197 protein-coding genes, 2 tRNA genes, 1 pseudogene and 1 riboswitch (2 of these 201 cut by a window edge) are annotated in these 229,218 nt (G+C 68.0%); of the genes and pseudogenes, 107 read left to right on the top strand and 93 right to left on the bottom strand.

Annotated elements, in window-relative coordinates:
* Nucleotides 1–900: the 5' portion of an aldehyde dehydrogenase family protein gene (locus JL100_RS06650; protein ID WP_202679951.1), read on the bottom strand. The gene continues 531 nt to the left of window position 1, outside the view; only the first 900 of its 1,431 coding nucleotides appear in the window; it begins with the start codon at nt 898–900; its stop codon lies beyond the left edge, outside the window.
* Nucleotides 901–1,057: 157 nt separating this feature from the next.
* Nucleotides 1,058–3,442 carry an esterase-like activity of phytase family protein gene (locus JL100_RS06655; protein ID WP_202679952.1) on the bottom strand — a complete coding sequence of 795 codons (2,385 nt, stop codon included), beginning with the start codon at nt 3,440–3,442 and terminating at the stop codon, nt 1,058–1,060.
* A 166-nt stretch (nt 3,443–3,608) separates the two neighbouring features.
* Between JL100_RS06655 and JL100_RS06660 the strand changes: the two genes are divergently transcribed.
* Both JL100_RS06660 and JL100_RS36480 read left to right on the top strand, forming a co-directional pair.
* Nucleotides 3,609–3,770 (top strand): hypothetical protein, encoded by a 162-nt coding sequence (locus JL100_RS06660; RefSeq protein WP_202679953.1) that lies wholly within the window; start codon nt 3,609–3,611, stop codon nt 3,768–3,770.
* A 416-nt stretch (nt 3,771–4,186) separates the two neighbouring features.
* The gene (locus JL100_RS36480) at nt 4,187–6,940 is read left to right on the top strand and encodes a calcium-binding protein (protein ID WP_202679954.1); all 2,754 of its coding nucleotides are present in this window, start codon (nt 4,187–4,189) and stop codon (nt 6,938–6,940) included.
* 88 nt (nt 6,941–7,028) lie between these two features.
* Here the strand turns inward: JL100_RS36480 and JL100_RS06675 are convergent, their stop codons facing one another.
* The 7 genes from JL100_RS06675 to JL100_RS06705 all read right to left on the bottom strand — a co-directional run bounded on the left by JL100_RS06675 (nt 7,029) and on the right by JL100_RS06705 (nt 15,784).
* A complete protein-coding gene (locus tag JL100_RS06675; RefSeq protein ID WP_202679955.1) occupies nt 7,029–9,272 on the bottom strand; it encodes a GumC family protein in 2,244 nt (747 codons plus the stop codon).
* A 275-nt stretch (nt 9,273–9,547) separates the two neighbouring features.
* Nucleotides 9,548–10,795: an O-antigen ligase family protein gene (locus JL100_RS06680; protein ID WP_202679956.1), complete on the bottom strand. Its 1,248-nt coding sequence runs from the start codon at nt 10,793–10,795 to the stop codon at nt 9,548–9,550.
* Complete coding sequence (locus JL100_RS06685; protein ID WP_202679957.1) at nt 10,792–11,802, bottom strand: glycosyltransferase family 2 protein; 1,011 nt, start codon at nt 11,800–11,802, stop codon at nt 10,792–10,794. The genes JL100_RS06680 and JL100_RS06685 overlap by 4 nt, the downstream gene beginning before the upstream one ends.
* 16 nt (nt 11,803–11,818) lie before the next feature.
* Nucleotides 11,819–13,135, bottom strand: coding sequence for an MATE family efflux transporter (locus tag JL100_RS06690; protein ID WP_202679958.1), 1,317 nt, complete (start codon nt 13,133–13,135; stop codon nt 11,819–11,821).
* Between the two features lie 9 nt (nt 13,136–13,144).
* Nucleotides 13,145–14,053 (bottom strand): UDP-N-acetylmuramate dehydrogenase, encoded by a 909-nt coding sequence (gene murB, locus JL100_RS06695; RefSeq protein ID WP_202679959.1) that lies wholly within the window; start codon nt 14,051–14,053, stop codon nt 13,145–13,147.
* Nucleotides 14,029–15,441 carry a UDP-N-acetylglucosamine 1-carboxyvinyltransferase gene (locus tag JL100_RS06700; protein WP_202679960.1) on the bottom strand — a complete coding sequence of 471 codons (1,413 nt, stop codon included), beginning with the start codon at nt 15,439–15,441 and terminating at the stop codon, nt 14,029–14,031. Before JL100_RS06700 ends, murB begins: the two co-directional genes overlap by 25 nt.
* Before the next feature lie 40 nt (nt 15,442–15,481).
* Complete coding sequence (locus JL100_RS06705; protein WP_202679961.1) at nt 15,482–15,784, bottom strand: hypothetical protein; 303 nt, start codon at nt 15,782–15,784, stop codon at nt 15,482–15,484.
* 657 nt (nt 15,785–16,441) lie between these two features.
* Here JL100_RS06705 and JL100_RS06710 point away from each other — a divergent pair.
* The gene (locus JL100_RS06710) at nt 16,442–18,076 is read left to right on the top strand and encodes a calcium-binding protein (RefSeq protein ID WP_202679962.1); all 1,635 of its coding nucleotides are present in this window, start codon (nt 16,442–16,444) and stop codon (nt 18,074–18,076) included.
* Between the two features lie 10 nt (nt 18,077–18,086).
* Here the strand turns inward: JL100_RS06710 and JL100_RS06715 are convergent, their stop codons facing one another.
* The 3 genes from JL100_RS06715 to JL100_RS06725 form a co-directional block, all read right to left on the bottom strand.
* Nucleotides 18,087–18,899 carry a beta-1,6-N-acetylglucosaminyltransferase gene (locus tag JL100_RS06715; RefSeq protein WP_202679963.1) on the bottom strand — a complete coding sequence of 271 codons (813 nt, stop codon included), beginning with the start codon at nt 18,897–18,899 and terminating at the stop codon, nt 18,087–18,089.
* 124 nt (nt 18,900–19,023) lie between these two features.
* The gene (locus JL100_RS06720; protein ID WP_202679964.1) at nt 19,024–19,863 is read right to left on the bottom strand and encodes a beta-1,6-N-acetylglucosaminyltransferase; all 840 of its coding nucleotides are present in this window, start codon (nt 19,861–19,863) and stop codon (nt 19,024–19,026) included.
* A 602-nt stretch (nt 19,864–20,465) separates the two neighbouring features.
* Nucleotides 20,466–24,218, bottom strand: a complete 3,753-nt coding sequence (locus JL100_RS06725) for a vitamin B12-dependent ribonucleotide reductase (protein WP_202679965.1) — start codon at nt 24,216–24,218, stop codon at nt 20,466–20,468.
* 451 nt (nt 24,219–24,669) lie between these two features.
* On the opposite strand from JL100_RS06725, the gene JL100_RS06730 reads away from it, so the two are divergent.
* The 4 genes from JL100_RS06730 (at nt 24,670) to JL100_RS06745 (ending at nt 26,926) form a co-directional block, all read left to right on the top strand.
* Complete coding sequence (locus JL100_RS06730; protein WP_202679966.1) at nt 24,670–25,056, top strand: NADH:ubiquinone oxidoreductase subunit NDUFA12; 387 nt, start codon at nt 24,670–24,672, stop codon at nt 25,054–25,056.
* 92 nt (nt 25,057–25,148) lie between these two features.
* A complete protein-coding gene (gene mlaD / locus JL100_RS06735) occupies nt 25,149–25,676 on the top strand; it encodes an outer membrane lipid asymmetry maintenance protein MlaD (RefSeq protein ID WP_202679967.1) in 528 nt (175 codons plus the stop codon).
* A gap of 41 nt (nt 25,677–25,717) precedes the next feature.
* Nucleotides 25,718–26,488, top strand: coding sequence for a class I SAM-dependent methyltransferase (locus tag JL100_RS06740; RefSeq protein WP_202679968.1), 771 nt, complete (start codon nt 25,718–25,720; stop codon nt 26,486–26,488).
* Between the two features lie 30 nt (nt 26,489–26,518).
* Nucleotides 26,519–26,926, top strand: coding sequence for a DUF2155 domain-containing protein (locus tag JL100_RS06745; protein ID WP_202679969.1), 408 nt, complete (start codon nt 26,519–26,521; stop codon nt 26,924–26,926).
* Here JL100_RS06745 and aat read toward each other — a convergent pair.
* Complete coding sequence (gene aat / locus JL100_RS06750; protein WP_202679970.1) at nt 26,896–27,546, bottom strand: leucyl/phenylalanyl-tRNA--protein transferase; 651 nt, start codon at nt 27,544–27,546, stop codon at nt 26,896–26,898. The genes JL100_RS06745 and aat overlap by 31 nt on opposite strands.
* A gap of 1,360 nt (nt 27,547–28,906) precedes the next feature.
* On the opposite strand from aat, the pseudogene JL100_RS36785 reads away from it, so the two are divergent.
* From JL100_RS36785 to JL100_RS06765, 3 genes and pseudogenes are all read left to right on the top strand, one after another.
* Nucleotides 28,907–29,917: pseudogene (locus JL100_RS36785) on the top strand (methyl-accepting chemotaxis protein); the annotation flags it as partial.
* Nucleotides 29,918–30,087: 170 nt separating this feature from the next.
* Entirely contained in the window at nt 30,088–31,581 is a 1,494-nt protein-coding gene (locus tag JL100_RS06760; protein ID WP_202679972.1) for a sensor histidine kinase, read from the top strand.
* Between the two features lie 174 nt (nt 31,582–31,755).
* A complete protein-coding gene (locus tag JL100_RS06765; protein ID WP_202679973.1) occupies nt 31,756–32,466 on the top strand; it encodes a CatB-related O-acetyltransferase in 711 nt (236 codons plus the stop codon).
* A 79-nt stretch (nt 32,467–32,545) separates the two neighbouring features.
* On the opposite strand, the gene accC is transcribed toward JL100_RS06765, so the two are convergent.
* The 6 genes from accC to JL100_RS06795 all read right to left on the bottom strand — a co-directional run bounded on the left by accC (nt 32,546) and on the right by JL100_RS06795 (nt 37,860).
* A complete protein-coding gene (gene accC, locus JL100_RS06770; protein ID WP_202679974.1) occupies nt 32,546–33,886 on the bottom strand; it encodes an acetyl-CoA carboxylase biotin carboxylase subunit in 1,341 nt (446 codons plus the stop codon).
* 12 nt (nt 33,887–33,898) lie between these two features.
* Entirely contained in the window at nt 33,899–34,360 is a 462-nt protein-coding gene (gene accB, locus JL100_RS06775; protein ID WP_202679975.1) for an acetyl-CoA carboxylase biotin carboxyl carrier protein, read from the bottom strand.
* Between the two features lies 1 nt (nt 34,361).
* Nucleotides 34,362–34,826, bottom strand: coding sequence for a type II 3-dehydroquinate dehydratase (aroQ, locus tag JL100_RS06780; protein ID WP_202679976.1), 465 nt, complete (start codon nt 34,824–34,826; stop codon nt 34,362–34,364).
* Nucleotides 34,827–35,040: 214 nt separating this feature from the next.
* Nucleotides 35,041–35,604 carry a MarR family winged helix-turn-helix transcriptional regulator gene (locus JL100_RS06785; protein WP_228421105.1) on the bottom strand — a complete coding sequence of 188 codons (564 nt, stop codon included), beginning with the start codon at nt 35,602–35,604 and terminating at the stop codon, nt 35,041–35,043.
* A gap of 244 nt (nt 35,605–35,848) precedes the next feature.
* Nucleotides 35,849–37,078: an NO-inducible flavohemoprotein gene (hmpA, locus tag JL100_RS06790; protein WP_228421106.1), complete on the bottom strand. Its 1,230-nt coding sequence runs from the start codon at nt 37,076–37,078 to the stop codon at nt 35,849–35,851.
* Nucleotides 37,079–37,239: 161 nt separating this feature from the next.
* Nucleotides 37,240–37,860 carry an HAD family hydrolase gene (locus JL100_RS06795; protein WP_202679978.1) on the bottom strand — a complete coding sequence of 207 codons (621 nt, stop codon included), beginning with the start codon at nt 37,858–37,860 and terminating at the stop codon, nt 37,240–37,242.
* Between the two features lie 127 nt (nt 37,861–37,987).
* On the opposite strand from JL100_RS06795, the gene maiA reads away from it, so the two are divergent.
* A complete protein-coding gene (maiA, locus tag JL100_RS06800; RefSeq protein WP_202679979.1) occupies nt 37,988–38,626 on the top strand; it encodes a maleylacetoacetate isomerase in 639 nt (212 codons plus the stop codon).
* 63 nt (nt 38,627–38,689) lie between these two features.
* Here the strand turns inward: maiA and JL100_RS06805 are convergent, their stop codons facing one another.
* The gene (locus JL100_RS06805; protein WP_202679980.1) at nt 38,690–39,457 is read right to left on the bottom strand and encodes a DsbA family protein; all 768 of its coding nucleotides are present in this window, start codon (nt 39,455–39,457) and stop codon (nt 38,690–38,692) included.
* A gap of 119 nt (nt 39,458–39,576) precedes the next feature.
* Entirely contained in the window at nt 39,577–40,956 is a 1,380-nt protein-coding gene (locus tag JL100_RS06810; RefSeq protein ID WP_202679981.1) for a M48 family metalloprotease, read from the bottom strand.
* A gap of 136 nt (nt 40,957–41,092) precedes the next feature.
* On the opposite strand from JL100_RS06810, the gene JL100_RS06815 reads away from it, so the two are divergent.
* On the top strand, nt 41,093–42,424 hold the full coding sequence (locus JL100_RS06815; protein ID WP_202679982.1) for a gamma-glutamyltransferase: 1,332 nt from the start codon (nt 41,093–41,095) through the stop codon (nt 42,422–42,424).
* A gap of 45 nt (nt 42,425–42,469) precedes the next feature.
* Nucleotides 42,470–43,615: a pyridoxal phosphate-dependent aminotransferase gene (locus JL100_RS06820; protein ID WP_202679983.1), complete on the top strand. Its 1,146-nt coding sequence runs from the start codon at nt 42,470–42,472 to the stop codon at nt 43,613–43,615.
* A 138-nt stretch (nt 43,616–43,753) separates the two neighbouring features.
* Here JL100_RS06820 and JL100_RS06825 read toward each other — a convergent pair whose 3' ends face one another.
* From JL100_RS06825 to JL100_RS06835, 3 genes are all read right to left on the bottom strand, one after another.
* Entirely contained in the window at nt 43,754–45,310 is a 1,557-nt protein-coding gene (locus JL100_RS06825) for a GTPase family protein (RefSeq protein ID WP_202679984.1), read from the bottom strand.
* Nucleotides 45,307–46,566 (bottom strand): YcjF family protein, encoded by a 1,260-nt coding sequence (locus JL100_RS06830; RefSeq protein WP_202679985.1) that lies wholly within the window; start codon nt 46,564–46,566, stop codon nt 45,307–45,309. The genes JL100_RS06825 and JL100_RS06830 overlap by 4 nt, the downstream gene beginning before the upstream one ends.
* 94 nt (nt 46,567–46,660) lie before the next feature.
* Nucleotides 46,661–47,641, bottom strand: a complete 981-nt coding sequence (locus JL100_RS06835) for a 2-hydroxyacid dehydrogenase (RefSeq protein WP_202679986.1) — start codon at nt 47,639–47,641, stop codon at nt 46,661–46,663.
* Nucleotides 47,642–47,787: 146 nt separating this feature from the next.
* Between JL100_RS06835 and JL100_RS06840 the strand changes: the two genes are divergently transcribed.
* Nucleotides 47,788–48,609, top strand: a complete 822-nt coding sequence (locus JL100_RS06840) for a cell envelope integrity EipB family protein (RefSeq protein ID WP_211113044.1) — start codon at nt 47,788–47,790, stop codon at nt 48,607–48,609.
* Nucleotides 48,610–48,621: 12 nt separating this feature from the next.
* Here JL100_RS06840 and JL100_RS06845 read toward each other — a convergent pair whose 3' ends face one another.
* On the bottom strand, nt 48,622–49,983 hold the full coding sequence (locus JL100_RS06845) for a DNA polymerase IV (protein ID WP_228421107.1): 1,362 nt from the start codon (nt 49,981–49,983) through the stop codon (nt 48,622–48,624).
* Between the two features lie 345 nt (nt 49,984–50,328).
* On the opposite strand from JL100_RS06845, the gene JL100_RS06850 reads away from it, so the two are divergent.
* A complete protein-coding gene (locus tag JL100_RS06850) occupies nt 50,329–50,742 on the top strand; it encodes a response regulator (RefSeq protein WP_202679988.1) in 414 nt (137 codons plus the stop codon).
* Between the two features lie 37 nt (nt 50,743–50,779).
* Nucleotides 50,780–52,186 (top strand): PleD family two-component system response regulator, encoded by a 1,407-nt coding sequence (locus JL100_RS06855; protein ID WP_202679989.1) that lies wholly within the window; start codon nt 50,780–50,782, stop codon nt 52,184–52,186.
* Nucleotides 52,187–52,320: 134 nt separating this feature from the next.
* Here the strand turns inward: JL100_RS06855 and rpmG are convergent, their stop codons facing one another.
* From rpmG to JL100_RS06900, 9 genes are all read right to left on the bottom strand, one after another.
* The gene (gene rpmG / locus JL100_RS06860) at nt 52,321–52,488 is read right to left on the bottom strand and encodes a 50S ribosomal protein L33 (RefSeq protein WP_044426262.1); all 168 of its coding nucleotides are present in this window, start codon (nt 52,486–52,488) and stop codon (nt 52,321–52,323) included.
* A 134-nt stretch (nt 52,489–52,622) separates the two neighbouring features.
* Nucleotides 52,623–54,194 (bottom strand): S41 family peptidase, encoded by a 1,572-nt coding sequence (locus tag JL100_RS06865; RefSeq protein ID WP_202679990.1) that lies wholly within the window; start codon nt 54,192–54,194, stop codon nt 52,623–52,625.
* Nucleotides 54,170–54,565: a DUF983 domain-containing protein gene (locus JL100_RS06870; protein WP_228421108.1), complete on the bottom strand. Its 396-nt coding sequence runs from the start codon at nt 54,563–54,565 to the stop codon at nt 54,170–54,172. Before JL100_RS06870 ends, JL100_RS06865 begins: the two co-directional genes overlap by 25 nt.
* A 51-nt stretch (nt 54,566–54,616) precedes the next feature.
* The gene (rnr, locus tag JL100_RS06875) at nt 54,617–56,839 is read right to left on the bottom strand and encodes a ribonuclease R (RefSeq protein WP_202679991.1); all 2,223 of its coding nucleotides are present in this window, start codon (nt 56,837–56,839) and stop codon (nt 54,617–54,619) included.
* A 122-nt stretch (nt 56,840–56,961) separates the two neighbouring features.
* Nucleotides 56,962–59,793 carry a type I DNA topoisomerase gene (gene topA, locus JL100_RS06880; protein ID WP_202679992.1) on the bottom strand — a complete coding sequence of 944 codons (2,832 nt, stop codon included), beginning with the start codon at nt 59,791–59,793 and terminating at the stop codon, nt 56,962–56,964.
* A 43-nt stretch (nt 59,794–59,836) separates the two neighbouring features.
* Nucleotides 59,837–60,964: a DNA-processing protein DprA gene (gene dprA, locus JL100_RS06885; protein WP_202679993.1), complete on the bottom strand. Its 1,128-nt coding sequence runs from the start codon at nt 60,962–60,964 to the stop codon at nt 59,837–59,839.
* A 79-nt stretch (nt 60,965–61,043) separates the two neighbouring features.
* A complete protein-coding gene (locus JL100_RS06890; RefSeq protein WP_202679994.1) occupies nt 61,044–62,015 on the bottom strand; it encodes an ABC transporter substrate-binding protein in 972 nt (323 codons plus the stop codon).
* A 6-nt stretch (nt 62,016–62,021) separates the two neighbouring features.
* Nucleotides 62,022–62,783, bottom strand: a complete 762-nt coding sequence (locus JL100_RS06895; RefSeq protein ID WP_456115317.1) for an ABC transporter permease — start codon at nt 62,781–62,783, stop codon at nt 62,022–62,024.
* A complete protein-coding gene (locus tag JL100_RS06900) occupies nt 62,783–63,550 on the bottom strand; it encodes an ABC transporter ATP-binding protein (protein WP_202679996.1) in 768 nt (255 codons plus the stop codon). The genes JL100_RS06895 and JL100_RS06900 overlap by 1 nt, the downstream gene beginning before the upstream one ends.
* Nucleotides 63,543–63,651: riboswitch (TPP riboswitch) on the bottom strand. It overlaps the preceding gene by 8 nt.
* Before the next feature lie 109 nt (nt 63,652–63,760).
* Here JL100_RS06900 and JL100_RS06905 point away from each other — a divergent pair.
* A complete protein-coding gene (locus tag JL100_RS06905; protein WP_202679997.1) occupies nt 63,761–64,897 on the top strand; it encodes an acetoin utilization protein AcuC in 1,137 nt (378 codons plus the stop codon).
* A gap of 75 nt (nt 64,898–64,972) precedes the next feature.
* On the top strand, nt 64,973–65,443 hold the full coding sequence (locus JL100_RS06910) for a DUF192 domain-containing protein (protein ID WP_202679998.1): 471 nt from the start codon (nt 64,973–64,975) through the stop codon (nt 65,441–65,443).
* A gap of 3 nt (nt 65,444–65,446) precedes the next feature.
* Here JL100_RS06910 and JL100_RS06915 read toward each other — a convergent pair whose 3' ends face one another.
* Nucleotides 65,447–66,112 (bottom strand): class I SAM-dependent methyltransferase, encoded by a 666-nt coding sequence (locus JL100_RS06915; protein ID WP_202679999.1) that lies wholly within the window; start codon nt 66,110–66,112, stop codon nt 65,447–65,449.
* 175 nt (nt 66,113–66,287) lie between these two features.
* Between JL100_RS06915 and JL100_RS06920 the strand changes: the two genes are divergently transcribed.
* The 4 genes from JL100_RS06920 (at nt 66,288) to JL100_RS06935 (ending at nt 70,938) form a co-directional block, all read left to right on the top strand.
* Nucleotides 66,288–66,364, top strand: a tRNA-Pro gene (locus JL100_RS06920).
* Nucleotides 66,365–66,392: 28 nt separating this feature from the next.
* Entirely contained in the window at nt 66,393–66,686 is a 294-nt protein-coding gene (locus tag JL100_RS06925) for an ETC complex I subunit (RefSeq protein WP_192499318.1), read from the top strand.
* A 28-nt stretch (nt 66,687–66,714) separates the two neighbouring features.
* A tRNA-Arg gene (locus JL100_RS06930) sits at nt 66,715–66,791 on the top strand.
* Between the two features lie 586 nt (nt 66,792–67,377).
* Entirely contained in the window at nt 67,378–70,938 is a 3,561-nt protein-coding gene (locus tag JL100_RS06935; protein WP_228421109.1) for an esterase-like activity of phytase family protein, read from the top strand.
* Here the strand turns inward: JL100_RS06935 and JL100_RS06940 are convergent.
* The 7 genes from JL100_RS06940 to malQ all read right to left on the bottom strand — a co-directional run bounded on the left by JL100_RS06940 (nt 70,865) and on the right by malQ (nt 82,024).
* Nucleotides 70,865–71,869: a DMT family transporter gene (locus JL100_RS06940; protein ID WP_202680001.1), complete on the bottom strand. Its 1,005-nt coding sequence runs from the start codon at nt 71,867–71,869 to the stop codon at nt 70,865–70,867. The genes JL100_RS06935 and JL100_RS06940 overlap by 74 nt on opposite strands.
* Nucleotides 71,856–72,668: an ABC transporter ATP-binding protein gene (locus JL100_RS06945; protein ID WP_202680002.1), complete on the bottom strand. Its 813-nt coding sequence runs from the start codon at nt 72,666–72,668 to the stop codon at nt 71,856–71,858. The genes JL100_RS06940 and JL100_RS06945 overlap by 14 nt, the downstream gene beginning before the upstream one ends.
* Nucleotides 72,665–73,732 (bottom strand): FecCD family ABC transporter permease, encoded by a 1,068-nt coding sequence (locus JL100_RS06950; RefSeq protein WP_228421110.1) that lies wholly within the window; start codon nt 73,730–73,732, stop codon nt 72,665–72,667. The genes JL100_RS06945 and JL100_RS06950 overlap by 4 nt, the downstream gene beginning before the upstream one ends.
* Nucleotides 73,729–74,883 carry an ABC transporter substrate-binding protein gene (locus JL100_RS06955; RefSeq protein ID WP_202680003.1) on the bottom strand — a complete coding sequence of 385 codons (1,155 nt, stop codon included), beginning with the start codon at nt 74,881–74,883 and terminating at the stop codon, nt 73,729–73,731. The genes JL100_RS06950 and JL100_RS06955 overlap by 4 nt, the downstream gene beginning before the upstream one ends.
* 134 nt (nt 74,884–75,017) lie before the next feature.
* Nucleotides 75,018–75,419: a DUF2946 family protein gene (locus JL100_RS06960; protein ID WP_202680004.1), complete on the bottom strand. Its 402-nt coding sequence runs from the start codon at nt 75,417–75,419 to the stop codon at nt 75,018–75,020.
* A 120-nt stretch (nt 75,420–75,539) separates the two neighbouring features.
* Nucleotides 75,540–78,344 carry a malto-oligosyltrehalose synthase gene (gene treY, locus JL100_RS06965; protein ID WP_202680005.1) on the bottom strand — a complete coding sequence of 935 codons (2,805 nt, stop codon included), beginning with the start codon at nt 78,342–78,344 and terminating at the stop codon, nt 75,540–75,542.
* Nucleotides 78,341–82,024: a 4-alpha-glucanotransferase gene (gene malQ, locus JL100_RS06970; protein WP_202680006.1), complete on the bottom strand. Its 3,684-nt coding sequence runs from the start codon at nt 82,022–82,024 to the stop codon at nt 78,341–78,343. Before malQ ends, treY begins: the two co-directional genes overlap by 4 nt.
* Before the next feature lie 180 nt (nt 82,025–82,204).
* Between malQ and JL100_RS06975 the strand changes: the two genes are divergently transcribed.
* Nucleotides 82,205–82,594 carry a response regulator gene (locus tag JL100_RS06975; RefSeq protein ID WP_202680007.1) on the top strand — a complete coding sequence of 130 codons (390 nt, stop codon included), beginning with the start codon at nt 82,205–82,207 and terminating at the stop codon, nt 82,592–82,594.
* Between the two features lie 76 nt (nt 82,595–82,670).
* Here JL100_RS06975 and JL100_RS06980 read toward each other — a convergent pair whose 3' ends face one another.
* From JL100_RS06980 to JL100_RS06990, 3 genes are all read right to left on the bottom strand, one after another.
* Nucleotides 82,671–82,958, bottom strand: a complete 288-nt coding sequence (locus JL100_RS06980; protein WP_202680008.1) for a hypothetical protein — start codon at nt 82,956–82,958, stop codon at nt 82,671–82,673.
* Nucleotides 82,959–83,115: 157 nt separating this feature from the next.
* On the bottom strand, nt 83,116–83,268 hold the full coding sequence (locus tag JL100_RS06985) for a PIN domain-containing protein (protein ID WP_228421111.1): 153 nt from the start codon (nt 83,266–83,268) through the stop codon (nt 83,116–83,118).
* Nucleotides 83,265–83,567: a hypothetical protein gene (locus tag JL100_RS06990; protein ID WP_228421112.1), complete on the bottom strand. Its 303-nt coding sequence runs from the start codon at nt 83,565–83,567 to the stop codon at nt 83,265–83,267. Before JL100_RS06990 ends, JL100_RS06985 begins: the two co-directional genes overlap by 4 nt.
* Before the next feature lie 165 nt (nt 83,568–83,732).
* Here JL100_RS06990 and JL100_RS06995 point away from each other — a divergent pair, with 165 nt between their 5' ends.
* From JL100_RS06995 to JL100_RS07010, 4 genes are all read left to right on the top strand, one after another.
* Nucleotides 83,733–83,948 (top strand): AbrB/MazE/SpoVT family DNA-binding domain-containing protein, encoded by a 216-nt coding sequence (locus JL100_RS06995; protein ID WP_202680009.1) that lies wholly within the window; start codon nt 83,733–83,735, stop codon nt 83,946–83,948.
* A gap of 99 nt (nt 83,949–84,047) precedes the next feature.
* The gene (locus JL100_RS07000; protein ID WP_202680010.1) at nt 84,048–84,461 is read left to right on the top strand and encodes a VOC family protein; all 414 of its coding nucleotides are present in this window, start codon (nt 84,048–84,050) and stop codon (nt 84,459–84,461) included.
* 160 nt (nt 84,462–84,621) lie between these two features.
* The gene (locus JL100_RS07005; RefSeq protein ID WP_202680011.1) at nt 84,622–86,151 is read left to right on the top strand and encodes a Y-family DNA polymerase; all 1,530 of its coding nucleotides are present in this window, start codon (nt 84,622–84,624) and stop codon (nt 86,149–86,151) included.
* A complete protein-coding gene (locus tag JL100_RS07010; protein WP_202680012.1) occupies nt 86,148–89,474 on the top strand; it encodes an error-prone DNA polymerase in 3,327 nt (1,108 codons plus the stop codon). The genes JL100_RS07005 and JL100_RS07010 overlap by 4 nt, the downstream gene beginning before the upstream one ends.
* An 8-nt stretch (nt 89,475–89,482) precedes the next feature.
* Here the strand turns inward: JL100_RS07010 and JL100_RS07015 are convergent, their stop codons facing one another.
* Nucleotides 89,483–91,192 (bottom strand): hypothetical protein, encoded by a 1,710-nt coding sequence (locus tag JL100_RS07015; protein ID WP_202680013.1) that lies wholly within the window; start codon nt 91,190–91,192, stop codon nt 89,483–89,485.
* Nucleotides 91,193–91,428: 236 nt separating this feature from the next.
* Here JL100_RS07015 and JL100_RS07020 point away from each other — a divergent pair, with 236 nt between their 5' ends.
* The 6 genes from JL100_RS07020 to JL100_RS07045 all read left to right on the top strand — a co-directional run bounded on the left by JL100_RS07020 (nt 91,429) and on the right by JL100_RS07045 (nt 98,424).
* On the top strand, nt 91,429–91,614 hold the full coding sequence (locus JL100_RS07020) for a hypothetical protein (RefSeq protein ID WP_158044447.1): 186 nt from the start codon (nt 91,429–91,431) through the stop codon (nt 91,612–91,614).
* Nucleotides 91,615–91,729: 115 nt separating this feature from the next.
* On the top strand, nt 91,730–92,656 hold the full coding sequence (gene rssA, locus JL100_RS07025) for a patatin-like phospholipase RssA (protein WP_211113045.1): 927 nt from the start codon (nt 91,730–91,732) through the stop codon (nt 92,654–92,656).
* 129 nt (nt 92,657–92,785) lie between these two features.
* The gene (locus JL100_RS07030) at nt 92,786–93,979 is read left to right on the top strand and encodes a DUF2336 domain-containing protein (RefSeq protein ID WP_202680014.1); all 1,194 of its coding nucleotides are present in this window, start codon (nt 92,786–92,788) and stop codon (nt 93,977–93,979) included.
* Between the two features lie 131 nt (nt 93,980–94,110).
* On the top strand, nt 94,111–97,026 hold the full coding sequence (locus tag JL100_RS07035) for an ATP-binding protein (RefSeq protein ID WP_202680015.1): 2,916 nt from the start codon (nt 94,111–94,113) through the stop codon (nt 97,024–97,026).
* Between the two features lie 98 nt (nt 97,027–97,124).
* Nucleotides 97,125–97,460 (top strand): hypothetical protein, encoded by a 336-nt coding sequence (locus tag JL100_RS07040; protein WP_202680016.1) that lies wholly within the window; start codon nt 97,125–97,127, stop codon nt 97,458–97,460.
* 139 nt (nt 97,461–97,599) lie between these two features.
* On the top strand, nt 97,600–98,424 hold the full coding sequence (locus JL100_RS07045) for an MBL fold metallo-hydrolase (protein WP_202680017.1): 825 nt from the start codon (nt 97,600–97,602) through the stop codon (nt 98,422–98,424).
* A gap of 30 nt (nt 98,425–98,454) precedes the next feature.
* On the opposite strand, the gene JL100_RS07050 is transcribed toward JL100_RS07045, so the two are convergent.
* The 5 genes from JL100_RS07050 to JL100_RS07070 all read right to left on the bottom strand — a co-directional run bounded on the left by JL100_RS07050 (nt 98,455) and on the right by JL100_RS07070 (nt 103,276).
* Nucleotides 98,455–98,982: a protease complex subunit PrcB family protein gene (locus tag JL100_RS07050; RefSeq protein WP_202680018.1), complete on the bottom strand. Its 528-nt coding sequence runs from the start codon at nt 98,980–98,982 to the stop codon at nt 98,455–98,457.
* A gap of 3 nt (nt 98,983–98,985) precedes the next feature.
* The gene (locus JL100_RS07055; RefSeq protein WP_202680019.1) at nt 98,986–100,167 is read right to left on the bottom strand and encodes a M20 aminoacylase family protein; all 1,182 of its coding nucleotides are present in this window, start codon (nt 100,165–100,167) and stop codon (nt 98,986–98,988) included.
* 58 nt (nt 100,168–100,225) lie between these two features.
* The gene (locus JL100_RS07060) at nt 100,226–101,152 is read right to left on the bottom strand and encodes a ribokinase (protein WP_202680020.1); all 927 of its coding nucleotides are present in this window, start codon (nt 101,150–101,152) and stop codon (nt 100,226–100,228) included.
* Between the two features lie 45 nt (nt 101,153–101,197).
* Complete coding sequence (locus JL100_RS07065) at nt 101,198–102,037, bottom strand: universal stress protein (protein WP_202680021.1); 840 nt, start codon at nt 102,035–102,037, stop codon at nt 101,198–101,200.
* Nucleotides 102,038–102,214: 177 nt separating this feature from the next.
* Complete coding sequence (locus JL100_RS07070; RefSeq protein ID WP_202680022.1) at nt 102,215–103,276, bottom strand: Ldh family oxidoreductase; 1,062 nt, start codon at nt 103,274–103,276, stop codon at nt 102,215–102,217.
* A gap of 121 nt (nt 103,277–103,397) precedes the next feature.
* Between JL100_RS07070 and JL100_RS07075 the strand changes: the two genes are divergently transcribed.
* The gene (locus JL100_RS07075) at nt 103,398–104,306 is read left to right on the top strand and encodes an SMP-30/gluconolactonase/LRE family protein (protein WP_202680023.1); all 909 of its coding nucleotides are present in this window, start codon (nt 103,398–103,400) and stop codon (nt 104,304–104,306) included.
* Nucleotides 104,307–104,322: 16 nt separating this feature from the next.
* Nucleotides 104,323–105,333: a C-terminal binding protein gene (locus JL100_RS07080; RefSeq protein WP_202680024.1), complete on the top strand. Its 1,011-nt coding sequence runs from the start codon at nt 104,323–104,325 to the stop codon at nt 105,331–105,333.
* A gap of 53 nt (nt 105,334–105,386) precedes the next feature.
* On the opposite strand, the gene JL100_RS07085 is transcribed toward JL100_RS07080, so the two are convergent.
* Nucleotides 105,387–105,545 (bottom strand): hypothetical protein, encoded by a 159-nt coding sequence (locus tag JL100_RS07085; protein WP_202680025.1) that lies wholly within the window; start codon nt 105,543–105,545, stop codon nt 105,387–105,389.
* Between the two features lie 185 nt (nt 105,546–105,730).
* Here JL100_RS07085 and JL100_RS07090 point away from each other — a divergent pair, with 185 nt between their 5' ends.
* Nucleotides 105,731–105,883, top strand: a complete 153-nt coding sequence (locus tag JL100_RS07090; RefSeq protein WP_202680026.1) for a hypothetical protein — start codon at nt 105,731–105,733, stop codon at nt 105,881–105,883.
* Nucleotides 105,884–105,947: 64 nt separating this feature from the next.
* On the opposite strand, the gene JL100_RS07095 is transcribed toward JL100_RS07090, so the two are convergent.
* Complete coding sequence (locus JL100_RS07095; protein ID WP_202680027.1) at nt 105,948–106,331, bottom strand: hypothetical protein; 384 nt, start codon at nt 106,329–106,331, stop codon at nt 105,948–105,950.
* A 144-nt stretch (nt 106,332–106,475) separates the two neighbouring features.
* Between JL100_RS07095 and JL100_RS07100 the strand changes: the two genes are divergently transcribed.
* Nucleotides 106,476–106,982 (top strand): hypothetical protein, encoded by a 507-nt coding sequence (locus JL100_RS07100; protein WP_202680028.1) that lies wholly within the window; start codon nt 106,476–106,478, stop codon nt 106,980–106,982.
* Nucleotides 106,983–107,006: 24 nt separating this feature from the next.
* Here JL100_RS07100 and JL100_RS07105 read toward each other — a convergent pair whose 3' ends face one another.
* Nucleotides 107,007–107,909 carry a DnaJ C-terminal domain-containing protein gene (locus JL100_RS07105; protein WP_202680170.1) on the bottom strand — a complete coding sequence of 301 codons (903 nt, stop codon included), beginning with the start codon at nt 107,907–107,909 and terminating at the stop codon, nt 107,007–107,009.
* A 119-nt stretch (nt 107,910–108,028) separates the two neighbouring features.
* Nucleotides 108,029–108,502, bottom strand: a complete 474-nt coding sequence (locus tag JL100_RS07110) for an RT0821/Lpp0805 family surface protein (RefSeq protein ID WP_202680029.1) — start codon at nt 108,500–108,502, stop codon at nt 108,029–108,031.
* Nucleotides 108,503–108,627: 125 nt separating this feature from the next.
* Between JL100_RS07110 and pdxH the strand changes: the two genes are divergently transcribed.
* The 11 genes from pdxH to JL100_RS07165 all read left to right on the top strand — a co-directional run bounded on the left by pdxH (nt 108,628) and on the right by JL100_RS07165 (nt 117,916).
* On the top strand, nt 108,628–109,248 hold the full coding sequence (gene pdxH, locus JL100_RS07115; RefSeq protein ID WP_202680030.1) for a pyridoxamine 5'-phosphate oxidase: 621 nt from the start codon (nt 108,628–108,630) through the stop codon (nt 109,246–109,248).
* Between the two features lie 45 nt (nt 109,249–109,293).
* Nucleotides 109,294–110,250 carry a cation diffusion facilitator family transporter gene (locus tag JL100_RS07120; RefSeq protein ID WP_202680031.1) on the top strand — a complete coding sequence of 319 codons (957 nt, stop codon included), beginning with the start codon at nt 109,294–109,296 and terminating at the stop codon, nt 110,248–110,250.
* Between the two features lie 76 nt (nt 110,251–110,326).
* Entirely contained in the window at nt 110,327–110,689 is a 363-nt protein-coding gene (locus tag JL100_RS07125) for a hypothetical protein (protein ID WP_202680032.1), read from the top strand.
* Nucleotides 110,690–111,017: 328 nt separating this feature from the next.
* The gene (locus JL100_RS07130) at nt 111,018–112,475 is read left to right on the top strand and encodes a hypothetical protein (RefSeq protein ID WP_202680033.1); all 1,458 of its coding nucleotides are present in this window, start codon (nt 111,018–111,020) and stop codon (nt 112,473–112,475) included.
* A 101-nt stretch (nt 112,476–112,576) separates the two neighbouring features.
* A complete protein-coding gene (locus JL100_RS07135) occupies nt 112,577–113,959 on the top strand; it encodes a methyl-accepting chemotaxis protein (RefSeq protein ID WP_228421113.1) in 1,383 nt (460 codons plus the stop codon).
* Nucleotides 113,960–114,177: 218 nt separating this feature from the next.
* Nucleotides 114,178–114,828 carry an XRE family transcriptional regulator gene (locus tag JL100_RS07140; protein WP_202680035.1) on the top strand — a complete coding sequence of 217 codons (651 nt, stop codon included), beginning with the start codon at nt 114,178–114,180 and terminating at the stop codon, nt 114,826–114,828.
* Between the two features lie 165 nt (nt 114,829–114,993).
* Nucleotides 114,994–115,917 carry a YqaJ viral recombinase family protein gene (locus JL100_RS07145; protein WP_202680036.1) on the top strand — a complete coding sequence of 308 codons (924 nt, stop codon included), beginning with the start codon at nt 114,994–114,996 and terminating at the stop codon, nt 115,915–115,917.
* Between the two features lie 19 nt (nt 115,918–115,936).
* Nucleotides 115,937–116,707, top strand: coding sequence for a hypothetical protein (locus JL100_RS07150; RefSeq protein WP_228421114.1), 771 nt, complete (start codon nt 115,937–115,939; stop codon nt 116,705–116,707).
* 32 nt (nt 116,708–116,739) lie between these two features.
* Nucleotides 116,740–117,141 (top strand): single-stranded DNA-binding protein, encoded by a 402-nt coding sequence (ssb, locus tag JL100_RS07155; protein WP_202680037.1) that lies wholly within the window; start codon nt 116,740–116,742, stop codon nt 117,139–117,141.
* A 99-nt stretch (nt 117,142–117,240) separates the two neighbouring features.
* On the top strand, nt 117,241–117,579 hold the full coding sequence (locus JL100_RS07160) for a hypothetical protein (protein WP_228421115.1): 339 nt from the start codon (nt 117,241–117,243) through the stop codon (nt 117,577–117,579).
* 19 nt (nt 117,580–117,598) lie between these two features.
* A complete protein-coding gene (locus JL100_RS07165; RefSeq protein WP_202680038.1) occupies nt 117,599–117,916 on the top strand; it encodes a hypothetical protein in 318 nt (105 codons plus the stop codon).
* Here JL100_RS07165 and JL100_RS07170 read toward each other — a convergent pair.
* On the bottom strand, nt 117,895–118,218 hold the full coding sequence (locus JL100_RS07170; protein WP_202680039.1) for a hypothetical protein: 324 nt from the start codon (nt 118,216–118,218) through the stop codon (nt 117,895–117,897). The genes JL100_RS07165 and JL100_RS07170 overlap by 22 nt on opposite strands.
* 212 nt (nt 118,219–118,430) lie before the next feature.
* Between JL100_RS07170 and JL100_RS07175 the strand changes: the two genes are divergently transcribed.
* The 3 genes from JL100_RS07175 to JL100_RS07185 are packed head-to-tail and all read left to right on the top strand — an operon-like array spanning nt 118,431 to nt 122,143.
* Nucleotides 118,431–118,778 carry a hypothetical protein gene (locus JL100_RS07175; RefSeq protein WP_202680040.1) on the top strand — a complete coding sequence of 116 codons (348 nt, stop codon included), beginning with the start codon at nt 118,431–118,433 and terminating at the stop codon, nt 118,776–118,778.
* Nucleotides 118,779–118,814: 36 nt separating this feature from the next.
* Nucleotides 118,815–121,046, top strand: a complete 2,232-nt coding sequence (gene recD2 / locus JL100_RS07180; RefSeq protein ID WP_202680172.1) for an SF1B family DNA helicase RecD2 — start codon at nt 118,815–118,817, stop codon at nt 121,044–121,046.
* Between the two features lie 47 nt (nt 121,047–121,093).
* Nucleotides 121,094–122,143: a HEAT repeat domain-containing protein gene (locus tag JL100_RS07185; protein ID WP_202680041.1), complete on the top strand. Its 1,050-nt coding sequence runs from the start codon at nt 121,094–121,096 to the stop codon at nt 122,141–122,143.
* Nucleotides 122,144–122,459: 316 nt separating this feature from the next.
* Here JL100_RS07185 and JL100_RS07190 read toward each other — a convergent pair whose 3' ends face one another.
* Nucleotides 122,460–123,317, bottom strand: a complete 858-nt coding sequence (locus tag JL100_RS07190; RefSeq protein WP_202680042.1) for a cell wall hydrolase — start codon at nt 123,315–123,317, stop codon at nt 122,460–122,462.
* 724 nt (nt 123,318–124,041) lie between these two features.
* Between JL100_RS07190 and JL100_RS07195 the strand changes: the two genes are divergently transcribed.
* The 3 genes from JL100_RS07195 to JL100_RS07205 all read left to right on the top strand — a co-directional run bounded on the left by JL100_RS07195 (nt 124,042) and on the right by JL100_RS07205 (nt 127,825).
* Complete coding sequence (locus JL100_RS07195; RefSeq protein ID WP_202680043.1) at nt 124,042–124,722, top strand: LuxR C-terminal-related transcriptional regulator; 681 nt, start codon at nt 124,042–124,044, stop codon at nt 124,720–124,722.
* 252 nt (nt 124,723–124,974) lie between these two features.
* Nucleotides 124,975–127,422: a mechanosensitive ion channel domain-containing protein gene (locus tag JL100_RS07200; protein ID WP_202680044.1), complete on the top strand. Its 2,448-nt coding sequence runs from the start codon at nt 124,975–124,977 to the stop codon at nt 127,420–127,422.
* A gap of 106 nt (nt 127,423–127,528) precedes the next feature.
* Entirely contained in the window at nt 127,529–127,825 is a 297-nt protein-coding gene (locus tag JL100_RS07205) for a hypothetical protein (protein ID WP_202680045.1), read from the top strand.
* Between the two features lie 18 nt (nt 127,826–127,843).
* Here the strand turns inward: JL100_RS07205 and JL100_RS07210 are convergent, their stop codons facing one another.
* Nucleotides 127,844–128,896, bottom strand: a complete 1,053-nt coding sequence (locus JL100_RS07210) for a tartrate dehydrogenase (protein ID WP_202680046.1) — start codon at nt 128,894–128,896, stop codon at nt 127,844–127,846.
* Between the two features lie 149 nt (nt 128,897–129,045).
* Here JL100_RS07210 and JL100_RS07215 point away from each other — a divergent pair, with 149 nt between their 5' ends.
* From JL100_RS07215 to nadC, 5 genes are all read left to right on the top strand, one after another.
* Nucleotides 129,046–130,068 carry an NUDIX hydrolase gene (locus JL100_RS07215; RefSeq protein WP_202680047.1) on the top strand — a complete coding sequence of 341 codons (1,023 nt, stop codon included), beginning with the start codon at nt 129,046–129,048 and terminating at the stop codon, nt 130,066–130,068.
* Nucleotides 130,069–130,210: 142 nt separating this feature from the next.
* Nucleotides 130,211–130,975 (top strand): hypothetical protein, encoded by a 765-nt coding sequence (locus tag JL100_RS07220; RefSeq protein WP_202680048.1) that lies wholly within the window; start codon nt 130,211–130,213, stop codon nt 130,973–130,975.
* Between the two features lie 169 nt (nt 130,976–131,144).
* Complete coding sequence (nadA, locus tag JL100_RS07225; RefSeq protein ID WP_202680049.1) at nt 131,145–132,152, top strand: quinolinate synthase NadA; 1,008 nt, start codon at nt 131,145–131,147, stop codon at nt 132,150–132,152.
* 16 nt (nt 132,153–132,168) lie between these two features.
* Nucleotides 132,169–133,821 (top strand): L-aspartate oxidase, encoded by a 1,653-nt coding sequence (locus JL100_RS07230; protein ID WP_202680050.1) that lies wholly within the window; start codon nt 132,169–132,171, stop codon nt 133,819–133,821.
* Nucleotides 133,799–134,635: a carboxylating nicotinate-nucleotide diphosphorylase gene (gene nadC / locus JL100_RS07235; RefSeq protein ID WP_202680051.1), complete on the top strand. Its 837-nt coding sequence runs from the start codon at nt 133,799–133,801 to the stop codon at nt 134,633–134,635. Before JL100_RS07230 ends, nadC begins: the two co-directional genes overlap by 23 nt.
* 54 nt (nt 134,636–134,689) lie before the next feature.
* Here the strand turns inward: nadC and JL100_RS07240 are convergent, their stop codons facing one another.
* Nucleotides 134,690–137,140 (bottom strand): Tex family protein, encoded by a 2,451-nt coding sequence (locus JL100_RS07240; protein ID WP_202680052.1) that lies wholly within the window; start codon nt 137,138–137,140, stop codon nt 134,690–134,692.
* A gap of 478 nt (nt 137,141–137,618) precedes the next feature.
* On the opposite strand from JL100_RS07240, the gene hyfB reads away from it, so the two are divergent.
* Genes hyfB through JL100_RS07270 form a run of 6 tightly spaced genes read left to right on the top strand, consistent with a single transcriptional unit; the run spans nt 137,619 to nt 144,785 of the window.
* Nucleotides 137,619–139,628, top strand: coding sequence for a hydrogenase 4 subunit B (hyfB, locus tag JL100_RS07245; RefSeq protein WP_228421116.1), 2,010 nt, complete (start codon nt 137,619–137,621; stop codon nt 139,626–139,628).
* Nucleotides 139,625–140,590, top strand: coding sequence for a respiratory chain complex I subunit 1 family protein (locus JL100_RS07250; protein WP_202680053.1), 966 nt, complete (start codon nt 139,625–139,627; stop codon nt 140,588–140,590). The genes hyfB and JL100_RS07250 overlap by 4 nt, the downstream gene beginning before the upstream one ends.
* A gap of 9 nt (nt 140,591–140,599) precedes the next feature.
* Entirely contained in the window at nt 140,600–141,262 is a 663-nt protein-coding gene (locus tag JL100_RS07255; RefSeq protein ID WP_202680054.1) for a hydrogenase-4 component E, read from the top strand.
* Nucleotides 141,259–142,707 carry a hydrogenase 4 subunit F gene (locus JL100_RS07260; RefSeq protein ID WP_228421117.1) on the top strand — a complete coding sequence of 483 codons (1,449 nt, stop codon included), beginning with the start codon at nt 141,259–141,261 and terminating at the stop codon, nt 142,705–142,707. The genes JL100_RS07255 and JL100_RS07260 overlap by 4 nt, the downstream gene beginning before the upstream one ends.
* A gap of 16 nt (nt 142,708–142,723) precedes the next feature.
* Entirely contained in the window at nt 142,724–144,232 is a 1,509-nt protein-coding gene (locus tag JL100_RS07265; RefSeq protein WP_202680055.1) for a hydrogenase large subunit, read from the top strand.
* Nucleotides 144,233–144,269: 37 nt separating this feature from the next.
* The gene (locus JL100_RS07270; protein ID WP_202680056.1) at nt 144,270–144,785 is read left to right on the top strand and encodes an NADH-quinone oxidoreductase subunit B family protein; all 516 of its coding nucleotides are present in this window, start codon (nt 144,270–144,272) and stop codon (nt 144,783–144,785) included.
* A gap of 2 nt (nt 144,786–144,787) precedes the next feature.
* On the opposite strand, the gene JL100_RS07275 is transcribed toward JL100_RS07270, so the two are convergent.
* Both JL100_RS07275 and JL100_RS07280 read right to left on the bottom strand, forming a co-directional pair.
* Nucleotides 144,788–145,321 carry a hypothetical protein gene (locus JL100_RS07275; RefSeq protein WP_202680057.1) on the bottom strand — a complete coding sequence of 178 codons (534 nt, stop codon included), beginning with the start codon at nt 145,319–145,321 and terminating at the stop codon, nt 144,788–144,790.
* 14 nt (nt 145,322–145,335) lie between these two features.
* Nucleotides 145,336–147,837, bottom strand: coding sequence for an ankyrin repeat domain-containing protein (locus JL100_RS07280; protein WP_202680058.1), 2,502 nt, complete (start codon nt 147,835–147,837; stop codon nt 145,336–145,338).
* 268 nt (nt 147,838–148,105) lie between these two features.
* Between JL100_RS07280 and JL100_RS07285 the strand changes: the two genes are divergently transcribed.
* From JL100_RS07285 to JL100_RS07315, 7 genes are all read left to right on the top strand, one after another.
* Nucleotides 148,106–149,233, top strand: coding sequence for an ABC transporter ATP-binding protein (locus tag JL100_RS07285; RefSeq protein WP_202680059.1), 1,128 nt, complete (start codon nt 148,106–148,108; stop codon nt 149,231–149,233).
* Between the two features lie 39 nt (nt 149,234–149,272).
* On the top strand, nt 149,273–150,823 hold the full coding sequence (gene murJ / locus JL100_RS07290; protein ID WP_202680060.1) for a murein biosynthesis integral membrane protein MurJ: 1,551 nt from the start codon (nt 149,273–149,275) through the stop codon (nt 150,821–150,823).
* Between the two features lie 87 nt (nt 150,824–150,910).
* Nucleotides 150,911–151,954 carry an ABC transporter substrate-binding protein gene (locus JL100_RS07295; protein WP_202680061.1) on the top strand — a complete coding sequence of 348 codons (1,044 nt, stop codon included), beginning with the start codon at nt 150,911–150,913 and terminating at the stop codon, nt 151,952–151,954.
* Nucleotides 151,935–153,170, top strand: a complete 1,236-nt coding sequence (locus tag JL100_RS07300) for an ABC transporter permease (RefSeq protein ID WP_202680062.1) — start codon at nt 151,935–151,937, stop codon at nt 153,168–153,170. Before JL100_RS07295 ends, JL100_RS07300 begins: the two co-directional genes overlap by 20 nt.
* 7 nt (nt 153,171–153,177) lie before the next feature.
* Entirely contained in the window at nt 153,178–154,014 is an 837-nt protein-coding gene (locus JL100_RS07305; RefSeq protein ID WP_202680063.1) for an ABC transporter permease, read from the top strand.
* 90 nt (nt 154,015–154,104) lie between these two features.
* Nucleotides 154,105–155,583: an ethanolamine permease gene (eat, locus tag JL100_RS07310; protein ID WP_202680064.1), complete on the top strand. Its 1,479-nt coding sequence runs from the start codon at nt 154,105–154,107 to the stop codon at nt 155,581–155,583.
* A gap of 54 nt (nt 155,584–155,637) precedes the next feature.
* Nucleotides 155,638–156,210: a histidine phosphatase family protein gene (locus tag JL100_RS07315; RefSeq protein ID WP_228421118.1), complete on the top strand. Its 573-nt coding sequence runs from the start codon at nt 155,638–155,640 to the stop codon at nt 156,208–156,210.
* A 386-nt stretch (nt 156,211–156,596) separates the two neighbouring features.
* Here the strand turns inward: JL100_RS07315 and JL100_RS07320 are convergent, their stop codons facing one another.
* Both JL100_RS07320 and JL100_RS07325 read right to left on the bottom strand, forming a co-directional pair.
* On the bottom strand, nt 156,597–156,788 hold the full coding sequence (locus JL100_RS07320) for a hypothetical protein (protein ID WP_202680065.1): 192 nt from the start codon (nt 156,786–156,788) through the stop codon (nt 156,597–156,599).
* 83 nt (nt 156,789–156,871) lie between these two features.
* On the bottom strand, nt 156,872–157,204 hold the full coding sequence (locus JL100_RS07325; protein WP_202680066.1) for a hypothetical protein: 333 nt from the start codon (nt 157,202–157,204) through the stop codon (nt 156,872–156,874).
* 175 nt (nt 157,205–157,379) lie between these two features.
* Here JL100_RS07325 and JL100_RS07330 point away from each other — a divergent pair, with 175 nt between their 5' ends.
* The 8 genes from JL100_RS07330 (at nt 157,380) to JL100_RS07365 (ending at nt 166,476) form a co-directional block, all read left to right on the top strand.
* Entirely contained in the window at nt 157,380–158,207 is an 828-nt protein-coding gene (locus JL100_RS07330) for an NAD-dependent epimerase/dehydratase family protein (RefSeq protein ID WP_202680067.1), read from the top strand.
* 233 nt (nt 158,208–158,440) lie between these two features.
* Nucleotides 158,441–159,682, top strand: a complete 1,242-nt coding sequence (locus tag JL100_RS07335) for an outer membrane beta-barrel protein (protein WP_202680068.1) — start codon at nt 158,441–158,443, stop codon at nt 159,680–159,682.
* Nucleotides 159,683–160,047: 365 nt separating this feature from the next.
* Nucleotides 160,048–160,620, top strand: coding sequence for a polysaccharide biosynthesis/export family protein (locus tag JL100_RS07340; protein WP_202680069.1), 573 nt, complete (start codon nt 160,048–160,050; stop codon nt 160,618–160,620).
* 11 nt (nt 160,621–160,631) lie between these two features.
* Entirely contained in the window at nt 160,632–161,183 is a 552-nt protein-coding gene (gene rfbC, locus JL100_RS07345) for a dTDP-4-dehydrorhamnose 3,5-epimerase (protein WP_202680070.1), read from the top strand.
* A gap of 339 nt (nt 161,184–161,522) precedes the next feature.
* Nucleotides 161,523–162,590: an NAD-dependent epimerase/dehydratase family protein gene (locus JL100_RS07350; RefSeq protein ID WP_202680071.1), complete on the top strand. Its 1,068-nt coding sequence runs from the start codon at nt 161,523–161,525 to the stop codon at nt 162,588–162,590.
* A complete protein-coding gene (gene rfbA / locus JL100_RS07355) occupies nt 162,587–163,501 on the top strand; it encodes a glucose-1-phosphate thymidylyltransferase RfbA (RefSeq protein WP_202680072.1) in 915 nt (304 codons plus the stop codon). The genes JL100_RS07350 and rfbA overlap by 4 nt, the downstream gene beginning before the upstream one ends.
* 47 nt (nt 163,502–163,548) lie before the next feature.
* Complete coding sequence (locus JL100_RS07360) at nt 163,549–164,745, top strand: hypothetical protein (RefSeq protein ID WP_202680073.1); 1,197 nt, start codon at nt 163,549–163,551, stop codon at nt 164,743–164,745.
* A 222-nt stretch (nt 164,746–164,967) separates the two neighbouring features.
* Nucleotides 164,968–166,476, top strand: coding sequence for an AAA family ATPase (locus tag JL100_RS07365; protein ID WP_228421119.1), 1,509 nt, complete (start codon nt 164,968–164,970; stop codon nt 166,474–166,476).
* Between the two features lie 123 nt (nt 166,477–166,599).
* Here JL100_RS07365 and JL100_RS07370 read toward each other — a convergent pair whose 3' ends face one another.
* The gene (locus JL100_RS07370; RefSeq protein WP_202680074.1) at nt 166,600–166,776 is read right to left on the bottom strand and encodes a hypothetical protein; all 177 of its coding nucleotides are present in this window, start codon (nt 166,774–166,776) and stop codon (nt 166,600–166,602) included.
* 754 nt (nt 166,777–167,530) lie between these two features.
* Here JL100_RS07370 and JL100_RS07375 point away from each other — a divergent pair.
* Nucleotides 167,531–168,211 carry a LuxR C-terminal-related transcriptional regulator gene (locus JL100_RS07375; protein ID WP_202680075.1) on the top strand — a complete coding sequence of 227 codons (681 nt, stop codon included), beginning with the start codon at nt 167,531–167,533 and terminating at the stop codon, nt 168,209–168,211.
* Nucleotides 168,212–168,378: 167 nt separating this feature from the next.
* Here JL100_RS07375 and JL100_RS07380 read toward each other — a convergent pair whose 3' ends face one another.
* The gene (locus JL100_RS07380; protein WP_228421120.1) at nt 168,379–169,068 is read right to left on the bottom strand and encodes a LuxR C-terminal-related transcriptional regulator; all 690 of its coding nucleotides are present in this window, start codon (nt 169,066–169,068) and stop codon (nt 168,379–168,381) included.
* Nucleotides 169,069–170,194: 1,126 nt separating this feature from the next.
* On the opposite strand from JL100_RS07380, the gene JL100_RS07385 reads away from it, so the two are divergent.
* From JL100_RS07385 to JL100_RS07410, 6 genes are all read left to right on the top strand, one after another.
* Nucleotides 170,195–170,851, top strand: coding sequence for a LuxR C-terminal-related transcriptional regulator (locus tag JL100_RS07385; protein WP_201072483.1), 657 nt, complete (start codon nt 170,195–170,197; stop codon nt 170,849–170,851).
* A gap of 618 nt (nt 170,852–171,469) precedes the next feature.
* Nucleotides 171,470–172,015, top strand: coding sequence for a thioredoxin family protein (locus JL100_RS07390; RefSeq protein ID WP_202680077.1), 546 nt, complete (start codon nt 171,470–171,472; stop codon nt 172,013–172,015).
* 143 nt (nt 172,016–172,158) lie between these two features.
* A complete protein-coding gene (locus tag JL100_RS07395; RefSeq protein WP_202680078.1) occupies nt 172,159–172,830 on the top strand; it encodes a tetratricopeptide repeat protein in 672 nt (223 codons plus the stop codon).
* The gene (locus JL100_RS07400; protein ID WP_202680079.1) at nt 172,827–174,221 is read left to right on the top strand and encodes an outer membrane protein assembly factor BamB family protein; all 1,395 of its coding nucleotides are present in this window, start codon (nt 172,827–172,829) and stop codon (nt 174,219–174,221) included. Before JL100_RS07395 ends, JL100_RS07400 begins: the two co-directional genes overlap by 4 nt.
* Nucleotides 174,222–174,274: 53 nt before the next feature.
* Complete coding sequence (der, locus tag JL100_RS07405) at nt 174,275–175,660, top strand: ribosome biogenesis GTPase Der (protein WP_202680080.1); 1,386 nt, start codon at nt 174,275–174,277, stop codon at nt 175,658–175,660.
* A 162-nt stretch (nt 175,661–175,822) separates the two neighbouring features.
* Nucleotides 175,823–177,511 carry a methyl-accepting chemotaxis protein gene (locus JL100_RS07410; protein ID WP_202680081.1) on the top strand — a complete coding sequence of 563 codons (1,689 nt, stop codon included), beginning with the start codon at nt 175,823–175,825 and terminating at the stop codon, nt 177,509–177,511.
* A gap of 45 nt (nt 177,512–177,556) precedes the next feature.
* Here the strand turns inward: JL100_RS07410 and JL100_RS07415 are convergent, their stop codons facing one another.
* The 8 genes from JL100_RS07415 to JL100_RS07450 all read right to left on the bottom strand — a co-directional run bounded on the left by JL100_RS07415 (nt 177,557) and on the right by JL100_RS07450 (nt 186,108).
* Nucleotides 177,557–178,063, bottom strand: coding sequence for an arsinothricin resistance N-acetyltransferase ArsN1 family A (locus JL100_RS07415; protein ID WP_202680082.1), 507 nt, complete (start codon nt 178,061–178,063; stop codon nt 177,557–177,559).
* 30 nt (nt 178,064–178,093) lie between these two features.
* The gene (locus JL100_RS07420; protein ID WP_202680083.1) at nt 178,094–178,801 is read right to left on the bottom strand and encodes an SDR family NAD(P)-dependent oxidoreductase; all 708 of its coding nucleotides are present in this window, start codon (nt 178,799–178,801) and stop codon (nt 178,094–178,096) included.
* A gap of 49 nt (nt 178,802–178,850) precedes the next feature.
* Nucleotides 178,851–180,308 (bottom strand): amidophosphoribosyltransferase, encoded by a 1,458-nt coding sequence (gene purF / locus JL100_RS07425; RefSeq protein WP_202680084.1) that lies wholly within the window; start codon nt 180,306–180,308, stop codon nt 178,851–178,853.
* A gap of 41 nt (nt 180,309–180,349) precedes the next feature.
* The gene (locus tag JL100_RS07430; RefSeq protein WP_202680085.1) at nt 180,350–181,057 is read right to left on the bottom strand and encodes a CvpA family protein; all 708 of its coding nucleotides are present in this window, start codon (nt 181,055–181,057) and stop codon (nt 180,350–180,352) included.
* A gap of 40 nt (nt 181,058–181,097) precedes the next feature.
* Entirely contained in the window at nt 181,098–182,507 is a 1,410-nt protein-coding gene (gene radA, locus JL100_RS07435) for a DNA repair protein RadA (protein WP_202680086.1), read from the bottom strand.
* Nucleotides 182,508–182,733: 226 nt separating this feature from the next.
* Nucleotides 182,734–183,558 (bottom strand): ABC transporter ATP-binding protein, encoded by an 825-nt coding sequence (locus JL100_RS07440; protein WP_202680087.1) that lies wholly within the window; start codon nt 183,556–183,558, stop codon nt 182,734–182,736.
* Between the two features lie 5 nt (nt 183,559–183,563).
* A complete protein-coding gene (locus JL100_RS07445) occupies nt 183,564–184,337 on the bottom strand; it encodes an MlaE family ABC transporter permease (RefSeq protein WP_202680088.1) in 774 nt (257 codons plus the stop codon).
* A 259-nt stretch (nt 184,338–184,596) separates the two neighbouring features.
* On the bottom strand, nt 184,597–186,108 hold the full coding sequence (locus JL100_RS07450) for a replicative DNA helicase (RefSeq protein WP_228421121.1): 1,512 nt from the start codon (nt 186,106–186,108) through the stop codon (nt 184,597–184,599).
* A 212-nt stretch (nt 186,109–186,320) separates the two neighbouring features.
* Here JL100_RS07450 and JL100_RS07455 point away from each other — a divergent pair, with 212 nt between their 5' ends.
* Together JL100_RS07455 and JL100_RS07460 are read left to right on the top strand one after the other, a co-directional pair.
* On the top strand, nt 186,321–186,725 hold the full coding sequence (locus JL100_RS07455; protein ID WP_202680090.1) for a hypothetical protein: 405 nt from the start codon (nt 186,321–186,323) through the stop codon (nt 186,723–186,725).
* Between the two features lie 254 nt (nt 186,726–186,979).
* The gene (locus JL100_RS07460; RefSeq protein ID WP_202680091.1) at nt 186,980–187,165 is read left to right on the top strand and encodes a hypothetical protein; all 186 of its coding nucleotides are present in this window, start codon (nt 186,980–186,982) and stop codon (nt 187,163–187,165) included.
* A 97-nt stretch (nt 187,166–187,262) separates the two neighbouring features.
* On the opposite strand, the gene rplI is transcribed toward JL100_RS07460, so the two are convergent.
* Genes rplI through rpsF form a run of 4 tightly spaced genes read right to left on the bottom strand, consistent with a single transcriptional unit; the run spans nt 187,263 to nt 189,570 of the window.
* Nucleotides 187,263–187,835, bottom strand: coding sequence for a 50S ribosomal protein L9 (gene rplI, locus JL100_RS07465; RefSeq protein WP_202680092.1), 573 nt, complete (start codon nt 187,833–187,835; stop codon nt 187,263–187,265).
* A 2-nt stretch (nt 187,836–187,837) separates the two neighbouring features.
* Nucleotides 187,838–188,785 (bottom strand): DUF2232 domain-containing protein, encoded by a 948-nt coding sequence (locus tag JL100_RS07470; protein ID WP_202680093.1) that lies wholly within the window; start codon nt 188,783–188,785, stop codon nt 187,838–187,840.
* A gap of 45 nt (nt 188,786–188,830) precedes the next feature.
* Nucleotides 188,831–189,097 carry a 30S ribosomal protein S18 gene (gene rpsR, locus JL100_RS07475; RefSeq protein WP_158044528.1) on the bottom strand — a complete coding sequence of 89 codons (267 nt, stop codon included), beginning with the start codon at nt 189,095–189,097 and terminating at the stop codon, nt 188,831–188,833.
* Nucleotides 189,094–189,570 carry a 30S ribosomal protein S6 gene (gene rpsF, locus JL100_RS07480; protein WP_201072433.1) on the bottom strand — a complete coding sequence of 159 codons (477 nt, stop codon included), beginning with the start codon at nt 189,568–189,570 and terminating at the stop codon, nt 189,094–189,096. Before rpsF ends, rpsR begins: the two co-directional genes overlap by 4 nt.
* Nucleotides 189,571–189,921: 351 nt before the next feature.
* Here rpsF and fabD point away from each other — a divergent pair, with 351 nt between their 5' ends.
* The 5 genes from fabD to mltG all read left to right on the top strand — a co-directional run bounded on the left by fabD (nt 189,922) and on the right by mltG (nt 194,462).
* Nucleotides 189,922–190,866, top strand: coding sequence for an ACP S-malonyltransferase (fabD, locus tag JL100_RS07485; protein ID WP_202680094.1), 945 nt, complete (start codon nt 189,922–189,924; stop codon nt 190,864–190,866).
* A 52-nt stretch (nt 190,867–190,918) separates the two neighbouring features.
* A complete protein-coding gene (gene fabG, locus JL100_RS07490) occupies nt 190,919–191,656 on the top strand; it encodes a 3-oxoacyl-[acyl-carrier-protein] reductase (RefSeq protein WP_202680095.1) in 738 nt (245 codons plus the stop codon).
* 178 nt (nt 191,657–191,834) lie between these two features.
* The gene (locus JL100_RS07495; protein WP_158044532.1) at nt 191,835–192,074 is read left to right on the top strand and encodes an acyl carrier protein; all 240 of its coding nucleotides are present in this window, start codon (nt 191,835–191,837) and stop codon (nt 192,072–192,074) included.
* Nucleotides 192,075–192,196: 122 nt separating this feature from the next.
* Nucleotides 192,197–193,462 carry a beta-ketoacyl-ACP synthase II gene (fabF, locus tag JL100_RS07500; RefSeq protein WP_202680096.1) on the top strand — a complete coding sequence of 422 codons (1,266 nt, stop codon included), beginning with the start codon at nt 192,197–192,199 and terminating at the stop codon, nt 193,460–193,462.
* Nucleotides 193,463–193,469: 7 nt separating this feature from the next.
* The gene (mltG, locus tag JL100_RS07505; protein ID WP_202680097.1) at nt 193,470–194,462 is read left to right on the top strand and encodes an endolytic transglycosylase MltG; all 993 of its coding nucleotides are present in this window, start codon (nt 193,470–193,472) and stop codon (nt 194,460–194,462) included.
* Nucleotides 194,463–194,471: 9 nt separating this feature from the next.
* Here the strand turns inward: mltG and JL100_RS07510 are convergent, their stop codons facing one another.
* The 4 genes from JL100_RS07510 to JL100_RS07525 are packed head-to-tail and all read right to left on the bottom strand — an operon-like array spanning nt 194,472 to nt 198,076.
* On the bottom strand, nt 194,472–195,155 hold the full coding sequence (locus JL100_RS07510) for an HdaA/DnaA family protein (RefSeq protein ID WP_323378440.1): 684 nt from the start codon (nt 195,153–195,155) through the stop codon (nt 194,472–194,474).
* The gene (locus JL100_RS07515) at nt 195,152–196,240 is read right to left on the bottom strand and encodes an AI-2E family transporter (RefSeq protein ID WP_202680098.1); all 1,089 of its coding nucleotides are present in this window, start codon (nt 196,238–196,240) and stop codon (nt 195,152–195,154) included. Before JL100_RS07515 ends, JL100_RS07510 begins: the two co-directional genes overlap by 4 nt.
* A complete protein-coding gene (locus tag JL100_RS07520; protein ID WP_202680099.1) occupies nt 196,237–196,797 on the bottom strand; it encodes a CDP-alcohol phosphatidyltransferase family protein in 561 nt (186 codons plus the stop codon). The genes JL100_RS07515 and JL100_RS07520 overlap by 4 nt, the downstream gene beginning before the upstream one ends.
* Nucleotides 196,798–196,816: 19 nt before the next feature.
* The gene (locus JL100_RS07525; RefSeq protein WP_202680100.1) at nt 196,817–198,076 is read right to left on the bottom strand and encodes a DUF2066 domain-containing protein; all 1,260 of its coding nucleotides are present in this window, start codon (nt 198,074–198,076) and stop codon (nt 196,817–196,819) included.
* Between the two features lie 106 nt (nt 198,077–198,182).
* On the opposite strand from JL100_RS07525, the gene purM reads away from it, so the two are divergent.
* The 4 genes from purM to JL100_RS07545 all read left to right on the top strand — a co-directional run bounded on the left by purM (nt 198,183) and on the right by JL100_RS07545 (nt 201,148).
* Complete coding sequence (purM, locus tag JL100_RS07530; protein ID WP_202680179.1) at nt 198,183–199,265, top strand: phosphoribosylformylglycinamidine cyclo-ligase; 1,083 nt, start codon at nt 198,183–198,185, stop codon at nt 199,263–199,265.
* The gene (gene purN / locus JL100_RS07535) at nt 199,253–199,906 is read left to right on the top strand and encodes a phosphoribosylglycinamide formyltransferase (protein ID WP_202680101.1); all 654 of its coding nucleotides are present in this window, start codon (nt 199,253–199,255) and stop codon (nt 199,904–199,906) included. Before purM ends, purN begins: the two co-directional genes overlap by 13 nt.
* Before the next feature lie 93 nt (nt 199,907–199,999).
* Nucleotides 200,000–200,140, top strand: a complete 141-nt coding sequence (locus JL100_RS07540) for an aa3-type cytochrome c oxidase subunit IV (RefSeq protein WP_202680102.1) — start codon at nt 200,000–200,002, stop codon at nt 200,138–200,140.
* A 54-nt stretch (nt 200,141–200,194) separates the two neighbouring features.
* Nucleotides 200,195–201,148 carry a lipid II:glycine glycyltransferase FemX gene (locus tag JL100_RS07545; RefSeq protein ID WP_202680103.1) on the top strand — a complete coding sequence of 318 codons (954 nt, stop codon included), beginning with the start codon at nt 200,195–200,197 and terminating at the stop codon, nt 201,146–201,148.
* Between the two features lie 37 nt (nt 201,149–201,185).
* On the opposite strand, the gene ndk is transcribed toward JL100_RS07545, so the two are convergent.
* The gene (gene ndk / locus JL100_RS07550) at nt 201,186–201,608 is read right to left on the bottom strand and encodes a nucleoside-diphosphate kinase (RefSeq protein WP_202680104.1); all 423 of its coding nucleotides are present in this window, start codon (nt 201,606–201,608) and stop codon (nt 201,186–201,188) included.
* A gap of 175 nt (nt 201,609–201,783) precedes the next feature.
* Between ndk and JL100_RS07555 the strand changes: the two genes are divergently transcribed.
* Complete coding sequence (locus JL100_RS07555; protein ID WP_202680105.1) at nt 201,784–203,676, top strand: ABC-F family ATP-binding cassette domain-containing protein; 1,893 nt, start codon at nt 201,784–201,786, stop codon at nt 203,674–203,676.
* Between the two features lie 9 nt (nt 203,677–203,685).
* On the opposite strand, the gene JL100_RS07560 is transcribed toward JL100_RS07555, so the two are convergent.
* Entirely contained in the window at nt 203,686–204,465 is a 780-nt protein-coding gene (locus JL100_RS07560; protein ID WP_202680106.1) for an SDR family NAD(P)-dependent oxidoreductase, read from the bottom strand.
* 132 nt (nt 204,466–204,597) lie between these two features.
* Here JL100_RS07560 and JL100_RS07565 point away from each other — a divergent pair, with 132 nt between their 5' ends.
* Nucleotides 204,598–205,464, top strand: a complete 867-nt coding sequence (locus tag JL100_RS07565; RefSeq protein ID WP_202680107.1) for a YicC/YloC family endoribonuclease — start codon at nt 204,598–204,600, stop codon at nt 205,462–205,464.
* 14 nt (nt 205,465–205,478) lie between these two features.
* Nucleotides 205,479–206,132 (top strand): guanylate kinase, encoded by a 654-nt coding sequence (gene gmk / locus JL100_RS07570; protein ID WP_228421322.1) that lies wholly within the window; start codon nt 205,479–205,481, stop codon nt 206,130–206,132.
* Nucleotides 206,133–206,135: 3 nt separating this feature from the next.
* Here the strand turns inward: gmk and rsmA are convergent, their stop codons facing one another.
* From rsmA to lptF, 5 genes are all read right to left on the bottom strand, one after another.
* A complete protein-coding gene (rsmA, locus tag JL100_RS07575) occupies nt 206,136–206,972 on the bottom strand; it encodes a 16S rRNA (adenine(1518)-N(6)/adenine(1519)-N(6))-dimethyltransferase RsmA (RefSeq protein WP_202680109.1) in 837 nt (278 codons plus the stop codon).
* Nucleotides 206,969–208,006 (bottom strand): 4-hydroxythreonine-4-phosphate dehydrogenase PdxA, encoded by a 1,038-nt coding sequence (gene pdxA / locus JL100_RS07580; RefSeq protein WP_202680110.1) that lies wholly within the window; start codon nt 208,004–208,006, stop codon nt 206,969–206,971. The genes rsmA and pdxA overlap by 4 nt, the downstream gene beginning before the upstream one ends.
* Nucleotides 208,006–209,187, bottom strand: coding sequence for a peptidylprolyl isomerase (locus JL100_RS07585; RefSeq protein ID WP_228421122.1), 1,182 nt, complete (start codon nt 209,185–209,187; stop codon nt 208,006–208,008). Before JL100_RS07585 ends, pdxA begins: the two co-directional genes overlap by 1 nt.
* Nucleotides 209,188–209,279: 92 nt before the next feature.
* Entirely contained in the window at nt 209,280–210,374 is a 1,095-nt protein-coding gene (gene lptG / locus JL100_RS07590; protein ID WP_202680111.1) for an LPS export ABC transporter permease LptG, read from the bottom strand.
* A gap of 5 nt (nt 210,375–210,379) precedes the next feature.
* Nucleotides 210,380–211,501 carry an LPS export ABC transporter permease LptF gene (gene lptF / locus JL100_RS07595; protein WP_202680112.1) on the bottom strand — a complete coding sequence of 374 codons (1,122 nt, stop codon included), beginning with the start codon at nt 211,499–211,501 and terminating at the stop codon, nt 210,380–210,382.
* Nucleotides 211,502–211,753: 252 nt separating this feature from the next.
* Between lptF and JL100_RS07600 the strand changes: the two genes are divergently transcribed.
* The 3 genes from JL100_RS07600 to JL100_RS07610 all read left to right on the top strand — a co-directional run bounded on the left by JL100_RS07600 (nt 211,754) and on the right by JL100_RS07610 (nt 214,626).
* Nucleotides 211,754–213,256: a leucyl aminopeptidase gene (locus tag JL100_RS07600; protein ID WP_202680113.1), complete on the top strand. Its 1,503-nt coding sequence runs from the start codon at nt 211,754–211,756 to the stop codon at nt 213,254–213,256.
* 4 nt (nt 213,257–213,260) lie between these two features.
* The gene (gene csb2, locus JL100_RS07605) at nt 213,261–214,094 is read left to right on the top strand and encodes a type I-G CRISPR-associated protein Csb2 (protein WP_202680114.1); all 834 of its coding nucleotides are present in this window, start codon (nt 213,261–213,263) and stop codon (nt 214,092–214,094) included.
* Between the two features lie 82 nt (nt 214,095–214,176).
* A complete protein-coding gene (locus JL100_RS07610) occupies nt 214,177–214,626 on the top strand; it encodes a DNA polymerase III subunit chi (protein WP_202680115.1) in 450 nt (149 codons plus the stop codon).
* Between the two features lie 13 nt (nt 214,627–214,639).
* Here the strand turns inward: JL100_RS07610 and JL100_RS07615 are convergent, their stop codons facing one another.
* From JL100_RS07615 to JL100_RS07625, 3 genes are read right to left on the bottom strand one after another with little or no spacing between them, the layout of a single operon-like run.
* Entirely contained in the window at nt 214,640–216,604 is a 1,965-nt protein-coding gene (locus JL100_RS07615; protein WP_202680116.1) for a M1 family metallopeptidase, read from the bottom strand.
* Nucleotides 216,605–216,623: 19 nt separating this feature from the next.
* Nucleotides 216,624–218,291, bottom strand: a complete 1,668-nt coding sequence (locus JL100_RS07620; RefSeq protein ID WP_228421123.1) for a CYTH and CHAD domain-containing protein — start codon at nt 218,289–218,291, stop codon at nt 216,624–216,626.
* Between the two features lie 36 nt (nt 218,292–218,327).
* Complete coding sequence (locus tag JL100_RS07625; protein ID WP_202680118.1) at nt 218,328–218,846, bottom strand: SixA phosphatase family protein; 519 nt, start codon at nt 218,844–218,846, stop codon at nt 218,328–218,330.
* Nucleotides 218,847–218,997: 151 nt separating this feature from the next.
* On the opposite strand from JL100_RS07625, the gene JL100_RS07630 reads away from it, so the two are divergent.
* Both JL100_RS07630 and JL100_RS07635 read left to right on the top strand, forming a co-directional pair.
* Nucleotides 218,998–221,145: an RNA degradosome polyphosphate kinase gene (locus tag JL100_RS07630; RefSeq protein ID WP_202680119.1), complete on the top strand. Its 2,148-nt coding sequence runs from the start codon at nt 218,998–219,000 to the stop codon at nt 221,143–221,145.
* 32 nt (nt 221,146–221,177) lie between these two features.
* Entirely contained in the window at nt 221,178–222,692 is a 1,515-nt protein-coding gene (locus JL100_RS07635) for a Ppx/GppA family phosphatase (RefSeq protein WP_202680120.1), read from the top strand.
* A gap of 212 nt (nt 222,693–222,904) precedes the next feature.
* On the opposite strand, the gene rnd is transcribed toward JL100_RS07635, so the two are convergent.
* Complete coding sequence (gene rnd / locus JL100_RS07640; protein WP_202680121.1) at nt 222,905–224,065, bottom strand: ribonuclease D; 1,161 nt, start codon at nt 224,063–224,065, stop codon at nt 222,905–222,907.
* Nucleotides 224,066–224,271: 206 nt separating this feature from the next.
* On the opposite strand from rnd, the gene aspS reads away from it, so the two are divergent.
* On the top strand, nt 224,272–226,125 hold the full coding sequence (gene aspS, locus JL100_RS07645; RefSeq protein WP_202680122.1) for an aspartate--tRNA ligase: 1,854 nt from the start codon (nt 224,272–224,274) through the stop codon (nt 226,123–226,125).
* 169 nt (nt 226,126–226,294) lie between these two features.
* Here aspS and JL100_RS07650 read toward each other — a convergent pair whose 3' ends face one another.
* A protein-coding gene (locus tag JL100_RS07650; protein ID WP_228421124.1) for an Rne/Rng family ribonuclease crosses the window boundary here: on the bottom strand, nt 226,295–229,218 show its 3' portion. 820 nt of this gene lie beyond the right edge of the window; 2,924 of the gene's 3,744 nt are visible here — the last part of the coding sequence; its start codon lies beyond the right edge, outside the window; its stop codon occupies nt 226,295–226,297.

Consider the following 229,218-nt stretch of genomic DNA (forward strand, 5'->3'; position numbering starts at 1 on the left):
GGCCACGGCGTCGACGAACCGGTCGTGGATGCCCTGGGTGACGACCATGCGGGACGACGCCGTGCAGCGCTGGCCGGTCTGGAAATAGGCGCCGTTGACCGCGATGGAGACGGCGGTGTCGAGGTCGGCGTCGTCGAGCACGACCAGCGGGTTCTTGCCGCCCATCTCGAGCTGGAACTTGATCATGCGCTCGACCGCCTGGGCGGCCACCTTGCGGCCGGTCGGCACCGATCCGGTGAAGCTCAGCGCATCGACGCCACCGATCAGCGCCGAGCCGATCTTCGAGCCCGAGCCCATCACCAGGTTGAAGACGCCTTCCGGGATGCCGGCCCGGGAGATGATGTCGGCCAGCGCCCAGGCGCAGCCGGGGGTCAGTTCCGCCGGCTTCAGGACCACGCAATTGCCGTAAGCCAGGGCCGGGGCGATCTTCCAGGCGGGGATCGCGATCGGGAAGTTCCAGGGCGTGATCAGCCCGACCACGCCGATCGGCTCGCGGGTGATCTCGATCTCGACGCCGGGACGGGTCGAGGCCACTTTCTCGCCCTGGAGCCGCAGGACCTCGCCGCCGAAGAACTTGAAGATATGGCCGGCGCGGGTCGCCTCGCCGACGCCGTCGGCCAGCGGCTTGCCTTCTTCGCGGGCGAGCAGGCGGCCCAGCTCGTCGCGGCGCTCCAGGATCTCGTTGCCGATCTTCTCCAGCATGTCGGCGCGGTTCTGGATCGGCGACCGGGACCAGGCCGGGAAGGCGGTCCGGGCGGCCGCGACCGCCTGCTCGACCTGCTCCGCCGTCGCGGCGGCGTATTCCCCGACCACGTCGTCGGTGTTGGACGGATTGATGTTGCGGATGACGTCGGTGCTTTCGACCCAGCTACCCGCGATGAGATTCTTGTTGATCGTCATGTCTGCCGAGTTCCCTCTCGCCCGTGGCGCCGCCGCGTTGGTCGCGGCGCAGTTGTTGGTTGCCATGCTGGCAGGACCGAGCCGGTATGACCAAGGATAAATGCGCACGGGCCGCGAAGGTTCGCGCAGGGCTGATATGGCGTGATCCGCCGTGCCGCTATTCCGGGGAGCCGGCACCCACGGGCGCCGCTCCGCCGGGAATGTCGAGGGCGAAGCCCAGGAACTGGGTGGTCCGGGTCTTGCTGAAATTGTTGTCGCTGACCAGGATCAGGCTCTGGCGGCCGTCCGGCAGAACCGGCCCGAGCGCCAGCCCTTCGACGTTGCCGAGCGGCACGTCGAGCTTGGACAGGTCCAGCAGCAGCTCCTTGGTCACCGGTACGGGAGCCGGCCGGCCGGCGAGGCCGTGGATGCCGGAGATATCGTCGGCATCGCCGATTCGCACCTCGAACAGCTTGATCGCATGGCCGGCTCCCGTGCCGAAGGACCGTTCCAGCGCCAGGAGCGTGCCCTGGTCGTCGAGGGCGAGCAGTTCGACCAGGCCGCTGAGGGCCAATCCGCCGTCGGTCTTCGGCGGGGCGGCGATCGCCTCGGTGGGGTAGAGGTACTCCGCCTTGACCCGGCCGCTCGCGGTATCGAAAGCGAGGATCCGCGCCGGGCTTCCGCTGTCGAGGCTCGCTTCCGGACCGTCCTGGGACAGGGCGTTCTCCGTGGCGGAGTAGAGGGTCCGGTTGTCGGGCGTCAGGGTCAGGCTCTCGAAGGCGAGGTTGTTCCGGACACCCTGGGCGCCGTCCCCGTCGGGCAGGAACTTCGGCGGCACTTCCAGCGACCGGAGCTGCCGGCCGCCCAGGCCGAACTCCACCACGAAGGGCGGCACCCGGTTGGCGGCGTCGCCTTCCGAGGCGATGAACAGCGTTCCTCCGGCGCTCAGGGCGATGCCCTCGGGGTCCGCCGCGTCGTCCGGGAAGGGCAGCCCGTCCGGGGTGGTCAGCGTGACGGCCGCCATGACGGCGACGTCGCCATCGCCCAGGCGCCCGTCCGAGAGATCCAGGGCGAGGGTATGGAAGCGCGGTGCGCCGGTCTCGCCGCCGCGGCTGTCGGAGATGGCGTGGAACGCTCCGGTCGCCGGGTCCCGGGCGAGGCCCGACAGGCCGCCGACCTCCGTCCCTTCGACCCTGAAGCCGGCGGGCAGGGTCGCGATGCCCAGGAACTGGAGTCCGGTTTCGCCATGGAGTGCCCGGGCCGCGACGCCGGGGTGGTCGGTGAAGAAGCCGTCGGCACCGAGTTCGGTCAGCAGCCTGACCTGTTCGGGCAGCGTCAGCGCCGTGCCGTCCCGCTCCAGCGGCAGGAAATTCTCCTCCGCGCGCAGGGTATAGGGATGGACCAGCAGGCCGGCCTCGTGGGCATCCCGGATCAGCGGCCGGATTTCCCCGGTCAGGCGGGAGGTGATCCGGGCGGCGCCGTCGCCGTCCCCATCCACCGGCCGGTCGAGTCGCTCCCGCAGGAGGATGCTGTCGATCCAGGGGCCGATGCCTTCGGCATACCGGCCGGCGATGTGCTTCAGGACCCCGGGCGCCACGAGGTCGCCGTAGCCGGTCTGCCGGTCGATCGCGATGGGGAAGCCGTCGTAGGCCGACATGCCGGCGCCGCGTGCCGCGTTGTCCGGGTCGGTGTTGAAGGCGATGTCGTAGGGCGCGGAGAAGCCGCCGGACCCGCCGAGGCCGCCGAGCAGCTGGACCAGCGGCAGGTCGATGCCGGCGGCCGGCATGATCCTGTCCTGCAAGTCGATCAGGTTGGCGACTTCGAAGCTCTGGATGAAGACCCGGGACGGATCGGTGAAACCCTGCTCGGCCAGGGTCCGGACGAGGGACTGGCCCAGGTCGGTCCCGATGGGGGAGCCGCCGTCCACCATATCGAGCTTTCCGTTGCGGTTGGCGTCCTCCTTGGGGTCCAGGATGCCGTCGCCGTCCCGGTCCTCGTTCTGGCGAGTGCCTTCCAGGGCGTGGTAGGTGGGGTGCTTGGTCTCGGCATAGATCCCGACCTTGCGGCCGGTTTCCGCCTCCACCTGCTTGACGAGTTGGACGATCTCCTCCAGCGTCGGGATCTCGAACCGGCCGTCGAAGGCCGCGTTGTCCGGCCGGATGGCGGGGATGCGCTCGCGGGCGCCCAGCTGCTTGATCTCGGCAAGGGTGAAATCCTCGCTGAACCAGCCGGCGACCGGATCGCCGTCCAGCACCTTGGCGGTGAGTCGGGCGGCGAAATCGGGTTTCCCGTCGCCATCGCCGTCGAAATCGGCGACGTCGGTGGTCTGCTGGGCGACGACAGGGCGGCCATCGGCGCCGAACAGGATGTTGCCGTCCGCATCGAGGCGGGCCTGCGCCAGCAGATTCTCATGCCGGGCGATCAGGACGCCGTCCCGCGTCGCCACCAGGTCGGCCTCGACGAAGTCGGCGCCCTGGTCGACGGCGAGGCGGTAAGCCTCCAGCGTGTGCTCGGGACGGGAACCGCTCGCTCCCCGGTGACCGATGACGATCGGGACATCCATGGTGGTTTCCTTCTTCCCGGCCCGGCCCGGCCCGGTCCGGCTCCGCTCCGATGGGGATCAGGTGGGAGCGGCGTGTCGATCGGCCGCATGAATTTTCCATGTCAGGCACGGCGAACGGGTTGGTCGACGGTTGGCAGGATCAAGGAAACCACGGTACGGCGGAATCATGCTGAGCAAATTGCAGGATCTGATCGGGCGGCTGCGGCAGGCCATGCGCGAGCGCGTCCATGTCATGTCGGAACTGGAGAGGACGGAAGGCGACCTGGACAAGAGCCTGCGCCGGTACGGGAAACCGCCGCGCCGCGGCGGTTCGGACGAGGAGGCGTGACGGCCCGCCGGCCTTCAAGCAGACGTTAATTTGGAACGGAATTCGATGAACTTTCGGTTGGCTCCAGAAGCATCTTCGTTGAAATGGGCAGAACAACGCTTAATAGAACTATTATCTTCCATGTTCTACGAAGAATATTCACGTAAAGTCGAAGCATTGTCAAATTTGTCCTAAAGATGTAATTAACTCGTCACGGGTATCTTGTGGAGGTCTACTTTTGAGGTGCCTCCATGTCCAGCGCTCCCGTTCTTTGGTCTGCCCCAATCCTTAAGTTGAATCACACGGTCATAGATTTGAGCAAGACCGGAACGAGAACCTCCTGGGAGTTCTCCAGTGATGAAGACGTCCTTTTCATAGCGTCGGATGAAGTCAGAACGCTTGATCGCCTTCAGACGAAAGGTGGAAACAACATCGTCGTGATCGGCGGCAAATTCGAGCCGAACGATCACTCGACGCCGGTCGCCACCCTGAACTTCACCCATGTTTCCGGGTCGGTCTATGTGGAGGGCGTCCATATCGACCACCGCTATGCCGGTGAGAAGGACGCCATCTCCGTCTACAGCGCGGCGGGCAAGCAGGCCAATTTCACCCTGCAGAACTCGCTGATCGAGAACGTCAAGGGCAGCTACTACGGTGTCCACGGCGACGTCTTCCAGCCCCAGGGGCCGATCGGCGACGTCAAGTTCTACAATGTCTCGGCGTCCACGACGTACCAGGGCCTCTTCCTTCAGCCCAGGGATCCGATCAAGTCGGTCGAGCTGGAGAACGTGGAGATCAGGAAGCTGCCGGGCGGCGACGCGAAGTCCTGGTTGTATTACTTTTCCCAGCCCGGTGACCCGCTCTATCCCGTCTCCCTCAAGAACGTGTACGTTACCGAGCAGCCGGGCCAGCGCGCCGAGTACAACTCCGTCTATCCCCCGGTCGGCCTCGGCGGCGCGGTCCGCAGCGGCGACACGATCGAGTTTCCCAAGCTGCCCTATTCCGGGTCCATGACGGTCGGGACCGCGGGCTTCGTGTCGGCCGACGAGGTCGGGATCGGCTACGAGGCGAGCGGTCTCACGGCTTCCGGCGCCTTCCGCGGCACGGGCGCCGACGACGTCTTCCAGGGCGGCACCGGAACCGACACCCTCGACTATGGCTGGACCGCATCGGCGGTCGTGGTCGACTTGGCGCTCGGCAAGTCGAGCGGCGGGGGCGGCAACGACCGGTTCGGCGGGATCGAGAACGTCAAGGGGTCCGCCCATGCCGACCGGATCGTCGGCAGTTCCGGCGACAACGTGCTGTCGGGCGGCGCCGGCGACGACAGCCTGTCCGGCGGAAACGGGGCCGATCGCCTGGTCGGCGGGACGGGCCGGGACACGCTGCGCGGCGATGGCGGCGACGACTGGCTCGAAGGCGGGCAGGGCAACGACGTCCTGGACGGCGGAACCGGCTTCGATACCGTCGATTATTCGGACGCCCCGGGCGCCGTGGCGGTCGATCTCAATGCCGGAACGGCGACGGGGGCCGACGGGACGGATACGCTGACCTCCATCGAAGCCGTGGCGGGATCGGCCTTCGACGATACCCTGATCGGAAACTGGGCCGTCAATTTTCTGGCCGGCAATGCCGGAAACGACGTGCTGCGGGGAAGCGGCGGCGACGACTGGCTCTCCGGCGGGGCCGGCAACGATATCCTGGACGGCGGGACCGGCGCCGACAGGATGCTGGGCGGTGCCGGCGACGACACCTTCCATGTGGACAATGCCGGCGACAAGGTCGAGGAGAACGCGGGCGAGGGCATCGACATCGTCTATTCCTCGATTTCCTGGACCTTGGGAGCCCATATCGAGAACCTCACCTTCACCGGGTACGCGACGCTGACCGGGCGGGGCAACGGGTCTGCCAACGTCATGAGGGGCGGCGCCGGGGCCGATACGCTCCACGGGCTGGGCGGCGACGACCGGCTCCACGGCGGTGCCGGAAAGGACTATCTCTACGGCGGCGACGGCGCCGACATGCTGGACGGCGGCGACGCCAACGATACCCTGAAGGGAGGCGATGGAAACGACACCCTCTACGGCGGCGCCGGGAACGACTGGCTGGAGGGCGGCGCCGGTGCCGACAGCATGGTCGGCGGCACGGGGAACGACACCTACATCGTCAACGACGCGACCGACATCCTGATCGAGCGCGCCGGGGAGGGGACCGACACGGCCAGGTCGACGGTGTCCTACACCCTTTCCGCCGAGGTCGAGAACCTGACGCTTGAGGGAGACTCCAGCCTGTCCGGAACCGGCAACGCCTCCGCCAACGTGATCCGGGGCAACGCCGCGGACAATATCCTGAGGGGCATGGGGAGCAACGACACGCTCCACGGAAACGCGGGCGACGACTGGCTGGACGGCGGCGACGGGAACGACCTGCTCAACGGCGGCGAGGGCCACGACCTGCTGGAAGGCGGCGCCGGCAACGACCGCCTCGACGGCGGATCGGGCGCGGACCACATGATCGGCGGGTCGGGCGACGATACCTACTTCGTGGACGATGCGGGCGACCAGATCGTCGAGTATGCCGGCGGCGGCACCGACACGGTGCAATCCTCCGTCTCGCTGGTCCTGGCGAACGAGGTCGAGAACCTCGTCCTGGGAGGCACCGCCAACCTGGACGGCACCGGCAACGGCCTCAACAACAAGATCCAGGGGAACGGCGGGGCGAACCTGCTGCGGGGCGGCGGCGGCGGCGACTGGCTGCAGGGCTGGGCCGGAAACGACCGGCTCGAAGGCGGCGCCGGCAACGACGGCCTGGACGGCGGGGCGGGGAACGACGTCCTGATCGGCGGTGCCGGCCGCGACCGGCTGTCCGGCGGAGCGGGGGCCGACCGCTTCGTCTTCGACTCCATCGCCGACAGCGGGCCGGGATGGGGACAGCGGGACAACATCCTGGATTTCCAACCCGGGGTCGACATCATCGACCTGAAGGCGATCGACGCCAACGCCACGCTCCAGGGCGACCAGGCCTTCACCTTCATCGGCGAGGCCGCCTTCGGCAAGGTGGCCGGCCAGCTCCGGTGGTACGAGGCCAATGATTTCCGGATCGCCCAGGGCGACGTAAACGGGGACGGGGTGTCCGACTTCGAACTCCAGGTCACCGGCCCCACGTCGATCGAGAAGTCGTTCTTCCTTCTCTGAGCCGGTCGCCGAAACGGAAGGAGCCGCCCGGCGGTCGTGCCGGGCGGCTCCTTCCTGTTCGTGCCTTTCCGAGGGGCCGTTCCGGGGGTCAGTTCCGGAAGTAGCTTTCGTACTTGGCGCCGTAGGGGCTGTAGATCCCCTTGTCGTAGCTGGCGTAGCGGCGCATGTGGACCTGACTCAGCACCGCGGTCACATGGATGTCGTCGGCGAACCGGCGAAGCTTGCGCAGGCCGGCCAGGGCCGCCGACTTCGGCGTCTTGCCCCACTGGACCAGGTAGATGCACTGGGCCGCCATCGACGCCAGGATCGCGGCGTCATGGACCGCCCCGATCGGCGGGCTGTCGATGATCACCAGGTCGTAGTCGTGGGACGCCATGGTGACGAACTGCTGCATCCGCTCGGAGTTCAGCAGGAAGTCCGGCTCGGGCGTGGCCGAGAAGGACGGAGCCACGTCCACGCCAAGCCGCGGGTCGTGCCGGGGAACGGACTCGTAGGGCAGGCCCCGCTGAAGCATAGCGCTGAGGTCGACGCCGCCTTCCCGCTGGCGCCGGCTGGTCGCCCGCCGGCGCAGGTCGCCGTCGATGATCAGGACCTTGCGGCCCATCCGGGCCATCTGCACGGCGAAGGCCTCGCAGAAGGTGGTCTTGCCCTCGTCCGGCGCCGTCGACGTCACCAGGATCACGTTCCGGCCGGTCGTCGCGGTCCCCGCCTGGGTGGCGTGGGCGATGTCGCGCATTCCCTGCGCGAAGGTCGATCCGGGCCGGTCGCGGAGATAGGCGCCCGGGTTCTTGGCCCGGGAGCGGCTCAGCCGGGGGACCAGGCCGAGGACGGGTACGTTCAGGGACGCCTCGACGCTCTCCAGGCTGCGCATGCTGCGGTCGAGCAGGTCGCGCAGGACGGCGGCGACGGCCCCCAGCAGGACGCCCAGGATGGCGGCGCCCGCCAGCATCGGGATCTTCTGCGGGAAGGCGGGGAAGATCGGCGCCGCGGCCGCGGACACGACCGACAGGTCGGGTGCCGACAGGCGTTCCGGGTTGTCGATCGCCTTGTACTGCGCGAGCGTTTCCTCGAAGGTCGCCCTGAGCGCCCGGGCCTCGCTCTGGAGCTGGTCCAGCTGGGCGCGGGCCTGGCCCTGGCCGCCGATCTCCTCGGACAGGGTGTTGTAGGCCCGCTCCAGGCTGATCTCGCGCGCCTTGAAGGCGACCACGTTGGAGGCCAGGCCGGAAACGATCCGGCGCATCTCCGCCTGGATGTCGTTCCGCACGGCCGCCAGCCTGGACCGAAGCTCGATGATCACGGGATGGCGCCGGCCCAGCTGGGACTGTTCGGTGAGCTGCCGCGACAGCTCGCCTTCCTGCTCCCGCAGCCGCTGGATCACCGGCGAGTCGAGCATCTCCGCCACGGCGCCGCCGTCGTTCATGGCGTCCCGTGCCGATTGCAGCTTGGCTTCGGCGGTCTGCCGCTCGGCCCGGAGCTGGACCAGCTGGGCGTTCATCTCCGACATGCGCTGGACGAGGACGGGGCCGCTTTCCGTATCCACCATGTTGTTTTCGGCGCGGAAAGCCTGGACCTCCTGCTCCGCGGCGCGGACCTGCTCCCGCAGCTGGTTGATCGACTCGCCGAGCCACCCGGTGGCCGAGCGGGCCATGTTCAGCTTTTCGGCGCTCCGGTAGGCCAGATACTCCTCGACCAGGGTGTTCGCGATGCGCGCCGACTTGGTCGGATCGGAGGAATGGAAGCCGACAAGGATCGACAGCGATCCGGCATCGTTGGAAACGCTCAGGTTCCTCACCGTGGAGTCCACGGTCATGTAGCGGATGCCCTCCTCGGTCGGGGGCGGGCCGCCGCCGCGGATGAAGCCGACGACCGTGGAGTAGGCCTTGTCCCAGAGCCGGGAGAGCGTGCCCTGGTTGGGATCGTTCAGCACCGGATTGAACTCAGGATCCTCGACCAGGCCCAGCCGGTCGACCACCCGTCCGACGATCGTGCGGGACCTCATCACGTCGATCTCGGAGCGCAGACCGGCGTCCTCCCCGGAAATCGCCGGCAGCAGCGCCTCCAGGCCGCTCCCCTTGGCCGCACCGCTCTCCGCCTTGAGAAGGACGGACGACTGGTACTGGGGGGCCATCTGGGTCAGGACCGTGCCCGCCAAGGCGGCCGTCAGCAGCGTCACGGCGAGGATCAGCCAGCGCTCCCGGTACAGCAGCGAGAAGAACCTCGACAGGTCGATGATCCGGTCTTCCTCGGGTGGACGAATCTGGAGGACGACGGAGCCGCCCTCCCGCGTTGGAGGCAACTCCCTGGATGGGGCGGAAAGTTGGTTACGTGCCATGGCAAGTTCCTCCAGCGCAACCTCTCGGGTCGGTCACCACAAATACGAGAGAAGAAGATCGCAATACATGTTGATCTTGTTCCTGACCGGCTATCATGTAACTCTGCATGTTCCTCAACGTACTATTTCACATCAAATGACGTGTACTCTCGCCCGGTGTCCCAAGACGCTAGCCTTAGCATCGATTCTTTGCATCTGCAAAGGCGCGACTTGGCCGAATAGCCGTACGATAAGGGCTATCCGGATATCGGCGTCCTTCCGGAAGGTTCACGATCCTACGATCGGATTGCCTCTCGCGTAGTCACGACGGAGGCAGGGTAGCCTTGGGCGGCGCCGGACTGCCGGCTCGGCACGATGCGGCGGAGCAGCGACATTTCCCGCGCTTCCTGGCAGACCAGCAGGATTATCAGGCCGTAGATCGGGCTGAGCTTGTTGCTGCCCGCGGTGATTCCCATCATGCCGGTGATCATGCAGTAGACCGAGGTCACCAGCGCAGGAGACAGCACGCCGAAAGCGCGGGTATAGGCAATGCCGCTCCTGATGGTGGAGATGAAGAAGGCGGTGAGCAGCAGGGCCGCCGGCCAGCCATTCTCGAACGCCGCGTTGAGCCACATGTTGTGGGCGTGGGCGGGAACCCAGTTCCACTTGTCGACGGCGCCGAAACGGAAAGTCGCCAGCCCGTGGCCGACGATCGGTTCATCGCGGATGGCGTCGAGCGTCATCAGCCAGATCGGGATCCGGTTGGTCAGGGTGCCGTCGGCATCGCCCCGGGACAGCAGGGTCGCGGCGATGATCATCAGGCAGGCTCCCGCGACCCCGCTGAGGGTCAGCAGCAGGAACGTGCTGCCCATGTCACGGCGGAGGCGGTAGATCATCACCCCCAGGATCATGAGCATGGACACCGCCGTGAAGAACCGGGCCTGCGTCGCGGCCAGGGAGATCAGGCAGACGGCGAGCACGCTGCACAGGATCAGGACGCGCCGGCTCAGGCCGTGCCCGCGGTCGGTCAGCCACATCATGACGAAGGTCGCCGCCAGCCCGGTCACGAGCGCCAGACGCTGCTCGTGGGTCAGGATGCTCTTGAACCGCCAGATGAAGGGGTTGTCCGACAGCATGGCGTTCTGTCCGGCGCCCAGCGCCAGCCAGCCCATCAGGCTGACCACGACGGCCGAGGCGACGAAGGCGCGCATCGACAGGTCGGTGGGCAGGCCCGACAGGCCGATGCCGACCAGCAGCGCCAGGACGAGGATGGTCAGCGCGAAAGCTGATTCCGCGACATTGCCGGACCAGACCGTCGTCGCGGCCACCCATCCCAGATATGCCATCAGCCAGACCACCGGAGGCGACGCCACCACGGCGTGGGGCATCCGCATCAGGCGCGGGCTCAGCAGGAGCACCGCGCCGCCGAGGATCAGCGGCACGAAGGGGGCGAACAGGCGGCGCTCCTCGTCGCCGAAGCGCGGCGACTGCACCTCCGTCAGGGTGAAGGCGACGAACGCCAGAAACAGAAGGAAACGACTCATGGAATTGCCTTGGGTGCTCGGCGCTCGATCGTCAGTATACGATCAAGAAGCGGGCGCGTGACCCGGTCCATCGGCTTTCCGGCAAGGCTACTCAGGATTAGGTAGGCTGCCCTGAAGCGCCGCGAGGACAGGTGCTTGGCGGCGAGCTGGTGGGCCTGCGCGGCGTTTCCGAAGAGCATCAGCTTGGACGCGGCCTTGAAGATCTGGGCCTGGATCGACTGTTCGCGGAGCGCCACGATGCTGTCGATGCCGCGCGCCCGCAGCTCGGCCAGCCGCTCCTCCTGGAGGGCCGGGCTCAGGTGCGAGAGCTGGACCGCGAACTGGGTGAAGCGGACCTGCCTGCTCAGTTTCGCGGGCTCGAAAGAGACGCCGTCGAACTGGACGAAACGGTCGTACAGCACCTCGGGCACGACCGCGAACCTGCCTTGCCCGATCAGCCTGAGCCACAGGTCGTAGTCCTGGGAGAAGGTGAACTCGCTCCGGTAGCCGCCGGCCCGTTCGTAGGCGTCCCGGCGGAACATCACCTCTCCGTGCGAGAAGATATTGCTCTTCCGGAGCTTGTCGAGCGTCAGGCCGTCGGCGGACGGGGTCCGCACCCGGACCATTCCGCTGCCTTCCACGATGTTGCGGTAATGGCAGCCGACCGCGACCACGTCGGGGTTCCGCTCGAACATCTCGACCTGCCGGGCCAGCCGGTCGGGAGCCGACGCGTCGCCCGAGCCCTGGACCGCGACGTAGCGTCCCCGGGACCGGGCGATCGCGTTCATGATTCCCTTGGTGAAGCCGGTGTTCCGCTCGTGGTGGATCACGGTCAGGCGGGGATCGTCATAGGCGTCCAGCTGCTCTCCGGTATCGTCCTTCGAACAGTCGTCGAACGCGATCAGCTCGAAGTTCGCGAAGCTCTGGCCGAGGATCGAATCGATGGTCCGCCGTACCAGGGGGCCGCGGTTGTAGTAGCCGGTAACCACGGAAACCAGGGGGGAAACCAGGGGCGCGGACGGGCGCACGGAGTTTTGGTTTCGTTCAGGCGACATGGAACTTCCTTTGGCGGCGCACGATCTTCAGGGACAGGTTGCGAAGGATGCTCCACAATTCCCGGGGGCGAATCAGCAGAACATCGATCGGGGACGTCTTGAACCTTCGGCAGAACAGGATCAGGATCCCGACGGCCCCGGCGGCCTGGACGATGACGGTGGCTGCCGCCGCGCCGATCAGCCCGTATTCCGGGATCAGCAGCCAGCACAGGAGGCCCTGGATGACGATGGAAGGCCCGAGCACCGCGGTGCCGGCGAGGGGCTGGCCCTGGGACGCCAGGTACATCTGCAGCATGCGCGCCAGCGCCCCGAACGGCGCGCCGATCATCAGGATCCGCAGGGCGCCGACGGCGGGCAGGAAGTCGCTTCCGAGCATCAGATAGACGACCGGATGCGCCCCGACCGCTAGGACCACCGATATGCAGATGAACAGGAAGACGGAGAACCGGATCATGCCCAGGGCCGAGGCGAGATCCTCGGCGCGACCCGACTCCCTGACACCTTGCGAGAACAGGGTCGTGCCCACCGCGACCGCGATCTCCGAGAAGATCTCGCACAGCTTGGACACGCCGAAATAGCGCCCGGCGTCGGCCAGCGAGGAAAGCGTGTTGACCAGATGGGCGACCAGGAGGCCGTTGCCCATGTAGAGGGAGTAGGGGAGGATGTATTTCATCCCCGTCCGCTGGAGGCGCCAGAACCCCGCCAGCTCCAGGGGAGCCCGGCCGGCGGCGCCGAGGCGCAGCGTCCATCCGACATAGACGGCGGCTACCAGCTGACCTCCGAACGTCGCTCCCAGCGCGAACTCCAGGGTCACGTCGTCCAGGAGCGCCATGGGGGCGAGAAACGCCAGCGGGATGATCCGCCCGATCAGGTCGGCCCAGGCGAGCTGCTCGACCTTGCCCTCGCCCAGGTTCATTCCCTGGTAGATGTTGACGAACAGCATCGGCAGGAGCATGGCGACCGCCAGCCCCTTGGCAACGGGCGAGATATCCTCGTAGGGCCACAGGAGCAGGGTCGCGATGGCCAGGGACGCCAGCGAACTGAGCACCCAGCTGATCAGGCTGGCCTGCTCGATCTGCGCACGGCTCGCCGCCTGCTGGCCCAGGCTCCTGGCTCCGGCCTGGCGCATTCCCAGATGCCCGACCGAGGACAGGAAAAGGGCTACCAGCGCCGAATAGGCGTAGAAGCCGAACTCGTGGGAGTCCAGCGCCCGCGCCACGACGAGCAGGGTCAGCAGGGCGGTGAAACGGACAAGCAGGCGCGACGAGAACAGCACAGCCGCCTGGCCGAGGGGTTTGAGCCGCATTGCGTGTTCTCAGATCAGGAAAGTGACTTCGGGGTCCAGAGCGACGCCGAAGCGCGATGCGACGGATTCCTGGATGTGTTCGACCAGGTTCCGGATGTCGTCGGACGTGGCCGCACCCGTGTTCTCGATCCAGTTCGCATGCTTGTGGCTGATCATGGCGCTGCCGATGCTGCAGCCCTTCAGGCCGGCATTCTCGATGTACCAGCCGGCCGCGGCGCCGCCCGCCGGCTGCTTGAAGGTGCTTCCGGCGGTGCGGCGGTCCAGCGGCTGCTTGGCATGCCGGTCCGCCATGTGGGACCGGATCTCCGACATGAGTTCCTTCGGGTCCCCCATCGAAGGGCCGCGGAAGACGGCTTCCGTGACCATCCATCGCTTCTCCGCCAGTTTGCTCTGCCGGTAGTCGAGGCCGAGTTCGCTTGCGGGGACGGTGGCGGTTTCGCCCGAGGCGAGGTCGACGACCGTGGCGGCCTCGAGGACCGTCGAGATCTCCCGGCGCCCCTTGGCGGTCAGGCCCGCGTTCATGGCGGTCCCGCCGCCGACCGAGCCAGGGATGCCGACCAGGAACCCGAAGCCGGCGATCCCGGCACGGGATGCGGTCCGAGCCAGCTTGGGAAGCTGCACGCCGGCGCCGGCACGCACCGTCGATCCCTCGACCTCGATGTCGGTGAAGCTGTTGCGCAGGCAGATCACCAGGCCGTCGAAGCCGCGGCTGTCGATCAGGACGTTGGAGCCGCGGCCGAGCACGCGGACGGGAATGCCGGTTTCCCGGCACCGCCGCAGGACGTCGGACAGGGCATCGCCATCGGGTTCCCAGAACCACCGCGCCGTCCCGCCGACCTTCCATGTCGTGTAGGGGTGGAGCGGTTCGTCGCGGCGGATCGGCCGTTGCGTAGTCAGCCCGGCAAAGGGGTCAGGCATGCTGCGCCTCGCTTGTTGAGAGGAGTATTCTGTTCCGCGGACGACGCGGGAGAGTAGGTTGCGTTGACCCGCTGGATCCTGGCCCCGAGGGACGACAGCACGGTCGCCAGGTCGGCATAGCCGCGGTCCAGCTGATAGATGTTCCCGATCGACGTCCTGCCCTCGGCCGCCAGGGCCGCCACGACGACCGCGGCACCTCCCCGGATGTCTGTAGCCTGAACGTCGGAAGCGTGAAGCCGTTCCACGCCCTCGACCACGGCGATCTTGCCGTCCTGTCCGTTGACGCAGGTGAATCCCCCGTCGACCACGTCGATGCGGGCGCCCATCCGCACCAGTTCCGGGCAATACCGGAAACGGTCGTCCAGGATGGTCTCGGTCACCCGCGAGGTGCCCCGGGCGAGGGACATCATGACGGTGTGGAGCGGCTGGATGTCGGTGTGGAAGCCGGGATAGGGCCGGGTGGCGACGTCCTGGGCGGTCAGCCTGTCGGGGCATGCGACGCCGAATCCGGTCGCCGTCGGCTGGACCCGGAGACCTGCGGCCTGCCAGACTTCGAACTCGTTGGCCAGGTATTCCGCGCCGACGCCCGTGACCAGGGCCTCGCCGCGGGTGCAGGCCACCGCCGCCGCCAGCGTCGCCGCGAACACGCGGTCGCCCAGGATCTGGTGCGAGACGCCCCGCAGCTTCCGCGGTCCGGTGACCGACAGGGTGCGGTTGGCGTCCCAGGCGATCTCGGCTCCCATGGACTGCAGGAGCGTGATCGTGTCGATCACCTCGGGGTTCAGGGCGGCGTTGTGCAGGATCGACTGCTGCCCGACCCGTCCCGCGGCGGCGAACAGGAAGTTCAGCGTGGCACCGAACGACGGATAGTGGAACGAGGTCGTGACGGTTTCCGCCTTCGGGCCGCCGCAGATGCTGAACGACCGCTCGTTATCGAAGACGAAATACCCGAAATCGGAGAACAGCTGCGCGTGCAGGTCATGCTTGCGGCTGCCCAGCGAGCAGCCGCCGACGCCGGTCAGGTCGGCGGGGACCTGGTAGAAGGCCGACAGGCCCATGAGCAGGAGGACATGGCGGAACCGCGTCGACAGCTCGGGCGAGAAGGCCCCGCCGTGCCAGCCGCTTCCGTCCAGGGTGACGGTGCTGGGACCGTCGAAGGTGATCCGCACGCCATGGGCGCCGAGGGTCGTGATCATCAGCCTGACATCGGCCAGGTCGAGCGGCACGTTGGTCAGCGTGGTCGGCTCTCTGGACAGACAGGCCGCGACGAGGGCCGGCAGCGTGGCGTTCTTGGCGCCGGGAACGCGGACTTGCCCGGTCAGACGCGCGCCGCCCTCGATGGAGATGAAGTCGGTAGCGTTGTTGGCAGCGGGGCGAGGGGTCCACATGCATCTGGTCCTTTCGATGTGGGTTCGGCCGGCCTCGGCCTCAAAGACTGATGGCCGTCGGGCCGGTACCCTGAACGATCGGTTCGAGATCGCGGGTGCCGTGAAAACGTTGGGAAACGGGAGTGGGCGATCCGATGACCCGGGTCATCGGATCGTTCCGGGAAGCGCAACGGAACCGCATCGCCACCGGCGAGCCCGCACGGGGAAGCTGCTCCGCGAGGCTTGCCGATCCGGCTTCGTCCCGCCAGGTCATCGCCTTGGCAGACTCCGGTTCGGGATCGTTCGCAGGGGGATCTTCAGCATGTCCGGAGAGCAACGGGAAGGAAAAAATCTGTGGACTCATCGATCGTGGCGGGGCTTCTGGTCGGGAATCTCTGTCATGGCGCGAGGCTTCTCAGCAGGCAAACACTCATCAAACTTGGTTGCGGAGGCCGATTCAATACTGTCCAATTTAAAGAATAGGATTGGTATAAATTTGTCACCGACAACGTTCCTTAAAAAGAATGCAATCCAGCTGGGTTATGCGCTGCAGCATCACTATTGTATCTCCATCGGCAAAGGGCAAAGCAAAAAATGGACGCGGGAAACCTCCTTGATATGTTTGCGCGCTGAAGACCAAGGGATTTAAAGATTGGTGTTAATACCGATACGCCAGAGAGGTGCTAATCTTATAGGCTATTTCAGGTGAAACCATAGCAAAATGGCATCATGGCAAACTCTAATCTGTCCATTTTAGAGCAGTTTATTAGATAAGAATTGATAAAATCCATTTTCATCTCAAGTTTGTCCCTTTTTCCGCTTCAACTTTATCATCGATATGAGGGGAGTTTAGTCTTTGACATTGTTCGAATCCGCAAAACTGCCGATCCCGATCAGAGCCTCCGACAAAAGGGCTATGAGGGTCGGGGGGCGCCTATCCATGATGCCCGGCGATACAGCAGTTGCGAGAATTACTCTCTTTGTTTGTAAGCTCGTCACAATGATTGCCATGGTGCTTGCCTTGACAGGGGAATATGCCGGGGCCGGGGAGTCGCGATCCGGCATTCCCGACAGGATCGTGCCCCTCGGCATATCGGCCCCGGAGCTTCAGGAGATGATCGAGGACGCCCCGGCCGGGGCGACGATCCGGTTTCAGGCCGGGCGCTATGAATTCTCGTCCAAGATCGAGATCAGGCGCGGCGACATCGCCCTGGAGGGGGCGGGGATCGGCAGGACCATGCTGGAGTGGAGTTTCCCGCCGGGATCGGGCGACAATGCCTTGGAATTCGTCGGCGGAACCGCCGGCCCCGCGTTCAAGCTGGCTTCGGACGCGAAGGCGTCGGACCGCACCATCCGGATCCGGGGCGAGAACGCGGTCCGGCCCGGAGCGGTCCGGCCCGGAGATGCGATCCACCTGTCCCAGCCCAATGACGATGCCTATTTCGACGCGATCGGCTTTCGGCGGGACGCGGTCAAGCCGTGGATGTTCAAGTTTCCCTTGAGGGAGACTCTGGCCGTGGTGGAGAAGGTCGAGGGGAGCCTGATCAGCCTTAGCCTTCCCGTGGGGTTCGACTATTCGGCGGGCTCCGCGGCGGCGAAGCGGCTGGACCTGCTGGCAGGCGTTTCCATCTCGGACATGACGATCACCTATGCCTACGGACGGGCGGACCCGCTGAGCTGGGGCAAGGAGACGCTTCCGGACTTCAAGATGCATACCTATGCGCTTCGGCTGGACGGGCTGAGGGGACCGCGCCTCAGGAACATCCATGTCCAGGATGCCGCCAGCGGGGCGTTCGGCTTCTACAGGACCTATGGCCTGGACGGCGAGCGGCTTTCGTCCGACGGCGCGCACAACAAGAAGGGCGGGCAGGGCTACGCCGTCCATCTCGGGACGGTCTTCGCCAGCCGGCTGCGCGACCTTTCGGACCGGGGAATGCGGCACAGCGTGACCTTCCACAGCTGGTCGGCCAATGCCTACAACGACATTTCGATCGATTTCACCGACCGGGACGTCAACTTCCACGGGGGCAGGAGCCATCACAACCAGGTGCTGGTGAAAAGGTCGGATGTCTATGACGGACACGGAATGTGGATTCCGGCGGTCTACTGGAACATGGACGGCGAACGCTGGGGGCCGCCGTCCGACGTGCGAACGAACCGCGTGACGTTCGAGAACGCCGTCGGCGGGCGCAACAAGGACGATCTGCTGATCGCGGCCGCCGGCGGTGCCCGGCTGGATGGAAAGTCCGGAAACAATATCCTGGTGGCCGGACCTGGCGACGACGTCCTGTCGGGCGGTTCGGGAGCCGACACCTTCGTCATCTGCGCCGACGGCAGCCACGACACCATCGTCAACTTCGACCCAAAAACCGATATCCTTGCCGTCTGCGATGCCGGCCGGCAGGCAGGCCGGTCGGGCGTGACCGCCCTCGCCGTAGCCAAGCTCGCCTCCGGCGTGGCGGGGGACGGCGGGATCCGCGGGGGAGACGGCGGGAAGAGCCCCGAGGCGGCGTACCGGACGAAGAACGGCACGCGGGTCGACCTGGGAAAGGCCGGGGGAGGGACGGTCGATATCGAGAATGCCAGCCCGTCCGACCTGCGCATCCTCGATACGCGCGATCTTCCCGAGGCCGTGAAGCGGATGGGACTGTTCTGAGGAGGGAGCCTTACCGCCTCAGCTGGCTGTCGATGAGGTCGAAGATGCCGGGATCGGCATCCAGATCGAATTTCCGGGCGAAGAACTTCCCGCTTTCCCGCAGCTGCGGGATCTGGGCGGCGGTCAGGGTTCGCGGGCTCATCCCTTTCTGTTCCCAGGTCGTGAACATCAGGGCCGGCTTGACCCGGTCCTCGAAGGGCGACCTGGACAGTATGGTGTGGAACATGATTTCGTCCGGGATCTTCACCGTCCTGAAGAAGGAAACGAATTCCGGGCGGCTGTCGATGAACTGCAGGATGTACCGGATGCAGGGCTCGGAAAGACACCACCACTGGGATCCGCCGTGCGGCTCCAGTTCGCCGAGCACCTTCTTGTAGTCCTGCTTGGGGAGCAGCCTCAGGAAGCCGTTGATGATCCGGGCCTGCGGCTTCCGCGGATCCCGGGTCGCCCGGTAGGGATGCTGGAGACGGCTGATGGGCTTTCCCACATGGTCCGCCGGCATCCGGTGCCGGTTGATGTACTCGTGCCGCGCCTCGCCGAGTTCCGCCAGGAGATCGCCGGTCGACCGGATGGGGTAATCGGAGCCGCTCAACAGGATGTAGTAGTCGTGCGGACCCGCCGACAGCGCCGCGGCCAGGGTGTCGACCGTCGCCTGGACCATGCTGTAGCCGCCCCACAGGACATCCTGCCTGTCCGGAACGAAATACGCGCTCAATCCCCGGTCGCTGACGGCCGCCACGAAGGGATCGATCGTCACCTTTCTGTCGATGTGGACGAAGAAGGACGCTCCGTCATGGCTGAGGGCCTGCAGCATTCTCGCCATCTGCGGCGGGTTCTTATGAGCGAGTATGATATATGCGATCTTCATATCGGTCTCTCTAGACCCTCGCCGCTACGGGATATCGGTGTAGTTTTCCTGTAAGCAATGGACCAAAGGTCTCCTTCGATTACTCGGGCGTCGGATGGCCGACCTTTTCGGCGATGGCCTGGACGATGTGGATGTCCTGGTCGTTGTCGAACTTGCGGGCGAATATCTTTCCGCTTTCCATCATCTGGTCGAAATCGCTCCTGCGCAGCACGGTGGGACGGGAAGAGGCCTGCTCCCACAGCACGAACCTGCCGTTGTCGTTGGACCGCGACGATCGGAAAGGGCTGTCCATGATGACGTTCTGGAAATAGAACTCATCCGGGAACATCACGCGCCTGCAGCGTCTGCGCCACTTCATCGCGGTCGGACTCGATACGACCCACTCGCTGAAGCTGCGCGAGAGAATGTGCCATCCAGATCCTTTCCAGTGTATCCTGCGGACAAGAAGATCGGCTCTCGGCAAAGGGATCCGGTGGACTCGATGCCCAAATTCAATGCATTGGAACCATGTGCGACGACGGATGCTTATGCCGAGGTCCGGCAACGGCATGCATGCTATTCCGCTCGAGCCGCTCAATCCAGTCAGATATTCGACGATGCCTTCACGGCGGCGGAGTGGGTAATCCTGACCACTTATGTTTAGGAAATATTGCCAGTCCGGCCAAAGTTCGACGGCCTCCTGCAAGCCTTGCAACTGTGATTCGACGATGCTCCAGCCGCCCCAATAGATCGGAAGCGACCGTTGGAAATGGATATTTGGGCGATTTCCGCAAATCTCAACTATATCGCGAACATAGCTTTCAGGAGAGTTCCTGTCGATATGAATCATGAAATAATCAAGGTCGTTGTACAGCGCGGCCATCAACCATCGGAACTGATCCTTTTTATGGTACAGGGTAATCTGGTAAACAACTTTCATGCGAGGGGCTACTCCAGCCGGCGGGGCTCCACTCATTGATGCCGCTCGCCAACAGCACCGGTCGTTGGGATTGGTCTCGGTCCGCGTTTGGTTTGATTATCGTTCAAGCAGAGACCTCAAAGCGCCATGTGACGCATCACCAAAATGTTCGGGGCGCATCCCGGACACGCGACGACTTCCTCGAACGTTATCGCTCGGCTTTGAGGCAATCAAGTAACGAAGACAGTGGTAAAACATCAGGATGCCGGCCTTTCGAGCATTTCCAGGCAATGTTGCAAGGAAAGGTGATCGTTCGTCGTGCCTCCTGAGATTAGCCGGGGCGGTTTCCCGAACAGCCTCTCTGATCAATCCCATAATTATATTATGGGGTAGCTGCGTCTCGCTGAAGTGCTGTAGGTGGATTTGGGAGCGCCGTGGCTTCCCGGAGCAGGCCATTTGAGGAAACAGGAATCCAGGCGGGAAACGACTTTCGGCCGGCACGGCACCCCGGACGGCCGAAACGCATTTGCCCGCCGCAGCCGTCCGGCCGCGGCGGGCAAAGCCCGTTCAAGTCAGGTATGGCGGGCGGCGGTTCCCGGGGAAACCGCCGCCCCCGGCGCCTGTCAGGAGCAGCCGGTCGTGGACCCGCAGGTGTCGCACTTCATGCAGGTGCCGTTGCGAACCAGGGTCATGTTCCCGCACTCGCCACAGGGATCGCCCTCATAACCCTTGGCGCGGGCCTCGCGGATCCGCTCCATCCGCTGGTCGGCCGCCGGCGCCGTCGCGACCGCCACGGCGACGGCCGGCTGGGACTGTTCGGGGGACAGCGCGCGGGCCGTCGCCTCGTTGCCCAGCGTGGCGCCGCCGGCCAGAGCGGTCGCCTGGCTGCCCGTCGCCATCGCCATGGCAGCGACCCCGCGGGTTGACTGGCCGCCCGGCAGGACGCGCAGGTTGGACCGGACATAGCCCTTGCTGGCGACCTTCTGCACGGCGTCGAGCGTGTCCTTGGTGAAACGCTCCGCCGCCGGGGGCAGGTTGCCTTCGCCGTCGCCGGTGCCGAGGCTGTCCGGGAACAGGTCGTCCGGGGTGGCGTGGGACAGGTCGGTGCGCTGCAGGTAGCTGATCGCCAGCTCGCGGAAGATGTAGTCGATCACCGAGGTCGCCATCTTGATCGCGTCGTTGCCCTGGACCGGACCCGACGGCTCGAAACGGACGAAGGTGAAGGCTTCCACGAATTCCTCCAGCGGCACGCCGTACTGCAGGCCGATCGAGATCGCGATGGCGAAGTTGTTCATCAGCGACCGGAAGGCGGCGCCTTCCTTGTGCATGTCGATGAAGATCTCGCCCAGCCGGCCGTCCTCGTACTCGCCGGTGCGCAGATAGACCTTGTGGCCGCCGACCACCGCCTTCTGAGTGTAGCCCTTGCGCCGGTGGGGAAGCTTCTCCCGGTCGGCGCGCTCGCGCATGCGCTCGACCACCTTCTCGACGATCCGCTCCGCGACCATCGGCGCCCGCTCGGCCGGCGGGGCGTCGATGATGGCCTGGACGGTATCCTCTTCCTCCGACTCGTCCTCGCCTTCCAGGATGCTGCTGGACAGAGGCTGGCTGAGCTTGGAGCCGTCGCGGTACAGCGCGTTGGCCTTGGTGCCCAGGCGCCAGGACAGCATGTAGGCGTCCTTGCACTGCTCGACCGTGGCCGAGTTCGGCATGTTGATGGTCTTGGAGATGGCGCCCGAGATGAAGGGCTGGGCCGCCGCCATCATGCGGATGTGGCTCTCGGTCGAGAGATACCGCTTGCCGATCCGGCCGCAGGGGTTGGCGCAGTCGAACACCGACAGGTGCTCCTCGCGGAGGTGCGGGGCGCCCTCCAGCGTCATGGCGCCGCAGCAGTAGGTGTTCGCCGCGTCGATCTCGGCCCGCGAGAAGCCCAGGTGGGCCAGCATGTCGAAGCCGAAGTCGTCCAGCGCGGCGGCCGGGATGCCCAGCACCTCGGTGCAGAACTCGGCGCCCAGCGACCACTTGTTGAAGGCGAACTTGATATCGAAGGCGTTGCCGAGGCCCTGCTCCAGCGCCTTCAGCGTCTCGTCGGTGAAGCCCTTGGCCTTCAGTGCGGCGTGGTTGACGCCGGGCGCGGTCTTGAGCGTGCCGTGGCCGACGGCGTACCGCTCGATCGATTCGATCTGCCCGGGCGTGTAGCCCAGCTTGCGCAGCGCCTCGGGCACCACCCGGTTGATGATCTTGAAGTAGCCGCCGCCGGCCAGCTTCTTGAACTTCACCAGGGCGAAGTCCGGCTCGATGCCGGTGGTGTCGCAGTCCATCACCAGGCCGATGGTGCCCGTGGGGGCGATCACCGTGGCCTGGGCGTTGCGGAAGCCGTACAGCTCGCCCAGCTCCAGCGCATTGTCCCAGGCGCGCCGGGCCGCCGCGACCAGGTCCCGGTTCGGGCACTCGCCCTCCCGGATCGCGACCGGCAGGACCGACAGGCCCTCGTACTCCGGGCCGTTGCCGGACGCGTCGCCATAGGCGGCGCGGCGGTGGTTGCGGATCACCCGCAGCATGTGGTCGCGGTTGATCTCGTAGCCGGGGAAGGTGCCCAGCTCCTGCGCCATCTCGGCCGAGGTCGCGTAGGACACGCCGGTCATGACGGCGGTGATGGCGCCGCACAGCGCGCGGCCCTCGTCGCTGTCATAGGAGATGCCGGCCGCCATCAGCAGGCCGCCCAGGTTGGCGTAGCCGAGGCCCAGCGTGCGGAACTCGTAGCTGAGCTGGGCGATCTCCTTGGACGGGAACTGGGCCATCAGCACGGAGATTTCCAGCACGACGGTCCACAGCCGGCAGGCATGCTCGAACGACTCGATGTCGAACTCGCCGTCGGCGCTGCGGAAGGTCATGAGGTTCAGCGACGCCAGATTGCACGCCGTATCGTCCAGGAACATGTATTCCGAGCACGGGTTCGACGCGTTGATGCGGCCGGACGCCGGGCAGGTGTGCCACTCGTTGATGGTGGTGTCGAACTGGACTCCCGGATCGGCGCAGGCCCAGGCCGCTTCGCCGATCTTCTCCCACAGGTCGCGGGCCTTGAGGGTCTTGGCGACCTTGCCGTCGGTGCGGCGGATCAGCTGCCAGTCGGCATCGTCCAGCACGGCCTCGATGAAGTCGTTGGAGATCCGGACCGAATTGTTGGAGTTCTGGCCCGAGACGGTCAGGTAGGCTTCCGAATCCCAGTCGGTGTCGTAGGTCTTGAACTGGATCGAGGTGTAGCCCTGGCCGGCGAACTGGATCACGCGCTGGACGTAGTTCTCCGGGATCATCGCCTTGCGGGCGGCGACGACGGCCTTCTTCAGCGCCTTGTTCTCCTTGGGGTCCAGGCGCTTCGGGTCGGTCGGGGAGAATCCCTCGGTGGCGGCGGCCATGACCGCGTTCATGTGCTTGGAGGCGAGCTTGGAGCCGGCGACCAGCGCCGCGACCTTCTGCTCCTCGGTGACCTTCCAGTCGATGTAGGCCTCGATGTCCGGGTGGTCGAGGTCGACCGTGACCATCTTGGCGGCGCGCCGGGTGGTGCCGCCGGACTTGATGGCGCCCGCGGCGCGATCGCCGATCTTCAGGAAGCTCATCAGGCCGGAGGACCGGCCGCCGCCCGACAGCTTCTCGCCGTCGCCGCGGACCTTGGAGAAGTTGGAGCCGGTGCCGGAGCCGTACTTGAACAGGCGCGCCTCGCGCACCCACAGGTCCATGATGCCGCCGTCGCCGACCAGGTCGTCGCGGACGCCCTGGATGAAGCAGGCGTGCGGCTGCGGGTGCTCGTAGGCCGACTCGGACGCGGTCAGCTCGCCGGTGCGGAAATCGACGTAGTAGTGGCCCTGGGCGGGGCCGTCGATGCCGTAGGCCCAGTGCAGGCCGGTGTTGAACCATTGCGGGCTGTTGGGCGCCGCCATCTGGCGGCACAGCATGTAGCGCATCTCGTCGAAGAAGGCGCGCGCGTCCGACTCGGCGTCGAAATAGCCGCCCTGCCAGCCCCAGTAGGTCCAGGTGCCGGCCAGCCGGTCGAACACCTGCCGGGCCGAGGTCTCGCCGACCAGCCGGTTCTCCTTGGAGACCCGCTTCAGCGCCTCCTCGTCGGCGACCTTGCGCCACAGCCAGCTGGGGACCGTGTTCTCCTCGACCGCCTTCAGGGCCGCGGGGATGCCGGCTTTGCGGAAATACTTCTGCGCAAGGATGTCGCAGGCGACCTGGCTCCAGTCGGCCGGGACGTCGATGTCGGCGAGCTGGAACACGACCGAGCCATCGGGATTGCGGATCTCGCTGGTGGTACGGCGGAACTCGATTCCGTCGTAGGCGTCCTTTCCTTCGGTCGTGAAACGTCGCTCAATCCGCATCTCAGTGGTCCCCTGGCTCTGGCGGGCGCCGTCTCTGGCCGGCGCCGGCTGAAAATTCCTGCTGCCCCGTGGCACCGCGGCCTCCGCCCGTCCGGGCCGGCCACGATATCCTGTGCTTGGAGTGGGAGTGTGCCACAAGTTCTGGTGCAGGCAACCACATTTTGACGTCGATGTTCCCTCACCCACAAAATGTCGTGGGTGGCTGTGGTCGGAGCGACACGGTGTCTCAGGGGGAGGGGGCTCGGGATGGAAGACCGTAGCCTCGGCCGGCGCCCGCGTAAAGCCGTTGACAGGGGTGCGCCGATTCAGCCGTCAGGCCCCACCGGAGTCGCGGGCCGGCGAATATCGGGCTCCCCCTCTTGCGTCCGGCTGGACGCGGGCAAGCCCAAGTGCCATATTCCGCGGCGACGAAAAGAGCGGAACGCGGGTTCGAACCCGTCAGCGAGCGGCCATGAAAGAACGCATATCCTTCAATACGTTTCTGTCCAACCTGCAGATCCGCCTGTTCACGTGGCGCCGCGGCGAGCTGGTCGGAACGGACCAGTTCGGCAACGTGTACTACCGCGAAAAGAAAGCCAAGGGCCGGCGGGAGCGCCGCTGGGTCCTCTACAACGGCGAGCCCGAAGCGACCAAGGTTCCGCCGGAATGGCACGGCTGGCTGCACTTCACGGTCAATGAGCCGTTGAAGGAGAACAGCGCGTTCCACAAGCCCTGGCAGAAGCCCCACGTGCCCAACGCCACCGGCAGCCTCGGCGCCTACCGGCCGCCGGGCCACACGCTGGAGGGCGGCCAGCGGGAGCGCGCCACCGGCGACTATGAACCGTGGACGCCGGGCTGACCGCCCGGCATACTCCCCGGTCGCCCGCGCGGCCGTTCGCCCGATCCCTGGACGCGCCGGTCGCCGCGGGCCCATCCACCGAGGAATCATGAATGCGCAGGAATACCATTGAAACCGTGCTCGGCGGTGTCGTCATCGCCGTGGCGGGTTTCTTTTTGGTCTTTGCCTATACCAGCGCCGACCTGAGGCGGGTCGAGGGCTACGAGGTCTCGGCCAACTTCTCCAGCGTCGGCGGCCTGCAGAGCGGCAGCGACGTCCGCATCAGCGGCGTCAAGGTCGGCACCGTGACCAGCCAGAGCCTCGATCCGGCCACATATCTGGCCGTCGTCCGAATGACCATCGATCCCAGCATCAAGCTGCCCAAGGACACGGTCGCGCTGATCGCCAGCGAGAGCCTGCTGGGCGGCAAGTACATGGCGCTGGAGCCGGGCGGCGACCCGGACCTCATCCAGCCCGGCGGCCGGATCGACTTCACCCAGTCCACCCCCGGCCTGGAACAGCTGCTGGGCCAGGTCATCTTCAGCATGCAAAGCGGCGGACAGCAGGGACAGGCTCAGGGACAGGGCGCCGAGACCCCGCCGGCGCCCCCCGCGGCGGGCGGCGGCCTGCTGGGCAACTGACCGCGGGTTCGGACCATGGGGTGAACGGGGAGCTTCGGGCGATGATCGACCGGACCGGACCTTCGCAGCGCTGGGATGCCTGCGGCTATGCGGAGAACGCCCGGTTCGTCGCGGATCTCGGCCTGCCGGTCGTCGACCTGCTGGCCCCCCGGCCGGGCGAGCGGATCCTCGACCTGGGCTGCGGCGACGGTGCGCTGACGGAGAAGCTCGCGGCCGCCGGTTGCCGGGTGGTCGGCGTGGATGCCAGCCCCGAGCTGACCGTGGCGGCGCGGGCGCGCGGGATCGAGGTCCATCTGATGGACGGACATGCGCTGGCCGTGGGCGGCGGGTTCGATGCCGTCTTCTCCAACGCGGCGCTGCACTGGATGCTGCGGCCGGACGACGTGATCGCCGGGGTGTGGAACGCGCTGAGACCCGGCGGCCGGTTCGTCGGCGAGTTCGGCGGCGCCGGCAACGTCGCGCGGATCGTCGATGCGCTGGAGGCGGCGCTGGACCGGCGCGGCATCGACGGCAAGGCCGCAAATCCCTGGTTCTTCCCGACGCCGGCGGATTATGCCGCCAGGCTGGCGGCGGCAGGATTCCAGGTACGCTCTTGCGAGCTGATCGAGCGGCCGACGCCCTTGCCGACCGGGATGGCCGGCTGGCTCGCGACCTTCGCCGGCAGCTTCCTCGCCGCCGTGCCGGAGGGGGAGCGGAGCGCCGTCCTGAACGAGGTGATGGCGGCGATCGCCCCGCACCTGTTGAAATCCGACGGCACCTGGTACGCCGACTATGTCCGCCTGCGGTTCGCCGCCGACAGGCCGGGCGACTGACGGCGGATGGCCCAGCGAACGAGAGAGTTGATGGACAGACGGAACATCGCGGCCGGCATCGCCGGCACTGCCTTCGCGGTCCTGGCCTTCGCAGCCCTGGCGGTGCCCGCCTCGGCGCAGACCGGCGCGTCGGAAGGGATGGAGAGCATGCCCCATGCCGTGCTCCAGGGGCTGGACAAGGTGACCGCCCGAGTCGTGACGATCGAGGTGCCGGTCGGCCAGCCGGTCGAGTTCGGCTCCCTGCGCATCACCGCGCAGACCTGCCGCAAGGCGTCGCCGGTCGAGCCGCCGGAATCGGCGGCGTTCCTGGAGATCCTGGAGGAACGGCCGGACGAGGCGACCGAGGCGCTGTTCAGCGGCTGGATGTTCGCCTCCAGCCCCGCGCTCTCCGCGCTGGAGCACCCGGTCTACGATATCTGGGTGATCGACTGCAAATAGGCGTCGATCACCTCCTGCTCGGTCCCGGCGGTGAAGTCGGGCGTGACCTGGAGCGCGCGGGCGAGCTGCGCCCGATAGCTTGACCGGGGGATCTCCACCGTGCCGAACTGGCTGAGGTGCTCGGTCACGAACTGGGTGTCCAGCAGGGTGAAGCCGTTGCGGCGCAGGCGTGCGACCAGATGGACCAGCGCCACCTTGCTGGCGTCGGTCTCCCGGCTGAACATGCTTTCCCCGAAGAAGGCGCCGCCCAGCGCCACGCCGTAGAGCCCGCCCACGAGCTGGCCGTCGCGCCACGACTCGACGGAGTGGGCGAAGCCCAGGTCGAACAGGACCGAATAGAGCCGGATGATCTCGCCGTTGATCCAGGTCTTCGGCCGGTCCCGGGTCGCTTCGGCGCAGCCCTGGATGACGCCGTGGAAATCGCTGTCGACGCGGACCTCGAAACGCCCGCTCCGGACGGTCCGGCGCAGGCGGCGCGGGACATGCATGTCGTCGAGCGGCAGGATGCCGCGCTGTTCGGGGTCAAACCAGTAGAGTTCGTCGGATTCCGCACTCTCCGCCATGGGGAAAATCCCGGCGGCATAGGCTCGCAGCAGAAGCTGTGCCGTCAAACCAGTCATTATGATGTCGTCGTCTCCCGCTCCGGGCCGAACTCGCCGGGATACTATATAGGTCGCCGCCGGGATTGGGGAGAGCTCTACCGGACCCCCATGGAGGACCCGCTTGGGAGGGTGCCGCAGGCCCATGGCGGGGTCCGGCAGTATAGGGCGCGACAAATCGGCCATCGAAGAATTGGAAAGGATTTGTTTAGGAAAGGGGTCCATGAGTCTGCATGTAATAGATGAATAATCATCTTGCCTATGGATGTCGAAAACTGTATGTAAGAAGACAGTTTTATGACATTCCTGTTTCTGGATCGTGAATACCATGTCAAATGCGGCCATTATTTACGGAATGACAGGGTCGGAGGTGTCGATTCTTCTGCCCGGATCGTCCGAGGCTGACGACCGGCCCGGCATCCTGTCCCGCCTGGCGATCGGCACGCGCGTCGGTATGCTGGTGATCGTCGCCCTCGCCACCGTGATCGTCATGGTCGGGCTGTTCCTGCTGGCCGACCGGCACATGAACCAGGCGACGGGCCGGCTCGGTTCCTTCGGGGACCTCGTCGTGCTCGCGGCTTCGGCGGAGCGGCGGGTCGCCGATCTCCAGATCCAGGCGCGGGACTTCATCGCCAATCGGGATTCCCGCGCCGCCGCCGGCTTCCGCGCCGGCGCCGTCGAGGTCGACCGCCTGCTCGACCGGGTCGCCGCCCATGCCGCGACCGGCAGTGCCGCGGACCAGGTCGACGGCATGCGTTCGACCCTGCGCGACGCGGCGGAACGCTTCGCCGCCGTGGAGAAGACCCTGGAGGTCATGGGCCTGGACGAAGACAGCGGCCTTCGGGGAAAGCTGCGCGCCTCGGTCAACGCCGTCGAGACCGAACTGCGCAAGTGGCCGATCGGCATGGTGGCGCAAACCTATGTTCGCATGCTGACCATGCGGGTCATCGAGAAGGATTTCCTGCTCTACGGCGACATGGGCGTCATGGGCGCCCATAAGAAGGCGTTCCGGGAGTTCGAGTTCGGCATGATGGGGTCGGGCCTCGACGTGCCGACCCAGGAGGCGCTGGTCAGCCTCGGGGCCGTCTATCGCGCCGACCTCGCGGCGCTGGTGGAGCACCAGGGCAAGCTGGTCCGGGAAGTGTCCGCGTTCAACGCCGCCCTGGCCGCGATGCCCGGCCGGTTCGCCGGCCTGTTCGATTTCGCCAGCGCCGGGATGGAGGCGGCCCGGACCGACAAGGACTATGTCCGGGACGCGACCGGCCGGACCGGGCTGATCGCCGGGGCCGGCATCATCGTGCTGTTCCTCCTGCTCAGCCTGGTGCTGGTCCGCAGCATCACGGTGCCGCTGCGCTCGATCGAGCGCGCCATGCAGCGGCTGGCGACCGGCGACCGGTCCTCCAGCGTGCCGGGAGCGATGCGCCGCGACGAGATCGGCGCCATGGCGCGGGCGATCGAGGTGTTCCGGAGCAATGCGGAGGAGATGGAGCGCCTCAAGGCCGAAGACGAGATCAAGGAGCGTCGGCGCAAGGAGGAGTTCGCCGCCCGCCTCGCCACCCTCGCGAGCTCCCTGGAAGCGGAGGTCCAGTCCACCGTCATGGCCGTGATCGAGCAGGCCGCCGGCATCGCCGACCTGGCGGAGCGGCTGAACGCCGCGGCGCGCCGCACGGGCGAGCAGTCGGCCGGCGTCGCGGAGGCGGCACGCGACGCGACGGCCAACGTGCAGACCGTCGCCACCTCGACCGAGGAACTGGCGACCGCCTCCCGGGAGATCGGCTCACAGGTCGCCGAGGTCTCGGACATCGTCAAGCGGGCGGTCGGGCAGGGCGAGCAGACCCAGCGGGTCGTGGCGAAGCTGGCCGACGCCGCGAGCAACATCGGGGAGGCGGCCAAGCTGATCACCGGCATCGCCAGCCAGACCAACCTGCTGGCCTTGAACGCCACCATCGAGGCGGCACGCGCCGGGGAGGCGGGCAAGGGCTTCGCCGTCGTGGCGAGCGAGGTGAAGGTGCTGGCGACCCAGACCGGGCAGGCGACCGACCGGATCAGCGGCCAGATCGTCGCGGTCCAGAGCGCCGCAGAGATCGTCATCGCCCACATCCACGAGGTCCAGGAGGTGATCAGCCGGATCGACGCGATCGCGGAGCTGATCACGGGCGCGGTCACCGACCAGGGCAGCGCGACCGAGTCGATCAGCCAAAACGCGATGTCGGCGGCGAACGGCACCGGCGAGGTGTCGGAGCGGATCACCGCCGTTTCCGAGGATGCCAGCGAGACACGCGGCTTGGCGCTCGTGCTCGACAACAGCGCCGTGGTCGTGAGAAGCCAGGTGAACCAGTTGAAGGAGAGGCTGACGCAGCTGCTGAACGAGTCGAACAGCCTCGGGTCTTGACCCTCGTCGGATAGGAAGTAATTTATTAAACTTTGGCTTAACCTAATTGAGCTCAACTGCCTGATACCGTCGGGGTCGCTTCATGCGCAGGAAGACCCGGGCGGCGCCTCGTCCCGGAGACCCTCCGGGGCGGAGGGCTCACCCGGACTGGCTGCGGACATGTGAGGACGATGGCTCGCCTATTCGACCGGCTTTCCTTCCGGCAGGCCCGCAACACGGTCATCGTCGCAATCCTCCTGGGGACCTTCGTAAGCGCCCTCGACCTCATAGACGATGCCCGGCGCGAGCGGGAAGTCCAGCGCCGCACGCTGGAGGAGGTCACCCAGATTATCGCGGAAGCCGCGGCAAAGGCCGCCTACGACCTCGATTCCTCCCTGGCATCCGACGTCCTCAAGGGCCTCCTGAGCTACCAGCCGATCTACCAGGCGCGGATCCAGGACGAGTTCGGGGCGCGGCTGGCGGTGCGCGAACGGCCGCTCATGGAAACCCGGCTGCGGCTTTTTTCCGAATGGCTGTTCGGCAAGTCGCTCGATATCACGGTGCCGCTCTATTACGAGCCTGTGAACCGGCCGAGGCTGGAGATCGGCAAGCTCTACGTCGCCGTCGACAGCCACATCGTCGCGACGGCTTTCCTGGACCGGGCGCGATCCACCCTGATCAGCGGCCTGTTCCGCAACCTGGCGCTGGGGCTGCTGCTCACCGCCATGTTCCATTTCATGGTGACCAAGCCGATCCTGGCGATCAGCAAGGATTTCACCCGGATCGACGCCCAGTCGCCCGGCAGCCATCTCGTCGAGGTTCCGCCCGGCCACGATTCCGACGAACTGGGTCTGCTGGTCGCCAGGACCAACCAGTTCCTCAAGGCGTTCGACGCGGCGCTTCGCGAGAGGGCGCGCTATGCCGACGAACTGCGCGGAGCCCTGATCCGCGCGGAGGAGGGGAGCCGGGCCAAGTCCCAGTTCCTGTCGACCATGAGCCACGAGCTGCGCACGCCGCTCAACGCGATCATCGGCTTCTCCGAGCTGATCCGGGACGATCCGGCGTCGGTGGCCAAGGGGGCGCCGCTTGGCGACTACGCACGCGAGATCCACGGGAGCGGCAACCAGCTGCTCCAGATCATCAACGATCTGCTCGACCTGACCGAGATCGACGCCGGCCGGCACGCCATCAACCCGGAGATCCTGGACGTCCGCCACATGCTGGAGGCTTGCGCCCGCCAGGTTTCCTCGACCGCGCGCGAGCGCAAGCTGAGCCTGAGCATCGCGATCGACGCCGGCTGCCCGGCCCTGAAGGCCGACCCACGGGCGGTCCGCCAGATTCTCCTGAACGTGCTGTCCAACGCGCTGAAGTTCACGCCGGCGGGCGGTACGGTGACGGTCAGCGCGGCGCCCCTCGGGGACCGGGTCGTCCTCACCGTGGCGGACAGCGGGATCGGGATCGATCCGGCCAACCTGACGCGTGTCTGCGAGCCGTTCTGGCAGGCCGAGCCGGTCCTGTCGCGCCGGTACGGCGGCACGGGCCTGGGCATGCCGCTGGTCCAGGCCCTCGTCGACCTGCATGACGGCACGTTGCGCATCGTGAGCGTCGTGGGGGAGGGAACCACCGTGACCATAGAGCTGCCGGCGGCGATCATCGACCGTTCGGTGAAAGCGGCCCAGGCATAAAAGGCCCCACAAGTGTACTGGGCTGCATGCGCCCATAAACCCTTTGTAAAGCCGATTACTTCGATAATAGACGGTCAATTCAGAATTGCAATATATTTGAGGCAAATCATGAGTTTCGTGACTGTCGACTTTGGGACCAATCCGGTTGCCGGTCTGGCGACCTTGGGATTGAAATTGCCTCAGACCCGCGGCGTCCTGACGCTCAACCAGACATCGTTCTTCGAGCCGCCGACCATGGTCCAGGCCCATATCGCCGCGAAGACGATCATCCAGGTCGGCGCCTTCTGCTCGATCGCCGGCGGCAAGATCGGCAATGTGCGGGTCGGGCGCTACTGCTCGATCGCGCCGGAAGTCATGATCGGGTCGAACGAGCATCCGGTCGATTGGTTGACCAGTTCGCGGGTCACCCATGTCGCCGACCTTCACGACTGGGCGCGTTTCTGCGCCCCGGACAGGGTGGACGAGATCAGGCGCCAGCGCGTGCCGTTCAAGGACGCCTGCAAGATCACGACGATCGGCAACGATGTCTGGATCGGGCAGGGCGTGTTCATCAAGGCGGGGGTCACCATCGGCGACGGCGCGATCGTCGCCGGCCGGTCCGTGGTGGTCAAGGACGTGCCGGCCTATTCCATCGTCGCCGGAACCCCGGCCACGGTGAAGCGCATGCGTTTTCCCGAAGCGACCGTCGAACGCCTGGTCCGGCTGCAATGGTGGCGCTACTCGATCTTCGACCTGTTCGGCATGCCGTTCGACCGGATCGACGAGACCCTGGACGGGATCGAAGCGAAGGTCGAGGCCGGCGCCCTGACCGAGTACGCGCCGGAGAAGATCACCATGGACCGTCTCCGTGACCTGTTCGAGCCGGCCGTCCAGGCCGCCGAATAGGAGTGCGGAGGGGCGGCGTCTCGCCGCCCAGGGTGCGCGGGACGCGCACCCTCCCGCCGGGCAACCCTGCGGATGCCGGCTATTTCAGCTTCATCAGCTGTTCCAGCCAGTGGATGTCGTAGTCGCCGTTGATGAAGTTGCTTTCGGCGATGATCCGGCGGTGCAGCGGCAGGCTGGTGTCGACGCCGCCGATCACGAACTCCTCCAGCGCGCGGCGCAGGCGCATCATGCATTCGTTGCGCGTGGTGCCGTGGACCACCAGTTTGGCGATCAGGCTGTCGTAGTGCGGCGGCACGCGGTAGCCGTCGTAGAGCGCGCTGTCCACCCGCACGCCCAGTCCGCCAGGCGCATGATAGCCGTTGATCCTGCCGGGGGAGGGAACGAAGGTTTCCGGGTGCTCGGCGTTCACCCGGCACTCGATCGAGTGTCCGTGGAAGCGGATGTCGTCCTGGGCGTATCCCAGCGGCGCGCCGGTCGCGACGCGGATCTGCTCGCGGACCAGGTCGATGCCGGTGATCATCTCGGTGATCGTGTGCTCGACCTGGAGGCGGGTGTTCATCTCGATGAAGAAGAACTCCCCGTCCTCGAACAGGAACTCCATGGTGCCGACGCCGCGGTAACCCAGCTCGGAGGTGGTGCGGGCGGCTAGATCGCCGATGAAGGCGCGCTGGGTCGCGTTCAGCGCCGGCGAGGGTGCCTCCTCGATGACCTTCTGGTGGCGCCGCTGGATCGAGCAGTCGCGCTCGCCGAAATGGACGGCGTTGCCGTGCATGTCGCCCAGCAGCTGGATCTCGATATGGCGCGGCCGGGACAGGTACCGCTCCATGTAGACCTGGTCGTTGCCGAAGGCGGCGCGGGCCTCGCCGCGGGCGAGCTGGTACGCCTCGCGCAGCTGGTCGGCCGAATAGGCCACCTTCATGCCCTTGCCGCCGCCGCCGGCCGCCGCCTTGATCAGCACCGGGTAGCCGGTGCGGTCGGCGACCTCGACCGCCTCCTCCAGCGTGTCGACCGGGCCGGACGAGCCGGGCACCACGGGCAGCCCCAGCTCCAGCACCGTCTTCTTGGCGGTGACCTTGTCACCCATGATGCGGATATGCTCGGGCGTCGGCCCGATGAAGGTGAAGCCGTGCTCCTCCACCATCTGGGCGAACTGGGCGTTCTCCGACATGAAGCCGATGCCGGGGTGGATGGCGTCGGCGCCGGTGATGGTCGCGGCGGTCAGGATCGCCGGAATGTTCAGGTAGCTCTCGCGGGCCGACGCAGGGCCGATGCAGACCGCCTCGTCGGCGAGCCGCACATGCATGGCGTCGGCGTCGGCCGTGGAATGGACGGCGACGGTCTGGATCCCCATCTCGCGGCAGGCGCGGTGGATGCGGAGCGCGATTTCGCCTCGGTTGGCGATCAGAACCTTTTCGAACAACGGGATGGTCCCTTATTCGATGATCAGGAGGACTTCGCCGAACTCGACCGGCTGGGCATCCTCGACGAGAACCTGGGCGATCGTCCCGGCCTTCGGGGCCTTGATCGGGTTCATCACCTTCATCGCCTCGATGATCAGCACGGTCTGGCCGGCCTTGACCGTGTCGCCGACGCGCACGAACGGGGCCGCTCCCGGCTCCGGCGAGGTGTAGGCGGTGCCGACCATCGGCGAGGTGAGCGCGCCGGGGTGGCTCGACACGCCGAGGGCGGCCGGCGCCGAGGTCGGGGCGGCCGCTGCCGCCGGGGCGGGAGCGGCCCCGGCCGGGGCGTGGGAGAAGAACGCCGGCGCGCCGCCGCCCTTGGTGACCCGGATGCGCTTCTCGCCTTCGGCGAACTCGATCTCGGTCAGCCCCGTTTCGTCCAGCAGGCCCGCGAGCTTGCGGACCAGTTCACCATCGATGTCGAAAGTCGCCATGTCAGTTCCCGTCATTCAGGTCGGCATCGATCAGCCGCGCCAACGCGTCCAGCGCGAGAAGGTAGCCATGCGCGCCGAAGCCGCAGATGACACCCTTCGCGACAGGCGACACATAGGAATGGTGGCGGAAGGCCTCGCGCCGGAAAATATTGCTCAGATGCACCTCGACAACCGGAAGCTCGGCGACCGAGAGGGCGTCCATGATCGCGACCGAGGTGTGCGTATAGCCCGCCGCGTTCAGGATGATGCCGTCGTGCTCGCCGCGGGCCTGCTGGATCCAGGATACCAGCTCGCCTTCCAGATTGGACTGCCGGAAATCGATCGCGATGTTGAGCGACTCGGCGTGCTCCAGGCACAGCGCCTCAATGTCGTCGAGGGTCTCCGTCCCGTAGATGGTCGGCTCACGGACGCCGAGCATGTTCAGGTTTGGACCGTTGAGGATCAGGACTGAGGGCTCGATCGCCAAGGGAAGCGGCTTTCCGGCTGCGGTTGCGTTGGCGCGTTTATAGCACTTGTCGATCCTTCGGCAATGGCCGCGCGGCGCCCGGGACCGGCCTGCGGCGAAATCACCACGATTTCGAAGTATCTTGGCCGACCTGTGACGGAAAAGCCGCGTCCGTCGCCGATCTCCAGCACTTGCCGTTCAGCGCCCCGCATCCGGCCGCAACCGGGCCGCTCCCTTACTCCTCGTCCAAGGGGCCGTGCAACTCCCGCGCCCGGGCCTGGAGTCGGGCGAGCATGTCGTAGAGCTGGACGTTCTCCTCCGCCGTCAGCGAGGCCAGCAGGTGGGTCTGGAGATTGGCCGCCAGGGGCACGATCTGGTCGTGGATGCCTCGCCCCTTGGCGGTCAAGGTCAGAACCGACCGGCGCCGGTCCACCGAATCGATTCCGCGGTCGACCAGCCCGCCGTCCACGGCGCGGGCGACGGCCCGGCTCACCTGCACCTTGTCCATGGCCGTGCGGTCGCAGACCGCGTTGGCCGACAGCGGGCCGAACCGCGCCAGCACGGCCATGATCCGCCATTCCGCGACGGTCAGCCCGAATCGCTGCTCGTAAAGGCGGGCGAGCGCCCGGCTGACGGTATTCGACAGCACCGACAGCCGGTAGGGCAGGTAATCCTCCAGGATCAGGGCGGTGGCGGCGGGCAGGTCGCGGGTCGGGTCCTGGTCGGGCTGCCTGGGATCGGGCCTCTGGTCCGGTCGGCTCGCGGTCGCGACTTCCATCTCGGCAGGGTGAGCGGTCATGGGAAATTCCTTTGACAAGGTTTCACCTGCTGCGGGCTTCTTTTGCGCTAAATCCCGGCATTCGGCATCATGAACCCCGTAGAGGGCCTTGGTGCAAATGAAATCATTGGTCGAGAATAAGATTGTGCCTCAAAAAGTCCAGAATTTGAACATATTTGGTGGGTCGAGCGGTAGCCTATTGGAATCTTGCTGCGAGCGCTTCGCAGAAGGGACGGTGCCCGCGGGGCGGCACCGTCCGCGGGATTCAGGCGTAAAGCTCGTCCGCCGGACCGAAGAACTCGTAGTGCAGTCGGTCCCGGGCCACGCCGAGATCGGTCAGAGTCCGGGCCAGCAGCCTCATGAAGGGCTTCGGACCGCAGAAATAGAAGTCGGCATCGGCGTGCGGCACGGCCTGGCCCAGCCATTCCGGGGTGATCATGCCGGCATGGTCGAAGTCGCGGCCGGGCACGTCCTGCGGGCGGGGCTGCTCATAGAAGGTCACGGCCCTGACGCCGGGATGCGTGGCGGCGACGGTCCTGACATGGTCCTTCATGGCGTGGTGGGCACCGCACCGGGTGCCGTGGACGAACCAGGTCGGCCGCCCGGCGCCGGCGGCCACGATGCTGTCGAGCATGCTGACCATGGGGGTGAGGCCGACGCCGCCGCTCAGCAGGACCACCGGGCGTTCCGCGACCGGATCGTCGAGGAAGAAGTCGCCGGCCGGCGCCGCGACCTTCAGCACCAGGCCGGGAACGCCGTGGTCGTGCAGGAAACCGGAAACCAGGCCGGGGCCGGCTTCTGGATTGCCGGCCGGCGCCGGTTCGCGCTTCACGCTGATGCGGTAATGGCCGGCCCCGGGAGCGCAGGACAGGCTGTAGTTCCGGACGACGGAGCCGTGGCCCGGCAGGTCGAAGCGAAAAGTCAGGTACTGGCCGGGCTTGAAGGCCATCAGCGGGCCGCCGTCGGCGGGCTTCAGGTAGAACGACCTGATGATGTCGCTCTCGGCCGTGACGCGGTCGATCACGAAGTCGCGATAGCCGAGCCAGCCGCCGGGCTGCGACGCCTGATCGCCGTAGAGCACCGTTTCACGGCCGATCAGCACGTCGGCGAGGAACTGGTAGGCCTCCGCCCAGGCGTCCATGATCTCGTCCGTGGCGGCGGAGCCCAGCACGTCGCGGATCGCCTGGAGCAAAGCGGTCCCGACATGGGGGTAATGCTCGGGCAGGATGCTGAGCGCCACATGCTTCTGGGCGATACGCTCCACCATCGGGCCCAGCACCTCCAGCCGGTCTATGTTCTCGGCATAGGTCAGCACGGCCAGCGCCAGCGACCTGGGCTGCGACCCGGTCTCGCCATGGTGGGACTGGTTGAAGAGGTCCCGGATCTCCGGGTTGGTGAACAGGATCTGATACATCCTGCGGGTAATATCCAGCCCCTTTTCCCTGAGCGCCGGGACGGTTGCCTTGACCACCTGGACCGTTTTCGCTGACAGCATTGATCTTCCCTTCCGGTTCGAATGCGCGACTGATCGATAAAACATATACGGTTAATACATGTTTGTGTCGGCATCGATCGGTGCGGCGGATTGTCATCGTCCGATCGGTCGGGCTGGCTCGGGGAGAGGGTGCGCGGAAAGCGAGACTGCGCCGGCAGGGATCAGAGCATCCCGTACCGGGCCAGGTCCCGGCGCAGCGTCCCGGCATCGATGAACCGGACCGCGTGCATGCCGACATCGCGGGCGCCCTCGACGTTCTTCTCCACGTCGTCGATGAACAGCGTGTCACCCGCCGACAGGCCGTGGTCGTCCAGCAGGCGGCGATAGATCGCGGGATCGGGTTTCAACAGGCGAACTTCGCCCGACACGACGATGCCGTCGAAGGCGTTCAGCACGTCGAAGCGGCGGCGTGCCCGTTCGAGCTTGTCCACCGAGAAGTTGGTGATGCAGTACACGGGCTTCCCGCGTCGCTTCAGCTCCCACACGATGTCGGCGGTGTCTGGGATGGGACCCGGCACCATCTCGTCCCATTCCAGGTCGTAGGCCGCGATCAGCTCGGCCTTCTCGGGGTGCCGGGCGCTCAGCTCCTCGACCGCCTCCTTCCACGGACGCCCGGCGTCCTGCCGCAGGTTCCAGTCGGGCGTACAGACGGTCGCGAGGAATTCCTCCATGGCGGCGGTATCTTCCGCGAACAGCTTGCGGTACAGGTATCGAGGGTTCCAGTCGATGAGAACACCGCCGATGTCGAACACGGCGATGCTGGGGTCGGCAGATCTCGGCATGGAGTCGGGCCTTGTGATATTGAAGGGTGCGACCGTGCGGCTAGGTGCGGATGCTGGGTGACTTGATATACTAACAGATGCGCGGACGGGCGGCATCCCGCAACCGCGAAGGAGCGGAGTATCGTTAATGAAGCTTTTTGGTTATTTCCGGTCGTCGGCGGCCTACCGGGTTCGAATCGCCCTTAATCTGAAAGGGCTTGAGGTCGACCACCGGTTCGTCCACCTGCGCAAGGGGGAGCAGTCCGCGCCCGAATATGGCGCGCTGAACCCGCAGGGCATGGTTCCCATGCTGATCGACGGCCCGCATGTCCTGACCCAGTCGCTCGCCATCATCGAGTACCTGGAAGAGACCAACCCCGAGCCGAGCCTGCTGCCCAAGCACCCGATCGAGCGGGCGCGCGTACGCGCCATCGCCCAGGCGATCGCGTGCGACATACACCCTCTGAACAATCTGCGCGTGCTGCGCTATCTGGTCGGGCCGATGAAGGCTTCCGACGAGGCGAAGAACGAGTGGTACGGGCACTGGGTCGTCGAGGGGCTGACGGCGCTGGAGCGGACCCTGACACCGGCCGCCGGGACCGGTACCTTCTGCCACGGCGACCAGCCGACCCTGGCCGACGTGTGCTTGGTGCCCCAGGTCTACAACGCCGAGCGTGCCGACATCGATCTGTCGCCCTATCCGCGTATCATGAAGATCGTGTCCGCCTGCCGCGAGCTTCGCGCGTTCCAGGACGCCGATCCGGCCAAGCAGGCCGACGCGGAGTGACCGCCGGCCACCGGCGCCGAACCCATCCAGGGTCCGGCGCCGGCGGCGACATCTCCGGACCGGTCAGCCGGCGCGTCCCGCGGCGACCAGCTCCTTCAGGCGGTCGAGGCCGACGGCACCGGGGATGATCTGGTCGCCGACCACGAAAGCCGGGGTGCCGCGGATGTTCAGTTCGCTGGCGAGCCGCAGGTTCCGCTGGAGCGCCTCCTGGATCTCCGGCGATTCCATGTCCTTCTTCAGCCGCTCCATGTCCAGGCCGACCGAATTGGCGATGCGGAAGATCTTGTCGTCGTCGAGCTGGCCGCGGTTCTCCATCAGCGCCACGTGCAGCGCGTCGTACTTGCCCTGGCGGTGGGCCGCCAGCGCCGCCCGCGAGGCCGTCAGCGACGCCGGGCCGAGGATCGGGAACTCCTTGTAGACCAGCCGCAGCTTGCCGTCCGACTCCAGCAGCCGGCGGACATCGGCATGGACCGCCTTGCAGTAGCCGCACTGGTAATCGAAGAACTCCACCAGCGTCACGTCGCCCTGCGGGTTGCCGGCGACCGGCGAGGCCGGGTTGCGGAAAAGCTCCTCCTGGCGGCTGGCCAGCGCGCCGCGCTGGGCCTCCGCCTGCGCGGCCTCCTGCCGCTCCTGGAAGGCCGTCAGCGATTCGACCAGGACCTCCGGATGGGCGAGCAGGTAGTCGCGCACGATCTGCTCGATCGCCGCCTTGCCCAAGGGTGTGTCGGGCGCCGGCTGCTGGGCACCGGCGCCCGTCGGCGACGCGAGGCCGACCAGGGCCGACAGGGCGGCTGCGGCGATCAGGCGGGGCAGGAATGCTGGGCGGTGCATCAGGTATTCTCCGAAAAGGGCTTTCCGCACGATGGCGAATCGGAAGCCCGGCGACAAGCCTTCTCGCGGCCGGTGTCCCGGACTGGGGCGGCCGGTTTCCCGGCCTGATGACGGACGGTTCAGCGTGTCGGCAGGCGTTCGGTGGCGGTCCGGATATCCTGGGCGCGGATCCAGCCGGGCGACCCGGCGGGGAGCTGGTTCTCCGCCTTCTCCGCGTGGAACCGTGCGACCGCCCGGTCGCCGCGCGCCATGGCCTCCTCCGCCAGGGCGTAGGACAGCATGCCCTGCTGGTTCTCGCGGCCGTAGACGGTGGCGATCAGGCGCCAGGTGAAGGGGGTGCGCGGCTCCCTCGATGCCGCCGCTTTCAGGTGCTTCAGCGCCTCGTCGAGCAGGGAGTTGTCGTTGGCCTCGATCAGGGCATGGGCCAGGGAGCTTCGCAGCAGCGCCGAGTCCGGCAGCAGCTCGACCGCCTTGCGGTAGGGGGGGATCGACTCAGGCACCCGACTGTTCTCCAGCAGCACCTGCCCCTTCAATTCGTAAAAGAACGGGTTCTGCGGCTCCTCCTTGATGAGCTGGTCGATCAGGGGAAGCGCCTGCCTGATGTCGCCGCGCTGGTACAGCGCGATCGCCCGGCCGTAGCGCGGAGCCACGTCGGTATCGGATTCGCGGTAGCGATGGAGGGCGATCTGGGGCTGGATGAAGCCCAGCAGCTTTGCCTTCATCCGGGCATGCATCTCGACATACTCGGCCGGCGCCTTCCGGTCCGACACGCTCGAATGCTCGACATGGTGGCGGACGCTTTCGATCCGGTCCTGGGTCAGCGGATGGGTGCGGACGAAGGCGTCCTGGCGATCGGTCGGCCGCAGGTCCTGTCCGGCCAGCTTCTCCAGGAAGCTGAGCAGCCCGCGGGCGGAGACGCCCGCCTGGTCCATGTAGCCGAGCGCCGCCTGGTCCGCCGTGCTTTCCTGGGCCCTGCTGTAGGCCAGGTAGGAGCGCCGGGCCATTTCCTGCCCGCCGCCGAGGATGGCCGCGCCGGCGCCGGCCTCGCCGGTCGCCAGTGCTGCGCCGATGCCGAGCAGCGCCGACAGGATGGCCTGGGCCGAGGCCCCCTCCATCGCCTCCTGCGAGCGGATCAGGTGGCCGCCGGCGATGTGGCCGATCTCGTGCGCGATCACGCCGATCAGCTCGTCCGGGTTCTCGCTTTCCTGAAGCAGGCCGGTATGGATGAACAGGTTCATGCCGCCGGCCACGAAGGCGTTCAGGGAGTTGTCCTTGACCAGCGCGATCTCGACGCTGTCTCCGTTGATCCCGGAGGCTTCGAAGATTGGCCCCGCGTAAGTGCGGATGATATGTTCGATCTCGGCGTCGCGGATGAACTGGAGGCGACGCTGCTGCGCTTCCGCCGGCGCGGCCGAAACCACAACCAAAGCTAAGGCCGACAGAGCCGCGGCGAGGATACGAATCTTGACCACCAGTTTCCGCGGTAAACGCAAAGTCATGCCCTCTCCCACATGCGCGTCCGGATTTCCGGGCCGGACCGCGAACCTGCGTCCAGCATATACGCGAATCTGGCAACGCTTGGGCATTATTACCATGGTCGCCGCCACCGTGGGGGGCTGCGCTTCCAATCAGCCCATGCGAGTCGGGGCCCACCAGGTGAATGCGGGAGTCGCGGCGGACGAGCCACGCGCCGCGGTCATCGGCCGGGACATCCTGGCCCAGGGCGGCAACGCCGTCGATGCGGCGACCGCCATGGGGCTCGCCATGGCGGTGACCCTGCCGACCCGCGTCGGGCTGGGCGGCGGCGGGATCTGCGTCGTGCATGACGCGGCCACCAAGCAGACCCGCACCCTGGATTTCCTGCCCCGGTCCCCGAACGGCGGTCAGGTCGCCGTGCCGGGCATGTTGCGCGGGCTGGCGACCCTGCACGCCGCCCACGGCAAGATGCGCTGGGAGCAGCTGGTCGCCCCGGCGGAGGCGAAGGCCCGGTTCGAGACCCAGATCTCCCGGGCGCTCGCCCGCGACCTCCAGGTGTTCGGCGACGTGGCCGGCGACGACCCGGAGGCCCGGCGGCTGTACCTGCCCAACGGACCCCAGCCGCCCGGCGAGGGGCAGAAGCTGGAACAGTCGGATCTTGCCGCCGTGCTGGCCCAGGTGCGCCAGCGTGGTGCCGGTGCCTTCTATACCGGGCAGCTGGGCGCCCGCGTCGCCGAGAGCGTCGGGGTCGACGCCGCCACCCTGGCGTCCTATCAGGCCCAGTGGCGCGACACCGCCGAGGTCAGGCACGGCAACGAGGTGATGCATTTCGCGGCGCCGCCGGAAGGCGCGCCGGCCGCCGACTCCCTGCGGGCGGCGCTGCAGGCGCCGTCGGGCGGGCGCAACGCCGGGCTGGTCAAGGCGCTGGAGAAGGTCGAGCCCGAGGGACCGCCCACGGCGGGCCTGGTGACGTTCGACCCGTTCGGGCAGGCGGTCGCCTGCACCTTCTCGGTCGGCGCGCCGATGGGGACCGGGAAGATGATCCCGGGGACCGGCATCCTCCAGGCGGCGGCGACCGGCGCCCGGGGCATCGGCGGTCCGGCCGTCCTGGTCAATCCCAACCTCAACCAACCGCTCTTCGCCGGCAGCGCCGGGCTGATCGGCGTGGGCGTCGGGGAGGAGGGCGCGGGCGCCGCCCCGGCCGCCCTGGTCAACGTGGCGCTCCGGACCCTGGAGCAGGACATGAACGCCCTCGAGGCGGTGACGGCGCTCCGGCTGGCGCCGGATCCCGCCGGCGGGACCCTGATCGAGGAGACCGCCGAACGGCCGGCCAGCCGCGAGACGTCAGGCGTCCAGGGGGAGATCTACGGCGTCCAGGCGCTGGGCCGGGTCAACCTGGTGAGCTGCAAGGTCAACCGCAGCGACGGCAGCCGGTCCTGCTCCGCGGCGACCGACCCGCGCGGCTTCGGCCTCGCGTCCAGCATCCAGTAGAAACGGTTCCGTCGTTTTTCATAATCAGGGCTTCATGGTCAGGGTATGTCACTGAAAATAGCAAAGCGGGGAGCCATCTCCCCGTTCATCGTCATGGAAGTCATGCGCGCCGCCGCCGAGCGGGAAGCCGCCGGCGGGGACGTGCTCCACCTGGAGGTCGGCCAGCCGTCCACCGGGGCGCCGGCCGCGGTGATATCGGCCGCCAAGCGGGCGCTTGACGGCGACCGGCTGGGATATACCGACGCCCTGGGCATCCCGCCGCTGCGCTCCGCCATCGCGCGGTTCTACCATGACCGCTACGGCCTGAACGCGCCGGAGCGGCGCGTGGTCGTCACGACCGGGTCGTCGGCCGGTTTCCTGCTGGGCTTCCTGGCGGCGTTCGAGCCGGGCGACCGGGTCGCCATGGCGGCCCCGAGCTATCCGGCCTACCGCAACATCCTGATGGCGCTGGGCGTCGTCCCGATCGAAATGCCCGCCGGGCCGGAAACCCGGTTCCAGCCGACGGTCGAACTGCTGGAAGGGCTGGGGCACCCGGTGGAGGGCCTGATCGTCGCCAGCCCGTCCAACCCGGCCGGCACCATGCTGGGGGCGGACGAACTGCGCCGGCTGGCCAACTACTGCCGCGACAAGGGCATCCGGCTGGTCTCGGACGAGATCTATCACGGCATCTGCTACGAGGGGGCGGCGACCTCGGCGCTGACCGTCACCGACCAGGCGCTGGTGATCAACAGCTTCTCCAAGTATTTCTCCATGACCGGCTGGCGGCTCGGCTGGATGGTCGTTCCGGACGACCTCGCCCGCTCGATCGAATGCCTCAGCCAGAACCTGTTCATCTCCCCGCCCAGCCTGTCGCAGCACGCCGCCTGCGCGGTGTTCGACTGCACGGAGGAACTGGACGCCAACGTCGCCCGCTACGCCCGCAACCGGGCGCTTCTGCTGGAGGAGTTGCCGAAGGCCGGGTTCGACCGGCTGGCCCCGGCGGACGGCGCTTTCTACATCTACGCCGACGTGTCGGCGATGACGGACGACAGCGAGGCGTTCTGCCGCCGCATGCTGGCCGAGACCGGCATCGCGGCGACTCCGGGCGTGGATTTCGACCGCGACCGCGGCCACCACTTCATGCGCTTCTCCTTCGCCGGCTCGACCGACGACATGGCCGAAGCGGTGAAGCGGCTGAAGGCGTGGCGGTGAGAGGAGCGGAGAACCGGCCGGTTCGACATAAAATTGTAGGTCGGGTAGAGCGAAGCGGCACCCGACAAGCAGGCGTTTTGATGTCGGGTGCCGCTTCGCTTTACCCGACCTACGGTTACGGCAACTCAATTTGAAGTTTCACGTCTTTGTCCGGGTGCCGGCGATCCCTTCGATCACCAGTCCGGACAGCAGGCGTCCTCCGGTCACGATCTGGCGGGCGACGCCCGCGACCCCGCCGGCCGAGCCGGCCAGCCGCAGCAGGCGGATGAGTTGGCTTTGCCGGGCTTCCGGCACGCGGGCCAGCACGGCGGTCCAGACGGCGTCGACGTTGTAGAGCATCCCGGCGTCCAGCCGCGCCGGCACGACGTCGGCGGCGGCCACTCCCAGCGCCTCCGCCACCGACTCCATGGCGGCCCGGATGGTCTCCGCCTTGCGTCCGGTCGGGGCGGCGACGTCGTAGGGGGGAGCCCACTCGTTGAACGGCCGCAGCCGGTCGATGTGGGACATGACGACCACGACCGGAGGCGCCCGGAACTGCGGACGGCCCGCGAAATGGCCGCGCACCGCGTCGAGCAAGCGGCGGTCCAGGTCGCGGGCGCCGTCGTTGGCCGGGGCGACCCACAGGACCAGGTCGCAGTTCTCGGCCAACGCGACCAGCTTGGGAATGGAGGTTTCCCGTTCCAGCCCGGCGCAGTCGACCAGTTCGAGCGCCGGTCGGTCGTCGGCGCCGCGCACCGAGTGGCTGGTTGGCTGGCCGGTGGCCGCAAGAACGTCGACCGCTGCGACCACGTCGCCGCACAGGGCGTTCACCAGGCTCGACTTGCCGGCATTGACCTTGCCGGCGATCAGCAGGCGCAGCGGCACCGCCGGCGCGGCGGGTTCGGCCACCGCCGGAGGCTCCAGTCTTTCGAGTTCGTCGATGTCGGCGCGCAGCCGGCCGCTATACAGGTTGATCGCCTCGCGGCCGATCTCTTCCACCACGATCCGGGCGATCCGGTCCAGCATCAGGGACGACAGGCCTTCCGCGGCAAAGCCCTGGAAGCGGCGGCTCAGCTCGGCCGCGGCCGCCTGCACCGGGTTGATCGCCAGGCGGATGGCGCGCCAGGGGCCATCGGCGCTCTGGGCGACGCTCGCCACCGTCCGCTTGACCCGGTAGAGCCGGAGCACGTCGCCGATCCGCACCGAGCGCGAACCCGGCACCGCCTGGACCGTCAGCGCCCGGGTCCGGCGGCTGATCCGCTCGGCCAGCAGCAGCGCCTCGGGCAGGGTGAAGTGCCACAGCGGCTCGGCGCGTTCCGGATGGTAATGGCGGGCGACCTCCTCGATCACGGCGCGCCCGGTGGCGAGCAGCGCCCGCTGATCCACCAGCATGCGGCCGGAGGTCTGCGCCGCGAAGCCCTGGACCCTCTGCCAGGCAACCTTGTCACTGGGCGACCAGCCGGGGTCGGGCGGCGTCTCCTCCCCGGCGGCGGTCGTCCCGTCGCCCGAAGGCACCCGGTCGCCGGATCGATGCGCCCGCCGGAACAGCAGCCCCGCCGCTAGGAAGCACAGCGCCGTCCCCAGGAACCAATAGACGAAGCCCTGCCGTTCCCATAGCCAGACGGCGCCCAGCGGGACCAGGGCCAGGAAGGGCAGGCTGGCGGCGGCCAGCGCGCCCAGCCACCAGGACCCCTGCCGGCCGACGATCCGCTTCACGACCCGGCCTTCCCGTCGGAATCTCGGGAGAACATCCGGCTGGCCCGGGCGACGCCGGTGGCTTCGGCCATGGCCCGGCGGAATTCCTCCGCCACGGCGTCGGCGTCGAACTGTGCGCCGGACCGGCGGCTGCTCAGGTAGAGGATCGCGGCATGGCCGAGCCCGTAGGTGGTCGCGAAACTGGCCGCCCCCGCCGCGGCGCCGCCGATCACCGTGCCGTAGCCTGGCACCAGCTTGACCAGCTGCCGCACGCCGAACTGGGCGCCGAAACGCAGCAGCGCCCCCGCTCCCAGGCAGCCGGAGAATTCGGCCAGGGTCGCCCGGGTCCAGGTGACGCCCAGCATGCCGGCAAGGCTGTGCAGCATCTTTCCCTGGATGACCGGAACCCCGATCACGCCGGCCACCGGCAGCATGTCGATCGCCCCGGCCGCCGCCGCGTAGCCCCAGATGTGGGAGGCGGCCCGGCCGCCGCCCGGCTTGCCGGAACTGCCCAGGCTGCGCCGCATCATCGACACGACCCCGTCGGCCGACCCGGCCTCCAGTGCGGCCCAAAGCCGGTCGATCCCGTAATCGGCGGGGGCGAGTCCGTCCTCCTCGGGCGTGAAGTCGATCGGGGCGAAGCGGACGGCGCCGCTGCCCGGCAGCTTCGCGAAGGTCTCGCGCTGGGCGGCAAGGCTGCGGTCGAGCGCCTCGATGCCGCCGGGCCGGGTGCCGTCGCCGAACGGGTAGGGCAGGGGATGTGCCGGAGCTCCCGGCCCTTCATAGAAGTCGTGCAGGGTGGTCTGGGCGACCACCACGGGCCAGTCGGGATGGCGGCGGCGCACGCGGGTCAGCGCGTCGAGCACCGGGGCCGGCACCGGCCCCATCGCCCGGACGACGACCAGCACCAGATGCGCCTGCTTCTCGCACAGGGCGAGGTCCTCCGCCGGGTCATAGGCGACCTCGCCCAGGCCGCGCGTGTCGAGGAACCGGACGACTGGCGCCTCCTCGGGGAATTCGTAGATGCGGGCGGTCGCCGTGCAGGGCCGGTAGCCGGTCCCGACCTCGGCATCGCTGCTCCCGGTCAGCGTGCGGATGATGGAGCTCTTGCCGGAGCCGACCATGCCCAGCAGCCAGATCACCGGCGCCCGGGCCCGCGCCTCCTCCGCGATGCGCGTGTCGCCTGGCGCATCGGGCTTCGGGTTCAGGACCGTGTCGTAGACGTCTTTCCAGAAGGAGGATATCTGTTCGCCGGCCCGCCCTAGAATCGACTGCATGGTTCATCCGCCCCGGTCGGGTTCAGTTTCTCCGCGTCGTAGAGTGCCGCGGCATAGGATCAAAGTGGTACAAAACCGGGCGTCGGCACGCAAGCTACGCCACCCGGTTCGGCGGCTCCCTTCCCGCGAAGAAGGCGTCCAGGTTGTCGAGCGCCGTGAAGCCCATGGCGTCGCGGGTGCGGTCGGTGGCGCTGCCCATGTGGGGCAGCAGGAAGGTGTTGGGGAGGGCGGCGTAGCCGGGGTGCAGCTTCGGCTCGTTCTCGAACACGTCCAGGCCGGCCGCCGCCAGCTTGCCGGAGCGCAGCGCGGCGATCAGCGCCTCGTCGTCCACCAGCGTGCCGCGCGCCGTGTTGACCACGACGGCGCCGTCGGGCAGCCGGGCGATCCGGTCCGCGTTCAGCCAGTGGCGGGTCTCCGGCGTGGCCGGGCTGTGGATCGACAGGAAGTCGGCGACCGACAACATTTCGTCGGCATCGGCGTGGTAGACCGCGCCGGCCTCCTCGGCGGCCGGCAGCCGACGCCGGTTATGGTAGTGGATCTCCATGTCGAAGCCGCGCGCACGGCGCGCCATCGCCTGGCCGATCCGCCCCATCCCCAGGATCGCCAGCCGCTTGCCGGTGACATGAGTGCCGATCAGCTGGGTGGGCGCCCAGCCGTCCCAGCGGCCTTCCCGGATCATCCGCTCGCCCTCGGCGGCGCGGCGGGCCGCGCCCAGCAGCAGCAGGAAGGCGATGTCGGCCGTGGCGTCGGTCAGCACCCCCGGCGTGTTGGCGACCACGATGCCCCGCGCCTTCGCGGCGGCCAGGTCGATATGGTCGGTGCCGACCGAGAAGGTGGCGATCATCCGGACCGAGTCGGGGAGCGCCCGGACCAGGGCGGCCGGGACCGGATCGACCGCGCAGACCAGCAGGGCGTCGGCGCCGTCCGCCAGCCGCACCAATTCGTCCGCGCCATAGGGATGGTCGTCGTCGTTGACCAGGACGCGATAGTCGCGGGCGGCGCGGGCCATGACCGCGTCGGGATACCGGCGGGTCAGGAGGAGAACTGGTTTCGTGGTCCCGTTCGGGGCGTTCATCGGTCTGTCCTCGGGCACTTGAACTCGCTTGATCCGGGGGAAATGCCGAAAAAGGATGTTTCGGCTTTTTCCCGCGCGCGAAACTACTATGCTTACCCCTGGGCTTCACGCCGTAAACCGCTGTAAACCAATTTGTGGTCGTCACCTTGAAAGATTTCCGTCCCGCTGCCCGCGTCGCCTTCACGGCGCTGCTCGGCCTGCTGACCGTCCCGCTGTCGGCGCTTCCCGCCCGAGCCGCCGTGGAGATCGCCCCGCACCGGGCGATCTACAAGATGTCGCTGGCCTCGGCGCGCAACAGCAGCATCGTTTCCGACGTCCGCGGCCAGATGATGTTCGAATGGGCGGACGCCTGCGACGGCTGGACCATCGAGCAGCGCTTCCAGCTGCGATTCCAGTATTCCGAGGGCGAGCAGGTCGACATGACGACCAACTACGCCACGTGGGAGTCGAAGGACGGGCAGACCTATCGCTTCAACGTCCGCAAGCTGGTCAACGGCGAGCTGGACGAGGAGCTGCGCGGCACCGCCGAGGCCCACGGCGACCGGCCCGGCGTCGCCCGCTACCTCAAGCCGGAGGAGCAGGAGATCGAGCTGCCGGGCGGCACCCTGTTCCCGAGCATGCACACGATCGAGCTGCTGAAGCGTGCGGCGGCCGGCGACAAGCTGTTCGGCACCACCGTGTTCGACGGATCCGACACGGAGGGAGCCACCGAGATCAGCGCGGCCCTGGGGCTGCGGACGGTGGCCGCGCCGGACGGGGAGTTCGACGCCAAGCTGCTCCAAGGCGCCGTCTGGCCGGTCCGCATGGCGTTCTTCCCCATGGACAGCGACGAGGCCGCTCCCGAGTACGAGATGAGCCTGAAGCTGCTCGAGAACGGAGTGGCGCAGTCGATGCTGATCGACTACGGCGATTTCACCGTCGCCGCCGTGCTGGAGAAGATCGAGGCGATTCCCCGGCCGCGCTGCTGACCTGGCGCCGGATCAGCGCCGTTTCCGGCGGGGCGGCATCGGCAGGCCGGGCAGCAGCGGGGTGGACCGCGACACGAAGCCGCGCCCCTTCACGACCGCCGTGTCGCCCATCCGCTCGCGGACCTGGTCCATTGCCCGCTCCACCTGGTTGCGGCGCATCCGGTCGGGGTCCAGCAGGTCGGGCGGGTCGGCACGGACGGCTTCGGCCAGGTCGGCGCAGCCGATGCCGATCAGCCTATACTGGATGCCGGTCGCCTCGCGTTCCAGCAGGGGCAGGGCCGCCTGGAAGATGGCGTCCGCCATCTGGGTCGGCGAGCCCAGCTTCCGGCTGCGTGTCGCCTGGCGGAACTCCGCGGTCTTCAGCTTGAGCACCACCGACCCGCCGGCGAGCCCCTGGGCCTTCAGGCGGCGGGCCACCGTCTCGCACAGGGGCCACAGCCGGTTGACCAGTTCGTCCAGGTCGGCGATGTCGTGGTTGAACGTCGTCTCGGCCGAGATGCTCTTGGTCTCCTCGTCCGGATCGACCGTGCGCAGGTCCTCGCCGCGGGCGAACCGGTAGAGGCGGCGGCCCATCACGCCGTAGCGCTTCATCAGGTGGTGCTCGTCGCGCTCGCGCAGCTCGGCGATGGTCCGGATGCCGTCCTGCTCCAGCTTCCGCTGCAGGGCCGCCCCGACGCCCCAGATCAGGCCGACCGGCTGGGGCGCCAGGAAGTCCAGCGCCTCGGCCCGCCCGATCGCCTTGAAGCCGCGCGGCTTGTCCAGGTCGCTCGCCACCTTGGCCAGGAACTTGTTGTAGCTGAGCCCGATGGAGGCGGTGATCCCGATTTCCGTCTCCAGCCGCCGCACCAGCCGGATCAGCGTCCGCGCCGGGCTGCCGCCGTGCAGGCGTTCCGTGCCGGTCAGGTCCAGGAAGGCTTCGTCGATCGACAGCGGCTGGACCAGCGGGGTCAGCTCCAGCATCCTGGCCCGGACCTCGCGGCCGACGGCCTGGTACTTCTTCATGTCGGGCGGCAGCACCACCGCGTGGGGGCACAGCGACAGCGCCTTGAACATCGGCATCGCCGAGCGGACGCCGTAGAGCCGGGCGACGTAGCAGCAGGCCGCGACGACTCCGCGCTGGCCGCCGCCGACGATCACCGGCAGGTCCGCCAGTTTCGGATCGTCCCGCTTCTCGACGCTGGCATAGAAGGCGTCGCAGTCGATATGCGCGATCGACAGCGCGTGAAGCTCGGCATGCCGCGTGAGCCGCCGCGAGCCGCAGGCAGGGCACCTCGCGGCCCCCGGCCCCGCCTCCGCGCCGCAGTCGCGGCACAGGCCGGGGAGGGCCGGTGCGGATCGAATCAGGCGGTCATCGCCCATCGCGTCGGATTCCATGGCATGGTCTCGAACCGGTTTGTCCCGGCCCGGCTTCCCCTGTTCCGGGCGCCACCGCGCCGAAGTCACAGTACATGGACGCGTGGCGGGTAGCCGTGTAAGGTTGGCGCGGTTTGCAGTGCCGGGATCATGCCACGCCCGCGCCGCTGCTGTCCGTACAGTTCGTTCGGCCTACCATTCGGAATATGCGTTTCGTGCATCGTACATCCCTGCAACAACAGCACGGTAACCACACCTTAACCTTCGCCTTCTAGAAGTGGATGAGGTGTGCGGCCACCGGCACACCCGGTGCTGCCGGCCGTGAGCCGCGGCGGTGCCGGTTGTAAGAGGTCATGGAGAGTTATAATGTCTGCCGATCAAGCTTGGGGCGATGTCAAGTCCGCCGATCCCGAGGGCGCCAAGCGGGTCCTGATCGTGGAAGACAACGAACTGAACATGAAGCTGTTTCATGACCTGCTCGAGGCCCACGGCTATGCGACACTGCAGACGAAGGACGGGATGGAAGCGCTGAAACTGGCGCGTCTGCACCGGCCCGACCTGATCCTGATGGACATCCAGCTTCCGGAAGTGTCCGGGCTGGAAGTGACGAAATGGATCAAGGAAGACGACGACCTCAAGGCGATTCCCATCATCGCGGTCACCGCGTTCGCCATGAAGGGTGATGAGGAGAAGATTCGCGAAGGAGGTTGCGAGGATTACATCGCCAAACCGATCTCCGTCGCTAAATTTCTCGAAACCGTTCAACGCTTCCTGAGCTGACGGGGCTCTCGTGGAAGCGGCCGGAAACTGAGGGGCCATGTCGGCGCGCGTTCTCGTAGTTGACGACGTTCTGCCCAACGTAAAGTTGCTGGCGGCGAAACTCACCCGCGAATATTTCGATGTGATCACGGCTTACAACGGGCCGGAAGCACTCGAACGCATCAAGAAGGAATCCCCGGACATCGTCCTGCTGGACGTCATGATGCCGGGCATGGACGGGTTCGAGGTGTGTGAGCGCATCCGATCCGATCCGGCCACCATGCACATTCCCGTGGTCATGATCACGGCGCTGTCCGACGCCTCCGACCGGGTGCGCGGGCTGGAGGCGGGCGCCGACGATTTCCTGACCAAGCCGGTCAACGACATCGCGCTGTTCGCGCGGGTCCGCTCGCTCGTCCGCCTCAAGATGATGATGGACGAATGGCGGCTGAGGGAATCGACCTCCGGCCAGTTCGGCATCCTCGACCAGGCGATGACGGTCCGCAACGAGACCGCGTCCGAGGCCCGGGTGCTGGTGGTCGAGGACAGCCCGATCGACCTGGAGAAGATCGCCGACACCCTGCGGCGGGACACCGACAGCGTGATCGCGGCGGAGACTTCCGCCCAGGCACTCGAGCTTGGCCTGGCCGAGGATTTCGAGCTGATCATCGTCAGCCTGACCCTGCTCAACGAGGATGCGCTCCGGCTCTGCTCGCTGCTGCGCAGCCATGAGCGCACGCGGCAGGCGCCGATCCTGCTGGTCGCCGACGAAGGCGATCTCTCCCGGGTCGCCAAGGGGCTGGAGCTGGGGGCGAACGACTACCTGCTCAAGCCGATCGACCGTAACGAACTGCTGGCCCGCGTCCGGACCCAGGTCCGTCGCAAGCGGTACCACGAGAAGCTCCGGCACAATTACGAGCAGAGCCTGTCCATGGCCCTGACCGACAGCCTGACCGGGGTGTTCAACCGCCGCTATGTCAACGCCCATCTGCCGCGGCTGATGGAGCGGAGCTGGGAGAGCCAGAAGCCGGTCGCCATCCTGATGTTCGACATCGACCACTTCAAGACCGTCAACGACACCTACGGCCACGGCGTCGGCGACGAGGTGCTGAAGGAGGTCGCGGCGCGCGCCAACCGGAATCTGCGCAACTTCGATCTGGTCGCGCGCTACGGCGGCGAGGAATTCATCGTCGTGATGCCCGACACCGACCGGGAAGCGGCCATCGCCGTCGCGGAACGGCTCCGGCGGCGTGTCGGAGAGGATGTGTTCGCCGTCAGCGCCCCTGTGGGCGAGATCACGGTCACCATCAGCATCGGCATTTCCGTGGTGGACGGCGCCACCGATACCGCGGAGGCGATGCTGAAGCGGGCCGACGATGCGCTTTACCGCGCCAAGCGCTCCGGCCGCAACAAGACCGTCGCGGCCGGCGACGATGACGAAGCCCAGACCCCGATCCGGGCCTGACTGCCTGGCATAGTGAACTTGATGTTCGGGTGTCGGCCGTAGGTCCGACGAGGGCTCCCGCCGACCCGCGCCGGAATTGCTGAAACACGAAAGGCCGCCCGATGGGCGGCCTTGTCGCTTCCGTTCGAAACGGATTACTTGATCTTAGCTTCCTTGAAAGCAACGTGCTGGCGCACGACCGGATCATACTTCCGGAACTCAAGCTTCTCGGTGGTCTTGCGGGGGTTCTTCTTCTTCACATAGAAGAAGCCGGTGCCAGCCGAGCTGACAAGCCGGATCAGAACGGTATTCTGTTTCGCCATAACTCTGGATCCCGTGTTCGTCCGCGATGCTCCAGGATCGCGTTGACCCGGTAGCACGACAAAGTGAGCGCGGAAGATACCCGGATGACCGCCGGAGTCAAGTCCCGGGCCGGAAAACCCTTACGATTTTCGGGTCACCGCTCCGCCAGCAGCGTCGTCGAAAGCTGAAGCGCCCGCTGGTACAGCGCCCGGTCGGCCAGCAGCCGTTTGGCGACCCGCAGGTCCAGGTCGGCCTCGTGGGTCTTCCAAGGGCAGGCGTCGCGCAGCTGGTGGAGCGCCGTCTCGTCGTCCGGAGCGGCGGAGCGCCAGCTCGCCAGCGTGCCGGGCATCCCAAGCCGCCCGTCCTGGAGCTGGCTGATCACGGCATCGGCGTCGCCGGGATCCTTGCTGGTGCAGATCGTCGGCGTGACTCCCTGCCGGTGCAGCGTATAGCCCGACGGAGCGTAGATCCTCGACCAGGTCAGGAACAGTTCGCCATCGTTGGGCAGCCGGGTGACGGTCTGGACGCTGCCCTTGCCGAAGGAGGAGGCGCCGACCACCACGGCGCGCCCGCTGTCCTGAAGGGCCGCGGCCACGATCTCCGACGCGGAGGCCGAGCGGCCGTCCATCAGCACGACGAGCGGCAGGCCGTCGGTCTGGTCGTCGTGGGTGGCGTCGAACTGCTGGATGCTGTCGGGATGCCGTCCGGCCGTCGTGATGATCCGCCCCTGCGGGATGAACAGGTCGGCGACCGCGACCGCTTGGTCGAGCAGGCCGCCGGGATTGCCCCGCAGGTCCAGCACGAACCCGACCGCCCTGCGCCCCATCTGGGTGCGCGCGACGTCGATCGCCTCGCGCAGGTTCAGGGAGGTGGCGGCGTTGAACCGCTCGATCGACAGCACGGCCACGCCGTTGTCGACCGAGACCGCGACCGTGTTGGGGATCACCCGCTCGCGCCGCAGCGGAACCCGGCGGCTCTGCCCGCCGCCGGCGGCCTCGACCGTGACCAGGACGAGGGTGCCCGACGGGCCGCGCAGGCGGTCCCGGACATCCTGAAGGCTCATGTAGCTGGTAACGTCGCCGTCGATGGCGACGATCGCCTCGCCCGACTTGAGCCCGGCCCGGGCGGCCGGGGCGTGGCCGACCAGCTCGCTGATGACGAACCGGCCGTCCTTGTCCTCGACCCCGACGCCCACGCCGCCGTAGCCTTCGCGCTGCGCCCGCTCGTTGCCCGCCCGCTGGGCGCTGGTGTAGCGGGAATAGCTGTCCAGGTCGGCCATGATGGCGTCGAACACGGTCTGGTAGATGTCTTCCGGCGAGGCTTGGCGCAACGGCGTGGAACTCAGCCGCACCCGCTCGATCGCCTGCGCGGTGACGGCGGCCCAGCCGCCGGCGTCGTTGGCCGGAGGTGCCGTGAACTCCCCGACCGGATGGCCGTTGCTGGTGACCCGGACGGTGCTGGGCGAGCGGTCGACGGCGATGGTCGAGTCCATCTTGGACAGCCCGCGCAGGCCGTCGGTGGTCAGCTGTCCCATGTCCACGGGGTTCAGGTAGATCTCTGCGATCCTGCCGTAGCCGACGGCGAAGACCTGCTCGCCGATCTGCGACGGCGGCGGCTGGGCCGCCAGCGAGGACGGCTCCGCCGTGCATCCCGCGAGCAGCAGGACACCCATCAGCGCGCCGGAAAAGCCGCGGCGCGGCCTCAGCTTTTCATGCGAAGTGCCCATTGCGCTCCGATTACGGCTCCCTTGATCGGCGGAAGCAAGGCCAGGGTCAGCAGCAGCGTCATCGGGACCCAGGTCACCATGTGGACCCAGGGTTCCGGATGGAAATTCTGTTCCAGCAGCAGCATGCCGGGAATCACGACATGGCCCACCACGAAGATCGTGAAGTAGGGCGGCGCGTCGTCGGCACGGTAGGCGCTTGTCTCCAGCCCGCAATCGGGACAATTCGGGACGACCGTCACGTACCGGGAAAACAGGTGGCTTCGGCCGCATCCCGGGCAGCGTCGGCGGATACCCCTCAGCAACCCCGTCAGGAAGGAGCCTGGCGGCGGTTCGAGTTCCCGGGAGCGCTGCATCTGGGGCGGTTCGTCCATGGAACAGAGTATTATCACGAATCGCGCCTTTTGCCAGTGGCGCGGGTGGCTTTACCGATCGCGCCGTTTGCCGCGGCTTTTCGGTTTTCCGGGCGGGCCGCGCAGCCAGGGCAAGTCGGCGCCGTCGTCCTCCAGCAGGACGAAGAGCGTGCTGCCGAGCACCGGGTCGGCCTCGACCAGCTTGACCTTGACCGGGGAGCCCAGCCGGAAGGCCCGGCCCGACCGGCGGCCGACCAGGGCGTGGCTGCGCTCCTGGTGCTCGTACTGGTCGTCGGGCAGCGAACTGACCGGTACCAGCCCGTCGGCGCCGGTCTCGTCCAGCTCGACGAACAGGCCGAACCGGGTCACCCCGGTGATCCGCCCGCTGAAGGTGGCGCCGACCCGCTCGGCCAGGAACGCCGCCGTGAAGCGGTCCACCGCGTCGCGCTCCGCCAGCGCCGCGCGGCGTTCCGTCGACGAGATGTGCTCCGCGATCTCGGTCATCCGGGCCGCCTCCGCATCGTCCAGGCCGCCGGGACCGAGCCCATAGGCCCGGATCAGTGCGCGATGGACCACCAGGTCGGCATAGCGGCGGATCGGAGAAGTGAAATGGGCGTAGCGGCGCAGTGCCAGGCCGAAATGGCCGATATTCTCCGGGTCGTAGGACGCCTGGGCCTGCGAGCGCAGGATCACTTCGCTGATCACCGCCGCTTCCGGCCTGCCGCGAACCCGCTCCAGGATGCCGGTGAAGTCGGAGGGCTTCAGGGTCCCCTGCGCCAGCTTGTGGCCCATCCCGTGCAGGAACTCGCGCAGCGACTCCAGCTTGTCCATGGACGGCTGGTCGTGGACTCGGTAGAGGCAGGGGGCGCCCTTGGACTCCAGCGCCTCCGCCGCCGCGACGTTGGCGCAGATCATGAATTCCTCGATCAGCCGGTGGCTGTCCAGGCGCTTGCGCGGCGTGATCGCGGCCACGCCGCCGCGCTCGTCCAGCCTGACCTGCCGCTCCGGCAGATCCAGCTCCAGCGTCCCCCGGCGCGCCCGCGCCTCGTTCAGCGTCCGGAAGGCGCCGTAGAGCGGCTGGATCACCGGCTCCAGGAGAGGTCCGGCGGCATCGTCCGGAGCACCGTCGCGCGCCGCCTGGACCTGCTCGTAGGTCAGCCGCGCCGCGGACCGCATCAGGCCTCGGACGAAGCGGTGGCGCGTCAACTCGCCGCGCGCGTCGATCCACAGATGGACCGCCAGGCAGGCGCGGTCCTCGCCCGGCCGCAGCGAGCAGAGGTCGTTGGACAACGCCTCCGGCAGCATCGGCACGACCCGGTCGGGGAAATAGGCCGAGTTGCCGCGCTGGAACGCCGCCCGGTCGAGCGGCCGGCCGGGGCGGACATAGAAGGCGACGTCGGCGATCGCGACCAGCGCGTGCCAGCCGCCGGGCACCTCCGGATCGGGCTCGGCCCAGACCGCATCGTCGAAGTCCCGCGCGTCGGCGCCGTCGATCGTCACCAGCGGGATGTCGCGCAGGTCGGTGCGCCCCTCCAGGGTCGGCGGCTCGGCGCGCCCGGCCTCCTCCAGCGCCGCTTCGCTGAACACGGTGGGGAGGTCCTGGGAATGGATCGCGATCAGGCTGATCGAGCGCGGGTTGGCCATGTCGCCCAGCCGCTCGACCACCTTGGCCTGCTTGAGGCCGAACCGGCTGGACGGCAGCACTTCCGCCACCACCAGTTCGCCGTTCTCCGCGTCGCCCGAATTGGCCGGGGTGACCAGGAACTCCGCGCGCTGGCGCTTGTCGGTCGGGCGCAGCCGGGCGCCGTCGGGCGTCATCTCGTAGATGCCCAGCACCCGGGCGGTGCCGTGCTTCTCCAGCTTGCGGATGGTGCGGCCGGCATAGACCCGGTCCTTCTGCCGGCTGAGCTGCGCCAGCACCCGGTCGCCGGGCAGCAGGGCAGGGTGGCCGCGCCGTTCCGGCTGCATGTAGATCTTCGGCGGCGGCTCGTCCGACGTCCAGGCCACGGGCCGGGCCAGGACCTCGCCGTCGGTGTCGATCTCCACCACTTCGAGCACGCTGACCGCCGGAAGCGCCGCCGGCGGGGCCAGCCGCCGCGCCCGGTCGCGCTCGACGGCGCCGTCGCTTTCCAGGTCCCTCAGCAGTTCCTTCAGGGCGATGCGGTCGTCGCCCCTCAGCTTGAACTCCCGCGCGATCTCCCGCTTGCCCACGGGAACCGGACTGTTCCGGATGAAGGCGAGGATCTCGTCCCGTGACGGGAGGGCGGCGGGCTTCTTCGGGTTGTCTTCGGTCAAAGCGGGTCTGTTTTCTCCATCAGGGGTGTATTGCCCCGTAGGTCGGCTAGGGCGAAGCGGCAGCCGACAGGCAGACGCGCCGGTGTCGGCTGCCGCTTCGCTCTAGCCGACCTACGGATTTCCTAATCGCCCGACGCGACGGCGCGTGCCTTCGGCTTCGCCGGGGCGGCTTTCGAGGAGGCGGCCGGCTTCTTGGCCGGTGCCTTCTTCGGTGCCGCCTTGGCCGCCGGCTTCTTCGCCGGAGCCTCACCGGCGTCGTCCGTCTTTTCCTCCGGAGCCGCCTTGGCCGCCTTGCCCTTCGCCGCCGGGGCCTTGCCGCCGTCCTTGGCCGCCTTGGCGTCCAGCAACTCGATCGCCTGCTGCAGGGTCAGCTCCTCGGCATTGGGGACCATGGCCTTGGGCAGCGACGCCATCAGCTTGCCGTGCTTAACATAGGGACCGAACCGGCCGTTATTGAGGCTTACCGGCTTGCCGTCGCGCGGATGGTCGCCCAAGGCGCGGCCGGGCACCTGCGCCGGACCCTTCTTGGCTTCCGCCAGCAGCACGACCGCCCGGTTCAGGCCGATGGTCAACACGTCGTCGTCCGGGGTCAGGGACTTGTAGGTCGAACCGAGCTTCAGGTACGGCCCGAACCGGCCGATGCCGGCCGTGATCATGTCCTTGGTCTCCGGATGCGGCCCGACGTCGCGCGGCAGCGCCAGCAGCTTCAGCGCGGTCTCCAGGTCGATTTCGGTCGGCGACATGCCCTTGGGCAGGGAGACGCGCTTGGGTTTCTCCACCTCGGCCTTGGGCTTCGCCTTGGCCTTGCCCTTGGTCTTCTTGGCTCCGGTCTCGGGCTCCGGCTCGGGCGCCGCCACCTCGACCGGCGGAGCCGCCTCGCGGCGCGGCCCCAACTGGACATAGGCGCCGTACGGCCCGCGCCGCACGCTGACCGGAAGCCCGGTCTCCGGATCGTCGCCCAGCTCGCGCGGCCCGTCGGCCAGGGCGTCGGCTTCCTCGTCGCCGGTCGCCACCGCCAGGGAGCGGGTATAGCGGCACTCCGGATAATTGGAGCAGCCGATGAAGGCGCCGTTCCGGCTCAGCTTCAGGCCGAGTCTGCCCGCGTGGCAGGAGGGGCAGACGCGGGGATCGGTGCCGTCCTTGGTGGTGCTGGGGAAGAAGTGCGGCCCCAGGTCCTTGTCCAGCTCGTCGATCACCTGGGTGATCGTCAGGTCCTTGGTGCCCTCGACCGCGGCCGAGAAGGCTTTCCAGAAATCCCGGAGGACCGTCTTCCAGTCGAGCCGCCCGCCGGATACGTCGTCCAGCTTGGACTCCAGGTCCGCGGTGAAGTTGTACTCGACATAGCGCTCGAAGAAGCTGGTCAGGAACGCGGTCACCAGCCGGCCGCGGTCCTGCGGGACGAAGCGCCGCTTGTCCAGCTCCACATAGTCGCGGTCCTGGAGCACCTGCATGATGCTGGCATAGGTCGACGGCCGGCCGATGCCCAGCTCTTCCAGCTTCTTCACCAGGCTCGCCTCGGTGTAGCGCGGGGGAGGCTGGGTGAAATGCTGCTCGGGGTCGACCGCGCCGCGCTTCATCGCGTCGCCTTCCTTGACCGGCGGCAGGCGCGCCTCGGACTCGTCCTCGGCGGCGGCCTTCTCGTCCACCGAATCGTCGCGCTCCTCCTGGTAGACCCGGAGGAAGCCGTCGAAGAGCACGACCGAGCCGGTCGCCCTGAGCACCGCCTTGCCGTCGGACGACGCGATGTCCACCGCCACCTGGTCGAGCACCGCGCTCTCCATCTGCGAGGCGACGGTCCGCTTCCAGATCAGCTCGTAGAGCCGGAGCTCGTCCCGCTCGAGCTGGTGGGCCACATCCTCCGGCCGGCGCAGCAGGTCGGTCGGCCGGATCGCCTCGTGCGCCTCCTGGGCGTTCTTGGCGGCCGACTTGTAGATCCTCGGGCTCTCCGGCACATAGTCGCCGCCGTACTGGGAGCCGATCAGCTCGCGCACCTGTCCGATCGCGTCGTTGGAAAGCTGGACGCCGTCGGTCCGCATATAGGTGATCAGGCCGACCGCCTCGCCGCCGATATCGACGCCCTCGTAGAGCTTCTGGGCGACCCGCATGGTCCTGGTGGCGCCCATGCCCAGCTTGCGCGACGCCTCCTGCTGGAGGGTGGAGGTCGTGAAGGGCGGGTAGGGGTTCCGCTTGACCTGCTTGTGCTCGACGGAATGGACGGCGTAGCTCAGCGGCTTCAGCCGTTCGACCACGGCATTCGCGGCGCCGGCCTCGCCCAGCGCGAACTTGTCCAGGCGCTTGCCGTCCAGCTGGGTCAGGCGCGCCTTGACCTGCGCGCCGCCGGCGGTCTGGAAGGTGACCTCGATCGACCAGTATTCCTGCGGCCGGAAGACCTCGATCTCGGCCTCGCGCTCGCAGATCAGCCGCAGCGCCACCGACTGGACGCGTCCCGCCGACCGCGATCCCGGAAGCTTCCGCCACAGGACCGGCGACAGGGTGAAGCCCACCAGATAGTCCAGCGCCCGGCGCGCCAGATAGGCTTCGATCAGCTCTCGGTTCAGGTCGCGCGGACGCTTCATGGCGTCCAGGACGGCGCCCTTGGTGATCTCGTTGAAGGTGACCCGGCGGACGTCGACCTTGTCCAGCAGATTCGCCTCGCGCAGCACCTCCTGGACATGCCAGGCGATCGCCTCCCCCTCGCGATCCGGGTCGGTCGCCAGGAAGACGTGATCCACGCCGCGGATGGCGCGCGAGATTTCGTCGACATGGCGCTTGGACCGGTCGCCCAGTTCCCAGGACATGGCGAAGTCTTCCTCGGGACGAACGGAGCCGTCCTTCGGCGGGAGATCCCGAATATGGCCGAAGCTGGCCAAAACGGTGAAGTCCGGACCAAGATACTTGTTGATCGTCTTCGCTTTGGCCGGGGATTCGACGATGACTAGATTGCTGCCAGACAAGCGAAATCCGCCTCTTGTTTGCGTTCGGTCACTTTTTCAGTTTTTATTGCTGAATCAGGACGACCTGATTTCCGGGCAGATGCTGAACCCGACCGGCAAGGTCAAGCTCAGTCAGCACGCTCCGTACTACCGACGCAGACAATTGGCACCCTCTGACCAGTTCGTCAACGGGGACCGGCGTGTAACCCAGGCATTCCATCAGCCTGTCGCGGATTTCCTCGAAGGTCGCGTCATCCAGGTGCATGGGCTTCGCGACGGAGAACAGGTCCGGCTCCCGCTCCCGCAACCTCGGCGCCTCGACTCCCGCGAAGGCCTGGATGATGTCCTCGGCGCCCTCGGCGAAATTGGCGCCGCTGCGCAGCAGGTCGTTGGGTCCGCGCGAGCGCGGGTCGAGCGGCGAGCCCGGCACGGCGAAGACCTCGCGGCCCTGTTCCGCCGCCGTGCGCGCGGTGATCAGCGACCCGGATTTGGGCGTCGCCTCGACGATGACCACGCCCAGCGACAGGCCGGAGATGATGCGGTTCCGCCGGGGGAAGTGGCGCGCCATGGGCTGGGTCCCCATGGGGCATTCGGCGACCACGGCGCCCTGCTCGGCGATCCGGGCGTGGAGCGCCGCGTTCTCCTCCGGGTAGATCACGTCCACGCCGCCGGCCACCACGGCGACGGTGCCGGTGCCCAGCGATCCGGCATGGGCGCTGGTGTCGATCCCGCGCGCCATGCCCGAGACCACGACGAACCCGGCCGCTCCCAGGTCGCGGGCCATCGTCTCCGCGAACCGCTTGCCGTTGGTCGAGGCGTTGCGGGCGCCGACCATGCCGATGCAGCGGCCGCGCAGCAGGTGCGCATGGCCCTTGACCGCGATGATGGGGGGCGCGTCCTCGATCGCGGCCAGCGCAACCGGGTAGTCGGGCTCGCAGGAGGCGATAAGCCGCACCTCCGCCTTGCGGGCCGCCGCGATTTCCCGCTCGGCCTCGGCCTTGGAGCATATCCGCAGCGGTGCCGTGCGGCCTCCCCGCCGGGCAAGGTCGGGCAGCGCCTTCAGGGCCTGGGTGGCCGTGTCGTACCGCTCCAGCAGACGGGCGAAGGTGACCGGACCGACATTCTCGGTCCGGATCAGCCGCAGCCAGTCGATCCGCTCGGCATCGGAAAGTGCGCGTCTCAGTTGAGTCATGCCGCACGATACCGCAGGAGGCGGCATGATCAACGCCCGCCGCACACGCAGGCATGCGGCATATTGGCAGGGACGGCCCTCAGCGAAGCTCGATCGCGTAGTCGGCCAGCTTCGGAACCTCCCCGATCAGCTCACGCTCCTTCAGGAACCGGGCGAACCGCTCGTAGCGCCTCGCGTCGAGCGCCGCCGGGCTGTGGGCGAAACGGGGCAGGGTGTCGCGCCAGGCGCGCCGGTTCAGCTCGTCGTCCAGTTCCGGGTTGGCCTTGACGAACAGCTTCCACGACTCATCCGGATGGTTGATCAGGTACAGCGTGCCGCGCTCGACCGCGTCCAGGAAGCGGGGCAGGCGGGGGTCGGCGATCTTCTCGCGGTTGGCGACGATGACCAGCTCGTCATAGGGTGGAACGCCGTGCTCCTCCGGATAGAAGGCGCGGCCGGCCTTGCCCTCGATGTCGAGCTGGTTCAGCTCGAAGTTCCGGTAGGCCCCGACCACCGCGTCGACCTGTCCCGAAAGCAGCGCCGGCGACAGGCTGAAATTGACGTTCACCAGCTCCACGTCGGACAGCTTCAGCCCGGCATTCTCCAGCATCGCGCCGAGCAGCGCGTCCTCCAGCCCGCCGACGGAGTATCCGACCTTGCGCCCCTTCAGGTCCGCGATCGACTTGACCGGCCCGTCCGCCAGCACGACCACCGTGTTCAGCGGCGTCGCGACCAGCGTGCCGATCCGGGTCAGGGGCAGGCCCTCGGCCGCCTGCATCTGGAGCTGCGGCTGGTACGACACCGCCAGGTCGGCCCGGCCGGCGGCGACCAGCTTGGGCGGGTCGTTCGGGTCGGCCGGGGCGACCATCTCGACCTCCAGCCCGGCGTCGCGGAAGTAGCCCATCTCCCGCGCCACATACAGCGGCGCGTGGTCGGGGTTGACGAACCAGTCCAGCAGGACCGTCAGCTTGTCCTGGGCCGACGCCGGCGCCGAGGCGGCGATGCCGGCCGCCAGGACCAGCCCCGCCAGCCCGGCCTTCAGGATGGATCGGCGCGATGCTTGGGTACGCATGGGTGTTCAGTCCCTCTCGTCTTCTGGATTTTTGTCCGTTTGCCACGGCAGGGCACGGCGCAGCAGCGCGTCCACCGCGAAATAGAGCGTCACCGCGATGGCCGCCAAGGTCAGCAGGGCCGCGAACATCAGGTCCACCTGCATGCGCCCGTTGGCGTGCAGCATCAGGTATCCGAGTCCGGCCGACGCCCCGACCCATTCGCCGACCACGGCGCCGATCGGCGCCACCGCCGTGGCGACCCGCAGGCCGGAGGCGAAGGCGGGCAATGCTGCCGGCAGGCGGATGCGCAGCAATGTGGTCCAGCGCGACCCGCCCATGGTCCGGGCGAGGTCCAGCCAGCCCGGCTCGGTCCGCCTCAGCCCGTCGAAGAAGGCCGATGTCACCGGGAAATAGATGATCAGGGTCGCCATCGCGACCTTGGACGCCATGCCGTAGCCCAGCCACAGCACCAGCAGCGGCGCCAGCGCGAACACCGGGATCGCCTGGCTGAACACCAGCACCGGCATCAGCCAGCGCCGCGCCGGCCGGAAATAGCTGAGCGTCAGCGCCGTGGCGGCGCCCAGCACGACGCCAAGCGCCAGCCCGCCCAGGATCTCGCCGATCGTGAACAGCGCGTGATAACCGATCAGGCCGGCCCGTTCCCACAGCGCCACCGCCACCCGAGCCGGATCGGGCAGGATGAAGCGCGGCACCCCGGTGCCCCAGACCAGCGCCTGCCACACGGCGATCAGGACCATCACGGTCACGGCGGGCCGGACAATCCGCATCATGACGAGAGCCGCCGCAGCAACTCGGCTTGGCGCGCCAGAAGCGCCGGATCGTCGGCCGGCCGCGGCGGCGCTCCCTCTGGCGAGATCGCCGGCCCGATCTCCGCCGGCTGCCCCGCCATCACGTGGATGCGGTGCCCGATGCGCAGCGCCTCCAGCGGATCGTGGGTGACCAGAAGCACCGTCCTGCCCGCCAGCAGCCCGGCCGCCAGTTCCTGGAGCCTCAGCCGGGTGATCGCGTCCAGGGCCGAGAAAGGCTCGTCCATCAGCACGACCGGCCGGTTCTCCATCAAGGTGCGGGCCAGGGCCACACGCTGCCGCATGCCGCCCGACAGCTCCGCCGGCCGGGCTTGCAGCCGGTCGCCGAGCCCGACCGCGTCGAGCAGCCCGCGCGCCCGGTCCACCAGGGCGGCGCCCACCGCCTCGCCCCGCAGCCTCGGCCCCAGCAATACATTGTCCAGCGCGCCCAGCCAGGGCAGCAGCAGATCCTGCTGAGCCATGTAGGCGACCCGGCCTTCCAGCGGCTTTCCATCCTCCGCGGTCAGCAGCGTCGGCGGCTCCGGATCGGCCAGCCCGGCGATCAGCCGAAGCAGCGTGGTCTTGCCGACGCCGCTGGGTCCCAGCAGGCAGGTGCAGCGGCCGCCTTCCAGCTCGAAATCCAGGCCGTCGAACAGCCGCACGCCGCCATAGGTCAGGCGGGCCCGCTCAATTCTCACGCCGATGCTGGGAAGACGGGCCGACACGGTCGGCCGCACGAGGTCGTGCATGGGTCACTGATCCCTACGCCGGTATCAACCGGATCAGGTTCCAGGGGTCGTCCCGAGTCTTGGGACCTCTCAGCCGACCATCGGCTCCCCCCAGTGAGGTTGGACGGACTATTGCAAGTCCGTGACGCCCTGGCAAGGCGCCGGGATACCGAATACGCAGATAAACGCACGGAGTTGACGAAGCGCGGGGGGCGGCCTAGGTCAGCGTCCATGCTGAACCCGTCCCGCCCCGCCCAGTCCCCGCCGATCGGCCCGCTCTTCATCGGAAGCGAAATCTACCGGGCCTCCACCTACGGCAAGAAGCACCCGCTCGCGATCCCCCGGGTCTCCACCGCGATCGACCTTTCCCGGGCCATGGGGTGGCTGGACCACCGGGCCTATCTGGACAGCCCGAGGGCGACGCCCGACCAACTCGCCCGCTTCCACGACCGCACATATATAGAGACGGTCCGCCGGGCCGAGGCGGAGCAGCGGCTCGATGCCGAGGCGCGCGACCGCTACAATATCGGCCGGCTGGAGAACCCGATCTTCGCCGAGGTCTTCCGCCGCCCCGCCACTGCGTCGGGCGGCTCGATCCTGGCCGGCCGCCTGCTGGCCGAGCACGAGGGCGTGATCTACAACCCGGCCGGCGGCACCCACCACGGCCTGCGCGACCGGGCCAGCGGCTTCTGCTACTTCAACGACCCGGTGCTCGCGATCCTCACCATGCTCGACGGCGGGTTGCGGCGGGTCTACTACGCCGACCTGGACGCCCACCATGGCGACGGGGTGGAGTACGCCTTTGCCGACGACGACCGGGTGCTGACCGTGTCGGTCCATGAGGGCACCCGCTGGCCCTTCACCGGCAAGGTCGGGGACCGGGGCGGCGGCATGGCGCGCAACCTGCCGGTCCCGGTGGAGTTCAATGACTCCGAACTGGACTACATCCTGGAGAACGCCCTGATGCCGCTGGGCCGGAGCTTCGCCCCCGACGCCGTGGTGATCCAGTGCGGCGCAGACGCCCTGGCCGACGACCCCATGAGCCGGCTGGAACTGTCCAACCGCGCGCTGTGGAACGCGGTCCGCTCCCTCGCGACGCTGGCTCCCCGGGTCCTCGTCCTGGGCGGCGGCGGCTACAATCCCTGGTCGGTCGGCCGCTGCTGGACCGGGGTCTGGGCTACCCTCAACGGCATCGACCCCGACGCTCCCGTGACCGAGGACGCGGAGGAGGTGCTGCGCGCGCTGACCTGGACCCGCCGCCAGGGCCAGAACCCGCCGGAACACTGGTTCACCACGATCGCCGACGCCCCGAGGCCCGGCCCGGTGCGCGATGAGGTCCGGCAGGTCGTGGACGCGGTCATGTCGTGACGGTGCAGGATCCTGACGGTGCAGGATTCGCCCAAATGCTTTACATATAGGGCGGGCTCCTGTAGCGACTGGATCATGGCTGCCGCGATCATTCGAACCTTCACCCTCGTCCTGCTGCTGGTTGCGGCCGGCCAGGGGTCCCTGTCCGCCGCGGAGACCTTCCGCACCGACCGCCTGACCATCGAGACCGCGTCGGGCGGCAAGTATCCGTTCTCCGTCGAGATCGCCGAGTCTCCGCGCCAGATGGCGCAGGGCCTGATGTTCCGCGAGACCATGGCGCCCGACGCCGGGATGCTGTTCGTGCTGCCGCAACTCCAGACCATGTCCATGTGGATGAAAAACACCTTCATCCCGCTGGACATGGTGTTTATCGGTCCCGAAGGCCGGATCGTGAATATCCACGAGAACGCGGTGCCCCAGTCGCTGGACACCATCAGTTCCGCGGGGCAGGTCAAGGGCGTGCTGGAGATCAACGGCGGCATGGCCGCCCGGCTGGGCATCCGCGCCGGCGACCGGGTGGTTCACCCGGCCTTTCAGCAGCAATAGCCTTCAGGGGCGCTTGCGCGCCAGCGTCAGGCCGTCGCCCAGCGGCAACAGCACTTGGGTGACCCGCTCGTCGGCATGGACGAAGGCGTTGAAGGCCCGGAACGTCTCGGTCTTCGGCTTGGTCGCTTCCGGATCGGCGACGGTGCCGCGCCAGAGCGTGTTGTCGATGGCGATCACGCCGCCGGGCCGCACCAGGGTCAGCGCCTGCTCGTAGTAGGTCGGGTAAAGCTCCTTGTCCGCGTCGATCAGCGCGAAGTCGAAGCTGCCCGCCGCACCTTCGCCGATCAGGCCCGCCAGCGTCTCGGTCGCCGGGGCCAGCCGCAGGTCGATCTTGTCGGCGACCCCCGCCTCGGCCCAGTAGCGCCGCGCCACGTCGGTCCATTCCACGCTGACGTCGCAGGCGACCACCCGGCCTTCGGGCGGCAGCGCCAGGGCGGCCACCGTCGCGCTGTAGCCGGTGAACACGCCGATATCGAGCGTCCGCCGCGCCCTCAGCAGTTCCAGCACCAGGGTCAGCATCTGCCCTTCCTCGGGTGCTATCTGGTAATAGCCCTGGGTCAGGCTGGCCGTCTCGGCACGGAGCCGGGCGAGCACCGGCGGCTCGCGCAGCGAATTGTCCAGGATGTACCGGTGTATCGCCGGCGGCAGGAACATGGATTGCTGGGTCACTCGGGATCCTCGTGTCGGGTCGATATCCGGGGGGCGATATCCGCGGTCGGTGGCTGGTCGCCGAATGCCACGGCGCCCTGCGTATGTCCATACGACAAAGCTCCGGAACTTTCTTCGGGGGGCTCCGGGGGCAGTGGTTGCTGAGTTTGCCCCGATGATGTATGTCACGCTCTGGCGGAGCGTAGCGCAGCCTGGTAGCGCATCTGCTTTGGGAGCAGAGGGTCCCGAGTTCGAATCTCGGCGCTCCGACCATATGCGAGAAGTCGTGGAGAAGCGAACCATGCAGGTGCGTATCTATCAGCCCAGCAAGTCGACCATGCAGTCCGGTCGCGGTAAGATGGGTGACTGGGTCCTGGAATACGAGATCGCGACCCCCCGGCGTGCCGAGCCCCTGATGGGCTGGATCTCGTCCGGCGACACCCTGAACCAAGTTCGCCTCAAGTTCCCGACCAAGGACGAAGCCGTCGCCTTCGCCGAGCGCAAGGGCTGGGACTACATGGTCCAAGACGCCCACCAGCGCCGGGTCCGCCCGCGCAACTACGCCGACAACTTCCGCCCCGACCGCGTCCGCTGAGGACGCGCGGGGCGCCCGCCTCCTTCAAGCGCCCTTAGCTCAGCTGGATAGAGCACCCGCCTTCTAAGCGGACGGTCGCTGGTTCGAATCCAGCAGGGCGCGCCAATTCTTCAATACCATACTAAAATCCCCTATGAGTCTGAGCGGCAGAAAAATCTGTCGTTACGAATACATCCTCGAAGCGGCTTACCGGACGCGCACTGATCAGGAATGGCCAGGAGTAGGTCCCCAAACTCGCGAAATTGCAGAGACTGATCTGCGAGGGACTTGGCCAAGGCGTCGATGATGCCCAGGGATCCGCGACCGCGTTCTTTGCCATATGCTACGCCATTCCATCATCCCGTCGGACCCGATGGTTGGGCTCGTTGGGAGGTGTCGTGCTGACCGGCTGTTCCGGCAAATGCGCTCCGGCACCAAGTCCACGGGTGCGACTTGGCATTCCTCCGTCGTTCCAGGTCGACCTCCCGGTCCATAGGCGGCCGTTCAGTCAGGCTCGGCCGGACTAAGTAATACCTTCAGGAATTCAACAACAAATCCGGAGTGTTACTTAGTTAGTTAAATATTCATTTCCCCTTCACGCAAGTGTCATCCGGGGTGTCCAGGATCCCGACGCCGGCCAACCGCTTCAACGACAACGAATTTACCGGCGGCCGGAGTCATGGGAAGCAGGGCCAGGAGAAGGGAACCCGTCATGCAATCATCGGACATTCCGGAAGGCCGGCCGCTGGACGGTGGGCTGCCGCTCGTCATCGGGCATCGCGGCGCCAGCGGCTCCCGCCCCGAGCACACGCTCGAAGCCTACCGGCTCGCGATCGAACTCGGCGCCGACATCATCGAACCCGATCTGGTCACCACCCGCGACGGCGTCCTGATCGCCCGGCATGAAAACCTGCTGGCGCAGGTCGCGCTGGACGAGGACGGCGACATCGTTTTCGGCGAGGACGGCCGGCCGGTGGTAACCCAGGCGACCACCGACGTCGCCGAATTCGACGGCGACGGGGACGGCGCGCCCGACTTCCTCGACCGGCTCAGCGTCAAGGTGCTGGACGGCGACCCGGTCGCCGGCTGGTTCAGCGAGGATTTCACGCTGGCCGAGATCAAGCAGCTGAGCGCCCGCGAGCGCATCCCCGACGTCCGGCCGGAGAATGCTGTATTCGACGACCAGTTCGGGATCCCGACCTTCGAGGAGGTGATCCAGCTCGTCCGGCAAGTCGAGGCGGAAACCGGCCGGAAGATCGGCATCATCCCGGAAACCAAGCACCCGACCTATTTCGAGTTCGAGGGCACCCACCAGGACGAGGACGCCGACGGGGACGGCACGCTGGACGACGGCGAGGACGCCAACGGTAACGGGCAGCTCGACGTGGTGGACGGCGGCTCGCCGATCGGCGTGGACACCGGCCGCGTGCTGGTCGAGACCGTGACCGAGCAGGGCTTCGCCGATCCCGGCCGCGTCACCATCCAGAGCTTCGAAGTCGCCAACCTGCTGGAACTCCAGGACGAGATCATGCCGGCCGCCGGCATCGACCTGCCGCTGGTCCAGCTGCTGGGCGACGTCGAGGGCGCCTTCTTCAACGAGGCGGGCGGTGGATTCTCCATCCCCTACGACATAGCCTTCAACGCCAACCCGGACAAAGCCGACCTTGGCGCGGACCTCTCGGTCTATGACGGCCTGCCCTTCGAGGTGACGGGGGAGACCGACTATGCCGACCTGGTCACGCCGGAGGCGCTGAAGCAGATCGCCGACGCCTATGCCGAGGGGATCGGCCCCTGGACCGACAGCTTCATCATCCGCGAACCGCTGGAAACGCCGGTCGATGCCGACGGCGACGGTCGGGCGCAGGTGACTTCCCGCCTGACCGGCGAGATCCGGCCGCTGGTCGCCGACGCCCATGAGGCCGGCCTGAAGGTCACCCCCTATACCGTGCGGGCGGAGGAACCGTTCCTGGCGCTGGAGGAGGACGGCACCGCCCAGACCCTGCCGGAGCAGGTCGAACTGCTGACCCGGCTGGGCGTGGACGGCATCTTCACCGACCAGCCCGGCGCCGCCGCCGACGTGCTGGAGGATTTGACCGGCATCGGTGACCGGATCAGGGTCGCCACCTATAACGCCTCGCTGAACCGGGCGGAGGAGGGCGAACTGATCGACGACCTCTCCACCGGCGCCGACGAGCAGGCCCGCAAGGTCGCCGAGATCATCCAGCGCACCGACCCCGACATCGTGCTGGTCAACGAGTTCGACTACGACGCCGAGGGCAAGGCCGCCGACCTGTTCCGCGACAACTACCTCAAGGTCGGGCAGAACGGGCAGGACCTGGTCGATTACCCCTACCAGTACGTGGCGGCCAGCAACACCGGCGTGCCCTCCGGCTTCGACCTCGACAATAACGGCTCGGTCGGCGGCCCGAACGACGCCTACGGCTTCGGCGCCTTCCCCGGCCAGTTCGCCTTCGTGATCTATTCCAAGCATCCGATCGTCGAGGACCAGGTCCGCACCTTCCAGGAGTTCCTGTGGAAGGACATGCCCGACGCCCGCATCCCGGAAGGTTTCTACAGCGACGCGGAACTGGACGTCCTCCGCCTGTCGTCCAAGAACCACGTGGACGTGCCGGTCGAGGTCGACGGCGAGATCGTCCATGTCCTGGCGGCCCACCCGACGCCCCCGGTGTTCGACGGGCCGGAGGACCGCAACGGCCTGCGCAATTATGACGAGATCCGCTTCTGGGACGACTATGTGACGCCCGATGGCGGTGGCTACATTTATGACGATGCCGGCAACAAGGGCGGCCTGGGCGCCGGCGAGCGCTTCGTGATCGTCGGCGACTACAATACCGATCCGTTCGACGGCGACAGCGTGCCGGGTGCTGCCCAGCAGATCGTCGGCAACCCGTGGGTGGATCCGACCGTCGCCCCGGACAGCGAAGGCGCCGTCGTGGACAGCTTCGCCGACGGCGGCGTCAACCTGGACCATCTCGGCCATCCCGGCCTGGACACCGCCGACTTCTCCGAGCCGCCGGGCAACCTGCGGGTGGATTACGTCCTGCCCTCGGCCAACGGCTTCGAGGTCGAGGATGCCGGCGTCTTCTGGCCGGCGCCGGGCCGGCCGGGCGCCGAGCTGATCGACGCGTCGGATCACCGGCTGGTCTGGTCCGACCTGCGGATCACCGAGGCGCCCGCCGTGGACGTCAAGGGGGTCGAGTTCCAGGGCGCCGCCTTCCTCGCCACCGGTACCGAGTTCGAGGGGACCGAGATCGGCGGCCTGTCCGCCCTGACCTGGGATCCGGAGCGCGGCGTCTTCCACGCGCTGTCCGACAGCCGCGGCGGCGAAACCGGCGCGCCGCGCTTCTATACGCTGGAACTAGACCTGGCCGACGGCCGCTTCGCCAACGACGATCTCTCCGTCACCGGCGTGACCTTCCTGTCGGACGCCGACGGCGAGCCGTTCGCCGACGCCGCGGTCGATCCGGAAGGGCTGGCCTATGCCGGCTCGGGCAAGCTCTACCTCTCTTCCGAAGGCGACGCGAGCGCCGTGATCCCGCCCTTCGTCAACGAGTTCTCGCTGGAAGGCCGGCAGACCGGGGCCTTCGACATTCCGGAGAAATTCCTGCCGGCCGGGGACGGCGGGTCCGGCATCCGAAACAACCTCGCCTTCGAGAGCCTGACGCTGACGCCGGACGAGCGGACGCTTTATTCCGCCACCGAGAACGCGCTGGCACAGGACGGCTCGGTCGCCGGCCTGGACCAGGGCAGCCCGTCGCGCATCCTCGCTTTCGACACCGCCGACGGGACCGTCAAGGCGGAATACCTGTACGAGACCCACGCCGTCGCCGAGCCCCCGGTGCCCGAGGACGCCTTCGCCACCAACGGTCTCGTCGATCTGCTCGCCCTCGACAATACGGGGACGCTGCTGGCGCTGGAACGGTCGTTCAGCACGGGCGTGGGCAACACCATCAAGCTCTACGAGGCGCGGATCGGCGGTGCCGACGACATCTCCGGGATCGAGGCCCTCGACGGCCTGGACAAGGCGCCGAAGGCGGTGGAGAAGGAGTTGGTGTTCGACTTCGCCGGGATCGGCCTGCCGCTCGACAATGTGGAGGGGATGGCGCTGGGTCCGGTGCTGCCCGACGGGCGGCAGAGCCTGACCTTCGTCAGCGACAACAACTTCAGCGACACCCAGTTCACCCAGTTCCTGGTCTTCGCGCTGGACCAGGAGGGTGGCCTGGGCCTGATCGGCACTCCGCCGGCGGAGTAGCGGCCGGGGTCCGGCGCCCGGGAAAGATGCCGTCGGCGAAGGCGACCACCGCCGCCGCCGCGACGATCACCAGGGCGCCGGCCAGCCCGAGGGGCGACGGCAGCATGCCGAAGATGGCCGCGTCGAAGAGCAGCGCCCAGATCATGGACGTGTACTCGAACGGCGCCAGGGTCGAGGCCGGGGCCCGGGCCAGCGCCTCGGTCATGGCGATATGCGCCAGCCCGCCGGCGATCCCGGCCCCGATCAGGTAAGCCAGCGCGGCGCCGGAGGGCGAGGCCCAGCCGAAGGGCAGGGTGGCGAGGCCGGCCAGGGCGCACACCACGGCGAAGTAGAAGGCGATGGTGCCCGGCGGCTCCGTCCCGGTCAGCATCTTGATCTGGACCTTGGCGGACGCCGTGGTGACCGCCATCGCCAGGCCGGCGGTGACGCCGATCAGCGTGCCGGAATCGAGCGACGGCCCCTCGAACGCCGGCGCCAGCATCAGGGCGACGCCGAGAAATCCCGCGAGCGCCGCCCCGACCACGACCGAGCCGGGCCGTTCCTTCAACGCCACCATGGCGGCGGGCACCAGCAGCAGCGGCGCCAGAAACGCCAGGGCGGAGGCCAGTGCCAGCGGCAGATAGGCCAGCGACACGAAGGAGAAGAACATGGCGGTGCAGCCCAACAGGCTGCGCTTCAGGTGGCCGCCCGGCCGGCTGGTCCTCAGCCCGTGGGGAAACTGCCGGCGCCAGAGGAGATAGGCCACGATCGGCAGCAGGGCGAAGGCGCTGCGGTAGAAGACGATCTGCCCGACCGGCGCCTCGAAGGACGCCAGCCGGACGAACAGCGACATGAGCGTGAAGAGCCCCGCCGCCGCCAGCCGCAGCAGGATGCCGCCGGCACCCGGCAGCGATCCGGGCCGGGCCGGCGTTCCAGGCTCACATCGCGCCATGGGACACCCGGCGCAGCATTTCCCCGCGCGGCAGCAGGCCGCTGCCGCTCGCGTACAGCGGCGCTATCACCGGATGACCGGCGGAGGACCTCAGGATCTCCGCTTCCACGCCGTAGGCGGAGCGGATCGTGTCGGCGTTCAGCACCTCGGCCGGGCATCCCGAGCCGATCAGCGTCCCTTCCGCCAGCAGGAGGAGCGTCGAGGCGTAGCGGGCCGCCAGCGACAGGTCGTGCAGCGCGACCAGGACGAGCGCTCCGTTGTCGTGCGCATAGGCTTCCAGCATGTCAAGCACCACCAATTGCCGGGCGAGGTCCAGCGCGCTGGTCGGCTCGTCCAGCAGCAGCAGGCGCGGTTTCCGCATCAGCCGCTGGGCCAGCAGGACCAGTTGCTGCTGGCCGCCGGACAGGGTGTCGATGCGCCGCTCCGCCAAGTGGAGCTGCCCGACCGACTCGAGCGCGTCGCCGGCGGCGGAGAGGTCGCGGTCGGCCAGGTGCCAGCCCAGACGGTCGAGCCGGCCGAGCAGCACCGTCTCCAGCACGGTCAGGGTCGCCCGCACCGCGGCGGCCTGCGGCATGAAGGCGACGGCGGCCCGGTCGAGGGCGGCGCCGTTCCACAGGATCTCGCCGCGGTGGGCGGCGAGGCCGGCGACCGCCGCCATCAGGCTCGACTTGCCGGCGCCGTTCGGCCCGCACAGCGCCGCGATCCCGCCGCCGGGGAGCGTCGCGCAGACCCCGTCCACGACGTTCCTGCCGCCGCGCTCGACCGACACGCCGCGCAGGGTGAGCAGCGCCGCGGTCATCCCCAGCCTCCGGCGCCGCGGCGCAGGATGAGGGCGAACAGGACGGGCACGCCGACCACGGCGGTCACGATGCCGACCGGGATTACGGCGCCCTGGGCGATCACCTTGGAGACGACCGACGCCGAGACCAGAAGGGCCGCCCCGACCAATGCCGAGAGCGGCATCAGGCTCCGCTGGTCCTCGCCGACCAGGGCACGGGCTGCGTGCGGGGCGACCAGGCCGATGAAGCCGATCGTGCCGACGAACGCCACGGCGGCGGCTGTGAGCAGGGCGACGCACGCGAAGGTCCGCCGCCGCAGGGTGTCCGCGTCGAGTCCCAGGCTACGGGCCTGCGCCTCGCCCAGGCGCAGCGCGGTCAGCTTCCAGGCATCGCGGGCGAGCAGCGGCACGGTCACAGCCAGGACGCTCGCCAGCACCCCGACGCTGGTCCAGTTCGCCTTCATCAGGCTGCCGAACAGCCAGAAGACGATCTGCTGAAGCACCTCGGGCGACGCCAGGTATTGAAGCAGCGATTGCAGCGCCTGGAACATGAACATCACGGCGATGCCGCCCAACGTCAGGATCTCCGGCCCGGCGCCGCGCGCCCGGGCCATGCCGTAGATCAGCAAGCAGGCCACCAGGGTCGCGGCGAAGGCGGCGAGCGGGGTCAGCAGCCAGGCCGCGACGGGAATCGCCGCCCCGAACATGATCGCGACGGCCGCCCCGAACCCGGCCGCGGCGGAGAACCCCAGCGTGAAAGGACTCGCCAGCGGATTGTCCAGGATCGTCTGCATCTGGAGGCCGGCTATGCCGAGCGCCACGCCGACCAGCACGCCCATCAGGGTCATCGGCAGGCGGATCGACCAGATGATCGTCGCCGCCATCCGGTCCGGGTTCGCCGGCCCCTTCAGCAGCCCGGCGAGCGCGTCGCCGACGGTGAGCGGCGAGGGGCCGGTCACCAGGTCGAGCAGGACGAGTGCCGCGAGCAGCGCCCCCATCCAGGCGATCACCAGGACCCGGCGCCGGATGCCCCGCCGGTAGCCGTCCCGCAGCAGCGGGACGGCGTCGAAGGACAGGGCGGTCACGAGCCGGGCTCCAGCCGGAGCATGAACTCGCCGTCCGGGCTGATCGGCAGGTTCTCCTTGTAATAGGCCGCCAGCTCCGCCCGCGGATCGACGTCGGCGAAGGCCTGCGGATACAGCACCTTCGCCATGAACCGGGCATAGACATAGTCGTACAGGCTGCGCGTGCCGCCATGATAGATCGCGTAGACCTCGCCGTTCCTGACCGCAGGCAGGTCGGCCCAGCCGGCCCGCTCCAGATAGGGGCGGAGCCGTTCGCGGGTCAGCGCGGGATCGACGCCGAAGCCCATGACCACGGCGTCGGGCATGCCCATCCACTCCGACGCGGTGACGAAGATCGCGTCGGGACGGGCCGAGATGACATATTCGGGATTGAGCGGACCCCAGTTGGCGACCTGGCCCGCGGCGATGTTGGCGCCGCCCACCAGGTCGATCACGCCGGCCCACATGCCCTTGCCGTAGCTGTTGCCGTACTCGCGCGGCCCTTTCTGGCCCAGCTCGACATAGACCTTGGGCTTCCCCGCGGCGCCGGCGGCGCGGACGCGCGCCAGGGTGTCGTCGACGGCGGCCTGATAGGCGCGGGCCAGCCGCCCGGCGCGTTCCTCCGTCCCCATGACCTTGCCGATCACCAGCGTGCTGGCGACGTGCTTCTCGACGGTCTGGGCGTTGTAGTCGACGGCGACGATGTGGATGCCGGCGGCCTCGATCTGGGCGGCGGAGGCGCCGAGATACTGGATCTGGCCGACCGACAGGATCGCCACGTCGGGGCGGGCGGCGACGATCTTCTCCACGGACATCGTGCCGTTGTCGACGTCGCCGACATCGACGAGGTCGGCGATCTTCGGCAGGGCGGCAAGGTAGGCCTCGTACTGGCGGGGCCGGTAGCCCTTCCAGTAATGGAGCGAGACGGCGGCCAGCCTGTCGATGGCGCCGGGGCCCGTGATGGCGATGTAGTCCTCGAAATAGAAGCCGAGCAGGACGCGCTCGGCCGGCTTGGCCAGCGTGACCTCGCGGCCCATGACGTCGGTGACGCGGATATCGGCCCGGGCAGGGCCGGCGGTCCAAAGGACTGCGAAGGCAAGGATGACGAGGGCGGCGGCCCGCGCGAAGGACGCGCGCGCGCTCTGCCGCCGCCGCAAGGCGGTGTCGGACATGGTTGGACCCGTGCGGATAGCCGGCGGGCGCGCCGGTCTGATCGACCGTGGCCGCCGTCAGGTGAAAGGGCTGTGTCGGGAAGTTCGGCCCGCCGCGGCGGCGGTGCGCGAGGCGCTGCCGGGCGGCCGGGCCGTCACACGGGTCCCGAAGGCGGCGCGCGGGCGCGGACGACGACGAGGAATTCGCCGGCGGCCCGGGGCTGCACGCGCGGCGCCGGCCAATCCACGCCCGTGGGCGGGACCGTCCGGGCCACCAGGCGCTGGGCGGGCGGGGGAAGGGACGAGTCCGGGAGACGGCAGAAGTGGCAGGCCTGGTGCTCCGGACCCTCGTCATGGGATTGGCCGCCGCCGGAGTCGGCTGCCGGGGCGTGGTGCCCGGCATGCCCATGATCATGAACGGCCGGCTTGGCACCCGAGGCTTGCTCGGGCATGGCCGCGACCGGCAGCAGCACGCGGAAGACGAGCGCCAGGAGGGCCAGAAGCGGCAACGACCGCCGGCCCCACTTCCGCCCCTTCTCCGTGCCGCCCGTCCGCATGTCGCTGCCCAATCCGTCACGCTGCCCTGAGCCCGATCACTCTTGGCGAATCCGTGACGGATGGAAAGCGGAAATATTCCCGCTCCGGCCGGGCTTACCCTTACGGGAAAGTGCCCGTCCTCACGCTTCCGGAACCAGCAGCGCGAACGGGAACTTGCCCAGCAGCGTGCCGGCCGGGAAGGCGGCGCCGTCTTCCCGGGGCTCCGCCTCGATCACGGCGTCGGTCAGCAGGTTGCGCCAGCGACCGGCACCGACCGAGGTCGGCAGAACCACCGCCGTGTCGCCCCAGTCTGGATCGTCCTCCAGCCGGGCTACCAGCCGGGGAACCGCGACGATCACGCTGTCGCCTTCATGGATCCTTGCGAAGGCGCAGACCTGGTCGGCCTTGGCGCCCTGCGCAGCCAGCGCCTCGTAGGAGCCGTGGGCGAACAGCTCAGGCTTCTCGGTGCGCAGCTTCAGCGCCTGCCGGGTCACCGCCAGCTTGACGACGCCGTCCTGCCAATGGTCGAACAGGGCGGGCAGGCAGGCCGGGTCCTGCTCCAACTCGCCTTCCAGCTGGTCGAGCGCCCGCTGGTGCATGTCATAGTCCACCGGCAGCCGGTTGTCCGGATCGACCAGGCTGAGGTTCCACATCTCGGAGCCCTGGTAGATGTCGGGCACGCCCGGGACGGTCAGCTTCAGCAGCGCCTGCGCCAGGCCGTTGAGCGCGCCCAGCTTCGCCACCCGCGCCTGGAACGGCACGAAGGCTTCCAGGAAGGGACTGCGGCGGGAGACGTCCAGGCATTCGTGCAGGAAGGCGATGACCGCCTCCTCGTACTCCGTGTTGGGGGCGGCCCAGGTCGAATGGACCTTGGCCTCGCGGATCGACTTGATCATCGCGCCCTCGACACGACCGATATAGCCCTTCAGCAGGGCCGCGTCCGGCTGCGTGACGTTGGTCAGCTCGGCCGGCCATGACCCGACCAGGAGCTGGTATAGCAGGTACTCGTCATTTTTGTCGGGCGGGGCGGTGCCGGCCATGTCGCCGCGCCGGGCGCGGATCATCCGGCTCCAGGTGCGGATCTGGCGTTCCCACTCCTCAGGCATCTCCGACAGCACGTTGATGCGGGCGCGGGTGTCCTCGCCCCGCTTGGTGTCGTGGGTCGAGGTGCCCAGCATCGCGTGCGGCCAGCGCCGCGCCCGATCCGCGTTGGCATGGTGGAAGGCGCTGACGCTGACGCCGAACAGCTCGGGATGGCCGCCCACCTCGTTGAGGGAGACCAGCCGGTTGTAGCGATAGAACGCCGTGTCCTCCAGCCCCTTGGCCATCACCGGCCCGCTGTACTGCTGCACCCGCATGGCCAGCCGGATCACGGCGAAACGGCTGTAGCCGCTGCGCGGTTCGGACACCAGATCGCCGGTCAGCAGCGCCTGGAGGAAGTCGAACACGCTGGGGTCGGCCGCGTCCACCGCCCGGCGCGCCTGGGCGATGGCCCAGTCGATGTAGCGCCGGTCGCTCTCCGCCGGTGTCGTGCCGTCGATATAGGTCCGGTAGACCGGGAAGCGGGCGACGATCTCCTTCAGGGCGGAATGAAGGATGTTGTTGGTGAAGTCGGCCGTCCGCCAGTTGGAGCGGGCGATCCGGGCGGCGTCGCGGGCGAGCACGTTCAGCTCGCTCGCCATCTCGTGCTCCATGATCCGGATCTTGCTCTCGTGGACGATGTCCTCGAAAGACCGGGTCTGGCCGGTGAACTCCGTGTAGATCCGGTCGAAGGCCTCCTCGGCCGACGCGTCCACGAAGATGCCGCCTACCAGGTTGGTGAACTCGTAGCCGGTCGTGCCCTCGATCGGCCAGTCCTCGCGCAGGTGCTCGTGATGCGCCAGGATCTTTTCGACCACCAGATAGAACGGGCGCGGCGCCTTCTCGCGCAGGCGGATGCAGTAACCTTTGGGGTCCACCAGGCCGTCGATATGGTCGATCCGGATGCCGTCCAGCGTGCCGTCCTCGACCAGGTCCAGCACCAGCCGGTGGCTCAGGTCGAACAGTTCCGGCTGCTCCATGCGCAGGCCGGCCAACTCGTTGATGTTGAAGAAGCGGCGATAGTTGATATCGTCGGCCGCGACCTTGAAATAGGCGGCGCGCCAGTTCTGCTGCTGGATCAACTCGTGCAGCGCCCGGAAGCTTTCGGGCTGGCCCGCCGTCCCGGTGAACCGCTTGATGCCCGCCTCGACGGCCTGCGCCACCTCCGGCTTCTCGGCGACCAGGCTCGCCAGCTCCGCCTTCAGCTCGGAGGCGCGGCGTTCCACGTGGGGCCGGAAGGTCGGCAGCGCGCCGAAGGCGTCGCCCAGGTTTTCCAGGTCGGGATTGTCGTGGCCCAGGATCTCGGCATAGTTCAGCGGGCAGATCGGCAGCTTGTGGGTGCCGTACGCCCAGACCGCGAAGCTGCCTTCCTCCGGATCGAACTTCAGCGCCAGGTCGCCGTCCTCAAGCACCTTGCCGTACTGGTCGCCCAGGAACGGGATCAGCAGCTTGCCCTGGAGGAAGCGGCGGTCGGGATCCCAGTCGATGTCGAGATATCCGGCATAGGCCGAGTCCTGGCCCCATTCCAGGATGTTCAGCCACCAGGCATTGTCGGAACCGCCGACACCCATATGGTTGGGCACGAAGTCCACGATCTGGCCCAGCCCGGCCTGTTTCAGGGCGGCGATCAGCCGCTTGAAGCCTTCCTCGCCGCCCAGCTCCGGGTTGATGGCGTTGTGGTCGACGATATCGTAGCCGTGCGTGCTGCCCGGCCTCGCCTTCATGTAAGGCGAGGCATAGAGATGGCTGACACCCAGTCGGGCCATGTATCCGGTCAGCGCGCTCGCGTCGTCGAACTGGAAATCCTTGTTGAATTGCAGGCGGTAGGTTGCCCGCGGAATGGGCGTGCCGCTTGAATCATTCATTTGAAATCGGCCTCTTTGGCGGAGGAAGTGAGCGGGCGGGCGTCCTGGAAGATCCGTGCCAGCGCGACAACGCGCGGGTTGCCGGTTAGTTCCTCAAGGCTCAACGACTGCTTGCGGCGCCAGTTGGGATGCTGGTCGGTGGTGCCGGGCAGGTTGACCTGATGCGGCTCCTCGGTCAGGTCGTCGATCTGGACCATCGCGATACCGGAACGGGTCTGCGCCAGGAACCGGTGGACCGCCTCCGACAGCGCGTCGTCATAGTCGGACCCGACCGAGAAGCCGGCGGGCAGGTCCAGCCCGGCCGCCTTCAAGGCGTCCAGCAGCGCCTGCTTGTCGCGGGCGCGCAGGTTCCGCTGGTTCCCGGCCTCGTCCGCGCCGGGATAGAGGCCGTGGCGCTCCTTCAAGCCGATATCGTGCTCCTCCCACCAGCCGCGGAGCGTCGCCAGGTCGTGGCTGCCCACGGTCGAGAGCGCCAAGTGCGGATAATCCTCCGGCCCGACGAAGCCACCGCCCTCGGCATATTCGAAGAAGACCACCCGGTAGGACAGGATGCCGGCCTCGGTCATGCGTTCGCGGAAGCCCTCCGGCACGGTGCCCAGGTCCTCGCCGACCACCAGGCAGCGGTTGCGCTGGCTCTCCAGTGCCAGGATACCGACCATGTCGTCCAGCGGATAGGAGACATAGACTCCCTCGGACGCAGGCTTCCCTTCCGGAATCCAGTACAGGTGCTGGAGCGCCATGACATGGTCGATCCGCAGGCCCCCGGCGTGGCGCATGTTGGCCCGGACCAGGTCGATGAAGCCGGCGTAGGCCTGGTCGCGCAGGGCCTGCGGGTCGAACGGCGGCAATCCCCAGTCCTGACCGGCCGGGTTGAACAGGTCTGGCGGCGCCCCGACATGGGCCGACGACACCACCAGCCCGGGGTTCGCCCAGGTCTCGGCGCCGCTGCTGTCGGCGCCGACCGCCAGGTCGCGGTAGAGGCCGACCGCCATCCCGCGCGCCCTGGCCTCCGCCGCGGCTTCAGCCAGCTGCTCGTCGGCGACCCACTGGGTCCAGGCGTTGAAGTCGATCCGGTCGGCATTTTCGCGGGCGAAACGATCCACGGCCTCGCCGTCGGGCTTGCGGTATTCCGGCGGCCAGGTGCGCCAGTCCGCCTTGTCCGGCGCGAAATGCGCCCGCAGCGCCAGGAACCGGCAGAGCCGCTCCAGCGGTTCGCCCTGCTCGCGGCGGAACCGGGCGAAAGCCTCGCGGCGCTCCGCCGAGGCCCGCTCCTTGAACTGCTGGAACAGCACCTCCAGCACGGGCAGCTTCAGGGCCGTCGCCTCGGCGTAATCGACCAGGTCGGCGTCGCGGGCGGCCTGAAGCCTGCGCTTGAACTCCGGCGCCTCCATCAGCACCCGGCACCGTTCGCATCCGGCATAGTCCGGGACCTTGACCGGATCGATGTAGAGGATATTCAGGTACAGCCGGCTCGCCGGGGAATAGGGGCTGGCATGGTCCGGATTGTCCGGGAACATGGTGTGCAGCGGGTTCAGCCCGATCACCGACGCGCCCAGGTCGGCGGACTTGCCGACGAAGCTCCTGAGGTCGGCGAAATCGCCGATGCCCCAATCGTCACGCGACCGCAACAGATAGAGCTGGGCCGAGATGCCCCAGATGCCGGCGCCCTGCGACATCTCGGGCGGCAGATGGCAGCGGTCCGGAGTCACGATCAGCGGCATGGTCGCCTCGGCCATCCCGCCGCCGCCTACCGCCAGGGTATGGTATCCGGGGGGAAGCTCCAGCCCGATCGCCAGCCGCCGGCGCTCCACCGCACGCCCGGCATGCTCGCCGGTATGCAGCAGTTCCAGGTCGGAGAACTTGACGGTGCCCTCGTGCCGCCGACCGCCTTCCTCCGACACATGCCAGCGCAGCTGGGCGCCGCTGGGAGCGAAGGAGAGCGGCACCTCGATCCGCCGCCGGCTGGCCCGGACCACCGAAACCGGCGGCAGCGGCCGGCCCAGGTCGGCCTGTTCCAGGGCCTCCAGCCGCGCGCTCGCGGCGCGCTCGTCGGGCACGTCGTGGCCCAGGGCGGCCAGCATGTTGCGCTTGGCGCTCTCCGACATGCGGACCATCTGCCCGGCGGCGTTCTTGTATTCCAGCTCGATGCCGGCCCGCTCGGCCAGCTTGTCGAGCGCCGGCGTGGCCGATGCGGCGGGGGAGGCCGGCACCCCGTCCAGCAGCTCCGTCACGCCCTTCAGCGGGATCGCGACCCAGTCCGGCCGGTTCGCCAGCTCGTAGCCGACCTCGTAGAGGGCCTTCTCGAACAGGAACAGCCGGAGCAGGCTGTCGGCATGGGCGGGGTCCTCGGGATAGCCGGGCGCTCCCTTCACGGCCTCGCGATAGGCATCCAGGAAGGCCGCGTTGACCGTGCGCGTCCAGTCCTCCGGCCGGTCCGGCTTGGCGGTGGCCGCGGCGTAGGCGAAGGAGCGCAGCATGCCCGCCACGTCGCGGAGCGGCGAATGCTTGGCGCGCCGCTCCGCCAGGGGGCGCATCGGTTCGCCTTCGAAATCGATGATGAAGACGTCGCCGCGCGACACCAGGACCTGACCCAGGTGGTAGTCGCCGTGCAGCCGGGTGCGGCTCACCTCCAGATCCTTGGGCGCCAGCGCGTCGAACCGTCCCATCAGCTCGTCCCGCCGGGACAGCAGTCTCTCGGCATCGCCGCGCACCTCCGGGGACAGGCTGGGCAGGGCGCGTTCCAGCGACGCCAGGGTGGTTCGGGCCATCGTCCGCACCGCCTCGACCCACTCGCCGATCGTTCCGTTTTCGACCTGTTCGGCTTGGAAGGCCGGATCGTCGGTCTGCGATGCCAGCGCGTGGTGCATCTCGGCGGTCCGCCGGCCCAGGCGGCCGACCAGGGCCAGCAGCTCCGGATCGGGTGGCGTCGTTTTCGCCCGCTCCAGCACGTGCCCCCAGGCGTCCTCCGCGTCCGGCACCAGCGCCTGGAGAACGCACAGCGCCACCGGCTGGCCGGAGGCGTCGGTCTGCTCGATCGTGCCGAGCAGGGCTGGGGTGTTGGCGAAGCCGGCCGTTCCGGTCAGAAAACGACCGACCTCCACCTCCGGGTGGAGGCCGGGCTCCAGCTTGCGCAAGCCCTTCAGCATCGCGCTGGAGCCGATCCGGATCGAGGTGTTGGACTGCTCCGTCCGGGAGCGCTGGATGGCGGGTGCCGCTTCCGCCGTCACGCCGTTCCCCCCGCCGCTTTCCTCCGCCATTTGAGCCAGCAGCGCCCGCACGAAGGCATCGCGCGCGAAGGCGTCGATCAGCACGCCGGTGCGTCCGTCCTGGCGTACGCTTGCCAGCACCGCCGGGTCGCCGGGATCGGCCCCGCCTTGGCCCGCGCCGTCCCAGACCAGCATGAGCGGCAGGAAATAGCGCTGCTCGGCCCCTCCCGGCGGTTGCACGCGGAGCGTCGCCAGCAGCGCCGGCCCCTCGTCGGTCCGGACCTCCTCGCCCGCGGCCAGGGTGACGGAAGGCGTGCCGGCATCCTTGGCGCCGTACCAGCGATGGCGCAGCAGATATCCGGGCAGGACATGCTTTTGCAGCGTTTCGAGGGCCTCGCCGCGGAGGACGCCCATCACGGTACGGTCGGAAGAAGCCAGATCGATCGAAGTCGGAGCGGCGGCTGAGGTCGCCATCGGGTGCACCCTTGGTTTGTACGGTGTCCGCCCAACCCTCAGGGTGCGGTTAAGTTCCGGTCGTCAACCTCACCTCCTGACCGACCTCTACTCCTTCGTTGTCATCGACCGCGGGCTTTCGGCGTTAGAGTGTGCTTTCGCGGCGGATCGCATGGTAGCGCCGGTGAGCGGGAGGCTTTTATGACGGCAGGCTGCAAGATTTTGATCGTCGAGGATCAGATGCTGATCGCGATGGATCTGGAGCGGCTGATCGAGGGAATGGACTATACGGTCTGCGGTCTGGCGCGCACCCGGGCCGAGGCCCTGCGGCTCGCCGAGGAGCATCGCCCCGACTTGGTCGTGATGGATGTCCGGCTGGCCGACGGCAGCGACGGCATCGCCGCCGCGCGCGAGCTTCGCCAGCGCTTCGACATCGGCGCCCTGATGATCTCCGGCCAGATCGACGCCGCCCAGGCGGAGGAGGCCGAGGCGGAGATCTTCCTGCGCAAGCCGTTCGAGCCGCGCCAGCTTCGCCGCGCCATCGCCGACGCGCTCCGCCTGCGTCGGGTAGACCCCGGCTCGGCGGCCTGACATTTCCTTTTCGCGGAGGGGCGGCGTCCCGCCGCCCATGGTGCGCGGGACGCGCACCCTCCGGAATTCGGCGTGCCTACCGCTCCAGCGCCCTGTCCATCCGACGCGACTCGTCCCGCAGGTCCAGCAGCTCGCGCCGGTCCAGGATGTCCGCCTTGCCTTGGCGGTCCAGCAATTCGCGGCGCTCCTGGCTTTCACGGAGCTGGTCCCGGTACAGCTCTGCCCGTCCCCGGTCGGACGGGTCGATCCGTTCGCCCGGCACAGGGGTGCGGTGGGGAGAAATGACGTTGCGTTCCCCCGGCACCTGGGCCGCCGCCGTGCCGATGGGCAGCAGCAGGGCGGCCATGATGATCAGTTTTCTCATCACAGTCATGTGGGGTGCCGGGGGACACCGGTCCAGGCTGTGGTTCCGCAAGCGTAATGATCGTGGCGCCGGCCTGGGCGACGGCTGAGGGGTTCACTTCACCGTCCGGGCCGGAGAACCAAGCTTCCAACTGATCACGCTTCCGGCCTGTCGGCTTTTACAGGACGCCACGCCGGATCTCGGCGATGGTGAGGCTGGAGACAAACAAATCCTCGTCGAGGCGTTCGGCCATCCAAGCCAGCAGCGATCCCGAGGGAGCCGACTTGATGACATTGCTGATGATGTTGGTATCGAGAAGATAGCGCGTCACAGATCGATCTTGCGGCCGGTTTCCTGGGGGCGCCGCAGATCGAGATCCGCCCCGACCAGCGGTGAGCGGCGCAGGGCTTCCAGAATGCCGCCCTTCCTCGGGGGTTCGCTCCCAAGACCATGGCTGACGATCGATCGGAGCCGGGCCGCCTCCGGTCCGTCGTCGGCGAGACGCTTTGCCAGGGACCGGATGAGATCACGGTCGGCATCATGGCCCAGCACCTCGAAACGGGCCATGCCACGCTGGGCGAGGCGATCCCGATAGTTCCCGATCGCGCGCTTCGGAGACGTGTCGCTCATGCCCAGCCTCCACCGTATGACCTGTAATATGTCCGGCGACAGGCTTCGGTGGAATCATCCCATGCCCGCTCTTGAAGAGCATGGGGTAATTCTGCCGCTGCGCGCCGTCTTGTCCATGGTCGGCAACCGCCTTACGGTCGATCGCTCTTACCCAACGGGAGTCCGATGATCACCAGCAAGCTTAGTCGCAAGGGAAAGACGACCATTCCGAAGCGGGTGCGTACCGCGCTCGGGCTGCGCGAGGGTGACAGGATTGTTTACAATTTTGAAGAAGACCGCGTGATCCTGAGGCGCGCCGTCTCCGAACAGACCGATGATCCTTTGCATGCCTTCGACGAGTGGAATTCGGAGGCGGATCGGCGAGCCTATGCTGGGCTGTAATATTCGGAATGCCGGCATGTCGGACGTCGAGCCGGGACGATCGCGCGGTCCCTGGTTCCTGTCTCCTGTCCAATCACCAAGCCGATGGGGAAGAAGCCGATGCTGTCCCATGTCTATGTCGGGATCACCGATTTCCAGCGCGCCTTCACCTTCTACAGTGCCCTGATGGCGGAACTCGGATATCCGCTGAAGTTCCGCGAGCCCGAGAATTCCTGGGCCGGCTGGATGCCGAAGGCGGGCGGGCGGCCGTTGTTCCTGATCGGCACGCCCTATGACGGACAGCGGGCCGATTCGGGCAACGGGCACATGGTCGCTCTGCTCGCCCCGAGCCGGGAAGCCGTCGATCGGTGCCACGCCATCGCCATGGCCGCCGGAGCGAGGGACGAGGGAAAGCCGGGTCTCCGGCCGCATTATCACCCCGACTACTACGGCGCCTATTTCCGCGATCTCGACGGGAACAAGATCTGCGTCTGCTGCCATGATCCCGTCCCCGGAGCGGACAGGCCGGCTTGACCAGCGCGCCGACCGGCCGGACCGATCCAGGACATACCCCCTCCTGAAGAGCGTAAAATTTTCTCCACCGCCTTGACCTCCTTCCACGTCTGGTGTGTTCTTGTTTTGTTCTGAGCGTGATGGCGCCGCATGGCAAGAGGACTGACGGAGTGGAGTATCGATGGCGCGGCGGGTTCTCTCCCTATGGCTTCCCGGCTTGGCAACCGACCGGCTGGCCCGCCGCAAGCCGGCCCTGCGGGATTTGCCGCTCGTCACCACCCTCGGGGAGCGCGGGCGGGTGATCGTCGCGGCGGTCAATGCCTCGGCAGACTCGGCCGGCATCCAGCCGGGCATGACGCTGGCCGACGCCCGCGCGCTGGAACCCTCCGTCCATCCCGTCGATGCCGATCCTGCCGCCGACGCCCAGGCGCTGGACGGGCTGACGGACTGGTGCGGGCGCTATACGCCGTGGGTCGGGCTGGACGCGCCGGACGGCATCTTCCTCGACATATCCGGGTGCGCGCACCTGTTCGGCGGCGAGCCGGCGCTGCTCCGCGACGTGGTCGGCCGGTTGAAAGGGTTCGGCTATCAGGCCGGGGCGGCGGTCGCCGATTCGGCGGGGGCCGCCTGGGCGGTGGCGCGGCACGGCGGGGAGCGGATCGTTGCCGTGCCGCCGGGGCGCGGGCGGCAGGCGCTGGCCGGGCTGCCGGTGGAAGCGCTGCGCCTGCCGGCCGAGACGGCGGCCGGGCTGCGCCGGGTCGGCATGCGGCGGGTCGGCGACCTCTACGGCATGCCGCGCGCCGCGATCACCACGCGGTTCGGCTTGGTCGTCACCCGGCGGCTCGACCTCGCGCTCGGCGTGTCGCCGGAGCCGATCTCGCCGCGCCGGCCGGTCCCGCCCCACGTCGCGCGCGCCGCCTTCGCCGAGCCGATCTCGACGCCGGAGAACTTGGCGGACGTCACCCGCCGCCTGCTGGACGAGTTGTGCGCCGGGCTGGAGCGGGCGGGCAGGGGAGCCCGGCGGCTGGAGCTCCGCTTCTTCCGGGTGGACGGGCGAGTGGAGCGCTCCACAGTCGGGACCAGCCGGCCGGTGCGGGCTCCCGCCCATCTGGCCCGCCTGTTCGCCGAAAAGCTGGACCGGGTGGCGCCCGGCCCCGGCATCGAGATCATGATCCTTTCCGCCACCGCCGAACCGCTCGGCCCGGAGCAGGTCGAGATGCCGGTCGGCGACTCCCGGCCTGTCTCGGTCACCTCCGGAGACGTGGCCGAGCTGGTGGACCGGCTGGGCAACCGCCTGGGCCTGTCCGGGGTCCGGCGCCTGATGCCGCGCGAGAGCTGGTGGCCGGAGAACGCGGTCGAGGCGGTTCCCGCGTTGTCCGGCCCGTCCCCCGGATCGAAGGATGCCGCCGCCCCCTGGCCGGCGGACCGCGCGCGTCCGCTCCGCCTGCTGCCCCGGCCCGAGGCGATCGACGTGATCGCCCCCGTCCCGGACGACCCGCCCCTGGCGTTCCGCTGGCGGGACGGGATGCACAAGGTCGTCCATGCCGAGGGGCCGGAGCGGCTGGAACCGGAATGGTGGCGCGAACTGGATGAGCTGCGCGACTATTACCGGGTCGAGGACGCGGACGGACAACGCTTCTGGGTCTACCGCGCCGGCCTGTACCAGCCGGGCCGGGCGGCGCGCTGGTATCTCCACGGGTTCTTTCCATGACCCCGCCGGAGTCCGACGATACGACGAGGGAAACCGGGGTCAGACCACCATTTCCCCCGAACGGTGGCATTCCGGGAGAGTCGGCGGGAAATGGTCTGACCCCGGTTTCCAGGCCCAGCCCTGCGGCGGTCTATGCCGAGCTCCAGGTCTCGACCAATTTCAGCTTCCTGCGCGGCGCCTCCCATGCGGAGGAGCTGGCGACGACCGCCGCGGCGCTGGGCCACTCGGCCATCGCGGTGACCGACCGCAACAGCCTTGCCGGGGTGGTGCGTGCCCATGTCGCGGCCAAGGGGGCCGGCATCCGGCTGGTGGTCGGCTGCCGGCTGGACCTGACCGACGGGCCGAGCCTGCTCTGCTTGCCGACCGACCGCGCCGCCTATGGCAGGCTGTCGCGGCTGCTCACCGCCGGGCGGCTGAGGGCGCCCAAGGGCCAGTGCCACCTGACCCGGGCCGACCTGCACGACCATGCCGAGGGCCAGATCCTGATCGCCCTGGCGCCGGACCATCCCGGGCCGGACTTCGCCGACGCGCTGCGCGCCTACCGCGAGCTGTTCCGCAGGCGCCTGCACCTCGCGGCCAGCCACCTGTACCGGGGTGACGACGCGAGGCGTCTCGTCCGGCTCGCGGCGCTGGCGGCCGACGTCCGGGTGCCGCTGGTCGCCACCAACGACGTGCATTACCACGCGCCGCACCGCCGGGTGCTCCAGGACGTGCTGACCTGCATCCGCGAGCACCGCACCGTCCACGACGCCGGCTACCTGCTGGCGGCCAACGCCGAGCGCCACCTGAAGGCGCCGGAGGAGATGGCCCGCCTGTTCCGCCGCCATCCCGACGCCGTCGCCCGCACGGTCGAGATCGCGGAGGCCTGCACCTTCTCCCTGGACGAGCTGCGCTACGAATATCCGGACGAGATCACCACCGGGGGCCGCACCCCGCAGCAGGAGTTGGCCCGCCTGACGGAGATCGGCGCCGCCGAGCGCTATCCCGCCGACCTGCATCCCGGCGGCATCCCGGCCAAGGTCCGGGCCGCCATCGACCACGAGCTGCCGCTGATCGAGCAGCTGGGCTACGCGCCCTATTTCCTGACCGTCCACGACATCGTCCGCTACGCCCGCTCGCGCGGGATCCTGTGCCAGGGCAGGGGATCGGCGGCCAACTCGGCGGTGTGCTACTGCCTGGGCATCACCGCGGTGGACCCGGCGCGCTCCGACCTGCTGTTCGAGCGGTTCGTCTCCGCCGCGCGCAACGAGCCGCCCGACATCGACGTGGATTTCGAGCACGAGCGGCGCGAGGAGGTGATCCAGTACATCTACGCCAAGTACGGTCGCGACCGCGCCGGCATCGCCGCCACGGTCAGCCGCTACCGGGCGCGCGGCGCGATCCGGGAGGTAGGCAAGGCGCTGGGCCTGTCGGAGGACACGGTCGCCCGGCTGGCCGGCTCGATCTGGGGCTGGGGCCGGGACGGCATCGACGAGGACCGCGCGCGGGAGCATGGCCTGGACCCGGCCGACCCGACCCTGCGTATGGTGCTGGACCTCTCCGGCGAGCTGATCAACTTCCCCCGCCACCTGGGCCAGCATGTCGGCGGCTTCGTGATCACCCGCGGTCCCCTGTCGGAGCTGTGCCCGATCGTCAACGCCGCCATGCCGGACCGGACCACGATCGAGTGGGACAAGGACGATATCGACGCGCTGGGCATCCTGAAGGTGGACGTGCTGGCGCTCGGCATGCTGACCTGCCTGCGCAAGGGCTTCGACCTGCTGCGCGACCACCGCGGCATCGACCTGGCGCTCGCCACCGTCCCGGCCGAGGACCCCGCCGTGTACGAGATGCTGTGCCGGGCCGACAGCCTGGGGGTGTTCCAGGTGGAGAGCCGGGCGCAGATGTCCATGCTGCCGCGCCTCAAGCCCCGCACCTTCTACGACCTGGTGGTCGAGGTCGCGATCGTCCGCCCCGGCCCGATCCAGGGCGACATGGTCCATCCCTATCTGCGCCGCCGCCAGGGCAAGGAGAAGGTCGAATACCCCTCGGACGAGCTGCGCCGGGTGCTGGAGAAGACCCTGGGCGTGCCGCTGTTCCAGGAGCAGGCGATGAAGATCGCCATCGTCGCGGCGGGCTTCACCCCGTCGGAGGCCGACCAGCTCCGCCGCGCCATGGCGACCTTCCGCAAGGTCGGCCTCATCCACACCTTCGAGACCAAGATGATCGAGGGCATGGTCGGGCGCGGCTACGACCGCGCCTTCGCCGAGCGCTGCTTCCGCCAGATCGAGGGCTTCGGCACCTACGGCTTTCCCGAGAGCCACGCCGCCAGCTTCGCGCTGCTGGTCTATGTCTCGGCCTGGATGAAATGCCACCACCCCGACGTGTTCGCCTGCGCTCTGCTCAACAGCCAGCCCATGGGATTCTACGCCCCGGCCCAGATCGTGCGCGACGCCCGCGACCACGGGGTGACCGTGCTGGGGCCGGATGTCAACCGGTCCGACTGGGACTGCACGCTGGAGCCGGCGGGCACCGGGTATCATGCGCTGCGCCTGGGATTCCGGCAGATCAAGGGCTTCCGGCAGGCCGACGCCGCGGCCCTGGTCGCGGCGCGGTCCGGGGCGCCGTTCCGCGATCCCCACGACGTCCGGCGCCGCGCGGAGCTGTCGGCACCGGCGCTGGAACTGCTCGCCCAGGCCGACGCCTGGCGGTCGCTCGGCCTGGACCGGCGTGCAGCCCTGTGGGCCGTGCAGGCGCTGGGGCCGGAACCGCTGCCGCTGTTCGCCCGGCTGGACGGCCCGGCATCGCCGGAACCCGAAGTCACGCTGCCCGACATGGCGCTGGGCGAGCACGTGGTCGAGGACTATGCCAGCCTGTCCCTGTCGCTGAAGTGCCACCCGCTCTACCTGCTGCGGCCGGGGCTGGAACGGGCCGGCGTCTCTCCCTCCACCCGCCTCGACGAGGCGCGGCACAATACGCGGCTGACCGTCGCCGGACTGGTGCTGGTGCGCCAGCGGCCGGGCAGCGCCGCCGGCGTCGTCTTCATCACGCTGGAGGACGAGCACGGCGTCGCCAACCTGATCGTCGTGCCGCCCGTGTTCGAGCGGTTCCGCCGGATCGTCCTGACCGCCCGGCTGATCGCCGCCACCGGCCGGGTCGAGCGCCACGACGGGGTGATCCACCTGCTGGTCGACCACCTGTCCGACCAGAGCCCGCGCCTGCGCGAACTGACCGGCGGACCCGCTCCCGTACCCGACTTGGCTGGCGCCATCGCCCGCGCCGACGAGGTCAGGCGGCCCCCGCCGGAAGCGAAGATCTTCCCCGACGGCCGGAATTTTCGGTGAAGACGGGCCTACCGCCCCGCAAGCCCCGACGATTTCAGCAGGCTGCGCAGCGACAGCAGCGCCTGCTTGCGGTCGGCCTCCGCCTTGAACCGCTTCAGGAAAGGCTCCAGGAACTCCGGGCTGTTGACCGCGCGGCCGACCGCTTCCACCGCGCAGGCCCGGGCCTTGCCCTCGGGCAGGGGGGAGCCGGCGCACAGCTTCATGAGCTGAAGGATCCTGTCGGTGAAACTGCGGTTGGGCGCGTTCAGCACGTCCAGGCGGACGATGTCCAGCATCGTGTTGTCCAGGTCGGCCAGCAGCTTGGACTTGGTATCCTCGTCCATCTCGGCGCCGGCCACGTCGCGGTGCATGCCGACCAGGACGGGCAGGGCGGCCGGCCTGTCCTTGCCGCCGCTCTCGCGGATCAGGTCCTCGGGCGACCAGGCGGCGCGGACGAATTCCGTCATCTTGGCCTTGCTGGCGACATAGGGCATCAGGTCGACGATGCGCACCAGCGTCCGCACCTTCTCCGACGGCAGCTTGCACTGGCCGATCGCCTCGGCCACGCTTTCCGGGTTGATCAGGCGCAGCGCCCGCTGCTCCAGCGTCTCCAGCATCTCGATGTCGTCGGCCAGCGGCGGGGTCGCCTTGAACAGCTCCATCAGCAGGTGGAGCGTCTGCGCCTGGTTCCACAGCGCCCGCTCGGCCTTCAGCGGGGCGATGTTGGTCAGTTCCCGGATAACCCGGCGCTCGATCGTGCTGCGGGTGCGCGGGCAGCGGCCCTGCCGGACCAGCCAGTTCAGCGCCCGGATGCCGTCCGAGGCACGGTTCGACGGCGGCTCGTAGCGGCCGGCATGCAGGTCCAGCAGCGCCCGGATCTGGGTCAGCCGGTCGGCGTGGTCCGGGCCGGTCAGGTCGGCGGTGGCGTTGGTCGCGTTGACGATCTCCGCCATGATCGCGTCCAGCGGCATGGCGTGGCGCGCCGGCAGGTCCTCCTCCACCAGATGGCCCAGCGCGTCGAGCTTGCCGATCCAGCCCTTGGCGTCGGCCAGGTAGAGCGCCAGGGCGCGGAAGATGTGGTACTGCGCCGAGTCGGGATGCTTCGCCTCCAGCGCCGCGCACTGGGTGCCGTATCCGCCGGGCGCGCAGGCCCGGATGGGAGCCCGCTTGGCGTCGGCCCGGAGGTCGTTCAACAGCTGGTCGGTCAGCGCCAGGAGTTCCTTGAAGCGGCGCTGGACCGGCACGTCCGATCCCTGGACCTGGGCGATCGCGGCCTTCTGCAAGGCCCCCTGCAAGGTGGTGCCCGCGTCGTTGAGGCGCAGGGCGTGGGCCTCGGAATGGAGAAGCTCCAGCGGGGTCAGCCGGTTGTCGTCGAGGTAGCGTTGCAGGGCCGCGGCGATGGCCTCCCGCGCCCGGTCGCCGCGCAGGTCGGCGGGGGTCCGGCAGATCCCGTCGCCGCCCGGGACGGGCATGATCAGCGGAGCGGACGGATCGACCGCGCCGTCGCGCCACAGCGCGCGGGACAGGATGGTCCGGCTGACATGGCCGTAATCCTCGTACTCCGTGCAGAGTGCTACCCGCGCGCCCATGCCGACTTTATCCGCCTGCGCGTTGCGCGCGCCGATTTCCGCCTCCTCGCGGTCCTGCGTGGTCTTCGCGCACATCCAGTAGCTGCCGTGATAGGTGTGCAACTCGTAGAAGACGCGGGTTGTCCCGATCGCTTGAGAACTTTCAGACACGCAGGAGGCCCTTTTCCGGATCTTGGACCGCTGGAAAACCGCCCGGAACGCCCGACAGGGGCGTCCGGCATCCAGCCGTTCCATGACTTTCGTATGATGCTAGTGGACAATAAGTTAAAACTTTAGGAAATCGAATCGTACCGAATATGGCGCGACAATGTCGCCCATCTTCGTTGACTCATTCGATCTAAAGGGTTAACATCTTTTCGCAATCACGCAAAATGCGGAGCGGAACCATGGAAGTCGGTCAATATCCCTCGCCCCTCGGTGTCGTCGGCCTGAAAATCGGGCAGAAGAGCCAGCAGACCCAGGCCCAGGTGGTCACCCAGGCGCTGGAAAGCACCAAGGAACTCGTCCAGAATTCGGCCCAGGCCTCGGGCGGGGCGAACGGCGGCGGCAAGCTGCTCAACATCAAGGCCTGATCCAGGCTCGGACACCGCACTTCCAATCCGCCGCGGGATCGTTCAAACATTCCCCGAACCCCCGTCAGGCGGGGGCGGAGCCCGCCGCGGCGGGCCGTCAGGATCGGGGATCGCCTTGAAGATCGGTCTCGCACTGGGCAGCGGAGCCGCGCGCGGCTGGGCGCATATCGGCGTGCTCCGCTCGCTCGAAGCCTTGGGCATCAAGCCCGATATCGTCTGCGGCACCTCGGTCGGCGCCCTGGTCGGCGGCGCATGGCTGACCGGCCAGCTCGACGCGCTTCAGGAATGGGCCTCGACCATGGGCCTGTTCGGCGTGCTGAAGCTGCTGGACGTGACCTTCTCCCGCGGCGGCCTGGTCTCCATCACCAAGGCCTTCGAGCAATTCCGCAACGACCGGACCGACGTGCTGATCCAGCACCTGCCCACCGTGTTCGCGACGGTCGCGACCGACCTGGCGACCGGTCGGGAGGTCTGGCTGAGGGAAGGCCATCTGCTCGACGTGGTCAGGGCTTCCGCCGCGATGCCGGGATTGTTCCCCGCCGTCCTGCACGACGGCCAGTGGCTGGTCGACGGCGCGCTGGTCAATCCGGTGCCCGTGTCGCTGTGCCGGGCGCTGGGCGCCGACGTGGTGATCGCGGTCAACCTCAACGGCGACCTCGCGACCCTGCCGCGGCTGGCCAAGGCTTCCGGTTTCCCGGAGGAGAAGCCGCCCGTTGAAAAGCCCCCCGTGCTGGCCGCCCTGCTGAACACCCGGATCGGCAGCCGCCTCAGCGACCGGACCCGCTTCCTCGCCAGCCAGTTGACGACCGCGCGCGAGCCGGTCCCCAACGTGCTGGAGATCCTGGCCGGCTCGATCGACATCATGCAGGACCGCATCACCCGCTCCCGGCTGGCGGGAGAGCCGCCCGACGTCCTGATCGCGCCCCGGCTGGGCCATATCGGGATCCTGGACTTCGACCGCTCCGACGAGTTGATCGAGCTGGGCCGGACCTCGACCGACGCGATGGGGCCGGCGATCCGGCTCGCCGTGAAGCGCGCCTGAGGGCGTATGCACGAGGTGCAGGGGGCAGCGGCGATGTTGTGGCATTTATCCTTTAGTGCTAATGATACTCCATAAAGACGAAACAATAAGTCTCGTATCTGCGGCCGTCCCTTCGGGCGGGAGGGGATGATGACCGGATCAGGCCTTTCGGAACAGGATGTAAAACGTCTGCTGGTGGATCGGTCGCCGCAGGCCCGCATCGAAACCATGTCGAAGGTGATCGCCGACTTCGAGTCCGGGCGGTTCTCCGACAAGGAGCAGGACTTGGTGCGCCAGATCCTCCAGCGTCTCGCGATCGACGCGGAGATGGCGGTGCGCGAGGCGGTCGCCTGGCAGATCTACAACAGCCCGCTGCTGAACACCGACTTGGCGAAGCGCCTGGCCCAGGACGTCGCCGAGGTGGCCTTCCCGGTGCTGCGCCATGCCACGGTGCTGCCGGACGACTTCCTGGTCGAGGTGGTGCAGCAGCGCGACAGCAAGAAGCAGGTCGCGATCGCCGCCCGCGACGAGGTGTCGGCCCGTCTGTCCGAGGCCATCGTGGATACCGCCAACATCACCGCCATCGAGCGGCTGGTCCGCAACCCCGGCGCCATCCTGGCCGAGCCGACCCTGCACAGGACCCTCGACCGCTTCGGCGCGATCGAGACCATCAGCGAGTCCATGGCGGGGCGGGACGACCTGCCGATCACCGTGATCGAGAAGCTGATCCACTACGTCTCGGAGGAGATCCGCGACGAGCTGGCGGCGCGCCACGACCTTCCCGCCGGTCTGCTCGGCGGGCTGGTCGAGCATGGCCGGGAGGCGGCGACGCTTCTCCTGCTGAAGCCCATGGCGGGCCGCTTCCGCGACGTCGAGCTGTTCGTCAAGCACCTGCACGCCAACAACAGGCTCAGCCCGTCGCTGCTGTTCCGCTCGCTGTGCTGCGGCGACGTCGATCTCTTCGTGGCCGGGGTCGCCGTCCGCTGCAACCTCAGCATGGCGAACGCCCGCCTGCTGGTGTTCGACGAGGGGCAGCTCGGCCTGCGCGCCGCCTTCGAGCGGTCCAAGATCCCCTTGGGCCTACTGCCGCCGTTCCGCTCCGCCCTGGCCGTGGTCCGGGAAACCGGATACCGGGGGGAGGAGGCCCACCGCGCCGACTTCCAGAGGAAGGCCGTGGCGCGCGTCTTCAACGATTGCGGCGGCAAGGGCGACAAGGACATCGAGGAACTGCTGCTCCAGCTGTTCGACCACAAGACCGACATCCACCTGAAGGACATCGTGCCGGCTCCGCCGTCGCCCGATGGGCTTGGCGGCGCCCCGGCGATGCGCCGGACCATGCCGTGACATCCCGAAGCGGGAAAAGCTTTCACGCGATACCGACTTAAGCGACGCAAAACTGTATTCAGTCGCCTTCGAAGATCAAATTTGTTATCAAATGCGAGCATCCGCTCTCCGATCCTCGGGTCCATTCGGGAATGGCAGACACCATCGCAGGGAAAACGACTCCGGGGTGTTGGTCCAGCGGGCGCCGCGACGGCGCCGACCGGACCGACGATGGCCGGGAAGAGTGCGGGAGGGAGGACGTCCGCTCCTCCGAGTTCTTTCCCCCCGAAGCTTTCGAGGTCCTTGACCGGGCGCCGGTCCCGATCCTGCTGGCGGGGCCGCCGGCGGATGCCCGATCCGGCGGCCTCGTCGGACGGATGCCGGTGATCCACGCCAACCCGGCGCTCGCCCGGCTGGCCGGCCGGGCGGGCGTCGAGATCCCCCCGGGATGCCGGCTCGATGCGTTGTTCCGGCTGGCGCCGGGCGTGCCGGACTTTCCGGCCGAGGACGGCGCCGTGGCGGCGGATCTCGCGGGAGCCTCCGCGACCGAACCGGCCGGGCAGCTCCTGCTCGCCGTGGTCACGGACCGGCTGGGCAAGAGGAACCACCGGCTCGCCGCCTTCATCGACGGGGCCGCCCCGCCGGACCACAGGGCGACCGTCGAGGCCCTGATGGCCGCCGCGTCGCTCGCCCTCGCCTCCGCGATGGAAGCGGCGACCGCGCGCTCGACCCTCAACACCGTCCTGTCCAGCCTGACCGACGCCTTCATGTCGGTCGACCATGCCTGGCGCTTCACCCGGGTCAACCGGATGGCCGCCGAGGCCTGCGGGATGGCGCCCGAGGACATGATCGGCCGCTCGTTCTGGGAGCTGTTCCCCGAAGCGGTCGGCAGCCCGCTCCAGGCCGCCGCCCACCGGGCGGAGACCGAACAGGTCCCGGTCCACGCGGAGGCGTTCCACCCCCGGCTCGGCCGCTGGTTCGAATACCATGTCTACCCCTCGCCGGACGGCCTCGGCATCATCGAGACCGACATCACGTCCCGCAAGCAGCAGGAGGCGCGCCAGCGCCTGATGGCCGACCTCAACGAGGCGGTCCGCCTGCTGGTCGACCCGACCGAGATGATGGAGGTGGCGCTCGTCCTGGCGGGACGGCATTTCGGGGTCTCGCGCATGGTCTACGCCGAGATCGATCCCGGACGGCTCACCGTGACCGGCCTGCGCCAATACCGGGACGGCGTGCGCGAGGTGCCGGGAGACATCCGGCTCGCCGATTTCGGCGCCAGGGCGCTGGAGACGCTCCAGCGCGGCCATACCCTGGTCGTCGACGATGTCCGCTCCGACGCACGCACCGCCGAGGGCATCCCCGCGTTCGAGCGGATCGACGCGCGGGCCATGCTGGTGGTTCCGCTGACCCGGTCGGCCCGACTGCTGGCACTCCTGTCCCTTCAGGAGCGGGTCCCGCGCCAGTGGACCATGGACGAGATCGACCTGGCGGAACGGGTGGCCGAACTGATCGGGGAGGCGGTCGAGCGGGCCCGGGCGGAGCGGGCGGTCCGCGACGGCGAGCGCCGGCTGCGGCTGGCGACCCAGGCGGCCGCCCTCGGGGAGTTCGAGTACGATCCGGCGACCGGGTCGATGATCCGGTCGGTGCTGGTCGACCGCCTGTTCGGCTTCCAGCCGGGCGAGGTCGGGTCGCATATCGATCCGTTCTTCGGCCGCATCCATCCGGACGATATCGAGGCGTTCCGCCGGGGGCTGGAGGATGCCATCGCGGGCAGGGCGGACTGGAACCACATCTTCCGGGTCGTCCACCGGGAAGGCCGCATATGCTGGATCGCCTCGGTCGGCGAAGTGATCCGCCGGACCGACGGGACCGCCCAGCGGATGGTCGGGATCATCCGCGACATCACGGTGGACTGGCTGGCCGAACAGGAGCTGCGCCGCGCCCGCGACGCCGCGACCGAGGCGAGCGCCGCCAAGACCCGCTTCCTCGCCGCGGTCAGCCACGACCTGCGCCAGCCGATCCAGGCCGTGTCCCTGTTCCTCGACCTGCTGAACCACAAGATCCTGCCGCCCGACGCGCGCGACCTGATCGGCATGATCGACGTCTCGGTCAAGGGACTCCAGGGCATGCTGAACGGGCTGCTGGACGCGGCCCGGCTCGACGCCGGCATTGTCAAGCCGGTGATCCAGCCGTTCAACCTGGACGAACTGCTGGAGCGGCTCGCCGCCGAGTTCGAGGGCCAGACCACCGCCGCCCGCCTGCTGTTCGAGGTGCGGCCGGCCAAGGTCGCGGTCTCCAGCGACCCTGTCCTGCTCGAGCAGATCCTGCGCAACCTGCTGTCCAACGCGGTCAAGTTCACGATGCGCGGCTGCATCCTGCTCGAATGCATCCCGAACGAGACCACGGTCGACATCCATGTCGCCGACACCGGTCCGGGCATCCCGGAGGACAAGACCGAGGCGATCTTCCAGGACTTCCTGCAGCTGGACAATCCGGCCCGCGACCGCAGCCGCGGGATCGGCCTGGGCCTGGGCACGGTCGCCCGGACCGCGCGGCTGCTCGGCCATCCCGTGGGCGTGCGCTCCAAGGTCGGGGAAGGCGCCATCTTCACCGTCACGGTGCCGATCGCCGACGCGCCGGTGAAGCCGCCGGAAAAGCTCTGGCGCGGCCATGAGCAGTGGCAGGACCGCATCCTCGCCGAGCGGTCCATCCTGGTGGTGGACGACGACCATGCCGTCCTGACCGCGCTGGTGATGCTGCTGGAGGACTGGGGCATGCGCGTGATCCGCGCCGGCGGGCTGGACGAGGTGGCCGAACTGCTGCCCGAACTGGACAGTCCGCTCGACCTCGTGCTGACCGACTACCGCCTGCCCAACGGCGCCACCGGGGCCGAAGTGATCGACCTGGTCAGGCAGAGCGGCCACCACGCGGAGATCGCCGGCCTGGTCATGACCGGCGACACGTCGCCCGAACGGCTGATCGAGGCCCAGAAGGCCCAGTGCCGGCTGCTGCACAAGCCGGTCAATCCGGACGACCTGAAGCGCGCCCTGATCGCCTGCTTCTGACCACCCCCGGGCGCGAGTCCCGGACGGGCTTGTAACGATGCGGCGCGGTGCCATCTGCAAGGCAGCGAATTTTGGATATCGGCCGGAGGATGGCGATCATGTTCGACTCTGACACCAACCGGCGCCGCGACCCGGAACCCGCGGACCCCAATGCCCGCAGCATGATGCGTTTCGCCCTGCTGAGCGGGTTTTCCCTGGTCCTCGCCCTGCTGTGGCCGCCGCATCTGTTTCCGGTGATGCTGGCCGGGTTCCTGTTCATCAACGCCATGACCAGCGCCGCCGTCGCGGCGATTCAGCGCCAGCCGCTCTGGAGCCCGACCCTGACGCGCTGGGACGAAGGGGCCGCGTTCTATGTCTTCGGCTTCATCGCCGGGCTTTTCATCGATCCGGCGGTGGTGGAGGACACCCTGAACCTCACACGTGCCGGGAGTTGACATACCGGCGTCTGGCTAGGCGCTGAAAAAGCGCAAACCCGTTTTTGGAAGATTGTCCAAAGTTGTGATCCGCGTCACTATGGCGGTGCGCATGTGGTAGTAGGGTGCGCGCTTGTCTTGATTCCGGTACGGGTTTGCCATGGCGTTCAGTGCGACCTTCTGGGGGGTGCGCGGCACGATTCCGTGCCCATCTCCGACACATGTCCTGTTCGGCGGGAACACGAGCTGTGTCGAGGTGCAGGTGGGGAACCATACCATCATCCTGGATTGCGGCACCGGCTTCCGCGGCCTGGGCAAGCACCTGATGAAACGCACGACGCGGCGGGCGACCATCCTGCTCAGCCATTTCCACTTGGACCATATCGCGGGATTCCCGTTCTTCCATCCGGCGTACAACCAGGATTTCTCCTTCAGGATCATGGCGGCGCGCTTCCAGGGCTGCCCCAACATCCGCTCGATCCTGGCCAGCCAGATGGAGCCGCCGCTGTTCCCGGTGCCCATGCGGACCATGAAGGCCGACATGACGTTCGAGAACTTCAGCCCGGCCGACACCCTGACCCTGGACGGCGGCATCCGGGTGCGCACCGCGGCGCTCAACCATCCCGACGGCGCCTGCGGCTACAGGATCGACCACGAGGGCCGTTCGCTGGCCTACGTCACCGACACCGAACATGTCCCGGGGACGCCCGACCGCAACATCCTGGACCTGATCGCGGGGGCCGACCTCGTGATCTACGATGCCACCTACACGGAGCAGGAGTTCGCCTGCAAAGCCGGTTGGGGCCACTCCACCTGGGTGGAGGGCGTCAGACTGTGCCGGGAGGCGGGAGCCCGCCGCCTTGCCCTGTTCCATCACGAGCCCGACCATGACGACGCTTTCATGGCCGGGCTGGAGGCCGAGGCGCAGTCCGCCTGGGCTCCCGTCTTCGCGGCGCGCGAGGGCACGACCGTCACGCTGGAGTGACGGCCGAAGTCGGTTTCCCGCTGTCTCCGCCTATCTTGTCTGGGCGAACCGGATCGGCGAGTCGTCGCGGCGGACGATCCGGATGACGTATGGCGACGTGAGCACCTGGGCGGTCATGGCTCCGGGCTCCGGGGCGCGCTCGCCGTAGGAGACCACCAGCTCACGGCTGGCCGGCAGGCCCTGCTCGATGAACTGCCGGTCGGTCGTCACCTGCTCCGCGATGTTCTCGATCGCCACCCCGTAGCCGGCCGTCTGGCGCATGCCGAGGAAGACGCCGATTCCCATCCAGCCCTCGGGCAGCGGACCGGGCGCCGGCGTGGCGGCGAGCTGCCAGAGGTTCTCCCATTGCTCCTGGGTGCGGGCGACGATCGTGGTGCGGCCCTGCACGGACGCCTGGGCGCCGCTCCACTCGAACTGGCCGTCGATGCCGGGTGCCTGGGCGATCCGGGCGCCCTCCGGGTTGGAGAGAGGTTCGCCGGCCAGCAGGTTCATCGCCGAGGTGCAGCCGGTGGCGGATATCAGGACGGCGCCGAGCGCCGCCAGCAGGAACTTGGGCATGGGTCAGGCGACTCGCGGCAGGGCGGTTTCGACCAGCTTGGCCCAGTAGCTGGCGCCGATCGGCAGGATCCCGTCGTTGAAGTCATAGCGCGGGTTGTGGACCATGCAGCCGCTCGGGCCGCCTGCCTGGCCGATCCAGACATAGGAACCCGGCCGCTCGTTCAGCATGAAGGCGAAATCCTCCGCCCCCATGCTGGGCGCGGGATCATGGATCACCTGGGCTTCGCCGACCACGTCGGCCGCGACCCGGGCGGCGAAATCGGTCTCGGCGGCGGTGTTGACCGTGGCCGGGTAGTTCCGCCGGTAATCCACCTCCGCCACCGCGCCGAAGGCTTCCGCCGTGGCCGTCGCGACGCGCTTCAGGCCGGCTTCGACGTGGTCCTGCACGGCGGTCTCGAAGGTCCTGACGGTGCCGCTCAGCACCACCTCCGCCGGGATCACGTTGTAGGCGGCGCCCCCGTGGATCTGGGTCACGCTGACCACGGCCGAGCGCAGGGGGTCGGTGTTGCGGCTGACCAGGCTCTGCAGCGCCGTCACCACATGGGCCGCGACCACCACCGGGTCGACGCCGTGGTGGGGCATGGCGCCGTGCGCGCCGTGGCCGCGCACCCGGATGTCGAACTGATCGGCCGCGGCCATGATCGGCCCGGTGCGGACCGCGATCGAGCCGGCCGGCATTTCCGGCCAGTTGTGCATCCCGTAGACCTCTCGGGCCGGGAACAGGTCGAACAGCCCCTCCTGCACCATCTTCTGGGCGCCGCCCTTGCCCTCTTCCGCGGGCTGGAAGATGAAATGGACCGTGCCGTCGAAGTTCCGGGTTTCCGCCAGGTACCTCGCCGCTCCCAGCAGCATGGCGGTGTGGCCGTCATGGCCGCAGCCATGCATCTTTCCCGGCACCGTGGACGCATGCGGGAAGTCGTTCTCCTCCTGCATGTTCAGCGCGTCCATGTCGGCGCGCAGTGCTATCACCCTGTCGGCCCCGGATGCGCCGCCGGCCTTCAGGGTGCCGACGACCCCGGTGCCGCCCAGTCCCCGATGGACAGCGATGCCCCATTCCTCCAGCTTCGCCGCGACGATGCCGGAGGTGCGGAATTCCTCGAAGGCGGTCTCCGGATGGGCATGAAGATCGCGCCGCCAGGCGGTCATCTCGTCGTGGAAATCGGCGATGCGATTGATGATCGGCATGTATCGTCTCGGTTCGAATCAGGGAGTCCGCACCCGCACGTTAGCAGAGAGAAGCGGGTCAGGACAGCCGCAGCGGTGCGGAAACCTCGGCCAGACGCGCCTCGATCGCCTCGGCGGTCGGCAGGCTCTCCTGCGCGCCCAGGCCCAGGCAGGCGATCGAGGCCCCGACGCTGGCCCGGTGCAGGGCCTCGTCCGGAGTGGCGCCGCCGTCGAGCGCCGCCGTGAGGATGCCGCAGAAGGCGTCGCCCGCCCCGGTGGTGTCGACCGGGTGAATCTTCAGCGGCGCGGCCGTCCACAGCGAGCCGCCCGATTCGGCCATCAGCGCGCCGGCGCCGCCCAGGGTCACCACGCAGGTGACGCCGCAGGTGCGGGCGAGGTCGCGGGCGAGCCCGGTCGCCGAACTGGCGGAAAGCTCCAGCCGCTCGGCGATCTCGGCGGCCTCGTGCTCGTTGACCACCAGGATGTCGATCAGCTTCAGGATGTCCGGCGGCACGTCGGCGGCCGGCGCCACGTTCAGGACGGTGCGGGCGCCCAGCGCGCGGGCGCGCCGGATCAGCGCCCAGTTCTGCTCCGCCGGCACCTCCATCTGCATCAGCACGGTGACGCCCGCGCCGAGCCTGTCGTCGGCGACATGGTCGGCCGACGCCGACAGGTTGGCACCGCTGGCGACCGAGATGAAGTTCTCTCCGTCGCCGTCGACGCAGATCATGGCGCAACCGGTCGCCGTCTCCGTCACCTGGATGCCCGAGGTGTCGACCCCGTTGCGCACCAGGTTCTCGACCAGGGTCGAGCCGAAGGCATCGGGACCGATGCAGCCGGCCATGGCGACCGCGGCACCGGCGCGGGCCGCCGCGATCGCCTGGTTGTTGCCCTTGCCGCCCGGCTTCAGCTGGTAGGCGGGGCAAAGGACCGTTTCTCCCGGTTTCGGTAGCGAGGGGACCGTCATCACGAGGTCCATGTTGAGCGAGCCGAAAACCAGAATCATGGGGGTCCCAATCCGAAATGCGCGTCGGTGCCGGACCGGGGCCGCTCAGTGGGAGAACAGCACCGGTATGGTCATGTGCTGCATAATATGCCGCGTCACGCCGCCCAACACCAGTTCGCGCAACCGCGACCGGCCATAGGCTCCCATGACCAGCAGGTCGGCCGACGCGTCGGTCACGTAGTTCAGGATCATGTCGCCGGGATCCATCCCGCGGGCATTGACGTGGTCGGCCGTGACCGCCACGCCGTGGCGCGCCAGATGCAGGCTGATATCGGCCCCGGGCTCGTCGCCCAGCCCGTTCATGCCGGTCTTCGGGTTGACCGCCAGGACGCTGACCTTCTTCGCGGTCTCCAGGAACGGCAGGGCGTCGTTAACCGCGCGCGCGGCCTCGCGGCTGGCGTTCCAGCCGACCACCACCTGCTCGCCGATGGTCGGGAACTTCCCGGCATAAGGCACCATCAGCACCGGCCGGCCGCAATCGAACAGGACGTCCTCCGGATGGACCGGCGGCACGTCGCGGTTCCGGTCGGGGTCGATCTGGCCCAGGATCACGAGGTCGGCGTAGCGGCCGACGATCCCCGTCACCTCCGTCGGGTCGCCGCGCAGGGGCCGCCACTCCGCCCGGGAGCCGATCCCGGCCAGTTCGACCCGCTGGCGGAACAGGTCGGCCGCCTGGTCGGCGATCTCCTGCGCCATGCGCCGCTGAAGGGCGATCACGCTGTCGCCCAGTTCGCCGGCGACATAGCTCGGCAGCGCCGGCGGGGCCGATACGAACAGGCCCGTCAGGTGGGCGTCGTGCCGGGCGGCCAGCATGGCCGCGGCGTCGATCCGCGCCGCGGCCGGCTTGTTGGTGTCGACGACGACCATCAGGTTCTTGAGCGCCATGGAATTTCTCCCCCTCTTCTGGTTCCGTCACGAATCGGCGTGACCGGCTTTCCTGTCGCATCGGCAGCATCCCCCCATGGACGGACCTGTTCATTGATCAGGATCAAGAAGGGTGGTCGGGGGAGGGGCGGCGTCCCGCCGCCCATGGTGCGCGAGACGCGCACCCTCCCGTCAGGATTAGCCTGCCGCCGACATCGCCTCCGGCGGCTCGACGCCGAAACGGGCCGCCCAGGGTTCCAGGGACTCGCCGATGCCGGCGTAGAGGTCGACGCCGTTGCGCAGCTGCTCCGCGCGGCGCTTCAGCCCGCCTTCGCCGGGCAAACGGACCGGCGGGGCGCCGGGGCGCGGCGGGATGGAATGCGCCTTGTCGGCCAGCCAGCCCGTCTCGCGCAGGAAGGCGTCGCGCCCGCCGAACGCGTCCGGGTCGAACACCTGCAGGAACACCGAGGCGCCCCAGCCGGTGGCGCCGTCGGCCCGGCCGTAGCCGCCCAGCGCCGAGGTCATCATCTCGATCATCAGCCCCAGCGCGTAGCCCTTGTGCCCGAGGTCGAGCCCGCCGAGCGGCAGGATCGCGCCGGGCGGATCGGCGAAATAGGCCGAGGCGTCGGCGGTCGGCTCGCCGTGCCCGTCGATCAGCCAGGGGTGGGGCAGGGGCTTGCCCTCCGCATGGCAGCGGTTGGTCAGGCCGTTGGTGGTGGTCGACATGCTGACGTCCAGCAGCACCGGCCCGCTGGTGGTCGGCCAGCCCGCGGCCAGCGGGTTAGGGGTCATCAGCCGGCCGATGCCGCCGTGCGGCGTGACGCTGGCGCCCGCCGGGTCGGAACTGGCCAGGATGATCGCGAGTCCCCGGTCGGTGGCACGCTTCAGGTAGGCCGCGAGGCAGGCGATGTGGTGGCTTCGGCGAATCACCACCGTGGCCGTGCCGTACTGGACCGCCCGCTGGCTGGCGAGGTCGAGCGCCTGGACGACCAGCCAGGGGCCGGGCAGGCGACGGCCGTCCCAGGTGACGGCGGGGCCGGTGTCGGCCAGGGTTTCCGGGTCGCCCGACACCGTCATATCGCCGGAGTCGATCTCCTTCAGATAGCCGGGCAGCAGTTGCAGGCCGTGGGTGGTGTGGCCGAACAGGTCCCCTTCCACCAGGATCTCGGCGACGGTCCGGGCGCGGGCGGGCGACAGGCCGGCGGCCTGAAGCAGGGCGGCGGCGTAGCCGACCAGTTTGTCCGCGGCGAAGCGGGGCATGACAGTTCCTCCTGGATATCCTGCGTTCTTCAGGGTGTGCTTTTCGAGGGTTGACGGGACCCATGGGGCAGCGGATCGTTCGTCATGACAACAAAAATCCGACATTCGGGGGGATCAGGCCATGGATCGTGCTTTCGAAATCATCGACGAGCGCTTCAAGCGCTACGCGCTCGGCAACGTTTTCGTCGAGCGCCTTCACACCGGGATGCGCTGGGCGGAGGGGCCGGTCTGGTTCGGCGACGCCGGACAGCTTCTGTGGAGCGACATCCCCAACAACCGGATCATGCGGTGGGTCGAAGGCGGCGGAGTCAGTGTCTTCCGCAGCCCGTCCAACTTCTCCAACGGCAACACCCGCGACCGGCAGGGGCGGCTGGTCACCTGCGAGCACGGCGCGCGGCGGGTCACCCGGACCGAGCATGACGGCACGGTCACCGTGCTGGCCGACAGCTACCAGGGGCGCCGGCTGAACTCGCCCAACGACGTGGTGGTGAAGTCGGACGGCTCCGTCTGGTTCACCGACCCGCCCTACGGCATCCTGACCGACTACGAGGGCCACCGGTCCGAGATGGAGCAGGACGGCTGCCACGTCTACCGGATCGATCCCGAAACGGGGCAGGTGACGGTGGCGGCGGACGATTTCGACAAGCCGAACGGCATCGCCTTCTCCCCCGACGAGCACATCCTCTACGTCGCCGACACGGGCGCCTCGCACCGCAAGGACGGTCCGCACCATATCCGGGCCTTCACCGTGTCCCAGTCCGGCACCCTGTCCGGCGGGGAGGTGTTCGCCACCATCCAGCCGGGGCTGGCGGACGGCTTCCGCCTGGACACGGACGGCAATGTCTGGACCAGCGCCGGCGACGGGGTCCATTGCTATTCGCCCAACGGCGACCTGATCGGCAAGGTGCTGGTCCCGGAGGTGGTCTCCAACCTGGCGTTCGGCGGGCCGAAGCGGAACCGGCTCTTCATCACCGCCACGACGTCGCTCTACAGCGTCTATGTCGGCGCGAACGGCGCCGGGCCGTTCTAAGGGAAGGCGGGACCGGATGCGTATCCTCATTCCAGACGCGCAGTTCCTCGACGATGCCGGGATCGAGCGGGCCGCCGCCGGTCCCGGCGTCACGTTCGACGTCCATCGCGCCGTGCGGGAGACCGACGTGCCCGAGGCGAGCTGGCGCGCCTGCGACGCCGTGATCTGCTACCACGTCATCCAGTACCGTGGCCCCTGCCTGGACTGGCTGGAGCGCTGCCGGGTGATGGTGCGGGCCGGCGTCGGCTTCGACAACATCGACATCACGGCGGCGGCCGGACGCGGCATTCCGGTCTGCAACGTGCCGGACTACGGCACCACCGACGTCGCCGACCACGCCATCGCCATGATGATGACCCTGACCCGCGGGGTGGCGGCCTATGACGCCCAGCTTCGCGCCGACCCGGTCGGAGCCTGGCGGTTCGACACGCCGCCCCTGGTCCGCCGCCTGCGCGGCCAGACCTTCGGAGTCGTCGGGCTGGGGCGGATCGGGACGGCGGCGGCGCTGCGCGCCCGCGCCTTCGGGATGGACGTGCTGTTCTACGATCCGGCGCTGCCCTCCGGCGCGGAGCTGTCCTTCGGCTTCGGCCGCACCCGGAACCTGGCCGACCTGATGGCGAGGTCGGACATCGTCAGCCTGCACTGTCCCCTGACGGGGGAGACGCGCGGAATGATCGGGGCCGAGGCGCTGGCGGCTTCCCGGCCCGGCCAGATCCTGGTGAACACGGCGCGCGGCGCGGTGGTCGACCTGGACGCCCTGTTCCAGGCGCTGAAGGCCGGCAGGCTGGCCGGGGCCGCGCTGGACGTGCTGCCGGTCGAGCCGGCGGAGCCGGACCATCCGCTGGTGCGGGCCTGGGTGGCGCAGGAGCCCTGGATCGCCGGCCGCCTGCTGATCAGCCCGCACGCCGCCTTCTACAGCCCGTCGAGCATCGTCGACCTGCGCCGCAAGTCGGCCGAGACGGCCCTGGCGGCTTTGGCGGGGGAACCGATCAACTGCGTCAACGACGTGGTGCCGCGGCGCGGCTGATGGCGGCACGCGATCAGGGGCCCGCGATCAGGGTTCCTGATCAGGGCTCCTGATCAGGATTGCCGTTCGGCGGGCGCCACCGGTTCATGCGGATCGCGCTCGTCGGCATCGGTTTCCTGCGAAACCGATGCCGACGAGTCGTCGCGGCCCAACTCGGACCGGGCCTGTTCAAGGCTGCGCAAAGGGTTCAAGAGATAACTGCTGACAGGCATTCAAAACGGCTCCATGGCAATAGGAGAATGATATCAAGCCGTCGGTAAATGACTGATTAATGACAGGGGTTTAATAATCGGCCCTGCTGGACGCCATGAAATAGTCACCATTTCCAGACCGAATCAGGAGGTGCCCCCTGAGGGGTAAGTCTACTACTATCGAAACGATATTCGACAAGTATAGAATGTGGAAATTACTGTCTCTTGCCCTGGCGACCGCCGCGCTCGTGGTGTTCCATACGCCGATGGCGGCGCTCGCGCTCTTCGGCCTGATCGCGGCCGTTTTCATCGCCACGGTCTTCGCGTCCACCTCCAGTTCCGGCGAGCGCGAGGTCTGACCGGGGAGGGGCGCGGGCAGGGATTGTTCGTCCCGGCCCCGCCTCCTCCCGATCCGCCGGCCTTCTATTCCGCCGGGTGGTGCGACAGCGCACCCGGCTTGGCGGCCGAAGCCTGCCGGGCCCGCTGCGGCATTCCGGCGCGCAGTACGACCGACGTGCCGAACATGATCAGCCCGACCGTGAAGATCAGGACGGATGCCAACGCCGCGAAGGCCGAACGGGTCTGATCCAGCCACAGCATCAGTCCGGCCGCCGCGAAGCAGGCGAAACCCCCCAGCCCGATCAGGTCCGCCGCCGGTCCGATATTGAAGGGAGTGTTCTTCAACCGTTGCTTGATGTCCTGTGCCCAGGTGCTTGCCGTTGCGTAAATCATGATCTCTGCCCGACCTGTTCCTTGATTTGATTTGCTGTTCACCAGAGTAAGCGCGGTTCGCGTCGCCAGCGTCAAGCCTGTCGGCCGGTATAGCCTCCCTGGAAAATGCGGCGGGAACGAGACGCCGAAACATGCCGTGTTTAACTGCTTATTGACTAAGCGGGCCTAAAATTGTCTCCAGCGGGCGGATGCGCCGTCACACGGGTATTGGAGAACAAGGTGTCTGGCAGTTTCGAAATCCGCCCTCGCGGGGTTGATCTGGATGGTGGAACTTCCGGGGCTCGGCGCCCGGCGGAGTACCAGCGCGGCAGCGACGACGCCCTTTTCGACGAATTCAACAATACCTTGGCCCGCCTCGAGGGTGCCGGGCGGGACCGGCCCGGCAACAGCGGGCTGATCACCCAGATCGAGACCCTCGCCGCCGTGGTCGAGCGTCAGGCGCAGGAGCTGCGCGTCGCCCGCTCCGCCGCGTCCAAGCTCGAAGCCGAGAACGAGCGCATGCGCCAGATGCTGCGGGCGCTGCTCGCTGCGATCGACGCCGGCGAGACCCGGATCTTCAGCACCGTTGAGCGCGCCGAGCGGCGCCTTCGGGAGTTGATCGACACCGGCACCGCCATGCCCGACCCCTCGCTCAGCCAGCAGGCGCCGCGCTCTCGCGCCCCGCGCCCGGTCCGCGAACATGAACCGGGCCTGCCCAGCAGGCCGTCGATCCGGGTGATCGAGTAGTCTCCGGATCGATCCGGCCCGGGATCAGCCCAGGCCGAGCTTCTTGCGGACGTCGTAGCTGCGGTCCTTCGACCAGCGCTCCAGGAAGCTGGTCAACTCGGCGTCCGGCGGTTCGGGCAGGACGACCTTCAGCTTCACGTACTGGTCGCCGGCCAGCCCGGTCTTCGGATCGACGATCCCCTTGCCCTTCAGCCGCAGCGTCCCGCCGGTGTTCGAACCGCGCGGCACCTTGACGGCGACCTGTCCGTCCAGGGTCGGCACCTTGATGGTGGCGCCCAGCACCGCCTCGGGCAGGCTGACGGGCAGTTCCAGATGGATGTCGCCGTCCTTGCGCACGAAGAACGGGTGCGTCTCGACATGGACCTCGACGATCGCGTCGCCGGCCGGGCCGCCGCCGATCCCGCTCATCCCCTGGCCCTTCAGGCGCAGTTTCTGCTGGTCCTCGGTCCCCGGCGGGATCGCCACGTCGATGCTCTTGCCGGTCGACAGGTTGATCCGGCGCTTGGTGCCCAGGGCCGCCTCCGTGAAGGGGACGGTGACCGAATAGGCGATGTCGGTGCCGCGCGACTTGAAGCCGCCATGGCCGGCGCCGCCCCGCCTGCGGCCGGCGCCGAACAGGTCCGAGAAGATGTCGTCGGCGTCGAACCCGCCGAAGTCAGCGCCACCGCGTCCGCCGCCGGCATAGGCGCGGTGCAGCGGGCGCTCGTTGCCGTTGGCATCGATCTCGCCGCGGTCGAACTTGGCGCGCTTCTCCGCGTCCGACAGCAGGTTGTAAGCGCCGGAGACATCCTTGAAGCGCTGCTCGATGTCGGGCCTGCCGGGATTGAGATCGGGATGGAACTGCTTGGCGAGGCGCCGGTAAGCCTGCTTGATCTCTTCGGCCGAGGCCGACTTGGTCAATCCCAGAACCTGATAAGGGTCGCGCATGACGGCCACGAGGTAGCGTATCCTGTAAAAATGGTCGGCACTACGGCGGACGCCTACCGGCCGCTGCGGCCGGCGGGCGCCTGGTCAGAGCCTGGGACCGGAGGGCGGATCGGCGGAATTCAGCTCACGATCTTCCAGGTGCCGTCCGGTTGCTGGCAGGCCTGACCAAAGGCCTGTTGGGTTCTGCCCCCGACAGTAACCGTTTGCTGGTATTCTCGGCAATAGGCGTTGGTGCCGGGCTGGCGGCCCTCTCGGGTCGGCAGGATGACGCCGGAGTTGCCGCTCTTGGGATTGTTCCAGACGATCTTTTCCCCGATCGGGGCTTCGTAAGCCTGCTGAACCGCCCGCCCGGCGTAAACCTGGTCGGCCCGGTCGAGGGACGAACCGATCTCGCTGCCGAGGAAAGCGCCCAGCAGGGTACCGGCGCCGACCGCGACCAGCTTGCCCGTGCCGCCTCCGATGGTCGAGCCGAGCAGGCCGCCGGCCGCGGCGCCGCCCAGCGTCCCGATGCCCTGCTTGGGACCCAGTCCATCCGTCGTGCAGCCCGAAACCAGTGCGAGCGCGATCAGCGCGGGAGCCACTCTCTTCAGCATTTTCCTGCGAAACCTCGTCGAGACGTACCAGTGCGCCGGCTAGAGGCGGCGGCAAGCTGGCACTCGGTATCCACGAGAATGATGTATATTGTGTTGTCGCCCGAAAAATATGACCGGCATCACACATGATCGAATTTGACGCTAATGATCCCTACGGGCTGTTCCGGACCTGGATGGCCGAGGCCGAGAAGTCCGAGCCCGAGGACCCCAACGCCATGGCGCTGGCGACCGCCGATGCCTCCGGCGTGCCGTCGGTCCGCATGGTCCTGCTCAAGGGGCTGGACCCGCGCGGGTTCGTCTTCTACACCAACCTGGAGAGCCGGAAGGGCGTCCAGCTCGCGGCCAACCCCAACGCCGCCCTCTGCTTCCACTGGAAGTCCCTGAGGCGCTCGGTCCGGGTCGAGGGGCCGGTCGAGCAGGTCTCCGACGCGGAGGCGGACGAATATTACCACAGCCGCCCCCGGGGCAGTCAGATCGGCGCCTGGGCATCCCGGCAGTCGCGCCCGCTGGAAGGCCGGTGGGAGCTGGAGAAGCGGGTGGCCGAGTTCACCGCGCGTCATGCCATCGGCACGATCCCGCGTCCGGAATTCTGGTCCGGGTTCCGGGTGCTTCCCAAGCGCATCGAGTTCTGGGCGGACCGCCCGTTCCGCCTGCATGACCGGGTGGTCTTCCACCGGGTGCAAGGGGGACCGGACGGCGCGGCGGACGCGGCGCCGGGATGGACAACGGAACGCCTGTTTCCCTAAAGGTGTTGCCGTCAGCATTCGGAAGGCGGCAGGCAGGGAGCCAGGATGGCGGATACCATCGACGACGATCCGGAGCGGGATGACGACGGCCGCCTGCGCCGGGCTGCGACCTATGCCAGCGTCGGCGTGGCGCTGACCCTGATCGCGGCGAAGCTGGCGGCCTATCTCTACACCGGGTCGGTCAGCATCCTGTCCTCGCTGATCGACAGCTCTTCCGACCTGCTGGCCTCCATCGTCACGCTGCTGGGGGTCCGGGTCGCCCTGCGGCCGCCCGACCGGTCCCACCGCTACGGGCACGGCAAGGCGGAGCCGCTGGCGGCCCTGGCCCAGGCGGCCTTCGTCACGGGTTCCGCCGTCTTCCTCACCTACGAGGCGATCAACCGGCTGATCAACCCGGCCCCGCTCCAGGAAAGTTCCGCCGGCATCGCCGTGATGGTCTTTTCGATCGTGCTGACCGTCGGGCTGGTCGCGTTCCAGCGCCGGGTGATCCGGCGGACCGGTTCCATGGCGATCGGGGCGGACAGTCTCCATTACAGCGGCGACCTGTTCATGAACCTGGCGGTCATCGCGGCGCTGGTCCTGACCGGCATGACCGGCATCCCGATCCTGGACCCGATCTTCGCGCTGGGCATCGCCGCCTTCCTGATCGTCGGGGCGTTCCATATCGCCAAGGGGTCGCTGGACACCCTCATGGACCGCGAGATTCCCCACGGCGACCGCAAGCGCATCCGCGAGATCGTCATGGCCCACCCGGCGACGCGCGGCATGCATGATCTCCGTACCCGCAACGCCGGGATCACGCTGTTCATCGAGCTTCATCTCGAACTGGACAGCGAGTTGACGCTGGCCCAGGCGCACGACATCACCGACGAGGTCGAGCGCCGGCTGACCGAAGCCTTCCCCCAGGCCGAGGTGATCGTCCACCAGGAGCCCTTCGGCCTGTCCGACGACCGTCTCGACACCCGCATCGCCGAGGCCGGGAGGCTGCGCCGCGGATCGTGAAGCGTCCCGCGGCGGCGATTTCTTAACCGTGTCCCCCTCATGATTTGGGCGGTTCCTGCCCAGGAAGGGGGATGGGGTGCTGAAGCGTCTGGCCGTACTCGCGCTGCCGATCCTGGCGCTCGCCGCCTGTCTCGACGAAGTTCCGTCGAACGAGGTCATCGCGACGCTGCTCGAAGCCTCGGCCAACCAGGAACTGGCCGTCGTCAAGGCCGCCGGAGCGCTGCCGCCGCCCGGCCAGCTGGTGCCCGACGCCGTCCGCATCATGAATCTCAGGACGATCGGCGGCGTCACCGACAGCAAGGGCATCCATGTCGCCTCCATCCAGTTCGACCTGATGGTCGAGCTGAACGGTGCCCGCATGCTGAGCCAGCGCGGCGCCAAGGCGCGCCTCAAGCTCGCCCGGGAGGGCTCCGGCTGGCGGATCCTCGAGAAGCAGTAGCGGCGGTCCCAGGCTGCGGCGCACTGTCACGTCCCGCGCTGGCCGAGCGGCTTCGTCCAATCCCTTCGCTTTATCGACCTATACCGAAGAGCAACGCTGAAGATCACGACCATCCGGGCGCATTCATTTTTGAATGCTCCTGCATCCATTTCAGGAGTGACATCTAGACCCCTCCCAAGTTACCGCGTTTTTACGCAGTTTCTTCAATGGGATCAGTTGGGTATATGTGGCTCCGGTCGGCTTTGACCGATCTGATCCTGTGGATACTTCGATCGGGTCGTCATTCGGGGCTTGGATGTCGATTTTCTCTTCCTTTTCCCATATCCGCTTGCCTCGGCTTCCTGGACCTCCCCGGTCCCGGTGGCTGGGAACGTCTCGACCCGGCGGTCGCGACGATACCCCGGAAACCGCTTCCGCCGACCCGCTCCAGGTCGGCCGGGGCGAGGTCTTCCACGATATGGGCGAGTTCGGCGGCGACGTGCTGGAGGCGCTGATCGCCGAGGCCGGCGGCGGCAGCGGCGGCGGCGGGGATCTGGAGTTCGACAGCGACATCCGCCGGCAGGGCGCCGGCACCGAAACCGGCCGGCGCGACTGGGGTCCGGACTACGCCGCCGCCGGTGCGGCCGCCTCCGGGCTGGATGTCAGGGGGCTCGCCACCCGGATGGCGATGGCGTTCGGAATGGCCGACGGCGACTTCGGCGACGACGACGCATTCTTCGATGCGGACGGCGCCGACGGCTGGTCCGATCTCCTCCAGGGGAATGCCGGTCCGGCCGGCGGGGTAGGGTTCGGCGGCGGAGGCGCGGGCGTCGACGTCGCGGCGGAATGCGTCCGGCCGCACTCCGCCGGCCGGGGCGCGTTGCCGACGCTGCGCGGGCGCGGATGCCTACCGGACCTGGGCGACGCGCTGGCGGCGAACCCGGGACTGCGCGACCGTGCCGCGGCCTTCTCGGCCGCCGGGACCGCCGGCACCGACGCCGGCCTGCTCACCGCGCTGGAGGGCGAGGTCACCGGGGTGCTGTTCGGCTGGGCGGGGCTGGAGGCCGCTCCCGGAGACGGTCGCGATGACCGGGAAGCGGCCTTCCTGGAGAAGTATTTCGGCGCCCGCGCCGCCGGCGGGATCGCCGAGGCGCTGTCGCCCGACGCGATCTCGGAAGTTTTCGGCGAGGTCCGCGACGCCGCGATCCTCAAGCTGACCGGGCAGGGGTGCCTGTCCGGCCTGTTCCGCGGCCTGACCTATGATCCGAAGGCCGACCGGCTGACCGGCAGCGCCGTCATCGACCGGGACGGCCTGGCGGCCTTCGGCGGCAGCGCGGCGGCCCTGGGACCCGAAGGGGAGGCGGGCGCCTGGCAGGCCCTGGCGGCCCTGACCCGCGGTTTCGAGGAGGCGCTGGGGGAGGCGAACGCGCTGCCGTCCCTGCTGGCCGCCGTGCGCGACCGCGGGGCCGACCTCGCCGGCCGCGTCGGGGAGGGGCTCCGGACGCTCGGCATCGACGTCGACAGCGTCAGGCTGAAGCTCCCCGGCGGCGACGACGACGAGGGGAAGGAGGATGAGGAGACCGTCGAGGCTTCGTTCGAGGAATTCGGGCCGGAACCGCAGGAGACCGCCGAAACCTTGGACTGGAGCCGCCACGATGCCCGTCGGGACTGGTCCGATCTCGGCGCCGCCCATTCCGGCGAGCGGCACGACGCCGGCGCCTTCACGCTCCACCACGCCATGCCCGACATGTTCGCCTTCACCGGCATGCCGATCTTCGACTGCTTCTTCCAGCCCCAGGCGGCGTAAGCGATTAAGCCTCGTTTAATAAAATACGCCGAAGATTTCGAAACGGATACATTCCGGCCTGAAACAATCAAAAATTACGGGCGCGCCGGCTGATGGACACCATGATGAACGAAAAGTCGTTCCTGATCGGCGCGGTGGCGCAGGAGGCGGGAACGCTCGGCATCGAGATCGCCGATGTCGCCGGCAGCGTGGAGGACGTCAGTTCGCGCATGACCAAGAAGGCCGCGGTCTTCGTGGACCTGCGCGACGCGGCGGCCGGCATGTCGGAGAGCAGCGCCCGCATCCAGTCCGCGGCCAAGGCGACCCGCTCCGTCGCCCGGGACGCCCTTTCCGAGGTCGAGGGCTCGCGCGCCCGGCTGCGGGAATCCCTGGAAGACATAGGCGCGCTGGTCGAAGGCGTCACCGGCATGGAGCGCCAGCTCGGCGGGCTGCGCGAGGCCCTGATCCGGATCGGCAAGGTGGCCCAGGAAATCAGCGCGATCGCCAAGCAGACCAACCTGCTGGCGCTGAACGCGACGATCGAGGCCGCGCGCGCCGGCGAGGCCGGCCGGGGCTTCGCCGTGGTCGCGGGCGAAGTCAAGGCGCTAGCCGCCAAGACGGGCGAGGCGACCGCCGACATCGACGCCACCCTGCGCTTCCTCAACGAGCAGGCCCACCTGCTGATCGCCGAGAGCAGCGAGAGCATGGAGAAGGCGAAGGCCGTGGGGACGGGAACCAAGGCGCTCGGCACCATGATCGATACGGTAGGCTCCGCGATGGTCCAGGTCGACCGCGAGACCACCCGGATCGACGACGCCGCCACCGGCATCCGGGAGAGCTCCCGCCGGGTCGAGGAGCAGATCGCCGACATGGCGGGCGACGTGGAGCTGTCGAGCGGCGACCTGAACGCGACCCGCGACCGGGTGATCCGGTTGCTAGGCGTCAGCGAACGACTGATCGGCATCACCGCCGAGCTGGACGTGGAGACGGTCGATACCCCCTTCATCCGCCACGCCCGGAACGCCGCGGCGCAGATCTCGGCCCTCTTCGAGGATGCCGTCCGCTCCAGCCGTCTGACCGCCGAAGCCCTCTTCGACGAGGCCTACCAGCCGATTCCGGACACCAATCCCCAGCAGGTCCGGACCCGCTTCACCGACTTCACCGACGCGGTCCTGCCCGAGATCCAGGAGGCGATGCTGACCGCAGACCCCCGCATCGTGTTCTGCGTGACGGTCGATCGCAACGGCTACCTGCCGACCCACAATGCCAAGTTCTCCAAGCCGCACGGCGCCGACGTCGCCTGGAACACCGCCAACGGCCGAAACCGGCGCATGTTCAACGACCGCGTCGGCCTCGCCGCCGGCCGGAACACGCGGCCCTTCCTGCTCCAGACCTACCGCCGCGACATGGGCGGCGGGCAGTATTGCCTGATGAAGGACGTCTCCGCCCCGATCAGCGTCCTGGGCCGGCACTGGGGCGGCCTGCGGCTGGCCTACATGGTCTGAGGCGGCCGACCCGCTGATTCGTCCGCGTCGGGCTCGTCAGGCAGTCGAATCTAGGCTATATTTCCTCGCAATCTGGTTCTTGGTCCTATAGTCGCGCTAGTGTCATGCGAAAACGCAGGAATATCCGCTGATATCTTCTCATTTCCAGTCCTCTCCTTGCGAATTTGCATGATTGTCATCATCGTGCCGCGGTTTTCAGCAGACGGGGAATTTGGCCAATGCAGCAGATCAGGGAGTCGCTTCACCGCTGGCTTCGGTCCGTGATGGAGGAGCGGGACTGGACGGCCGCCACCTGGGCCAAGCGCGCCGACGTGACCGCGACCAACCTGACCCGCTTCCTCAAGGACCCCGAGGGCGCCAGCCTGCCCAGCGCGGAGACCATCGGGCGGTTGGCCTTCGCCGCCGGGTCGGAGCCGCGCTTTCTGTCCAGCAACCAGCCCTCGACCTCCTCCTGCCGGGTTCCCGTGCTCAGCCACGAGCAGATCCGTGCCGTCATGGACCTGCCTCGCGCCGGGGCTGCGGCGTATCTGGCCGATGCCTTGCGCCGCGGCTCCCCGTGCGTCCTGATGGACCGGCCGACCTCGCCGCGCGCCTTCGGGCTCCAGATCAACTCGCTGCACATGAACGCGGGCGGCCTGCTGCCCCAGGACCAGATCGTGATCGAGCCAGTCGACCATGTCCCTCCCCGGAAGGGCGACATGGTGATCACGATCGACGGCACCTCGCTGTGCGCCTACCGATACTATCACCCGCAGCTCGTCCCGGTCAGCACTGACCCCCATTGCTGCCCGATGGTCATCGAGGGCGCCGAGATGGTCGGCGTCGCGATCCTGGTGGTTCGCCCCCTGAGGGTCGAACTGATGAGCTGAGCCGACCCCGCCGGCCCCCGAACCCCTCCCGGGGACCGGCAAGATTCCTCCCCGTAGTTCTCATTTTGTTCTTTGTTAAATGCGAAATCGCAGTTAACATTAGCGGAGCTATGCCCATATAGGGATGACTCAAATGCGAAGCTGCAGCGGGTCAGGGATCGACAGATGGCTTTGTCCAAGGATCAGGTAGAATTCCGGGCCCGCCGCCTGGGCTCCAGCGACGCGGTCCGCGTGATGGCGGGCCACTGGACGGAGCTGTGGCGCGAGAAGACGGGCCGGGCCGCCCCGCCGCGGCTGGACTTTGTTCCCGTCGTCCAGATCGGCATCGCGACCGAATCACTGCATGCCCGCTTCTACACCTACCGCACCGGGATCGGAGCTTATCCGGCCGGCCACCGCACCCATGTGCACCCCGACCACGACCATATCGTCGCCAACCTCGACTTCCTGACCTGGGGCGCTCCGCCGGCCGATCCGACGGCCGCCCCGGACACCATCCTGGAGGCCAAGTTCCATTCCGGCTTCAAGACGGACGAGGACCTGGCGGAACGGTACTACTGGCAGATGCAGCACCAGATGATGGTGTCCGGCCTGGCCCGCTGCGTCCTCTCCGTCCTGCGTCCGACCGGCTATTCCTTCCTGACGGTCGAGCGGAACGAGGCCGACGCCGCCCTGCTGCTGGAGACCATCCAGGCCTTCTGGTGGCACGTCGAGAACGATCTGGAGCCGGCCGACCCGCTGCCGGTGGAAGCACCCGACTTCGACGACATGGGCGTGCTCGACATGTCCATGCACAACCGGTTCGTCGCGGTGGGCGACGTGCTGGTCAGCAACCACGACGGCGTCCAGGCCTACCGCGCCGCCGAGGCCGAGCTGAAGGCCCTGATGCCCGAGCAGGCGAAGGTCGCCTATGTCCCGTCCGCCGCCGACGCCCGGGGCATCGTGATCAGCCGCTCGCGCGACGGCAGGCTGTCGATCCGCATCGGCGAGCTGCCGCGGAAGTACCGGGCCCGGGCTCGGACCTGGCTGCCGGACCACGCGCCCGACTTTCTGCCCGACCTGATGAACGCCCGACCTGATGAACGATGAGCGTTGGAGAAACCGACCCATGCCACGAGCAAGGAGGCCGGCCGACGGGCCGGAAACGGAGACCATGACCACCGGGATGCCGGGTGACAACATCATGCGCGACAACCTTGAGTTCTGGAACGCGCTGAAGCGCACCGATCCCAAGGCGACCAAGCCGTTCCAGCGCGCGGGCGGCTTCCGCGGCACCCAGATCGATCCGGCCTGGCGGCTCCAGATGATGACCGAGGTGTTCGGCCCGGTCGGCAAGGGCTGGGGCTACGAGCAGCTTGAGTGGACCATCGCCGAGCGCATGGTCTTCATCTGCTGCCGCGTCTGGTACGTCGACCCGGAGACCGGCGAAAAGCATTTCACCGGCCCGCAATGGGGCGGCACCGAGATGGTCCGGCGCAACCGCGACGGAACGGAGCGCCCGGACGACGAGTGCTTCAAGATGTCGATGACCGACGCCATCGGCAAATGCATGCTCCAGATCGGCTTGGCCGCCGACATCTATCTCGGCCAGTTCGACGACAGCAAGTACCGCGAGGAGTCCGAGACCATCTACGCCGTCAAGGCCAACCCCGACCTCCAGCCCGCCGGCATCGCCAAGCTGGAGGCGGAGATCCGGGACAGGCTGGCGGAGGTCGAGGACCTGGAAGCCCTGGACGACCTGTGGCGCAGCGGGATCAACGCCCGTATCCGCGAGATCGGGGCGGTCGACAAGGCGGCGCAGAACCGCATGATCACCTGCTTCTCGCAGAAGAAGAACGAAATCCTGAAACGAGAGGAGAGCGACCGCGAGGCCGCCTGAGGCAGCACTCCCGGTCCCCGAAGAGGCCAGCCATGTACCAACGTTTCATCGCCGTCGGCCGCCTGGGCCGCGATCCCGAGATCACCACGACGGCCGGCGGCGCCCGCATGGCGAGCTTCAGCCTGGCAACCAGCGAAACCGCCAAGGGCGAGGAGCGGGCCGAATGGCACCGCTGCGTCGTCTGGGACGAGAAGCTGGTCGACGTGATCGCCAGGCGTGCCCGCAAGGGAACCCTGGTGGCCCTTGAGGGCCAGGTCCGGACCCGCCGCTGGAACAGCAGGGACGGGCGCGAGAACCACACGACCGAGGTCGTGCTGGACCGCTTCACCAGCCGTTTCCAGATCCTGTCCGGCGCCAAGCCGCAGGACGATGTGGTCGAAGCCAACCAGCCGGTTTTCGACAAGAGATTCGCCTTCGATGAGCTGCCCTTTTGATGGCTGCGATATCGCAATTTTCGGCGGCGACACCATCTATATTAGGCTGCGCAAGCGCAGATCCCCGCCTGGGGAAGCCGCACCGGAGTATCCTCCGCCATGACGATGATAGCCTCTTCCAACAAGATTGAGTCCAGTTCCGGCGAGCTGTTCCGCTCCCCCAGCGGTCTGCTGACCCGCACCGCCTGGGAAGACGAACTGGAAAGCACGTTCGACCAGATGCCGCGCTGGTACCGTTCCGCGGCGGAGCGGGACCGCCGGTTCGCCCGCTGGGTCCACGCCGAGGCCAAGGGCCTCGCCTGCCACCTCGACCGACTGATGCGCCCGGACACCAAGCCCGCGCTGGCGCGCCATCTCAGGGCGGTTTCCGAAGCCCTGTGGGCCGACGCCGAATGGGCGCGCCACCGGATCGACGGCAGCATGGACGAGGCGGCGTAAGATGCGAAGGAAGCCTGAAATGACCATAGAGCAATTGCAGAAGCGCCTGCGCGAGGCCCATGCCCGCATCGGCTTCGAGGGCCGCTTCGCCTTCACCATCGGCCAGCAGGACGGTCCGCCGGCCGGCGCCGGCTGCTATGTCACGCACTGGTTCCGCCCCACGCCCTACGCCTTCGAGGACTGCAAGTCGGTCGGGGCCGGTACCGTGGCGGATTGCGTCGCGGCGCTGGACCGTTATGTCGCGGAGTATCCCAGGGCCATGACCAACGAGGAAGTCGGCATGACCCTGGGCATCATCCCGCCCCACGAGGAGCGTTACAAGGTCGCGGCGGAATGACCGCCGGCGTACCGGCCCGCCGGGGCCGGCGGGAAGCCTTGGTGACGCCCCTCGTGGCGTGACCCGTACTTGCCCACGTAACCCTTCATGCAGGCACGGTGGAACCGTTGCGACTGGGTCTTCCAGTCGTCGCCGGGCCGGACCCAGCTGACATAGGTCGTGCCGGTCCTCCGGTCGGTCCGCAGGTAGCGGCCCACTCCCTTGTCGCCCGTCACCCACTGGCCCGGCTGAAGATGCAGGGCTCCGGCGGACAGCAGCAGGGAAACCTGCGGCGTCAGGTCGATGGTCGGCAGGTATCTCATCTCTATCGCCTCTCCTGGAAATGTCCACGGTACAGGCATGCCCAAGGCCGACGGTCCTGGCGGTGCGCCAAGGCGGTCGGAACGGAAACGGCAGCTTTCGGGGACAGCTTATATGTGGTGTTTCTTGGACATCTTTCAAGAACCATTGGCAGAACAAAACATGAACTTGTAAGCTGCCTGAAGACCCCTTTCAAGAATTTGGAACAAGAAACATGGCAGTTTCAAAGAACCGAGCTTCGGAAACCGTGACCGCCCGCGTCGAGCACGCTCTGAACCTGACGCGGGGACGCCTGAAGCTTTGGCTGGTCTTCGATGACGACGCCGCCGTGGCCGAGGCGCGCTCCCTTATCCAGCTCAAGAAAGCCCGCAACCTGCTGGCGCTCTCCCGCTCCGACCTGGAGCACCGCCACGAGAAGGCGGTCCGCCAGATCCTGGAACGCTACGCTGGCCATGCGCCCCGCCCGGTGGAGACGGAACCGGCCGAAGCGGCGGAGGAGCCGAAGCCAGCCCCCCGACGACGCGCCGCCTCCCGTCAGAACGCGGAAGCGGTTTCAGGTTAAGGCCGGCCGGGTTAGACTGAGGAACCAGCGGTGGCAATGACAGCGGTCCAGCACAGGGTGGAAACCCAGACCCGGCCGGCATCGCCCGCGCCGGACCGGGAGGTTCTCGCCGGTCTGGTCGAGCGGGTGACCTTCCACAATGCGGAGAACGGTTTCTGCGTTCTCCGCATCAAGGCGCGCGGCCATCGCGACCTGATCACCGTCGTGGGCCATGCCGCCGCGATCTCGGCGGGCGAGTTCGTCCAGGCCAGCGGCGCCTGGCATAACGACCGCACCCACGGCCTCCAGTTCAAGGCCGGGTTCCTGCGCACGACCATGCCGACGACGGTGGAGGGGATCGAGAAGTATCTCGGCTCCGGCATGATCCGCGGCATCGGCCCGGTCTATGCGAAGAAGCTGGTCCGGGCGTTCGGTGCCGACGTGTTCGACGTGATCGAGCAGCAGGCCGACCGCCTGCGCGAGGTGGCCGGGATCGGCCCGGTCCGGGCCAAGCGGATCATCGCCGGCTGGGCCGACCAGAAGGTGATCCGCGAGATCATGCTGTTCCTTCACTCCCACGGGGTCGGCACCTCGCGCTCGGTCCGCATCTTCAAGACCTACGGGCCTGACGCGATCCAGCTCATCTCCGAAAATCCCTACCGCCTCGCCCGCGACATCCGGGGCATCGGGTTCGTCACCGCCGACGCCATCGCCGCCCGCCTCGGCATCGAGAAGACCGCCATGGTCCGGGCCCGCGCCGGCATCGCCTATGCCCTGGCCGAGGCCATGGACGAGGGGCATTGCGGCATGCCGCGCGACGATCTGCTGAAGCTGGCCGAAAAGCTCCTGGAGATCCCGTCCCCCCTGATCGAGGAGGCCATCGACCTGGAACTGGCCGATGGGACCGTCGCGGCGGACCGGCTCGACGGGCGCGAGGCCGTGTTCCTGTCCGGCCTCTACCGGTCCGAACACAACATCGCCGCGCGCCTGCTCGGCCTTGCCGCGGGGCGCCCGCCTTGGGGCGCCATCGACGTGGCCACCGCGATCCCCTGGGTCGAGCAGCGCACCGGCCTGACCCTGGCGGAGAGCCAGCGCGCCGCTGTCCGGCTCGCGGTGTCGTCCAAGCTCCTGGTGGTCACCGGCGGCCCCGGGGTCGGCAAGACCACGCTGGTCAATTCGATCCTGAGGATCCTGTCGGTCAAGGGCCTGTCCATCGCGCTCGCCGCCCCTACGGGCCGGGCGGCCAAGCGCCTGTCGGAAAGCACCGGGATGGAGGCCAAGACGATCCATCGGCTGCTGGAGACCGACCCCGCCGCCGGCGGCTTCAAGCGCACCGAGACAAATCCGCTGGAGTGCGAGTTGCTGGTGGTGGACGAGACCTCCATGGTCGACGTGCCCCTGATGAATGCCCTGTTGCGCGCCGTGCCCGACCGTGCCGCCGTCCTGCTGGTCGGCGACGTCGACCAGCTTCCCTCCGTAGGACCCGGGCAGGTGCTGGCCGACGTGATCGATTCGGGCGCGGTGCCGGTGGTCCGGCTGACCGAGGTGTTCCGGCAGGCCGCCGAGAGCCGGATCATCGTCAACGCCCACCGGGTCAACCAGGGCCTGATGCCGGAGCCTCCCGCCGGCGAGGGCCTGACCGACTTCTATTTCGTGGATGCCGCCGATCCCGAAGACGGCGTGCGCAAGCTGATCCATATGGTCAAAGACCGCATCCCCCGCCGCTTCGGCCTCGACCCCGTGCGCGACATCCAGGTGCTGTGCCCGATGAACCGGGGCGGGCTGGGCGCCCGGTCGCTCAACATCGAGCTTCAGAAGGTGCTCAACCCCCCGCGCGACCCCCGCGTCGAGCGGTTCGGCTGGACCTTCTGCGAGGGCGACAAGGTGATGCAGATCGAGAACGACTACGACAAGGAGGTCTATAACGGCGACCTCGGCGTGGTCTCCCGCATCGATCCCGACGACAATTCCCTGCTGATCGAGTTCGACGGCCGCGAGGTCGCCTACGACGCCGGCGAGCTCGACCAGGTGGTGCTGGCCTATGCCACCACGATCCACAAGTCCCAGGGATCGGAATACCCGGCCGTGATCCTGCCGGTCACCACCCAGCACTACGCCATGCTCCAGCGCAACCTGGTCTATACCGGCATCACGCGCGGCAAGCGCCTCGTGGTGATCGTCGGCCAGCGCAAAGCGATGGCGATCGCCGTCAAGGGTCAGCAGACCCGCCGCCGCTGGTCGAAGCTGCGCGACTGGCTGGGCGGCGCCGCGCCGCCGGACGCGCCGTAGGGCGTCATTGACAATGCGGCCCGGGACTGCTTCCTATCGCGGAGGCTGTGAAACGAATTTCCAAACCCAGGGTCGGCCGGTTGAAGAAGCGCGTCGATACCGGCCAGGGCGACCTTTTCGCGCAAGGGCAGGGAACTCCGGTTTCCGCCGATCCGCCGCCCGTGACGGCGGCGGAAACGCCGCCCCTTCGCCCCATAGGCGATTGGCCCACCGACCATCTGCTCGACGCGCTGAACCTTCATCTCCACGCCGAGCCGCCCGAGCACCCGTCCCTCGTCGCCACCATCGAGGAGTTGGCGAGGCGCCGCGAATCCGAGGCGGTCCGCCATCTGATCACGACCTGCCGCCGCTTCGCCGCCTTCGACCAGCAGCAGCCGGCCCCGGAGGTCGTGGCCGCCCTGAACGCCCTGGCCCATATCGGCCCGCCCTCGGCCGCCATCCCGCTGATCGACCTGATCCGCCGAGGCCTGTTCGGGCCGGCTTCGACCGCCGCGGCGCTCGACTGCTTCGGCACGCTCCGCTGCCGTCCCGCCGCCGACCTGATCCGGCCTAACCTGCTGCATTCCGACCCCCGCGTCCGCCAGTCGGCCTGCGGCCTCGCCGCCGCCCTGGACCGCCGCGACGACGCGTCGGCCCTCACGCCCCTGCTGAACGACCCCGACAGGGGCGTTGCCAAGGCGGCCCGGCTGGCGCTCGGCGAACTGGGCCACGCCCCGGCGCGCGAACCGCTCGAGGAACTGCTGGACCGCGCCACGCCGATCGACATCCCGCGCGTCGCCCGCGCGCTGGTCGCCGTCGCCGACGACGACACGCCGGTCAAGCTGGCCCGTGCCGCCGATCGCTGCGATGAGGAAGGCCGCTGCGCCATCGTCGCGGCCTTGGGCGCCATGGAGCAGCCCGGCGCGGTCACGCAGCTTATCCGCCTGTCCCGGGACACCCGCCCGGCGGTCCGCCTCGCCGTGATCGAGGCGCTGGCGAGTCATGAGGACAAGCGCATCCCCGCCGCCCTGGGGACCCTGGCGCACGACGCCGACACCGCCGTCCGAGACGCGGCCGAAGCGGCGCTGCGATCCTTCGACGCATCGCCGGATTGGTAAAACAAAAAAGGCGGTTTGGAGTTTCCAGGTAAAACCGGTCGAAAAGACCGCCGGGCCACCAGGACCCGGCGAGTCGAACAGGGAGGCTTCACGTCATGAGGACGTTGCGTCAAGAATGATCCCGGCCACCGGCGGGGACTACAGTGACTGCCGAGACGGGGCATTCACATTTACAGCATAAACCCTGTTCACCGATGGGCAAGAATACTTTGGATCAGTGCCCGAACGCACATGATCTTTACCCGCTCATGTCCAAGGTTTCATGGTCCGGCAGGGTGAGACACACCGGTCCGCGAGCTTCCATCGGCACTTCCCGTCAGGAAACCCGGACGCGGCGGGCGCCCGACCGGATGCGGCGGTCCGCGGCGGTGCCGGCGACATGGCTCCAGCTCCAGGGCTGGGGCTTGGGATGACGATTGCCCTGCCGGTAAGGCGTCCGGGCATCGGTTCGTTCCGAGTCGAGCACCAGCGCCGTCTCGACCTTGACGGTGGGCAGCGGGTACGGCGTACCGCAACGGCCGTCGGAGGGGCCGTCGGAGGGGCCGTCGGAGGTACCGGTCCCGATCGCCCGGAATGCTTCCGCAGCCAGCGCGACGCGCTCTGAGCCGCCGCTTTTCCGATCCTCCCCGGCCGTGATCAGGGTCGGGCGGGGCGCGTTCCGGCGGGGAGTGGCGGCCGGCGCCGTACTCCTGCCGCGCCGTTCCAAGAAGAACACGTGGCCGTCGATCCGGTGGCTGACCGACATCGACGCGGTCCAGACCGGCATGCGCCGCAGGCGCTTGGGTGCGACATAATGTGTCGCACCGCGGCTATGGTCGGGTGCCAATCCGACCAGCGACAGCACCGCGACCTCCGCCGCGCGCTGCCATGCGGTCCGGTCGCCGATCACGGTCGGCCGCGACATGGGGCGGGAGATGGTCCAGGAAAACTGCTTGCTCTGGTAGACCACGCCGCAGATCCCGTCCGGCCAACGCTTCTCCCGCACCCGGTTCAGGGTCACGGCGGCCACGGCGTACTGGCCGCGCGAGCTTTCGCCGCGGGCTTCGAAATAGATGTTCCGGGCCAGGCACAGGGCGTCGTTGCGGTCGATCTCCGCCGCCGGCGGGTGCCACGAGGCGATCGCCGAGATCATCTGGATCACGGTGAGCAGGGGGGTCCACTCGGGTATCGGCATCGCTTCGCCTCCGGCTTGGTTGACCGTCGGGACGACGCACGGCCCGTCGCGCGTTCCTGGGCAACCGGGTCGTCAACCGTGTCCAGAACAACGGTACGTGCGGCCTTGTTCCCCCATCACAAGGGGTGCGGCGAGTCGCGGATCGAGCAGCGGAGCCGCCCGATCCAGCGGATTCCTTTGATACGCCGGACAGTTCAAGCTATCCTAAATTTTCCATAAGTCACAGCGTGTCACAACTTCCACACCCTGGAGGTCACGATGAAAACCGACAAAAATCGCAACCGGGATGGGCTTTCGCCAGTCTATTTGATGGCTGGTACGGTTACCGCGATTTTGGTGTTCATGCTGCTGTCGGTTGGCATGGGCTGAATCGGAGCCTTCCGAAGCCCCGCCGTATCCATCTGGAAGGCACCCGTTCGAGACGACCGCATGCCGTGGCCGCCAGGCCTTTCGGCTAGCCCAGTGCTGCCTTCGTGTTAGTTCCGGCCCAAGTCATAGGCTCGGAGGATTAGGCACTGCGGAACGGTTCTATCCGATAAATCGGTTAAAAAGCCGTTAAACAAATGTTGACCGCAACAAAGGCTGCAAGCATTATGCGCTCAAGAGAGGTAGGAACCCCTCGGAGTGAGCGGATCTGAATGCCTCCAAAGGCCGTCTTCGGAACTTTCTTGTGGCAGACGGCAGGCCGACGACAAACCAATGCGCTGAATTGAGGGAATTCGAGATGACCGAACACGACACCATCCTGATCGAACCGAACCGTTTGTTCCGCGAGGGCATCAAGCATCTCCTGGCAGGTAGCCCCTTTCGTCTCGTGAGCGAGTACGCCTCGATCGAGCAGGCCGTGGCCGGTGAAGCTCCCGCGGCCAAGCTGGTGATCGTCGACTATCCCGTCGATGCCGACGAGACCCTGTCCGACCTGCGCGCCGGTTTCCCCGACACGCGCATCGTCGTCCTGGCGTCCGAGCTGTCCGCCGACCGCCTCAAGGCCGCCATGGGCGCCGGGGCCGACGGCTACCTGCTCAAGGACGTGTCGCCGGAGGCGCTGATCCAGTCGCTCCAGCTCGTCCTGATCGGCGAGAAGGTGTTCCCGACCAACCTCGCCAGCCTGCTGCTGAACCAGATGGCGCCGCAGGCGCCGCAGGGCTCCTGGCGTGGGCTGTCCGGCCGCGAGCGGGAAATCCTCCAGCACCTGGTGATGGGCGCCAGCAACAAGCTGATCGCCAACAAGCTCGGCATCACGGAAGCGACCGTGAAGGTCCACCTGAAGACGCTGCTGCGGAAGATCGACGTCAACAACCGCACCCAGGCCGCGATCTGGGCCATGAACAACGGCATCACGCCGGACCAGTCGATGTCCGGCGACGCCCCCGCCACGCGCCGCCTGCAGGCCGTTCCGGCCTGACCGGACCCACCCTCGGTTCGGCTTCGGTCGTCTCGCTTCCCGGCCGGCCCGGCCCCGATCGCCTCGGGTCCAGGCCGGCGGGAGCCGTCTTCTTCTCGTCACCATAAAATCCCTGCCGTTCCCCGGGAGGCATGGTAAATCTGCGGGCCCGGCTTGACCGGTTCTTCCGCCATAGGTTTATCGGTACAGATGCGCCAATCGCTTCCCGCGTGGTTCCGCCGCCCGCAGCATCTTCTGCGGACGGCCTTGGTCATGCTCCTTTTGTTCCTGTCGCCGCTCTCCGCGGCGGCTCAGGCCCCGTCTCCCGATTTCAGGACCGCCCTGGCCGGCTGGCAGGCGTCGCTCGACAAGACGGCGGCGCGGCTGGCGCGCGGCAATCTCGACGAGGCCGAATACCAGGCCTTGCGCAACGACCTGTCGGCGCTGTTCGACGCGGCGCGGGGGGCGGCATCGGCCGCCGCCGCCGAGCAGGAGGTCAACCGGCAGCTCGCCGACGCCCTGGGCGCCCCGCCGGCCGAAGGGGCCCCGCCCGAGGCGCCGGCCGTCGCCGCCGACCGCCAGCGGCTCTCCAAGATCATCGCGGAGCTGGACGGACGCACCCGGCAGGCCGAGCTGATCGCCACCCGCGCCGACATCCTGATGCGGACGGCGACCGACAAGCGGATGCAGCAGTTCACCGACGCGCTGTTCCGGCGCGGCCCCCTTCCCCTGGAGCGGGGGACCTGGAGCAGCCTGCCGGCCCAGGCCGACTATCTGCGCGACCGCGTGATGCAGGCGGCCGCGGTCACCGCCGCCGATCCGGCCTGGCGCGACCGGGGCTTCGAGCTGGCCGCCGCCTTCCTGGTGGCGCTGGGAATCGCCTGGCCGCTTCGGCGCTGGCTGCTCCGGCGTTTCGGGCACCGGCCCGTGGCGGTCCATCCCGGCTACCGGCAAAGGGTCGTCGCGATGGCGGTGGAGGCCGTCGGACGCTGCCTGATGACGGTCCTGCCGACCGTGGCGGTGGCGGTGGCGCTCCATCACATCATCGGGAGCGACGACGTCCGGACCCTGCCGTTGCAGGCGCTGATCAGCGCCGCGGCCGGCGGGCTGGCGTTCTTCCTGTTCTTTTCCGGGCTGGCGCGGGCGATCCTGGCGCCGGATCACGCCGTCTGGCAGCTGACCGGGCTGGAGCCCGCCTCCGCCCGGGCGCTGGTCCGCCGCATCACCCTGTTCGCTGGCGGCCTCGCGGTGGCCGGCGGGGCGGTGGTGCTTCAGAACCGCATGCTGTCCCCGCCGGAACTCCAGGCGGTCACCGGCTTCGCCGCCATGCTGCTGGCGACGGCGGCGCTCATGTTCCTGCTGCCCGGCCGGCTGTGGCGGACCATGCCGCCGGTGCAGGAGCCGGCCCGGCAGCCGCTGGCCGACGCGCCGGCGGAGGCGGAGACGGCCGTCGCCGGGGGCTCCTGGGTGCATCTCCGCTTCCTGGGCGGAGCCGTCGCCCTGGCGGCGCTCGGTGCCTCGGCGGCCGGCTACCATAACCTGTCCGTCTATATCGGCATGCTGTCGCTCGCCGCGGTGGCGGTCGGCGGACTGCTCCTGCTGGTGCGCGGCGTGGCGCGCGAACTGCTGACCATGGTGATGGAGCGGGAGCAGGGACCGGTCGCGGAACTGCGCCGTCTCCTGGTCCGGTCCGAGCGGGGCGTCCAGGCGGCGGACTGGTGCGGCAGGGTCGCGATCGACCTGGGCCTGATCATGCTGGCGGCGGCCATCCTGCTGCCGCTCAGCGGCATCGACTGGTCGGAGCTGCGCAACATCTTCGACACATTCATGCGGGGGGTCACGATCGGCGGGGTCCGGCTGGCGCCGGCCGACATCATCGCCGCCATCCTGCTGTTCAGCGCCGCGGTCATGGTCACCCGCTACGTCCAGCGGACGCTGGATGTCCGCGTGCTCCAGCGGCTCCAGATCGACCGGGGCGTTCAGAACTCGATCAAGACCGGCATCGGCTATTTCGGCTTCATGGTGGCCCTGCTGGTCGCGATCGGGGCGCTCGGGCTAGACCTGTCCAACCTGGCGCTGATCGCGGGCGCGCTCTCGGTCGGCATCGGCTTCGGCCTGCAGAACGTCGTCAGCAACTTCGTCTCAGGCTTGATCCTGCTGGTCGAGCGGCCGATCAAGGTCGGCGACTGGGTCGTGGTCGGCGACAAGGAGGGCGTGGTCAAGCGCATCAGCGTGCGCGCGACCGAGATCCAGACCTTCCAGCGTGCCTCTGTGATCATCCCCAACTCCGAGCTGGTGTCGTCGGCGGTGGTCAACTGGACCTTCAAGGACAAGTTCGGCCGGATCGACATCAGGGTCGGGGTCGAGTACGGGTCGGACCTCAAGCTGGTCCGGGAGACCCTGCTGGCCTGCGCCAACGCCCATCCCCGGGTGGCCCGGATGCCCGGCCCCATGGTGGTGTTCCGCGACTTCGGCCAAAGCTCCCTGGATTTTGAGCTGCGCTGCTTCATCCCGGACGTGGATTTCTTCCTGTCCACCGCCAGCGACCTGCGGTTCGCCATCGCCGAGGCGTTCGAGCGCAACGGCATCGCGATCCCGTTCAACCAGCAGGTCATGCATATCCCCCAGCTCGACGGGCTGCGCGACCTGATCGAAAGCCGGGCCGCTCCGACTGCACCCTCGGCGGCGCCACCCGCGCCGCGGCTGGAGACCATTACGTAGAGTTCATGTGCAGGAAAGGGCGGCGCAAGGTCGATTGCCCCAGTTTGGCCATATCGGAGTCACCATATATCCGGTGACAATAGCCAAGAAAGAGGATCCGCCCGCCATGTACGCTTCCGAGCACTTCTTCCGCCAAGCCCCGGGACGACCGGCCGTACCCGGCTGGCTCAGGGGCCTGATGGTGCCGTTGCTCATCCTCGTGGCGTTGCCGCTGACCCTGCTGGTCATGGCCGTCGTCCTGTCGCTGGCGGCGGTACGGACGTTGCTGCGGCTCGTCCTGCCGCGGCAGGCCCGGCGGCCTGCGGCGCGGCGTCACGGCCCCGGAGCCGGGGCCGTGGGCCGGCCGGAGATCCTGACCGACGTGGACTACGTCGTCCTCGACGACACCGCCCCGCGCCGCTGATCCCCGGCGGCGCCTGCCTCAGAGCGCGTCCGCGACCGCCTGGCCCAGTCCGGCGGTCGTGGCCTTGCCGCCCATGTCGGGCGTCAGCAGGTCGGGCTGGACCAGGACCTTCTCGATCGCCCTGACGATCGCCTGGCCGGCGTCGGCGTGGCCCAGATGGTCCAGCATCATGGCGCCCGACCAGATCTGCCCGATCGGATTGGCGATGCCCTTGCCCGCGATGTCGGGGGCGGAGCCGTGGACCGGCTCGAACATCGACGGGAAGTCCCGCTCCGGATTGATGTTGGCCGACGGCGCGATGCCGATGGTGCCGGTGACCGCCGGCCCCAGGTCGGACAGGATGTCACCGAACAGGTTGCTGCCGACCACCACGTCGAACCGCGACGGGTTGCGGACGAAATGGGCGGTCAGGATGTCGATGTGGTACTGGTCGGTGCGAACGTCGGGATAGGCCTCGCCCATCGCCTTGAAGCGCTCGTCCCAGAACGGCATGGTGTGGATGATGCCGTTGGACTTGGTAGCCGAGGTCAGGTGCTTCTCCGGCCGGGAGCGGGCCAGCTCGAAGGCGTAGCGCAGCACGCGGTCGGTGCCGCGCCGGGTGAAGACGTTCTCCTGGACCGCCATCTCGGCGTCGGTGCCGGCATAGAGGCGCCCGCCGATCTCGGAATATTCACCCTCGTTGTTCTCCCGGACGATCCAGAAATCGATCTCCGGACGGCCGGCGAGCGGGCAGGGGACTCCGTCGAACAGCCGCACCGGGCGCAGATTGACATATTGCTGGAAGTTGCGCCGGATCGGGATCAGCAATTCCCAAAGCGAGACATGGTCCGGCACGGTCGGCCAGCCGACGGCGCCCAGGTAGATCGCGTCATGGTTCCTGATCCGCTCCAGCCCGTCGGCCGGCATCATGCCGCCGGCGCTGTGGTAGCGGTCGCAGCTCCAGTCCAGGTGTTCCCACTCGAACTCGATCCCGAACCGGGCGGCCACCGCGTCGAGCACCCGGATGCCTTCCGGCATCACCTCCTTGCCGATACCGTCGCCGGGGATCACGGCAATCCTGTATTTCGCCATATCGCTTGTTCCTTTGTTCTTCTGGCGACGCATATGAAACCCTCGCAACCGGTCCGGTAAAGGCGGAATTCCCCTGGGCGCTTGTAAATCCTTCGCTGCACTGCCACACACGGGGCTTGTATCGTGACGAATATCGGGATTGTTCGGGGATGAATGCCACCGTGGTCGGGCTGACGGCCGTCGTGGTCGCCGTGACCGGCGAGACGCCGCGCGTCCTGGTCGTGCGGCCGCCGCCGCCCGCCGCGGCGGAAGGCGTGCCGGCGCCCCACCGCGACGCGCTGCCGTTCGGCCCGTTCGAGCCCGAGCACCACCGCACGCTGGAAGGCGGCCTGCGCAGCCGGGTCGAACGGCAGACCGGACTGCCGCTCCGCTATGTCGAGCAGCTCTACACCTTCGGCGACCGCTACCGCGACCATGGCGAATTGACCGGCGGCCCGCGGGTGGTGTCGGTCGGATACCTGGCCTTGGTCAGGGAGGCGCCGCTGTCGGGCGCCGGCGAGGCGGAGTGGCGCGACTGGTACGATTTCCTCCCCTGGGAGGATTGGCGCGGCGGCCGGCCGCCGCTGGTCGACCGGGTCATCCGCCCGGCGCTTCGGCGCTGGATCGATGCGGCCGCCGACGACGCCGAGTCCGGCCGCCGGGCCGAACGGGTCGGCCTGAGCTTCGGCCCGGAGGAGGAGGACGCGGGCTGGGACTTCGAGCGGTCCCTGGAACGCTACGAGCTCCTCTACGAGGCGGGACTGCTGGTCGAGGCGCAGCGCGACCGCGACGCGATCCGCGCCGCCGGGCTGGACGACCCCGTCGCGGGGCGCGGCGCGGAGACGCCCAGGGCACTGGGCAAGCCGATGGCGGCCGACAGCCGGCGCATCCTGGCATCCGCCCTCGGCCGGTTGCGCGGCAAGCTGAAGTACCGGCCGCTGGTGTTCGAGCTGCTGCCGCCGACCTTCACGCTGTTCCGGCTCCAGCAGGTGGTCGAGGCGCTGTCGGGCGTGGGGCTGCACAAGCAGAACTTCCGCCGCCTGGTGATCGCGGGCGGCCTCGTCGAGCCCACGGGGCAGGTGGAGAGCCGCACCGGCGGCAGGCCGGCCGAGCTCTTCCGCTTCCGGCGCGACGTCCTGCGCGAGCGCGCCTCGCCGGGCGTAGGCGTGCCGGCCGTCCGGGTGGCGGACTGACGCACCGCTGCGTTCCGCATGCCAGTGTGGCGCCTTGGCGCATAGCGCCGCGGAACAATTTCGGGTAAGTTTTGTTGCGATGCAGCATAAGCCGCAAGTGGCTTGACCGCAGATGGCTTGACCGTAGCACGCAGGGCCGCCCATGCCACCGTCCCCCATCCTTCCCGACCTCGACCGTCCGTTCCCGCTCTACCGCGTCTTCATCGTCGGCGTGTTCCTCCTGGTGCTCCTGATCGTCGCCACGATCGGCTCCCTGGCGCCTGCCGGCGAAGTCTCGGACCATGGCCGCCTTGCCGGGGTGCTTGATCCCGACCTGCGGGGAAAGCTGGAACGGTATGCCGAAAGCATGTCGGCCCCGCGGCCCGTGATCGAGGTGGAGACCCCGGACGGCCGCTACAGGACGGACAGTTGCGCCGGGTTCGTGGCCTTCTCCAGCCGTGACGGGCGCGGCAAGGCCCTGATGGAGCATCCGCTCGCCTCCGCCTACGAGGACTGCACCGTGATGCGGATCCTTCACAATGCCCGCCAGCCGGAAGAGCATGTGGCGCCGCTGGGCGGCCTCGGCCATGCCGTGTTCAGCCGCCTGGACCCCGCGACCCTCCAGGAGATGGCGCCGGCCTGGGCCGGCAGGGCGGCCAGGCTGGCCGGCATCGCCGCCGACCGGGCCGAGGTGGACGGTCGTCGGATCGAACTGGCCCGCGGCAAAAGTGCCTGGACGATGGAGATCGTCGCGTCGGTCGATGTCGCCGGTCCGCCGGTGGAGGATCTGGTGGTCCGGATCAGCCGGGATGGCAAGACCGCCGGCTTCATGGTGCTGATGACCCGCAACGACGGCAGCCTCACCGCCCTGCCGCTGGACGTCTTCGTGGTCGGCGGCGGTCTTGCGATGGCCCAGGCCGTCCCCTGAACCTGGGCTCCACATTGGCCTGACGCCCCGGCGACCGCTTCCGCGGTCGCCTCCGGTTTTGGCGCCCTTTATACTCATTGAGAGTATTATTAAATATGCTCATTGAGATTATAAATAGGATGTGCTCATCTGGAGCAGAAAAGTCATCCTGGAGAACTGGAGCCACGCCATGACCGCAGCCGCCGAACTCGCCTACACGCCCGACGTCGCCGAGGCCACCGCGCCGATCTTCGAGCGCATGAGCCGTGTCGTCCCCGCGGTCGAGTGGCCGTTCCACGCGCCGCTGGTCCATGCCATCAACAATCTTAAGCGGGAGCGCAACGCCGTCGTCCTGGCGCACAATTACCAGACGCCGGAGATCTTCCACGGCGTGGCCGACATCGTCGGCGACAGCCTCGCGCTGGCCCGGCAAGCGGTCTCGACCGATGCCGACGTCATCGTCATGGCAGGCGTTCATTTCATGGCGGAGACGGCGAAGCTGCTGAATCCGGGCAAGCTGGTCCTGATGCCGGACATGTCGGCCGGATGCTCGCTGGCCGACAGCATCACCGGCGCCGATATCCGCCTGCTGAAGCAGAAATACCCCGGCGTGCCGGTCGTGACCTACGTCAACACCTCGGCCGAGGTGAAGGCGGAATCCGACATCTGCTGCACCTCCGGCAACGCCGTGCAGGTGGTCGAGAGCCTGGGCGTCGACCGCGTGCTGTTCCTGCCGGACGAGTATCTCGCGAAGTATGTCGCCACCCAGACGAAGGTCGAGATCATCGCCTGGAAGGGCCATTGCGAGGTCCACGAGCGCTTCACGGGCGACCAGCTCCGCGAGTACCGGCAGCGGTTCGGCGGGCTGACCATCATCGCCCATCCGGAATGCCCACCCGACGTGCTGGAAGCCGCCGACTTCGTCGGCTCCACCGCGCACATGATCGATTATGTCGGGAAGCATCGCCCGGCCCGGGTCCTGATGGTCACGGAATGCTCCATGAGCGACAACGTCGCGGCCGGCCTGCCCGACGTGGAGTTCATCCGCCCCTGCAACCTGTGCCCGCACATGAAGCGCATCACCCTGTCGAACATCCTGGAAAGCCTCACTTCGCTGGAGCCGCGGGTCGAGATCGATCCGGCCGTCGCAGACCGTGCGCGCCTCGCGGTCGAGCGCATGCTCGCCGTCGGCCGGTGAGGGGGAGCGTTTCGCCATGCCGAGCATCCGCGACGCCGGGACGGTGGTGGTCGGTTCCGGCCTTGCCGGGCTGACCGCCGCCCTGCGCCTTTCCCCCCGGCAGGTAACGCTCCTGACGAAGACTGGCCAACTGGCCGGCGGGTCGAGCCCCTATGCCCAGGGCGGCATCGCCGCCGCAATCGGCCCGGGGGACGATCCCGACGAGCATGCCGCCGACACCCTGATCGCCGGAGCCGGCATCTCCGACGCGCTGATGGCCCGCCTGCTCGCCGCCGAGGGGGCCGACCAGGTCCGCCGCCTGCTGGCGTCCGGCGTGCCGTTCGACCGGGCGGCGGACGGAACTCCGAGGCTCGGGCGGGAGGCGGCCCACGGACGCGCCCGCATAGTCCATGCCGGCGGCGACGCGACCGGCCGCGTCGTGGTCGACGAACTGGCGGCCCGGGTCCGGCGCACGCCGTCCATCACCGTCATGACTCGGGCCTTCGCCCACGAACTCGTCGTCCGCGATGGGCGGGTCCAGGGCGTGCTCGCCTGCCATGCCGGGGAGGGCTGGGTGCTGCATCGCGCGGAAAACGTGGTGCTGGCGACCGGGGGCATCGGAAGCGTCTATCTGCACACCACCAACCCGGCCGAGAATACCGGCGACGGGCTCGCCATGGCCGCGCGGGCAGGGGCCGTGCTCGGCGACCTGGAGTTCGTGCAGTTCCATCCCACGGCGCTCGCCGTCGGGGACGGCTCCGGCCGGCCGCTGCCGCTGCTGACCGAGGCCCTGCGCGGGGCGGGGGCCGTGCTGCTCGACGGGGCCGGCCGGCGCTTCATGGTGGCGGAGCATCCCGATGCCGAACTGGCGCCGCGCGACATCGTCGCCCGTGCGGTCTGGCGCCGCGTCGCCGCGGGCGAGCGGGTCACCCTGGATCTGCGCGCCGTGCTGGCCCGCGAGCCGGACCATTTCCCGACCGTGCTGGGCCTGTGCGCCGAAGCCGGCCTCGACCCCCGGCGCGAGCCGGTCCCGGTGGCGCCGGCCGCCCATTACCATATGGGCGGCGTGGTGACCGACGTGGCGGGCAGGACCGGCATCGCGGGTCTTCATGCCTGCGGCGAGACCGCCGATACCGGGGTCCACGGCGCCAACCGGCTGGCCAGCAACTCGCTGCTGGAGGCGCTGGTGTTCGGCGACCGGGTCGCGCGGACCATTTTGGCCGCCGGCGCGGGCCGTCCGCCTCCGCCGATCGCGGTGCCTTCGCTTCCCAAGGTCCCCGGCGGCTCGGAGACTGCGCTGGCCCTGCTGCGCCATCGGCTGCGGTGCGTGATGTACGACCGGGCCGGCCTGTCCCGCGATGTCGCGGGGCTGGCCGACGGGCTCGCCCGTATCCGCGATCTCCAGGCGGAGTTCGACCGGATCTCCGGCCCACCGGCCGGTTTCGAGGAGACCGTCGCCTGGGGCGAGCTGAGGAACCTGCTGCTGGTCGCCCGCCTGGTCACCCATGCGGCGAGCCTGCGGCAGGAAAGCCGGGGTGCCCATTTCCGCGCAGACTTCCCCCAGCCGTCCGAGGCGCTCCGGCGGCGGAGCTTCCTCACCCTGGCCGATCTCGGCCGGTCCGACGCTCTCCAGCCTGATAGCCGCCAGCCCTTGAAGGAGGCACGCCATGCCGTACCCGCTGGTCTATGAACCCCTCGTCCGGGCCGCCCTGCTGGAAGACCTGGGCCGCGCCGGCGACCTGACGACCGACACCGTGGTTCCGGCCGAGGCGACCGCGCGCGCCCGGCTGGTCGCCCGCCGGCCCGGCCGGGTCGCCGGGCTGACGGTTTCCCTCTCCGCCTTCAGCCTGCTCGATCCGGCCCTGTCGGTGAAAGTCCTGGCGCCCGACGGCAGCGACGTGCTGCCGGGCGACACGCTGGCCGTGGTCGACGGGGCGGCGCGCCCGATCCTGTCGGCCGAACGCACGGCGCTGAACCTGCTGGGACGGCTGTGCGGCATCGCGACGGCCACGCGATCGCTGGTCCAGGCGGTCGAAGGGTGCAAGGCGCGGATCACCTGCACGCGCAAAACCACGCCGGGATTGCGGGCGCTGGAGAAAGAGGCGGTCCGCCAGGGCGGCGGGAGCAACCACCGCTTCGGACTGGATGACGCCGTCCTGATCAAGGACAACCATCTGGTCGCCGCCGGCGGCATCGGTGCCGCCGTCGCCCGCGCCCGCGCCGGGCTCGGCCACATGGTCAAGATCGAGGTGGAGGTGGATACGCTGGCGCAGCTCGCGGAGCTGCTGCCCCTGGGCGTCGATGCGGTGCTGCTCGACAACATGACCCCGGACCAGCTTCGCGAGGCGGTGCGGATGGTGGACGGCCGCATGCTGACCGAGGCGTCCGGCAACATCAATGCCGATACGGTGCGTCCCGTCGCGGAAACCGGGGTCGACATGATCTCGGTCGGCTGGCTGACCCACAGCGTCACCAACTTCGACGTCGGCCTCGATTTCGAATGAATATGGAGGAGTGAGGATCGGGCGTGGTTCCGGAGGGAACCCCGCCCGCCGCCGTCACTGCTTCTGCTTGGCCGCCTGGGCCCGGGCGAAGGCTTCGGCCAGGGCGCCGCCGAGGGCGGGACCGGCAGACATGACCGCCGGCTCGCGCTCGCGCTGCGGGCGCTTCTCCGTCCGGTCGGGACGCTTGCCGCCACCGCCGGCACCGCCGCCGTTCGGGCCGCCGGGGGACGGCCGCCGTTCGCGCGGCTGGTCGCTCCGCTTCTGGCCCTGGGCCGGCCGGGACTCGGGCGGACGCTCCGTCCGTTCGGTCCGTTCCGGGCGGCCCGCCGGCTTCGCCGCCGGTTCCTCCAGGCGCATGGTCAGCGCGATGCGCTTGCGCTTGAGGTCGACCTCCAGGACCTTGACCTTCACCACGTCGCCCGCCTTGGCCACCGTGTGGGGGTCCTTGACGAACTTGTTGGCGAGCTGGGAGATGTGGACCAGGCCGTCCTGGTGGACGCCGATATCGACGAAGGCACCGAACGCCGTCACGTTGGTCACGGCGCCTTCCAGCACCATGCCCGGCTCCAGGTCCTTCAGCTCGTTGACGCCTTCCTTGAAGACGGCGGCGCGGAACTCCGGCCGCGGATCGCGGCCGGGCTTCTCCAGCTCGGCGATGATGTCCTTCACGGTCGGCAGGCCGAACTTGTCGTCGGTGAACTCTTCAGGGCTGAGCGAGCGCAGGAACGGCGCGTCGCCGATCAGCTGGTTCAGCGGCTTGCCGGCATGGGCGAGGATGCGCTCGACCACCGGGTAGGCTTCGGGGTGGACGGCGGAGGAGTCCAGCGGGTCGTCGCCGTCGGCGATGCGCAGGAAGCCGGCGGCCTGCTCGAACGCCTTCGGCCCCAGGCGGGCCACGTCGTTCAGTTGCTTGCGCGTGCGGAAGGCGCCGTTGCGGTCGCGGAATTCGACGATGTTGCGGGCCACGCTCTCGGACAGGCCGGAAACGCGGGCCAGCAGCGGCACCGAGGCGGTGTTGAGGTCGACGCCGACCGCGTTCACGCAGTCCTCGACCACGGCGTCCAGGCTGCGGGCCAGCTTGGACGCGCCGACATCGTGCTGGTACTGCCCGACGCCGATCGACTTCGGCTCGATCTTGACCAGTTCGGCCAGCGGATCCTGGAGCCGGCGGGCGATCGACACGGCGCCGCGCAGCGACACGTCGAGATTGGGGAATTCCAGTGCCGCGACTTCGGAAGCCGAGTAGACCGAGGCGCCGGCTTCGGAGACGACGAGCTTGGACAGGTTCAGCTCCGGATGGCGCTTCATCAGGTCGGTGACCAGCTTGTCGGTCTCGCGGCTGGCGGTGCCGTTGCCGATGCTGACCAGCTCGATCTTGTGGCGGATCGCCAGGGCGGCGATCACCGCGATGGAGCCGTCCCAGTCGTTCTTCGGCTGATGCGGATAGACCGTGGTCGTCTCCACGACCTTGCCGGTGGCGTCGACGACCGCGACCTTGACGCCGGTCCGGATGCCGGGGTCGAGCCCGATGGTCGCGCGCGGGCCGGCCGGGGCGGCCAGCAGCAGGTCGTGCAGGTTGCGGGCGAACACGCGGATCGCGTCGTCCTCCGCCCGGTCGCGCAGGTCGCCCAGCAGGTCCAGCTCCACATGCAGGCCGATCTTGGTCTTCCAGGCCCAGCGGACGGTCTCAAGCAGCCACTTGTCGGCCGCCCTTCCGGCGTCCTGGATGCCGAGATGGCGGGCGATCATGGCCTCGCACGGGTGCTGCAGGTCGGTCGCGGGGTCGCCGACCTCGATCTTGAGGTCCAGCACGCCCTGGGTCCGGCCGCGGAACATGGCCAGCGCCCGGTGCGAGGGGACCTGCTTCAGCGGTTCGGAGAAATCGAAATAGTCGGAGAACTTCGCCCCCTCGTCGCGCTTCGCCTCGACCACGCCGGACACGACGCGCCCGTTCTCGGCGACATAGGCGCGCAGCCGGCCGACCAGCTCGGCATCCTCGCCGAACCGCTCCACCAGGATGTGGCGCGCACCTTCCAGCGCCGACTTGACGTCGGGCACGCCCTTCTCGAGATCGACGAAGGCGATCGCGGCGGCTTCGGGCGCCACGACCGGGTTCTCCAGCAGGCCGAGCGCCAGCGGCTCCAGGCCGGCCTCGCGGGCGACCATGGCCTTGGTGCGGCGCTTCGGCTTGTAGGGCAGGTAGAGGTCTTCCAGCCGGGTCTTGGTGTCGGCTTCCTCAAGCTGGGCCTTCAGCTCGTCGGTGAGCTTGCCCTGCTCGGCGACGCTGGAGAGGATCGCCGCCCGGCGCTCCTCCAGCTCGCGCAGATAGCGCAGGCGCTCTTCCAGGGTGCGGAGCTGGGTGTCGTCGAGACCGCCCGTGGCTTCCTTGCGGTACCGCGCGATGAACGGGACGGTGGAGCCCTCGTCAAGCAGCGCGATGGCTGCGTCGACCTGGGCTTCCCGGGCTGAGAGTTCGTCGGCGATACGTTTGCTGATGCTGATCATGTGGCGAAGGCACGGCTGCAGTGAAAACCGAAGGTCGGGTGCCCCCCCTATACCCTGTAGAGGCGGCAGAAGGCTAGGGACCTTATCCAGCCCAAGGCATATCGGGGTCTTGGTTAACGTTGCATTAACCTGCCTGCGGGCATCAAGCATGGCCGTTGCGGGGAGATGCCCTGCGGCAAACTCGACCGCCTTTTCTCCCGGCCCTGTGATTTAACCGATTTTTGACAAGAGGGGAACGATCCTGGCGACACGAACGCACGGTGGTGCGTTTCCTCCCTGACTGAAAACCTCCGGCCCGCGCGTCAGCGGGGGCCGGCCTTTTCGCGACCTCGCCACCGGCACGCTTTGTCGCACCCCCGATATCCCGCCCGGCCGAAGGGATGTTTGCCTCGGGGGCACGGCCGCATGTTATAAGTTTCGCGCTTATCCGAATACCTCCAGTGGTTTCAGTCCATGGTTTCTCAGGCGGTTCCCGGTCTTGGCGTTCATTAGTCTGTGCATCGCGGCCATGCTGCTCCTCGGCATCGTGGGAGCGGCGCGATCCTGGCTGAGCCGTGCCCACGAGGTCGTCCATGGCGGCATGGCGCTGGTGTGCGCCGCCGCCGCCCTGGCGGTCCTGCTGCGCTTGGCCGCCGGCGGGACGGACGTGGACGTCCTGGCCCTGCCGGTCGGGCTGCCCTGGCTGCGCGCCAACCTGCGTCTCGACGCGCTGTCCGCCGTGTTCCTGCTGGCGGTGAACCTGGGCGGTTGCCTGGCCGCGGTGTTCGGCTGGAGCTATGCCCGGCACGAGGCGGAACCGGGCCGCGTTCTGCCTTTCTTCCCGCTGTTCCTGGCCGGCATGAACCTGGTGCTGGTCGCGGACGACGCCTTCGTCTTCCTGATGGCCTGGGAATTCATGTCCCTGTCGTCCTGGCTGCTCGTCCTGGCGAGCCACCGGGAGGAGGACACGCGCCGCGCCGCCTACGTCTATCTGGTGATGGCCAGCTTCGGCACGGCCTGCCTGCTGCTCGCCTTCGGCATCCTGGCGGGGGAGGCGGGCAGCTACGGCTTCGAGGCGATCCGCGCCCACCCCCTGGGAGCGGTGCCGGCCAGCTTCGCGGCCCTGCTGGTGCTTCTGGGCGCCGGGTCGAAGGCCGGCCTCGTCCCCCTGCATGTCTGGCTGCCGCTCGCCCATCCCGCGGCGCCGAGCCACATCTCCGCGCTGATGAGCGGCGTGATGACCAAGGTCGCGATCTACGGCCTGATCCGGGTCCTGTTCGACCTGGTCGGGGAGCCGCTCTGGTGGTGGGGGGCAGTGCTGGCGGTGGTCGGCGCCGTCACCGCCGTGGTCGGCGTGCTCTACGCGCTGATGCAGGACGACGTGAAGAAGCTGCTGGCCTATTCGACGGTCGAGAACATCGGCGTCATCGTGATCGGGCTGGGCCTGGCCCTTGTGTTCAAGGCGTCCGGCGTCCCGGCGCTGGCGGCGCTGGCGATGACGGCGGCCATGCTGCACGTGCTGAACCACGCCCTGTTCAAATGCATCCTGTTCTTCGGCGCCGGCGCCGTGCTGACCGCGACGGGGGAGCGCGACCTGGATCGGCTCGGCGGGCTGATCCACCGGATGCCCGCGACGGCGCTGTTCTGCCTGGTGGGGGCCGCGGCGATCTCCGCGCTGCCGCCGCTCAACGGTTTCGTGGCGGAATGGATGCTGTTCCAGGCTGTGCTGAACGGCCCGCTTCTCGAACAGTGGGAGCTGAAGATCGGCTTCGCGGTGATCGGCGCGCTGCTGGCCCTGTCGGCCGCGCTGGCCGCGGCCTGCTTCGTGCGCTTCTACGGCATCGCCTTCCTGGGCCGTGCCCGGTCGCCCCGGGCGGAACAGGCGTGGGAGGTCGATGCCGTGATGCTGTCGGCGATCGCGGTGCCGGCCGTGCTGTGCGCCGTGATCGGCGTCCTGCCCAAGCTCGCCATCGCGATGATCGAGCCGGCCAACCGGCTGACCACCGGCGAGGGGATGTTCGACGCCGGCGGGCATGGCGGCTGGGTCTGGCTGGCGCCTGCCAGCGCCTTCGGGAACAGCTACAGCGGCTTCATGATGTTCATGACCATCCTGATCCTGACCATCCTCGCCGTCTTCATGATCCACCGCTACGCCTCCAACCGGGTGCGCCGCTCGATCCCCTGGGCCTGCGGCTTCACCGATCCGGCGCCGCTCGGCCAGTATTCGGCCAGCAGCTTCGCCCAGCCGCTGCGGCGGGTCTTCGGGGTCCAGATCTTCGGCGCGCGGGAGACCGTGGACATGCCGGCGCCGGGCGAGACGCGGCCCGCGCGCTTCGCCCTGGAGATGCGCGATCCCGCGTGGGACCGGCTGTTCACGCCGATGGTCCGGCTGGTCGGCTGGGTCGCGGACCGCATCGACGGCCTGCAGTTCCTGACCATCCGCCAGTACCTGTCGCTGATGTTCTTCGCCCTGGTGGTGCTTCTGGTCATGGTGGCGGTGTCGCAATGATCTTCGTCCAGGCGCTGCTCGCGGGAGTCTTCCAGGTCGTCCAGATGCTGCTGGTGCTGGCCCTCGCCCCCGGGCTGACCGGCCTGGTGAGGGTCGTCAAGGCCCGGCTGCTCGGCCGCCGGGGGCCGCCGCTGGTCCAGCCGTACAGGGACCTGTTCAGGCTGCTGCGGAAGGACGTCGTCCTGGCGGACAACGCGTCCTGGCTGTTCCGGGTGACGCCGTACCTGGTGTTCACCGCGATCTGGCTGGCGGCGGCGCTGGTGCCGACCTTCACCACGGCGCTGGCGCTGACCGCGACCGCCGATCTGATCGCCCTGGTGGCCCTGCTGGCGAGCGCGCGGTTCTTCCTGGCGCTGGCCGGGATGGACGTGGGGACGAGCTTCGGCGGGTTGGGGTCGTCGCGCGAGATGATGATCGCGGCGCTGGCGGAGCCGGCCATGCTGATGGTGATCTTCTCCATCGCGATCCTGGTGCGGACCACGTCGCTCTCGCTGATCGTGGATTTCATGCTGGCGGGAGGCGTCGGGCTGCGGATCTCCCTGGGGCTCGCCCTGATCTCCCTGCTGATGGTCGCGATCGCCGAGAACGCGCGGATCCCGGTCGACAACCCCGCGACCCATCTGGAGTTGACCATGGTCCACGAGGCCATGGTGCTGGAGTATTCCGGCCGCCATCTGGCGCTGATCGAGGCCGCCAGCATGCTGAAGCTGGTGCTCTACATGGCGCTGATCGCCTGCATCTTCCTTCCCTGGGGGATATCGGAACCCGGGGAGGGGCCGCTCGCAATCCTGATCGGGCTGGTGACGTTCGTCCTGAAGCTGGCCTCGGGCGCGGTCCTGTTGGCGCTGTTCGAGACGAGCGTCGCCAAGATGCGCGTCTTCCGCTATGGCGAGTTCCTCGGCGGCGCGCTGCTGCTCAGCCTGCTGGGCGCCATCTTCCTCTATGTTTCGACCGGATTGTGAGGCGCCGGCATGCCCGGAATCCATTATGACATTGCCCACATGCTCGGCGCGGTCGTGCTGCTGCTGAGCTTCGCGCTGCTCTACCAGCGGCGCCTGTTCGCGATCATCCAGGCCTTCGCCGCGCAGTCGATGGTGCTGGCGGCGGCCGCCGCGTGGCAGGGCTACATCCAGGACGCCCCGCACCTCTACATCACGGCGCTCCTGGCCCTCAGCATGAAGGCGATCGCGATCCCGGTGGCGCTGCACCGCGTGATCGACCGGCTGAACATCCGCCGGACGGTCGACACATCGCTGGGAGTCGGGCCGACCATGATCGCGGGCGTCAGCCTCGTCACGCTGTCGATCCTGCTGGTGCTTCCGGTCACCGCCGACGTGACCGCCCTGACGCGCGAGGACCTGGCGCTGGCCCTGTCGGTCGTGCTGCTGGGGCTGCTGACCATGATCACCCGGCGCAACGCGATCGGGCAGGTGGTGGGATTCATGTCGCTGGAGAACGGGTTGATCCTGGCCGCCATCGGCGTGGAAGGGATGCCCCTGATCGTCGAGATGCTGGTCGCCTTCGCGGTGATGGTCGCCTTCATCATCTTCGGCATCTTCTTCTTCCATATCAGGGAGCGGTTCGACACCCTCGACCTGCACGCCCTGGAGAATTTCCGCGGTGAGCGCCGGTGATCGAGCTTCCGGTCAACCCTGCCCACGTCATCCTGGCGCTGCCCTTCCTGGCCGGGCTGGCCCTGGCCGCCGTGGCCGACCACCGGCTGGCGTCCCGGCTGAACTCGCTCGCCTCGGGGCTGACCCTGGTCGCCTCGCTCAGCCTGTTCGCCGACCGGCCGGAAAGCACGCCGCTGTTCCTGGTCGACGACTTCAACATCTACCTGGTGGCGCTGACGGCCTTCGTCGGGTTCACGACGGCCCTGTTCAGCGCCAGCTACATCGAGCACGAGATCGGGACGGGGCGGCTGACGCCGCTGTTCGTCCGCTTCTACCACGCCATGTACCAGGCCTTCGTGTTCACGATGCTGCTGGCCCTGCTGGCCAACAATCTGGGCGTGCTGTGGGTGGCGGTCGAAGGGGCGACGCTGACCACCGTCCTGATGGTCAGCCTGTACCGGACCCCGGCGGCGATCGAGGCAGCCTGGAAATACTTCATCCTGTGCGGCGTCGGCATCGCGCTGGCCCTGTTCGGCACGATCCTGGTCTTCCTGGCCGCCCGGCCGGTCATGGGCGGCGGCATGCCGGCGATGACCTGGTCGGCGCTGATGCTGGAGATCCACCGGGTCAGCCCCGACCTGCTCAACCTCGCCTTCGTCTTCATCCTGATCGGCTACGGCACCAAGGTGGGGCTGGCACCCCTGCATGCCTGGCTGCCCGACGCCCACGCGGAGGGGCCGACGCCGATCTCCGCCGTGCTGTCCGGGCTGTTGCTGAACGTCGCGCTCTATGCGGTGCTGCGCTTCAAGATGCTGATGACGGCCAACGGGCAGTCGCTGGCGCCCGGGCCGCTGATGATGGTCATGGGGCTGGCCTCGCTGCTGCTGTCCGCCTTCATGCTGTACCGGCGGCGGGACATCAAGCGCCTGTTCGCCTACAGCTCGATCGAGCATATGGGGATCATCACCTTCGCCTTCGGGTTCGGCGGGCCGATCGCCAACTTCGCCGGACTGCTGCACATGACGATGCACAGCCTGACCAAGTCGGCGATCTTCGTCGCCGTCGGCCTGACGACACAGGTGAAGGGCACCCAGCAGATCTCCGAGATCCGGGGGCTGACAGCCAGCCATCCGGTGATCGGCTGGGGACTGGTCGCCGGCGTCCTGGCGATCGCCGGGTTGCCGCCGTTCGGCATCTTCCTCAGCGAGTTCCTGCTGGTGACCACCGTTTTCGCCCGCGAGCCGCTGCTGGCGCTGCCCCTGGTGCTGGGCATCGTCGTCGCCTTCGGCGCGCTGATCCTGCGGCTTCAGTCGCTTGCCTTCGGCGAACCGTCGGGATCGACGGCGCCGGCGGCCTCCAGCGCGTTCCCGATGGCGCTCCATCTGGTCCTGGTGCTTGTCGCGGGCATCTGGCTGCCGGAGCCGCTGGTGGAGTGGTTCCAGGCCGTCGCCCTGCTGCTCGGCTGAGGGGAGGGAGGATCGCATGCTCGACCATCTCGCATCGATCGGGACCCGCGCCGAGGCTCATCGGCCGTTCCCCCGGTTCGACCTGGACCGCGAAGCCTGGGCCGCGCTGGTCGCGACCCTGGCGGAAAAGCCGGACTGGTCCCTGGTGGGTTTGTGGGCCGATACCGGGATCGTCCACATGGCCCTGCGCGAAGAGGCTTCGGATGCGGTCGCCGTGGTGTCGCTGACCTGTCCGGAGGGGCGCTTCCCCTCGGTCGGCGGAGCGCGGCCCGCGGCCATCCGGCTGGAGCGCGCGGCGCAGGACCTGTTCGGCATAACGGCCGAGTCGCTGGTGGATCCGCGCCCCTGGCTCGACCACGATTCCTGGCCGATCCGCCTGCCGCTCTCGGCCGACCCGCCCGATCCGCTGGGCCACCCGCAACCCTATCCCTTCCTGCCGGTCGAAGGCCCGGGCCTGCACCAGATCCCGGTCGGCCCCGTCCACGCCGGCATCATCGAGCCGGGCCATTTCCGCTTCACCTGCAACGGCGAGACGGTGGTCCGGCTGGAGCAGCGCCTGGGCTACGTCCACAAGGGGACGGAATGGCTGATGGCCGGCCGGTCGGTGGCCGAGGTCGCCAAGCTTTCGGCCCGGGTGTCGGGCGACAGCACGGTCGCGCACTCCCTTGCCTTCGCGCGCGCCGTCGAGTCCGCGACCGGAGCCGCCGTGCCCGCGCGGGCGGTCTGGCTGCGGGCGCTGATGGCCGAACTGGAGCGGCTCGCCAACCATCTCGGCGACATCGGGGCGATCTGCAACGACGCCGCCTTCGCGTACATGCTGGCGGAATGCGGGCAGCTGCGGGAGAAGGTGCTGCGGGCGGCCGACGCCTGCTTCGGCCACCGCCTGATGATGGACCGGGTGATCCCGGGCGGGGTGGCCGTCGACCTGGCGGAAGACGGGCGGCAGGTGCTGGCGGGGCTGGTGGCGGACCTGCAGGCCGCTTTCCCGCCCCTGATCCATACCTACGACGAGAAGGCCTCGCTCCAGGACCGGACGGTCTCGACCGGGCGCGTGGCGGCCGAACTGGTCCGCCGCTTCGGCGCCGGCGGCCATGTCGGACGGGCGTCCGGCCGGGGGCAGGACGCCCGCCGCAATCCCGGATACGCCCCCTATGACGAGCTGGAGTTCGAGGTCCCGGTGTTCGTCGACGGCGACGTCAACGCCCGGGTGTGGATCCGCATACGGGAGGTCAAGGCGAGCCTGGGACTGGTCCGGCAGATCCTCGGCCGCCTGCCCGAGGGGCCGGTCCACGCACCCGTGCCCGCCGCGGCGGGGCAGGGCATGGCGCTGGTGGAGAGCTTCCGGGGCGAGATCATGACCTGGGTCGCCGTGCGCGAGGACGGCATCGTGACCCGGTGCCATCCGCGCGATCCGTCATGGTTCCAGTGGCCGCTGCTGGAGGCCGCGATCGAGGGCAACATCGTCGCCGATTTCCCCTTGTGCAACAAGAGCTTCAACTGTTCCTATTCGGGGCACGACCTGTAGGACGCCGCCATGCCGAGAACCCCATGCTGAAGACCCCATGCTGAAGACCATCGCCCGGAACCTGCTCCGGGGGCCCGTCACCATGAAGGGGCCGGCCCCCGCCGAAGACGGCATCGAGGAGCTGGCGAGCCGCCTGGACCGGGCGGCCCGGACCCGGCTGGGCCGGAGCCTGTCGATCCGCGAGGTCGACGCCGGGTCGTGCAACGGCTGCGAACTGGAGATCCACGCGCTCAACAACGTGATCTACGACCTGGAGCGCTTCGGGATGCGCTTCGTCGCCTCGCCCCGGCACGCCGACGTGCTGATGGTGACCGGGCCGGTCACGGCCAACATGCGCGACGCGCTGTTCCGGACCTGGGACGCCACGCCCGACCCGAAATGGGTCGTCGCGGTCGGCGGCTGCGCGCTGGACGGCGGATTGTTCAAGGGCAGCTACGGCATCGTCGGCGGGGTCGGCGCGGTGGTCCCGGTCGACCTCCACATCCCCGGCTGCCCGCCGCGCCCGATAGACCTGCTCGCCGGGCTGGTCGCCCTGGTGGAGGCCGCGAAGTAAGGTCAAGACCCCTTGGTCAGCGGGAACAGGCTGAAGGTCAGGTCCCGGATGAAGCGGTCCATGCGGTCCGGCTTGGCGGCATCCTCCGCCTCGATGGTGCCGACGGCGCCGGTCAGCGGTCGTCCGCCCCGGCAATAGGCCGCCCGCACGGTCACGTCCTCGTCGAAGGGTTGCGACGGCGGGATCTGGGCTGCGCAAAGCTCCGCGTCGACCACCTGGTTCACCGGGTTGAAGACCATCACGACCTTGTACAGGTCCCGGCCGCCGGGGCCGGCGTCCTGGGCGAACTTCAGGCTGGCGCCGACCTCGACGCGGTTCATGGAGGCCAGGACCTGGCTGGCGAACTGCGCGGCGCCGACGTCGCTCGGGTTGCCGTAGATCAGGGTGGTCAGCGTGGCATCCCGTCCGCCGGCATAGCCAAGCTCGTCCGGATTGTAGGCGGGGTCGACCTGGGTCTGGGTGACCCGACCGTAATCCTCGCAGGCGGCCAATGCGAAGAGCGCCGCCAGGGCAGCGCCGATGCGATGCAGTTTCATGGTGATCAGTTCAGTTATCCGACTTGGTTATCGAGGGCGGAGCGCCGCGAACTCGCCTGGGGATCGAAGGAGTTGAGAAGATCGACGACCGCTCGGTGGCCGCCTTCCTGCGCGTAGCTCAGCGCGTTGCGGCCGTGGATGCTGGTGGTGCCGATGTTGGCGCCGTTCTCCAGCAGGATGCGGACGGTTTCGACCTGCCCGCGAGAGGCGGCCGCCATCAGGGCGGTCTTGCCCTCCACGTTCATGGAGTTGACCGATCCGCCGGATTGGATCAGGGCGCGCACGATGGCATTGTTGCCGATCGAGGCGGCATACATCAGGGCGGTGCCCCCGTTGCGGCTGCGGGCATTGGGAGCGGCGCCCGCGGTGAGCAGCCGGCGGACAGCCTGGGTGTTGCCCTGTTCGGACGCGAGCATCAGGGCCGTCTTGCCGTCGGGCAACTCGTAATCGATGTCGCGGCCGGCCTGGATGACCGCTTCCAGGACGGCGGGCTGCTGGAAGGCCTGGAGCATGTCCTCGCGGGTCACGAAGCGGTTGGGTGCCGCGGGCGGCAGGTCCGAGGCGGCACCGGCACGCTCCGCTCCCTCGTCATAGTCCGGCGGCAGGCGGAGGATCTGGTCCGGCGCCGGTTGCGGGGGAGCGACGGCGGTCCCGGCGGTCGGCGACTCGGGCCGGGATGCCGTTTCCGCGGCGAGGGCCGCCTGGCGCTTGGCATCCAGTTCGCGGAGCCGCGTCTGCAAGGTCTCGTCGGCCGGATCGACGGTCAGGCCGCGGCGGTAGAAGCTTGCCGCGTTGTCGAACTGCCCGCGATCCTCCGCCGTGGCGCCCCAGCGCCGGTAGGTGTCCTTGATGGTCGAGAGGATCGACGCCGCGCGGGGGTCCTGCGGGGCGATCTGGACGATCTGCTGATAGACCTCGAAGGCGTTGCCGCCCGGCGGCGTGGTCAGCAGGCGCTGATCGATATACCTGTTCGCCCGGTTCACCAGTTCCGTGACGCGCTGCTCATTGGCGGCGTCAGCGGAAAGGGCCGGCGGCTCCTCAACGGCGGAAGGCGGCGCGGGGTCCGGCGGCGGGAGCGTGGGCGCTGCTGAGACGGGAGGCTGGGCCGGCTGGGGGATCGGGGGAGGCTCCACCGGGAGGGGCTGCGGCTCCCAGTCGGCCTCGGGTGCCAAGTCGGCGGTCTCCGACGGCGGAGGCTCCGTGCTCCAAGGAAGCTGGTCGCCGGTCGCCTGGGTGTAGAGCCGCTGGATGGCCTGGGGCTCCAGCAATGCCGCCGCTATACCCGCGCCGGCCAGCAGAGCCAGCAGGCTTGCGGCGACCTGCGGCCAGCGGCGGCGCCGGTAGTCCGGTTCGGGTCGGTCGTGCCGATATGCCGATGCGGTCAGCGGCGCCGCGGCGCTGCGGCGCAGCGGCGGCGTCCGTCCGTCATCGTCCTCCCAGGGCGGATAGGCGTCGCGGGCGGGGTGCCGGTGGGCCGGTATCGGCGCTTCGACCTCGTGCGGCGGAGGCGCCTGGACGGGACGGCGCGGCGTGCGGGCAAGGGGGTCCGGCGGCGGAGCTGCCCGCGGCGGCGGTGCCGGGGCCGGCGTGAAATGAGGCGGGGCGACCGGAGGCGGCGGGGGAGACGGGCGGCTGCGCGCCACCGGTTCCTGCACTTCGGTCTGGATCGGACCCGCCGGCTGGACGGGCTGCGGCTCATGGGCTGGCTGCAGACCGAGGTCCCGCGCCACCTGCTCGACCCGGGCGCGCGTGATCGTCCGTTCGCCGGCACGGGAGGCGCCGCTGACGGCGACGTCCGCCAGCGTGTTGACCAGCTGCAGCAGACCGCTGGAATAATGGGCGATGGCCTCGATCGCCGCCGGTTCGAAGATATCGTCCCGGATCGCGCCGGCGGCGCCAAGCCGTTCCTGGATGTAGGACTCGACCTGATCCCGCTCCAGCGGCGGAAGATGGTAGGTCACGCCGAGGCGGCGCATGGTGTCCTCCAGCCCCGGCTCCGCCAGCATGCGCTCCAGGTCGGGCGTGCCCGCCAGCAGCACCTGCAGGAAGCGGCCGGTCTCGGTGTCCGATGCCGCCATCTCGACCAGGTCGTACAGCACGCCGACATCGAGTTCCTGCGCCTCGTCCACGATCAGGACGCCGGTGCCCGCCTCCTCCAGCCGTTGTTCGAGGCGCTCGACGAGGGCGTCCATGTCGGACAGGGGCTGGCCGCCGTTCTCGTCCAGGAACAGTTCGCCGCCGGCCTGCTGGATCAGGTCCTCGACAGTCATGCCGGGCTTGGCGGCGATCGCCAGCACCATGGTGCCATCTGATTCGAGCTGATCGAGCAGACCTTGCAGCAGGGTCGTCTTGCCCGACCCGGTCTCTCCATAGAGAGCCATGATCCGGCGCCGAGCCACCACGGCAAGGGTGAAGCCGTTGAAAGCTTCCTCGTGCTCCTGCGACGCGTAGGTGAAACGCGTGGCGGGCGTAATCGTGAATGGCTCTTCGCGAAGACCGAAGCGGTTATTGATCATGGCATGTTCTATCAAAAGGATTACCCAACGCCGCCCGGTACCGGATTCTCGCAGGCGGAGCACCTTCGGTTCTCATGTGTTGAGCCTCGGCACTCTATCAACCCTGGTACCATTCACGAACGCAAAAAACGGATGAATGATCCGCGTCCATCGGAGTTGCCCGCTATCGTCCCGCGCATCCCCTAATCGCATCGATCTCATGGCGGACAGAATCGCCCGATCCACTCGGGGGGCTGGCCGGGGCCTTGATTTGCGATATCCTGCCGGCATGACCCATACAGACCCCGTCGGCGCGGCCGAATCCTCCCATGTCGAGTTCAAGGATGTCCGGAAGACTTACGACGGCGAAACGCTGGTCGTCAAAAACCTGAACCTGGAGATAAGCCGCGGCGAATTCCTGACGCTCCTGGGGCCGTCGGGGTCCGGGAAGACCACGTCGCTGATGATGCTGGCGGGGTTCGAGGTGCCCACCTCGGGCGACATCAGGCTGGCCGGCCGGTCGATCGCGGGCCTGCCGCCGCACAAGCGGGACATCGGCATGGTGTTCCAGAACTACGCGCTGTTTCCCCACATGACGGTGGCGGAGAACCTGGCTTTCCCGCTGTCGGTCAGGAAGCGGCCGAGGGCGGAGATCGAGGAACGGGTCGCCCGGGCGCTCCGCATGGTCCACCTGGAGAAATTCGGCGCCCGCCGGCCGGCCGAGCTTTCGGGCGGGCAGCAGCAGCGGGTGGCGCTGGCCCGCGCCCTCGTCTTCGACCCCCAGCTGGTGCTGATGGACGAACCGCTGGGAGCCCTGGACAAGCAGCTGCGCGAGCATATGCAGCTGGAGATCAAGCATATCCACCAGTCGCTCGGCGTCACCGTCGTCTACGTTACCCACGACCAGACCGAAGCCCTGACCATGTCGGACAGGATCGCCGTCTTCAATCACGGCGTGATCCAGCAGATCGACCTGCCGGACCGGCTGTACCAGCAGCCCTGCAACAGCTTCGTCGCCAATTTCATCGGCGAGAACAACCGGCTGAACGGGATCGTCCGCGACCTGGCGGGCGGTACATGTCGGGTCGAGCTGCCGACCGGCGAGAGCGTGCGGGCGACCGCCGTATCGGTGGACCGGGCCGGGCAGGCGACCACCCTGTCGATACGGCCGGAGCGAATCACCCTCGATCAAGGCGGGTTGGGCGACCCCGGCGCCGGGCCGGAGAACCGGCTGAATGCCCGCGTGCTGGAGCGGATTTACCTGGGCGACCATCTGCGGCTTCGGCTGGAGGTTGCGGACAGCGACGATTTCATGGTCAAAGTCCCCTTCGCCGACGATGTCCAGGCGTTCCAGGCGGGTCAGGACGTCTCGGTCCGCTGGGCCGCCGGGGATTGCAGGGCGCTCGATCCGGTCTGATCCTTCTCCGTCCCGTTCCTGGCGCAAGGCCGTTCCACCGTGTTCCGAAAGATCCTTTCCGTCGGCGGCCTGACGCTCGCCAGCCGCGTCCTGGGCTTCGTCCGGGATATCCTGACCGCCGCCCTGCTGGGCGCGGGACCGGTCGCGGACGCCTTCTTCGTGGCGTTCCGGCTGCCCAACCATTTCCGCGCGCTGTTCGCCGAAGGCGCCTTCAACGCCGCCTTCGTGCCGATGTTCTCCTCCTTCCTGGTCGGGCAGGGGCGATCCCAGGCCCGGATCTTCGCCGAGCAGGTGCTGGCCTTCCTGCTGGTCGTGCAACTGGTCCTGCTGCTGGCGTTCGAGCTGATCATGCCCTGGTTCATGGTCGTCTTCGCGCCCGGTTTCGCCGACGAGCCCATGAAGTACGACTTGGCGGTCCTGTTCACCCGGATCACCTTCCCCTACCTGCTGTTCATCTCGCTGGTGTCCCTGATGGGCGCCGTGCTGAACAGCATCGAGCGGTTCGCCGCGGCGGCGGCGGCGCCGATCCTGCTCAACCTGTGCCTGATCGGAGCCTTGGTCGGATTGACGCCGCTGCTGCCCACGGCGGGCCATGCGCTGGCCTGGGGGGTGCTGGCCGCCGGCGTCGCCCAGTTCCTGTACCTGGCGTGGGACTGCCGGCGCGCGGGAATGTCGCTTAGGCTGCCCCGGCCCCGGCTGACCCCGGGAGTGAAGCGGTTCCTGACGGTGCTGGGGCCGGCGGCGCTGGGGGCGGGGGTCACCCAGATCAACCTGTTCATCGACACGCTGATCGCCTCGCTGCTGCCGACCGGCTCCGTGTCCTACCTGTATTATGCCGACCGGATCAACCAGCTGCCGCTGGGCGTGATCGGGATCGCGATCGGGACCGTCCTGCTGCCTGAGCTTTCGCGCGCGCTGAAGAGCGGCAACATGCAGGCCGCCGGCGACAGCCAGAACCGTGCGATCGAGCTGTCACTCCTGTTCACCCTGCCGGCCACGGCCGCCTTCCTCGCCGCGGGCTTCCCGATCATCTCCGTGCTGTTCGAACGCGGCGCGTTCCAGGCGGCAGACGCGCAGGCGACGTCGGCGACGCTGATGGCCTATGCCCTGGGGCTGCCGGCCTTCGTGCTGATCCGCAGCCTGCTGCCGGGCTTCTATGCGCGCGAGGACACGAAGACGCCGGTCAAGATCGCCCTCGTGGTCGTCACCGTCAACGTGGCGCTGAAACTGGCGCTGATGCAGCCGCTGTCCCAGGTGGGGCTGGCGCTCGCGACCTCGGCGGCGTCCTGGGTCAACTGCGCCCTTCTGGCGGTGCTGCTGTTCCGGCGCGGGTTCCTGGTGCTGGACGCGCGGCTTCGGCGGCGCGTGCCGCGCCAATTGCTGGCGGCCCTGGCTATGGCCGGGGTGCTGCTCGCGGCGCAATGGGGCCTCGGCGGCTTCCTGTCCGCTCCCGATCTTTGGACGCGCTCGCTGGCGCTGGGCGCGCTGGTCGGGGCCGGCGTGGCCGCCTATGCGGTGGCGGGAATGGCTCTGGGCGTCGTGTCGATGGCCGAACTGAAACTCTATACCCGGCGGCGCCGGAAGGGGTGATGCCGCTCCCCGACCATCGATACTCTGGACACGCCGGTCAAGGTGATGAAAACTCAGGATTAATCATAAAACAGGAACAGGGTGACGATGATGGGATGCAAGTCCAGCCTGGTTTTCGGCGCGCTTCTGATGGCCTCGGCGATGGGAAGCGCGCAGGCGCGCGATCTCACCGTCACCTCCTGGGGTGGCTCCTACCAGGATGCGCAACGGGAGGTCTATTTCCAACCCTTCATGACCCAGACCGGGACCAAGCTGGTCGAGGATAGCTGGAACGGCGGAGTCGGCGCGCTCCGCGCCAAGGTCGAGGGTGGCAACGCCGACTGGGACGTCGTCCAGGTCGAAGCCGAGGAACTGGTGCTGGGCTGCGAGGAAGGGCTGTTCGAGGAGCTGGACTGGGCGGCCTTGGGCGGGCGCGACAAGTTCATTCCCGCCGCGGTCCACGACTGCGGAGTCGGCGCCATCGTCTGGACGACGCTGATCACTTATGACGGCGCCAAGCTGAAGGACGGGCCGAAGAGCTGGGCCGATTTCTGGGACGTCCAGAAGTTCCCCGGCAAGCGGGGGCTCCGCCGCGGCCCGAAATACACGCTGGAATTCGCGCTGATGGCCGACGGAGTCGAGCCGTCGCAGGTCTACCAGGTGCTCGGCACCGACGCCGGGGTCGACCGCGCCTTCAAGAAGCTGGACCAGATCAAGCCGCACATGGTGTGGTGGGAGGCCGGTGCCCAGCCGCTCCAGCTTCTGGCGTCCGGCGAGGTCGCGATGACCAGCGCCTACAATGCCCGGGTGACGGCGGCGAACAAGAGCGACAACCGCGACTTCAGGATCGTCTGGCCGGGCGGCGTCTATGCCGTGGACAGCTGGGTGATCCTGCGCGACAGCCCGAACCGTGAGGCGGGCATGGACCTGATCGCCTTCATGAGCGACCCGACGCGCCAGAAGGACCTGCCGCCCAAGGTGCCCTATGGCGTCACCGCGAAGGAAGCCGCCGCCCTGGTCGATCCCGCCGTGCTGCCGATCATGCCGACCGAGCCCGGCAACCTCGCCGTCGGGCTGGAGCTGGACACCGAGTTCTGGGTCGCCAACGTCGAGCGGCTGACCGAACGCTTCAATGCCTGGATCGGCCAGTGAGCGGCCGGTGAACCTGAAGGCGCAGCTCCGCCGGACCGAGCGCCGCCGCAAGCTGGAGGCGGCGGCGCTGGTGGCGCCGCTCTTCGTCTTCCTGGCGGTGTTCTTCCTGGCCCCGATCGGGCTGATGCTGGTGCGCAGCGTCGACAATTCGGAGCTGCCGTCGGTCATGCCGGACACCGCCGCGGCGTTGCGGGCGTGGGACGGCGCCGGCCTGCCGCCGGAGGAGGCGTTCGCGGCCTTCGCGCGGGAGCTGGCGGCCGGACAGCGCGACCGGTCGCTGTCCGGGGTGGCGAAGCGGCTGACCTACGAGATCCCGAACATGCGGTCGGTGCTGTTCGCCACCGCCCGCGGCTTGCCCGACACGCCGGACGGGACGTGGCGGCAGACGCTGACGGCACGAAACCCGGCCTGGGGCGAACCGGAGACCTGGGCGGTCATGCGCCGCGCCGCGGCCCCGGTCACGCCCTACTACCTGCTCGCCGCGGTCGACCGGGAGATCGACGCCTCCGGCTCGGTCGTGCGGGTTTCCGCGGACCGCGCGATCTACGTGGACATCTTCGCGCGGACCTTCTGGATCGCGGCGGTGGTCACGGCTTGGTGCCTGGCGCTGGGCTACCCCCTGGCCTACAAGCTGGCGTCACTGCCGCCCCGCGTCTCCAACCTGCTGATGATCCTGGTCCTGCTGCCGTTCTGGACCTCCATCCTGGTGCGGACCGGCGCCTGGGTCGTGCTGCTCCAGCGGGAGGGGCCGATCAACGAGGCGCTCCAGTGGATCGGCCTGATCGGCGAGCCGATCCAGCTCGTCTACAACAGGGTCGGCGTCTATGTCGCCATGGTCCATATCCTGCTGCCCTTCATGGTGCTGCCGCTCTACAGCGTGATGCGCGGCATCTCTCCCGTCTATGTGCGGGCGGCGACGTCGCTGGGCGCCACGCCCTTCACCGCCTTCCGCCGGGTCTACCTGCCGCAGACCGTTCCCGGGGTGGGGGCCGGCTGCCTGCTCGTCTTCATCCTGGGGGTCGGCTACTACATCACGCCGGCGCTGGTCGGCGGGGCGGGGGACCAGATGGTCAGCTACTTCGTGGCCTTCTTCACCAACCAGACGATCAACTGGGGCATGGCGGCGGCGCTCGGCTCGGTGCTGCTGATGGCGACCCTGCTGCTCTACTGGGTCTATGCCCGGCTGGTCGGAGTCGACCGCATGCGGATGGGATGAGGCGGGCATGAGATCGATCCTGAACCTTCCGCCCCACGCGACCCCGGCGCAGCGCGCCTGGCATGTGGGACTGTGGGCGATCACGGTCCTCGTGCTGGGATTCCTGGTCCTGCCGATCCTGGTGATCGTCCCCCTGTCGTTCAGCAGCGGTTCGTTCCTGAATTTTCCGCTGCCGGGGCTCTCGCTGCGCTGGTACCAGGAACTGCTGGAGTCGGAGCGCTGGCTGTCATCGCTCCGCAACAGCGTGGTGGTCGCCTGCGCCGCCACCCTGCTCGCGACGGTCCTGGGAACGCTGGCGGCGCTGGGACTGCAGCGGGCGAGCTTTCCCGGCCGCTCGCTGCTCCTGGCGCTGGTGATCTCGCCCATGGTGGTGCCGCTGGTGATCGTCGCGGTCGGCGTTTATTTCTTCTACGCGCCGCTGGGGCTGACCGGCAGCCTGGTCGGCCTGACGCTGGCCCATACCGCGCTGGCCGTGCCCTTCGTCGTCATCACCGTGTCGGCGACGCTCCAGGGGTTCGACGCCAACCTGTCCCGCGCGGCGGCCAGCCTGGGGGCCGATCCGGCGACTTCGTTCTTCCGGATCACGCTGCCGATCATCCTGCCCGGCGTGGTGTCGGGCGCGCTGTTCGCCTTCGTCACGTCGTTCGACGAGGTGGTGGTGGCGCTCTTCCTGACCGGCCCGCAGGAGCGCACCCTGCCGCGCCAGATGTTCGACGGCATCCGGGAGAACATCAGCCCGGTCATCGCCGCAGCCGCGACCCTCCTGATCGTGCTGTCGGTCCTGCTGATGACGGTCATGGAAGCCCTGCGGCGCCGGGGCGAACGCCTGCGCGGCATCCGCTGAACATAAACATCAAGAAAATAAGAAGCCCAAAAAGATAGAGGATCGTCCACCGGTAGCCACTGTGCCTGAAACCAAGGTTTGGGGGTCATCATGTCAGAGCCTGAGAGCATAGACGGTGTCCGGTATCATGCGGTGGATGCCGCCTATTTCGAGAAACGGGGGCTTCGAAAATATGCCGGGGTGTGGTCGCTGTGGGCGCTCGGCGTCGGCGCGGTGATCTCCGGCGATTTCTTCGGGTGGAATTTCGGCCTGGGCGCCGGCGGCTTCGGCGGCCTGTTCATCGCGACGCTGATCGTGGTCGTCATGTATCTCGGCCTGTGCTTCAGCCTCGCCGAGATGTCGCCGGCGCTGCCGCATACCGGCGGGGCCTACAGCTTCGGGCGGTCGGCATTGGGGCCGTGGGGCGGCTTCCTGACCGGCCTGGGCGAGAACATGGAATATGTGCTGACCCCGGCGGTGATCGTGGTCGGGATCGGGGGCTATCTCGGCGCGATCTTCGGGACCCCGGCCGAGCTGGCGCCGATGTGGTGGCTGTTCTGCTACGTGATCTTCGTCGGGCTGAACTACTGGGGCGTCGAGCTGAGCTTCAAGTTCACCCTGGTGATCACCTTCGTCGCGCTGGCGATCCTGATCGTCTTCTTCGTCGGCGCCATCAGCCATTTCGACTTCGCGGCGAACGCCCTGAACATCGAGCCGGGTCCTGGCGGCAGCGCCTTCCTGCCGTTCGGGTGGGCCGGCGTCCTGGCGGCGCTGCCGTTCGCCATCTGGTTCTTCCTGGCGATCGAGCAGCTTCCCCTGGCCGCCGAGGAGGCGCACGACCCGAAGCGCGACATGCCGCGCGGCCTGTTGCTGGGCATCCTGACGCTGATCGCGCTGGCCTTCCTGACCCTGTTCCTGTCGGCCGGCATCGCGCCGGGCGCCAAGGAGGTCGGCAGCTCGACCGAGCCGCTGTTCCTGGGCTTCCAGACCATCTTCGGCGACGGCATCGGGGTGAAGCTGCTGGCGATGATCGCCGCCGCCGGACTGATCGCCAGTTTCCACGCGATCATCTACGCCTATGGCCGCAATATCTACAGCCTGGCCCGCGCCGGCTATTTCCCCAAATGGCTGTCGGTCACCCACGGTGAGCGCAAGACGCCCCATGTCGCCCTGTTCGCCGGGGCCGCCCTGGGCTTCCTCGTCGCCTTCGTGATGCAGTATTCGGGCAGCGCCCTGGTGGGGGCCGCCCTGCTCAACATGGCCGTCTTCGGCGCCATGATCAGCTACATCATGCAGCTGGTGTCGTTCATCCTGCTGCGCTCCAAGCTGCCGGACATCGAGCGGCCGTTCGTCAGCCCGCTCGGGGTGCCCGGCGCCGTCGTGGCGCTGGTCATCGCGGTGGTGACGCTGGTGTCGCTGTTCTTCAATCCGGAGTACCGGCCGGGCGTGTGGGGATGCGCCATCTGGTTCCTGACCGGCATCGCCTATTTCGGGCTCTACGGGCGCCATCACCTCGTGAAGTCGCCGGAGGAGGCGTTCGCGATCAGCCATCGGTCGAAGTCGGAGACGGTCCCCGGCTTGGCGGACTAGCCGGGCGATCTACCTGATGCGGATGGGATACCTGGACCTGGGACGACCATCCGCATGCATCGACTGAACAACCTCCGATGGGGCCGGTGGCTGGGATTTTGCCTGATCCTGCTGTTCGCCGCCTTTCCCGCCCGGGCCGACGAGCAGGCGGCCTGGGCAGCCCTGGAACAGGGCGGCCACGTCGCCCTTATGCGGCACGCCGTGACGGTTCCTGGGGTGGGCGATCCTCCGGGGTTCCGCCTGGACGATTGCGCCACACAGCGCCTGCTGTCCGATGCCGGGCGGGACTGGGCGCGGCGACTCGGCGCGGACCTGCGGAAGCGCGGTGCGGCAGCGGGGCGGGTGCTGACCAGCGCGTGGTGCCGCTGCGTCGAAACCGCCGAACTGATGGATCTGGGGCCGGTGGAGGTGTTCGAACCGCTGAACTCCTTCTTCGGCACCGGCGATGACGGCGCGAGGCAGACGGAAGCCGCGAGGGAGCTCATGGCGGCGTGGCGGGGTCCGGGGATGCTGGTGTTGGTGACCCATCAGGTCAATGTCACCGCCTTGACCGGCATCTATCCGGCATCGGGGGAAATCGTGGTCCTGCGCCCGGGCGGGGAGGTCGTGGGCAGGATCCGTCCCTGACCGAAGTCGCACCTATACCGAAAGGCATTAGGTTACTGCTTCTGTACAGGGTTGCCCAATCTTTGGCGATCTGGCAGAAAAAAGGCCGCCTCGAGAGCGGCCTGAGTCTAGGGAGGAAACGCCCAACAAGGGCGAAGCAGCAATCGCTTGCTGCAATGCAAAAATTAAAGGATGCGCTCGCAGATGCAATATCGAAGCGAGCACCAAGGCGAATTTCGAGCACGTTACCGGGAAGGTGTTGCTTTTCGGCAACGCTTTGCGGGATGAGCGGCCTGATCAGCTCCCTGATGCCGGGATGCATGCGCCGCAGGATCCGGTTTATATCCTGGCATCCCGCGGCGGCTCGGCCATGGTCATCCTACCTTTCCGGGTCGCTGCATTCTTTTTCAGGGAGCGCGCTTGGGCGGAAAGCCCGACGGCGGAACTTCCCGCTCCTCGGTCGTGTGGGCGGTTTCCTCGCCTTGGGTGGGTTCGGGGACGCCGCCCGGCGCATAGGGCGGCATGGCGGGGTCGTCGCCGGGATGACGCGGCGGAACGGGTCTTTCCCCGGGCTTCCTCAGATCGCGCTTGTCGGTCATGTCTCTTCTCTCCCTGCCCGTATTGCATGATTGCGATACGCGAATAAGGGGATTGGAGGCGAAAAGGTTCAGCCCGCGGTTCTTCAGGCCGATCCCTGAAGAAGATAACCGGTGACCAGGAACGCGGCGACTCCCAGCAGCACCGAAAGGCCCAGCAGCATCCAGGCATTCACCTCGAACCGGGAGGAGCTTGCCCCCGCTTCGTCGAAGACGGTCGTCATGACGGCGCGCCTGGCCTCGGGATCGGTGAAGCACTGTTCGACCTTGGCCCGTTCCACCTTGCCGGTGCCCAGGGCCTCGCGCGCCCGGGCGAGGGCGGCGTCCAGGCTGTCGATCGTGTCGCTGGTCTGCCAGACTCCCCGCCTGAGGGTTGCCAGGGTATAGGTCACTCGGCGATTCGACGCTGGTGCGGACATGGACGCTTCCCGGATCTTGGACGTTGGATCATATGATAGTATTTCTAATGTTTTTACCGGAGGTTAATCCGATCGAATGCATCCGATTGCCCCGTCGCGCGTCGGCCGGCCAAGCCTATGATGCCCGTCCGCGAAGGGGCGAGCCTGAATCGAAAACGACCTGCCGAGAGGACTGATGGGGGACGCGACCCTGATCGTCGGCCGCAACAGCCTGCTTGCCAGGGCTTTGCGCGACTGTGGAGGCGTTCCGAACTGCCGTTACGTCGGGCATGACGAGCTGGATCGGCCGGATCTGCTCGACGGTGTCGGCCGGATCGTCAATTTCGCCTATCATCCCGAACTCAGGAGCGGGCCGTACCGGGCCGACCTGGATATCGACCTTCGCCTGGGACGGGCGGCGGCGGAGTTGGGTCTGGGGTACGTCATGCTCAGCACCCGCAAGGTCTATGCGCCGGAATACGCCTTCGGGGCGGCCGAGGAAAGCCCGGTCGGCCCGGTTGATCCCTACGGCCGCAACAAGCTGACGATCGAGCGGGTGCTGGCCAACCTCCTCGGCGAACGGCTGACGATCCTGCGGGTGGGAAACGTCGTCGGGTACGATCGTCTCGACGCCCGGTCCAGCTTCATGAGCTTGATGCTCGGAAGGCTCGCCGGCGAAAACCGGATCGTGCTCGACGTCAGCCCCTTCGTGCGGCGCGATTTCCTGCCGGTCGAACAGGTGGCGGCGGCGATCAAGGCCGTACTCAATCATCGGCTGGTCGGGACCTACAATGTCGGGTCCGGCGGCTGCGTCGAGGTGGGTCGCATGGCTTTGTGGGTGATCGAGGGGTTCGGCCGGGGCGAACTGGTCGTCACCTCGCCGCGCATCCATGACGAGTTCGTCCTGGATGTCGCCAAGATCACGTCGGCGACCGACTGGTCATGGCGGAGCGGCGCGCTCCCCGAATATTGCCGCAGTCTGGGGCGCCGCCTTGCCAAGGCGGAGAGCCGGACCGACGGATAGCGCAGGCGGATCGGGCAAAAGCGCTGAAGACTCCACAGCCTTAACCCAAAAGTCCTATCCTGTTGGATGTATGTTGTCTATTGGGCACACCTGATGCACAAACGCGCGGCAATGCGTCCGCATGGTTGCTTGCTTTGGCGTTTCTGGCTTCATTAGGGTCGGCCGGTCCGTTAAAGGCCGGCTCGAAGGGCCTTTTTAGTATGTTCAACAGATTGCCATTTTCGGTGGGGGCGATGAATATCAAGACTTTGCCACTGCTCTTCGGTGCGGCCGCACTGCTGGCGGGGACCAGCACCGCGGTGATTGCCCAGGAGCTTCAGCGCGGGGCCAGCGTCCTGGACCGCCCGCGGCCGGAACTGGATCCGTTGGGCATCCGCCAGGGCGGTTTCCTGATCTTCCCGAAGATCGAGCTTGGCACCACCTACGACGACAACGTCTTCGCCTCCGATACCGACGAGGAAGGCGACTTCCTGTTCCAGGTGCTTCCGTCGGTCGCCGTGCAGTCGGATTTCAACCGTCACCAGCTGCGCTTCGGCGCCGGCGCCGACATCGGCCGCTATGCCGACAACACCAGCGAGAATTACGTCGACTATTTCGTCACCGGCGGCGGGCGCTTCGACATCACGGGCGAGTCGGCCGTGTCGCTGGACCTTGCGCACCGCAAGCTGCATGACGACCGCGGCGACCCGGACACTCCCGATGCGGCGGCCGAGCCGGTCGAGTTCACCCGAAGCGGGGCGGAGCTGGAATACACCCAGCGGTTCAACCGTTTCCTGACCAGCTTCAGCCTCGGAGCCGAGAACGAGGACTATGACGACGTCGCCTCGATCGGCGGGATCAACCTGGACCAGGACGACCGCGACAACTGGGCCTACACAGCCACGGGCCAGATCGGCTACGACCTGTCGCCCGGCTACCGGCCGTTCGTCCGGCTGACCTACATCCGCACGGAATATGATGAGGGCACCCTGCCACCCGACAGCGATGGGTACGAGGCGGTGGTCGGCACCACGATCGACCTGACCTCGCTGCTGACCGGCGAAGTGTTCGCCGGCTACCTCTCGCGGGATTACGACGAGGAGGTCTACGGCGATTTCACCGGCGTCGCCTATGGCCTGTCGCTCGATTATGCCGTGACGCAACTCACGACCATTTCCGGCGACGTCTCCCGTGGGATCGAGGAAGGCTTCGGGACCACTCCCAACCCGCGCGACCGTTCGACCTTCCAGATCGGGGTCGATCACGAACTGTTGCGCAACGTGATCCTGTCGGCGCGGGCGGAGTATCGGATCGACGACTACGAGTCGACCGACCGCGAAGAGGACTTCTACCTGCTGCAAGCCGGCGCCACCTATACGCTGAACCGGAACTTCTATCTCCGGGGCACGTACACTTTCTCGCGCCGCGACTCCAACCAGGCGGGCGACGACTATGACCGTAACCTGATCGCGCTGCGTCTCGGCGCCCAGCTCTGACGGTCATCCGGATCGGTTCGATCCATCGGCGGCGCCTGCCCGGCAGGCGCCGCCATTCTTTTTGGGACGCATCCGAAATCTCCGGTGGTGGCGATAACGTTTCCCCCAGGAGCCACGGCGGCGATGATGGCCCGAAAGATCGGTAATGCAGACGTCTACCGGTCGATGCATAAAAAATCACAAACAATGCAATCAATTACTGCCATAGGCTTAATTCCTCTCCTCTTTTTCAGTTTAGGCGCATTGTCGATAGTATTCGCGTGGTCGTAAGGGGGCAGGAATGCGGAGTGACCGCATTCCGGAGGGCCGGTCAGGCGTGATAAAGCCCCGCGACGATCCGGCAAGGCCCAGAGATAGAGGAACCGATGCTTTTTGCTACCTGGAAGAAAGTTGCGACCGGTTGCGTCGTGGCCGTGAGCTTGGCGGCCTGCCAGAACACCGGCTCGAACGCGCCGCTGGAGACGCAGACCGCGACCGTTGGCGAGTACCAACTGGGAGCAGGCGACGAAGTCCGTATCACCGTTTTCGGCCAGGAGCAGCTCTCCGGCACTTTCCGCGTCGATGGCGCCGGATATGTCGCGATGCCGCTCGTCGGCGAGGTCGAGGCCAAGGGCAAGACGTCCCGAGAGCTGGAGACGGCCATCGCCCAGAAGCTTAACGAAGGCTATGTGCGTGATGCCCGCGTCAGCGCCGAAGTGATCACTTTCCGACCCTTCTACATCATCGGAGAAGTCAACAATCCCGGCCAGTATCCCTATGCCAACGGCATGACGGCGACCACGGCCGTCGCCATGGCGGGCGGCTACACCTATCGCGGCCGCCAGGACTACATCCTGGTCACCCGGGGCAACGATCCGGAGAAGGTCGAGCGGCGCGCCCCGATCAACACCCGGGTTCTGCCGGACGACGTCGTCCGCATTCCCGAACGCCTGTTCTGAGCCGCGGCATCATGGAAATCGTCGAGACCGAGATCCCCGACGTCAAGCTGCTGACGCCCCGCAAGTTCGGCGACCACCGCGGCTTCTTCGTCGAGACCTACAACCGCAAAGCCCTGGAGGGTATCGGTTTCACGAAGGAATTCGTGCAGGACAACCACTCCCTGTCGGTTCCCGTGGGCACCGTCCGCGGCCTTCACTTCCAGCTCGAACCCTATGCGCAGGACAAGCTGGTCCGCGTGGTCAAGGGGGCGATCCTGGACGTCGCGGTCGACCTGCGGCGCGGATCCCCGACGTTCGGCCGGCACGTCAAGGCCCGCCTCGACGCGGAGTCCGGCCGCCAGATCCTGGTTCCCGCGGGCTTCGCCCACGGTTTCGTGACGTTGGAGCCGGATACGGAGGTCATCTACAAGGTGACCAACTATTACGCTCCCAGCCACGACCGGGGCCTTCTGTGGAACGACCCTGACCTGGGGATCGAGTGGCCGGTGGCCGGCGACCAGGCCGTGCTGTCCGACAAGGACAAGGTGCAGCCGCGCCTGCGCGACCTGAAGGATGCCTTCTGAGGCCTGAAGGGTACCTTCTCAGGAGAGTATCGCGACGGTCTGGAGAGTGTGAAAGGGGGACCCTGATAAGAGCACCCCGATTTCCTCTCCAGACATCGCGGAACGAATGCTAGGCATCTCCGTTCGATTAATCGAGTAACTACCGAAGCGATAGCTGTGGACAGAGCGGCAGTCGCTTAAAATGGTCACAGACAAGGGGCGAAGAACCCGAGCCCTTGTTTCTAGACCTGAAACGTCTCTAGACCCGAAACAATTACGGTCAACGCAGCGGGGCAGCATATTCGCGGAGATCGCGAGCCCCGTGCTTTGCACCATTATGCACCAGCCGAGGAATATACAATGCAGCGTGTGATGGTCACCGGCGCCGGCGGTTATATCGGCACAACCCTCGTTCCGATGCTGCTCGACCAGGGCTATGCCGTGCGCGCGGTTGACCGGTTCTTCTTCGGTCATGAACTGCTGAAGTCCCACCCTGACCTGGAGATGGTCCGCGAGGACGTCCGCCGCCTCTCCGTGTCGGATTTCGCCGGAGTCGATGCGGTCATCGACCTCGCCGCCATTTCCAACGATCCCAGCGGCGAGCTGTTCCAGGACGTGACCTGGGCGGTCAACCACCGCGCCCGGGTCCGGTGCGCCGAGCTGGCCAAGCAGGCCGGCGTGAAGCGTTATGTCCTGCCGTCGTCCTGCAGCATCTACGGCTTCCAGCCCGACGGCGTCGTTGCCAACGAGGAAACGGCAACCAACCCGCTCACCACCTATGCGAAGGCCAACGAGCAGGCCGAGCATGGCGTGCTGCCGCTGGCCGACGACAACTTCACCGTCGTGGTCCTGCGCCAGGCGACCGTCTACGGCTACAGCCCGCGCATGCGGCTGGATCTGGCCGTCAACGGCATGACCTTCGGAGCCTGGAAGACCAGCAAGCTGCCGCTGATGCGCGACGGCTCCCAGTGGCGCCCGATGGTCCATGTCCGCGACACCGCGTCGGCCCAGATGTTCATGCTGACCGCGCCCGCGGAAAAGGTGAACGGCCGGATCTTCAACGTCGGTTCCGAAGCCAACAACTACCAGATCGGCAAGCTGGCGCAGATCGTCGTCGATACCCTGCCGAACAAGGTCGAGATCGAGTGGTACGGCGATGCCGACACCCGCTCGTACCGCGTGTCGTTCGACCGCATCGAGTCGCTCGGCTGGAAGGCCCAGCGGGTCGCCGAGGACGGCATCCGGGAGATCGCGGCGAAGCTGGAGTCGGGAGAGCTGGACCGCACGACCGAGACGATCACGCTGGACTGGTACAAGAACCTCGTGAAGTGGCACGAAATCATCCGGAAGGTCGAGCTGTACGGCGGCATCTTCGATATCCCGGAAGCCGAGGCCGAAAGCCTGCGCCGTTCGGAGGCGGCTGAATGAAAGGGATCATCCTGGCCGGCGGGTCAGGGACGCGGCTTGCTCCCATCACCAGCGTGGTGAGCAAGCAGCTTCTCCCCGTCTACGACAAGCCGATGATCTACTACCCGCTCAGCACCCTGATGCTGGCGGGAATCCGGGACGTGCTGATCATCACCACGCCTCAGGACCGCGACCTCTTCGCCCGCCTGCTGGGTGACGGCTCCCGCTGGGGCATGAATCTCAGCTACGCCGTCCAGCCCAGCCCGGACGGCCTGGCCCAGGCGTTCCTGATCGGCAAGGACTTCATCGGCAACGACCCGGTCTCCCTGATCCTTGGCGACAACATCTTCTTCGGCTACGGCATCACCGACCGCCTCCAGCGCGCGGCCAAGCTTACCGACGGCAGCGTGGTGTTCGCCTACCAGGTCAGCGATCCGGAACGGTACGGCGTGGTCGCCTTCGACCACGCGGGCCGGGTGACCGACATCGAGGAGAAGCCGGCCAAGCCGAAGTCCAACTTCGCGGTCACCGGCCTGTACTTCTACGACAGCGACGTCGTCGGCATCGCCAAGGACCTGAAGCCCAGCGCCCGCGGCGAGCTGGAGATCACCGACCTCAACCGCGTCTACCTGGACCGCGGCAAGCTCTCGGTCGAACTGCTCGGCCGGGGAACCGCCTGGATCGACACCGGGACCCATGACAGCCTCCTGAACGCCGGCAACTTCATCGAAGTGATCGAGGCCCGGCAGGGCCTCAAGGTTGCCTGCCCCGAGGAGATCGCCTGGCGCATGGGGTACATCACCGACAGCCAGCTTGCGGAACTGTCCGCATCGCTGATGAAGTCGGGCTATGGAAAATATCTGCTTCGGCTGCTCGAGCAGGATTTCTCCGGCTGGCAGCCGGAGTTCAAGTCGGACAGCGAACACATCTGATTATCCGGGCGCCGTCGCCTGACGGCCGCCCCCCAAGGGAGATTATCATGCAGCACAGTCCGGAGATCCGGATCGGTGTCGTCGGCACCGGCTTCATTTCCTCGCATTTCATCATGGCGCTGGACCGGCAGAAGGGCTTCACGGCCTCCCGGGTCCTGACCCGCCGCCCGGTCGAGGGCTGCACGGGCTTTCCCCGGCCCGAGCTGCTGACCAATTCCCTGGCGGACCTGATCGAGAATTCCGACGTCGTGCTGGAATGCACCGGCGACGCGATCCACGCGACGGACGTCGTGGCCGCGGCGCTCAGCGCCAACCTGCCCGTGGTCACGATGAATTCGGAGTTCCATATCACCGCCGGATCCTATTTCGTCGGCAAGGGCTTGGTGACCGAGGCCGAGGGCGACCAGCCGGGCGACCAGGCGGCACTCCGCGAGGACGCGCTGGAGATGGGTTTCGAGCCGCTGGTGTACGGCAACATCAAGGGCTTCCTGAACCATGATCCGACCCTGGAGGACATGACCTACTGGGGTAACCGGAGCGGCATCAGCCTGCCGATGGTGACCTCGTTCACCGACGGCACCAAGGTTCAGATCGAGCAGGCCTTCGTCGCCAACGGCCTGGGCGCCGAAATCGCGAAGCCGGGCATGCTGGGCGTTCCCGAGGACGACCTGAAGGCGGGCGGCACCCAGCTTGCCGAAGCCGCCGACAGGCTCGGCAAGCCGATCAGCGACTATGTCCTGTCGCTCAAGCTGCCACACGGCGTCTTCATCGTCGGCAAGCACGATCCCCGCCAGAAGGGCGCGCTGCGTTACCTGAAACTGGGCGACGGCCCATACTATGTCATCCTGAAGCACAATATCTTCGTGCACCTGGAGATCCTGAAGACGATCAAGCGGGTCGTCAACGAGCGGCGCATCCTCCTGGACAACTCGGCCGCGCCGGTCGCCAGCGTCTGCACCGTGGTCAAGCGCGACCTTAAGCCGGGCGACCGGATCGCGTCGGGCATCGGCAGCTTCGACGTGCGCGGCGAAGCGGTGCGCATCGCCGACACCGTGGGCCACGTTCCGATCGGCCTGCTTGCCGATGCGGTGATCACCCGTCCCCTGAAGCGCGGCGACATCATCCGCATGGAAGACGTCGAGCTTCCGGACAGCCTGGCCCTCCGGGCCTGGAAGGAAATCGAGCGCTCGGCGCTGAACGCGAGCCAGGTTCGGACGGAGACGCGGACGGCGATCGCGTCCTGACCGAGGGGGGATCCCTCCGAGGTATATACCAACGCACCCCGGAGGGAACCCTGGACCCGGCCCCAGATTGATAGGGGCATGGTTTCCGACTACTGACCGTGGCATCAACCGTGTGTTCAAAGGTACAACCGACGTATGCGTAACTTTTTCCGGAAACGGCGTAATCCCCAGTTCGGTGAGGCCGGCGCAGGTGAGAATGTCCGGCCGGATCTGGACCCGCGCGTGACACCGTTCGGGCCGCGGCTGGTGTCCGACCTGGGCGGTTCCGACCTGGGCGACTCCGACCTTGACGATGATTCCGACCGGGGAGAGGGGGAGGACGCGGATCTTGCGCTTTCCCGCCAGGGCGGGCTCGGGCACGCCGGCAATGCGGCCGAAGACCGCGGCCTGATGATGCGGTCCGCATCCGGCCTGCTGCATGCCCGGAAGGGAGACGACCATCCGGCACCGCGGCCTCGGGGTGACGACGAGGATTTGGAACTGCCGCGCTTCTCGCTGCCGGTCGCCGGAACCTTGCGGTCGCGGGCGAGCGGGCATCTCCCGGGCCTGACTCCGGAGCTGAACAAGGCGCTGCGCGAGGCTTTCACCCCGACGCGACCGAAGCAGGAAGTCAATTCCCTGTTCGTCGGCAGGCTGAACACCCTGCGCCGCATCATCGCGGCGATCGAGGAGGAGCGGGCGCACGTAGTCCTGTTCGGCGACCGCGGCCGGGGCAAGACCTCGCTCGCCAACGCCATCCAGCAGATCGCCCAGCAAGCGGGATATTTCACGCTGAAGTTGACCTGCAGCGCGGAGCTGAGTTTCGAGGACATTTTCCGGAACTTCCTGAGGAGGATTCCCGGTACCTTCTACCGGTCCGAGGTGGACAACCCGTTCGCCGCCCGGCGCACCATGTCGAGCTTCGACGAGCTGCTGCCGTCCGGCCAGTTCAGCGTGACCGAGCTGAACGACGTCCTGGCCGAAATCCAGGGCGCCCATGTCTTGCTGGTCCTGGACGAGTACGACCGCGTGACCAGCGAGGATCTGCGGAACAAGTTGGCGGAGTTGATCAAGAACCTGACCGACAGCTCGATCCCGGTGACGCTGTTCGTCGTCGGCGTGGCCGAGAGCCTGGACCAGCTGCTGGGCAAGCATCCGTCGATCCAGCGTTCCCTCGTCGCCGTGCACCTGCCCCTGATGAGCGACAAGGAGATCGACCGCATCATCGTGGCCGGCTCCGAGGCCGCGGGCGTGGGATTCAGCGAGGAGGTCCGCGACCGGATCGTGATGCTCGCCAAGGGACTGCCCTATTATGCGCAGCTCCTGGCGCTCCACGCCGCGCGGAGCGCGGTCAGCCGCGGCGCCACGCAGGTGAACGGCGCGGATCTTGCCTATGCCGTGGCGCGCTGCGTGCAAGAGGCCGAGCGGGGTATCGTGGAGGCGTACAACAAGGCTCTCGGCCCTGACCGCAAGGCGTCCTTCTCCGACGTCCTGTACGTCGCGGCGCAGTGCCGGTCCGACGAGTACGGCAGCTTCCATCCCGGAGACATGGCGCAGGTTCCGATCCGCGAATCGGGCGAACCCTTGCCGTTGCTGTCCCTGCAGTATCCCCTGAGCCGGCTGAGTGATGACGAGCGGGGAGGCGTCCTCCAGCGGATCGTCGAGCCCGGTGGCTTCCGCTATCGTTTCCGCAATCAGATGATGCGCCAATACGTGCTGATGCGCCAAGCCAAGGAGCGCGGCCTGGTCTGATCGGCCGAAACCGGTGTTCCGTACGGTATCGGTGCCGGCCGCCGGGGGCGGCGCCGATATCGTACGGGGAGTTTCAGGAGCGACTCGACCCGGCCTCCCGGGCGAAGGACCTTGTCTGGTCGGTCAGTGGGTCTTGAAGTAGATGTAGGTCGCGATCACTGCGGCCAACGACGCGAACAGGGTGGCCAGGATCAGGCAGCTCATCAGGAACTGCCTGATTTCACCTTGCTTCCACGCGCTCCGCGCGAGCAGCGCCAGATAGGCCGCTACGAACAATCCGATTCCCTGCAGGGGCGTCATCCCGGCTGGCTTCCTTCCCGCCGGGTTCTCCGATGTCTCGTCACGGGCACAATTCCTTCCGATTTCCGCAATGTGGTTCACCCCTTTGGGGGTGTCCATTGGTCGAAAGTGTGCTCGAAAGGCCGCACCTCCCCTGAATGCGGCGATGGGCGGGGTAATTCGCCTCACCCGAGTCTGGCGTAAATCGTAAATTTATATTAACCATATTTGCGACGGTTTGGCTGGCGGACGGATGCTCTGCGATCATATCCAGTGCTCCTGACGCATGCCAGGTTCAAGTACGTCGGTGTGTTCTCGGAGACCAGTGAAGACCGGGGCAGATGCATGCGCTGCCAAGTCAACTTTGCTCAGGTGGTGAATGTCGGCTCGATACGATATTGACCAGAGCGATTGTGCGGTGCACTATATGCTTAATAGCGCAGTAATCTGAAGTAACACAGTGACTTCGGGTAAGATGCCTCGTCTGCGGAAACGGAACTGGCTAGTCTTTTTTCGCGACGGTACCTCGAAATTTCGGATAAGAAAGGCTGAGAGAGTTACTCTTAACATTGGGGAGCTTTGGACCTATGTCTAACGCGTGCTCGGTTTATTCCAATGGAGAGATATCCTGTCAGTCGCCTCTGGGGTAACTTCATCCGAAAGAGAGAAGAAGGTGCGACCTGGAAAGAGACTGGACGGCTAGCGACGGCCATCCGATCGATCAACCGGCGCAAGAAACAAGAACTACAAGTACCTTTCAGCGCGGGAGCGGATTATGCAACGTACCGAAGCTTTTCTGATCGACTCGAACAAACTTTTCCGTGAAGGGCTGAAACGCCTTCTGGACGACTCACCGTTCCAGATCGTCGCCGAAGCGGGAAACCTTCGCGAAGGAGTGGCGATCGCCGAGTCCGGACTCCGGCCCCAGCTCGTGCTGCTCGATCTGGTCAACGGCGGTGACGACGAAGCGGAAGCCATGCGCCGGCTGCGGTCCCTGCTGCCGGATACCCGCATGGTCGTTCTCACGACCGACCTGTGCACCCGCCGTCTGGCCAACGCCCTCGAGGCCGGTGCCGATGGTTACCTGATGAAGGATCTCTCGGCCGACGCGCTGGCGCAGTCTCTTCGCCTGGTGATGATGGGCGAGAAAGTGTTCCCGACGCACCTCGCGGCCCTGCTGATCAGCGGCCGGGTGAACGGCAACGGGCTGGAAATGCCGATCTCCCGCAAGGGCCTGTCCCAGCGCGAGGTCCAGATCCTGCGCTGCCTGCTCAACGGCGACAGCAACAAGATGATCGCCAATCACCTGAACATCACCGAGGCGACGGTGAAGGTCCATCTGAAGAGCCTGCTGCGCAAGATCAACGCGTCGAACCGCACCCAGGCCGCCATCTGGGCCCTGAACAACGGCATCGGCGGGGAACTGACCGGCAGCGCGGCGGCTTCCATCGCCTGAGCCTGGATACGGATCATTGTCCATACCGCCCCGGGGATCAGGCGCCCGCCGAATGGGCGCCTGATCCCCGGCGGGATGAAAAAAGAAGGCCGGCCTTCCGCCGAATGCGGATGGCGGCCTTCTTTTCGTCAGCAGGGGAGTGGATCCCGTTTCCGGTCCCCCGGGGATCAACCCTCGGAGCTTCTGACCGCGAGGGGCGGCGCTGACTCGGCGTTGCGGGCCTGCTCCAGGGATGGCTGCTGACGGGCAGCGAATACGCCCGCCTCGGTACGATTGCGGAAATGGAGCTTCGACAGGACGCTCCGCACCATCGACTTGATGACGGCTTCCGACAGGTCCAACTGGTCCGCGATCGTCCTGTTGTTCAGTCCCTGGCCGAGCAGCAGGAGCGTCTGGAACTCGACCGACGACAGGCGAGGGAGCAATGTCAGCCTGATCTCGTCCACGCCCAGGCGCGACAGGAACTGCTTGGGCATCAGGCAATGCCCCTCGAGCCCGAGATCGATCAGTTCGTTGATCCTGCCGACATTGATGTCCTGGAAAACCCAGGCATCGGCGAAGGCCAGTATATGTGCCGCATCGAGGAGTTCGCGGCTGCTCAGGACGACGACGATGCGGCTCCGGCGGGAGAGCCGCAGGTACACCATCGGCTCGTTCTCGCGCAATGCCGCGAACTGCTGGACGCCGATCAGGATCGCGTCGGGCGTTATGTTGCTCTGCTGCAGATCGGAAATGTCGTGGAACACCGAGATCCGGTGTCGACCGGCGCTTTCCAGCGCCGATACGAGCGGCTCGGCGATCGTGTCGTCGTCAACGACGAGGCAGACATGCATGGGCGTCACTGTGTTCAACTTCATATTATCCAAACCGGGGGCGAAGACCTGTCGGGTGGTCTGGTCGTTCGGCGCATGCATGGCACTGCTCTCAGTTTCTGCCCGGCGCCGCAGGGAAGGGCACCGTGCGGTGGTGGGTGGCAGGGCATCGGCTGATCTGTCGTCATCGTTAAGGTCTCAAAGAATTGACCAGTGGGAGGAAAGAAACGAGACAACAAACATCAAATTTAGACCGTTAGGCAAGCTAAAATCCAAAGTAGTTGGATTTGGTTAATTTACAATATCCCAGGCATTGCGCTGCGGAAATATAGCAATGAGGTTATATTCCTGCTTATCGTGGCAACCCATCCGGTCGAGACCGGCGCAAAAGTGCGTCTTTCTGGCAAAGCTTGGTTGTGAGTTGCGGATTTGGTTATCTCCTTTGATTGTGTCCGCGCTGTTCGTGGCTGGGCTGGTATTCGAGGGGCCGTGCGGTTGCTACGTTACGTTCCGAATTCGGTCATGCGACCAGCGAGCGCCGGAAGGCCGTGAATGGGGCATTATTGGGGCGAGTTCGCATAACAATCTAAGCATTGTGGCGATCCGATGGCTCGAAATAAACGAGATCTGCCCCGATACGGACGGTATAACCCCAATACACCCGCGAGAGGGCAGTCTTGCTTGGTCAGCCCGGATTGGACTGGACGCCACCAGCCGGCCATATTGGCCGGCATCTTCGGATGAACTTTGCGGATGCGCGAAGTCGAGATGCCCTGACCTCTTACGAGGGTGCGCTTTCGCCACGGTACTCCGAAAGGAGAAGCCGGGTGCCGATTGCTGTGCCTATTATCGCTGCCGCCGTGCTATATCGTCTAACTATAGGAAACTGGGCAGTCCGGAGCGAGGGAGGTCGGATTGGGTAGGTTCTCGCGCGCGGGCGGCAAGCCGCTCTCCCTGGATCGCCGGGGGTAGGGGATCCGCCGAGTACGGGACGGCGTCGGGACAGGTCAAGGCGCGGTCAAGCCAGGGGGCTTTCCGGCACCTATGGTGGAAAATCGTATCGGTCGGGAGAAATGTTCGGTGACTTGAAATCGACCGGCACTTCGTTGTGCCAAAATCCCTTTGTAAACGTTTCTGTCGTGTGGCGGTTGGCCGTCTTTGAGGTGCAGCGATGAAAATATTGATTGGCGACGACCATTTGCTGTTCAGGGAAGGTTTGCGTCGTCTGCTGGAACAACTGAGTGCCGATGCCACCTTCACCGACGCCAGTACGTTCGATGAGGTGCTGGAGCTTGTCCAGAACGGCGGCGACACGTTCGATCTGATCCTGATCGATCTCCAGATGCCGGGATGGCCGGGGTTCTCAGGACTGGAGCAGGTCTGCACCGAAGCCTCGGACACCCCGGTCGTCGTCGTGTCGGCGTCTGAGAACCAGGCTGATGTCCGCAGTTCGCTGGATGCCGGGGCCGCCGGCTTCATCCCGAAGTCGTCCAGCGTCAAGATCATGCTCAGTGCCTTGAACCTCGTGTTCTCCGGCGGGATCTATCTTCCGCCGTCGGCGATCCATGCCGATGTCGCGGCGAAGGCGACCCCCATCAAGGTCGAGACTGAGCATGGCGGCGACCGGGGCTCCAATCACCACCAGTTGACCCAGCGCCAGTGGGAGGTGTTGAACTGCCTGCGCGAAGGCAAGTCCAACAAACAGATCGCCTATGAGCTGGGATTGTCCGAAGGGACGGTGAAGATCCACGTCACCGCCATCTTCAAGTCGCTTGGCGTCAAGAACCGGACCCAGGCGGTCATCGTCGCTTCGGAACTCCAGCGCTGATACACCGGATCGAGCACATTCCGCCCCCGTGACGACAGGTGCGTGACAGCTTGATCCGGTAGACTTCCCCAGGCTGCACGGGCCGGCCATAGTCTCCGCGCCGGAAGCGGCGGGCCCCGGAGCAACTCTGATGCCTGTGTCGGGCATGCGGTCTTTCCTGGCACCCCGGGTTCCAACAAGGCCGGTCCAGCACCTCCCGGCGGAACCCGGCCCGATAGTCGTGCCGGCACGTTCCGCTTCATCCGAGCGACGACAGCGTCTGTCAGTCATCGGGACCGGCGGCCGGACAGGGAGGAAGTGGCCACCATGGCCGCATCGACTGCCCTGCCGAGCGGCGAGCCTGTGATCCGGAGCGTCGCCATGACGGCCGATGCTCGTTCCGATCACGCTCAGCCCGGCTCGACTGGCTTCTTAGATACGCTGAAGCGCGACAACTTCCTGCGATAGCGGCACTTGGCCTTCCAGGCACCCTGATCTTCAGCACCATGGCGGCGCCGGGGCGTGGCCCTTTGATCTTCGCGCATGGCGCTGTAAACTGATGATCCACCGCACGTCCGGCGTTTCCGCGCGTGTTGCGGTGCAATGAATGATAAGAACGGATCGGGAGCGAAAAGCCAAATGGCGGCACAGTCGACGATTTGCGATTTCGGGTGGAAAGCCGTGGATTTCAGCCTGCCGGCCACCGATGGCAGACGCTACGGTCTGGCCGACTTACGGGGGCCGAACGGTACCCTCGTCATGTTCATCTGCAATCACTGCCCCTACGTGAAGGCGGTGATCGACCGCATCGTCCGGGACTGCCGCGACCTGGAGCCCCATGGGGTCCGGGCCGTCGCCATCATGTCGAACGACACGGAGCGCTATCCCGACGACGATTTCGACAACATGATGCGGTTCGCTGAACGGCACGCCCTGCCGTTTCCCTATCTGATCGACGAGAGCCAGCAGGTCGCGAAAGCCTATGACGCGGTCTGCACGCCCGACTTCTTCGGCTTCAACGCCGATCTGGAACTGCAATATCGCGGCAGGCTGGACGCTTCCAAGGTCCAGCCGGTTCCGAACGCCCGGCGCGAACTGTTCGACGCCATGGTCCGCATAGCCGAGACGGGTCAGGGGCCGGCGGAGCAGATCCCCAGCATGGGCTGCTCGATCAAATGGCGTTAGGCGAAGCCGGGCGGGAGGATGAATCGGGTCTCCAGGCGTGCTCCGGGTCGCTATGCCGCCTTGACCGCCATCGGGCCGTCTGGTAATCGGCCCAACCCGGACGCATGAGGACCGGCGGACTTCGTCTGCCCGGAAAAAGCTATATGACCGATATCTTCCGCGAAGTTGATGAAGAGCTTCGCCGCGATCGATTGGAAAAGCTCTGGAAGCGGTACGGTGCGCTGATCGTGGTCGCCGTGGTCGCCGGTACCGCGGGCTTCATGGCATGGCGCAGCTGGCAGCAGTCGCAGGCCGAGACCCAGACCCAGCAACTGGCCGACGCGCTCCGCCTGGCCGGTGCGCCGGACGGGCAGGGCGGCACCGCGGGCGGCAGCCCCGAGGCCGCGGCCGATGCGCTCTCCGCCTTCGCGGGGCAGACGGGTGCCGGACCGGGAACGCTGGCCCGCTTCTACGAGGCGGGGCTGCGCGCCCGTGAGGGCAATGGCGAGGCCGCCGTCTCGATCTACGACCAGCTCGCGCAGTCCTCGGACGTGGCGCAGGTCTATCGCGATCTCGCGACGGTGCTATCCGTCATGCATCAGGTCCAGTCCGGCGATCCGGGCCAGCTTCGCGCCCGGCTTCAGCCGCTGACCGCGGAGACCAGCCCGTGGCGTCATTCGGCCCGCGAGTTGACCGCCCTGCTGGCGATTCGCGCGGGCGACCGCGATGCCGCCGCCAAGCTGTTCGCCCAGCTCCAGGGCGATGCGTCCGCCCCCTCCGGTGTCCGCAACCGCGCCACCGAACTCGCCGCCCTCTACGCTGTCGAGCCGCAATGACCCAACGCTGCGCCCAATCGTCTTCCCAGTCCATCAGCCGGCCTGCCGGCCGATCCGTCACCCGCTCGCTGAGCGCCAGGCTACTGGCCGCCGGCATGGTGACCCTGTCCCTGGCCGGCTGCGGCTCGGGAAGCTGGTTCGGCGACAGCGAGCCGCCGCCGCTTCCCGGCGAGCGGATTTCCGTGCTCCGGCTGGAACGGCAGCTGGAGCCCGATCCGCGCCTGGCCGACCTCCGGGTCGAACTGCCGGCACCGACCGCGAACGCGGCTTGGCCCCAGGCCGGCGGCAATCCCGACCATGCCATGGGCCATCTTGCCCTGGCGGCACAGCCCCGTCAGGCATGGACCGCGGACATCGGTTCCGGCTCGTCCAGCGACACGCGCCTGCTCGCCCAGCCTGTGGTGGCCGGCGGCCGGGTCTATACCCTCGACACCGATTACGAACTGACCGCCTTCGATACTGCTACCGGACGCGAGGTCTGGCAGGTCAGCGTCGAGCGCGAGAACGAATCCGGCGGCGCGCTGGGCGGCGGGGCCGCCTTCGCCGACAACAGGCTGTTCGTGACCACCGGCTACGGCGAGTTGCTGTCGGTCGATCCCGCCTCAGGCGCGATCGGCTGGAGGACCCGGGTTCCCGGTCCGGTGCGATCCGCACCGTCCATCGCGAACGGCCGGGTGTTCGTCATCACGGTGGATAACCAGCTGATCGCCTATTCGGCCAGCGACGGCGCCACCCTGTGGACCCACACCGGCATCCTGGAGACCGCGGGGCTGCTGGGCGCCGCAAGCCCGGCGGTGGATGGAACGATCGTCGCAGCCCCTTATTCCTCCGGCGAGCTGTTCGCCCTGCGGGCGGAGAACGGACGGGTCGCCTGGTCGGACAACCTGGCCGCCGTGCGGCGGGTCGGAGCCTTGTCCAACCTTGCCGACATCCGTGGCATGCCCGTGATCGACCGGGGGCTTGTCGTTGCCGTCAGCCATAGCGGCCGCATGGTCGGGATCGACGAACGAACGGGCGGACGCGCCTGGGAGCAGGAGATCGGCGGGGTCGATACCCCGTGGGTCGCCGGCGACTTCATCTTCGTGCTGACCAACGATAACGAGGTCATAGCGCTCACCCGCCAGTCCGGCCGGGTGCGCTGGGTCGCCCCGCTGGCACGCTACGAGGATCCCGAGGACCGCAGCGGCCCGATCATCTGGACCGGTCCGGTGCTGGCCGGGGGGCGCCTGTGGCTGGTGAATTCCGTCGGCGACTTGGTGGCGCTGTCCCCCGAGGACGGACGGGAGCAGCAGCGCTTCGAGCTGCCCGACGGCGCGTTCATTTCGCCGGTGGTGGCCGACGGCACGCTTTACGTCCTGACCAACGACGGTACCCTGGTCGCCTATCGCTGAGGCGGCCGATTATTGGAGTGGTGGAGCCGTTCTCGGCTCCCTACATGGAAGCAATGTCTTTAACCGTCGCGATCATCGGCCGGCCCAATGTCGGCAAGTCCACCCTGTTCAACCGGCTCGTCGGCAAGCGGCTGGCGCTGGTGGACGATACCCCCGGCGTCACCCGTGACTGGCGCGCGGCTCCGGCCCGGCTGGCCGGCATCGACCTGACCGTGATCGACACCGCCGGCCTTGAAGAAGCCTTCGACGACAGTCTCGAGGCGCGGATGCGCCGCCAGACCGAGCGGGCGATCGAGGAGGCGGACGTCGCCCTGCTTCTGATCGATGCCCGCGCCGGCGTCACGCCGCTGGACCAGCACTTCGCGACATGGCTCCGCAAGGGCAAGACCCCGGTCATCCTGCTGGCCAACAAGTGCGAGGGCCGGGCCGGGGCGCCGGGTCTCTACGAGTCGTTCGAACTTGGCCTGGGCGAACCGGTGCCGATTTCCGCCGAGCACGGCGAGGGCTTGGCGGAACTGGTCGAAGCCCTGCTACCCTACGTGCCGCCCGAGGAGACGCAGCCGGACGCCGAGCAGGACGAAGCCGGCACCGATCCGGAAGCGCGCGAGGACGGCAAGCCGGAACCGGTGCGCCCGCTCCAGCTTGCGATCGTCGGCAGGCCCAACGTGGGCAAATCGACCCTGCTGAACAGCCTTGTCGGCGAGGAGCGGGTCTTGACCGGTCCCGAGGCCGGCATGACCCGCGACGCCATCACCGTCGAGTGGACCTACAAGGACAGGCCGATCCGGCTGGTCGACACCGCCGGGATGCGCAGGAAGTCGCGGGTGGACGACAAGCTGGAGAAGCTGGCCGTCGCCGACGCCCTGCGGGTGATCCGGCTTGCCCAGGTGGTCGTGCTGGTGGTCGATGCGGAAGCGATCCTGGACCACCAGGACCTGACCATCGCCCGCATGGTGCTGGACGAGGGGCGTGCCCTGGTCATCGCGGTCAACAAGTGGGACACCGTCACCGACCGCGCGGGCACGCTCAAGCAGATCGACGACAAGTTGCAATCGCAATTGGCGCAGGTCCGGGGGATTCCCGTTGTCACCCTGTCTGCCTTGCGCCGCCAGAAGCTCGACGCCCTGCTCGACGCCGTACTGGACATCTACGAGATCTGGAACAGGCGTGTCGGCACGTCGGACCTGAACCGCTGGCTGGCCGGCATGACCGAGGCGCATCCGCCGCCGGCGGTCGAGGGGCGGCGGATCAAGATCCGCTACATGACCCAGGTGAAGGCCCGCCCGCCCACCTTCGCGCTGTGGGTCAGCAAGCCGCTGGACCTGCCGGAGAACTATCTCCGCTATCTGGTGAACGGGTTGCGGGATGCGCTCGACCTCCCCGGGGTGCCGATCCGCATGCTGACACGCAAGGGCAAGAATCCTTATGCCGAGGAATAGCGCCTAAGTTACCGGAAAACTCGGATAACTTCTTGTAATTGTTACCTCTTTTGAAACTTCCTGCAGGTATGGGTCAGGTTTCCTGCCCAAGTTGCGGGGCCTGACCGGGCCTTGCCGACGGGCGATTCCTTCACCCGCCTCAGGGAAGAGTTCAAGAGACCGATGAATACCCTCACCAATTTCAAGATCCAGACGAAGGTGTTCATTTCCTTCGGGCTGGTGCTCGCCGTGTCCGCAGGTCTGGGGCTTTTCGCCCTTGTCCGGCTGGCCGACATGAACGCGATCACCGAGCAGCTTCGGGACCGCTGGTTGCCCAGCACGGGATATGTCGGGGAGTTCCTCACCGGAGCCAACGAGTACAGGACCTACGAATCGGGTCACGTCTCCGAAGTGAACATCGACCTCATGCTGGAACGGGAACGCTTCGCCCAGGCGCTGGTCGAGCGGATCGAGGCGACCCGCAGGAAATACGAAGAATTCGACATTTCCGGCCGCGAAGGCGAGGTCTACGAACAGTATCTGGCGGCCTGGAGCCGCTATGTCCAAGCCACGAAGACGGTCTTCCAGCTGTCGCGCGAAGGGCGGAAGGAGGAGGCGTCCAAAGTCTTCCTGAACGACTCCCGCAACGCCTTCCGCGACATGAAGAAACATGCCGAGGAGCTGGTGCGGGTGACCATCGCCTCCGGGCAGTCGGTCGGCGATATTTCTTCCGCGATCTATGGCATGACCTGGAAGCTGATCGTCGCCGCGATGGTCGCGGCGCTGGTCCTGTGCAGTCTCGCGGGCCTGTTCCTGGTCGCCTCGATCTCGCGGCCGATCCGCGCGCTGTCCGAGACGATGGGGCAGCTCGCCAAGGGCCGGCTCGACACCTCCGTGACCGGAACCGGCCGCCGCGACGAGATCGGCCGGATGGCTTCCGCCGTCCAGGTGTTCAAGGACGGCCTGGTGACGGCCAAGGAACTCCAGGCGGGCCAAGCTGCGGAGCAGGTCGCCAAGGAGCAGCGCGCCGCCCGGATCGAGGATCTGATCGGCCAGTTCGAGCGGCAGGCCGTCGCGGTGCTCGGCGGCGTGACGGCGGCGGCCGACCAGCTCGACGATACGGCCCAGGGCATGACCGCGGTCGCCGACCGGACCCTGCGCCAATCCACCGCGTCGGCTGCGGCGGCGGAGCAGACCTCGGCCAATGTCCAGACCGTGGCCAGCGCCACCGAGGAGATGACGAGCACGCTCCAGAGCATCTCGCGCCAAGTGTCCCAGTCGAGCATGGTCGCCACCTCCGCGGTGGAGGAGGCGGGGCAGACCAACGAGACGGTCCGCGGACTGTCCGACGCCGCCCAGCGCATCGGGGAAGTGATCGGGCTGATCCAGACGATCGCCGAGCAGACCAACCTTCTGGCGCTCAACGCCACCATCGAGGCGGCCCGCGCCGGCGAGGCGGGCAAGGGCTTCGCCGTCGTGGCCTCCGAGGTGAAGAGCCTGGCCAACCAGACCGCGCGGGCGACCGAGGACATCACGACCCAGGTCGCCGCCATGCGCGAGGCGACCGGCGGGGCGGTCGGCGCGATCCAGGGCATCGGCAAGACGATCTCCTCGATCCACGAGATCGCGACCAGCATCGCCGGCGCGGTCGAGGAGCAGAACGCCGCGACGTTCGAGATCGCGCGCAACGTCCAGCAGGCTGCCCGGGGCACCCAGGAGGTTTCGGCCAACCTGTCGGAGGTATCGCAGGCAGCCGCCCAGACGGGAGCGGCCGCCACCCAGGTACTCGGCGCCGCCAAGGAATTGGGCAAACAGGCAACCACCCTGCGCCGGGAAATCGAGCAGTTCCTGTCCGGAATCAGGGCGGCGTGATCGGAAACGGCCGGGCGGTCCCGCCGCCCGGCCGTTTTCGTCTTATCAGGTCAGGTTCTCTTCGATCAGCCGTTCGACCACCACGACATCGCGCCAGACCCCATCCAGCTTGCCGTGCTTCAGGTAGGTTCCCACCTCGCGAAAGCCCACGGCGGCGCAGGCGCGGCGGCTGGCGCCGTTCTCGGTGAAGATGCGGGACACCAGTTTCCAGTATCCGGCTTGGCGGGCCGCCTCGATCAGCCCGGCCAGCGCCGCTCGGCCGGCGCCCCGTCCGCGTTCGCTCCGCGCGACATAGACCGAGAACTCGGCGATGCCGCCGTAGCAGCCCCGGGACCGGTAGGACGAGGTGGAGGCGAAGGCGACGACCTTCCCGTCGTCTTCCGTCACGACGATCGGGAAGGGACCGAGCGGGCCGGTCGCGTCGAACCAGGCCCGGATCTGCTCGACGGTCCGAGGCTCGGTTTCGAACGTCCCGATCCGGTCGGCGATGCCCTGGTTATAGATTTCGGTGATCGGACCGGCGTCGGCCGGGGTAGCGGGGCGGGTCAGCATGGCGGCGTCGGAGCGGGGGCGGAGCCTGGGTCAGACGGAAACGACCTCGCCGTGCAGCCGGCAGGCGGGCTCGGCCAGTTCGACGAAGCGGTCCGTGATCTCCTCCGGGGCGGGATGGATCATCGGGTCTTCGCCGGGGAAGCCGTGGGCCCGCATCTTGGTCCGCACCACGCCGGGGTCCAGCAGGTTCACCTTCAGAGGCGAGAGCGCCACCTCCAGGGCATACATCCTGACCATCATCTCCAGCGCGGCCTTGCTCGCGGCGTAGGCGCCGAAATAGGCCACCGGGCCGCGGGCCACGCCCGAAGTCACGAACATCGCCCGGCCGGCATCCGACCCGCGCAGGAGCCGGTCGAGGCTCCGGATCAGCCGGTAGTTGGCGGTTACGTTGAGCCCGAAGACACGGTCCCAGGTCTTGGGCGCGTAGTGCGAGATCGGGCTGAGGTCGCCCAGCATCGCCGCGTTGCCGACCAGGATGTCGAGCCGCCCGAACCGTTCGAAGATCGACTGGCCGAGCTGGTCGATCTTGTCGAAATCCATCAGGTCGACCGGCACCAGCGTCGCGGTGCCGCCCTTGGCGCGGACCCGGTCGTCGACCTCCTCCAGCCCGCCGACGGTGCGGGCCGCGAGGATGACATGCGCTCCCTCGGCGGCGAAACGTTCCGCTACGGCGGCGCCGATGCCTCGGGATGCGCCCGTGATCAGGGCGACGCGGTTCGACAGGCGGGGTTCGGACATGGAGGCTGTTCTCGTGGTCAGGTATCGTGTTGGTCGGGTAATGGCGGGATCAGCCGCGCGCTTCGGCGCGGTAGGTGATCTCCGACGTTTCGCCCGGAGTGTCCCGGTCGAGCAGCGGGATCGGATAATCGCCGGTGAAGCAGGCGTCGCAATATTGCGGCCGGGCGTTGTTGCGGCCCGGCTCGTTGACCGCCTTGTACAGGCCGTCGATCGAGATGAAGGCCAGGCTGTCGGCGCCGATATACTTGGCCATCTCGTCGATCGAGTACTTGTGCGCCAGCAGCTTCTCCTTCTTCGGCGTATCGACGCCGTAGAAGCAGGCGTGGCTGGTCGGCGGGCTGGAGATCCGCATATGGACCTCCCGGGCGCCGGCCCGGCGAACCATCTCGATGATCTTGATCGAGGTCGTGCCGCGGACGATGCTGTCGTCCACCAGGACGACCCGCTTGTTCTCGATCATGTGGCGGTTGGCATTGTGCTTCAGCTTGACGCCCAGGTTGCGGATCTGGTCGGTCGGCTCGATGAAGGTGCGGCCCACATAGTGGTTGCGGATAATGCCCAGCTCGAAGGGGATGCCGCTTTCCGCCGCGTAGCCGATCGCCGCCGGCACGCCGCTGTCGGGAACCGGGATGACCACGTCGGCATCGACGGCGCTCTCCCGCGCCAGCTCCATGCCGATGCGCTTGCGCGCCTCGTAGACCGAATTGCCCTCCATCACGCTGTCGGGCCGGGCGAAGTAGATGTATTCGAAGATGCAGAAGCGGCGGTGCTGCGGCAGGAACGGGCGGAGGCTGTGGACGCCGGAGCTGTCCAGGACGATCATCTCGCCCGGCTCCACGTCGCGGACGAAGTCGGCGCCGATGATGTCGAGCGCGCAGGTCTCGCTGCACAGCACGTGGCTGTCGCCGACCCGGCCCAGGACCAGCGGCCGAACGCCCAGCGGGTCGCGCACGCCGATCACCATGTCCTTGGCCAGCGCGATCAGCGAGTAGGCGCCTTCCACTTGGCGGAGCGCCTCGACCATGCGGTCGATCACCGAGCCGCTGCGGGCGGTCGCCATCAGGTGGACGATCACTTCCGTGTCGGTGGTGGATTGGAACAGGCAACCGCGCCGGACCAGCTGGCGCCGAAGCATCAGCGCATTGGTCAGGTTGCCGTTGTGCGCCAGGGCGAAGCCGCCGAACTCGAAGTCCGCGAACAGCGGCTGGACGTTGCGCAGGACCGTGTCGCCGCTCGTGGCGTAACGGACGTGACCGATCCCGGCATGGCCGCGCAGCTTGGCGATGACCGACTGGGAGCTGAAATTGTCGCCGACCTGCCCCATGGCATGCTGGATATGGTAGTGCTCGCCATCGAAGGTGACGATGCCCGCCGCCTCCTGCCCACGGTGCTGGAGGGCGTGGAGACCGAGCGCCGCGACGGCAGCCGCCTCACCGTGGTTGTAAACGCCGAACACCCCGCACTCTTCGCGCAGCTTGTCGTCATCGAACGGATGGGTCGTCAACATGGGTGCTAAACCCTTTCGCGGGGTTTGTGAACGGTAGGCTGTCAGCGGTTGGTCTCGATCAGGCGGTCGAGTTCGGTTCGGTCCCGGTCCTTATACCCCGAGTCGGGCACCTGCGCACCCGCGTTCGTCGCGGCCGCCGGCGTCGGCCTGGGGGTGGAAAGGCGCTTCAGGGCTTCGTCCTGGACGGCGCGATTCGCCATGTCGGCGGCTGCCTTGGCCGCGGCGGCGCCGGACGCCGCCTGAGACTCGACCGCCGGACCGGTGCGGCCGGGCACCAGGTTTCGCAGCATCTCGGCCCCGGTCTGGATCACCGGCATGGTTCTCGCCTCCCGGAGCCAGCGCGGCTGCTCCGTGGGGGGGAAGACCCAAGTCACCGAGATATAGGCAAGGCAGACGATCACCGCACCCCTGGCGATGCCGAAAACGAAGCCGAGGGAGCGGTCAACGGCGCTCAGCGCCGAGCCGCGCACGCCCTTGGAGATCTGGTGGCTGAGGATCGACAGCAGGATCAGGGACGTGACGAATACCGCGAGGCCGGCCACGCCCTTGGCGATCAGGTCCTTGGCGACGACCTGCTGGACCAGCGGCAGGGCATGGGGGAACAGGTACAGGGTCGCGAAGGCGGCGCCGACCCAGGCGCCGACCGACAGCACCTCGCGGACCAGTCCGCGTGCGAACGCCAGCAGGGCCGACAGCAGCAGGATGACGATGACGGCGATATCGGTCGGGTTGATTGATGTCGAGTCCATGTCGGGATCCGTCACGTCATCTGGTGGATCAGGGGAGGCATCAGGCCCGCCCGCGTCCGGCGGACGCCGCGGCGCGGGGTTCCTGGAACATCGGGATCAGGTCCTCCAGGTGGGCCAGCTCGATCCTGCGGATTCCGACATCGCCGCGGCTGCCGGACTTCCGGCTGCGCTGGGTCGGCATCAGGGACTTCTCGAAGCCGAGCTTCGCGGCCTCCTTCAGGCGGACGTCGGTCTGGCTGACCGCGCGGATCTCGCCCGACAGGCCGACCTCGCCGAACACCACCGTATCGGCCGGCACCGGTTCCCCGGTCAGCGACGACACCAGCGCCGCCGCGACCGCCAGGTCGGCGGCCGGTTCGCCGATCCGCAGGCCGCCCGCCACGTTCAGGTAGACGTCGTTGGCGCCGATCGCGACCCCGCAGCGCGCCTCCAGCACGGCAAGCACCATGGCGAGCCTGCCGCCGTCCCAGCCGACCACCGCGCGGCGCGGCGTGCCGAGGGGGGAGGGGGCGACCAGGGCCTGGATCTCGACCAGCACCGGGCGGGTTCCTTCAAGGCCGGCGAACACGCAGGCGCCGGATACGTCGCCGCGCCGCTCCGCCAGGAACAGTTCCGACGGGTTGGACACTTCGGTCAGGCCGGAGTCGGTCATCTCGAACACGCCGATCTCGTCGGTCGGGCCGAAGCGGTTCTTCACCGCGCGGAGAATCCGGAACTGGTGGCCGCGCTCCCCTTCGAAATAGAGCACCGTGTCGACCATGTGCTCCAGCACCCGCGGGCCCGCGATCGTGCCTTCCTTGGTCACGTGCCCGACCAGCACCAGGATGATGCCGCGCCGCTTGGCGACCCGGATCAGTTCCTGGGCCGAGGCGCGCACCTGGGCGACCGTGCCGGGCGCGCTGTCCAGCGTGTCCACGTACATGGTCTGGATCGAATCGATGATGCACAGGCCCGGCGCGTCGGCGGCGTCGAGGGAGGCGACGATGTCGCGGACGTTGGTCGCTGCGGCAAGTTCCACCGCGGAGTCGCTGGTGCCGAGGCGCGACGCGCGCATCCTGACCTGATCGACCGCTTCCTCGCCCGAGATGTAGGCGCATCGCAGGTTCCGGGCGAGGCTGCAGACGACCTGGAGCAGAAGGGTGGATTTGCCGATGCCGGGATCGCCGCCGACCAGCAGGGCCGATCCCGGCACCATGCCGCCGCCGCACACGCGGTCATATTCCGCGATGCCGGTGATGCGCCGGGGAGCCTTCTCGGAAACGCCCTTCAGGTCGACGAAGTCGATCCGCCGGCCGGTGCCGGCCGTCCGGCCCAGGCCCTTGGGGGCGCTTTCCGGAACCGCCTCTTCCACGAGGGTGTTCCACTCGCCGCACGCGTCGCACTTGCCGCTCCATTTCGGAGAGCTGGCGCCGCAGGCCTGGCAGACATAACGTGTGTTGGAACGGGCCAATGTAACCGGGTTCTCGACGTGTTTGCGGTGCAGCAATGGATAGCACGCGCGAACTTTCCGACCTATGGGAAACGCCAGGCTGGAAGACATTCGGCGCGAGACCTTGCCACGGGCCATGCCCGGCCCGGGAACTATCCTGAAAACGCTCGATGCTTATCGAAACAGCGTTTATTTAAGATGAACAGAACAGGAATACCAGAGGCCGACCCGGGGTCGATGCCGCGGGTCAGGGTTGCATGACCTCCATCTGGATCGGCCCGTCGGCGCGCCCATGGATGAACTGGTCGACATATGGGTTGCCGGAATTGTCGATCTCCGACACCGGGCCGCTCCAGATGATCTTTCCTTTGTAGATCATCGCGATCCGGTCGGCGATCTTGCGGGCGCTGGCCATGTCGTGGGTGATGGACAAGGCGGTGGCACCCAGGTCCCTGACGCACTTGATGATCAGGTCGTTGATCACGTCGGCCATGATCGGATCGAGTCCGGTGGTCGGCTCGTCGAAGAAGATGATCTCCGGCTGCGTGGCGATCGCGCGGGCCAGGCCGACGCGCTTCTGCATGCCGCCGGACAATTCCGCGGGGAACAGGTCCGCCACTTCCTTGGCGAGGCCGACCGAGGCCAGTTTCTCGACCGCGATCTCGCGCGCCTTGCCGCGGGGCATCTTCTCGCCCTGGATCAGGCCGAAGGCGACGTTCTCCCACACCGGCAGGCTATCGAACAGGGCGGCCCCCTGGAACAGCATGCCGAACTTGCGCATCACCCGCTCGCGGTCGCGCGGACCGAGATTGGCCGTCTCCTCCCCGTCGATCCGGATCGACCCGCTGTCTGCCAGCATCAGGCCGATCGCGCATTTCAGCATCACCGACTTGCCGGTGCCCGAGCCGCCGATCACCACCAGGGATTCGGCCCGGCCGACCTCCAGGTCCACGCCGTTCAGCACGTGCTTGTCGCCGAAGGATTTGTGGACGCCTGACAGCTTCAGCTTGGGCGTGACGGTCTGGGTCCCGGGCGCGGCGTGGGCCGGCCTGCCTTCTGCGGTATGTGTCATGGCGCTCATCGCGAAAAGAACAGGCCGGTGATCAGGTAGTTGAACACCAGGATAAGGATGGAGGAGGACACGACCGCGTTGGTCGTCGCGGCACCCACGCCCTGGGCGCCGCCGCGCGACTGGTAGCCGTGGTAGCAGCCCATCAGCGCGATCACGAATCCGAAGACGGCCGCCTTCACCAGGCCGGAGATCACGTCCATCGGCACCAGGTACTCCCAGGTGCGCCCGATATAGGCCGCCGGGTTGAAGTCCAGCCGGTAGACGCCGATCAGGAAGCCGCCGAATACGCCGATGATGTCGGCGATCAGGACCAGCAGCGGCAGCATGGTGAGGCCTGCGATGAGGCGGGGCACCACGAGGTACTTGAACGGGTTGGTCGCCAGGGTGGACAGGGCGTCGACCTGCTCGGTCACCCGCATGGTCCCGATCTCCGCGGCCATGGAGGCACCGATGCGGCCTGCCACCATCAGACCGGCGAGCACCGGCCCCAGTTCTCGGGTGACGGAGAGTACCACCACGGTCGCGACGGCCCCCTCCGCCTGGAAGCGGGCGAAGCCGGTATAGCTCTGCAGGGCCAGCACCATGCCGGTGAACAGGGCGGTCAGTCCGACGACGGGCAGCGAATAATAGCCGATGTCGATCATCTGTCGCCCGATCAGGCGCATATAGAACGGCGGCCGGAAGCAGTGCGAGACGGCGACGCCCGTAAACAGCATAAGCCGGCCGGTCGCTTCCAGAAATATCAGGAAGGCGCGGCCGGTCGTGGTCAGGAAGCCCATTGATCCCCCGTGGCAGCCTAGCGGGTGGCGGTTCCGCTCACCCACGCCCCCGTGCCGGGCACGACACTCGGGCCGGACGCGTCGAGGGAACGGCTGGAACCACACACCTAAACTGCTGGTGCCGTTGCAACTTTACCTCAGCGCGCAACCTTGTGCGGCGCACCCTAGCCAACCGTCATAACACTGTCAACGGCGGGGGCGCCAGCGGTTGCCCATAGGTGGATGGGGGCGGGCCTTCCGGCCGCACCCCCGTTTTCCCCTATTCGTAGTCGCTGCCACCGCCCGGGTGGCTCTGGTCCAGGTCGCCGAACTTGGTGTACTGGCCATCGAAGAACAGGCGCACCGTGCCGATCGGCCCGTGGCGCTGCTTGGCGATGATGACTTCGCCGGTGTTGTGGACTTCGCCCAGGCGCTGCTGCCAGCGCTGGTAGCGATCGTTGAACTTGTCGTCGGCCTCGTCGGGCCGCCGGCTCGGTTCGGCGCGTTCCAGGTAATACTGTTCGCGGAAGACGAACATGACCACGTCGGCGTCCTGCTCGATCGATCCGGACTCACGCAGGTCGGAAAGCTGCGGACGCTTGTCCTCGCGCTGCTCGACGGCGCGGGACAGCTGGGACAGGGCCATGACCGGGACGTCCAGCTCCTTGGCGATGGCCTTCAGGCCGCGGGTGATCTCGGAGATTTCCTGCACCCGGTTCTCGTTGCCCTTGCCTCCGGAGCCGCGCAGCAGCTGGAGATAGTCGACCACGATCAGCCCGAGGCCGCCCGACGTGCGCGCCAGCCGGCGCGACCGGGTCCGGACCGCCGCGATGCTCAAGGCCGGCGTGTCGTCCACATAGAAGGGGACGCGCGACAGGATGCTGCTGGCTTCCGAGAAGCGCTGGAAGTCCTCCGGCTTCAGGTCGCCGCGCCGGATCTTCTCCGAGGCGACCTGCGCCTCGTCCGCCAGGATACGGGTCGCCAGCTGCTCGGCCGACATTTCCAGCGAGAAGAAGGCGACCCCCGCGCCTTCCTTGCCGTCGGTGCGCAGGTGGGCCTTGGCCGCGGCGAACGCGATGTTGGTGGCGAGCGCCGTCTTGCCCATGGACGGACGCCCGGCGAGGATCAGCAGGTCGCTGGGATGAAGACCGCCCAGCTTGCGGTCCAGGTCGATCAGGCCGGTGGTGACGCCTGTGACCTGGCTGTCCCGCTTGAACGCCTCCTCCGCCATCTCGATGGCGACTCGGAGCGACTGGCTGAACGGCTGGAAGCCGCCCTGGATGTCGCCGGTCGTCGCCAGGTCGAAGAGCTTCTTTTCCGCCCCTTCGATCTGTTCGAGCGCCGCACCCTCGAGGTTGTGGCTGTAGGCCTCGTTGACCATGTCCTCGCCCATGTCGATGAGCTGGCGGCGGAGGTACATGTCGTGGATGATTCGGCCATAGTGCTCGGAATTGACCACCGAGACCACGCTGCCGGCCAGTTCGGCGAGGTAGCCGACGCCGCCGACGCTATCCAGCGCCGGATCGCCTTCGAAATAGCGCTTCAGCGTGATCGGGTCGGCGACCTCGCCGCGCTGGACCAGGGTATGGATCGTCTCGAAGATTCGGCTGTGGACTGGATCGTAGAAATGCTCCGGCTTCAGGAACTCGCCGACCTTCTCGTAGGCCTTGTTGTTGGTCAGGATCGCGCCCAGCAGGCTCTGCTCAGCCTCGGCGTTGTGCGGGGTGATTCGGTAGCTGGGGCGTCGTCCGGCAGCATCCGCGGGGCGGGCGGCGCGAGGATCAGTGGTCATCGTTTCCATGTCGGGGAGACTAGCAGAGCGGGCCGGGCCGAGATAGACGCCGCGGCTGTGGATAGCTTGTGGAACCCGGCGAGTGAAGTTATCCACAGGCTGTGAAGATGGCGGAAATTAGCTCTCGCCATGAGGATTTCCGGATGCGATCATGCATCGAGGCATGGGTGTATTAACCATGCCATCGCCCGAGTTAAGGAAGGATTGGTTGAGTGGCCCGGAAATCCGACGGCGATAGCCGCCCGACGGCGGCTCAGGTGGAGTTGGCCCGGCTGGTGGCGGACCGGCACGATGTGCGGCTTCCGACCGGGTTCGAGAGCGACGGGACCTGGACGGGCAAGTTCCTCGACGTCTTCGCCTACGACACCGAGGTGGAGGAGGATGTCTTCCGCCGGATCCGCAACCTCGTCCAGTATGTCCGCGAAGGGCGCGACATCCCCGAGATGGCGCGCAAGGTCGGGCTCCGCCCGGATCAGGCCGAGTTCATGATCTCGGTGCTGCGCTGGTCGGACTACGACATGGAGGAGGTGGTCGAGGATTTCGACACCGACCCGGAGGACGCCGCCTGGCGCGACATGGACCGCGACGTCGAGGCGCGTTCCTACGAATACTATTAGTGGTCCCGCACAGTCTTTCTGATGACGTTCGGCGGAGGCGAAGGCGGAGTGCGGTAGCTCGGCCTTCGCCCGTCAGGGCAAACGCCGACACCCTGCATCGACGCTCCGGCCATGCTGTCGGCGTCGGCCTTCGGCCGAGGCCGACCTACGATAAATCAATCAACAACACGGTGCGCGAGGTCGGCCAGGCATTAGGTTTGTCGCAACAACTGTCCGGATAGCCTGTTGGACGAGGCAGTTGTTGAGAGGATCCGATGCGGTATCGCGAGCAGAATGAGGACGGAAACGACACCGCCGGCCATATTGGTGCGGCGGCAGGCCTGATCATCGGCATCGTGCTGGGCTCGGTCATGCTGAATTTCACCGGCTCCGAGATCTCCGGCGAAGCCGGTTCGAACTCCGCGTTCACGCGCGAGTTGAAGACGCTCATGCACGGCTGACTGGAACTCGCAAGGCTTTCTTCAAGCACGAAAAGCGCGCCGGCTGCCACAGCCGGCGCGCTTTCGCGTGGGAGCAATGGATGTCCGCCGACGCCGATCAGGCGTTGTCGGTATCCTCTTCCTCGTCGGCAGCGGCGGCGGCAGCCGCTTCCGCCTCTTCCTCGTCGGCCAGCAGGTCGGCCGTGGTGACCATGCCGCCGCGCTGGGCCTGCATCTCGGCCTCTTCCAGCGAACGGGCGACGTTCACCTTGACGTTCACGCTCACCTCCGGGTGGAGGATGACGCGCACGTCGAACAGGCCGAGGCTCTTGATCGGGTCGCTGATGGCGACCTGATTGCGCTCGACGGTGAAGCCGTTGGCGGTCACCGCCTCGGCGATGTCGCGACCGTTGACCGAACCGTACAGCATGCCCGACTCGGCAGCCTGACGGGTGATGACGACGGCCAGGCCCTTCATCTTGCCGGCCACTTCCTCGGCTTCCTTCCGGCGCTCCAGGTTCTGCGCCTGAAGCTGGGCCTTCTGCGTCTCGAAGAAGGCGAGGTTCGCCTTCGTCGCGCGCAGGGCCTTCTTCTGCGGCAGCAGGAAGTTGCGCGCATAGCCGGGCCGAACCTTGACGACCTGACCCATCTGGCCGAGCTTCTCGACCCGCTCCAACAGAATGATATCCATGACTAACTCTCCTGATCCGGGCCGGTCCGGGAGAACCGCCGGCGCAGCCCGGCCCATTGCTCAATCACACCAAGGCCGACGACCATGGCGATCGGCCAGCCGGACACCAGCAAAAAGAAGTAAAACACCATCAGCAGCAGGGTCCGGGCCTGCCGCCCGCCGGCGAAGGCGTGAACCACCGCCAGCCCGGCGAAGAAGAACGGTACCAGCAGCACGATCGCCGCGTTCAGCCCCAGGTATCCCAGCTGCCCCTCGCCGCCCAGCAGGGCCAGGACGCCGGCCGCCGCCAGAAGCATCGGGGTCCAGTTCGGCAGCTCGACCTCCGCGACCCGCATCGCGGGACGGAGATTGCGGCCGAACCGCATCAGCACCCCCTGGGCCAGGGCCGCGTTGATGATCGCCATCGTGAGCCACGAGACCACCACCATGCCGGGGAACACCTGCGCGAATCCCTCGATCAGCTCGCCCAGCGGTTCCTCCGCCCCGGCGGTGCCGGCCGCGGCGTCGCCGAACGCGAGGCTCAGGAACTGCCGGACCGATCCTTCGAGGCCGCCCGGATCCCCGAGCGTCAGCAGCGCCGCCAGTCCCAGTCCAACAAGGCCCAACCCGGTCAGGACCACCAGCAGCAGCCCCGGCGGGTACCATTCCAGCGTCCCGTCGGGAGCGGGCCGGGCCAGCAGCGCCTGCCGGACGATCACCGCCACCACGATCCCGTTGGCCAGGCCGTAGGACAGGCCGAACAGCGGTCCGCCGAACCCGGCGACCGCCAGGACCGCGACGGTGCCGGCGATCGCGAACGACCGCAGCCCCAATCCCAGCCCGACCATCAGCAACGGGAGCGGCCCCAGATAGGCCAGGATCACCGTGCCCAAGCCGCCGGCCGTCACGGAAAGGTAAAGCAGCGCGCTGAGCACGCCACCGCCGATCGCCATCAGCAGGGCATTAGGCATTGCGCCGCTCCATCCTCCCGTAAGCCGGCCCGGTCGCCCGGGTGCTTACTTCACGACGTAGGGCAGCAGGGCCAGGAAACGGGCGCGCTTGATCGCCCGCGCCAGCTCGCGCTGCTTTTTGGTGGACACCGCGGTGATGCGGCTCGGCACGATCTTGCCGCGCTCGGAAATGAAGCGCGAGAGCAGCTTGATGTCCTTGTAGTCGATCGTCGGCGCGTTCGGACCCGAGAACGGGCAGGTCTTGCGGCGGCGGAAGAACGGACGACGCGGACCGCCACCAGAACGGCCACCGGGGGACGGTGCGGCACTCATGCCTGCTCTCCTTCGAATTCAGTGCGGCGGGGAGGACGGGGGCCGCGGTCGCCGCGGTCACCACGATCGCCGCGGTCACCACGATCGCCGTCGAAGCGGCGGCCGCCGCGGTCGCCACGATCACCGCGGTCGCCACGCTCGCTCCGCTCGTTGCGGCTCTGCATCATGGCGGACGGGCCGGGCTCCAGCTCGTCGACGCGAACCGTCATGTAGCGCAGCACGTCTTCGCTGATGCTCATGTTGCGCTCCATCTCGGCGACGGCCGGGGCGGGGGCGACAAGATTGAACAGGACGTAGTGGCCCTTGCGGTTCTTCTTGATCTTGTAGGTGAGGGTCTTCAGACCCCACTGCTCGGTCTTGGCAACCTCGCCACCGTTCTCGCGGATGATGTTCGAGAAGGTTTCGGTCAGCTGCTCGACCTGCGCGGACGAGATGTCCTGGCGTGCAATGAACACGCACTCGTAATTCGCCATTTGGTCTCCCCATGGCTGTTAACGGTCCGGCGCTGCGGTCCGGCGAAATGCCGGAATCAGCCGCCCGGGCCTAGCCGGACGCTTGGCGTGCGCCGGCAAGGAGCTTTGGAAGCCGCGCACTATACACACCCGCGCCCACGGAGCAAGCGAATAAGCTTGACAGCGGGAGCTGCGGCATCTTCGCTTCCGAGCGTCGCGGCAGGCCGCTTCAAGTGCAGTGCAGCATACGGTTCTCGGCGTAACCGTTCGCATCGCCGTTTCGCCCGGCCTTGACTTCATTCTGCCAAGCGGTATGACTACCGGCCATTTAGGCGCCTCCCGAAGGCGCCTTTCAATTATACGGGTACAGTGATGACGCGCGCATTCGTCTTTCCGGGCCAGGGCAGCCAGGCGGTCGGCATGGGCCGGGAACTCGCCGATGCCTTCCCGGTCGCCCGTCACACCTTCGAGGAGGTGGACGAGGCGCTGCAACAGAACCTGTCCCGCCTGATGTTCGAAGGCCCCGAGGGCGACCTGACCCTGACCGAGAACGCGCAGCCGGCGCTGATGGCGGTCAGCATCGCCGTCCTGCGCGTGCTGGAACGGGAAGGCGGGGTCGAGCTGCACAAGGCCGCGGCCTTCGTCGCCGGCCACTCGCTCGGCGAATATTCGGCGCTGGCCGCCGCCGGCACCTTCAGCCTGTCCGATACCGCGCGCCTGCTCAAGCTGCGCGGCCAGGCCATGCAGAAGGCGGTTCCGGTGGGCGAGGGCGCCATGGCGGCGCTGCTCGGCCTGGATTTGGCGGCGGCGCAGGAAGTCGCGGCCGAAGCGGCGCAGGGCGAGGTCTGCTCGACGGCCAACGACAACGCGCCGGGGCAGGTGGTCGTCAGCGGCCACCGGGCGGCGGTCGAGCGCGCGATCGCGGTCGCGGCGGGGCGGGGCGCCAAGCGGTCCATCCTGCTGCCGGTCAGCGCGCCGTTCCATTGCGAGCTGATGGCGCCGGCCGCCGAATCGATGGCCGAGGCGCTCGCCAACGTCGAGCTGCGCGGCCCGGTGGTTCCGGTCGTCGCCAACGTCACCGCGGAGGCGGTGGTCAGCCCGGACGAGATCCGCCGCCTGCTGGTCGACCAGGTCACCGGGCTGGTGAGGTGGCGCGAAAGCGTCCTGTTCATGAAGGGGCAGGGGGTCGACACCCTGGTCGAGCTGGGCTCGGGCAAGGTCCTGAGCGGCCTCGCCAAGCGCATCGACCGGGAGATCTCGGGCCTGTCGGTCCAGGGGCCGGCCGACATCGAGACTTTCCTCAGGACCCTCTCCTGAATCCCGCATCCTACCGGCTGCGTCGCGCCGCACGTTGATTTCGAGGCCATCGATGTTCGATCTGACAGGTAAATCCGCGCTGGTGACCGGCGCTTCCGGCGGGATCGGGGCCGCCATCGCGCGTGCCTTGCATGCCCAAGGGGCATCGGTCGCCCTGTCCGGCACCAAGGTCGAGGCACTGGAGGCGCTGGCGGCGGAGCTGGGCGCGCGCGCCTTCGTGGTGCCGGCCAACCTCAGCGACACGGCCGCCACCGAGGCCCTGGTCAAGAACGCCGAAGCCGCCATGGGGCAGGTCGACATCCTGGTCAACAATGCGGGACTGACCCGTGACGGCCTTGCCATGCGGATGAAGGACGAGGACTGGCAGCTGGTGCTCGACGTCAACCTGACGGCGGGCTTCAGGCTGTCGCGCGCGGTGCTGCGCGGGATGATGAAGCGACGGTGGGGCCGCATCATCGGGATCACCTCGATCGTCGGGGTCACCGGCAATCCGGGGCAGGCCAACTATGCGGCCAGCAAGGCCGGCATGATCGGCATGTCCAAGGCGCTGGCCGCCGAGGTCGCGTCGCGCAATATCACGGTGAACTGCGTGGCCCCTGGCTTCATCGCGACCGCGATGACCGACGTGCTGCCCGACGAGCAGAAGCAGAAGCTGACGGGAGCCGTTCCGGCGGGCCGGCTGGGCGATCCGGGCGACATCGCCGCCGGCGTCGTCTACCTGGCCAGCGAACAGGCCGGTTACGTCACGGGGCAGACATTGCATATCAACGGCGGCATGGCCATGATCTAAGGGAACATGGCGGATCCGCGACGGTTGCCAGCGGGGGATGCTGGTCAACCCCGTTCAAGTGTGTTATGTGACGGCACTTTTCATGGGGCCGACACTAACGGGTTGGGCCGATAATATCTGGTGTCCAGACGTCGGGGCTCACCCCAATCAAACGAAAGATTTGGGAAGGTTTGTAAAGATGAGTGACATCGCCGATCGCGTGAAGAAGATCGTCATCGAACACTTGGGCGTCGAAGAGTCCAAGGTCACCGAAAATGCCAGCTTCATCGACGATCTGGGCGCCGACAGCCTGGACACGGTCGAGCTGGTGATGGCGTTCGAAGAAGAGTTCGGGTGCGAGATCCCCGACGACGCCGCCGAGAAGATCCTGACCGTCAAGGACGCGATCGATTTCATCAAGGCGAACGCCGCGGCCTGAGCCCCGGTACAGAGTAGGGGCCCGGCCAGGTCGGCGACCTGGCCGACCGAAGCCCCTGCCGTTCACTCCCTGGCCTTACCAAGGCATTGGCTTTCCAAGCCACGAGCAGTTCAGGATTGATCATGAGACGTGTCGTCGTAACCGGTCTCGGGATGGTGTCGCCCCTCGGGGTCGGCGTTCAGAACAACTGGGAACGTCTCATCAAGGGCGAGTCCGGCCTGCGCGCCATCACGTCGTTCGACGTTTCGGACCTGCCGGCCAAGATCGCCGGCCAGGTGCCGCGCGGTCCGACCGCCGAGGGCCTGTTCAACGCGGACGACCATGTGTCGACCAAAGACCAGCGCAAGATGGACGAGTTCATCGTGCTGGCCATCGCAGCCGCCCGCGAAGCGGTCGCCGACAGCGGCTGGGAGCCGCAGACCGACGAGCAGCGCGAGTCCACCGGCGTCATGATCGGCTCCGGCATCGGCGGCCTGATCGGCATCTATGAGGGTTCCATCACCCTTCACGAGAAGGGTCCGCGCCGGATCTCCCCCTTCTTCATTCCCGCCAGCCTGATCAACCTGGCCTCCGGCCATGTCTCGATCATGTACGGCTTCAAGGGACCGAACCATTCGGCCGTCACTGCCTGCTCGACCGGCGCGCACGCCATCGGCGACGCCGCACGCCTGATCATGTGGGAAGACGCCGACGTCATGCTGGCAGGCGGCACCGAGGCGGCCGTCAGCCGCCTGGGCATCGCCGGCTTCGCTGCGGCCCGCGCGCTCTCGACCGGCTACAACGACCGCCCGACGGAAGCCTCGCGCCCATACGACAAGGGCCGGGACGGCTTCGTGATGGGCGAGGGCTCCGGCGTCCTCGTGCTCGAGGAGCTGGAGCATGCCAAGCGCCGCGGCGCCAAGATCTATGCCGAGGTGACCGGCTACGGCCTGTCCGGCGACGCCTACCACATCACGTCCCCGCCGGAAGACGGCAACGGGGGCTTCCGGTCGATGCGCAACGCCCTGAAGCGGGCCGGCGTCGATCCGTCCGAGATCGATTACGTCAACGCCCACGGCACCTCCACGCCGCTCGGCGACGAGATCGAGCTGGGCGCGGTCAAGCGGCTGTTCGGCCCGGCGATCGAGACGGTCTCGATGTCGTCGACCAAGTCGGCGATCGGCCACCTGTTGGGCGCCGCCGGCGCGGTCGAGGCGATCTTCTCGATCAAGGCGATCAACGACGGCGTGGTTCCGCCGACGCTGAACCTGCAGGATCCTTCGGAGAGCTGCCTGGGCGTCGATCTCGTGCCGAAGCAGGCGAAGGAGAAGCGGGTGAAGGCTGCCTTGTCGAACTCGTTCGGGTTCGGCGGCACCAACGCCTCGCTGGTTTTCAAGGAATACAAGTAGGTTCGCCATGCGTCTTGCCGTCCGGGTCGCGATCGGGGCGGTCGTCGTCATCGGCTTGTTCGCCGGCGCGGCGCTGTGGGGTCTCCACCTCGTCAATCGCGCCGGCCCGCTCGCGGCCGAAAGCTCGGTCGTGATCCCGCGCGGCAGCGGGCTCGATGCGATCAGCGCATCGCTGACCGAAGCCGGGGTTGTGGATGCGCCGCTGGTCTTCGTGGCCGCCGCCAAGGTCACGGGAGCCAACCGGGCGCTCAAGGCCGGTGAATATGCTTTCCCCGCCCATGTCAGCATTGCCGAAGCCCTGCGCATCCTGCAGAGCGGCAAGACGGTGGTCCGCCGATTCACGGTGCCCGAGGGGTTAACCTCGTCGCAGGTGGTAGCCTTGCTGCGCGACGAGCCGTCGCTGTCCGGCGAGATCACCTCCGATCCGGCCGAGGGTACCCTGCTGCCGGAGACCTATCACTACTCCTGGGGCGACGGCCGCGCCGACATGCTGAAGCGGATGCAGGCGGCCATGCAATCGGCGCTGAAGGCGGCGTGGGACAAGCGCTCCCTGTCGCTGCCGCTGGACAATCCCGAGCAGGCGCTCGTCCTGGCGTCGATCGTCGAGAAGGAGACGAGCGTGCCGCAGGAACGGGCCAAGGTCGCCGGCGTCTTCGTCAACCGGCTGCTCGCCAGCATGCGGCTCCAGTCCGATCCCACGGTAGTCTATGCGCTGACCCAGGGAGGCGGGACCCTTGGGCGCGCCCTGACCCGGGCCGACTGGAAGGTCGAGTCGCCGTACAACACCTATGTGGTGGACGGGCTGCCGCCGTCGCCGATCGCCAATCCGGGCAAGGCCGCACTGGAGGCCGCCATGAACCCGGAGCAGCACGACTATGTCTATTTCGTCGCCGACGGGACGGGCGGCCATGCCTTCGCCAAGACGCTGGCCGAGCACAACCGCAACGTCAGCCGCTGGCGCGAGGTGATGAAGCGGCAGGGCGACGACGCCGCGGAATAGTCTCCCGGCTCAGGCCCTGGCCAGCACCCGCCGGGCCAGCGGCACCGTGATCCGCCGGCGCGCGGCCAGCGCCGCCGCGTCCAGGTCGGCGACGAGGCGTCGGGCGGCATCGAACGATCGCTCCATGTGGGTCACCAGGAAGCGGATCACGTCGTGACCGACCCGCAACTGCCGGTCGGCGAACAGCTTCACCAGGATCGCCGCCAGAAGCGCGTCGTCCGGCGCGCCCACCGCGACCGCGGGCGCCGCCATCAGCCGCGACCGCAGATCCGGCAGGTTGATACCCCACCGGGCGGGTGCCGACTCCGACGTCAGAAGCAGATGCCCGCCGGTTTCCCGCGCCAGATTGTAGAGATGGAACAGGGCGCGTTCGGCCCGCGCGTCGCCGGTGCCGCGGTCGGCATTGTCGATCACGACGGCTGCGGCCTCGCTTAGCAATCTCGGCAGGGTCTCGATCCGGAGATCGCCGGGCTCGACCCGCGGCGCCTGGGTGCGGGCGCGCCACACCTGGGCCAAATGGGTCTTGCCGCAGCCCGCCGGCCCGAAGATCACCAGCGCCGGTGCCGGCCAGTTGGGCCACAGGTCGAGCCACGCGACCGCCGCCTCGTTGCTGGGCGCCACCAGGAAATCGTCCGCTCCCATCGCCGGCCGGTGGCCCAGATCCAGGGGGAGCTGCGCCGGGGTTCCGGTCACGGCCGCCAAGCCTCGTCCGCAGGACCCGAATCCGGACCCGAATAGTAGGAGCTTGACAGGTACTGCTGTAGCGCGAACCGGGTGAGCACGCCGATCACCGCCGCGACCGGAACCGCCATCAGCACGCCGACGAAGCCGAACAGGCTGCCGCCCGCGAGCAGCGCGAACATCACCCAGACGGGGTGCAGCCCGACCTTATCGCCGACCAGCTTGGGCGTGAGGAAGTTGCCCTCCACCGCCTGCCCGACCAGGAAGATCACGACCACGACGACCACCGGCGTCCAGGTATCGTACTGGACCAGTGCGATCCCGACGCTCGACACGAAGCCGACCAGCGACCCGACATAGGGGATGAAGGACAGCAGCCCGGCGATCGATCCGACCACGAGCCCGAAATTCAGCCCGAAGACCGACAGGGCGACGCCGTAGAACAGCCCGAGCACGAGGCAGACGGTGGCCTGCCCGCGGACGAACCCGGCCAGCGTCCTGTCGATCTCGTTGACCTGGTCCAGGATCGTCGCGGCGTGCTGCCGGGGCAGCCAGCCATGGATGGTCCCGATCATCACGTCCCAGTCGCGCAGCAGGTAGAAGGCGACGATGGGCGTGATGAACAGCAGGGTCAGCACGTCGAACAGGGCGACGCCGCCGGTCACGATCGACTGCAGGACGGTGCCTAGCCAGCCGACCACCTCTCCGGCGTAGGAACCGATGGCGGTGCGCAGCCGCTCCAGGTCCTCGGGGGACAGCTGGGTAAGCAGGCCCTCGGCGGTGGGGATCGCCGTATTGTTCACCCAGGCGACGATGCGCGGCAAGGTCTCGACCAGTTGGACCACCTGCGCCTGGATCAGGGGAACCAGCAGGATCAGAACGAGGACGAGGCAGAGCACGAAGAACAGCAGGACGCCGGTCGTGGCGAGCCAGCGCGGCGTTCCCATCCGCTCCAGGCGGTCGGCGACCGGATCGAGGAAATAGGCGATCGCCATGCCGGCCACGAAGGGCAGCAGCATGTCGCGCAGCACGTAGAGCGCCACGAAAGTGACGACCGCCGTGATCAGCCAGAAGCGGCGCTGGCGCCGCCGGCTCATTTCGTGCCGCCGAGCCGGCTGAGCAGCCGGCTTCCCGTCACCACGTAGCCCAGCCCCGACCAGACGGTGGTCACGGCCACCGCCCAGGTCATGATCGGCGTGATCCAGGCCAGGTCCACCGGCGGTTCCGTCAAGCCCAGCCCGAATGTGGACAGGACGAGCGCCGCCAGGGCGATCTGCATGGTTGTATTGACCTTGCTGATGAAGGACGGCTGCATCGCGAACGACTCCTTGAGCGTGTAGAGCAGCAACACGCCGCCGACGATCAGGATATCGCGAAACACCACCAGGATCACAAGCCAAAGGGGAAGATACCCGGTATGGCCGAGCGTCAGATAGACGCTGACCAGCAGCGCCTTGTCGGCCAGCGGGTCCAGGTAGCCGCCCAACATGGTGCGCGCCCGGAAGGCGCGCGCGATGAATCCGTCCACCGCGTCGGAAACGCCGGCGGCGACGAACAGCCAGAACGCCCAGAACAGCTCGCCGTCCAGGATGAGCCACACCGCCAGGGGCACCGACAGCAGGCGCCCCATGGTGATGATGTTGGGAATGCTCATGATGCGCGGACCCGGCCCGTCACCGGAAGGTGCGGCCGACCGGTCCCGATGCCTGCGATCCGGCCCAGCGCAACTGCCAGACGGGTCCCGTCTGGTAGACGCCGATCGGCTGCCCGGCCGGCCCCAGCACGGACACGGGCGCCGCCACCGTTCCCGGAACGGCCGGCAAGCCCGCCTGGGCGGCGGCCTGATCGAGCGGCGGCGCCTCGGTCAGTTCCAGATCCTGCTGGGACAGCGCGGTCGCCAGCACCTCCGGTGTGCCCCGGTATGTCAGTTCGACCCGCGCCGCCGTCCGGGTCAGGGACATCAGGTCGGCGCGCGTCACGGTCGGAACCTGGGAAAGCCGCCGCTTGGTCTGGACCCAGTCGTCGAGGCGGGCGATCGGCACGGCGACCTGCATGGTCTGCTCCGGCCCGGCGGCGACGGTGTTGGCCTGCCGCCATTTCTCATCGAGCGAGCGGACGACCGCCGCTACTCCGCCGGCCAGGTAGGCGTCCACGGTCTGGCCCGGAGCGGCGGGGACCGTGACGGTGTCGCTGCGCTTCGACCCGTCCGGCGAATAGCGGGTCAGCCTGACGGTGTTGGGCTGGGACGGGTCGGGCTCCGCCCCGCGCACGCCCAGTACCGCCACCAGCACGTCGCTGGCGCCGTAACGCTCGGCGATCGCGTTGAACCCGCCGGTATCGCCCTCCAGCGCGGTGGCGGCGCTGACATCGGCGATGTCGGTCAACTCGCCATAGGGGACGACGATCGGAACCATGCCCTGCGGCGGCGGGAAGTTCTCCCACGCGGCGCGCCAGGCGCTGCGGTCCTCCCACAGCACCGGGGGATTGCCGCTCGACTGGTAGACGGGCAGTACCAGCACGGGCCGGCTGCGGACCTCGACATAGCTGGCGCCCTTGTCCTGGAGCAGCGTCCGTACGTTCGCGGGGCGGAAGCGTACGGTCAGCGTCGCCAGGTAGCGCACCGCCGAACTGCGTTCCCGCTGCACCTCGAAGTCCTGGACCAGCCTTGCCACCTCCAGGTCGCTCAGTTCGGGCGGGCGGGCGCCGGGGACGGGGCTCAGGCGGCCGTAGAGTTCGGCGAACGCCTTGCGCTGGGCCTCGGTGATCGCCCGGTCGCGCGCCGCCGCGGCATTGTCCGCCGTGACGTCGACCGCGACGTCCTTCACGGTGAAGATATCGCTGCTTTCCTGAGCCCTTGCCGGGCCGGAAAAAGCCAGCAGGACGATGCCGAGGACTAGCTGGAACAGGCATGCCAGCGGACGGCGGTGAAGCATTGCAAAGCCTTCCGTTTCGAGTATGTTCGGCCCTTGATGCCGGCCCGTGATGCTGTTCATGACCTGGGACCGGCCCGGTTTATAACCCAGCGCACGCGAGGACGCCATCAGCACCACACCGAATAACACCGGCGACGCCTATAAGGATGCCGGTGTTGACATCGACGCCGGCGCTGCTCTCGTCGATGCGATCAAGCCGCTGGCGAAGGCGACCGCCCGGGTCGGGGCGGATGCGGGACTGGGCGGCTTCGGTGCCCTGTTCGACCTGAAGGCGGCCGGCTACAAGGACCCGATCCTGGTCGCCAGCACCGACGGCGTGGGCACCAAGCTGAAGATCGCCATCGCCGCCGGCAAGCACGATACCATCGGCATCGATCTCGTCGCCATGAGCGTCAACGACCTCGTGGTGCAGGGCGCCGAACCGCTGTTCTTCCTCGATTACTTCGCGACCGGAAAGCTCGACGTCGCGGCCGGCCGGGACATCGTCGCCGGCATCGCCGAGGGCTGCCGGCAGGCCGGGTGCGCCCTGATCGGCGGAGAGACGGCCGAGATGCCGGGCATGTACGCGGGCAAGGACTACGACCTCGCCGGTTTCGCCGTGGGGGCGGCCGAGCGCGGGCAGATCCTGACCGGTGCCGACGTGGCCGCGGGAGACGTGGTGCTCGGGCTGGCGTCGAGCGGCGTCCATTCCAACGGTTACTCGCTGGTGCGCCGGATCGTCGAGAAGGCCGGGCTGTCCTATCAGGACGAGGCGCCTTTCGCGCCGGGGACCACGGTCGCCGAGGCCCTGCTGACCCCGACCCGGATCTACGTCAAGCCGGTGCTGGCCGCCGTGCGGGCGGGCACCGTCAAGGCGCTGGCCCATATCACCGGCGGCGGCCTGACCGACAATATCCCCCGCGTGCTGCCCGAAGGCCTGGGCGTCTCGCTCGATGCCACGGCGTGGCCGCTGCTTCCGGTGTTCCGCTGGATGGCGGACTCGGCGGTCATCGGTGACGACGACCTGGCGCGCACCTTCAACTGCGGCATCGGCATGGTCGTCATCGCGGCGGCGGACAAGGCCGACGAGACGCAGCGCATCCTCAGGGAGGCCGGCGAGACGGTCTACCGGATCGGCGAAGTGCAGCCCGCGATCGGCGATGTCGAGCGCGTGGTGATCGACGGAGTGGACACGGCGTGGCACGGCTGAAGGTCGGTGTCCTGATCTCGGGCCGGGGAAGCAACCTCCAGGCCCTGATCGACGCCTGCGCCGATCCCTGCTTCCCGGCGGAGATCGTGCTGGTGCTGTCCAACAAGGCCGACGCCTATGGGCTGGAGCGCGCCAGGGCGGCCGGCATTCCCGCATCCGTCGTCAGCCACCGGGACTTCGCCGACAAGCCGGGTTTCGAGGCGGCCATGGACGCGGCGCTGAGGTCGGCCGGGGTCGATCTGGTCTGCCTCGCCGGTTTCATGCGGCTGCTGACGGCCGACTTCGTCGAGCGGTGGCGCGACCGGCTGATCAACATCCATCCCTCGCTGCTGCCCTCATTCAAGGGGCTCGACACCCACGCCCGCGCGATCGAGGCCGGCGTGAGGTTCACCGGATGCACCGTGCATTTCGTCCGCCCCGCCATGGACGAGGGACCGATCATCGTGCAGGCCGTGGTGCCTGTCCTGCCCGACGACGATGCCCATGCCCTGGGCGACCGCGTGCTGGTCGCCGAACACCGGTGCTATCCCCTGGCGCTCCGCCTGATCGCCGAGGGTAGGGCCCGGGTCGAGGGGGAACGGGTCGTGCTGTCCGACAGTCCGCCCCAACCGGACGGACCGGTACTTAATCCTCCCGCATGATCCTCGTCACGGATAGCGCTTGTAAATGAACCGGCCGTCCCTTAAATCGGGACCGCCGAAAACCGAATAACAACGCAGAGGTTGGAGATGGCCGTGGCCGACAATAACGACGATCTTCGGAACGAAGAGTTCCGCGCCCATTTGGAAACCTATGAGCGTTTCACCATGCTGACGAAGTACGGCACCATCGCCGTCATCGCCATCCTGGTTCTCATGGCGATCTTCCTGCTCTGACGCCTTGACCGGGCGGCGCCCGTCTCCTTCAGCGCGGCGGTCGCGCCCGGTTCCATGACTCCCCCGTTCAATCCCTTCCGAATCGACTGGAACGACTGCACCTTCTCCCAGTGGGATGCCCTGCTGGCCCGGTGCAAGCGCCCGACCCTGCTCCAGTCCTGGCAATATGCCCTGGCGCTGGCGAAGACCGAGGGATGGAAGGCCGATTTCGGCATCATCCGCTTCGAGAACAAGCCCGTCGGCCTCGTCCAGGTGCAGACGAAGCGCTGGCTGCCGTTCCTGACCACCTGCAGGATCTATCGTGGTCCGCTGTGGATCCATGACGAGATCCCGGGAGAGATGCTGAAGCTGGTCCTGCGCATGATCCGGGACCGCTACCATCTCCTGCGCGGCCGTCCCCTGGTCTTCCACCCCGAAATGATCGACAGCGAGGCCGCGCGCAAGCGACTGGCGGACACCGGCTTCCACCGCCGGGAAGAGGGGTACGAGTCGGTCTGGCTCGACCTCGCTTCCGAACCCGATGTTCTGAGGGCCGGGCTGCACGGCAAGTGGCGCAACATGCTCCATCAGGCGGAACGCAACGGCCTCTCCGTCGAGGTCGACACATCGGCTGTCCACTTCGACTGGCTGATGGAACATTACCTGCAGGACAAGATGGCGCGGAATTATCGCGGGCCATCCCCCGCCTTCCTGCGGGTCCTGCACAATCTTTCGGCCGAGACGACGCCGCCGGTCCTGCTACGGGCGGTTCACCAGGGCCGGCCGGTCGCAGGCGTACTGCTGGTGCGGCATGGTGCCGCGGCCACCTATCAGGTCGGCTGGAACGGGGAGGAGGGGCGGGATCTGCGCGCCCATCATCTGCTGCTGTGGCAGTCGGCGCTGTGGCTGAAGGCCCAGGGCCATACCGGCTTCGACCTCGGCGGCATCAACGAGACGACGCCGGGGATCGCGCGGTTCAAGATCGGCATGGGCGGCCAGCCGTTCCGCCTGGTCGGCGGGTACGTCTGACCGTCCGGCTGCCGTCAGTTCCCGATCAGGGCCCCTATCAAGGAACGATTTCGCTCTTGCTGAAGAAGAACTTGATCTCGCGGGCGGCGTTCTCCGGGCTATCCGAGCCGTGGACCGAGTTGGCCTCGATCGACTCGGCGAAATCCTTGCGGATCGTGCCGGCGGCGGCGTTCGCCGGGTTGGTGGCGCCCATGATGTCGCGGTTGCGCTGGACGGCGTTGTCGCCTTCCAGGACCTGGACCACCACGGGGCCGGAAATCATGAAGTCGACCAGCTCGCCGAAGAACGAGCGCTCGGCATGGACCTCGTAGAACTTTTCCGCCTGTTCCTTGGTCAGGCGGATGCGCTTCTGCGCGACGATCCGCAGCCCGGCTTCCTCGAAGCGGGCATTGATCTTGCCCGTAAGGTTCCGGCGGGTCGCGTCCGGCTTGATGATGGACAAGGTCCGTTCGACGGCCATGTTGGAAGGCTCCTGTGTGCTCTCGCAAAATTCGCGGCGTTATATACGCGCATCGGCCGGGTTAGCAACGGGGCTTTTTCGACGGACCCACCGGGGGACCCTTTCGGCGCTATAGCGATTTCCGTTTCCAGTCCCTTCAAAACGGCCCGTCCGGCATGCTATCACCAGCCCCGGCATGCTTCACATCAATGAACTGATTTTCCGCTTCGGCGGGCGTGTGATCTTCGACCACGCCACCGTCGCCATCCCCAAGGGCCATCGCGTCGCGCTGGTCGGCCGCAACGGCACGGGCAAGACGACCCTGCTGCGCCTGATCGCCGGCCAGATGGCTCCGGACGGCGGGGCCATCACCATGCCCGCGGAGACCCGCCTGGGCATCGTCGCCCAGGAGGCGCCGAGCAGCGACGTCAGCCTGATCGACACGGTTCTGGCCGCCGACGTGGAGCGCACGGCCCTGCTGGCGGAGGCGGAGACCGCCCGCGACCCCCACCGCATCGCCGAGATCCACACTAGGCTGGCCGACATCCACGCCCATTCGGCCCCGGCCAGGGCGGCCCAGATCCTGTCGGGCCTGGGTTTCGACGCCGAGGCGCAGACGCGGCCGTGCAGCGACTTCTCCGGCGGCTGGCGCATGCGCGTGGCGCTCGCCGGGGTACTGTTCGCCCAGCCGGAACTGCTGCTGCTCGACGAGCCGACCAACCACCTCGACCTCGAAGCGACGATCTGGCTGGAGAACTACCTGCGGAACTATCCGCACACGATCCTGCTGGTCAGCCACGACCGCGAGCTGTTGAACAAGGTTCCGACCACCACGGTCCATCTGGACCAGGGCAAGCTGGTCTCCTACGCCGGCGGCTACGACCAGTTCGAACGGACCCGACGCGCGAACCTGGAGCGGCTGGCCGCCAACCAGACCAAGCAGATCGCCCAGCGCAAGCATATCCAATCCTACATCGACCGGTTCCGCTACAAGGCGTCCAAGGCGCGGCAGGCCCAGAGCCGGATCAAGATGCTGGAGCGGATGGAACCGATCATCAGCATCGTCGAGGACCATACCGTCAGTTTCGACTTCCCGTCGCCCGAGCCCCTGGCACCGCCGCTGATCCAGCTCGAAGACGTCGATGTCGGCTACGACGGCAAGCCGATCCTGCGCGGGCTCGACCTGCGCATCGACCTGGACGACCGGATCGCGCTGCTCGGCGCCAACGGCAACGGCAAATCCACCCTGGTCAAGCTGCTGGCCAACCGGCTCGCCCCGATGAAGGGGGAGATGCGGAGGTCCGGCAAGCTGAAGATCGGCTATTTCGCCCAGCACCAGGCCGAGGAGCTGGACCTGAGCCTTACCGCGGTCGCCCAGGCGAGGCTGTGGATGAAGGACGTCGTGGACGAGAAGGTCCGCGCCCATCTAGGCCGCTTCGGCTTTCCCCAGCAGAAGGCCGACACCCAGATCGCCAAGCTGTCCGGGGGCGAGAAGGCCCGCCTTCTGTTCGCCCTGATGACCCGCGAGGCGCCGCACGTCCTGATGCTCGACGAGCCGACCAACCACCTGGACATCGACAGCCGCGAGGCCCTGATCCAGGCGATCAACGGGTTCGAGGGCGCCGTGATCCTGATCAGCCACGACCCCCACCTGATCGAGCTGACCGCCGACCGGCTGTGGCTGGTCGATGGCGGCGCCTGCAGGCCTTATGACGGCGACCTGGAGGACTATCGCAAGCTTCTCCTGGAGAAGAGCCGGGCCGAGCGGGCCGACGGCAACGACCGGGACGCGGGACCCAGCAAGAAGGACCAGCGCCGCGCCGCCGCCGAACTGCGGGCGGCCCTGGCGCCGCTCAAGCGCAAGGCGGACGATGCCGAGAAGCTGATCGCCAAGCTGACCCGCGAGCGGCAGGCCCTGGAGACCAAGCTGGCCGACCCCGCCCTCTACAGCGGCCCTGCGGACAAGGTGACCAAGCTCCAGATCGATCTTGGCGAATTGCAGAAGAAGCTCGGCACCGCCGAGGACACCTGGATGGAAGCGCTGGAGGCGCTGGAGGCCGCCGAATCGGAAGCGGCCGGCGCCGCCTGAGCCGGCCCGTCAGTCCTTGGCCGGCGTCCTGGCCAGCAGGACGTCGGCGACCCCGGCGGGCAGGGCTGCGATCAGCCAGCTCATGAAGTATGTCGGGAAGGGAAAGGCGATGCGGGCGCGGTCGCGCTCCAGCCCGCGCCGGATGATCCGGGCCGCCCGGTCGGCATCCATCAGCAGGGGCATGGGGAAGCGGTTGCGGGCGGTGATCCTGCTGCGCACGAAGCCCGGGCAGATCACCGAAACCTCGACTCCCTTCGGGCGCAGGTCCAGCCGCAGCGACTCGCCGTAGCTCCTCACCGCCGCTTTGCTGGCGCAATAGGCCGGAGCCCCGGGATAGCCATGGAAGCCGGCGAGCGAGCTGACCAGGCCCAGCTGCCCGCGCCCGCGCTCCGCCATCGGCCCGATCAGGGGATGGATCGTGTTCAGGACGCCGTCCAGGTTGACCGAGAAGATGCGCCGGGCCTGCTCTTCGCTCTCGCCCCGTCCGCGCTTTCCGTCACCGCCGCCGGTTCCGCCGCTGATCCCGGCGTTGGCGATGCACAGGTCGATCGGAGTCGAGGCGTCTACGCCTGACAGCCACCGCCGCATGCCCTCGCGGTCGGTCACGTCGATCACCGCCGCCCGCACCGTGGCCCCGCGCGCCGTGCAGCGCGCCGCCACCTCGTCCAGCCGGCCGCCATCCCGGCCGGTCAGCACCAACGTGACGGCGGGACCGGCATAGGCTTCGGCCAGGGCCTCGCCGATGCCGCTGGAGGCGCCGGTGATCAGGATCGTGCGGGGATCGCGCATGGCGGGTCTCCGGGCGTCGGGATTGGAGCGAAGGCCACAGCCGCTTGTTGTCAAGGGATGCGGGAGGTATAAGAGCGGCCACCCAACGGTACTAGCGAGGCAGCGTTGAGCGCTCAACAACAAGTCGCCAGCATGACTGGTTTCGCCCGGGCCGAAGGGCGCGACCAGGGTTATGCCTGGACCTTCGAGATCAAGAGCGTCAACAGCAGGAACCTCGACCTCCGCTGCCGGCTGGCGCCGGGCTTCGACGCGCTGGAGCCGGTCGCCCGGACCGCCGTTCCCCAGCGGGTGCGCCGCGGCAGCGTCAACGTTTCCCTGTCGGTCACCCGGACCGCGGCGCCGAACCAGATCCGGATCAACCGCGACCTGCTGGACCAGCTCATATCCCTCGCCGCCGAACTCGGCGGGAAGACGGAGAAGCCGCGGCTCGACGCGCTGCTCGCGGTGCGGGGCGTGGTCGAGACGGTCGAGGACGCCGATTCCGGCGACGACCGCGAGCGGCTCGAAGCGGCGATGGCGGCGACCCTCCAGCAGGCGCTCGATCATCTCGGCGCGGTCCGGCTGGCGGAAGGGGCGCGGCTGGTTGAGGTGCTCAACCAGCACCTGAACGAGATCGCCCGGCTGACCGACCGGGCCTCGGCCTGCGCCGCTCTCCAGCCGGAGGCGCTCCGGCATAAGCTGCGCGGGCAGGTCGCGGCCCTGCTGGACGCGGTGCCCAGCCTGACCGAGGAGCGGCTGGCCCAGGAAGCGGCGCTCCTGATCGCCCGCGCGGACGTGCGCGAGGAACTGGACCGCCTGCGCGCCCATGTAGCGGCCGCGCGCGACATGCTTGCCAAGGGCGGCGGGATCGGCCGCCAGCTCGACTTCCTGTGTCAGGAGTTCAACCGGGAAGCCAATACCCTGTGCTCCAAATCCTCCGACGTGGAGTTGACCCGCACCGGCCTCGCCTTGAAGGCCGCCATCGAACAGTTGCGTGAGCAGGCGCAGAACATCGAATGACCGTACCCATGGACATGCAGCCGGCCGGACCGGGCCCGGCCAAGATCGGACGCCGCGGGCTGATGCTGGTGCTGTCGTCGCCCTCGGGCGCCGGCAAGACGACGATCGCGCGGCGCATGCTACAGCGCAACAGCAGCCTGACCATGTCGGTGTCGGTCACGACCCGCCCCATGCGGCCGGGCGAGGTCGACGGCGTCGACTACCATTTCATCGACCGGGAAAGATTCGAGCAGATGGTCGCCGAGCGCCAGCTGCTGGAGCATGCCCGGGTCTTCGGAAACTACTACGGCACGCCGAAGGGGCCGGTCGAGCAGGCGCTCGCCAAGGGGCGGGAGATCCTGTTCGACATCGACTGGCAGGGCACCCAGCAGCTTGCCGAGAACGCCCGCGACGATCTGGTCAGCGTCTTCGTCCTGCCGCCGTCTGCGAAGGAGCTGGAACGCCGGCTGTACGCCAGGGCGCAGGACAGCGCCGAGGTGATCGCCGGCCGCATGGCCAAGGCGTCGGACGAGATGAGCCACTATTTCGATTACGACTATGTGATCGTCAATTACGATATCGAATCCAGCGTCCACCAGGTGCAGACCATCCTGGAGGCCGAGCGCCTCAAGCGGCGCCGCCAGGTCGGCTTGGCCGACTTCGTCCGGCAACTCCAGGACGGTCTCTGAAGACTAAGGCTCCCTGCGCCTCCGGTAGGCCCGCGCCAGGGCGGCGAAGCCGGCGACGGGGATCTCCTCCGCGCGCTGGGTCGGCACCAGCCCGGCTTCCTCGATCAGCGCCTCGGCGTCGCCCAGGGACTTCAGGCTGGCCCGAAGCATCTTTCGGCGCTGGCCGAAGGCGGCGGCGGTCAGTGTTTCCATAGCGCCGAACTCGGCGGGCTCGGGAGCCTGCCGCGGGACGAGCTGAACCACCGTCGACTCGATCTTCGGCGGCGGCGTGAAGGCGCGGGCGGGCAGGTTGAACAGCGGACGCACCTCCGCCCGCCACTGGGCGATCACCGACAGCCTTCCATAGGTCTTGCCGCCGGGCTTCGCTGCCAGGCGGTCGGCGACCTCACGCTGGAACATCAGCGTCAGGCTTTGGAACCGCTCGATCCGGCGCAGCCAGCCGATCAGCAGCGGCGTCGCGACATTGTAGGGCAGGTTGGCGACGATGGCGCGCGGGGCGGGGGCCAGCGCTTCGACGTCGGCTTCCAGCGCGTCGCCTTCGACCAGCCGCAGCCTGCCCTCGGCGGCCTCCACCAGATCGGCCAGCGCGGTGATGCAGCGGGCGTCGCGCTCGATCGCGACCACCCCGGCGGCGTCCGAGTTCAGCAGCGCCCGCGTCAGCCCGCCGGGGCCGGGTCCGACCTCGACCACCGTGACGCCGGCCAGGTCGCCGGCCGCCCGCGCGATCCGGCCGGTCAGGTTCAGGTCGAGCAGGAAGTTCTGACCCAGCGCCTTGCGGGCTCCCAGGTCGAAGCGCGCGATGACGTCGCGGAGCGGTGGCAGGTCGTCGATCCGGCTCATCTCCCGCGGCGCTCTGGAACGTAGCGCCGGGCGGCGCGGTAGCCCGCCATCTCCACGGCCGTCTTCAGCGCCGCGATCAGGCTCGCCGGGTCGGCCTTGCCGGTACCTGCGATATCCAGTGCCGTGCCGTGGTCGGGCGAGGTCCGCACGAAGGGCAGGCCCAGCGTGATGTTCACCCCGGTGTCGAAGTCCACCGTCTTCAAGGGTATCAGCGCCTGGTCGTGATACATGCAGAGGACGGCGTCGTACCGGCTGCGGGCGGCGGCGTGGAACAGCGTGTCGGCCGGGAGCGGGCCGATCACCCGGTATCCTTCGCGCTTCAGGACGGTCGCCGCCGGCGTGATGATCTCGATCTCCTCGGTGCCCAGCGTGCCCCCTTCGCCGGCATGCGGGTTGAGCGCCGCCAGGGCGAGACGGGGCTCCTCGATCCCGAAGTCCGCCGCCAGGGCGGCAGCCGTCACCCGCGCGCACTGCACGATGCCCTGGGTGGTCAGTGCGTCGATCGCGTCCCGCAGCGGCAGGTGGATCGTCACCGGGATGACCCGCAACCCGCCGCCCGCCAGCATCATCACCGGTTCCGTCACCATCCCGGCCAGGGCGGCCAGGTACTCGGTATGGCCGGGATAGCCGAAGCCGGCCTGATACAGCGCGCTCTTCTGGATCGGGTTGGTCACCATGGCGGCACAGGCGCCGGCCTGGACCAGCATCACCGCGCGCTCGATGCTGGAGAGGACGGCGGCGCCGTTCTCCGGGTCGGGCCTGCCCGGTTCCACCGGATGGTCCAGGGAAACCGGCAGGACCGGCAGCGCGCCGTCGAACACGGCGGCGGCCTCGGCCGGATCCCCCACCCGCGCGACCGGGACGTCCAGGCCGATCAGGCGGCCGAGCGACTCGATCCGGGCGGGATCGTCGAGCAGCACGAACGCCGGCACCGACCGTTCCCGCCGCGCCGCCCAGGCCATCAGCGCCAGCTCGCCGCCGATGCCCGACGGCTCGCCCATGGTCAGGGCGAGCGGCGCGCCGCTGCCGCCCATCAGACGCGCAGGTCCACGAAGGCGGACATGCGCAGGTCGCGCAGCAGCCGGCGCTGCAGCATGTCGAGGCGATCCTGGCCCAAGGCTCCCAGGATCTGGTCGCGCGGCGGCAGCACCGTGCCCGTCGTGCGCTGCTCGCGCAGCAGCAGGATATGGTAGCCGGTCAGGCTGCGGATCGGGCGGGAGGCCTGGCCGGGGCGCAGGTCGCGCAACGCCGCGTCGAGCTCCTCGGGGAGCTGGCCCTGCTGCACCCAGCCCAGGTCGCCGCCGTTGGTGGCGCCCGCCGACTGCGAGAATTGGCGCGCCACGGCGGGGAAGCTGGCGCCCTGGGCGATCTGCTCGACCAGCCGGTCGGCCAGCCGCCGGACTTCCTCCTCCCGCTCGGGGGAATCGACGGCCAGGTAGATCTCGGCCGCCAGGTACTCGGGCTTGCCGGCGTTGGCCTCGATCCGCTGGAGCACCGCGTCGATCTCCTCCTCGCCGATCTCGATGCTGGGCCGCAGCCGCCGCTGGACCAGCTTGCCCCAGCCGATGGTGGCCCGGATCTGGCTTTCCAGCGCGCTGCGCGGCACGCCCTGGCTCGCCAGCATCTTCTCCAGCTGGTCGCGCTTCATCTGGTTCTGCTCGGCCACCCGGCCGAAGGCGTCGTCGATCTCCTTGTCGGTCACGGAGATGTTGGCCCGCGCCGCTTCCTGCATCTGCAGCCGCTCGTCGATCAGGCTGCGCAGCACCTGGGGGGTCAACCGCTGGCGAACCTCGGCGGTGCCGGGCAGGCCGGAGGAGACCAGCGCAAGCTGCAGCCGGGCCGAGAGATCGGACATCGAGATGATGTCGTCGTTGACCACGGCGGCGATCCCCTCCACCGAACGGGGCGGCGGCGGGGCGATCGCCGGGGCCTCGGCCGGGCGTGACTGCTGGGCGGGGGCGGGTGCCGCGGGACGCGGCGCTGCCTGCGGAGCGGGCCGGGGCGCCGTTTGCTGGGGTGCCGTCTGCTGCGGCGCCGGACGCGGCTGCTGTTGCTGCGGCTGTTGCTGCTGGCCGCCCTGGGGAACGGTCTGCGGCGTGGCGAACTGGGCGGACGCCGGAAGAGTTCCCATGATGCCGGCCGAAGCGATCAAGGCCGCGGTGAAGACTGCGGCGCTCCAGCTCTGTCGTATGCGGCGGCTGATCGGGTAAAGCATGAATCTATGCACTTTCGGCCCTTCCAATGCTTTGGGCGGTCACGGGTTCGAATACGGGTCGGAAGCGAACGTTGGGGCGGTCGTCGGCATGGTCATCCGTCCTCGAGGTGGAGCAGCACGGCGATGCCGAGCAGCAGGCTCGCCCCGGCCGGAGCCCAGGCCGCCAGGGGCACGGGGATCGTCTCGGATATGCCGAAGGCGCGGACCACGTCGCTGAACAGGAAAAGCACGAAGCCGGTCACGACGCCGCCCGCCACCATCATCATCGTTCCTCCCCGCCGCGTCTGGCGCAGCGAGAAGGCGGCGGCGAACAGCACCATGGCGCAGAACAGCAGCGGCGTCGACAGCAGCGACTGGAAATGCAGCCGGTGCCGGGTCGCGGAGAAGCCGGTCTCCTGCAGGGTCCTGATGAAGCCCGGCAGTTCCCAGAAGGACATGCTGTCGGGTGAAGCGAAGCTCTCCTGGATGCGTTCCAGCGTCAGGTCGGTGTCCAGCCGGTAGGAGTCGAAGGCTTCCGCGGGCCCGGTTCCGGAGTTCAGCCATCCCTGGCGGATCATCCAGTGTCCGGGCTCCAGCGTCGCCGACGTGGCGTCGATCCGGCTCGCGAACTCGCCGTCGGCATCGTACATGAAGACGTTGACCGGCCGCAGGGTGGTGGTCCCGGCCTCGGCGGTGTCGGCGTGGATCAGGTATTGGCCGTTCTCCTGGATCTGCCGGAGCCACAGGCCGGAGCCGGAGACCACCAGCGAACTGGTCCGGCCGCGCAGGTACCGGTCCTCCATCTTCTCGTACCGGGCGACCAGCACCGATCCGGCCGGATTGATCACCGTCACCTGGAACACGGCGATCAGCGGCGCCACAATCAGCACGGGCGCCAGGAACTGCCAGGCCGAGACGCCGACGGCGCGGGCGACCACCAGTTCCTGGCTGCGGGTCAGCCGCCAGAAGGTGAACATGCCGGCGAACAGGATCACGAAGGGGAACACCTGCTGGCCGATCTCCGGCAGCTTGAACAGCGCCATCTGCACGACGACCGAGAAGGTCGCGTCGGGCTTCCCGGCGGCGCGGCGAAGCAGTTCCACCGTGTCCAGCAACAGGATGATCGCCAGCAGGATGCCCAGCAGCATGCAGAAATAGAGCAGGAACTGCCGTCCGATATAGCGCGAGAGCGTGGCCGAGGTCCTCATCCCGATCATCCCGCGGTCTGTTGGAAGCGGGATGCGCGACCGCCACGCAGGCGCGGCCTGATCATCAGGAAGGCGCCGACCGCCAGCGGGACGGTGACGAGGACGTAGAGAAGCGGGATGAAGGCGTTGTTGTTGACCGCCAGGTTGGTGATGCCGAGCGCCGCGCTCTGCAGCACCAGCACGCCGGCCACCGCCGAGACGATGCGCCTGCCCTGGCCGCGCCGGTTGAACTCGCCGACCAGCAGGATCGCCACGCCCATCATGGTGAATCCCAGCGCGAAGATCGGGCTGGTGTAGCGCTGGTGCAGCTCCGCGGTCAGCCGGCTCTTGATGGGCAGCAGTTCCGGGTCGTCGGCCGCACGCATCAGTTCGGCGGTCGAACGTTCCCGCGCGTCGGGGACGCGTTCCGCGAACTGCTTCTCGAAAATGCGAAGGTCGACGGCATAGCGGTCGAAATACAATTGTGACATGCGGCCGGTCGCGAGGTCGACTTCCTGGCGGTTGCCGTCGAACACGACGACGCGGGTGCCCGCCTCGCCCTCCACGGTCATGCCGCGGTCGGCATTGATCGTGACCGGCTTGCCCGGCACGCGGGTGTCATGGATCAGCAGGCCCTGCAGTTCGCCGTCCGGCATCCGTCTCCGGACATAGACGGTCACGCCGTCGCCGGCCTCGTTGAAAACCCCTTCGCGCAGGAACACGGTCGAGAATTCGCTTCTCGCGAGGCTTTCCAGCCGGCTCAGCTCACGGTGGGCCGCCGGGGCGAGATAGAGCGTCAGCCCGTAGCCGATCATCGTGACCAGCAGGGCCAGGATCAACGCGGGCTTGGCGAGGCCCCACGGTCCCAGCCCGGCGGACCGCATCACCACCAGTTCCGAATCCATCGTCAAGCGGTTGTAGGTGAACAGGACGGCGGCCAGCAGGCTGATCGGCAGCACGATCGACAGGAACGTGGGAAGGGTAACCAGCATGAGCTGAAGGAACAGGTAGACCGGAGCGCCGCCGTCCACCACGATCTCGAGGAGGCGCAACGATTGCGTGAGCCAGATGACCAGCGTCAAACCGGCGGTGACGAAGACGGTCGCCACTGCAAGGTGGCGGAAGAGATAGAGCGTCAACCGTTTCATGGACTCGCACTTATACCCGGCCAATTCGCCGTCCGGCACCCGGAGTATCGGCCCTGCCAGCGGCCCGACGGACGAAAGTGGCGCGCGAGCCCTGGTCGGCATAGCTTGACAGCGTATCGGCCGTGTTCTTTATCGGACACGCGCCGTCGAAACAACCATCCGATGCCGGGCCGGCCAAATTGCCGCCGGGACAAAAGGCCCCATCAGGCCCCATACGCTCAAACATGAGGGCGATAACCCATGAGGGTAGACATGAAATTCACGTTCTCCGATCTCACCCCGTCGCTGCCCGCATCCGGCTCGCTCGTCCTGCCCGTCCTGGCCGAACGCACGCTGACGCCCGCCGGCACCGACCTGGACGGGAAGACCGGCGGCATGCTGACCCGCGCCATGGCCGCCAACAAGTTCTCCGGCAAGACTGACGAGGTCCTGACCATCGTGGCGCCCGCTGGCGTCGACCTCGACCACATCGTCCTGATCGGCCTCGGCAAGCCCGAGCAGGTCACCGACCTCATCCTGCAGGACGCCGGTGGCGCCATTGTGGCGACCCTGGGGAAAAACGCGGCCGAGGTGTCGGTCGTGGTGGAGCAGGCGCCGGGCGTAGCGCTGGAGCCTTCGGCGATGGCGGCGGAAATCGCCTTCGGGGCGCTGCTGCGCTCCTACCGGTTCGACAAGTACCGCACGAAGGAAAAGCCGGAGGCCAAGCCGGCACTGCAAGCGGTCAACCTCCTGACCAAGGGCCCGGACGCCGCGGAGAAGCTGTTCGCCGACCGCCAAGCGGTCGCATCCGGCGTCTTCCTGACCCGCGACGTGATCTCCGAGCCGGCCAACATCCTTTATCCCCGCACGCTGGCCGACCGCTGCCTCGAACTGTCCGAACTGGGCGTCGAGGTCGAGGTGCTCGACCAGGGGCAGATGGAGAAGCTCGGCATGGGCGCCCTGCTCGGCGTGGCGCAGGGCAGCGTGCGGGAGCCGTACCTGGTCGTCATGAAGTATGACGGCGCCCCGGACGCCGCGGACAAGCGGCCGGTCGCCTTCGTCGGCAAGGGCGTCACCTTCGACACCGGTGGCATCTCCATCAAGCCCGCGGCCGGGATGGAGGACATGAAGTGGGACATGGGCGGCGCCGGCGTGGTCCTGGGCCTGATGAAGGCGCTGGCCGGCCGCAAGGCCAAGGTCAACGCGGTCGGCGTGGTGGGACTGGTCGAGAACATGCCGTCGGGCAGTGCCCAGCGGCCCGGCGACATCGTGACCAGCCTGTCCGGCCAGACCATCGAGGTGCTGAACACCGACGCCGAGGGCCGGCTGGTCCTGGCCGACGCGCTGTGGTTCACGCAGGACACCTTCAAGCCCCGGGCCATGGTCAACCTGGCGACCCTGACGGGGGCCGTCATCGTGGCCCTGGGGACCGAGCACGCCGGGTTGTTCTCGAACGACGACGCCTTGTCGGAGCAGCTGACCGCCGCGGGCCGCAAGGTCGGCGAGAAGCTCTGGCGCATGCCGATGAACGAGGCCTACGACAAGGCGATCAACTCCGACGCCGCCGACGTCAAGAACATCGCGGGCAGCCGCGACGCCGGCAGCATCATCGGCGCGCAGTTCCTGCAGCGCTTCGTCAACAACGTGCCCTGGGCGCACCTGGATATCGCCGGCGTGACCTGGTCGAAGAAGGACGCCGGAACGATCCCCAAGGGCGCCACGTCCTTCGGCGTTCGCCTGCTCGACCGCTACGTCGCGGACGTGTACGAGGGCTGATCGGATGAGGGGCGCGCGGGAACCGGCTTTTTCGCGCGCCCGAGCGGATCATGTCGCCGCCACGGAGTCCCAGGGAGCGCCGACCGGCGTGCGCTGGCGCCTGTTCGGCGACACCCGCCCGCCGCTGACCGCCACCTTCTTCCTGGGTGACCTTGCGCGCCGTGCCGCGATCGGCCATGCCGGCCGGATGCTCGGGGCCGACCGCGTGCCCCCGGTCATCAGCGGCCACGGCATCGACCGCGACCCGCGCCACCGCCATGCCTTCTTCCTGCCGGAGGACGCCGATGGCGACGGCGTGCTGGACCATGTCCTGATCACCGCGTCGGCGGGTTTCGGCCGCGAAGCGGTGGACTCCCTGGCGACCCACGGCAGGCTGTTCGACGGCCGGAACGGCGAATGGGCGGTTCGGTGCGTCTGGCTGGGCGAAGCGGAACGGGCGCCGTCCCGGCTGGCCGGACCCTCGGCCTGTTGGGAATCGGTGACGCCTCATGTGCCGCCCTGGCATGTCCGCCGCGGCCTCACGAACGCCGACCAGATCCGCCGCGAGTTACACCGGCGTGGCCTTCCGGCGCCGCGATGCCTGGAACAGGTCCCGGGGCCGCTCCGACGCGACGATGCGCCTGTGCGGCCGGAGGACTTCGTTCCACGGTTCGGCCGCAGAACCTTTGCCCATGGCTCCGCCCACCCCGAAACCACCGCGGCGTTCTGGCGCCTGACTTTTCCAGAGCCGATCGCCGGGCCGCTTGCGATCGGTTGGGGCTGTCATTTCGGGCTGGGTCTGTTCAGCCCTTCGTCGGCCTTGGAAACCCTGGCTGACGAAGGACCGGGACCGTCCTGACGCCGCCGATTGTCCTTTCGGGACCCGTCCCGCTACGATGCCGTGGAGAGCAAGCCTGCCCGTCAGCATCCTGGATCGAACCATGACCGAAATCCGCTTCTATCATCTCCAGCGCAAGACGCTGGAGGACGCGCTGCCGCAGATCCTGGAAAAGACCCTGGAGCGCGGCTGGCGGGCCGTCGTCATGGCCGGATCGGAGGAACGGGTCGAGGCCCTGGCCCAGCACCTGTGGACCTACAAGGATTTCGGGTTCCTGCCCCACGGCAGCGCCCGCGACGGCGACGCGGAGCACCAGCCGGTCTGGCTGACCACCGAGGACGAGAACCCCAACGGCGCCACGGTCCTGATCCTGACCGACGGCGGGGTTTCCGACCGGCTCGACGGATTCACCCTGGTCTGCGAGATGTTCGACGGTAACGATTACGACGCCGTGCAGGCCGCCCGGAGCCGATGGAAGCAGTACAAGGCCGATGGCCACGCGCTGACCTACTGGCAGCAGACCGATCGCGGAGGCTGGGAAAAGAAGGCTTGAGGCCGCGACGGGCTCAATCCACCGCGACGGCCCGCTTCAACGGGTTCTCGCCCGGCGGCCAGATGCCGCGCTCGACGGCCTCGCGGCCCTGGAAGACCAGATAGCTCTGGCGGCCATAGTGGGGCAGGGGGCGAAGCAGCGCCTCGAGCGCCGCGCGGTCGTCCGCCGCCACGACCAGGGCCGGTGAACCGCTCTCCAGGCGTTCGGTCCAGACCCGCGCCGTTCCCTTGCCCGCCAGCCTGTCGGGGACCGGCCCCAGCCCGAGGCGGGCCAAGGCTTCGTATACCTGCGTCGTCATGCCGATCACCGCGACCGGCGCTCCGGCGCGGGGCTCGCCCGCCGCGGCTCCCGCATCCATGAGGCGGGAAGCCAGGGCGCGCCCGAGGTCCTGGTGAGGGCCGGCCAGCACCAGGCGGGTGGCGGGATTGAGGGTGACGTCGCGCAGGATCGGCGCCGCCTCTCCCGGGGCCAGGCGGCGGAACAGCCGGTAATCCGGATCGACGGCGACGCCCAGCGGCGGCGCGTCGAGTTCGATCGTCCCGGTGGCCTCGCTCCCGGCCAGCGGAATGGTACGCCGGAGCTGTCCTTCCGCCGTCTCGACGACCACCGGCACCTCCAGCCGGTAAGCCGGCTCGCCCTGGCCGACCCGGACATCAAGCCGGTAGCGTTCGCCGGTCCGAGTCGCCGCCGCCTCCATCAGGCGGAGCGCCGGGGCGCCGGTCCGCGACACCCACTGGTCGAAGAATTCCGCCAGATCGCGGCCCGACGCCGCCTCGAACGCGGCGCGCAGATCGCCCCAGCCCGCCCGCCGGAAGCGGTGCCGCTCCCAGATCAGCCGGATGCCTCGGTCGAACGCCTCGTCCCCCAGCATGTCCCGCAGCATCAGGAACAGGTAGGCCGACTTGTTGTAGCCCACGATCTTCGCGGCGCCATGGACACGCGACGTGAAATCGGCGAGCGCACCGTCCCGATCTTCGGGCAGGGCCGCGTAGTCGCGCAGCCAGCCGAACCGCATCTCCCGCGCGGCCCCGGGATCGCGCGCGGCGGTGAGGCCGTAGTCGGCCATGTAGGTCGTCAGCCCCTCGGACCAGTTGCCGGAGGCATAGTCGACCAGCACGCCGTTGCCCCACCAGTTGTGCAGGATCTCGTGGGGCAGCGACTGGCCGCGCATAAAGGGCAGCGGTAGCACCTGTCGCCCGACATAGGTCAGGCCGGCGAATCCCAGCCCCACCGGCAGGGGAGCCGAGAGGATCGAGAAGCCGGAAAAGGGATAGGTCCCGATCCGCTCGGAAAAATGCGCGATGTAGGTTTCCGAAGCCTGCAGATAGTCGTCGGACAGGTGTTCCAGGTCGGGCTCGAACAGGGTCCTCAGCCGCAACCCGCCGGCCATGCGCTCCCGTACCTGCCAGCGGCCGGCGAACAGCGACGGCTCCTCCACCGCGGGATCGGCGGTGAAGACCGTTTCCCCATCCGTCTCCTCCGCAAGGTCGCCGGTCACGGCGGCGCGGTAGCCTTCGGGGACCCGCACCGCCAGCCGGTAGGCCGTGCGCTCCGCGTCGAACCGGGGAAGCCATCCCGTCCCTCCCGGCAGGAAGCTTCCCGTTTCGCCCGATCCCGGCTCCTCGCCGCCGAACGGGCTGCCGCTGTCGTCGAGCGGCGCCAGGATGCCGGAATAGCGGATCGTCACCCGCATGTCGCCCGCACCGGCCGCCGGAACGCGCCACCGCGTCGGGCCGCCGGCGATGTCGGCCGGGCGGCCGTCGATCTCGACGCGGACGGGCGAAAACCTCGGCGACAAGTGGAACTCCAAGGGGCCGCCGCCGGTCACCGTCACCCGGTCGGTCACTTCAAGCCGGCGCTCAGCCGGGTCGAGGTGTATGGCGGCGTCGTGGGTCACCCGGGAGGCGGGAGCGGCGAGGCACGGCGGGGCGAAGGTCAACCAGAGTAAGGCGCCGATGGCGGCCAGGCCGCCCTTCATGCCGGATCGTCCCAATTCTTCACCCCCAGAAAGGCTCGGCCTTCTCGTAGTCGCGCCACCGGTCGGGCAGGTCGGCCATGTGCCGGCGCATCCGCCGCTCCAGCCAGTCGGCGAAGTCGCCCGCCGCCCGCCGGACGTCGCGCCCGGCATCGGCCGAAAGGGCGTCGATCATGCGGCGGCTGACCGCGGCGTCGTTCAGGGTGCCCAGCAGATCCTGCAGGGCCTCGACCGACTCCAGGTAGGGGCGGACCGAGCCGGCGGGATAGAGGCCGCGGAAGAACTCGACTGCGTAGCGCAGCTTCTTGAAGCTGATGCGCAGCTGGTGCCGCTGGTCGGCGTCCAGCTTTCGGATCTGCCGCCCCGACTTGCGGGACTTGCGGTGCCGCAGGTCCAGCCAGCTCCCGGCCAGGTCCGCCATCGGCCGGGCCAGGAGCAACCGGACGTCGGGCGCGGAGTCCTCGTTCCAGCGTCCGGACTCCAGCCAGCCGCCGAGGCCCAGCATCAACGTCGTGTAGCGCGGCGCGTGCAGCGCCTCGACCGCGCGGGCGTGGGCGGAGCGGCGCGAGTCCGCGATGGCCTGGCCCAGCAGGCGGACGCCCTCGTCGCTGCCCTGCTTCTCGGCATAGGGCTCGAAGAAGAGAGTCTGGAGGTTGTCCCAGTCGCGGGCCGGACCCAGGCGTTCGGCCAGCCACTTGACCTCGTCCTTCAGCATCCGCGCGTCGGGCGACGCGATGACGTCGTCGAACAGGGTCAGCGCGGAGCGCAGGCGCCGCAGGGCCACCCGCATCTGGTGGATGCCCTCGGCTTCCACTCCCGCCACGGCGCAGGCCTGGTTGGCGAGCGCATGGCTCATGCAGTTGCGCACGATGTGGCGGAAGCTCTCGGCCACCGTGGTGGCCGGCGTCAGGCCCAGGGGAGGAGCCTTCGAAAACCGGGGCAGGGCGCCCGTGACCAGGGCGAACCCGGCCTCCGCCTTGCTCTCCGTCGCGATGCGCAGCGGCACGATCCGCTGGAGTTCGTGGGCCAGCTCGAACAGGGCGGTGATCGATCCCGCCTTCAGCTCCAGCTCGATCTCGCTGATCGGCCGGTGCGCGACGCCCGCCCGGATCTCGCCGGTGTCGAGGGCAACCTCGATCGCGGTCAGCGGATCGGGCCTGAGCATCAGGGTGGTGCGCTGGAAGTCCGTCAGGAACATCGGCCGGATCGCCGGAAGCGCGTCCTGCGGCACGACCTCGCGCACCCCGTCCAGGGTGAGCAGGGAGATGTCGGGATCGTCGGAGGGGATCTGCCACTCCCATTCGCGCCGGACCGCCACGGCCGCCGCGTCTCCCGGCGTCCCGCTGTTCATGGTCTTGACCGCCTGGATCCGCTGGGCGCCCTGGCGGCGCACGCGCAGCGCTACCCCATAGGCCGCAAGCGCCAGGTCCGGCGTGTCGTAGTAGAGGGTATAGAGGCGCTGGCTGGCCGCCGTGCCGTGCTGCAGCCCGACCAGGGCCGGATGCCTCACCAGCCGGGCGAGATTGCCCGGGGCGACGTACAGCTTCAGCTCGATCTCCCGCGCCGCCTGCGGCGGTGCGGGCGCCGTCCCGGGAAAGTCCTTTTCCGGTGGAGCCGTGTCCGTCGATTGCAGGTTCGTGCTGTCGCGGTTGTTCGGCACGGGCGGTGCAGCCTCGCTGGTCGGGAGCATCATCCTTTTGTAGATACTAGACCGCCGTGCCCAGCGTTAAGTTAATTTTTTCGGAAGGACGAGGCCGGCGAGCGTTCCCGCGCGCGACCCGATGTCGCTCCAGGAGCCTTGGGCGAAGGTGAGCACCGCCAGCGCGGCCGTCGGGAACTTGCCGGCGAGACTGCGCAGGAGGGAGGCGTCGCCATCTCCCGCCAGATCCTGCGCCAGATCGTGCAGATCGGGGTTATGGGCGACCAGCAGGACCGTCGCGGCATCGTCGGGCAACCGGCGAAGCCGCTCCAGCAGCGCATTCTCGCCGCTCAGGTACAGCCCACGATCGTATTCGGCAGGCACCTGGCCGGTTCCCAGCTGGGCCGTGACCAACCCCAGGGTATCGACCGCGCGGCGCGCCGTGGAGCAGAGGATGACGTCGGGGTGGAAACCTTCGCCGCGCAGATGGCGGCCGATCAAGGTCGCGGCGCGGGCCCCCCGGGGAGCCAAGGGCCGGTCATGGTCATCGAGGGAAGGATCGTTCCAGGCGGATTTGGCGTGCCGGAGCAGGTAAAGCGTCTTCATTGCGTTGACGTGAGCCTCAAGGTATTCCCTATTCGGGTTCGGCTGGCGCGGATGCCGCGGAATCCGGCAACGTTTACCGTCCGCCTGTCAAAGCGTAACCGAGTCGCGCTATCGTGACCATTCCGTTAATCGTTTGAGCCCCGAGGAAGCCGTGACCAGCGCGCAGGAAATCGAGACCCCCGAGATCGATCCAACCTCTCCGGACCGGTTCATCAACCGTGAACTGTCCTGGCTGGCGTTCAACCAGAGGGTCCTCGAGGAATCGCTCAACGTGAGCCATCCGCTGCTGGAGCGGCTGCGGTTCCTGTCGATCTCCGCCAGCAACCTGGACGAATTCTACATGGTCCGCGTCGCGGGCTTGAAGGCCCAGGTCCGGGCCGGGATCACGACGCTGTCCGACGACAATCTCGGCCCGTCCCAGCAGCTCGCCGCCGTCAACCAGCGCGTGATCGAACTGATGCGCGACCAGCAGAACGGCTGGAGGACGCTCCGGAAGGAACTGCGCGAGGCCGGGATCACCGTGGTGGACCCCAGCGAGCTCACCGATGGCGAGATGGACTGGCTGGAAGCCCGGTTCCTCGACGACATCTTCCCGCTCCTGACGCCCATCGCGGTCGATCCGGCCCATCCTTTCCCGTTCATCCCGAACCTGGGGTTCAGCCTGGCGCTCCAGCTCTACGACCCGGACCGCAGCCAGAACCTGGACGCCCTGCTGCCGATGCCGTCCCAGCTCGAACGCTTCGTCCGGCTGCCGGGGTCCGACGTCCGGTTCGTCCTTCTGGAACAGCTCGTCCTGCTGTTCCTCGACCGGATCTTCCCGGCGCCGTTCAAGCTGACCGGGCACGGGGTGTTCCGGATCCTGCGCGACAGCGAGATGGAGATCGACGAGGAGGCGGAGGACCTGGTCCGCACCTTCGAGAGCGCGCTGAAGCGCCGCCGGCGCGGCAGCGTCATCCGGCTGGCGGTCAATATCGGGATGGCACCGGACCTGCGGGAGTTCCTGCGCCATCAGCTCTCCGTCTCCAACGACGACGTGTTCGTGCTGGAAGGGCTGATCGGCCTCGCCGATACCAAGCAGCTCATCATCGAGGAGCGCCCAGATCTCGTCTTCCCGCCCTACAACGCCCGCTTCCCCGAGCGGATCCGCGATTTCGGCGGCGACTGCTTCGCGGCGATCCGGCACAAGGACATCGTCGTCCACCATCCGTACGAAAGCTTCGACGTGGTGGTGCAGTTCCTGCGCCAGGCGGCGCGCGACCCGGCGGTGGTCGCGATCAAGCAGACGCTGTACCGGACCAGCAAGAACTCGCCCATCGTCGCGGCCCTGATCGAGGCGGCGGAGGCCGGCAAGACGGTCACCGCCATGGTCGAGCTGAAGGCCCGCTTCGACGAGGAGGCCAACATCCAGTGGGCGCGCGACCTTGAGCGCGCCGGAGCCCAGGTGGTCTACGGCTTCGTCGACCTGAAGACCCACGCCAAGGTGTCGCTGGTGGTCCGGCGCGAGGCCAAGGGCCTGCGCAGCTACGTCCATTTCGGCACCGGCAACTACCATCCGATCACGGCCAAGGTCTACACCGACCTGTCTTTCTTCACCTGCGACCCGGCGCTGTGCCACGACGCCGCCTTCATGTTCAACTACATGACCGGCTACGCGACGCCGAAGTCGCTGGAGAAGGTCTCCATAGCCCCCCTCGCGCTGCGCGAGAAGCTGGTCGAGCTGATCGACCGGGAGATCGACTTCGCCCGCGCCGGGAAGCCGGCCCGGATCTGGGTCAAGCTGAACTCGCTGGTCGACTCCCGCCTGATCGACAAGCTCTACGAGGCCTCCCAGGCAGGCGTCCTGATCGACTTGATCATGCGCGGCATCTGCTGCCTGCGCCCCGGCGTGCCGGGCCTGTCCGACAATATCAGGGTCAAGAGCATCGTCGGCCGGTTCCTGGAGCATGGCCGGATCATCTGCTTCGGAAACGGCCACGTCCTGCCGTCGCCCGAGGCCAAGGTCTTCATCTCCTCGGCCGACTGGATGCCGCGCAACCTGGACCGGCGCATCGAGACCCTGGTGCCGATCGAGAACCCGACGGTCCATCAGCAGATCCTGGACCAGATCATGGTCGCCAACCTGAAGGACGAGGCACAGAGCTGGTATCTGGCTTCCGACGGCTCCTACCGGCGGGCGAAGGTCGACAAGGATGCTTTCAGCGCCCATACCTATTTCATGACCAACCCCAGCCTGTCCGGCCGCGGCAGCGCGATCTCCGGGGCGCGGATTCCGCCGCGCCTGGTCCTCCAATCCAAGTAGCAAGTCCATAAAGGCGCGACGGGCACCACGACATGACCCTCACCCTCGATCGGCGTCCGGCGGCCGACCTCCAGCGTTCCGAACGGATCGCGGTGATCGACATCGGCTCAAACTCGATCCGGCTCGTCGTCTATGACGGCCTGCACCGGGCGCCCGTGCCCCTGTTCAACGAGAAGATCATGTGCGGGCTGGGCCGCACCGTCGAGAAGACCGGCCGGCTGAACCCGGAAGGCGTGACGCTGGCGCTGGACAACATCGCCCGGTTCGGCCGCCTGATCGACGGCATGGATGTCGGCCGGACCGAGGTGCTGGCGACGGCCGCGGTGCGCGACGCCGCCGACGGCGTCGATTTCGTCAAGGCGGTCAATGCCAGGACCGGCCTGACCGTCCGCACGATCGCCGGCGAGGAGGAGGCGCGCCTGTCGGCGATGGGGGTGCTTTCGGGCACGCCGGGCGCCGACGGGCTGATGGGCGACCTGGGCGGCGGCAGCCTGGAACTGGTCGGCCTGGACCGCGGCGCCATCGGTCCCCAGGTCACCATGCCGCTCGGTCCCCTGCGGCTTCTCGAGTCCTGCGGCGGCAAGATCGCCGCGGCGGCCCGGACCATCGACCAGCACCTTCAGGCGCTGCCCTGGCTGGCGCAGCACAAGGGCCGCCCCTTCTATCCGGTGGGCGGAAGCTGGCGCGCGCTGGCGAAGCTGCACATGGAGCAGGTCAACCATCCGCTCCACGTCATCCATCACTACACGGTCGGCGGCGCCCAGCTCCGCGACTTCGCCGGGGAGATATCCCGTCTCAACCGCGCGTCCCTGGACAAGGTGTCCGGCGTGTCGAGGCGCCGGTCGGACACGCTTCCCCTGGCGGCGCTGGCACTCGAACGGCTGCTGGCGATCGTCGCGCCGTCCGAGGTGGTCTTCTCCGCCCATGGCCTGCGCGAGGGGCTGCTGTTCGACATGCTCGGCGCGCAGGAGCAGCGGGAAGACCCGCTGATCAGCGCCTGCGCCGGGCTGGCCAAGCGGATCGGCCGGTTCGACCAGGGGGAGATCATCACGAACTGGACGGCGTCCCTGTTCGCCGGCGAGGACGAGGTGTCGGCCCGGCTGCGCCGCGCCTCCTGCCTGCTCAGCGATCTCGGCTGGTCGGAGCACCCGGACTATCGGGCCGAGCATGCCTATATGCGGATCCTGCGCATGCCCTTCGCCGGCATCGACCATGGGGAGCGGGCTTTCCTGGCCCTGGTCGCCTATGCGCGCTACGGCGGCCGGATCGACGATCCGATGGTGGCGGTGGCGCGCGGCCTGGTCCAGGAGGGCAGGGCGGCGAAGGCGGGCATCCTCGGCCTGGCGCTCCGCCTCGCCCAGACGCTGACCGGCGGCGTGGCCGCGCTGCTTCAGCGCACCAGCCTGTCGATCGATGAGGAGGCCCTGATCCTCTGCGTTCCGGAAGACGCCCGGGTGCTGGTCGGCGACACGGTCCAGCGCCGCCTGGACGCGGTCGCCAAGGGGCTCAACCGGCGGGGCGAGATCGTGATCGCGCCGCCGAGATAGGTCGTTGGGCGCGGGCTGGAGCGGTTTTCGACCAGATCGAACCGTTCCGGCCCACATGGCCTGCCGTTCCATTCGCCGCGATGCGTTGGGCCACGGCCCAACCTAAGGTTTACGCGGAGCGGCGAAGATTCGGGCCGTCGATCGTAGGTTGGGCCGTGGCCCAACGCATCGGTCCGGCTGCCCCGGGCGGATCGACCTGATCGGGCACGGCTCTAACGGTCCGCGTCCAGCGGAACCAGCTTGACCCGCTTGTCCTCGATCGCCAGGGCGACGCGCCCATGCTTCAGCTTCAGCGCCAGGTCGCCGAACAGCTCGCGGCGCCAGCCCTTGAAGGCCGGCACCGGGGCTTCGTCGTCGGCGGCGATCGCTTCCAGGTCGGCCGAGCTGGCTACCAGCTTGGTCGCCACCTGCTCGTCCTCGCACCGCATCTTCAGCAGGACGCGCAGCAGCTCGACTATGGGTGCCAGGCCCGGAGGCAGTTCGGCCCTGGGTTCCCCGGTCGGGCATTCGCCGACCGGCATGGAGACGCCGCGCTCCACCGCCGCCAGCAGCTCGGTTCCCCAGCGGCCCTCGGCGACGCTTTTCCCCAGCCCCCGGGTGCGGGCAAGGTCGTCCACCGACCTGGGAGCGTGGGAGGCTATCTCCAGCAGGGCCTCGTCCCGCAGCACCCGGGAGCGCGGGATATCCTTGCGCTGGGCCTCGCGCTCGCGCCACGCGGCAAGCTCCTTGAGGATGGCGAGGAAGCGCGGCTTGTCGGTGCGGACCTTGAGCCGCTTCCAGGCGTCGTCCGGCTCGACCCGGTACGTGGCCGGGTCGGTCAGCACGGCCATTTCCTCTTCCAGCCAGCTTGCGCGGTCGGTGCGCTCCAGGCGGCGCTTCAACTTCTCGTAGGCCGGGCGAAGATGGGTCACGTCCGACAGGGCGTAGGTCAGCTGCCGCTCGGTCAGCGGGCGGGCCGACCAGTCGGTGAAGCGCGACGACTTGTCCACGCGCGCGCCGGCCAGCTTGGCGATCAGCGTCTCGTATCCGACGCTGTCGCCGAAGCCGCAGACCATGGCGGCGACCTGGGTGTCGAACAGCGGCCTGGGGATCTCGCCGGCGAGATTGTGGAAGATCTCCACGTCCTGGCGCGCGGCATGGAAGACCTTGAGCACCGACGGATCGCCCATCAGGCGGTAGAGCGGTGCCAGGTCGATGCCTTCGGCCAGCGGGTCGACCGCCGCGGCCTCATCGGGTCCGGCGATCTGGACCAGGCAGAGTTTGGGCCAGAACGTCTTCTCCCGCATGAATTCGGTGTCGACGGTGATGTATTCCGCCGCCTTGAGACGTTCGCACAACGCCTCCAGATCGGCTGTGGTCGAGATCAGGGTCATGCAACAGTCATACAACACCGGAGGCGCCCGGAAAAGCGGGGCTGCTACAACTTGACAACCGGCTTGCATCCATGTGCTTCTGCGCCATCATCCAACCTCCAGGGCGGGATCGCGGGCCGATGCCCTTTGCGTCCCCCCTGGCCGAGCCGGCGCCGCGGCATTCCGTTTCGCGGCGCCCGAAACTGTTATTTCAAGGTGCGCTCCCCATGCATCCCTACCGGACCCACACCTGCGGTGCCCTGCGTGATACCGATGCCGGCCAGATCGTGCGCCTGTCGGGCTGGATCAATCGTAAGCGCGACCACGGCCAACTGCTGTTCATCGACCTGCGCGACCACTACGGCATGACGCAGTGCGTGATCGACAGCTCCAGCCCGCTGTTCCAGGTGGCCGAGGGGCTGCGCCTGGAATCGGTCGTCACGGTCACCGGCAAGGTCGTCGGCCGCACGCCCGAGACGATCAACGACAAGCTGCCGACCGGCAGGATCGAGGTCCAGATCCAGGAACTGGCGGTGCAGAGCGCCGCCGAGCCGCTGCCGCTGCAGGTCAACAGCGACGCCGACGCCGGCGAGGAGATCCGCCTGCGTTACCGGTTCCTGGACCTGCGGCGCGAGAAGATGCAGCAGAACATCCTGCTGCGCTCCCAAGTGATCGCGTCGGTCCGCCGCCGGATGATCGAGCAGGGCTTCAACGAGTACCAGACGCCGATCCTGACCGCCAGCAGCCCGGAGGGAGCCCGCGACTTCCTGGTGCCGAGCCGCATGCATCCCGGCAAGTTCTACGCGCTGCCGCAGGCGCCGCAGCAGTTCAAGCAGCTGCTGATGATGGCAGGATACGACCGCTACTTCCAGATCGCCCCCTGCTTCCGCGACGAGGACAGCCGCGCCGACCGCAGCCCGGGCGAGTTCTACCAGCTCGACTTCGAGATGTCGTTCGTCACCCAGGAAGACGTCTTCGCGGCGATCGAGCCCGTGCTGTACGGCATCTTCGACGAGTTCGGCGGCTTCCGCCGCCCGGCCAAGCCGGAGCTGACCCCTTACCCGTTCCCGCGCATCCCCTATGCCGAGTCGATGCTGAAGTACGGCAACGACAAGCCGGACCTGCGCAACCCGCTGGTCATCACCGACGTGACGGCGGTGTTCCAGCGCGACGACGTCGAGTTCAAGGCGTTCAAGTCGGTGATCGCCAAGGGCGGCGTGGTCCGCGCGATCCGCGCTCCCAAAGTCGGCGACCGGCCGCGCAGCTTCTTCGACAAGCTGAACGACTGGGCGCGCGGCCTGGGCGCTCCCGGCCTCGGCTACATCCTGTTCGAGTCCGGCGGCGGCAAGGGACCGATCGCCAAGTTCGTGCCGGAAGCGGCCCAGGCGGCCCTGCGCGAGACGGTCGGCCTGAGCGACGGCGACGCCGTGTTCTTCGTGTGCGACCAGCCCGGTCCCGCCGCCAAGCTGGCCGGCTTCGCCCGGACCAGGATCGCCGAGGAACTGGACATCGTCGAGAAGAACGCCTTCAGGTTCTGCTGGATCGTCGATTTCCCGATGTACGAGCGCGACGAGGAGACCGGCAAGATCGACTTCAGCCACAATCCGTTCTCGATGCCCCAGGGCGGCCTGGAAGCCCTTGAGAACCAGGATCCGCTGACGATCAACGCCTATCAGTACGACATCGTCTGCAACGGCATCGAACTGTCGTCCGGCGCCATCCGGAACCATCTGCCGGAGGTCATGTACAAGGCCTTCGCGATCGCCGGATACCCGCCGGAGGAGCTGGAAGCCCGTTTCGGCGGCATGCTGTCGGCGATGAAGCTGGGCGCCCCGCCGCACGGCGGCTCGGCCCCGGGCATCGACCGCATCGTCATGCTGCTGGCCGACGAGCCGAACATCCGCGAGGTCATCGTCTTCCCGCTCAACCAGCGCGCCGAGGACCTGCTGATGCAGGCGCCGGCGCCGGTCCCGGCGGAACGGCTGAAGGAACTGTCGATCAAGCTCGATCTGCCCAAGCCCAAGACGGTCGCCGCGCCGCCGACGGCGGAGGGGACGGTCTCGCCGAAGGGAGCGGAATAGGGGAAGCCGCGCAGGTCGGCGGCCGCCCGTCGGGGCGAACGCCGACCTGCGTTGCGGTCGTAGATCAGGACCGCTGGAAAAGAGAAAGCCGCTGCGGAGGAATGCTCCGCAGCGGCTTTTTTCATGCTCCCCCGACCGACCGGTCAGGGGAGCGGCTTCTAAGGCCGGCTTATTCCCGGTTCCACCAGCCGCGGCGGGCGGGGCGCGGCGGTTCCTCGGGGGCCGCGGGCTCGGCTTCCGCGGCGGGTTCGGGTGCTGCGGCGGGCTCGGTCTCCGGCGCGGGCTGAGGGGCCGGCTCCACCGGTCCGGGAGCCACGTCCATGAACAGGTCGTCGCCGGCGCTGGGCTCCTGGGGCAGGGGCTCGGGCACGGGTTCCGGGACCTGCTCGACGGGGGATGCCTCGACCACGGGTTCCGGTTCGGCGACCTTCTTCTTGCGGGGAGCCCGCTTGCGGACCGGCTTGGCCGGTGCTTCCGCGGCCGGGGCTGCCTCGGTGGCCGGCGCTTCGGCGGCGGGCGCCTCCACGGCCGGAGCCTCCGCTGCGGGTTCGGCGACCTTCTTCTTGCGGGGAGCCCGCTTGCGGACCGGCTTGGCCGGCGCTTCCGCAACCGGGGCTGCCTCGGCTGGGGCTGCCTCGGCTGGGGCTTCGGCGGCGGGGACCTCCGCGACCGGTGCCGGTTCGGGCTGCTCGGCAACGATTTCCGCCGGAACGGCCGGTTCGCCCACCATCACGGGAGCGATCTCTTCCGGGGCGGCGGGTTCGGGCTCCGTCTGCGGCTGCTCGGCAACCGGTTCCGGCCGGGGAGCCGGCTCTGGTGCCGGTTCGGGCGCGGGCGACACGTCGATGTCGCCGAACGGATCGCCGAGATCGTCCACATAGGCCTGGCCGTAGACGGGTTCGGGCCGGGGCTCGCCCTGGGGGGCGGGCGCCGCGGGCTGCTCGGCCGCCGGCTCCGTCTCAGGTCCCTCCTGCTGGTCGCCTTCGTCGCCGAAGCCGTTCTCGAAATCGCCCTCGGCCCGGCCGCGGCCACGGCGGCGTCCCCCGCGCTTGCCGCGACGGCGCTTCTTGCGCAGGCCGTTGGCATCGGTCTCGTCCGCCTGGCCGTTCTCGGACTCGTCTCCGTCCTCCCCGTCATCGGCGTCGTCATCGCCGCCGGCGTCGGGATCATTGTCGAAGTCCTCGGACTGCTGGTCGAACGCGGTCTCCTCCACCGGTTCGTCGGCGGTTTCCTCGCGCTCTTCCTCGCCCTGGTCCTCGGTCCGGGTTTCCGTCCGGTCGTCGAACCGGCGGCGTCGGCGGGACCGGCGCCGGCGGCGGTCGCCGCCGCGCTCCTCTGCCTGTTCCTGCGGAGCGGCGGCGGCGATGGGCTGGGCCTCCGCGGGTTCCGCGACCTCCACCTCTTCGGCCGCCTCGTCCTCCTCCGCCTCGCGTTCGAGCAACCGATCGGTCTCGGCGTAGATCCGCTCCGGGCTGATGACGGGGGCGCTCTCCTCGCCGGCCTGGCGGGCCTTGATCCGTTCCAGGCGGTATTCCGGCGGGATCAGCGTGTCGTCGCCGAACAGGAAGACCCGGAAACCGTAGCGGCGCTCGATATCGGCCAGCGCGTCGCGCTTCTGGTTGAGGATATACAGCGCGATCTTGGTCGCCACATGGACCGTGATCTCGCTGGAGCGCTTGCGGATGCCTTCCTCCTCGATGGCGCGGAGGACGTAAAGGGCGGCGGACTCGATGGAGCGGACCATGCCGGTGCCCGTGCAATGCGGGCACTTCTCGAAGTTGGTCTCCATCAGGCTCGGGCGCAGCCGCTGACGCGACAGTTCGAGCAGCCCGAAGGGCGAGATGCGGCCGAGCTGGATGCGCGCCCGGTCGTTCTTCATCGCCTCCTTGATGCGGCGTTCGACCGCGGCGTTGTTCCGCGCATCCTCCATATCGATGAAGTCGATGACGATCAGCCCGGCAAGGTCGCGCAGACGCAACTGGCGGGCGACTTCGTCGGCGGCCTCCAGGTTGGTCTTGTAGGCCGTCTCCTCGATGTTCCGCTCGCGGGTGGATCGGCCGGAGTTGACGTCGATCGCGACCAGCGCCTCGGTCTGGTTGATGACGATGTAGCCGCCGGACTTGAGCTGGCAGACCGGGCTGTGGATCGCGTCGATCTGGCTTTCGACCTGATAGCGGAAGAACAGCGGGATCGTCTCGTCGCGGTAGCAGTGGACCTTCCGCGTGTGGCTCGGCATCAGCATGTGCATGAAGTCGCGGGCGACGCGGTAACCCGCTTCGCCTTCCACATGCACCTCGTCGATGTCGTTGGTGTAGAGGTCGCGGATCGACCGCTTGATCAGGTTCGCTTCCTCATAGATCAGCGCCGGCGCGCTCGATTGGAGTGTCAGGTCGCGGATGCTGTCCCACAGCCGCAGCAGATATTCCAGGTCGCGCTTTATCTCCGGCTTGGTCCGCTCCATTCCCGCGGTGCGCAGGATCACCGCCATGCCTTCGGGAATGTCCAGGTCCGACAGCATTTCCTTCAGGCGCTTGCGGTCCTGCGGATTGGTGATCTTGCGCGAGATTCCGCCGCCGCGCCCGGTGTTGGGCATCAGCACGCAGTAGCGGCCGGGCAGGGACAGGTATGTCGTCAGGGCGGCGCCCTTGTTGCCGCGCTCCTCCTTGACGACCTGGACCAGCAGGATCTGCCGGCGCTTGATGACTTCCTGGATCTTGTAGCTGCGCAGCGGGCGGGGGCGGCGGCGCTGGACGTCCTCGGCCTCGTCGCCGACCAGCTCGTCCACCGGACCCTCGTCGGAATCGCCCCGGCCGCGGCGGCCCTGTCGGTCGTCGCGGCGGCCGCGCGGCGCGTCGTCGCTTTCGTCTTCGTCCTGGGAGTCGTTCCGATCGTCGCCGTCGTCGGAATCCAGGTTGCCGGAATACTCGGCTACCGGCGCCTGCGGCGCTGATTCGGTCTCCGGCTCGGTGCCGGCGCCCAGTTCGGCCGCCGGGGCGGGCATTTCCTCCGCGCCGGAGTGGACGGCGTCGCCCGCCGACGGGACGGCCGCGGGATCGTCGGACGGAGTGGCCGCGGCGTCCGGCCGGCGGTCGC

The sequence above is a fragment of the Skermanella mucosa genome, from assembly GCF_016765655.2.
GTDB classification, from domain to species: domain Bacteria; phylum Pseudomonadota; class Alphaproteobacteria; order Azospirillales; family Azospirillaceae; genus Skermanella; species Skermanella mucosa.

Coding starts and splice junctions, on each gene's coding strand:
- JL100_RS06845 (WP_228421107.1), bottom strand. CDS start 49,983: ATGGAATCCGACGCGATGGGCGATGACCGCCTGATTCGATCCGCACCG.
- JL100_RS06725 (WP_202679965.1), bottom strand. CDS start 24,218: ATGCGGATTGAGCGACGTTTCACGACCGAAGGAAAGGACGCCTACGAC.
- JL100_RS07085 (WP_202680025.1), bottom strand. CDS start 105,545: ATGCCTGTCAGCAGTTATCTCTTGAACCCTTTGCGCAGCCTTGAACAG.
- JL100_RS07565 (WP_202680107.1), top strand. CDS start 204,598: ATGACTGGTTTCGCCCGGGCCGAAGGGCGCGACCAGGGTTATGCCTGG.
- hmpA (WP_228421106.1), bottom strand. CDS start 37,078: ATGCTGTCAGCGAAAACGGTCCAGGTGGTCAAGGCAACCGTCCCGGCG.
- JL100_RS07625 (WP_202680118.1), bottom strand. CDS start 218,846: ATGAAGACGCTTTACCTGCTCCGGCACGCCAAATCCGCCTGGAACGAT.
- JL100_RS06720 (WP_202679964.1), bottom strand. CDS start 19,863: ATGAAAGTTGTTTACCAGATTACCCTGTACCATAAAAAGGATCAGTTC.
- JL100_RS07415 (WP_202680082.1), bottom strand. CDS start 178,063: ATGCTGACCCGCCCCGCTACCCCGGCCGACGCCGGTCCGATCACCGAA.
- JL100_RS07210 (WP_202680046.1), bottom strand. CDS start 128,896: ATGGCGAAATACAGGATTGCCGTGATCCCCGGCGACGGTATCGGCAAG.
- JL100_RS07440 (WP_202680087.1), bottom strand. CDS start 183,558: ATGACACATACCGCAGAAGGCAGGCCGGCCCACGCCGCGCCCGGGACC.
- treY (WP_202680005.1), bottom strand. CDS start 78,344: ATGAATGATTCAAGCGGCACGCCCATTCCGCGGGCAACCTACCGCCTG.
- JL100_RS07010 (WP_202680012.1), top strand. CDS start 86,148: ATGACCCCGCCGGAGTCCGACGATACGACGAGGGAAACCGGGGTCAGA.
- JL100_RS06995 (WP_202680009.1), top strand. CDS start 83,733: ATGATCACCAGCAAGCTTAGTCGCAAGGGAAAGACGACCATTCCGAAG.
- JL100_RS07280 (WP_202680058.1), bottom strand. CDS start 147,837: ATGATCAATAACCGCTTCGGTCTTCGCGAAGAGCCATTCACGATTACG.
- JL100_RS06855 (WP_202679989.1), top strand. CDS start 50,780: ATGTCGGCGCGCGTTCTCGTAGTTGACGACGTTCTGCCCAACGTAAAG.
- JL100_RS07145 (WP_202680036.1), top strand. CDS start 114,994: ATGGCTTTGTCCAAGGATCAGGTAGAATTCCGGGCCCGCCGCCTGGGC.
- JL100_RS07160 (WP_228421115.1), top strand. CDS start 117,241: ATGACGATGATAGCCTCTTCCAACAAGATTGAGTCCAGTTCCGGCGAG.
- JL100_RS07385 (WP_201072483.1), top strand. CDS start 170,195: ATGAAAATATTGATTGGCGACGACCATTTGCTGTTCAGGGAAGGTTTG.
- JL100_RS07350 (WP_202680071.1), top strand. CDS start 161,523: ATGCAGCGTGTGATGGTCACCGGCGCCGGCGGTTATATCGGCACAACC.
- JL100_RS07275 (WP_202680057.1), bottom strand. CDS start 145,321: ATGAAACTGCATCGCATCGGCGCTGCCCTGGCGGCGCTCTTCGCATTG.
- rplI (WP_202680092.1), bottom strand. CDS start 187,835: ATGGATATCATTCTGTTGGAGCGGGTCGAGAAGCTCGGCCAGATGGGT.
- JL100_RS07495 (WP_158044532.1), top strand. CDS start 191,835: ATGAGTGACATCGCCGATCGCGTGAAGAAGATCGTCATCGAACACTTG.
- JL100_RS06690 (WP_202679958.1), bottom strand. CDS start 13,135: ATGCGGCTCAAACCCCTCGGCCAGGCGGCTGTGCTGTTCTCGTCGCGC.
- eat (WP_202680064.1), top strand. CDS start 154,105: ATGTCAGAGCCTGAGAGCATAGACGGTGTCCGGTATCATGCGGTGGAT.
- JL100_RS07420 (WP_202680083.1), bottom strand. CDS start 178,801: ATGTCCGAACCCCGCCTGTCGAACCGCGTCGCCCTGATCACGGGCGCA.
- JL100_RS07020 (WP_158044447.1), top strand. CDS start 91,429: ATGGAAGTCGGTCAATATCCCTCGCCCCTCGGTGTCGTCGGCCTGAAA.
- JL100_RS07635 (WP_202680120.1), top strand. CDS start 221,178: ATGACCCTCACCCTCGATCGGCGTCCGGCGGCCGACCTCCAGCGTTCC.
- nadA (WP_202680049.1), top strand. CDS start 131,145: ATGACCGCAGCCGCCGAACTCGCCTACACGCCCGACGTCGCCGAGGCC.
- JL100_RS06980 (WP_202680008.1), bottom strand. CDS start 82,958: ATGAGAAAACTGATCATCATGGCCGCCCTGCTGCTGCCCATCGGCACG.
- JL100_RS07175 (WP_202680040.1), top strand. CDS start 118,431: ATGGCAGTTTCAAAGAACCGAGCTTCGGAAACCGTGACCGCCCGCGTC.
- JL100_RS07255 (WP_202680054.1), top strand. CDS start 140,600: ATGCCCGGAATCCATTATGACATTGCCCACATGCTCGGCGCGGTCGTG.
- JL100_RS06975 (WP_202680007.1), top strand. CDS start 82,205: ATGACGGCAGGCTGCAAGATTTTGATCGTCGAGGATCAGATGCTGATC.
- accB (WP_202679975.1), bottom strand. CDS start 34,360: ATGGCGACTTTCGACATCGATGGTGAACTGGTCCGCAAGCTCGCGGGC.
- JL100_RS07410 (WP_202680081.1), top strand. CDS start 175,823: ATGAATACCCTCACCAATTTCAAGATCCAGACGAAGGTGTTCATTTCC.
- JL100_RS07320 (WP_202680065.1), bottom strand. CDS start 156,788: ATGACCGACAAGCGCGATCTGAGGAAGCCCGGGGAAAGACCCGTTCCG.
- JL100_RS07470 (WP_202680093.1), bottom strand. CDS start 188,785: ATGCCTAATGCCCTGCTGATGGCGATCGGCGGTGGCGTGCTCAGCGCG.
- JL100_RS07450 (WP_228421121.1), bottom strand. CDS start 186,108: ATGACCACTGATCCTCGCGCCGCCCGCCCCGCGGATGCTGCCGGACGA.
- aspS (WP_202680122.1), top strand. CDS start 224,272: ATGCATCCCTACCGGACCCACACCTGCGGTGCCCTGCGTGATACCGAT.
- JL100_RS06955 (WP_202680003.1), bottom strand. CDS start 74,883: ATGTCCGACACCGCCTTGCGGCGGCGGCAGAGCGCGCGCGCGTCCTTC.
- gmk (WP_228421322.1), top strand. CDS start 205,479: ATGCAGCCGGCCGGACCGGGCCCGGCCAAGATCGGACGCCGCGGGCTG.
- rnd (WP_202680121.1), bottom strand. CDS start 224,065: ATGACCCTGATCTCGACCACAGCCGATCTGGAGGCGTTGTGCGAACGT.
- JL100_RS07075 (WP_202680023.1), top strand. CDS start 103,398: ATGGATCGTGCTTTCGAAATCATCGACGAGCGCTTCAAGCGCTACGCG.
- JL100_RS07620 (WP_228421123.1), bottom strand. CDS start 218,291: ATGCTCCCGACCAGCGAGGCTGCACCGCCCGTGCCGAACAACCGCGAC.
- JL100_RS06960 (WP_202680004.1), bottom strand. CDS start 75,419: ATGCGGACGGGCGGCACGGAGAAGGGGCGGAAGTGGGGCCGGCGGTCG.
- JL100_RS06890 (WP_202679994.1), bottom strand. CDS start 62,015: ATGCGTACCCAAGCATCGCGCCGATCCATCCTGAAGGCCGGGCTGGCG.
- JL100_RS07460 (WP_202680091.1), top strand. CDS start 186,980: ATGCGGTATCGCGAGCAGAATGAGGACGGAAACGACACCGCCGGCCAT.
- fabF (WP_202680096.1), top strand. CDS start 192,197: ATGAGACGTGTCGTCGTAACCGGTCTCGGGATGGTGTCGCCCCTCGGG.
- JL100_RS06900 (WP_202679996.1), bottom strand. CDS start 63,550: ATGCACGACCTCGTGCGGCCGACCGTGTCGGCCCGTCTTCCCAGCATC.
- JL100_RS06815 (WP_202679982.1), top strand. CDS start 41,093: ATGCGAGTCGGGGCCCACCAGGTGAATGCGGGAGTCGCGGCGGACGAG.
- JL100_RS07190 (WP_202680042.1), bottom strand. CDS start 123,317: ATGCCGATACCCGAGTGGACCCCCCTGCTCACCGTGATCCAGATGATC.
- JL100_RS07005 (WP_202680011.1), top strand. CDS start 84,622: ATGGCGCGGCGGGTTCTCTCCCTATGGCTTCCCGGCTTGGCAACCGAC.
- rpsR (WP_158044528.1), bottom strand. CDS start 189,097: ATGAGTGCCGCACCGTCCCCCGGTGGCCGTTCTGGTGGCGGTCCGCGT.
- JL100_RS07135 (WP_228421113.1), top strand. CDS start 112,577: ATGATGAACGAAAAGTCGTTCCTGATCGGCGCGGTGGCGCAGGAGGCG.
- JL100_RS07060 (WP_202680020.1), bottom strand. CDS start 101,152: ATGATTCTGGTTTTCGGCTCGCTCAACATGGACCTCGTGATGACGGTC.
- JL100_RS07150 (WP_228421114.1), top strand. CDS start 115,937: ATGCCACGAGCAAGGAGGCCGGCCGACGGGCCGGAAACGGAGACCATG.
- JL100_RS07050 (WP_202680018.1), bottom strand. CDS start 98,982: ATGCCCAAGTTCCTGCTGGCGGCGCTCGGCGCCGTCCTGATATCCGCC.
- JL100_RS07360 (WP_202680073.1), top strand. CDS start 163,549: ATGCAGCACAGTCCGGAGATCCGGATCGGTGTCGTCGGCACCGGCTTC.
- nadC (WP_202680051.1), top strand. CDS start 133,799: ATGCCGTACCCGCTGGTCTATGAACCCCTCGTCCGGGCCGCCCTGCTG.
- JL100_RS06655 (WP_202679952.1), bottom strand. CDS start 3,442: ATGGATGTCCCGATCGTCATCGGTCACCGGGGAGCGAGCGGTTCCCGT.
- JL100_RS07240 (WP_202680052.1), bottom strand. CDS start 137,140: ATGATCAGCATCAGCAAACGTATCGCCGACGAACTCTCAGCCCGGGAA.
- maiA (WP_202679979.1), top strand. CDS start 37,988: ATGAAGCTTTTTGGTTATTTCCGGTCGTCGGCGGCCTACCGGGTTCGA.
- JL100_RS07560 (WP_202680106.1), bottom strand. CDS start 204,465: ATGCGCGATCCCCGCACGATCCTGATCACCGGCGCCTCCAGCGGCATC.
- pdxH (WP_202680030.1), top strand. CDS start 108,628: ATGATCGAATTTGACGCTAATGATCCCTACGGGCTGTTCCGGACCTGG.
- JL100_RS06740 (WP_202679968.1), top strand. CDS start 25,718: ATGATCGACCGGACCGGACCTTCGCAGCGCTGGGATGCCTGCGGCTAT.
- JL100_RS07215 (WP_202680047.1), top strand. CDS start 129,046: ATGAATGCCACCGTGGTCGGGCTGACGGCCGTCGTGGTCGCCGTGACC.
- JL100_RS07515 (WP_202680098.1), bottom strand. CDS start 196,240: ATGAGCCGGCGGCGCCAGCGCCGCTTCTGGCTGATCACGGCGGTCGTC.
- JL100_RS06715 (WP_202679963.1), bottom strand. CDS start 18,899: ATGGCGAGAATGCTGCAGGCCCTCAGCCATGACGGAGCGTCCTTCTTC.
- JL100_RS07305 (WP_202680063.1), top strand. CDS start 153,178: ATGAGATCGATCCTGAACCTTCCGCCCCACGCGACCCCGGCGCAGCGC.
- JL100_RS07395 (WP_202680078.1), top strand. CDS start 172,159: ATGACCGATATCTTCCGCGAAGTTGATGAAGAGCTTCGCCGCGATCGA.
- der (WP_202680080.1), top strand. CDS start 174,275: ATGTCTTTAACCGTCGCGATCATCGGCCGGCCCAATGTCGGCAAGTCC.
- JL100_RS07380 (WP_228421120.1), bottom strand. CDS start 169,068: ATGAAGTTGAACACAGTGACGCCCATGCATGTCTGCCTCGTCGTTGAC.
- rfbA (WP_202680072.1), top strand. CDS start 162,587: ATGAAAGGGATCATCCTGGCCGGCGGGTCAGGGACGCGGCTTGCTCCC.
- pdxA (WP_202680110.1), bottom strand. CDS start 208,006: ATGGGCGGCAGCGGCGCGCCGCTCGCCCTGACCATGGGCGAGCCGTCG.
- JL100_RS06850 (WP_202679988.1), top strand. CDS start 50,329: ATGTCTGCCGATCAAGCTTGGGGCGATGTCAAGTCCGCCGATCCCGAG.
- JL100_RS07030 (WP_202680014.1), top strand. CDS start 92,786: ATGACCGGATCAGGCCTTTCGGAACAGGATGTAAAACGTCTGCTGGTG.
- aat (WP_202679970.1), bottom strand. CDS start 27,546: ATGACTGGTTTGACGGCACAGCTTCTGCTGCGAGCCTATGCCGCCGGG.
- rpmG (WP_044426262.1), bottom strand. CDS start 52,488: ATGGCGAAACAGAATACCGTTCTGATCCGGCTTGTCAGCTCGGCTGGC.
- JL100_RS07040 (WP_202680016.1), top strand. CDS start 97,125: ATGTTCGACTCTGACACCAACCGGCGCCGCGACCCGGAACCCGCGGAC.
- rfbC (WP_202680070.1), top strand. CDS start 160,632: ATGGAAATCGTCGAGACCGAGATCCCCGACGTCAAGCTGCTGACGCCC.
- JL100_RS06785 (WP_228421105.1), bottom strand. CDS start 35,604: ATGACCGCTCACCCTGCCGAGATGGAAGTCGCGACCGCGAGCCGACCG.
- rpsF (WP_201072433.1), bottom strand. CDS start 189,570: ATGGCGAATTACGAGTGCGTGTTCATTGCACGCCAGGACATCTCGTCC.
- JL100_RS07170 (WP_202680039.1), bottom strand. CDS start 118,218: ATGAGATACCTGCCGACCATCGACCTGACGCCGCAGGTTTCCCTGCTG.
- JL100_RS06870 (WP_228421108.1), bottom strand. CDS start 54,565: ATGGACGAACCGCCCCAGATGCAGCGCTCCCGGGAACTCGAACCGCCG.
- JL100_RS06660 (WP_202679953.1), top strand. CDS start 3,609: ATGCTGAGCAAATTGCAGGATCTGATCGGGCGGCTGCGGCAGGCCATG.
- purF (WP_202680084.1), bottom strand. CDS start 180,308: ATGTTGACGACCCATCCGTTCGATGACGACAAGCTGCGCGAAGAGTGC.
- JL100_RS07615 (WP_202680116.1), bottom strand. CDS start 216,604: ATGAAGGGCGGCCTGGCCGCCATCGGCGCCTTACTCTGGTTGACCTTC.
- JL100_RS07065 (WP_202680021.1), bottom strand. CDS start 102,037: ATGGCGCTCAAGAACCTGATGGTCGTCGTCGACACCAACAAGCCGGCC.
- JL100_RS07220 (WP_202680048.1), top strand. CDS start 130,211: ATGCCACCGTCCCCCATCCTTCCCGACCTCGACCGTCCGTTCCCGCTC.
- JL100_RS07430 (WP_202680085.1), bottom strand. CDS start 181,057: ATGGACTCGACATCAATCAACCCGACCGATATCGCCGTCATCGTCATC.
- JL100_RS06990 (WP_228421112.1), bottom strand. CDS start 83,567: ATGAGCGACACGTCTCCGAAGCGCGCGATCGGGAACTATCGGGATCGC.
- JL100_RS07070 (WP_202680022.1), bottom strand. CDS start 103,276: ATGCCCCGCTTCGCCGCGGACAAACTGGTCGGCTACGCCGCCGCCCTG.
- JL100_RS07315 (WP_228421118.1), top strand. CDS start 155,638: ATGCATCGACTGAACAACCTCCGATGGGGCCGGTGGCTGGGATTTTGC.
- JL100_RS07335 (WP_202680068.1), top strand. CDS start 158,441: ATGAATATCAAGACTTTGCCACTGCTCTTCGGTGCGGCCGCACTGCTG.
- JL100_RS06760 (WP_202679972.1), top strand. CDS start 30,088: ATGGCTCGCCTATTCGACCGGCTTTCCTTCCGGCAGGCCCGCAACACG.
- JL100_RS07525 (WP_202680100.1), bottom strand. CDS start 198,076: ATGCTTCACCGCCGTCCGCTGGCATGCCTGTTCCAGCTAGTCCTCGGC.
- JL100_RS07140 (WP_202680035.1), top strand. CDS start 114,178: ATGCAGCAGATCAGGGAGTCGCTTCACCGCTGGCTTCGGTCCGTGATG.
- JL100_RS07250 (WP_202680053.1), top strand. CDS start 139,625: ATGATCTTCGTCCAGGCGCTGCTCGCGGGAGTCTTCCAGGTCGTCCAG.
- JL100_RS07120 (WP_202680031.1), top strand. CDS start 109,294: ATGGCGGATACCATCGACGACGATCCGGAGCGGGATGACGACGGCCGC.
- JL100_RS07545 (WP_202680103.1), top strand. CDS start 200,195: ATGACTCCCCCGTTCAATCCCTTCCGAATCGACTGGAACGACTGCACC.
- JL100_RS07200 (WP_202680044.1), top strand. CDS start 124,975: ATGCTCCTTTTGTTCCTGTCGCCGCTCTCCGCGGCGGCTCAGGCCCCG.
- JL100_RS06910 (WP_202679998.1), top strand. CDS start 64,973: ATGGCTGCCGCGATCATTCGAACCTTCACCCTCGTCCTGCTGCTGGTT.
- JL100_RS07295 (WP_202680061.1), top strand. CDS start 150,911: ATGATGGGATGCAAGTCCAGCCTGGTTTTCGGCGCGCTTCTGATGGCC.
- JL100_RS07445 (WP_202680088.1), bottom strand. CDS start 184,337: ATGGGCTTCCTGACCACGACCGGCCGCGCCTTCCTGATATTTCTGGAA.
- JL100_RS06705 (WP_202679961.1), bottom strand. CDS start 15,784: ATGAGTCCACAGATTTTTTCCTTCCCGTTGCTCTCCGGACATGCTGAA.
- JL100_RS07555 (WP_202680105.1), top strand. CDS start 201,784: ATGCTTCACATCAATGAACTGATTTTCCGCTTCGGCGGGCGTGTGATC.
- JL100_RS07165 (WP_202680038.1), top strand. CDS start 117,599: ATGACCATAGAGCAATTGCAGAAGCGCCTGCGCGAGGCCCATGCCCGC.
- JL100_RS06835 (WP_202679986.1), bottom strand. CDS start 47,641: ATGAACGCCCCGAACGGGACCACGAAACCAGTTCTCCTCCTGACCCGC.
- JL100_RS07045 (WP_202680017.1), top strand. CDS start 97,600: ATGGCGTTCAGTGCGACCTTCTGGGGGGTGCGCGGCACGATTCCGTGC.
- JL100_RS06795 (WP_202679978.1), bottom strand. CDS start 37,860: ATGCCGAGATCTGCCGACCCCAGCATCGCCGTGTTCGACATCGGCGGT.
- fabG (WP_202680095.1), top strand. CDS start 190,919: ATGTTCGATCTGACAGGTAAATCCGCGCTGGTGACCGGCGCTTCCGGC.
- JL100_RS07285 (WP_202680059.1), top strand. CDS start 148,106: ATGACCCATACAGACCCCGTCGGCGCGGCCGAATCCTCCCATGTCGAG.
- JL100_RS07585 (WP_228421122.1), bottom strand. CDS start 209,187: ATGCTTTACCCGATCAGCCGCCGCATACGACAGAGCTGGAGCGCCGCA.
- JL100_RS06805 (WP_202679980.1), bottom strand. CDS start 39,457: ATGCACCGCCCAGCATTCCTGCCCCGCCTGATCGCCGCAGCCGCCCTG.
- JL100_RS07035 (WP_202680015.1), top strand. CDS start 94,111: ATGGCAGACACCATCGCAGGGAAAACGACTCCGGGGTGTTGGTCCAGC.
- JL100_RS07000 (WP_202680010.1), top strand. CDS start 84,048: ATGCTGTCCCATGTCTATGTCGGGATCACCGATTTCCAGCGCGCCTTC.
- JL100_RS07090 (WP_202680026.1), top strand. CDS start 105,731: ATGTGGAAATTACTGTCTCTTGCCCTGGCGACCGCCGCGCTCGTGGTG.
- mltG (WP_202680097.1), top strand. CDS start 193,470: ATGCGTCTTGCCGTCCGGGTCGCGATCGGGGCGGTCGTCGTCATCGGC.
- JL100_RS06820 (WP_202679983.1), top strand. CDS start 42,470: ATGTCACTGAAAATAGCAAAGCGGGGAGCCATCTCCCCGTTCATCGTC.
- JL100_RS07105 (WP_202680170.1), bottom strand. CDS start 107,909: ATGCGCGACCCTTATCAGGTTCTGGGATTGACCAAGTCGGCCTCGGCC.
- JL100_RS07270 (WP_202680056.1), top strand. CDS start 144,270: ATGCTGAAGACCATCGCCCGGAACCTGCTCCGGGGGCCCGTCACCATG.
- JL100_RS07080 (WP_202680024.1), top strand. CDS start 104,323: ATGCGTATCCTCATTCCAGACGCGCAGTTCCTCGACGATGCCGGGATC.
- JL100_RS06865 (WP_202679990.1), bottom strand. CDS start 54,194: ATGGGCACTTCGCATGAAAAGCTGAGGCCGCGCCGCGGCTTTTCCGGC.
- JL100_RS06730 (WP_202679966.1), top strand. CDS start 24,670: ATGAAAGAACGCATATCCTTCAATACGTTTCTGTCCAACCTGCAGATC.
- rsmA (WP_202680109.1), bottom strand. CDS start 206,972: ATGAGCCGGATCGACGACCTGCCACCGCTCCGCGACGTCATCGCGCGC.
- JL100_RS06895 (WP_456115317.1), bottom strand. CDS start 62,783: ATGCGGATTGTCCGGCCCGCCGTGACCGTGATGGTCCTGATCGCCGTG.
- JL100_RS07110 (WP_202680029.1), bottom strand. CDS start 108,502: ATGCTGAAGAGAGTGGCTCCCGCGCTGATCGCGCTCGCACTGGTTTCG.
- JL100_RS06925 (WP_192499318.1), top strand. CDS start 66,393: ATGCAGGTGCGTATCTATCAGCCCAGCAAGTCGACCATGCAGTCCGGT.
- ssb (WP_202680037.1), top strand. CDS start 116,740: ATGTACCAACGTTTCATCGCCGTCGGCCGCCTGGGCCGCGATCCCGAG.
- JL100_RS07400 (WP_202680079.1), top strand. CDS start 172,827: ATGACCCAACGCTGCGCCCAATCGTCTTCCCAGTCCATCAGCCGGCCT.
- JL100_RS06745 (WP_202679969.1), top strand. CDS start 26,519: ATGGACAGACGGAACATCGCGGCCGGCATCGCCGGCACTGCCTTCGCG.
- dprA (WP_202679993.1), bottom strand. CDS start 60,964: ATGACTCAACTGAGACGCGCACTTTCCGATGCCGAGCGGATCGACTGG.
- JL100_RS07610 (WP_202680115.1), top strand. CDS start 214,177: ATGACCGAAATCCGCTTCTATCATCTCCAGCGCAAGACGCTGGAGGAC.
- lptF (WP_202680112.1), bottom strand. CDS start 211,501: ATGAAACGGTTGACGCTCTATCTCTTCCGCCACCTTGCAGTGGCGACC.
- JL100_RS06945 (WP_202680002.1), bottom strand. CDS start 72,668: ATGACCGCGGCGCTGCTCACCCTGCGCGGCGTGTCGGTCGAGCGCGGC.
- malQ (WP_202680006.1), bottom strand. CDS start 82,024: ATGGCGACCTCAGCCGCCGCTCCGACTTCGATCGATCTGGCTTCTTCC.
- ndk (WP_202680104.1), bottom strand. CDS start 201,608: ATGGCCGTCGAACGGACCTTGTCCATCATCAAGCCGGACGCGACCCGC.
- JL100_RS07230 (WP_202680050.1), top strand. CDS start 132,169: ATGCCGAGCATCCGCGACGCCGGGACGGTGGTGGTCGGTTCCGGCCTT.
- JL100_RS07205 (WP_202680045.1), top strand. CDS start 127,529: ATGTACGCTTCCGAGCACTTCTTCCGCCAAGCCCCGGGACGACCGGCC.
- JL100_RS06675 (WP_202679955.1), bottom strand. CDS start 9,272: ATGGCACGTAACCAACTTTCCGCCCCATCCAGGGAGTTGCCTCCAACG.
- JL100_RS07370 (WP_202680074.1), bottom strand. CDS start 166,776: ATGACGCCCCTGCAGGGAATCGGATTGTTCGTAGCGGCCTATCTGGCG.
- JL100_RS07600 (WP_202680113.1), top strand. CDS start 211,754: ATGAAATTCACGTTCTCCGATCTCACCCCGTCGCTGCCCGCATCCGGC.
- JL100_RS07055 (WP_202680019.1), bottom strand. CDS start 100,167: ATGCCGATCATCAATCGCATCGCCGATTTCCACGACGAGATGACCGCC.
- JL100_RS06940 (WP_202680001.1), bottom strand. CDS start 71,869: ATGGCGCGATGTGAGCCTGGAACGCCGGCCCGGCCCGGATCGCTGCCG.
- JL100_RS07325 (WP_202680066.1), bottom strand. CDS start 157,204: ATGTCCGCACCAGCGTCGAATCGCCGAGTGACCTATACCCTGGCAACC.
- JL100_RS06935 (WP_228421109.1), top strand. CDS start 67,378: ATGCAATCATCGGACATTCCGGAAGGCCGGCCGCTGGACGGTGGGCTG.
- JL100_RS07330 (WP_202680067.1), top strand. CDS start 157,380: ATGGGGGACGCGACCCTGATCGTCGGCCGCAACAGCCTGCTTGCCAGG.
- JL100_RS06905 (WP_202679997.1), top strand. CDS start 63,761: ATGCTGAACCCGTCCCGCCCCGCCCAGTCCCCGCCGATCGGCCCGCTC.
- JL100_RS06700 (WP_202679960.1), bottom strand. CDS start 15,441: ATGTGGACCCCTCGCCCCGCTGCCAACAACGCTACCGACTTCATCTCC.
- JL100_RS07300 (WP_202680062.1), top strand. CDS start 151,935: ATGCCTGGATCGGCCAGTGAGCGGCCGGTGAACCTGAAGGCGCAGCTC.
- JL100_RS06810 (WP_202679981.1), bottom strand. CDS start 40,956: ATGACTTTGCGTTTACCGCGGAAACTGGTGGTCAAGATTCGTATCCTC.
- murB (WP_202679959.1), bottom strand. CDS start 14,053: ATGCCTGACCCCTTTGCCGGGCTGACTACGCAACGGCCGATCCGCCGC.
- JL100_RS06830 (WP_202679985.1), bottom strand. CDS start 46,566: ATGCAGTCGATTCTAGGGCGGGCCGGCGAACAGATATCCTCCTTCTGG.
- csb2 (WP_202680114.1), top strand. CDS start 213,261: ATGAGGGGCGCGCGGGAACCGGCTTTTTCGCGCGCCCGAGCGGATCAT.
- lptG (WP_202680111.1), bottom strand. CDS start 210,374: ATGAGGACCTCGGCCACGCTCTCGCGCTATATCGGACGGCAGTTCCTG.
- JL100_RS07340 (WP_202680069.1), top strand. CDS start 160,048: ATGCTTTTTGCTACCTGGAAGAAAGTTGCGACCGGTTGCGTCGTGGCC.
- fabD (WP_202680094.1), top strand. CDS start 189,922: ATGACGCGCGCATTCGTCTTTCCGGGCCAGGGCAGCCAGGCGGTCGGC.
- JL100_RS07195 (WP_202680043.1), top strand. CDS start 124,042: ATGACCGAACACGACACCATCCTGATCGAACCGAACCGTTTGTTCCGC.
- JL100_RS07265 (WP_202680055.1), top strand. CDS start 142,724: ATGCTCGACCATCTCGCATCGATCGGGACCCGCGCCGAGGCTCATCGG.
- recD2 (WP_202680172.1), top strand. CDS start 118,815: ATGACAGCGGTCCAGCACAGGGTGGAAACCCAGACCCGGCCGGCATCG.
- mlaD (WP_202679967.1), top strand. CDS start 25,149: ATGCGCAGGAATACCATTGAAACCGTGCTCGGCGGTGTCGTCATCGCC.
- JL100_RS07520 (WP_202680099.1), bottom strand. CDS start 196,797: ATGAGCATTCCCAACATCATCACCATGGGGCGCCTGCTGTCGGTGCCC.
- JL100_RS07375 (WP_202680075.1), top strand. CDS start 167,531: ATGCAACGTACCGAAGCTTTTCTGATCGACTCGAACAAACTTTTCCGT.
- JL100_RS06680 (WP_202679956.1), bottom strand. CDS start 10,795: ATGAGTCGTTTCCTTCTGTTTCTGGCGTTCGTCGCCTTCACCCTGACG.
- JL100_RS07390 (WP_202680077.1), top strand. CDS start 171,470: ATGGCGGCACAGTCGACGATTTGCGATTTCGGGTGGAAAGCCGTGGAT.